Below are 220,000 nucleotides of genomic sequence, written 5' to 3'. Positions count from 1 at the left end.
TCTTCCAACAGCTCTAACGCCCTTGGCTTCGGCGCCACCCAACTGATCCCCGGCCCCGTCTCCTACTCCCGCACCCGCACTCCCTCCGGCAGTGCAGCCGTAAGCAACGGCGACTTCCGCAATCAGGGCACCAAGGCTTCCGTCGATTTCTTCGCAGCAGACGACGAAACTGCATTTGCCGCCACCGTGCGGGCTGCCTACCGCCAAGTGTTTGGCAACGTGCAACCCATGGAAAGCGAGCGTGCCACCAGCGCCGAATCCATGCTCCGCAACGGTGACATCAGTGTGCGTGAGTTCATCCGCACCATCGCCAAATCAGAGTTTTACCGGTCCCGCTACTTCGAGGCGGTTGGCCCCCACCGTGCTGTTGAACTGAGCTTCAAGCATCTGCTGGGCCGCGGTCCTGTCAACGAAGCGGAAATCACCGCCCAGGTGACCCTGATGGCCAACGGTGGTTTCGAGGCCGCCATCGACGGGATCCTGGATTCCGACGAGTACATCCAAACCTTCGGGGAAGACACCGTTCCCTACCCGAGCAGCTTCAACAGCCAGGCCGGTCAGCCCCAGGCCAGCTTCAACCGCATTGCCGCACTCGAGCAGAATTTTGCCGGCAGCGACACGGCCATCGGAAGCCGCAGTCAGCTGCTGAGCAACCTGGCCCAGGGCTACAGCATCCGCATCAATCCCCCTGCTCAGGTGTATCGCAGCGGTTCGGTTGCTGGTGGTTTCAGCGGCACCGGCAGCGCACGCGGTGTCTTTGCACCGGTGAAGCGCAGCACCGCTGATGGTGGTGACAGCGCACCGATGCGTGGAGACCTCTACGTCGGTTTTGGCCTTGGCCAGCGGGTTCAAGAAATCTTCGAACGCTGCGAGGGCGACTCCGCCGATCAGATCAACGCCCTGATCCGCTCCACGTACCGCCAGGTGATGGGCAACCCACACCTGATGGAAAGCGAGCGCAGCCTCACCGCTGAAAGCAAATTCGCTGAGGGCACCCTGAGCACCCGTGAATTTGTGCGTGCCATCGCCCTTTCGTCTGAATACAGCCGTCGCTTCTTCGAGAGCAACGCCCCCTACCGTTTCGTTGAGCTCAACTTCAAACACCTCCTGGGACGCGCACCCGTGTCTCAAGCTGAGGTGAGCGAGCACATCCAGCGCCTGGCCAACGAAGGCTACGAAGCTGAAATCAACAGCTACCTCGATGGCAGCGAGTATCAGGAAGCCTTTGGGGAGTACACGATTCCCTATCAGCGCGTGAGCACCGAGAACGGTCGCTCCCAGGTGGCCTTCAACCGCAACCTTGCCCTGTCTCAGGGTTACGCCTCCAGCGACACCGTTCAGTCGAGCTCCACCCTTGTGACCTCGGTTGCAACGAACAGCTCGCCCAACAACTGGAACAGCACCACCCAGCGCATCAACCGCGTCGGCGCTGCATCCGGCACAACCGAGCCCACCGGCAAGCGCTACCGGATCGTGGTTCAAGCCCAGCCGGCGGGTGGCCGTCAGCGCACGCCGAATGCCAGCTATCTCGTTTCGGGCAAAGACATGACATCCCAGCTGGGCTACATCCACCGCCGCGGTGGCCGGATCGTGTCGATCACCGAAGTGATCTGATCACTGTTCATCAACCCTTTCCTGCCCCCGTCCCCCCCTTCGATTGATGACTGAAGCCACCGTGAACACCGCGAATTCCGACCTGCGCCAAGCCCAGGCCCAGGCCGTGATCCGTGCGGCTTACCGCCAGGTGTTCGGCAACGCCCACCTGATGGACGAAGAGCGCTGCAGCTCTGCCGAAAGCCTCTACATGAATGGCGACCTCAACGTTCAGGGCCTAGTGACCGCCTTTGCCCAGTCGGACACCTACCGCCGTCTGTTCCTGGACAAGAACGGTCCCTACCGCTTCGTTGAGCTCAACTTCAAGCATCTGCTTGGTCGTGCCCCCCACAACCAAGCCGAGCTCAGTGAGCACGTTCAGCGCCTCGCCAACGAGGGTTATGAAGCTGAAATCAACAGCTACACCTACAGCAACGAATACCTCAACGCCTTCGGTGTCGACGATGTTCCGGCGATGCGCGGCAACAGCAGCCAATTGGGTCAGAGCAATGTGAGCTACACCCGCTCCGTGGCAATGGACTCCGGCTTCGCAGGCTTTGACGGCAGTAATTCCTCCATCCTGCTCTCGAGCATCGGCACCAATGCTGCCCCTGCTGCCGGTCCCAAGACCCCCGGCCCCGGCAACCGGGACAGCAAGCGTTACACCATCACCTGGACCACGGCATCCCCTGTGGGTGTGCGTCGCCGCTCGGTGCAACGCACCTCGGCTCCCTACAGCTCCCTCACCACGAGCATCCAGGCCATTCAGAAGCGTGGTGGTCGCATTCTTTCTATTGCGAACACTTAATCCTTGAGGCCTTCAGCCCCAACAGGCCCGCAATTCATTGCATGATCAAGCCCGGAAGCCAAGCTTCCGGGCTTTTTTAGTTCTGTCCGGGTCACGACGACCCACCCTCGATTGGTCCTATGCCCCTACTTCGTCAAAGCAACCCCAACGAACGGCCGGGCCAAACCAACGGGCCATCCACCGCCAGCGTGCCGATGGCGATGGCGATGATGGTGGAATCCATGGTGCACATGGTGCAAACAGCGCGCACCGATTCCAGTGCGAACACGGAAATCAAGGGCTGATTTCCTCAATGAATCTTGCGACGTTCGTCGAACGCAGCGAGGGTCAATGGCGCTCCATGCGAAGCGGCCATTCCCTCGCTTTTCAGCAATTTGAAGAGGTGCTGAGCCAGATCAGCATCCAGCGGCTCAAGCTCGACGACAAACGCGTTCAGGAGTTGATTCAAGAGCAGACGGCTGCTCTTTCAGGAGAACCCGAAGCGCCGTTCCTGATGGAGTGGAATGCCGAAAGCGACTGGGAGCCCGATGATCCGTCCGAGGTCTCGGCGGGGTCCTGCATCCTCGTTCCGGTGCCTGACAACGACACGGAAGGGCAACTGCTTCGCAGTGTGGGCTACGCCGAAGCAGAACAGGCGATCTCCCGCTATCGCTTCCTCTCGGATGGCACCTTCGTGCTCAACACCCGCTACGGGCAGTCGATCGCTGAAGAGCGGATCTGGTTTGTCTCCGAACACGTGCGCTGCCGCTCCTCCGTGCTGCGCACCTCCGAAGGATCCGGGGTGCTGCAAACCTCCTTCGCCTCCGAGGTGAGGCGGTTGTCTGTCTGAGCCTGCCTGGTACCGATGCATCCTTCCCTGCTCTTCGCCCGCACGCTCTGCGGCCACTACAGCAACCAGGAACAAGCCCAGAACGACCCGAGCAAATTCGCGCACATCAACATCTTCTTCATGCCGCTGCCCTGGGATGTGCTGAAGGGGCCTGGCTTCTATTCAGAGCAAAGTTATGACCACGATCCCTGGCGTCCCTACCGCCAGGGCGTGCACCGGCTGCGCGAAGGCGACAACGGCGTTCACGTGGTGGAGAACTTCGGCATGGCCCAACCGGAACGGGTCGCCGGTGCGCCCCAGCACCCCGCCCTGCTGGCGGCCATCCAACCCGACACGCTTCAAGCGCGCTGCGGCTGCGCAATGCACTTCCAAAGTTGTGGCGCCAATGCTTATGAAGGCCGCGTTGAGCCCGGCAAAGGATGCCTGGTTCCTCGGGATGGACGGCTGACCTATCTGGTGAGTGAAGTGCAAGTGGATGCGCACTCCTGGAGCAGCCGTGACCGAGGCTTCGATCCAGACAGCGATGACCTGGTCTGGGGGTCAGAACACGGCATGCTGCAGTTTCAACGGGTCGCGTCCTTGGCCGACGATCTGAATGAAGATTGGCTCAAGGGGCTCAACGACTGAGCCAGGCAACTTTTTAAAACCATGCCTGCAAGCCCTGCCGAAAAACAGCTGAGAACCTGGATCCGATCCCAGCATCTGATCTGTCAGGGCACCGACTTCATCTTCGAAACTGTTGATCAGGCCCAACTCGAACGCTTCGAGAGCTGCCTTGGATCGATGGGAGGCCGTGTTCGTGAAGTGAAGGCTGTGGGCAACTGGCCCATGGGTCCGAACCGTTCCTTCAAGATTCTGCGCGCCATCGCCAGTGTTCCCCGCCCCGGCGGGGAACAACTTGTTCAGTACTGGGCAAGCCGCGGGGCCAACAAAACCCGCTATTCAGAGATCAGTTCTTGACACGGGCCAAGCGGGCCGACACATACGGATGCGGATCGGCATCCGACTCAGGCGCAACGCCCAGCTGATCCATGGCCATCACGGCGGCATAGCGGCACTCCCAGAAGGAGGTGGCTTGCGGATCGAGCCAGCGGCTGAGGTGCTGTCGGCACACATCTGGAGCCAGGGCTGCCAAGCCGAGCAGTGCCGCGGGCTTGGACTTCATGAACTGGGGCCGGCGTGTGTCCACCGCCTCCAGCAACCACGTTGTGATGGTCTCCAGGGCATCGTCCGGCCAGTCGCGCACGGCGGTGAACAAGCGGATGAAGAAATAGTGGGCCCCGTAATCATTGTGAGCCTCGTCGATCCAGCGCTGCTTCAGCAACGGCCAGAGCAACAGCGCTGGCCGGGAACGAACTGTCGTCAGCCCGAGATAAGCGCGGCTGAAATCCGTGCCGAAAAATTCCTGAATCAGGAAATCGTCGGCCGGCGTGGCGTCGTAGCGATGCACCAACACCAGATCATCCGGACGATCCAGCAACAGGCGATCAACAGCTTCGACGAGGTCGAGCCCCTCGCAGGTGAGGGCCCCCTCGGGCCAGAGCGCGGTAAGCGCGCGCATGCGAAACACCGGCGAAACCGGGGCCTGGAGGATGCTGGGCAGCCACTGAACGGCCTGACAATCGATCAGATCCTGAATGGCGGAATGCCGGTCCATTTGGTTGGGCAGCGTGAGGTGGTCTTCCAGGGCTGCCACCTGATCCACCCGCCCCGTCAACCGCGCCAACGCCGAGCGTGCGGCACCGCGCACCCCAGGAACGTCGTCATCGATCAGCGCTTCAATCGCGGGCAACGCCGCCGTGACCTTCAACCCGGCCAAGCTCTGAATCAGCACACGCCTGTTCTGTGCAGGGTCCTGCAGCAAAGCAGTCATGCGTTGATGCAGGGCTGTTGATGCACTCCCGAGCTGTTCCAACGCCCAGGCGCTGTTCTCCACCAGGTAGGGGTCATCACTGTCCAAGCAGCTGCCAATGGCAGGAGCTGCCTCGTCCACCTTCAGCCGGCCCAACACTTCAACGGCTTTGCGGCGCGCCAGCTTTTTGGCTTGCTGCTCATCCGAGTCGTTCAGCAGCTCAATCAGGGCGCGTTGGGTGGGCTCACCCGGGAAGTTGATCAGGTGCGACACCGCCATGTAGTAGTCACTGGCGGAATCCAATTGGTCCAACGGCAACGTGAGAATGCGCAGAGCTTCCTCGTGGGACAAGCCCTGATGGATGTTGTCGAAGCGGCTCACGAAAACAATCCCGGCGGCAGCGCCCGCCCAAGCAGAAACAGACCACGACTCTGCAGCGCCGATGGCCGCAGTGGCGCTTGCATTAAGAAGTGTCCATGCGCTGGAAACAATCACTAAGTCAGGGCAACCTGACACAAGTCATTTCGAGCACAAAATGGGGCCTTCCTTGGCGAACTCCTTGCACGTGGCCACGGGCATCGGCGTTGATATGCCCCTGCGCAGCGCGCGGCACCAACGTGTGCCCTTCAACCTGCTCAGCCGTAACTTTCAGCTGATGCATCAACGCGGCATCCAGATTTTGTCGGTGCGGGCACAGGGTGCAGACACGGCAACGGCAGAGGCGCAGCCAACCCCTTCGGCAGAGGCCACAAGCCCGGTCAAAGAAACGTCCAAGCGGAGACGCCGCACCAAAAAGTGACGCCCTAGGCGCTGCGTTCAAACACGCCATCAGCTGGGCGTCCCTCTTTCAAACCCTCCCAGTTGATGGCCTGCAGGAAAGCAGGGCCATCAATGGTTTCCACCACATCCACGCCCCAACTGCCCTCTTGAAGCGGTGAACCAGGGGCGCCAGCAGTGTCCTTCCGACCCCCAAGGGCCAGCAGGTTGTGATCCTCAGCGTGTCCGCATGCCTTGCGGAAGGACCGCCAGGTCCGAACCAGGGCATCGGCCAGCTCATCGGCACTGCCCTCTGCCTCCAGCTTCACCAACCAATGGGGGTGAGCCAGCGGTTCAACGGTGCTGATCCAGTCCCCATGGGCCTGCAAACCGGCAGCCAATTCGGCAGCAGACAAGGCCGGTAAATCCTCAGACTGCACCTGCAAGTTGTGAGAAAGGACGAAGCAGGTCATGGCTCTAGCTCTGTGACGAAGACCCTAGAGCGAGAGGACGAAGTTCGATAATTCATGGCCTCCGGTGCGCAACGGTTATGAGTGACCTTCCGTCTCTGTCCGTTAACGGGCAAAGCCAACAGCTGAACGAAGACGAAGCCAGTGAACTGGCGAAAGAACTGAAGCAGCAGTTGCGCAATGGCGAGGTGCCTGCTGCCGACGGTGAAAGCATCGAGCGGATGGTGGCCGGTCTGGGTGATCCCCGCGGCCTGATGCGTCTCACCTTTGCCGAGAGCCTTGGCGTGGTGGGCAAGGCTGCCGTGCCGTCGTTGTGTCGCGCCCTGGCTGAGCATGAAAGCGTCACGGTGCGGCGCGCAGCAGCCAAAACGCTCACCTTGATCGAAGACCCCCGGGCACTCCCCGTGCTGCAGAAGGCCCTGCTACAGGATCCGGATCCGGTGGTGCAGGGGTCCGCCGTGGGTGCCATGGCCGCCGTGGGAGAAGAAGCCATTGATGGAATGCTCGAGATTCTGATCAATCCCAGCAGCACCGCCATGCAGCTGGGACTGGCCAGTTGGGGCCTGGCTTTCGTGGGGGCCCGTGCACCGGAGGCGCTGCGCAAGGCCGCCACATCGGAGCATGCGGAAATTCGTTGTGCAGCAATTGCAGCCCTCGGCGATCAGATCCAAGCCCTGGGGGACGATGCCGCCCGAGAGCTGGTGGAAAATGCGCTCACCGATGCCGAAACCGACGTTCGCGCGGAAGCAGCAACCCTGCTGGGCAAATTGCACAGCCCCGATTGGGCCGTCCCCCGACTGGAACCCCTACTCAGCGATCCACAAGGGCAGGTCCGCAAAAATGCGGCACTCTCCCTGATGAAATTGCAAGCAGCGGGCAGCATTGCAAGCCTGTCCCAGCAACTGGAACGGGAACAACAAGCCGACGTCAAAGCGGTGCTTCAACTCGCCATCAACCAGCTGGATCAGGACGGCTGACGCGCCTTGAGATCGCGCACACGCAGCAAAGCTGAAGTAAGCGTTTCACGCACATAGCCATCGATGCTTGGGTCGGCGAGCAGCTCTTCAAACCCTTGCTCCACAGCAGGGTCGTTGATCTCAGCCAAGGCATTCACCGCAGCAACACCCTGGGCCGGATTGTCACCGCGACTGATCTCCAGCAGCAACGAAACAGCCTGCTGCCCCACCTGACCGAGAGCCATCACGGAGGCAACAGCAACCACCGGTGAGCTGTCCTGAAGGCCATCGCGAAGCACCTGCATCGCCTCCTCGCTGAAGGGAAGCCCGGGGTAGTTGGAGGCCAACTGGGCATAGGCCTTCACACAACTGGCCCGCACGGTGCCATCAGCACTGGAGCGAAAGCAATCGGCGATGGGTTGCATGGCACGTTCCCCGAATGCACCCAGCCCCCGTACGGAAGCCCGCCGCAGCGACACATCGGGCTGGTCCAACAGAGCAATCAAACGCGGCATGGCTTCGGCTTGCCAATGCTCCGCCATCGCCGTGAAGGCCTCGGTCTGGATGTAGGGATTGGGGTGAGCCAGATCGGCGAACAACCGATCGAGGTCGGGCACGGCGTCGTGTTCAGCACCCATGTCCGCGATTCAAGCGATGAAGACGCGACCCTAAAACGCAGATCAGGGCTCGGACTTCCCAAACCCATGATCTCAACAAGACAAAAAAAAGGAGGCCCGAAGGCCCCCTTTCAACGTTCGACTGAATCAGAACCTGATCAGGACAGAGCGTTGATGGCGTAGTCGAGGTAAGCCTTGAACTCGTTCAGAGCCTGGGGGCTCATGTCGCGAGGAGCGCAAGCGCGGTCGCGGGTGTAGGTCAGAGCTTCCACGTAGGGAGCGGTGGGCAGACGCAGGGTGCGGTACACCTCACGAGCGCCGGCGATGCCCCACTCGTCCAGAGGGCCGGTGCCGCCAACCACGAGGCAGTAGTTGATCAGGCGCAGGTAGTGGCCCAGATCGCGGTAGCACTTGTCCACCTTGGTCTGGTTCTCACCAGCCTCACCGGGCTGCTTGAGGTAGGGGTACTTGTTGAAGCAGGCGTCGCCAGCTTCCTTGGTGACGGCGTCCAGACCGGCAGCCAGCTTCTCAGCGGCTTCCAGACGGGCAGCGGCACGTTGGATGTTGCCCTGAACGGCTTCGAGGTCGTTCTGGGAAGGGAAGCGACCGGCGGCGTCAGCGGCGGTCACAACGGTTGTTGCAACGGATTTCATGATGAGACCCTTAGTTGAAGTGTGCTTTGAAAAAGAGAGTTATCTCTCGCTGATTCAGCTGAGGGCGCTGATCACGCGGTCGAAGTAGGAAGCAGCTTCTGCAACCAGAGCAGAGCAGTCACCCTGGACGGTTTCCATCTTGCGGAAACGGGTCTCCACAGGGTTGGTGCCGGTGGTGTTGGTCTCGTTGATGTGAGCCGTGGAGGAAGCCTTCATGATGGCCACAGCGCGAGCAGCGGACTGAAGGGGCACACCCAGAGCCACATAGGTCTCCTTGAGGCCGTTCAGGCAGCGGTCATCCAGCACAGATGAGTCGCCAGCCAGCAGGGCGTAGGAGATGTAGCGGAGAACGATCTCACCGTCACGCAGGCAAGCAGCCATGCGACGGTTGGGGTAGCAGTTGCCGCCAGCCTGGATCAGGCCGGTGTTCTCGCAGATCATGCCGGTCACAGCATCGGAAACGATGCAGGAGGCATTGGAGGTGATGGCGTTCACAGCGTCGAGGCGCTTGTTGCCTTCGGCAACGAAGCCCTTCAGGGAAGCCAGTTCACCGCCACCGATGGGAGCAGTTTTAGCGTCGGCGCTAACGACGGCGCGGGAGAATGCGTCGAGCATTGGAAAGCAGGACATTGAGGGAAGAAAGCCATCGATTGCACCCGGATTCCGAAGGATCCGACTGCCGCGATCAAACCAAGTGGTCCAAAAGCTGATGACTGAAAGGCTTGAGCCGAAGCTCTAAGCGCTCCATGAAATTAAAAGCAGAAACGATCGATACCACCGAGGTGCTACACATCACGCAAAGGTTCGTCATCCAGAGACGGAACAGCCTTCAACAAGGCCAGCACAAGGGTTTCCAGCTCTTGCCAGCGCAAACAACATCCATGGGAACCCGATAAAGAGCTCTTTTTCAGATTTCCTTCATCTTCATCAGTGCTCCATCTGGCCGCCTACGCTCCGGCCCAAAGTTTCTGATCGCTATGGCTGATCCCTCTCTCGATGACCTGAAAGCCACCGTCGAGGAACTCTCCGCCTACAGGGATCGCTTGAAAGACGATGTGGTCGCCATGGGGCAGAAACTGAAGCTGCCCCAGAAGCGCATTGAACTCACACTCAGCGAACATCCCGAGCTGCAGCGCCTCGAGGCCGTGTTAGCCCAGCTGGACGAACAGATCCGCAGCGAGAGCAACGCCTAAGAAACGATGCGTACCAAGCCCTGCTCAATGACCGACTTTCTGAGCGCCAGTGCGGGCACTTGGATGATTCGCCGCGTGGTGCATCACATGGATCACCAAGACGATGAGGCGGGTGACTCCAACCTGACAGTGGCGCCATTTGGAACTGAGGATGACTGCGTGGCATCGATCTGTGCGGCCCTGGGTGTCGACAAGAACCTGGCCTGCGGGGGAGCGCGCTTCTGGTGGGAGAGCAACCTCAAGGAAAGCGAGCGCAGTGAAGACCGCGCCGCCGCTCTCGTCGACGTGGCCGACCGAGAGGATCCCCGGCAGGGTTTTCTGCTACGAGACAAGGGTTACGTCGAGAAGCAAGCCGTCGTCAGCCGCTACCGCTTTGATGAGGAGGGCGTTCTCACCATCACGACCCGATACGACACCAGTGTCGGCATCGAGCGCTGTTGGTTTGTGACCGATCAGCTCCGCATGCGCGTGAGCTCCGTGCAATGCATGGACGGCGTCACCATGACGACTTACTGCACTGAGCGCCGATGCCCTACCACGGATGACATCTTGTCTCATGCCCGCCAGACAGCCCTTCGCGAGGCTTGAGATCCATGTTCGATCCATTTCTCGACGACTTGCATCAGGGCATCCAAGACCGGGGAGGCACGCTGTTGCCTTTGGATCAAGACCTGGCAGTCCAGCAGTCAGAACGCAATCAAAGCTCGATTCGAAGCTGGCTCTGGGACGTTCCAGATTTCCGCCGCTGGCGGGTGACCAGGCTGGATGCGGGCGATTCGCTTCAGGTTCTCAACTCGGTGGCCTATCCCGAACACACGCTCGACCATCCGATCCTGGGGATCGATTTGTTGTGGTTCGGTGCTCGCCAGAAACTGGTCGCGGTCCTCGACTTTCAACCCCTGGTTCAGGCTCCCGACTACATGGACCGGCATTTCAGCGGTCTAAAAGCCCTCCATCAGCGCTTCCCTGATCTGAGTGGGGAGGAAACGATGCGGTCCTTCGACCCTCATCAATATTTCTCCCCCTGGCTTCTGTTCTGCAGAGGCGGCGCCGATCAAGCAACCCGATCGTTGCCCTCCGCTTTCGACTCGTTCCTTGATTGCTTCTGGCGCATGCACGATGCGTCGGCAGCAGCACCCTCCCTGCTACCGCCCGAGCAGGTGGCAGACCTGCAGGTGGCTTACGACCTCTACAGCGCTGAACGCGATCCTGCCCATGGATTGTTCACCAGTCACTTCGGGAAAACCTGGTCAGATCGCTTTCTCCACGAATTTCTCTTCCCATCGGCCCAACGATGACGCAACGTTCCAACAGCCTTGATCCCATCAGCCTGGATGGCTGGCGCTGGGAGCCTTTCCTGATGGAAGCAGTGTCCCGCCTGGAATTCCTGAATCCGCAGCCCTATCCCGTCGCGCCCGTCTTCCTCGATCAACGCGATTCTGTTGGATCCGCCTCACGCCCCGTCCAAGCGCACACGCAGGTCTGGGCTTGTTCAACCGACAAGTGCCGTCAGATCCGAGCCGCCTGTGTGGAGGCCGGGTCCGCAGCCTCGGTGCTGAATCTCGTGATCAACCCCAAAACCAGCTTCGACCTGCCGTTCTTCGGTGCCGACCTGGTCACCCTTCCCAATGGCCACCTCATCGCCCTCGATCTTCAACCGGCTCTGAAAACAGACCGTCTGCACACAGAAGCGGTCTGGGACCAGCTGACGCCGATTTTTCAACGCTGGCGAGATCGCCTGCCGGGAGGAGGGCCGATCCCGGAAGAGGCGGAACCGTTCTTCTCTCCCTGCTTCCTCTGGACGCGTCTTCCACTCGGGCCCGAAGGAGATGCCCTGATCAAGGATGTGGTGTTTCCTGCCTATCTCGACTACCTCACGCTGTATCTGGACCTGGTGATGAACGCTGAACCCGTATCCAACGAACGGGAATCAAGGCTGCTGGATGGGCAAAGGCGATACACCACCTACCGAGCAGAAAAAGATCCCGCACGGGGCATGCTTGGCCGTTTCCACGGAAAGGAATGGACCGAACGGTTGATCCACGATGTGCTTTTCGATCTGGACTGACTGCAGCGAGCGCGCCCTTCGATTAATTGATCGACAGGGGATTAAACATTATGAACAGCCTTCGGGACTGTCCAAACCCATTGGCGAGAATCTCCAACGACGGGATGGGCACAGCTTCCCGGCCGTCCCCATTCAGCTCTGAAGATTCCTAATCTTCAATCAAGATCCAAGGAGTTAACCAATGTTCGACGCCTTCACCAAGGTTGTCGCCCAGGCCGATGCCCGGGGCCAATTCCTCAACGCCAGCGAAATCGACGCCCTGGCCGCGATGGTTTCCGAAAGCAATAAGCGCCTGGATGCCGTCAACCGCATCACCAGCAACGCTTCCAGCATCGTTGCCGACGCAGCTCGCCAGCTGTTCGCCCAGCAGCCTGCACTGATCGCCCCAGGCGGCAATGCCTACACCTCCCGTCGCATGGCTGCTTGCCTGCGCGACATGGAGATCATCCTTCGCTATGTGACCTACGCGATCTTCACCGGCGACGCTTCCGTGATGGAAGACCGCTGCCTGAACGGTCTGCGTGAGACCTACCTGGCTCTGGGCACCCCCGGTGCTTCCGTGGCTGCCGGCGTGAATCTGATGAAGGACTCCGCCATCTCGATCGCCAACGACAGAAACGGCATTACGCAAGGCGACTGCACAGCTTTGATGAGCGAAATCGGCACCTACTTCGACCGCGCTGCCGCCGCTGTTGCCTGATCAGGCTCGGTTCAGACCGTCACAATCATCTTCCTCGGATCCATGAAAACCCCCCTCACCGAAGCTGTATCCGCAGCAGACTCCCAAGGACGTTTCCTCAGCAATACGGAAATCCAGGGTGCTTTCGGACGCTTCAACCGTGCGAAAGCCTCCCTGGAGGCTGCCAAAGCCCTGACCGCCAAGGCTGACACCCTGGTGAACGGTGCTGCACAGGCCGTGTATACCAAGTTTCCCTACACCACCCAGATGCAGGGACCGACCTACGCCTCCACCCCGGAAGGTAAGGCCAAGTGCTCCCGTGACATCGGCTACTACCTGCGAATGGTGACCTACTGCCTGGTCGCTGGTGGCACCGGTCCTATGGACGACTACCTGATCGCTGGTCTCGATGAGATCAACCGCACCTTCGAGCTCTCCCCCTCCTGGTACGTGGAAGCTCTGAAGTACATCAAGGCCAACCACGGCCTCAGTGGTGAGGCTGCCACCGAAGCCAACAACTACTTCGACTACGCCATCAACGCCCTGGTCTGATCGAACAATCAGCCAGCAGCTTTGAATGCCAGCAAAGTTCAGGCCTCCCGCAAGGGAGGCCTTTCTTTTGCCATGCCAATGGCAAGATCAACACTAAAGACCAGCTCCGTCATGGCGATGCAACCGGGAGCCGATGCCACCCAGAGCGGCACGGGCGATCCGATCGATGAAGCTGAGGCCCTCAGACGTCTGCAACTGGATGACGATCCCTCAGCGCAGTACTACGCCGCATGGTGGCTGGGTCGTCAACGCAGCCAGCATCCCCAAACGGTGATCCTGTTGAGGAAAGCGCTTCAACAGCGGCGACCGCGGCGACTGGGAGACGATGTGGAGGAGAACGCGGTGGCTCGCAATGCTGCTCGAGCCCTCGGGAAGCTTGGCCCGATTGCCGCCCCGGCGATTCCCGATCTGCTGGAGACCCTCAACGACGACGACCATGGATTAAGGGAAGCAGCAGCTCGATCGCTCGGACAGCTGAACGCCAAAGCAGCCGTTCCACTTCTCGTGGAACGGCTGGCCAGCGGGCCAGCCGTCGCTGGCGCCCAAGAGGACGGCACGCCAAAACTGAAGGAACCCTGTGACGCCCTGCTTGAAGCCTTGGGCGATATCGGTGTCGCTGAGGCTCAGGTGCTTCAGGTGCTGCATCTGTTCCTCGACCACGAGCGTCCGGTGGTGCGCAGTTCCGCCTGCAGGGCTCTGCTTCAGCTCACCGGTGAATCCCAATGGGGGGACAAGATGGTCGCATTGCTGCGACATGACCAGCTGCAGGTACGGCGGGCAGCCCTGATGGATCTTGGTGCCACCGGCTGGTATCCAGCCCTGGGAGCCATCAGCTCAACATTGGCTGAAAACAGCCTGAAACTAATCGCCCTGCGAGGGCTGGCGGAATCCACAGGCAGCTCCGACCCGGATGAGGCCGTACTCGATGCGATGGATGCTCTGCTCTGAACCATGACGACGCATCACGATATCCAAGCCCTGATCACCGCCGTCAGAAACGCAGATACCGCAGATGGGCTTCTCGAAGCCACCGAAGCCCTGGCAGCCACAGGAGATCCAGCCAGTGCAACCTGCCTGTTGGAAATCCTCGGCTTCAACAATCCCGGTGCGGCAGTTGCTGCCGTTGATGGGCTGATTGCGATCGGCGAACCGATTGTCGACACCATCCTCGACAATCTCGATGGCTACAACTACGGAGCTCGGGCCTGGTCGGTGCGCGCCCTCGCGGGCATCGGTGATCGCCGTGGCCTGCCTGTGCTCGAACGGGCTCTTGCTGCAGACATTGGGCCCAGCGTGCGTCGAGCGGCCGCCTGCGGCCTCGGGAACCTGCAACTCAGTGATACTGAGCAAGCTGATGAAGAACGGCAGCGCTGCCTGTCGGGGCTGATCCAAGCCACAGGCGATGGCGAATGGATTGTTCGTTACGCCGTGACGGTTGGCCTGGAACGCAGGCTCAACGACCCTCATTGCCCGGATGCGCTTCGCAACGCTGGCCTTCAAGCTCTTGAACAGCTGAGTTCGCAAGCCAAGGAAAATGTCAAGGTAGTGCGCCTTCGGGCTGCACTGGCCCTCCAACGCCTCAACGCCGGATGACCCAGAAACTGTTGTTCGTCTGCCTTGGCAACATCTGCCGCTCACCAGCGGCCGAAGGCGTCTTCTTGCATTTACTTGAGGAACGTGGTCTCAGCGATCAGTTCGTGGTGGATTCCGCCGGAACAGGCAGCTGGCATGTGGGAAATCCTGCCGACCGACGCATGCAGGCCGCGGCCAATCGCCGTGGCATACAGCTGCCCAGCCGCGCACGGCAGATCGATCTGAACGATCTTGAAACGTTCGATCTGGTGCTGACGATGGATCAGGACAACCTCCATGCCGTGAACGGTCTGGCCCGGGAAGCCGGCGCGAGGGCCACGGCACGCATTCAACCGATGCTCAGCTACGGCCGCCGCTACAGCGAAGCCGAGGTTCCAGATCCGTATTACGGAGGCGACGCAGGCTTTGAGCATGTGCTCGATCTTCTTGAGGATGCCTGTGAGGCTTTGCTCGAGGAGCTCAGCCCTGCGGCGTAGGCCAGATCTCCTCAGCAACCCGGAAGCGAAACAAATCCTCGAGCGCATCAATCACGGCTTCGATCGACATCCCATCGGTGATCAATTCGGTGGCATCATCCGCCTGAACCAAGGGAGCCACTTCACGGGTGCTATCCAAACGGTCGCGCTCCACGATCTGCGCTTCCAGCTCAGCGAGGTCGGGCACGGCATGACCTCGCGCCTCGAGATCCTTGGCCCGTCGCCGAGCCCGTTCTTCAGGAGTCGCGGTCAGAAACACCTTGACATCTGCATCGGGGAAGACGGCAGTGCCGATGTCCCGTCCTTCAGCCACAAGGCCACCACGCTCCCCGAGACGCTGCTGCTGCCGTGTGAGCAAGGCACGGACGCAGGGATGCGCGGCCACCAGCGACACTGAGCCGGTGACTTCGGGATCGCGGATCGCATCGGTGATGTCACGGCCATTCACCCGAACGGTCTGCACACCATCCTTCAACGGTGACAGATCCACCTCCAATCCCTCGAGCAAAGCCTCCACCGCTGGGGCACTGCTGGGATCGCCGCCGTTCTTCTGCACCCACCAGGTGACGGCTCGATACATGGCTCCGGTGTCGAGATAGAGAAGTCCCATCCGTTCTGCAAATGCACGGGTCACCGTGCTTTTGCCAGCGCCAGCAGGGCCGTCGATGGCGACGATGGGCGAACGGGTCATGATGAAAACGTGATCAATCAGGCGAGTTTCGCCACAGCGGACCGCCGCAGCCAGCATTCGAATCGAACGACCGGGCCGAGCGGGTTGAAGCGTGACGGGATCCACGGTCTCTACATACTCCACCTCAAGGCCCGCTTCCCTGAGTTGCTGGTGCAGAGCGGCCTGTGCCGAGGCCTCATCCACGCCCCCTGCGCACACATCACGAGCAATCGCGCACAGTGCCGAGCTGAATGCGGAAGCCACGGTTCGCTGCGCATCACCGAGATAACGGTTGCGGGAACTCGCCGCCAACCCATCGACCTCCCTGACGGTGGGGTATCCCCTCACCCTCACAGGCAAGCCGAAGTCTTTGATGAGATGCCGAAGGATCGTGAGTTGCTGCCAGTCCTTTTCGCCCAACCAAAGTTGATGGGGACGGACCAATCCCAACAACCGCATCACGACTGTGACCACACCATCGAAGTGGCCGGAGCGCCAGGGACCACAGAGATGGGCTGTCAGGCGTGCAGGCGCCTGCAGGCGCCATCCCTCATTGGTGCCATAGGGGTAGACCTGCCGCTCATCCGGGCACCACAAAGCTGAAGCCCCCGCTTGTTCGGCGAGCGCGCAGTCATCCTCGAAAGTACGGGGGTAGCGATCGAAGTCTTCATCCACTCCGAACTGCAATGGATTCACAAAGGAGCTGACCAGAACGGAACCCTTCACACAACAGGACTTCACCGCCGCGCCGATCAAACGGGCATGGCCTTGGTGAAGCCCGCCCATGGTTGGAACAAACGCGATGGGGCCCTGGCAGGCTTCACGCCAAGAGCGAAACTCCGAAGCCGTCCTGAGGATCTGAAGGCTCAGCGCAAGACCTCGAGCTTCACCTGTGCCACACCGCTCGACGTCAGCCCAAGATGCTTGGCCGCTCCATGGCCCAAATCAATCACGCGATGCCCAACGAAGGGTCCGCGATCATTAATGCGCACCACAGCCTTGCGGCCGTTCCAGAGATTGGTCACCCGCACCTTGGTTCCGAATGGAAGTGAGCGATGGGCAGCCGTCATGGTTCCAGGGCGGAAGACTTCTCCACTGGCTGTGCGATTTCCGAAGAACCCAGGCCCATACCAGCTGGCCTCACCTGAATGCGTGGAGACAACCACAGGTCCCACCGGCTTAGGCGGCTCTGGAGGAGCGACCGGTTCAGGGACAACAGGCTCGGCAAGGGAGGTCTCCAACTCAAGGCTGGCTGGGGATGGTTCAACAGCAGTGGCTTCCTCAGCAGGAAGAACAAGGTCGAGAGGATCGACAAAGTCGAACCCATCGAGGTCTCTGGCAATCACTGGATACAGCGCAGCCCCTGACGCGGCGATGCCCGTAATGAGAGCTGTAAGAAACCAATGACGTTGCATATCGGGAAACGTTGGCTTGGAAGAAACAGTGTTTTTCGGGAAAAAGCTGAACTCCTTGAAACAAGCCACCGGAATTACTTCAAGTAACCGTATAAATACCCACCCATTTCTGATCTCCATCGCGGCCTTGGAATCTGAGAAGGGGACCTCCGCAGCACCGCTGCTCATCCCGCGCCGTCACAGGCTTCAGAAGCGCAATCAACAGGCCACAGCGATCAGCTAGGGCTATAGCCGACACAAGCAAAACTGATCGAGCCCAGGCCGACGACTTAATCGGCACAGCCGATGACGCTCCGGCGCGCCCCATGAGGAGGGAGGATCGAATCAGTTCCTAACCAACTGATGGACTACCGATCCGCCGGTGTCGACGTGGAAGCCGGCAGAGCCTTTGTGGACCGGATCCGAACCAGCGTGGAGGCCACCCATCGCCCAGAGGTCGTGGGTGGCCTAGGCGGCTTTGGTGGCCTGATTCGGTTGCCTGAGGGGCTGCGCAAGCCACTCCTCGTGTCCGGAACGGACGGAGTCGGCACCAAGTTGGAACTCGCTCAGGAACACAACAGCCACCACAACGTGGGACTTGATCTCGTCGCCATGTGTGTCAACGACGTGATCACCAGCGGCGCCGAACCACTGTTCTTTCTCGACTACATGGCCACTGGGGCTCTAAGTCCGGACGCCATGGCTGAAGTGGTTGAGGGCATTGCCGATGGTTGCCGCCAGAGCGGATGTGCCCTGCTTGGGGGAGAAACAGCGGAGATGCCTGGCTTCTACCCACCAGGCCGTTATGACCTCGCAGGCTTTTGCGTTGCCGTGGTGGAGGAGGACAACCTGATCGATGGCCGCCGCGTGCAAGCCGGTGATTCCATCCTGGGAATTGCCAGCAGCGGCGTTCACAGCAACGGCTTCAGCCTGGTTCGCAAGATCCTGGAGCACTGCGACGCAGGCCCCGACTCCCGTTTCGGGCCGGAAGCAACGCGCGTGATTGACGCACTGCTGAAACCCACCCATCTCTATGGAGCCCTCATCAAGACTCTTCTGGCGGCGGGCACTCCCATTCATGCCATGGCTCACATCACAGGAGGCGGGATTCCTGAGAACCTCCCCCGCTGCTTACCGAAGGGCCTTATGGCCAGCGTTGATCCAGACAGTTGGCCGCGCCCAGAGCTGTTCAGCTGGCTGCAGACCCAAGGCGACCTTCAGGAACGCGATCTCTGGCACACCTTCAACCTGGGGATTGGTTACTGCCTGATCCTTCCGGAGTCGGAGGTGGCTGGCACCCGAACCCTTTGCAAAGAGAGCGGTTTTGAGAGCTGGGTGATCGGCCAAGTGATCCCAGCCACTGGGCCAAAGGAGGCGCCAGTGCTCGGACTGCCCGCCTGAAGACCCCAGCAAGATCCGCTGTCACATCCAATGTGATATGAAGCACCAACCCCGGCTTAACTCGTTATTGTCAGCACAGACAGATCGGGCTTGCACCGATCGACGCGACGTCAAATACGTCTTAGTACCAATGCCCTTTGAAAGACCTCAGCGCACAACCCGGCGACGTTCTTCGGCAGGACCCACTCCACCTCGTCGACCAGTTCTCAATGGTCATGACAGGCAGACAATGCACCGCCAAGGTGGACCACGCCCGACCTTCCTGGCACTGAAAGATCACGGGAAGGTTTTCGTTGCTGACATGCCCTTCCTGTCGGATGGTCAGCTCGCCAACATCTGCAAAGAGGCCTCAGAAGTACTGGTCAGCCTGGAGCGACGAATCGCGGAGCTCGAGACCCTTCAAGGAGACAGGGACACCCTGATCAAAGCCTGCACGAAGCGGGATGTCACCCATCGCTTCCTCAGAGCCATCGAGGAGGAGCAGCAGCAACGGAAAGACAACCCAGCCATCCGCAGCGCAGCTGCTGAATCGCTCCCGCGCACATTCTTGGAGATCGCCAGGCACCGCCTGCCAGGCGCCACGTTTGATTCGCTCCTACAGGAAGCCCTCTCCGCCTGTGAACAATCGGCTGAATCCCAGGTGGCCCCTCCGAAACCTGACCTCAAAGTGATCTCCTTGCCTTCCTCGAACGCATCCCTGCCAGTGGTGGTGAGTCCAGATCCCGAACCGACCGATCAGGCACTCTGAAAAGGATTTTCAGGCATCCTCACTGTCACCTCGGCGCTGCTCTCGTCTAAGCGCATTCGCTCATCGGCTGAGAGAGACCACATCAGGGCCTGCTGGGCATCGATCACCTGGCTGGGTCGTCTCAATCCGGGGATTGGACAAGCGCCATGGGATCGGCACCAGTTCAGAGCTACTTGCACCTGGGTCACCCCTCGGGCTTCGGCGATCGAGACCATGGTCTGTCGTAACGACTCCGAGGCCGGCAGCAGGCGACGGAACAATCCACGTCGCAACCACGTCAGCCCCTGGGGAGTCCAACCTGGCTCCCTGGCGAGAATCCCCAGAGCGAGGGGGCTGTAGGCAAGCACTTCAACCCCGAGATCCCTGCTGATCTCCAGGAGACCTCCAGGGAGACGCGGATTGGGAGCCAGCAGGGAGAACTGAACCTGGATGCTGGTGAGCGGGATTCCACGGTCTTTGAGCTGACGATGCAAGAGGGTCAGGCGTCGAGGACCGACATTGGACACGCCGATCTCCCTGACAGCTCCCTGCTCCACGAGATCTGCCAACCCATCGAGAAGGGGACGCTCTTGCCAGGGGGCATAACGGGCCGTGCTCCAGTGCAACTGGACCCGATCCATACAACCTTGCAGTCGCCGCTGGCTGGCGAGAAATGCCTTCACCATCCCGCGCCGTCCGAGTCGCCAGGGGAAAGGGGCCAGCTTGCTGGCCACGGTGAGCTGGGCACGGTCCTCCGGCTTCATCGCAGTGAGGAAGTGCCCCAGCAGTTCCTCACTGCGGCCGTTGAGGACTCCGGTTCCATAGGAATCAGCGGTATCGACCAGACAAAGCCCCCCTGCGACCGCTTGCTGGAACGTCGACTCCAGCATCGAGTCGTCAAGGTCAGGGTTGTATCCCCAGAGCAGCTGATTGCCCCAGGCCCAGGTTCCGAAACCGATTCCCGTCACACAGCCTCGGATCACTGCACGCCATGATCGCCTCAGACCGGTCCTGGCGATGACGTCCCACCCAGCAGAAAGGAAGCCGCAATCCAGTGAGAAGCAACCACCATCTTCTGCAGCGGGCGGCGCAGATGAGGACCCCGTACTGTGCAATCACTGCGGTCGCACAGCCAGCAACGGCATCCGTTGCCTGGGAATGTGTGTTGCTGACAGTGATTACTGACCTGTGAGATCTGTCCCGATGCGGGGAATAACAAATCGAGGACAACGGAGCCACTGGATCGCCCTGGGCCTGATGGCCAGCCTTGTTCATCCTCATCCTGGGCATGCAGAGCCGTTCGTTGGTCGTTTCGAAACCACGAGCAATGGCTGCCGATACACGCTGTCTGATGGCGACTCGGATGGTTGCCGCGTTGTTCAGATTGATGGGCGGTCGGCCACGGTTCTGGGCGTTCGTTTCATCGGCCGCGGGCCGGTGAGAGGGTCAAGCCGAAGCCTCACGTTTGTCACCACCACAAACGGACCGGACTCACCACTCAGCTGTCACTTAGGACGTTGCCGCCTGTCTGGCACAACCTGGAGCGGCACTGTGAGCAGTGTGTCTGAAGCTGCCTTCGACGCTGACGGCATCGCCGAGGGAGTTCCGAAGGCATGGCCTGCGAAAGAGGGGCACTGCAAGCTGGAAGCACGGCAGATTCGCTGCACAGTCGATGTGGTTTCAGGAGAACAGCTCGATGCGCAGGCCAAGCTGTGAGCCATCGATCGCCGCGATGCATTCAAAGGCGGCACCCAGATTCGAACTGGGGATAAAGGATTTGCAATCCTCTGCCTTACCACTTGGCCATGCCGCCGTCCGGGGCCTTTCCTCCCCATCAACGGATCGTATCAGCGAGGCATCCCAGGCACTGCTGGTGATCAGCAACGGACATGGTGAGGATCTGATCGCCCTGCGCATTCTCGAGGCTCTTCACCGACTTGAACCGCAGTGGCGCCTGAAGGCCATGCCTCTGGTGGGTGAGGGACGCTGCTTTGAGGGCGCTGTTGATCAGGGATGGCTGGAGCGCGTCGGCCCCTTGGCTCGCTTGCCGAGCGGGGGATTCAGCAACCAGAGCTTGCGTGGTCTGCTCGCTGATCTCCTTGGAGGGCTGCCGATGATCAGCATCAAGCAGTGGATCTACTTGAGAAAGGAACGAACGGCAGTGGCTGGAATCCTTGCCGTTGGCGATCTGCTTCCTCTTTTGATGGCCTGGACAAGCGGCCGACCCTTCGGATTCGTCGGCACTCCAAAAAGCGATTACACCTGGAGCAGCGGCCCAGGGTCGAGCTTCAGCGACCGCTATCACGCCCTGAAGGGCAGCGAGTGGGATCCATGGGAATGGAGCTTGATGCGAACGCGCCAATGCCGGCTCGTCGTGATGCGTGACCGACTGACAGCTCGGGGGCTACGCCGTCATGGCGTCAGGGCCATGGCACCTGGCAATCCAATGATGGATGGGCTCATGGAGACCACCCCTCCCCTCGCACTCGAGCGATGCCGGCGGATTCTCCTGCTTTGCGGCAGCCGGATGCCAGAGGCCCTTCGAAACTTCAGACGTTTGTTGACCTGCCTCATCCGCCTTCCGAGCCCGGTGCCTCTTGCTGTCATGGCAGCCCTTGGATCAAGGCCCACAGAACCAGACCTGGTCGACACCCTGCAGCAAATGGGCTTCCGACGCTGCCCTCCCCCCAGCAGCAGCTTGCATGCAGACCAGTGCTGGGTCCGAGGCCCCCTGCTGCTGCTCCTGGGCAGCGGTCGGTTTGAACGCTGGGCTGCTTGGGCGGAGGTGGGTGTCGCCACCGCCGGCACAGCCACAGAACAGCTGGTCGGCCTCGGAAAACCGGCTCTGTCTCTTCCAGGTCCTGGGCCGCAATTCACCCGTGGCTTCGCCTCACGGCAGAGCCGCCTCCTCGGTGGTGCGGTGCAGGTTTGCGCAAACGAAATCGAGTTAACTCAACAACTCACAGCCCTGCTCGAGAACCACGAGAGACGCCAAGAGCTCGGGCAGCGGGGGCGGCAGCGCATGGGATCTCCTGGGGGAAGCGAAGCCATCGCCCGCGCCGCGATCCGTGCGCTCGCCCCCGGAGGTTGATACTGATTGCATCACAGAGGCAATTCTGCCCCTCCCTCTCCGCCATGGCCGCGATTCAGGATCACAACTATCTGAGACTGTGCGCGGAACTGGCGAGCTGCCTCAGCATCAGCCAGTCCGCAGCGCGTCGGAGGGTGGAACACGAAGCCGCGCGATCAGGCGCCAAAGACCTCCCAGCCCGTCTTCAGGTGGCATCCAACCTGCTTGATCAGGCCAAGAACGAAGCCACCTCGGGGGAAGCACTCGATCAGTTGCTGGAGGCCCAACCCATCGATCAGCACTTCATGCTCGAAGACTGAGCCAATCGCCAGGATCAGTGCTCGAAGGTATTGACGAAACGGAAGCGATCAAGATCCGACATCACAGGAATGCACTGAAAGCAACTCTGGGCCAGTTCCCAGCGCCCTTCGCGGCGCAGCATGACCTCTAACTGCCGCCGAGCGGCGAGCAGGTATCGGGCATCGTTGGCTGCATAAGCCAGTTGAACATCGGTGAGTTCATCAACCCGACCCCAATCGCTGCTTTGAGCTTGTTTATCGAGTTCGACTCCCACAAGCTCCATCACCAGATCCTTCAAACCGTGGCGCGGGGTGTAGGTGCGAGCCAAACGGCTGCCGACCTTCGTGCAGAAGAGAGGATTCACCCTGATCCCCAGCCCAGTGGCTAGTGCAGCGACATCGAACCGGGCGAAATGGAACACCTTCTCGATCGTCGCGGCTTCCATCAGCGCTTTGAGACGGGGAGCTTCCGACTGCCCGAGGGCAATCCGGATGCAAGCCACCTGATCGTTGTCATCACAGATCTGAACGAGGCAGAGCCGATCGCGACCATGAATCAGACCCATGGCTTCGGTATCCACGGCCAGAGCTGTTGACCCTGCGTAGCGCTCCGCCCACTCCTCGTTTAAGTCGCCGTCGAGAACAACAAAGGCATGGGGCTCGCTGGGAATCTCAGCCATGACTGACCACTCGAAACAGGCAGAACATTGACCACTCTGACCGCTGAAGGGACGAACTTCCTCCCACCGCTTGAAAATCAGAATGAGACTGAGCTAGACAAAAATGAGACAGCAGCGTCTCATGCTTTCCCACCGCAAACCCACGCGCGCCTGCCTGGCCGACATCGAGGATTACTTCCAGCAGCCACCACCGCAATTTCTGGATCTTGAGCTCGCCGTGTGCTGGGTTCTGGCCTGTCTTCTGCAAAGCGACAGCTATCCATCAGGCCTGCTCCAGCGACTCCAGCACGACCATCCCCAGCTGCGTCTCTCAGAAACGGTTCTGCATCAGGCCGTCGACTTCCTGGAACGCCAGGAGATGCTCGATTGCTACACAAAACGCTGTCCCAGCAGGGGCCGCCCCCGTCGCATGCTCCACCTCCATCAGGACGCACGCGATCAGGCCGAGCGCCTGATGAAGCCCTGGACGCGCTGGCTCCACGAGCATGCCCCAATCACCACTTAGAACGGTCTTCAGTGCCCTTGGCGGCTACCGATGCCCTCGCCTCAGACCTCCACCCTGCTCCTCACCCTCCTGCTGGGGATCGGCCTGATCTTCTTTCTCCGTGCCGCCAGCAAAGACCGAACCACGATTGTGGAGGTGCATTCACCCCGCCCACCACTGGAAGTGCTTGAGGGTCTTGATCAGTGGCTCAAGCAGCGGGGGTGGAATCGCCATGGAGGTGATGCCGACCGCTGCCTGTTGGAATACCGCGGCCGCGTCGAGAGCAGTTCTGCGCTTGCGATTCTGTTATCGGTTCTCGGCACGGTGGGAGCTGGCAGCTTGGGCCTCGTGATCCGCCAAGTGAACCCTGGGCTTGGCTGGTGGCCCTTGTTCATCGCCAGCCTCGGCCCCTTGGCAGGATTGGTTTACACCCGGAGAGCTCAGCGGGAAGAGGGCCTACAAATTCGCCTTGTCGAAACCGAAGACAGCGAAGGCAGCACCCTGCGGCTGCAAGCCCATCGCGATGAGCTGATCGCTCTTGAACTCGCCCTGGGCGGTCCACTGCAGCTGGCCAGTGATGGCGCTCTGCTCTCGTCTCCGATCTGATCGTGAAGCTCCGGCCATTGCTGCTGCCAGCAGGCCTAAACATCACAGGGCTGCTGCTTCTGCTCGGCCTGGCGACAGCGGCGGATGCACCGCGCCAGCCTGGCGACGACCTTCTCACTGGGCCTCAAGTCCAACTGGAAGCAACCTGGGTTGGGCGTCGCCGTGAACACCAGGGTGTGCGGATTCTGCTTCTTGCAGGCCATGCCGACTCTCAGGGCATCGAGGGAGCCGGCACCTCGGGTGCCGCCGTTGACCGCCGCGGTGCCAAACCCATGGATCCAAGAATGCGCGACGAGCTGTTCTGGAACCGAAAGATTCGCGACGCGGTGGTTCGCCAAGGGCGGGCACGCGCCCTCAACATCAGTGGTTACGAACCGAATGCCCTGACGATCCTTGATGAAAACGACCCACGCACCAACTGGTCAGTCGGTCGCCACCACCACGCCGCGGGTGGATATGCCCTTGAAATCCACTTCGATGCCTACGGCCCTGACGGCTACGGTTCCGGGCTGATTCCCAGCCTGAGACGCTCCCCCAGCCGCATTGATGAAAGCCTGGCCCTGAACTTCGGTCGCTACCCCCTGCAGTTTCGGGGAGGTCTTGGTGCACCAAGGCGGGGCATCAGCATCCTGGAGATCGGCAAGCTGGAAGCAAACCTCGAAGCCCGACTGCGAGATCCAGCCAGCCAGGACGCTGTGATTGAAGCGCTGGCCCACCGCATCATTGAGGCCATCGAGCAGGGGCTCAACGCTCCACCCCCCACGCTCAATTCACAGCTTGGTGGGGGCGGCAGCGATCCTCGAGGGAAGGATCACCGAACCAGTCCTGAGGACGGGTGAAGAGATCAGTGAGCAAAGCTTCTCTGGATCCCGGAGCAGGCTGGTAGGCGTACTCCCACCGGGCCAGTGGCGGAAGCGACATCAGGATGGATTCGGTGCGTCCGTTCGTCTGCAATCCAAAGATCGTGCCGCGGTCCCAAACCAGATTGAACTCCACGTAACGCCCCCGGCGATACAGCTGGAACTGGCGCTCACGGTCTCCGTAGGACAACCCATTCCGTCTCTCGATGATGGGCGAATAAGCAGGCAGAAACGCCCGTCCGTTGGCACCAGCCAGTGCAAAAAGCTGTTCCCAGCTCAAGGGCACTGCGCCGATCTCCGAAGCCTTGCGCGCTGCAGGACCTTCAGGGTCCTGCCCCCGGTAAAGACGTCCGGAACCATCCTGGTAGTCGTAGAAAATTCCTCCGACTCCCCTTGTTTCCTGACGGTGCTTGAGGAAGAAGTACTCATCACACCAGGGCTTGAACACCTGATAGAGACGCTCATCCACGGAATCGCACGCCTCTTGATGGGTGCGGTGGAAGTGACGGGCATCCTCCAGGAAGGGATAAAAGGGAGTGAGATCGGCACCGCCTCCGAACCACCACACCGGACCGGCCTCGAAGTAGCGGTAGTTGAGATGAACCGTTGGCACAAAGGGGTTCCGGGGATGCAGAACCATGGATGTCCCAGTGGCGAACCACGGATGCCCCTTGGCCTCAGGCCGCTGTTTGAGGATGGAAGGAGGAAGCTCCTCACCCTGAACCTCGGAGAAATTCACTCCGCCCTGCTCAAAGATCCGGCCTTCACGCATCACCCTGGAACGACCGCCACCACCTTCAGGCCGCTCCCAGCTCTCCTCCTGGAAGCGGCCAGACCCATCGATCTGCTCCAAGCCAGCACAGATCTCATCCTGAAGCGCCATCACAAGCGCCCGCGCACGTGCACGCGAGTCGGCTGGAGGGCGTTCCCCGGGCATCTCGGAGGTGCTTGACACCAGACTGTCTTGCGGTGACTGCCCCTTCCAACGCTTGAACAGGGAACGGATCATGGTTGGCAGAGATGGAGAGCTTTTGACCATTTCAGCCCAGTGCCTCCCCCGACAAGAAGGTGTGAAGGACTGTTATGGGAAGCGCCCCTAGGATCCATCCCAACGAACGGGACGGATGACCTCAGCGGAACAGGCCACTCAGGCGCTCAGCGACCTCCGTGATGCAGGTAGCGACCGCTCACTCCTGGACCTCGGCTGGCTTGATCAGGTGCGCATCTCTCCACCGCGCGCTGTGATCCGTCTGAATTTGCCTGGCTTTGCCCAGGGCCAGCGCGACCGAATCGTCAACGACGCACGCGCCCGTCTGCTGGGACTCGAGGGGATTGATGACGTGCAGATCGAGGTGGGGCAGCCTCCCTCTCAAGGCGGCATCGGCCAGGCAGGGCATGGACAAGCCGCGGAACGCCAGGCCATTCCTGGCGTGAAGCATGTGATCGCCGTGAGCAGCGGCAAGGGTGGTGTCGGCAAGAGCACCGTGGCCGTCAATCTGGCCTGCGCCTTCGCCAGCCAGGGGTTGCGGGTAGGTCTGCTGGACGCAGACATTTACGGCCCCAATGCACCCACCATGTTGGGTGTGGCCGATCGCACTCCCGAAGTCAGCGGCAGCGGGGACAACCAGTGCATGCAGCCGATCGAGACCTGTGGTGTGGCCATGGTGTCGATGGGTCTGCTGATTGAGGAGAACCAACCGGTGATCTGGCGTGGCCCGATGCTCAACGGGATCATCCGCCAGTTCCTTTATCAGGTGAATTGGGGAGAACGGGACGTGCTGGTCGTGGACCTTCCACCAGGGACCGGTGATGCCCAGCTGTCCCTCGCGCAGGCCGTTCCCATGGCAGGCGTTGTGATCGTGACAACCCCTCAGCAAGTGGCTTTGCAGGACGCCCGTCGGGGACTGGCCATGTTCCGCCAGATGGGAATCCCAGTGCTCGGTGTTGTCGAGAACATGAGCGCGTTCATCCCTCCGGATCAACCGGAAAAGCGTTACGCGCTTTTCGGGTCTGGTGGAGGTAAAACCCTGGCGGAGGCCTTCGACGTTCCCTTGCTGGCGGAAATCCCCATGGAGATGCAGCTGCAGGCCGGAGGCGATCAGGGCCAGCCGATCACCTTGGCCCAGCCTGACTCCATCAGTGCCAGGGTGTTTATCGAGCTGGCCGGTCGACTCTCGCCAGTGGTGCAGTCCGGCCGCTGATCATGCTGAACGGACTCGGCCGCAGCGGACAAAAGCTTTTCTCACAGTCCGGGAGCCGCCGCCGCCGGGCCCGCGATCGCGACTGGATTCTCTGGGGCATCCCTCTCGCCATGATTGCCGTGGCCGGTCTCCTCATCGCCAGCACGCAGCGCCAGGCCAACTACGCCAACTGGTATCAGCACTGGATCACCGCAGGTGTGGGCGTCGTGATTGCACTCCTGCTCGCGAGACTGTCGATGCTGAGGCTCAAACCCTTGCTCATTCCGATCTATGGAGCAACGGTGATCAGCCTTGTGGCGGTGCGGATGATCGGCACAACGGCTCTTGGAGCCCAGCGCTGGATCAGCGTCGGCGGCGTGCATGTGCAGCCATCGGAGTTCGCCAAGCTGGCCGCCATCCTCCTGCTGGCCGCAGTGCTGGATCGCCACCCGGTGGAACGGCCGGTGGATCTTCTCCGACCACTCGCCGTGATTTCACTTCCTTGGCTGTTGGTCTTCATCCAGCCAGATCTCGGCACCTCTCTGGTCTTCGGCGCCCTGCTGCTCACGATGCTCTATTGGTCTGGGATGCCATTTGAGTGGTTGCTCCTGCTGCTCTCACCGCTGATGACAGCACTGCTAGCAGGCCTCTTCCCCTGGGGATTGGCAGCATGGATTCCCCTGACCCTCGCGATCGCCTATCGGTCCCTGCCTTGGAAACGGGTGGCCCTCGTTCTTGTCTCCCTCGTCCAAGGGGCCTCCGCGTTAATCACTCCCTGGCTCTGGCAGAACGGATTGCAGGACTACCAGCGCGATCGTTTAGTGCTCTTTCTCGATCCCACAAAGGATCCCTTGGGTGGCGGCTATCACCTTCTCCAAAGCACGGTGGGCATCGGCTCAGGAGGACTGTTCGGCACCGGACTCCTCCAGGGACAACTCACCAAATTGCGATTCATCCCGGAACAACACACCGATTTCATCTTCAGCGCACTGGGAGAGGAAACCGGATTTCTCGGAACAGCTCTCGTCGTGGTGGGCTTCATGCTGTTGATGTGGCGGCTCCTGCAGGTGGCTGGGAGGGCACGCTCGGATTTCGAATCTCTGGTGGTCATCGGAGTCGCCACCATGCTCATGTTCCAGGTGGTGGTGAACATCTTCATGACCATCGGCCTTGGCCCCGTCACCGGGATCCCCTTGCCGTTCCTGAGTTACGGACGTAGTGCCATGGTCGTGAATTTCATCGCGCTGGGACTGTGTCTTTCGGTGGCTCGCCGCTCACGGCGCGCCTTGGTCCGTTGACTGACACCAGCACGCCACTGCATTCAATCCACCGCTTGATGGCCGAGGGAGTGCCTGAAGGCAAGGCGGATGATGCCCATGCTCGGCGTCTCTGGTGGGGAGCGCTCGAGGTTCTGCAGCAGCGGTTGCTTGGCGATAATTCCAGCTTGGAAGGGGTGTGGATCGCAGCCCCCCTGCCGGCCCTTTACGCACCCGAGTTACTGCAGCGATACCGGGGCTGGGTGTGGGCACCTGAAGCCCTGACGCTTCTCAACGACCTTCAGGGCAGCACACTGCTTCCCTCTGATCTGATCAGCGCACCGACGGGTGCTGCAGAGGAGCCCCTCCTCAGCCACCGATTCCAGCGCATGACCCTGCGTGCCGAGGACAGCCAAGATCCTTTCCTGCTTGTGATCACCAACAACCTGCAAGTCGCGCTGGCCCTGCAGGGCCATGAAGGACAACGCAGGCTTTTGATGCGCAGCGAGCCCAGCCTTCTGACTGGGGTCCTCAGGCTGGTGGAGCAAAGGCTTAAAGAGGATGATCCGGCACAGGCCGAGGGTCTTCATCAGGCTCTGAGCGACCTCGGCCCGCTTCAGAGCAGCGGAGATCTGGCGCTTCATTTTTGGCCAGAGCTCGCCCAGCGGCTTGCGTCGATGGCTCCCACCGTGACGCTTCGAACCGCCAACGAGTCACCCCAGGACGCTCCTCCATCGCACGCCTCAGGCGAAATCGATGCCGAACTCTCTCTGTTGGAAGCGATCGCCCATGAGGTGAGAACACCCCTGGCGACAATCCGCACGCTGATCCGCTCGCTCTTGCGCCGCCGCGACCTACCTGAAAAAGCGATGGAGCGTCTTCAGCAGATTGACACCGAATGCAGCGAGCAAATCGATCGCTTCGGGCTGATCTTTCAGGCGGCGGAACTGCAAAGGCAACCCGAAGGTCCGTCGCCGCTGGCCCGAACCGATCTGGGAGCGATGTTGCGACTGCTGTCTCCGATCTGGACGCAGCAACTCAAACGCAGAGGGGTGGGCTTTGCGATGACCGTCGCCGACGGCATGCCCCCAGTGTTGAGCGATCCCAGCCGACTGGAGCCAATGCTTGGGGGCCTGGTGGATCGCTGCAGCCGCAGTCTTCCTCCAGGAAGCAAGCTGCTTCTGACCCTGGAACCCGCAGGAGCACGCCTCAAACTCCAACTGATTTCCCGCACTCCAGAACAGATCGCGGCCCAGACGATCGATCCGATGCCGCAGGAACGCTTGGGCCCCGTTCTCAGCTGGAACACCGACACCGGCAGTCTGCAGCTCAGCCAAACTGCGACCCGACGGTTGCTGGAAAGCCTCGGGGGGCGAGTGACCCAACGCCGGGACCGGGGACTCACGGTGTTCTTCCCAATTGCTGAACAATGTTGACGGGTGTGAAGTTTCCAGGCCTGTAGGGCGATCAGAGCGGAATCACGGTGCTACTTTCCAGCCGTAAAGGCATGCCGATTTCGCGAGGACAGCCATGACAGCAACGGCGTTGAACGGACAGCTTCCCCAGTTCATCGGCAGCACCGGAGGTCTTCTTAACTCCGCTGAGACAGAAGAGAAGTACGCGATCACCTGGACGAGCAACAGCGCTCAGGCCTTCGAACTTCCCACCGGAGGCGCCGCCATGATGAACGCTGGTGAAAACATCATGTATTTCGCCCGCAAGGAGCAGTGCCTGGCGCTCGGCACCCAGCTGCGTACCAAGTTCAAGCCCCGGATCGAGGACTACAAGATCTACCGGATATTCCCCGGTGGTGACACTGAGTATCTCCATCCCAGCGATGGTGTGTTCCCTGAAAAGGTCAACGAAGGTCGGGCCATGGTGGGACACAACCCGCGGCGCATTGGCCAGAACACCAATCCAGCGAACATTAAGTTCAGCGGCCGCAACACCTTCGACGCTTGATCAGCTGAAAAGCTTGTCCCATCCCAGCCGGTCGTTCCGACCGGCATGATGGCTCGCGGTCGGTTCGACATCTCTGTTCATGCTCACACCCGACCGCACCGCATTTCTGGAAGCCGTTGCATCAGGCTCCACGTTGATTCCTGTGGCCAGCAGCTGGCCGGCAGATCTGGAAACACCCCTCACCACCTGGTTAAAAGTGGGCGAGGGGCATCCCCCTGGAGTGTTGCTCGAATCCGTCGAGGGCGGCGAAACACTGGGGCGCTGGAGTGTGGTGGCTTGCAATCCCCTCTGGACACTCTCTGCCAGAAACAACCAGCAGCAACGGATCTGGAGGGATGGGCGCCGAGAGACGTTTTCAGGCAATCCCTTCGACAACCTGCGCGACTGCCTTGCGCCTTACAAGCCGGCGACCCTGTCCGGACTGCCTCCGCTCGGCCAGCTCTACGGCATGTGGGGCTATGAACTGATCCGCTGGATCGAGCCCTCGGTGCCGGTCCATTCGCATGATGGGGAGGGGCCACCGGAAGGACTGTGGATGCTGATGGACAGCATCCTCATTTTCGATCAGGTGAAACGCCTGATCACGGCCGTGGCTTATGCCGACCTCTCCGGAGAGCACAACGCTTTCAAAGACCCAGAGGCGGCGTGGACCGATGCAATCCAGCGCATTCAGGCCCTGAAGCAAACGATGGCAGAGCCGCTTCCCCCTGTACGCCCGCTCAACTGGACCCCCAGCCAAGGGGACACGCCCTCGACATCCAGTAATCGAACCCAGGATGACTTCCAGCAGGCGGTGCTCAGGGCTAGGGAGCACATCGCCGCCGGAGATGCCTTTCAGCTGGTGATCAGCCAGAGACTCAGAACGGAGATCCGCCACCCCCCCCTCGATCTCTACCGGAGCCTTCGCATGGTGAATCCATCGCCATATATGGCGTTCTTCGATTTCGGGGACTGGCAGCTGATCGGATCCAGTCCTGAGGTGATGGTCAAAGCCGAACCTGATCAAGGGGGTATCCGCGCTGTGCTGCGGCCGATTGCAGGAACGAGGCCTCGGGGACGCAATGAGCTTGAGGATCGGAGCCTGGAAGCGGAACTGCTCGCCGATCCCAAAGAACGTGCTGAACACGTGATGCTTGTCGATCTCGGCCGCAACGACCTCGGCCGCGTCTGCGTTCCCGGGTCCGTGACAGTCCGCGAGCTGATGGTGATCGAGCGCTACTCCCATGTCATGCACATCGTCAGTGAGGTGGAGGGTCGACTGGCTCCGGGGCAGGACATCTGGGATCTGCTGATGGCGTCCTTCCCTGCTGGCACAGTGAGCGGAGCTCCCAAGATCAGGGCGATGCAACTGATCAACGAGCTTGAACCCGACCCTCGCGGCCCTTACTCCGGTGTGTATGGGTCTGTGGATCTGGCGGGCGCTTTGAACACCGCCATCACCATCCGCACGATGGTCGTCAGGCCTAACCATGACGGCGGTTGGACCTTGCAGGTTCAGGCCGGGGCCGGCATCGTCGCTGACTCCAAACCTGAGGCTGAATACCAGGAAACCCTGAACAAAGCCCGAGGCATGCTGACCGCACTGGCCTGCCTTGAGGGCGCTGGGTCATGACCAACAATCGCTTACTCAAAGGCTTTGAGGTCGAACTGTTTACCGGTCGTCGCGATGGTCGCAACGTCGGAATTGCAGCGATCGCCAAACAAGAGCTCGAAGGCTTTGTCACGGAGCCGGATCACCGCAACCTCGAATACGTCACAGCTCCGGAATCGAACTACGGACCGCTGACGGAGGCTCTGCTCGCGCCACGACGCAGCCTGCGGACGTGGCTTCAGTCGCGGGACTTGACCTTGCTGCCCGGCAGCACTCTCAGCCTGGGCGATGCAACACGGTTTGAACGGTCCGATCCATCAAATCCTTACCACGATCTGATTGAAGCCACCTACGGCACGGATGTCGTCACAGCCAGCATCCATATCAACCTCGGCATCGAGAATCCAGAGGAACTGTTCCAGGCCTTACGCCTGGTTCGTTGTGAGGCGGCCTTGATGCTCGCCCTCAGTGCCAGTTCCCCATTTCTCAATGGCGAGGTCACCGGAGCCCATTCCCAGCGCTGGCTGCAGTTCCCCCTCACGCCCGCTCGCGTCCCATTGTTCGTGGATCATCAGCACTTCATTCGCTGGACAGAGGAGCAAATCGCAGCGGGGACCATGCATAACGTTCGCCATCTCTGGACATCCGTGCGCCCCAACGGTCCTGAGCGTCCTCATCAACTCAATCGGCTGGAGCTGCGCATCTGTGATCTGATCACCGATCCAGCCCATCTGCTGGCGATCACCAGCCTGCTCGAACTCAGAGTTCAGCAGATCCTGCGTGACCCCTCCGCTCACGACCCCATGACCCGGAGCGCGTTGAGCCTGGACGAGCTCGAGCAGCTCAGCCTGAACAATGACCGAGCAGCAGCGCAGACAAGCCTGGAGGCCACCCTCCATCACTGGGAAGACGGCCGTCCTCTGCAGTGCAGAGACTGGTTGCTGATGGTGATGGAATCCGTGGAGCCTCTGGCAGCGGAACTCGACCTGAGCGAACAGCTTCAACCCCTAGCCACCATCCTCGATCAGGGAAATCAGGCGATGCGCTGGCTGGCCGGCATTCGGGATGGTGGCACGGTCCAAACCGTGCTCAGCAACAGCATTAAGGCGATGGAAGCGGAGGAATCCCCACGTGTTTCCGCACCAGGCCATCACGCTTTGGGATGATCATGACGGTTTCCGATCCCGGCGGGTCTTCAATGTCGTCCTCCTCCGCAGTCACTCCTGAGAGCGAACAGCCCAGGGCTGCGGTCAGCGAGGCGCCTGTCGGTGGACAGCTCTTGCAGCAACGACTGGCCCTGGTCGAGGACCTCTGGCAGACCGTTCTGCGCAGCGAGTGTCCAGCCGAGCAAGCGGAGCGCTTGCTCCGCATGAAACAACTCAGTGACCCGGTCCTTCCTGACGGAAACGCCATCAGCAGTGACGCTTTGGTGTCGCTGATCAGGGACATGGACCTGTCGGAAGCCATCGCTGCTGCTCGGGCTTTTTCGCTCTATTTCCAATTGGTGAACATCCTCGAGCAACGCATCGAGGAGGACGGGTATCTGGAGAGCATCGTCCGCTCCCAGGACATGGCGGAACAGATCAACCCGTTCGCACCGCCCCTGGCGACACAGACGGAACCGGCAACCTTTCGCGAACTGTTTGAACGACTGCGCCGATTGAATGTTCCCCCTGCCCAGCTGGAGACCCTGCTGCAGGAGCTCGATATTCGCCTGGTCTTTACCGCCCACCCCACCGAGATCGTCCGTCACACGGTCCGCCACAAACAGCGGCGGGTCGCGAGCCTGCTGCAGCAGCTTGAAACCAAAACTGAATCCAACGCCTTTGAAGCTGGAACGATCCGCCTTCAACTGGAAGAGGAAATCAGGCTGTGGTGGCGCACTGATGAGCTGCATCAGTTCAAACCCTCGGTTCTCGATGAGGTTGATTACGCCCTGCACTACTTCCAGCAGGTGCTATTCGATGCCATGCCCCAGCTGCGCCGGCGACTCTCCTCGGCACTGGCCTGTAGCTATCCGGATGTTCAACTGCCGCCGTCATCCTTCTGCACCTTCGGTTCCTGGGTTGGATCCGATCGCGATGGCAATCCTTCAGTCACAACTGACATCACCTGGCGAACGGCCTGCTACCAGCGCCAGCTGATGCTGGAGCGCTACGTGAGCGCGGTTCAGGGGCTTCGAGACCAGCTGAGCATCTCGATGCAGTGGAGCCAGGTCAGTGCCCCACTTCTTGAATCTCTGGAAATGGATCGGTTGCGGTTTCCTGAGGTCTACGAAGAGCGTGCCACCCGCTATCGCTTGGAGCCTTACCGACTGAAGCTGAGTTTTGTGCTTGAGCGGCTGCGCCTCACGCAGATCCGCAATCAGCAGCTGGCGGATGCCGGCTGGCGTGCCCCAGCGGATGGACTGGTGAGCTCCAACCCCCAGGCACCTCAAAGTGAATCGCTTCACTACGGCTCCGTGGCTGAGTTCCGCAGTGACCTTGAGCTGATTCGCACGAGCTTGGTCAGTACGGACCTCACCTGCGAGCCCCTCGACACCCTGCTCACCCAGGTGCATATTTTCGGTTTTTGCCTTGCCGGCTTGGACATCCGCCAAGAGAGCACCCGCCACAGCGATGCCTTGGATGAAGTAAGCCGCTATCTCAACCCCGACCAGGCCTACGGGGATCTGAATGAACAAGAACGCGTGAACTGGCTGCTTCAGGAACTGCAAACCCGCCGCCCCCTGATCCCACCCTCCGTGAGCTGGTCACCCACGACGGAAGAAACGGTTGATGTCTTCCGGACGCTGCATCGGCTCCAGGATGAATTTGGCAGTCGAATCTGCCGGACCTATGTGATCTCAATGAGTCATAGCGTTTCGGATCTGCTCGAAGTGCTTCTCCTGGCGAAGGAGGCGGGGCTTGTGGAACCTTCTGCAGGCCATGCCGACCTTCTGGTCGTTCCTCTCTTCGAAACCGTGGAGGATTTGCAGAGAGCTCCAGAGGTGATGGACCAGCTGTTCCAGACCCCTCTCTATCGCAACCTGCTTCCCAGGGTTGGCAGCCAAGGCCAACCTCTCCAAGAGCTGATGCTCGGGTATTCCGACAGCAACAAGGATTCGGGCTTCCTCTCCAGCAATTGGGAGATCCATAAAGCACAGATTGCCCTCCAAGACCTAGCGGCAAGGAACGGCCTAGCCCTGAGGCTGTTCCACGGCCGCGGTGGTTCAGTCGGCAGAGGGGGAGGACCTGCTTACCAGGCGATTCTCGCTCAGCCCAGTGGCACGCTCCAGGGACGTATCAAGATCACGGAGCAAGGGGAAGTCCTTGCCTCGAAGTACAGCCTCCCTGAGTTGGCTCTTTACAACCTCGAAACCGTGACCACCGCGGTCGTGCAGAACAGCCTGGTCACGAACCAACTGGATGCCACCCCCAGCTGGAACGATTTGATGGCTCGCCTGGCCCGCTGCTCCCGGCGCCATTACCGCGCTCTGGTGCACGACAACCCAGATCTGGTTGCCTTCTTCGAGCAGGTGACTCCGATCGAGGAGATCAGCAAGCTTCAGATCTCCAGCCGGCCCGCCCGGCGCAAAACCGGAACGCGCGATCTCTCCAGCCTGCGGGCAATTCCTTGGGTTTTTGGCTGGACCCAAAGCCGCTTTCTGCTTCCCAGCTGGTTTGGTGTGGGCACAGCCCTGCACGAAGAGCTTGAGAACGACCCCGACCAGATGTCATTGCTGCGGACTCTCCACCAACGCTGGCCTTTCTTCAGGATGCTCATCTCCAAGGTGGAGATGACCCTTTCCAAGGTGGATCTGGATCTGGCCCGTCACTACGTGACCAGCCTGGGGAGTGCCGATCACCGCGACGCGTTCGACGGCATTTACACGACCATTGCCGAGGAATACAGCCTCACCCGCCGCCTTGTTCTAGAGATCACAGGGCAAGAGCGGCTGCTGGATGCAGATCCAGCCCTTCAGCTCTCCGTGGATTTGCGCAACCGCACCATCGTGCCGTTGGGGTTTCTTCAAGTCGCCCTGCTGCGCCGATTACGGGACCAGAATCGCCAACCACCAATGAGCGAATCTCCCAGCGACGGCGACGGTCGCACTTACAGCCGCAGCGAACTGCTTCGTGGTGCTCTTCTCACGATCAATGGCATCGCAGCAGGCATGCGCAACACCGGGTGAATCGCCTTGCTTCCCTTCCGAAAACAGCCCGCTGCGCCATCCCTCAAGCAGGGATATTCCTTGACAATTGATTCGATCCCGGATGGAGCCAGTATCAACGCTCTGCTTGAGGCCTGTGGTGACCAGATCCATCCAGAGGAGCGCTGGTCACTCGCCCTAAGTCGCAGTCTCTGGGTCATGACCATCCTGGACAACGATCACACGCTTGCTGGGTTTGTGCGCGCCACGACCGATCAGGCTTTGAATGCCAACCTCTGGAACCTCGCAGCGCGGCCGGGGCCGGATCAAGTCCATCTGCTTGACGTACTTGTTCACCGCTCCCTCGCGGTTCTGCGCAGAGATCTTCCAGGCTGCAGCATCTCGATTTCGGCACCTCCTCAGGCGCTAGCTGCTCTGAAAACCCATGGATACATCCTCGATCCAGGAGGAATACGAACCATGGGATTGAGGCTCCGAGCCCTGGTGGAGCCTGACGAAACACGAGCATGGAGGGACTCGAACCCCCGACCCTCAGAACCGGAATCTGATGCTCTATCCAACTGAGCTACATGCCCACGCGGCAGTTGGGAGAACAACCACGATTTGGTTACCTTAGCGACACGTCGCACCCGGACTGATTCGGCTTCTCCGGCTTGAACTGCAGGCGTTCCGCAACCACTGCCACCTGCAGCTGGAGATCGAAGCGCCACGTTTGCTAGTGATCGGCAGCAACGGCATCGGCAAATCCAACCTGCTGGAGTCAGTAGAACTGCTGGGGAGTTTGCGCTCTCACCGCAGCAGTCAGGATGCGGATCTGATCCACTGGGACGCTCCAAGGGCTCTGTTGAAGGCCTCCTGCGTGGACGACACCGAAGTTGAGCTGGAGCTCCGCCGCCGCGGTGGACGCCAGGCAAGGCGAAACGGAAAAGTGCTCCAGCGTCAGATGGATCTGATTGGTCCCCTGCGCTGTGTGGGCTTCAGCGCCCTGGATCTTCATCTTGTGCGGGGAGAACCGGCTTTACGACGCCACTGGCTCGATCGGGTCGTGTTGCAACTGGAGCCGATCTATGCCGAGCTGATCGGACGGTACAACCGCCTCCTGCGCCAGCGCAGCCAGTTCTGGAGACGAGGGGGTGGAGGAACGAGCGTCGAACACCAAGCGCTCCTGGACAGCTTCGACATTCAGATGGCTCTGGTCTGCACGCGAATTCACCGGCGCCGACTCCGGGCTCTGTCGCGGCTCGAACCCCTGGCAGCGGCCTGGCAGTCACGCTTAAGCCAGGGCCATGAACAATTGGAGCTCCGCTACAGCCCAGGGAGCGTGTTGGAAGGGGAGGAGGCCGAAGAGCCGTGGCGACTGGCCATCGAACAGCAGCTGCACCGCCAACGCGGTGAGGAAGAACGGCTCGGCAGCTGCCGGGTCGGCCCCCATCGGGACGAGATCGACATGCTGCTGAATGGCACCGTCGCCCGGCGCTTCGGGTCCTCAGGTCAACAGCGCACCCTTGTTCTTGCGCTGAAACTGGCGGAACTGGAACTGGTGGGAGAGCTCTGCGGCCATCCGCCGCTCCTGCTGCTGGACGATGTGCTGGCGGAATTGGATCCGCAGCGCCAACTGGCCTTGCTGGAAGCGGTGGGTGACAGCCATCAGTGTCTTGTGAGTGCCACCCATCTCGACGCCTTTGAGGGCGAATGGCGACAACGCTCACAGATTCTCAATGCTGATCATTTGAGAAACGGCTTGAGAAACAGCTAAAGTGGATGACTGTTTTCTTTTGCATCCTGATGGAGCAGACCCTGTCATGCCTACATCCCAACCCGGGATGGGACGACGCTCAAACTCGAACACCTTCCAGTGCCCCGACTGCATGTGCCACCGACATGGTAGGCAAGCACTGCATTCTCGAGCTTTACGATTGCGACAAAACCAAGCTCGACGACGAAGCTTTTCTGAGAACCACCATCACGACCGCTGCGAAGCGTGCTGGTGCCACTCTTCTCAATCTCATCACCCATCGATTCGAACCACAGGGCGTCACTGGACTGGCTCTTCTGGCGGAATCTCACATCTCCATCCACACCTGGCCAGAAACCGGGTATGCCGCTGTGGATGTGTTCACGTGCGGCGATCACACCATGCCTGAGAAGGCTTGCCAACACCTCTGCGATGAGCTCAAGGCCATGAACCATGCGCTGCGCAGCTTCCTACGAGAAACCCCGGCAGCTGTGGCGGAGACAGAGCGCACACCAGGTTGGTCACCCCGTTGAGGCCTGCCCAATGACCGAATGCTGGTGCCTGGATCCTCAGCGCATGGTCGACATGCGATTGAGTTTTCCACTCACCAGCCCCTCAAGATCAACGCTGACCGAGGTGAACCCCAGGGCGAAGAACTCCTGAACAAGTTCACTGCGCATCGGCTCATTGAGAAAGTCTCCGAGGCTGGTGGAAGGCACTTCAATGCGAGCCGCAAGCCCCTGACAGCGGACGCGGACGCGCGGAAATCCCCTGGCTATCAACAAGGCTTCCGCCGCTCCAACCAGCTTCAGTCTTTGGTGCGTAATCACCTCCCCGTAAGGGAATCGCGACGCGAGACAGGGTTGAGCCGGTTTATCCCACCAGGGAAAACCGAGGGCTTTGGAGAGTCTCCTGATGGTGGCTTTGTCGATCTGCAGCTCGGCCAGTGGCGATCGCACACCGGCCTGACGGGCCGCCTCAATGCCGGGCCGATGGTCTCCGAGGTCATCGAGATTCACCCCGTCAACAACCAGCGCCCCTTCAGCGGCACTGGCGATGTCTTTGAGGTGGTGATGCAGTTCCCGCTTGCAGGCGAAGCAGCGATCGATTGGATTCGAGCTGTAGTTCGGATCATCCAATTCGCTGGTTTCCACCTCAAGGTGACGGATCGCAAGCCACCGGGCTTGGAGCCGCGCCTCGTCCAATAGATGGGGCGCAAGCGATGGAGACACACCGGTCACAGCGAAGGCATGCTCACCCAACTGTTCACAAGCAATAGCCGCCACAAGGGTGCTGTCCACTCCGCCTGAGTAGGCCACACAAACGCTTCCTGCTGATCGCAACAGGCCGCGCAGAGCTTCAAGGCGATCCTCGTCGCCCCGAGGCAGTGACTCCAGTGGACGGAAGCGCGTTTCGGCCACTGAAGAACACAGGAATCTCAGTATGCTCCGATCGTACGCAGCGCCATCTCCTGAACGTCGATGGACGCAACACGCTCATCCGAGACCTCTGACGGTGCGCGCCGGCGCAGCAACCGGGGCATTGGCATCGTCACAGCAGCGGACAGCAGGGAGCGCAGCCTTGGTCAGTTGCACGTTTATGACGGCGACGGCAAGGGCAAGAGCCAGGCGGCACTTGGCGTCGTGCTGCGCACGATCGGCCTGGGCATCTGCGAGCAGCGCCGCACCCGCGTTCTGCTCCTGCGATTTCTCAAAGGACCAGGACGGGCATACGACGAAGACGCAGCCATCGAAGCGCTGCAACAGGGTTTTCCCCATCTGATCGACCAGGTGCGCACGGGTCGCGCCGACTACTTCAATGCCGAAGAAGCCACCCGTTTTGATCAGCAGGAGGCGCAACGGGGCTGGGACATTGCCCGTGGCGCCATTGCCAGCGCCCTGTATTCCGTCGTGGTGCTCGACGAACTCAATCCCGTTCTCGATCTCGGCCTGCTCGAGATCGACGATGTGGTGCAAGCCCTCTCATCCCGCCCGGAGGGGATGGAAATCATCGTGACCGGCCGTGGTGCTCCCAGACCACTGATCCAGATCGCCGACCTGCATTCTGAGATGCGTGCCCATCGTCGGCCCTCAGACGACAACCAGCCGGTGGTGCCCTTCACCACACCGGGAGCGATTGAGATCTACACCGGTGAAGGGAAGGGCAAATCCACCAGTGCCCTCGGTAAAGCCCTGCAGGCCATCGGTCGCGGCATCAGCCAGGACAAGAGCCACCGGGTGCTCATTCTTCAATGGCTCAAGGGGGGCAGCGGCTACACCGAAGACGCAGCCATCGCAGCATTGCGCGAGAGCTATCCCCATCTGGTGGATCACCTGCGTTCAGGCCGCGACGCCATCGTCTGGCGCGGTCAGCAGCAACCGATCGATTACGTGGAAGCGGAGAGGGCCTGGGAAATCGCCCGTGCAGCGATCGCCAGCGGGCTTTACAAAACGGTGATTCTCGATGAACTCAATCCCACCGTTGATCTCGAGCTTCTACCGGTCGAGCCGATCGTTCAGGCCTTGCTTCGCAAGCCTGCAGAAACAGAGGTGATCATCACCGGCCGTTGCAAACATCCACCGGCGTATTTCGACCTCGCCAGTGTTCACTCCGAGATGGTCTGCCACAAGCATTACGCAGAGCAAGGCGTGGATCTCAAACGCGGAGTCGACTACTAAAGCTCAATAACGGGGCACCGAGGCATCCACCTCCTGGCTCCAAGCGTCGATTCCTCCTGTCACATTCACCGCCTGAATACCGAAGCGCGTCAACAGATCGACGGCCTTGGCTGATCGACCACCCAGCTTGCAATGCACATAAACAGTTCGATCATTCGCGAGCGAACGGATCCGCTCGATCGCGTCACCCGATTCGATGGAGGCCAGAGGAATCAGCTGGGAGCCTTGAATCACCGCCACATCAGCCTCAGCCTGCTGCCGAACATCCAGGAGCACAAGATCGGTTCTCTCATCGAGCAACGCCTTGAGCTCACGCACTGAGATGCTGTTCATTCCCTGGGACTCCTCGTCCTCGACAGGAACTCCAGAATTGCAGAACTGCTCGTAGTTCACCAGTTTTTCAATCGGGGGCCGATTGGGCCGGCGCTCGAGGCGCAGCTCTCTGAAACGCATGCTGAGGCTGTCAACCAGAAGCAAACGCCCGTCGAGGGTGTCACCGAGACCGGTGATCACCTTGATCACTTCGGTCGCCTGAAGGAGACCGATCAATCCGGGCATCACACCCATCACACCCCCATCGGCGCAAGACGGCACAAGGTCCCGTGGTGGCGGCTGAGGCACGAGGTCCCGGTAGTCCGGAGAGTGTGGCCCCTGGTTGAACACCGTGACCTGGCCTTCAAAACGCTGGACGGATCCATAGATGAACGGTCTACCGAGCAGGACGCAGGCATCGCTGATCAGATATCGAGTCGGGAAATTATCCGAACCATCCACCACAAGGTCGTAGCCCTCAATCAACTGAAGAGCGTTATCCGCCGTCAGCCTGCAGAGATGCTCTTCCACCACACAGTGCTCATTGAGATCCAAAATCCTTTTCCGGGCTGAAGAGGTTTTGGCCTCCCCGACAGAAGCCTGGCCATGGATCACCTGCCGCTGAAGATTGCTGAGATCGACGCGGTCATCGTCAACAATGCCGAGTCGCCCGATCCCGGCAGCAGCCAAATAGAGGAGAAGCGGGGAACCGAGGCCTCCAGCGCCAATACAGAGCACAGAGGCAGCTTTCAGACGCCTCTGACCGGCGAGCCCAAGTTCCGGCAGCGTGAGGTGGCGGGCGTAGCGCCCCCGTTCTTGTGAGCTGAGTTCAGACACCTGGTGCTGATCCGTCATCGGTGGTGCGGCAATGACTATTGGTTGCACTCAGGCCAGTGCTATTCAACGATGCACCATCAAGATCCACGAGGGGTAGGGAATAGACCTTGGCAGGACTTGCGAGATCGAAACCATGTCTTGGGGTGGATCGCTCCATCCACCATCCCGCCAGCCCACCAGAACCAGCATCGATCACCACCACCCCATCGGCAGCCACCCAACGCCTGTCGTTCTCGCTGGGGCGTGGCGCACCACCGGGATGGGAATGGGCACTCCCGACAACATGGAGCCCTCGCTGGCGCCCCCAGCGTTGCGCCGCGATCTGCTCGCGTGGATCCAGAGCGAACCGCGTCTGGCGTGAAGGAGGACCGCCACCGCCGCGGCCCGGGTGCTCCTCGAGACCCTGAAGGCCCGGACGCCAGACATTGCAGCAGGGCCAAACCACGCGCACTCTCACCTCAGGACCGGAGTTCCCCAGCAGCAGGGCACATCCCTCCTCCGGCGTCACGGCATGAAGCGATTTCCGCAAAACGATCAGGCAATCCCGATCGAAGCGCAGTCGCCATGGCATTTGCGGAAGCTTGTCGATAAGGTCAGCGGGCATTAGATCCATGCCAAGGCGTCATGAGCGACGAAAGCACCACCCAGGTGAATGACACCGACGTCACGAATGCTGCCCCAGCTGGTGAGAGCGTCGATTTTGCTGAGCGGTACAAAGACATTCTCGGAAAAGTGAATGAAACCCTCGACAAAGTCGATTGGGGCCAGGCCGGTCGCATCGGCAAGGTTGTAGGAATTTTCGCCGCGGTGATCGTTGCCCAGATCCTGATCAAGGGCATTCTCGACACCATCAATCTGCTTCCCGTTGTTCCAGGCCTGCTGGAGCTGCTTGGTGTGGTTGTGGTCGGCCAGTGGAGTTGGAAAAATCTCACCACCAGTGAGAAGCGCTCAGCCCTCGTCACTCGCATCCAGACACTCCGCAAGGAATATCTCGGTTGATGCTGACGGAGGGGGATCAAAAGTCCCCCTCCGATTCCTTACTGAAGCGTCTTTCGAAGCCGACTAATCACTTGGCGGCAACGCTCTCGGAAGCCACCGCCGAATAAATTGGCGTGATTGAGCAGGTGATAAAGATTGAGTGCGTCCACTCTTTGCTCAACGCCATCCGGCAGGGGCCACTCAAGGTTGTAACCCTCGAGAAAACGGCTAGAAAAACCGCCGAAGAGTTGTGTCATGGCGAGATCGACCTCGCGATCAGCCCACCAGCTGGCGGGATCGATCAGCAGCCCCCGTCCATCGGCCAGAACACCGGCATTGCCCGCCCATAGATCCCCATGAACCAGACAGGGCTCTGGAGCATGGTCGCCAAGCCACTGGGCCAGCGGAGCAAGAAGAGATGACCAGTCGTTTTCATGCAATGCCCAGGCCTCAGCCAAGCGCAGCTGGGGCTTCAAACGCAGCTCAACAAAGGCCTCACCCCAGTCATCACTCCATCCGGCCGGCTGGGGACCGAGACCGATAAAGCCGTCATGGTCCCAACCAAACCGTGAAGGACCGTTCAGTGACGACCTCCGGTGCAAACGGGCCAGCCCTCGGCCGAGGTTGAACTGATCGCCATTCCCCATCTCCCACCAAGGGAGCACCAGAACCCCCCGATGCTCAAGGGGGATCCACGCCAACACATCCACGACTTCCACAAGGTCAGCATCAGACCATTGGCGCAAGGACCGCAGCCCCCGCTGCTCAGCCTCAAGAGAGGCAGGATCAGAGACCTTGAGGAACCAAGCGCTGCCGTCACTCAGGTCTGCTCTCCAACAGGCTCCTCGCTCACCACCGCCGACAGGTCCGATCGACGTCAGGCAACGTCCCCGCAGCAGGTCTCTTTCCTTGGAAAGGATCTGCTCGAGCTGATCCCGCATCCACAAGCACCGGAACGCAGCTGCCAGCATGCCCGGATGGACAGCTCCCGCGACGCCATTGTGATCGGAGGCGGCATTGCCGGCCTCACTGCAGCGGCCTTACTGGCTCGCGAAGGATTGTCAGTGACCCTCGTGGAGGCCCACCACCAGCTCGGAGGCTGCGCAGGAACATTCAAGCGGGGGCGCTACACCTTCGATGTCGGCGCCACACAGGTGGCAGGTCTTGAACCGGGCGGAAGCCATGCCCGACTGTTCCGCCATCTCGGCCTGGAGCCACCGGCAGCGGAACGCCTCGATCCTGGCTGTGTGGTGAATCTGAATGATGGATCACCCCCGATCCACCTCTGGCATGACCCCCAACGCTGGCGGGAGGAACGGACGCGCCAATTCCCTGGAACGGAGCGGTTCTGGGAGCTGTGCAGCTGGATTCATCGCCAGAACTGGCAATTCGCCGCAGCCGACCCCGTACTGCCGGTGCGTTCAGGCTGGGATCTGAGCCGAACGCTTAACGCACTCACACCCGGCAATCTCGCCACGGCGCCGCTCAGTCTTCTCACCGTTGCCGATCTACAGAGGCTCTGCGGCTGTGGAGGCAACCATCGGCTGCGCCGTTTTCTCGACCTTCAGCTCAGGCTCTATTCCCAGCAACCGGCCAATCAAACGGCGGCGCTCTACGGAGCCACCGTTCTGCAAATGTGCCAGGCCCCCCTTGGCCTCTGGCATTTGCAGGGATCCATGCAGAGCCTCAGCGACCATCTCATGACTTCCCTTCAGCGGGATAAGGCCGAGGTGCTCCTGCGCCATCGCGCCGTTTTGCTGGAGCAAAACCGGAGCAGTGGCCGCTGGAGCGTGCAGATGGAACTGCCGGGAGGTGAGCGACGGTCTCTGCAAGCAGCCGATGTGGTGTTCAGTCTTCCGCCTCAGTGTTTGCCCTCGTTGATTCCAGACAAGAACGTTCTCCGCCAGTCCTATCGCCGCCGCCTGCAAACCCTTCACGCTCCCAGTGGGGCGTTGGTGTTCTACGGAGCGGTCAACCGACGCGATCTTCCTGAATCCTGTCCAGGCCATCTGCAGTGCGATTGGGACACGCCAGGGTCCCTCTTCCTCTCGATCAGCAGAGAGGGAGATGGCCGTGCTCCGGCCGGAGAAGCCACGGTGATCGCCAGCGTGTTCACCACCCCTGAGGGTTGGCATGACCTTCCGGAAGAGGAGTACCAGGAACGCAAACAGATTGTGCTGGAGCAGATGCGCCGCGGCGTTGAAAACGCCCTGACGCTTCCGACCGAGGTCTGGCTCCACACCGAACTATCCACCCCCCGCGGCTTCGCCTACTGGACAGGCCGCCCAAAGGGTGTTGTGGGCGGCCTGGGACAGAGTCCGGACCGATTCGGTCCATTCGGTCTGGCCAGTCGCAGTCCGATTCGAAAACTATGGCTCTGCGGGGATTCGATTCACCCTGGCGAGGGAACCGCGGGAGTCACGCTGTCGGCCCTGATGGCTTGCAGCCAGCTAATGGAAGAACGAGGCCGAACGCTCACTCTGGCGAACTGAGGGGACTGAGCCCCTTCTCGACAAACCCCGGACGCAGGGTGCTGGTCTTCTGCAGTTCATTCTCCAGTTGAGCCCAGTGGCCGCTGAGAATCGCCTCCTCCAGCTGTTCAAGGCTCCAGCGGTAAGCGGCCAGGGCCTTCAGCAGAGCGTCCGTATTGCGGCACGCCATCGCCGTGCCGAGGGCTGGGTTGCCACCACCCACTCGGGTGGTATCGGCAAAACCGCTGGAAGCCAAGCGCCGGGCGAGATCCAGAATCCTTGGATCCCGTTCATCTCCCACCGCCCTCAGCAAGGCAGCGCTCACCATCACCGGCAGGTGGGACACCAGAGCCACGGCCTGATCGTGGCAGGCAGCATCCGCAGTGATCCACTCGCCTCCAAGCCCTTCGGCCAAGACCTTCACGCTGGCCAAGGCCTGGGGATCGGTCGACGGCTCAGGCGTCGCCACCCAAGGACGGCCTCGAAACAATCCAGGTAAACCTGCATCGACACCGGACTGATCCGTTCCTGCCATGGGATGGGCTGCCACGAAACGAGGGTGGCGGTCGCGCCAGACCTCAAGCACCGCCCCTTTCACGGACCCCACATCCGTCACAACGGCATGGGCCGGTAGTGCCTCGACCAACTGCGGTTCAGGCGTCAGCAGCGCTTCGATCGGAAGGGCCAGGATCACGGTGTTGCAGTCGCTGAGGCAGAAGGGATGGCAACTGACCTCGTCCACCAGCCCCCGCTGCATGGCACGAGCCGCTGTGCTGTCGCGATGCACAAGCCCGGTCACCGGCACACCCTGCTCACGAAGGTCGAGAGCGATCGAGCCACCGATTAAACCGAGGCCCACCACACCAACCTTCCCGAGAGCCTGCAGCCCAGTGCTCCGCTCCTCTCCCATGCCTGCCCAGCCAAGGCCACCATGTTGCTTCACCACTCAAGAAAGCAAGCATGATCAGGTTGAACCATTCCTGATCAGAGAGCTCCGTAGGGTTAGCCGATGCTGGAAGTTCAGGCCCATCAGCAGTTGAAGCATCTGCTCCGTGCAGATGCCGGACAGTGGGAGCATCAACTGACCTTGAGTCGGCTGGTGGGCCGTAGCCTGCGCCGCCGCGATCAAACCAGCATCCAACTTTCTGCCGGTAGTGATGAACGCTGGTGGCTTGCCCTGCTCGTCCCCCTCTGCCTCCAGAGCCGCAACACCGTTCTGGTACTGGATCCGCAGCAACGGCAACGCTTTCTCAGCCTGGAGCGTCCCCGTCTGCTCCAGAGCGACCTACGACTCGGATGCTGGAGCAGTGTTCATCCACCCACGAGCGATCAACTGTGGCTACTCACTCCCAGCCAGCTGATCACGGCGTACCGCCTCGGGCACCTCCGGCATGACGACCACCTGGTGATTCCAGAAGCAGAGCATCTGGCTACACGACTCCGGGACGCCATGGCCGTGCAGCTCGAGGCGCGCCATTGGGAAGAACTCAGAACCGCCTTTCCCGCCACAGGCCAAGGACTTCTGGACCTGCATGAACGCTTGAGCCGACAACTGTTCGCCCGTGGTTCCGGCAAGTGCCGTCAGCTCTCCATGCCGGACAGCGCCCTGACGAGCGTCCGCGACTTACTGCAACTGACCGGCCCGGCGCCGGAACCCTGGAGTCACCTCGCTGCCATGGGGATGGACACCTGGGCGAGCTGGGCCCGACTCGACCATGAACACCTGCAGTGGCAATGGACGCTTCAGCCCCTTGAGCCCCTTGAGGAAATCCAAGACCTGTTCAGCACGCGACCCTGGACCCTGATTCATGGCGATGGGGGATGCCGCAGAGCCTCCAATCCAACACCTCCCGACCGTGACGATCCCGTGATCCGAATCGATCTGCGCGAGCCGCCACGCAGTGAACCGATCCCGATCTACGCCCCCCGCAGGCAACCCCTGCCCAATACGGAGATCTACGCCAGCCATCTGCTCGATCAGTGCCGGCGTCTCATCCTTGGCCGCTCAGGTCTGACGGTGGTTCTTGCGAATGACGCAGCCCTGCTGCAGAGACTGGCCAGCGAACTAGCAGCGGAATTCGGCAGCAGAGTGACCATCGATCGCGCTTGCGACAAACCCAATGGCGTGATCTGCACCAGTTGGGGCTGGTGGATGACCCATCAGCCAACCCTTCCGGAACCGGATCAACTCATCACAGCCCTGCTGCCGATCGCAAGCTTGGAAGATCCACTCACGGCCGCGCGCGTGAAAGTCTTGAAAAAACAAGGTCGCGACTGGTTCAGAGACCTGCTTCTGCCGGAGGCTTTGGCCATCCTGATTCCGGCCATTGCCCCCCTCAGACGCAGTGGCGGCCGTCTCGCCATCCTGGATGGTCGAGTGCGAAGCCGAAGCTGGGGAGAGCAGGTGTTCCAAGCTCTGGAGCCTTGGAGTTCACTGCAGCGGCTGCTACCTGATTGATGGACACCCCTAGGCTGGTCTTAGGGATAGAACAACCATGGGAGAAGCCCGCCGTCGCGCCAGCCAGGGCCTGCCGCCCCGACAGCAGAAAACCAATCCCAAGGATGCCGAGCGCTTCATTGATTGGTTACCCCTAACCCGAAGCCAGGCATCGCAGTTCGTTTCAATCACCACGCGCGGCGCTTGGATCGGAATCGGAGCGCTGGTTGTGTTTTGGGTGGTGGTGCGATTTGTTGGTCCAGCAGCGGGCTGGTGGACACTGGCAGACACACCCTGAAAGAACCAAGAACCGAAGACTCAACCAAATCAATAGAAAACCTTTAGAATTCACTCATGCGTCGGGTGATCGAAGTGTTTTTGCGTCTTTCAGAGCAATATCGAACGGTTGTCCAGGATCTGGTGATGAGCCTTCAGGCTCTCGCCAAAAGCCTCCAGAAGCTTGGCGTTACGGCAACTTGCTACGTCTGCGACGACGGTCGCGATGGCTCTGGAGCCTCATTTGTCGCCGAGCTCGGTGATCAGCACATGGTGCGATTTCTCGTGTCCGACTTCGGAATCAGCTGGGTTGAGTCGCGCAACGGACGCGAATTGGTGAAGTTCGAAGGTGCTGAAGCGATCCAAGAACTTCAGCGCATTGCCGACAATCTCCAGGAGAGCCGCAGTCAACGCGGCTCTTCCTGCTCGATTCAAGTCTGATCCGTGAGGGGCCGTACTCAGGCAGCCCCTTTGCTCTTGACATCCGCCTGAGCATCAGAGGCCTTCTCGCCGGGCTTGGTTGCCGCCGAGCGTGCGGCGGCGGCAAGCGGCCGCATGGAGTTGGAGGTCACTTCCGAGCCCTCGGTGAGCTTCTGACGGACCAACGTCTCGATCGTGTCTTTGGCCTCAGGGTTCTGCTCCAGCCAGCCGATGGTGTTGTCCCGCCCCTGGCCAATGTTGTCGCCTTCGTAGCTGTACCAGGCTCCTTTGCGGGTCACGACACCTGTTTCTTCCGCCAAATCCAACAAGCATCCCAGGGTGCTGATGCCACGACCGAAAAGGATGTCGAATTCTGCGATTCGGAAGGGCGGCGCCACCTTGTTTTTGGCCACCTTCACCTTCGCCCGGATCCCGTACTCCTCGGTGCCGCGCTTCAGCGTCTGGATGCGGCGAATATCGAGGCGCACCGACGCATAGAACTTGAGGGCGTTACCACCGGTTGTTGTTTCCGGATTGCCATAGGTCACACCGATTTTCAGACGCAACTGGTTGAGGAAAATCACGGTGCAACCGGATTTGCCGATGTTGCCTGTGATCTTGCGCATGGCCTGACTCATCAGACGCGCCTGGGATCCCACCGCCAGATCACCCATCTCGCCTTCGATCTCGGCTCGGGGCGTCAGCGCCGCGACCGAGTCCACCACGACGATGTCAACGGCAGCAGAGCGCACGAGCTGATCGACGATCTCCAGGGCCATTTCACCGGTGTCGGGCTGCGACACCAACAGATTCTCGATATCGACTCCGAGCGAAGCGGCATAAACGGGATCGAGTGCATGCTCAGCATCCACGAAGGCCGCCACACCGCCCCGCCGCTGCACCTCGGCGATGGCATGCAACGTCAGCGTGGTCTTACCGGAGCTTTCCGGCCCATACACCTCCACAACCCGTCCTTTGGGATAACCACCACCCAAGGCAAGGTCGAGAGTGAGCGCTCCGGTGGAGATGGTCTCCACCCGCATTCGAGAGGCGTCTCCAAGACGCATGATCGACCCCTTCCCGAAATTGCGCTCGATCTGCCCGAGCACGAGATTGAGCGCCTGATCACGCTCACCGGGGCGGACATCTCCACCGGAGGACTGGGAGGATTTCACTTCGACTGGCATGGCTTGAACAGTTAAGGAGCTAAAGGGCGTCGGCGGCAGCTGATCAGGACGGCGGCGAAACCGCCGCTGACCTGGGAACAGACACCGGACAATGCATCCAGTGCCCCATCACGAACCATCCGTCACACGTAGTACAGATGTACGTTAACGAATCAGTTCCAGCTCGCCAAGGGCCCTGCGAAGCATTCCGGACTGAGTAGCGACACACCCTCGGGGAGGGTCACGGGGTCATCCGGCTTCAGATATCCCCATGAGGCCAGCCAGCAAGGCAGCTCCTCGAGACCCGCTGTGCCGCGGACCGTTTCCAGGGTCGCCTTGCGGTCCTCGATGAATCCCCTCAGGCGCCAGTCATCACGAAGACTGAGCAAGACGTCAGGCTTGGGGCCCGACTCCCGTCCATCCAAGCGCGCGGGTGTCAGGCCCATCGAAGCCAGCAATTCTCCAGTGAAGGCTTTCCCCTTGGTGGTGAGCACCGCCCAGGCCACTCCTTCATCCTCCAAAGACGCGAGGCGCTCCGGCACCCCTGGATAGGGCCGATGCATCGCCAGCCAACCACTCCGATCCATCAGGACAGCCTCGCGACGAACGTGCTCAAGCCGCTCCTGCAGGAGGGTCGGGGTCCAGCCGAACCGGGACAGGCCTTCGGAACAGAACGCGCTGTAATCGCGGATCACCCCATCGAGATCACCCGTCATCAGCGACCGACTGGGCTCAGAGAACAGCGACGCGATCAGCACCATCTCCCAGCCGTGGTGAATCCAGGGACGCAGAGCACGAAACCCATCGGGGATGGTGTCTGGCAGCGCGGCCCCGGGGCAGAGGCTCAACGCGGCACGGCGAGCACTCCACCAGTACTCCTCCATCCCATCGACAATCACCCCGTCGAAGTCGAAGACAAGGAGTTCACAGGACAACACTGGAATCCTGAAAAAACTGGGCCGCTAGGATTCGAACCTAGGAATGGCGGGACCAAAACCCGCTGCCTTACCACTTGGCGACGGCCCATTGACTCCAGGTCATGATCTCCTGCGGAGATCAAGCACTGGCGTTCAGATAGTTACCCACAGCGGAGTGACCTTCGTCAATCCGTCTGTCTCAGAAGAGCCTTGTTCAAGGTGGAAAAAGCCTGAGCCGGCGCTGATCCGAAGGCCCGTACACATCACTACGCAGTCTGTAGCGCGCCACCAGATCTGCCTGCATCTGCAGCACCACCTCACTGCGGGGCAACAGCTCCACAGGCCGCCCCTCCGGCATCACCACCTGCTCGACAGCCAGCCGACACTCCTCGAGGGCCGCAAGCGCATCAGCCCGACCAGGTTCTGCGGCGGATACCGGCGGTAACGATTGCGTTTCAGGCCGTGATCGGCGACTGAGCAGACGCTCGAGAGCCCGCTCCACTTGGGGCAAGGAGTCAGACTTGATCACCAGAATGGGCACCCCGGCCTCCCGTGCCTGACGGCGAAGATCCGGCTGGCGGCCGAGCCCCTGACGCACGCTGAGAAGGACATCAGCGGCTGAGAGATCATCCACAGCCTGAACGGGCCATCGATGACATCGGACGGCCTCTTCAAGGCGTTGGCGGCTGAGTCCGCAGCAGAGAATCTGAAGCGTTTCCGGATCGCGAACCGCCTCCATCTCCCCTTCTGCGGACTGGAAATCCCGCACCCGTGCAGCAACAGGATCCGGCATCGGAACAATGGCAAGAGCTGGTCGCTTTTGCGGAGCCCGCAGGGACTTTTGAACATCAGCGTCCACCAGTCGCACGCCCCCGTCCTCTGTCAATTCGCGTTCCTGGGGCCTCGGGGTCTGCCCCCTCAAGAGCAGATCAACCGTTCGGGCCACATCGTCATGCACAGCCCACCGATGACGGCTGTGCATCTCAATCGCGATCGGAAACGTCGGCTCAGCGGCTCGCTCCAGAACCGTCTTCTGGCTGCGACGCCGGCGAGCCTCCTCATCCCCGAGGGTGACCGATTCGATTCCACCCACCAGATCACAGAAGGTTGGATTCTTGATGAGATTGGTGAGTGCGTTCCCGTGGGCCGTGGCCACCAGCATCACCCCCCTCTCGGCGATGGTGCGCGCGGCCTGCGCCTCAAGCTCGGTGCCGATTTCATCGATCACGATGACCTCGGGCATGTGATTCTCAACGGCCTCGATCATCACCTGGTGCTGCAGCTCGGGGCGCGCAACCTGCATGCGCCGCGCCCTGCCGATCGCCGGATGAGGAATGTCCCCATCACCGGCGATTTCGTTGCTGGTGTCGATCACCACGACCCTTTTCCCCAGGTCATCCGCAAGCACCCTGGCGATCTCGCGCAACGCTGTGGTTTTTCCCACTCCAGGCCGCCCCATCAGCAGCAGAGATTGCTCACTGTCCAGCAAATCCCTCACCATCGCGACCGTGCCAAAAACGGCACGCCCCACCCTGCAGGTGAGCCCCACCACATCACCCCGTCGATTGCGAATGGCGCTGATGCGGTGAAGCGTGCGTTCGATGCCAGCCCGATTGTCCGCACCGAATTGGCCAAGGCGGTCCACCATCTCTTCCAGGTCCTTGCGCTCGAGGCTGCGTTCCCCCAAGGCCAGGGAGCGGCCTGGATAACGGGCTTCAGGAAGCCTTCCGAGATCCAGCACCACCTCGAGCAACTGATCGTGGTGATCGTCCTGTTCCAGGACCTGACGCACCGATGCGGGCAAAAGCGACAAAAGTCGCTGAAGGTCATCGGTGATGCGCTCGGTGCTCATGTCCGTATCAACCCGCCAACCGTCAGGTCCCGATCGCCTTCTAGCAGGGAGATGCCATGCAGTGAGGCCGGCTCAGACCCTCTGCAACCAGGGTGCAACGAGAGAACGGGCCAGCGTCACGGCTTTCTCCCAACCCGTTGGCCAGTCCCGCAGTGAGGTCTGACGAGACTCCGCCTGTACAAGCAGGGGCTGGAGGAGCGCCCGAGCCATCCCGCCAAACGCCACGCCTGAGGGTCGTACCTGGACCGATGGATCCAGCGTTTGCAGAAGGCTGATCGTCACATCGTTGGTGCCTCCGGCCAGCTGCAATGGTCCTGGAGGAGCGATCGTGCGCAGCTGCTGCCAGAGCCGCAGGGCGGCACGGGCCGTCCCAGCCCCCACATCCCCGCTCATCGGCCGGCCATCCAATTGCCAGAGGGGTCGCATGCCCTGTCGACGCAGAGCGCCATGACGATGCCAGAGCTCCCTCGCCAGAGCTGCTGGAGTGACGCCATGGCCCTCCAGCCCACAGCTGACAGCCAAGCGACGCAGGGGGACACGGGATGCTGCCACCGCAAGCAGCGTGCGTTCGAAAGCAACGCTTCGCTCCGGTGCCGTGTGAATTTCCAGAGCATCCGGCTGCAGCTCCTGAAGCAATTGACTCAAACCCTCGAGTCCGACCTGGTGCTCCTCAGCGTGGATGAGCTGCTGGGGACAGGCAGGAAGACAGCGCCCACATCCATAACAAACGCTGGCCTCAACGCCTCTATCCGCAGTGATGGCGTCAGCGGGGCAGACCCGTTCACAAGGCCTCGGGCAGTCGGGGGGGCACAACGCTGGGTCAAAGACAGCCTTGCGAAAATGAACATCGGATCCGTCGCTGACGCTGACCATCAACCAGGGAGAGGATCCAGTGCGCTCTCGGGCGCAGTTCAGTCCGAGGCGAGCCGCATGCACCACCGCCGCATCGGCCGCGACATCCACGCAATGCACACCCGCAGCCGCATACACAGCACACAGGTCGCTGATTGAGGCCAGATCCTGATTGCTGGCACCACAGATCAACTTGACCCAGCACCCCTGACGCAGCGCTTCATCGCCGGTGAGACCGGCATCCCGTGGCAGAGAAACGATCAGGCCCCGAGCAGCTGGGTCATCGGCTGCCAGCGCAAACTCCTGGCTCCCCCCATTTCCACAACAATCTTGAGACGGGGCTCTCGTCGGCTGAGATCGCAGAGCGTGAGAAGTTCGGAGCGGGATAGAACCTGGCCTTCCAGCAACCAGAGCACGACAGGCTTATCGCCAAGAAGAGCTTCCCCGAGCTGAGGCATCACTTCCTGAACCTCTCCAACGGCGGCACCGCGTCCGACGCTCTGGTGACCCAGATGGGGCGGGCGCACCCCGTGTTTCTGAAGCAGGAACACCTCGGGATCGCCAAGCCCGCGAGCGGAGCTCAAGTGGGTGCGATAGCCAGCCGCGCGCAGGCGTCGGAGCAGACGCGTCTCAGCGCCTCCTTCGAGAGGGGCATGAACAGCCATACATCCCACGGACTCCAGCTCACGGCGGAAACCCCGACCTGAAAGCAGCAGCGGCATGAGTCCATCTCAGATGAGAGGGAGTCTGGCAGCTAATCAGAGATGAACGGAAGCAGGCACTCGCTGGTGTAGTGTTTTTGTTTGCTCTGAAGATCTGTGCCCGTCCGCTAGCCGGGCCTCCAGTTCCAAGAGCAGATCCGGCGAGTGCGCCGGGTCCCAGGCCAGAGCAGCAAGACGATTCCGATTGTTCTGCTGCCGGGAAACTACCGATCCATCCGATCGGGCAAGTCCCAGCCAGCTGATTCGCTCGCTAGCTCCATTCCGAATCGTTCCGGCGCTCATGGTGCCTGTCGCTTCGGCCACGACTGCGTTACTTCGATCAGCCCCCACTTGGCCACCGTTCCTGCGCCTTCGGATGCACGAGCGGGGTTGTCCACGCTGGCGTCACTACCTCCCATGTCCATCGGCATCCTTGGGAAGAAGCTGGGTATGTCCCAGCTCTTCGACGAGCAAGGCAAAGCCGTCCCGGTCACTCTGATCGAGGCGGGTCCTTGCCGGATCACCCAACTCAAAACAACAGAAACGGACGGCTACATCGCCGTCCAGATCGGCTTCGGGGACACCCGCGAAAAGCTGGTCAACAAACCAGCCAAAGGGCACCTCGCCAAATCCGGCGAGGGTGTGCTCCGTCACCTCAGTGAATACCGCGTTGACGATGTCAACGGTCTGGAACTCGGCGGTGCAGTCACCGTGGGTGACTTCGAAGCCGGCCAAAAGGTTGACGTCAGCGGCGACACGATGGGACGCGGCTTTGCCGGTTACCAGAAGCGTCATGGCTTCAGTCGCGGTCCGATGACGCACGGTTCCAAAAATCATCGGGAACCAGGCTCCACCGGCGCTGGTACAACGCCGGGTCGCATCTATCCCGGCAAGCGCATGGCTGGCCGTTATGGCGGCAAGAAGATCACCACACGGGGGCTCACCATCCTCCGAGTGGACAGTGATCGCAATCTGTTGGTAGTGAAGGGCTCCGTTCCAGGCAAGCCCGGAGCGCTGCTCAACATCCGCCCCGCCAATCGCGTGGGTGCCAAGCCCGCCAAAGGAGGTAAGTGATGGCTAACTGTGTAGTCCGCGACTGGCAGGGCAAGGAAACCGGCAAGGCCTCCCTGGACCTGAAGGTCGCCAAAGAGACCACAGCCCTCGATCTGATGCACCGTGCGGTTCTGCGTCAGCAGGCCCACAGCCGTCAGGGCACTGCAAGCACCCTGACCCGGGCCGAAGTTCGCGGTGGCGGTCGCAAGCCTTACAAGCAGAAAGGCACTGGCCGGGCTCGTCAGGGTTCGATCCGTACGCCTCTCCGTCCCGGTGGCGGCATCGTGTTTGGACCGAAGCCCCGCACCTACAACCTTGCGATGAACCGAAAGGAGCGTCGCTTGGCCCTGCGCACCGCGCTGATGGCTCGCATCGACGACGTCACGGTGGTCAAGGATTTCGGAGCATCCCTGGAAGCTCCGAAGACTCGGGAAATCACCGATGCCCTCGGACGCCTGGGCATCGAAGCCGGGTCCAAAGTTCTGATCGTGGTGGGGGAACCCTCGGACGTGCTGCGTCGTTCCGTCCGCAACCTCGAGAAGGTGAAGCTGATTGCAGCCAACCAACTCAACGTCTTCGACCTGCTCCATGCCAACGCGCTGGTGCTGGGAGAAGAGGCTCTCGCAACCATCCAGGAGGTTTACGGCGATGACTGAGCGCTTCACCGGACGCCTGGCGGATGTGATCCGCCGGCCGCTGATCACAGAAAAAGCCACCCGTGCGCTGGAACTCAACCAGTACACCTTTGAGGTGGATCACCGAGCTGCCAAGCCAGACATCAAAGCTGCTGTTGAACAACTCTTCGATGTCAAGGTCACCGGCATCAGCACCATGAACCCTCCTCGCCGCAGCCGTCGGGTCGGCCGTTTCGCCGGCAAGCGTGCGCAGGTGAAAAAGGCCGTGGTGCGCCTCGCCGAAGGCAACTCCATCCAACTCTTCCCTGAGTCCTGAGGGGTCTGAAACGTCATGGCAATTCGCACTTTCCGCCCCTACACCCCCGGAACCCGCACCCGGGTGGTCACCGACTTCAGTGAAGTCACCGGCCGCAAGCCGGAACGCTCACTTGTGGTGTCCAAGCACCGCCGCAAGGGACGCAACAACCGCGGCGTGATCACCTGCCGCCATCGCGGCGGTGGCCACAAGCGGCAGTACCGCGTCGTTGATTTCCGACGCAACAAGCACGGTGTGCCCGCCAAGGTGGCGGCCATCCATTACGACCCACACCGCAATGCGCGGCTGGCGCTGCTCTTCTACACCGATGGCGAGAAGCGTTACATCCTTGCCCCTGCTGGTGTCACGGTCGGACAAACCGTGATTTCAGGGCCTGATGCCCCGATCGAGGACGGCAATGCCATGCCGCTCTCCTCCGTGCCGCTCGGTTCGAGCGTGCATTGCGTCGAGCTGTATGCCGGACGCGGAGGCCAAATGGTGCGCACGGCCGGTGCCAGTGCCCAGGTGATGGCCAAGGAAGGCGACTATGTCGCCCTCAAGCTGCCCTCCACTGAGGTACGCCTGGTCCGGCGTGAGTGCTACGCCACGCTGGGCGAAGTCGGTAACTCCGAAATTCGCAACACCAGCCTTGGCAAGGCCGGTCGTCGCCGCTGGCTGGGACGTCGTCCCCAGGTGCGAGGCAGTGTGATGAACCCTTGCGACCACCCCCATGGTGGTGGTGAGGGTCGGGCACCCATCGGCCGCTCTGGTCCTGTCACGCCCTGGGGCAAACCTGCCCTGGGTCTGAAGACCCGCAAGCGCAACAAGCCGAGTAACAAGTTCGTCCTCCGGAAGCGTCGCAAGACGTCCAAGCGGAGCCGTGGCGGACGCGACTCCTGATGTTCATCACTGTTTTGCTGTTCGCTTAATCCGCCATGGGACGTTCACTTAAAAAAGGCCCTTTCATCGCTGACAGCCTTCTTCGCAAGGTTGAAAAGCAAAATGCCGCCGACGACAAGTCGGTGATCAAAACGTGGTCCAGGGCCTCCACGATTCTGCCGATGATGATCGGCCACACCATTGCCGTTCACAACGGCAAAACCCACGTGCCGGTCTTCGTGACCGAGCAGATGGTCGGTCACAAGCTGGGCGAATTCGCTCCGACCCGCACCTTCAAGGGCCACATCAAAGACAAGAAAGGAGGCCGCTGAGTCCATGACAACGTCATCCCCAACGGCAACCACCGCCCAGGCCCACGGCCGCTTCATCCGCGGCTCCGTGTCCAAGGTGCGGCGGGTGCTCGATCAGATCCGCGGACGCACCTATCGCGATGCGCTGATCATGCTCGAGTTCATGCCCTATCGCTCCACCGGCCCGATCACCAAGGTGCTGCGTTCCGCAGTGGCCAACGCCGAGCACAACCTCGGCCTTGACCCTTCCACCTTGGTGATCTCCCAGGCCAGCGCCGATATGGGTCCCTCCATGAAGCGCTATCGGCCCCGCGCCCAGGGTCGCGCCTACGCGATCAAAAAGCAGACCTGTCACATCAGCATTGCTGTGGCATCCCAGACCGACTCCTGACCCCCGAGCACACCGACTGATGGGACACAAAATCCATCCAACCGGCTTACGCCTGGGGATCACCCAGGAGCACCGGTCCCGCTGGTACGCCTCCAGCAAAAGTTATCCGACCCTCCTCCAAGAGGATGATCGGATCCGCAAGTTCATCCACAAGAAGTACGGCTCCGCCGGCATCAGTGATGTCCTGATCGCCCGCAAGGCCGATCAGCTCGAAGTGGAGCTCAAAACCGCACGTCCCGGCGTGTTGGTGGGTCGCCAAGGCAGCGGCATTGAGGATCTTCGCTCCGGTATCCAGAAAACTGTTGGTGATCCAAACCGTCAGGTTCGGATCAACGTGGTTGAAGTGGAGCGGGTCGATGCCGACGCGTTCCTGTTGGCCGAATACATCGCCCAACAACTGGAAAAGCGGGTGGCCTTCCGCCGCACAATCCGCATGGCCGTGCAGCGAGCCCAACGGGCTGGCGTTCTCGGCCTCAAGATCCAGGTGTCCGGTCGCCTCAACGGTGCCGAGATTGCTCGGACCGAGTGGACCCGTGAAGGGCGTGTTCCCCTGCACACCCTGCGCGCTGACATCGACTACGCCACCAAGGTGGCCAGCACGACCTACGGCGTGCTGGGCATCAAGGTTTGGGTGTTCAAGGGCGAAGTGCTGGGGGATGAAGCCCAGCAGCAACTGCCTGTGGGGGCAACCCCGCGGCGTCGGGCCGGCCGCAGGCCCCAACAGTTCGAAGACCGCTCCAACGAGGGGTGAACAGGAGGCCTGAACCATGCTGAGTCCAAAACGCGTCAAATTCCGCAAGCAGCAACGCGGCCGTATGCGTGGCGTCGCCACCCGTGGCAACACCATCGCTTTCGGTCAGTTCGCTCTGCAGGCACAAGAATGTGGCTGGATCACCTCGCGTCAGATCGAGGCCAGCCGTCGTGCCATGACCCGCTACGTCAAGCGTGGCGGCAAGATCTGGATCCGAATTTTCCCGGACAAACCGGTCACCATGCGACCTGCCGAAACCCGCATGGGTTCTGGTAAGGGCAACCCAGAATTCTGGGTCGCTGTGATCAAACCCGGTCGGATTCTCTTCGAAATGGGTGGTGACGAAATCACCCCTGAAATCGCACGGGAAGCGATGCGCCTTGCGCAATACAAGCTCCCTGTGAAGACCAAGTTCATCAGCCTCGATGAACAGGAGCAGTCCACCGGAGCGAACGCTCCGGCCGCTGCTGCCGCCACCGTGGAGTCCTGACCATGGCACGTCCCAACGCTTCCGAGCTGCGTCAGCTCTCCGACGCAGACATCACTGAACAGATCAACGGTCTTCGCCGTGAACTGTTCGATCTGCGCTTCCAGCAAGCCACCCGGCAGCTGGGCAACACCCACCGTTTCAAGCAGAGCCGCATCAAGCTGGCTCAGCTGCTGACGGTGCAGAAGGAGCGTCAAAGCTCCACCGCCTCCTGATCCCCCGTTTCATTCCCATGGCACTCAAGGAAAGGGTCGGCACCGTCGTCAGCGACAAGATGGACAAAACGGTGGTGGTGGCGGTGGAAAACCGCTTCCCACATCCCATCTATCAAAAGACGGTGAGCCGCACCACCCGCTACAAAGCTCATGACGAGGACAACAGTGTTCGCGTCGGAGACAGGGTTCGCATCACCGAAACTCGCCCGCTCAGCCGCCACAAGCGCTGGGCCGTCGCCGAGGTGCTTAGCCACAGCCCCAAGGCTGAGGAGGGTCAAAAATGATCCAACAGGAATCGTTCCTCACCGTCGCCGATAACAGCGGCGCCAAGCGCATCCAGTGCATCCGTGTGCTGGGCACCAACCGCCGCTACGCCCACGTGGGTGATGTGATCGTCGCCGCCGTCAAAGACGCCATGCCCAACATGGGCGTGAAAAAGTCCGATGTAGTCAAAGCTGTGGTGGTTCGCACCAAGGCGACCCTGCGTCGTGACACCGGAAATTCGATCCGGTTCGACGACAACGCCGCCGTGATCATCAACGACGACAAGAACCCCAAGGGCACCCGCGTCTTCGGTCCCGTTGCCCGTGAGCTGCGCGAGCGCAACTTCACCAAAATCGTGTCCCTCGCTCCGGAGGTGATCTGATCATGGCCGCTGCAACATCCCAATCAGCACCGACCCAGCGCATCAAGATGCGTCTGCGCAAAGGCGACACCGTTCAGGTCATTGCCGGCAAGGACAAGGGCAAGACCGGAGAAGTTCTGCGCACCTTGCCCAATGAAAACCGCGTGATCGTGGAAGGCGTGAACATGCGCACGCGCCACGTGAAGCCCACCCAAGAAGGTGAGAGCGGACGGATCGTCACCGAAGAAGCATCACTGCATGCCTCCAACGTGATGCTCTACTCCACCACAAAAAAGGTGGCCAGCCGAGTCGAGCTGATCACCGAGAAAGACGGCAGCAAGAAGCGCCGCCTCAAGAAAACAGGCGAGGTGATCGACTGATCACCCCGACCCTCCTTCTGACCAAGCCCAGAAGTCCCATCCCCCAGCCATGTCACTGAAACAGCGCTATCGGGAGACCATTCAGCCCAAACTGCTGAAAGACCTGAGTCTCTCCAACATCCACGAAGTCCCCAAGGTGGTGAAAGTCACCGTCAACCGAGGACTTGGCGAAGCCGCCCAGAACGCGAAGTCCCTTGAGGCCTCCGTGAACGAGCTGGCTCAAATCACCGGCCAAAAAGTGATGGTGACCCGCGCCAAGAAAGCCATCGCCGGTTTCAAAATCCGCCAGGGCATGCCAATCGGTTGTGCCGTCACCCTTCGTGGCGAGCGCATGTATGCGTTCCTTGAGCGACTCATCAACCTGGCGCTCCCCCGAATCCGCGACTTCAGAGGCGTCAGCCCCAAGAGCTTCGACGGTCGGGGCAATTACACCCTGGGGGTGAGAGAGCAAATCATCTTCCCTGAAATCTCCTTCGACAAAATCGATGCCATCAGGGGCATGGACATCACCATCGTGACCACTGCCCGCACGGATGAAGAGGGCCGGGCCCTCCTCCGCGAGATGGGAATGCCATTCCGCAGCAACTGAGCCCTCCTCGGAAACCACCATGGCCAACCACGACCCTATTTCCGACATGCTCACCCGCATTCGTAATGCGAGTGAGAAACGTCACCAGAACACCAAAGTCCCCGCATCCCGAATGTCCCGCAGCATCGCCAAGGTGCTGCAGCAGGAGGGTTTCATCGCTGAGATCAGCGAAGAAGGCGAAGGCGTCCACGCCAATCTGGTGCTGGAACTGAAGTACAGCGGCAAGCATCGACTGCCCACGATCCGCTCCATGCAACGGGTGAGCAAGCCCGGTTTGCGCATCTACAAGAACACCCGCGGACTGCCCAAAGTCCTCGGTGGACTGGGGGTGGCCATCATCTCCACCTCCAAGGGTGTGATGAGCGATCGCGACGCCCGCAAGCAGGGCGTCGGCGGTGAAGTGCTCTGCTACGTCTATTGATCCGGAGCCAGAACCATGTCACGTATCGGTAAAAACCCCATCCCCATTCCCGACAAGGTGAGTGTGAGTCTCGACGGACTCGCTGTCACCGTGAAAGGGCCGAAAGGCGAACTCAAGCGCACGCTCCCCGACGGTGTGAGTGTGAATCAGGTGGACAACACCATTGTGGTGGCTCCCACTAGCGAGAAGCGCCTCTCCAGAGAGCGTCACGGACTGTGCCGCACCCTGGTGGCCAACATGATCGAAGGTGTCAGCAACGGGTATTCCAAGAAACTGGAAATCGTGGGCGTCGGCTCCAGAGCTCAAGTCAAAGGCAAAACCCTCGTGGTGAGTGCCGGCTACAGCCACCCAGTGGAGATGCTGGCCCCTGAAGGCATCACCTTCGCGGTTGAAAACAACACCAACGTCACTGTCTCCGGCACCGACAAGGAGCTGGTGGGCAATGAGGCGGCCAAAATCCGCGCCATCCGTCCGCCCGAGCCCTACAAGGGCAAAGGCATCAAATACGCGGGCGAGCGCATCCTGCGCAAGGCAGGCAAGTCAGGCAAGAAGTAATTCCCCGCCAGACACTCCTCCGCATAACCCACCATGTCGACCCTCTCTCGCAAACAACAGACCCAGAAGCGCCACCGGCGCCTGCGTCGCCATCTCAGCGGCACCTCCGATCGTCCCCGGTTGGCTGTGTTTCGCTCCAACAGCCACATCTACGCCCAGGTCATCGACGATGCAGCCCAGAGCACGCTCTGCTCGGCATCGACGCTTGACAAGGACGTGCGCACGAGCCTCAAGGACACAGGGAGCACCTGCGATGCTTCCGTCGTCGTTGGCGAGCTCGTCGCCAAACGCGCCCTGGCCAAGGGCATCCAACAGGTGGTCTTCGATCGTGGCGGCAACCTGTATCACGGCCGGGTGAAAGCCCTCGCCGACGCCGCCCGGGAAGCGGGCCTTCAGTTCTGATCCTGCTCTCAACATGACCGATTCCAACCCTCAGACCACCCCCAACGACATCCCATCGGCGGCTGATGTCCCGGCAGCGGCCGAAGGACAGCAGGAGCAACGCCGCGGTGGCGGCGGACGGAGTGACCGCGGAGACCGTCGCGGTGGCCGTCGCGGTGACCGCCGCAACCAGGAGCGCGACTCCGAATGGCAAGAGCGCGTAGTTCAGATCCGCCGGGTCTCCAAGACCGTTAAAGGCGGTAAGAAAATGAGTTTCCGCGCGATTGTCGTCGTCGGGAACGAGCGTGGACAGGTAGGTGTCGGCGTCGGCAAAGCCGGTGATGTGATCGGGGCCGTCCGCAAGGGTGTTGCCGATGGCAAAAAGCACCTCGTGAAGGTTCCGCTCACGCGTCACAACTCAATTCCCACCCTCTCCAACGGGCGAGACGGAGCTGCCAGCGTGCTGATCCGGCCCGCTGCTCCCGGTACGGGTGTGATCGCCGGCGGCTCGATCCGCACGGTGCTTGAGCTCGCCGGCATCAAGAACGTGCTGGCCAAGCGCCTGGGCAGTAAGACTCCCCTGAACAACGCACGGGCCGCCATGGTGGCTCTCGATAGTCTCCGCACCCACAAGGAGACTGCCAAGGAACGGGGGATCTCCCTCGAGCAGATCTACTCCTGATTCCCATGACTCTCCGACTCGAATCCCTCAAATCCAACAAAGGCGCCCGTCGCCGCAAACTGCGCAAAGGTCGCGGCATCGCCGCTGGCCAGGGTGCTAGCTGCGGCTTCGGAATGCGCGGTCAGAAGTCCCGCTCGGGCCGGCCAACGCGCCCAGGCTTCGAGGGCGGCCAAATGCCCCTCTACCGCCGAGTCCCGAAACTGAAGCACTTTCCCCTGGTGAACCCCAAGGAGTTCACTGTGGTGAATGTGTCGGCCCTGAATGACCTCAAGGCAGGCAGCACCGTCAGTCTCGACTCTCTTGTGAAGGACGGCATTGTCACAAGCCCCAAGCATCCCCTCAAAATTCTGGGGAACGGAGAACTGAAGACCAAACTCACGGTTCAGGCCGCCGCCTTCACGGCATCAGCCCGCACCAAGATCGAAGCCGCCGGTGGAACCTGCGAACTTCCTGAGTGAGACCCTTCAAGGTCATGCCGCCCAGCTCTAAGGTCTGAGCCGTCCGCAGGATTTCGATCCGCGGACGGCTTTCCTGCATCAAGCCCAAACCCACGCTCTCTGTTTCATGCTCGTCAGTCGGGGACGCAACCCCAGTGCCGCTGAAGTCATCACCCAAGTGGTGCAGAACCCGGAGCTGCGCAACCGGGTTCTCACCACGCTCGGTTTGCTGATGTTGGTGCGCCTCGGCATCTACATCCCCATGCCGGGCATCGATCGCGTGGCCTTCCAGCAGTTCATCCAGCAGGGAGGGCAGCTGATTGGCTTCCTCGACATCTTCACTGGTGGAGGCATCTCCACCCTGGGCATCTTCGCTCTCGGGATTCTTCCATTCATCAACGCGTCGATCATTCTGCAGCTGCTGACAGCATCCCTGCCCCAGCTCGAAGATCTGCAGAAAAATGAGGGCGAAGCCGGTCGACGCAAAATCGCCCAAATCACTCGCTATGTGGCGCTGGGTTGGGGCCTGATTCAGAGCGTGATCTTCGCTGTGATTCTCCGTCCATACGCCCTGGAAGGATTGACAGACGCGGTGTTCATTACCCAGACAGCTCTGGCTCTGGTGACCGGATCCATGATCGTGATGTGGATCAGCGAAGTGATCACCGAGCGAGGGATTGGCCAGGGAGCCTCCCTGGTGATTTTCCTAAACATCGTGGCCACCCTGCCTCAGGCTCTTGGCTCCACGATCGAGAAGGCCCAAACCGGAGACCGCAACGATGTCTTTGGAATCATCGTTCTCGTGCTGGTGTTTCTGGTCACGATCGTTGGAATCATCTTTGTGCAGGAGGGAGCCCGGCGGCTTCCGATCGTGAGTGCCAAACGTCAGGTTGGAGGATCGGCTCTGCTTCCAAACCGTCAGAGTTACCTACCACTGAAGCTGAACGCCGGTGGCGTGATGCCGATCATTTTCGCGTCGGCACTGATCTTTCTACCGATCACCATCGCCAATTTCAGTCAAAACCCTCTGCTGATCACGGCAGCAAGCGCTTTGAATCCGAGTGCCTCGAACCCTTGGCCCTACGCACTGCTGTATTTCTCGTTGATCCTGGGTTTCTCCTACTTCTACGCCTCGCTCACCTTTAATCCCACTGAAGTCGCCACCAACCTCAAACGTGGTGGTGTCGCCATCCCAGGGGTCCGCCCCGGGAGCGCTACAGCCAGCTATCTCGAGGGTGTGAAAAATCGACTCACCCTGCTCGGAGGCTTATTCCTAGGGGCTGTGGCCATCATTCCCTCCGCCGTCGAACGCGCCACCAGCGTCACCACATTCCAAGGACTGGGCGCAACATCACTGCTGATCCTGGTCGGCGTCGCCATTGACACTGCCAAGCAGGTTCAGACCTACGTGATCTCCCAGCGCTACGAAGGAATGGTTCGCCAATAGCAAGAGCACTATTCCGTGACGCTTTAGACACGAATCAGGCGCGAAACCGTGCCGTCCCATTGCCTTAACTCCTGCCCCATCCCATTGACACCATGAAGCAACGTCTGCTGTTCATCGGCCCTCCCGGGGCCGGCAAAGGTACCCAGGCTTCACGCCTTTGCGACACCCACGGGCTTCGCCATCTCTCCACCGGCGACCTGCTGCGCTCTGAGGTCTCAGCAGGCAGCGCCCTTGGCCAGGAGGCGGAAGCGGTCATGAATCGCGGCGAACTCGTCAGCGACGATCTGGTTCTCGCCATCGTCCGTTCCCAGCTCACGGCCCTGAACGGCCAGGGCTGGCTTCTCGACGGCTTTCCCCGAAACGTTGCTCAAGCTGAGGCATTGGAGCCTCTGCTCGGAGAACTGCAACAAAGCATCGAAACCGTTGTCCTGCTGGAACTCGACGACGAGGTACTCGTCGAACGACTCCTGGCCCGGGGTCGGGCGGACGACAATGAGTCCGTGATCCGCAATCGCCTCGAGGTGTATCGCGAGCAGACCGCTCCGCTGATTGACTACTACCGAAGCAAGGGACTCTTGATCGCGGTTGACGCCCAGGGAAGCGTGGAAGCCATCACGACAAGACTTGAAGCAAGTCTAGCTTGACCCGCTGTGGTAGGTTAGCTGTTTGGAATTTTGGAGAGCCACACCCAATGAAGGTGCGCGCCTCGGTCAAGAAAATGTGCGACAAGTGCCGGGTGATTCGTCGCCATGGCCGCGTCATGGTGATCTGCGAGAACCCTAAGCACAAACAGCGTCAGGGCTGAACGTCCGTCGTCTGGAATTCTGATCGCCCATTCGCCGCCCCAGGCGGCAACTGTCCCCCTCGATTATTAGCTCAGTGGCACGGATTGCTGGTGTCGACATTCCCCGCGACAAGCGGATCGAAGTCGCCCTCACCTACATCTACGGAATCGGCCTCACCAGGGCCAAAACCATCCTCTCCAAGACCGGGGTCAATCCCGACATCCGCGTCAAGGATCTCGAGGATGGTGACGTGCAGAAATTGCGTGGTGCCACCGAAGCCTTCACGATCGAGGGTGATCTGCGCCGGCAGGAGGGCATGGCCCTCAAGCGTCTGCAGGACATCGGCTGTTTGCGTGGCCGCCGTCACCGCATGAGCCTGCCGGTTCGCGGCCAGCGGACCCGCACCAATGCCCGAACCCGTCGCGGCGCCCGTAAGACCGTGGCCGGCAAGAAGAAGTAAGCCACCCGCGGTCGTTCGGATCGCTCCGTTCCTCCAGCTCCCATCACCCCCAGGCCCATGGCCAAGACCGTCAAGAAATCCGGCCCGAAGAAGGCCAAGCGCAACGTTCCAAACGGCGTTGCCCATATCCAGAGCACGTTCAACAACACGATCGTCTCGATTACCGACACCACCGGCGAGGTCATTTCCTGGTCGTCGGCTGGTGCCAGTGGTTTCAAGGGCGCCCGCAAAGGCACACCCTTCGCAGCACAGACCGCAGCCGAAGCCGCGGCCCGTCGCGCACTCGATCAGGGGATGCGCCAGATCGAAGTTCTGGTTCGCGGCCCCGGCTCCGGGCGGGAAACCGCCATTCGTGCCCTTCAGGTCGCCGGCCTGGAGATCACCCTGATCCGAGATGTCACGCCGTTACCCCACAACGGCTGTCGCCGCGCCAAGCGTCGCCGCGTCTGATCCACACGTTTCCGTTCAGGTCCCTCTCTCCCCCCGCCTCAGACCGTGTTGCAATACCAGATCGACCGTATCGAGCATCAGATCGCTGACGATCGCTCGCAAACCGGTGTGTTTCTCATCGGCCCCTTGGAGCGTGGTCAGGCCACGACCCTCGGCAACTCCCTGCGACGTGTGCTGATGGGCAACCTCGAGGGCACAGCAGTCACTGCCGTGAGGATTGCCGGTGTCAATCACGAATACGCCACCATCCCAGGAGTTCGCGAGGATGTTCTCGACATTCTCCTGAACTGCAAGCAGATCACGGTGAACAGTCGCACCAGCGAGCTGGAAATCGGACGCTTGGTGGTCGCCGGACCTGCAACGGTGAAGGCTCGGGATCTGCAGTTCTCATCTCAGGTCCAGGTGGTCGATGGGGAGCGTTCCATCGCCACCGTTAGCGACGGTTACAGCCTCGAGCTTGAGGTGCACGTGGAGCGGGGCATCGGTTATCGGCCGGTGGATCGCCACAACGAAGACACCAGCGCCATCGACCTCCTGCAGATCGATGCCGTGTTCATGCCGGTGCATCGGGTGAACTTCACGATCGACGAGACGGCCGTTGCCGAAGGCGGATCCGCGCGTGAGCGTCTGCGCATGGAGGTGGTGACCGATGGATCCATCACCCCAGACGATGCCATTGCCCAGGCTGCCAATCAGCTGATCGAGCTGTTTCAGCCGCTGGCCACGGTCACCATGGTCGAAGAGGTCAGCGCCGAGCCCGAGCCCACGGCAGAGGCTCAGATTCCTCTCGAGGAACTCAACCTCTCGGTTCGTGCTTACAACTGCCTGAAGCGAGCTCAAGTGAATTCGGTCTCCGATCTCATGGGCTTCAGCTATGAGGATCTGCTGGAAATCAAGAACTTCGGATCCAAGTCTGCTGACGAAGTGATCGAAGCCCTCGAGCGCATCGGCATCCAGATCCCCCAAAGTCGCACCAGCGCCTGATCGTTCCTCACTCCATTCCCAGTCCTCACCCGAACCATGCGTCACCAATGTCGAGTTCCACAGCTGGGCCGCCCAGCTGACCAACGCAAAGCCATGTTGCGTGGCCTGACCACGCAGCTGATCCGCGAAGGCCGGGTTATGACAACCAAGGCCCGTGCCAAGGCCCTGAGGGATGAAGCCGAGCGGATGATCACCCTGGCCAAAGAGGGCAGCTTGGCGTCTCGCCGACGGGTGCTCGGCTATGTGTACGACAAGCAGCTCGTGCATGCTCTGTTTGAAAAAGCCCCCGACCGCTACAGCGACCGCAAGGGCGGTTACACCCGGATCACCCGCACAGTCCGCCGCCGTGGCGACAATGCCGAGATGGCCATCATTGAGTTGGTCTGAACCCTTCAGATCAGAGCACGATTCCCGACCCCCGACCCGGACCTGAAGCCAATCCCCCCCAGAGGATTGCTATCAGCCTCCAGTACGCGGGGTCGTTTTTTTGTGGCTGGCAGCGGCAACGTCAGGGCACCAGCGTGCAGGGCGTGCTTGAGCAGGCCATTGCAGATCTCGACCCCCATCGTCCCGTCCATGCCGTCGCTGCTGGCCGCACTGACGCCGGTGTGCACGCGGCCGGACAGGTGGTGCATTTCGACAGTAGTGGTCCGATTCCCGCCAGTCGCTGGGCTCCAGCCTTGAATGGCCGGCTACCCGCCAGCATCAGAGTCCGCGAAGCCGTGGAACGACCTCTCTCGTGGCATGCCTGCTACTCGGCCACCTACCGGCGCTACCGGTACACCCTCTACAACGGCCGCAGACCCAATCTCTTTCTCGCACCCTGGAGCTGGCATCGCTACCAAGCGCGTCTTGATGACCAAGCGATGGCTGAAGCCTTGGAGGGAATGCTCGGCAGTCATGACTTTGCAGCCTTCCAGCGCGCTGGCAGCCGCAGAGCTCATTCGCGAACGACCATTCAGGATGTCTCCGTTCAACGGCGTGGCGATCTGATTGACCTGGAAATCCAGGCCAGCGGGTTCCTCTATGGAATGGTGCGCTTGTTAATGGGGCAACTGGTGGCCGTTGGGGAACATCGACTCACCACTGAACAGTTCGAACGCCGCTGGCGGGAACGACGGCGTGAAGAGGTGAAAGACGGAGCTCCACCCCAGGGCTTGTGCCTGCTGAGGGCAGGCTACGAAGACACCATCTTCAGCAAGGGCGGCTGGTATGATTGCCAACCGACTTTTTGTCTGGCATCGGAAGATCCGCCTCCGGATCCTCCGGGCTGGTGATTCAACACCTGAACCGCACCACCCCTACCCACGTTCAGAGGATGGGGTATGGCGACAAGGTAGAGTCGATCTTTGAGCTCTGGTTGGAACGCCACGGCGTGACCAACGCTCCCTGCCCAGCTTCGTCGTTCGCGACGGGGCATTTCAGAACCGGCATGCCGGCGCGATGAACAAGACCTCTGTCCCCTCCATCGATTCAATCGACCGCCAGTGGTATCTGGTGGACGCTGAGAATCAAACCCTCGGCCGACTGGCAACCGAGGTGGCTTCCGTGCTTCGCGGCAAGAACAAAGCCAGTTTCACCCCTCACCTCGACACCGGCGATTTCGTGGTCGTCGTGAACGCTGACAAGATCCGGGTGAGCGGCAACAAGCCTCAACAAAAGCTTTACCGCCGCCACTCCGGTCGTCCCGGAGGCATGAAGGTGGAAACCTTCGCGCACCTTCAGGAGCGCCTGCCCGAGCGGATCGTGGAGAAGGCCATCAAAGGCATGCTTCCCCACAACGCCCTGGGTCGGCAGATGTTCCGCAAATTGAAGGTGTACAAGGGTGCCGAGCATCCGCACGCCGCCCAGCAGCCCCAGCCGCTGCAGCTCGATCCCGCCGCTACTGCCCAATGAGCACCACGAATTCAGTCGTTTACTGGGGTACCGGCCGCCGCAAAACCTCTGTGGCCCGTGTGCGCCTTGTGCCAGGAAACGGCACCATCACCATCAACGGTCGCCCCGGCGATAATTACCTCAATTACAACCCCGCCTATCTGGCCGCGGTTCGCGCTCCACTGCAAACGTTGGGTCTCCTCACGGAGTACGACGTCCTGGTGAATGTGCGTGGAGGTGGCCTGACAGGGCAGGCTGATGCCATCAAGCAGGGTGCCGCTCGCGCCTTGTGTGAGCTTTCAGCCGACAACCGCAAGCCCCTGAAGACCGAAGGCCATCTCAGCCGAGATCCCCGGGCCAAGGAACGTCGCAAGTACGGCCTCAAGAAAGCCCGTAAAGCTCCCCAGTTCTCCAAGCGCTGATTTCTGTCATGCCCAAGCCCGAAATCCATCCCACCTGGTACCCCGATGCCAAGGTGATCTGCAACGGAGAAGTGGTCATGACCACCGGCTCCACGCAGCCCGAAATCCACGTTGATGTGTGGAGCGGCAACCATCCATTTTTTACAGGCACGCAAAAAATCCTCGACACCGAGGGGCGTGTGGATCGTTTCATGCGCAAATACGGAATGGGCGGAGCCAGCAGCGCTGCCGAAGACAAGAAAGCCGACGACAAAGCCGAAGCCTGATCACTGTCTTGCCATGGACTTTCCCCCGAAGGCAGGGTTGTCTCTGCCTACGGGGGTTTTTGTTGACCCACCATCGTTCATTGCAGACCAGGCATCAACTCCGTGTCTGAGGGAATGGATCCATCGACCTTGATCAGTCGTCTTGAGGCGGCACGCAATAGTTTCCACAACCTGGAACGCCAACTGGCGGATCCTGACGTGGCCTCCGATCCCACGCGTCTGCAGTCAATCGCCCGGGAACGATCCAGACTTGAACCCCTGGTGAACGACTACTCCAGCCTGCAATTGGTGCAAGCGGAGCGGGAACAGGCCAGAGAGCTCCTACGTGATAGCCGTGGGGATGAGGAGATGGCCAACCTCGCGCAACTGGAATTGGAGGAACTGGACCAACGCCATGAAGTCCTAATTCAACGGCTCACCCTGGCACTGCTGCCGAGGGATCCCCGGGATGAACGCAGTGTGATGCTGGAGATCCGTGCCGGTGCAGGCGGCGATGAAGCCTGCCTCTGGGCTGGAGATCTGGCACGGATGTACGAACGCTTCAGCAGCCGGCGCGGCTGGACGGTTCAACCCGTGAGTGCCAGTGAAGCCGACCTTGGAGGCTTCAAGGAGCTGATCCTCTCGGTGAAAGGAGATTCGGTGTTCAGCGAACTGAAGTTCGAAGCCGGAGTTCACCGGGTGCAGCGTGTCCCAGCCACAGAATCGCAGGGGCGCGTTCATACATCCACAGCCACCGTGGCCGTGATGCCAGAGGCCGACCCTGTTGAAGTGCAGATCGAACCCGCCGATTTAGAGATCAGCACGGCGCGTTCCGGCGGCGCCGGAGGGCAGAACGTCAACAAGGTCGAAACCGCTGTGGATCTCATGCATCGCCCCAGCGGAATCCGTGTGTTTTGCACCCAGGAACGATCCCAGCTCCAGAACCGGGAGCGGGCCATGGAGATTCTGCGAGCCAAGCTCTACGAACGCCAGCTTGCGGAAGCGAACGCCCGAGAAAGCTCAGCCCGACGCGCGCAAGTGGGCACAGGCGATCGCAGTGAAAAGATCCGCACTTACAACGCCAAAGACAACAGGGTCACAGATCACCGCTTGGGACGGAACTTCAGCCTTGATCCGGTGCTCCAGGGACAAATGGAGGACGTCATTGGTGCTTGTATCGCTGAGGAACAGCGCAGCAAACTCGAAGCGCTCAGTCGTCAGTCAGACGACTGAATCAGGCGCCGATCACATATTTGGCCCACTCACTGTGCCGACCGGAATCGATCTGACGGACGGCATCGAAACTCAAACTGCTGAGCGGTCGTCTTGGCATTTTCCGCAGAGGCATCACAGCTTCCTGGGGCGTGCGATTTCCTTTTCGAACGTTGCAACGCATGCAGGCTGTGGTCACGTTGTCCCAGCTGTCACCGCCACCACGACTGCGAGGCATCACGTGATCAATCGAGAGATTCTCCTTGGCGCCGCAGTACTGACAGGTGTGATTGTCCCTCTGAAACACGTTGCGGCGGGTCAAGGGAACTTGACGGAACGGAACACGCACGAATTGCCGCAACCGGATCACGGTTGGAACATGCAAATCACGGCGTACAAGCCGTTCAGGATCATGCTCCAGGCTCTCAGCCTTGCCCTTGAGCATCATCACCAAGGCTCGACGCCAGGTGGTGATATTCAGGGGCTCGTAGGACGCATTGAGAACGAGAACCTGGCTCATGCAAGCTCCCAGATTAAAAGGCATGCTAACGGGGTCACAACGAAGACTTTGTGACCCTCACTACCTCAAGTCCATGTCCGACCTGTTCGTCGACAACCCACAATCTGCAGGGTTCGAGAACCAGAACGGATCCGACCCCCGCCAACGGGCCTGGATGGAAGTCTCCGCTCAGGCGATAGAAAACAATGCGCGAGCACTGCGAAGGATTCTGGATCCTGGCTGTGCCCTGATGGCGGTTGTCAAAGCCGACGGCTACGGACACGGCGCTGAAACTGTTGCCAGAGCAGCCATTTGTGGAGGAGCCACCAGTCTTGGCGTGGCCACGCTTCAAGAGGGAATTGAGCTGCGGCGAGCAGGACTCGAACTGCCCGTGCTGGTGCTCGGCAACTTGATCCAGGCGGAGGAGCTGCGGGCTTGCTTGCACTGGCAATTGATGCCCACTTTGAGCAGCATGCGTGAAGCGCTGCTCTGCCAGAACCTCGCGAGTGGCAGCGGCCGACGCTTTTCCGTTCAGCTCAAGCTGGACACAGGCATGACCCGCCTCGGTTGCGATTGGCAGGACGGCGGCCGTCTCACCCAGGCCATCCAGCAACTGGACCAGCTGATGCTCCGAGGCGTCTACAGCCATCTGGCCTTAGCCGATGGGGGGCCCTCGGGTGAGGCTGAGCGCATCACCCGATTGCAGCAGGAACGCTTTGTCGCTGTCACGCGCTCCCATCGCAGTGCAAACCTTCAACTCCATCTCGCCAATTCAGCCGGAACGCTGCGCGACCGTTCCCTCCACCATGACCAGGTGCGAGTGGGCCTGGCTTTGTATGGCCATACGCCCAGTGAGCACCTGAACCAGAGCGTGTGCTTGGAACCTGCGATGGCGGTGAAGGCGCGGGTGAGCCTGATCCGCGATGTGCCTGCGGGAGTGGGCGTGAGTTACGGCCACCGTTTCATCACCAGCCGTCCCAGCCGACTGGCCGTGGTGGGCATCGGCTATGCCGATGGCGTGAGCCGTTGTCTCTCGGGCCAGATCGTGGTGCTCCACGCCGGCCAGCGCCTACCGCAGGTGGGTGCGATCACCATGGATCAACTGATGGTGGACGCCACCGACCACCCAACCCTGGATGTGGGCGATGTCGTGACCTTGCTTGGATCGGATGGTGACGCGGTGATTCCGCCCCAGGACTGGGCCGAGCTGTCCGATTCGATCCCATGGGAAGTGCTCTGCAGCTTCAAGCATCGGCTGCCCCGACTGGTGGTCTGAAGGGACGACCTCTTGATAGGGTGGGCGGGCCGCTGGAGAGGTGGCTGAGTGGTTGAAAGCGGCTCCCTGCTAAGGAGTTACAGGAGGCAACTTCTGTCGAGGGTTCGAATCCCTCCCTCTCCGTTGAATTAAACGTGATCAAGCGCTGGTTGCGAAGAACGCCAGATTGTGGGCGATGGCTGGAAGCAGTGCTTCGTCATTCGCCAGCTCGGCACCTTCGGTAAACACCACCAACAGGTTTGGCGCTTCATCACCTGATGCCCACCAGGCGGCATCGTGGCGCGCCTGGCTCATCCAACCGGCCTTGCTCCAAAGCGTGCTGCCTGCAGGCAACCCTTCTCCGAGAAATCCGTCGACCTGATTCTCTGGGTCTGCCGCCCTCACCTCCTGATCCAGAGAGCGGAGCAGGCGAGTCTTCAGGCGCTGACAAGCCGGTGGCGACAGCACTCCATCCGTCATCACCGCTTCCAGCATGCGCCCCACCGCTGCCGTGCACAGAGCGTTGCGATTGGCGTTGGCCTCGCCGTAGAACGCCTTTTCGCGGCCATAAGGCCCTTCTCCCCAGGTTTTCTGGCAACAATTCACCCGGTCCAGTTCGGGCCATCCCAAATCCCAGAGCCAGCGATTCACGGCCAGCCGCTGTTGCTGCCACTGCTCCCATGCCGGAGAACGCAAGGCGGGCCCGCTGGTGGTACCGGTCAACAGATCCACGACCAACCCGGTGGCATCGTTGCTGGAGTCAGCCAGCATGTCGAGCAAAGCGCGGCGGAATTCCTCACTGTCAGGAAGGAAATCCCTCTCCAACCAGTGCTCTGCTGCCACGGCATACATCAACTTCACCACACTGGCGGGATAGATGAGTTTCTGATCCGCCCAAGACGCCCCGCAGCCACTCCCCGTTGCTGGTGATGATTGGTCGTAACGCACCCAGGTGACAGCGATCCGATCATGCAGCCCGGGGCGGCCCTCGGCGGCAAGTCGATCGATCAGAGCAGCCAGATGCTCCTGCATCGTCGGCTCGGGGCGGTAGAACGCCATGGCAATGGCTTTAGTCAATGCCGACCCTAGGCACTCCGTTGGCTCCGGATCTGATCACTCTGGGGAGCTGCTGGCAACTTCTCAAAGACATCAACGGCTACGCCCGTGCCCGTGGCGAAGGTCTTGCAACCCAGGCAGCGGCGGGCCGGAGTTTCCGCGTGATTACCCCCATCGACAAGGTCGGCGTCACCCGCATTCAGGTGCAATTGCTCGAGGACGGCTACCCCTGTTGGCTGAATGTGCCCGATCTCGCCGGACAGGCACGCACAACAACTCCTCCCCGGCCTCGACTGTTGACGAGTGACGCGATTGCGGCGCGGATTCCTGCGGTCCTCGAATGGCTCAAGGTTGCCGCCGCTCGCCCGAATGACTACCTCTGGGGCGGAACGCTGGGCCCTGATCTCGACTGTTCGGGGCTGGTGCAGTGTGCCTTCGCCAGTGCCGGCATCTGGCTACCCAGAGACGCTTATCAGCAGGAACGCTTCTGCGAACCCGTCGCGGTTCGGCCAGGCAATGACCAACTTCTGCGACCTGGTGATCTGATTTTCTTCGGGCGACCACAACGCTGTACGCATGTAGCCATTCACCTCGAGCGCGGCCGCTACATGCACAGCTCAGGACGGGAGCATGGACGCAATGGCATCGGCATCGACAGCCTCCATCCCAGCGACCGACATCCTGTGGCCAGTCATTACAGAGCCGAACTGCGTGGGGCTGGTCGGATCATGCGATGTCATGACGGCACCACCCTGCCCTAAGTAGGGACAGGGGTGGCCGAACAGCAAAATGAAGCTCGATGATCCCAAGTCATGGACCCCCTTTCCCTGCTGGCCGGCACCCTGATCGCGCAATGGGATCCAGGAGCGCCTGAACGCAACCCTTTCAGCATGGATGCCTCCAGCGGGGAATTTCTCCAGGGCAGCCAGCCCATTGAGGAGCTCACGCTTGTGCGCACGATTTACAGGGGGGATTGCCCTGGGGAGAGCGTGACAGCGATGAAGGGAATCCGTTTTCTGGCATCGACTCCGCCAGCGGCAAAGCAGCGAATCGTGATCCGCAATCGACGCACGGGTGGCTTCACCAACAGGGAATACGGAAAAGGTCGCAGAAGCTCGGAAAGCTTTTCCATCAGCTTGGGCACCCGTCAACACGGCAGTTTCCTGTCCGTTCGCCCTGGAGAGAATGAGTTCCGCTGGAAAGTGACAGGAGCGAGTGAGGAGGGGAGCCCTGCAGAAGGGAGTGCCGTGCTGATGGTCAAAACAGAGGATCGGGAGCGCTACCGGGATTTCCGCTCGATCAATGAAGACGCTTTCTGCCCTGGGGAACAGTATTCCAACTCCCGCACCCCTTTAAGCCAATGTCGGGCCGGGTATTACAAAGTGACCAGGGAAGGGGTCTGCCCCAACGGCAAAACGATTCAACTAGGGACACGAACGATCTACCGCCGTTATCGGTCCTGGTAAGCCCAGCCCGCACGCTTGTTAGCAAAGGGGATCCGAGCGCCGATTAAGTTGCTGCCATACGAGATTGATCCCCATGGCAGGGCTTGACCTTTCGGTCGTAGTGCCCCTCTACAACGAGGAGGAGAGTCTGCCCGAACTGGTCGAGCAGCTGCTCACAGCGCTGCGTCCAACCGGCGAGCAATTTGAACTGGTGTTGGTCAATGATGGCTCGACCGATGCAACGGCTGCTGTTCTGGAACGGATCAGCGCAGACGTACCGGAGCTCGTAGGAGTGCTCCTGCGCAAGAACTACGGCCAGACAGCTGCGATGGCCGCAGGATTCGACGTCGCGCAAGGCAAGGTCATCGTGAGCTTGGATGGCGACCTACAGAACGATCCTGCCGATATCCCCCTATTGCTTGCCAAGCAACGCGAGGGCTACGACCTGGTGAGTGGCTGGCGCCACGATCGTCAGGACGCCGAACTGCAACGCAAGCTTCCTTCCAGAATCGCCAATCGGATCATCGGGCGCGTCACGGGTGTGCGCCTGCATGACTACGGCTGTTCACTGAAGGCCTACGACCGCGACGTGCTTGCCGACATGCGTCTCTACGGAGAGCTTCACCGGTTCCTGCCGGCGCTTGCCTTCATCGAGGGGGCACGCATCACAGAAGTGAAGGTGAATCACCGGGCCCGCCAGTACGGCACAAGCAAATACGGCATTGACCGCACCTTCCGGGTGCTCATGGACCTGCTCACGGTGTGGTTCATGAAGCGGTTTCTGACGCGCCCGATGTACGTCTTCGGATTTGGGGGGCTGATTGCGATTCTCCTGAGCCTGATCGCAAGCTCCTATCTCCTGGTGATCAAGCTGATGGGCGATGACATCGGCACCCGCCCACTGCTGATCCTGGCGGTGGTGCTGGGCTTGGCCGGCATTCAGCTGTTCTGCTTCGGGCTACTGGCGGAACTGCTGATCCGCACCTATCACGAAAGCCAGGGGCGTCCGATCTACCGCATTCGGGCGACGTTGCGGGGTGGCCGGGCCTGCTGAGCCAGGCTGGGACGGGTTGCACCACGCTGCCGCTCAATGCCTGCGGCGGCGGCCAGCACAACGCGGCGATCCGAATCACGCAGGCCTCGGCGGAGCACAGGCAGCACCGAACGATGCCCCCAGAGGCCAGCACGCTCGACGGCCACAAGACGCTGCTCCGGTCCGCCCTGATCCATGGCCCGGCGAAGTTCCTTCGCCAAAGCCAGTCGCGCGGCGGTCCCCACTGGCCGTGCAAAGACCGGAGCCGCCTCATCTTCCGACGCTTCGGCGGCGGTTGAGGCCTCGGGCAATGCTGAGGCGTTGGTTTGAACGAGGCCAAGCTGGGCCCGGTTGATCGCTGCCACCGAACCCGCATCGGTGCTGCGCAGGAGAGTCTTGCTTGGACGGCGTCCGAGCAACCAGAGCACAGCCACCAGCACGAACGCTGCACCACCGGCAAGAAGCTGAGTCATGGAGCTTGAGCGACGGACGCCGCAGGGATTGAACTTTTATGTCGCCGTTGCCGTCGGCGCGAGACCGACAGAAAGGCGCTTACTACAGTACCGGCGGACCTTTTGGCCGCTGCCATGACCGGAGAATTTGTCGCTGCCTGGATGCCCTCAGTGTTTGTTCCCCTCGTGGGGATCATGGGCCCAGCTGTGGCCATGGCTCTGCTGTTCAACGTGATCGAAGCCACTGATTGATCGGCCGCGTGCCCTTCAGACCGCTTCAGCGCTCCGCACCTCAATCGCTATCTAATCCATGACCGTGACCCCCGTGGCCGACCCCACAGTCGGCAACCTGGCCACCCCGGTGAACAGCAGCTATTTCGCCAAGGCCTTCCTCAACGCACTCCCCGCCTACAGACCAGCCCTCTCTCCCAACCGTCGCGGTTTGGAAGTTGGCATGGCCCACGGCTTTTTCCTGTATGGCCCCTTCACAATCTGTGGCCCCCTGCGACTCACCGAGTACTCCACCACCGCTGGGTTACTCGCCACCATTGGTCTGGTGTCCATCCTGACGGTGTGCCTCTCCATCTACGGAACCGCTGGCAACGGCCCCAATGTGCAGCCGGCTGACGCCACCATCGACAACCCTCCTGCCGACCTGTTCACCAAGGCCGGATGGGCAGAGTTCGCCAGTGGCTTCTGGCTTGGAGGCTGTGGTGGCGCAGCTTTTGCCTGGTTCCTGACCGGCACTGCGCTTGTTGCCCCTCTGGTGAACATCGCCGGCGGTGTCTGGAGCGTGAACTAAGCCGGTTCAGCCTGGCCTCACTTCAAAAGCGCAATGCCCCGAATGCTCCTGAATGGCGCATTCGGGGCATTCTGCTGTCAAGATCTTGTCGCTTCTGAACCACTGCCGCCTTGCGGTCCATCTCCCAGCCGTTCCTGCGGCGGCCTGTGTTCACCATCGTCTGCAGCTTGCTTGTGCTGCTGGCGGGCTCTGTGGCACTGATGGGCCTCGGCCTTGAAGACTTACCCCAGCTGGCACCCACGCGTGTGAGCGTGAGCGCCTCCTTCCCCGCTGCCAGTCCGGAGGTGGTGGAGCAAAGCGTCACGGCCGTTCTTGAAAAACAGCTCAATGGGCTGGAAGGACTCGAAAGCATGACGTCCAGCAGCCGTCAGGGCGGCGCCAGCCTCAGCCTGCGCTTCGAATCAGGCGATCCCGAACTCAATGCGATCAAGGTTCAGAACGAGGTGAACCTGGCCAGCCGTCGGCTGCCCCAGGCCGTCACTCGCCAAGGCCTGAACGTGAACCGTTCCACCGATGACCTGCTGCTGATCCTGGGGTTCAGCGCACCGCCTGGCCTGTACGAACCGATCTTCATCGGCGGCTGGCTGGATCAAAACCTGCGAGAAGCGCTCAGGGCAACACCTGGCGTCGGCGACATCCGCGTGTTCGGCAGCAGCGAACTGGCCTTCCGACTCTGGCTTGATCCCAATCGTCTGGAACAGTTCAACCTCTCCACCAACGACATCACCGCAGCGCTGGCCGAGCAAAACGTTCTTGCTGCAGTGGGAAGCCTGGGAGAAGCCCCAGCACCAACTGGACAACTGTTCAGCCTTCCCATCGATGCGGAGGGACGTCTTCGCAGTCGGGCTGATTTCGAGACCATGGTGGTCAAACGCACTGAGACGGGTGGTCTGATTCGCCTGAAGGATGTTGGACGGGTCCAACTCGGCCAGCGCAGTTACGGCAGCAGCACCCTGAACCTCGAGGGGAACAGCTCTGTCGCAGTGGGCATTTTCCAGCGAGATGGTGCCAACGCCCTTGAAGTCAGTGGCGCTGTCATGGACGCGCTCAAGCGCCTGGAGAGCAGTTTTCCTCCAAGCCTGAGCATGCAGGTGATCGTGGATGTCGCCGAAACCGTGCAGGCCAACCTGGATCGCACCACCGGCACTCTCCGTGATGCGGTGGTACTGGTGCTTGTGGTGCTGGTGCTGTTCCTTGGGCGCTGGCGATTGGCGCTGATCCCTGGCATCGCTGTGCCTGTCGCCCTGATCGGCAGCCTCGTGGTGGTGCGGCTGAGCGGATCGAATCTCAACAGCTTGATTCTGTTCGGACTGGTTCTCGCCACCGGAATCGTGGTCGACGACGCCATCGTGGTGAGCGAGGACATCGCAGGGCGCATCGAAGAAGGAGCCGAGCCGCAGGGTGCCGCTGAGGACGCCATGGCCGAGCTCGCTGGGGCTGTGGTGGCGACCTCCCTCGTGCTGGCTGCTGTATTCCTCCCTGTGCTCCTGATCCCAGGATCCATCGGCCGCCTCTACCAACCGATTGCTCTGGCTATCAGCGGAGCCATCCTGTTCTCAACCTTCAACGCCCTCACCTTCACCCCCATGGCCTGTGCCCGGGTGCTTAGTTCAGGGAGTGGCCGCTTACCCGGGCCTGTGAAGCGCATCAGCCAGAGGCTGCGCCATGGAATGCGTCGTCTGCAGATCTGGTATGGCCAAGCCCTGGCGCTCTGGCTCCCTCGCGGTCGCATCGTTCTGGGCCTAATCCTCACGGGTCTGATGCTCACGGGCATCGGACTGGCCACGATTCCCACCTCCTTCATCCCCAATGAAGATCAGGGCCAAGTGCGGGGGTATTTCACCCTGCCGGAAGGCGCCAGCCTCGAGCGCACCGAAGCGGTCATGGAACGGATTCGTCAGGTGATCGCAGAAGAACCACTGATCCGCAGCGGCAATTTTTATGCCGGCCGCTCGTTCGGCCAAAGCGGAGAAGACCGGGGAGCGTTCTACCTGCGCCTGGCCCCTCTCAAGGAACGACCAGGACGCGAGAACAGCAGCGAGGCTGTAAAAAAACGCCTGAACAAGGCCCTGAAGCAACAAATAACGGATGCGAGGGTGATTGTCACCACACCCCCCACGGTGCGGGGATTCAGCAGCGAATCAGGGCTGCAGTTGGAACTGCTAGACCGCAGTGGTGGCCAGCTGAGTCTTCAAGAGTTCGAAGCCCAGGCCCAGCAGTTCATTCGATCAGCACAGGAGTCCGGCCTCTTCCAGCGGGTGAGCACTCGGTTTGATGCCAGTTCACCGCGATGGCGTCTCGAGATCGACAGAAGCCAGATGGCAGCGCTCGACTTGCCGGTAGGACCGACCCTTCGCGACATCGGAACGGCCATCGGCGGCCGCTACATCGATGACACGTTTGAAGGCGGACAGATCCGCAGTATCTACGTTCAGCTGGAGGGATCCGATCGCAGCACTCCAGGCGACCTGACAAGTCTGATGGTGCGCAATCGCAGCGGTGAGTTGGTGTCGGTCGCCAACGTTGTGACGTTGAAACGGGATTCCGGCGCCAACAGCATTACCCACTACAACCAAAACCGCTCAATCAGCATCACCGCCGTGCCGACCGACGCTGTAAGCAGCGGACAGGCCATCGATTCCCTCCAAGCCCTGAGCGACCGCACCGGCGGAACCAATCTGGCTCTCACCTTCACAGGACTGGCCAAAGAAGAGACCCGGGCTGAATCCGTGACCTGGGTGCTGTTTGCCCTAGGCCTCACGGTTGTGTACCTGCTGTTAGCAGGGCTTTACGAAAGTTTCCTCGACCCACTGATCATCCTGCTCACCGTGCCCATGGCCTTGCTTGGGGCCTTGATCGGATTGAAGCTGCGGGGTCTCACGCTGGATGTCTATGCCCAGATGGGTCTGCTTGTTTTAGTGAGCCTGGCAGCAAAGAATGGAATTCTGATTGTGGAATTCGCCAATCAACGCCTTGAGCAAGGCATTCCCCTGCTGGAGGCGATTGAGGAAGCCGCCATCAATCGGATGCGACCGATCTTGCTCACTGCAGTCACGTCGCTCGCGGGCTTCCTGCCCCTGCTTCTGGCCAGCGGAAGTGGATCAGCCAGCCGGATCAGCATCGGAACGGTGGTCTTCAGTGGATTGCTGGTGTCCACACTGCTGTCCCTGTTCGTGATCCCGGCGATCTACCTACAGCTCAAGCGCTGGCGCGGCGTGGGCCCATCCATGCCGGAACTGGATGGTTAACAGGGTTCAAACTGGTCATTCAGTGCGGGGCCACCCGACGGAGGAACAGCACAAGTCCCCCTGTTGTTGACAACGGCCACGTCCATCACGACAGCGGGTGCTGGATTCCTGCTCACGGGGGCTCTCGCACCCGACGGAGAGCGGGTCGAGCGAAAAGCTTCTGACGTCTGAACGCGTTCTTCCACCTCTAATTGCGCCAGGTCGATGCGCTGACTTGGCAGGATCTTCATCGTGAGGTTGTAACCAGTCGCTGCGGCAGAAAGAAGCAACACGAGTTCGAGGCGGGGGGGCAGCGTTGGCATGGTCTTGGCCCAAGGGAAGAGCGGGGATGCCTTAGTTCAGCGCCCAAGAGCCGCAGAAAGGTGACTGAGCCTCAACGAAAACATGACGCGGTGCATACCGATGCCCGAACCACTGCTCCGTAAGGTGGGTCTCTTTTTAAGACTTGGGTGACGAGCGCATGGTGAGCAGTGCAACGGAACGATGCGCCTCATCGGAGCAGGCACAGTTCTTTTCCTACGGAGAAGCGGCCAATCCGATTCGCAACGGCCTGACCGAGCTCGTGCCCTATCGAAGCTTCTCGCCTGCCTTCTTCCAGGAACCTGGTAGCGAAGTCCTGCCGCTGGATCTGAGTGAATCACTGGGCTGCGCAGGCCCAGCCACTGGCCCCTCTCTCTGCGCCAACTTCATTCGTCTCGATCAAGGGGAGTTGCGAACATCCGCAGTGGCCACCAGCCAACTGTTCTTCGTGGCCAAAGGCCAGGGTGAAACGACTGCCTGCGGTCAACGCTTCGCCTGGACCAAAGGCGACATGCTCGTGTTGCCGGCCGGCGGCGACGCCATTCACACCAGCGCGGACAAAGCTGCCATCTACTGGGTTCACGATGCACCCCTGCTGAGGCATCTGGGAGTGGAACCCAGCCAAGCTCGCTTCGAACCCACCTTCTACAGCCATCAGGACAGTGAGCAGAGACTCGCGGAGATCGCAAAGAGCGCCAGTGGTGCAAAGGCCAACCGCGTGAGTGTGCTCCTCGGCAACAGCGCGTTTCCCCAGTCACGCACAGTGAGCCAAACCCTTTGGGCCATGCTCGGCATTCTTCCGGCGAACCAAGAGCAGATGCCCCACCGCCATCAGTCCATCGCCTTGGACTTCGCAGTGGCCTGTGAACCGGGCTGCTACACGCTGATTGGAACGGAGCTAAATGACCAGGGGCGCATCATCAACCCGCACCGGGAAGACTGGGCCCCGGGTGCAGCGTTCGTCACCCCGCCGGGCTACTGGCATTCCCATCACAACGAATCCGGTGCAGACGCTTACGTGCTGCCGATTCAGGACGCTGGCCTGCACACCTATTTGCGTACGCTCGACATCCGTTTCAGCGGCTGATCGCCATCAAAAAACCCCGCCCGGAGAACCGGACGGGGAAGGAAACGAGGAACGACTGCTGACTTCAAAGGCAGCTCAGTTGGATCAACCGAACTTGCCAGAGGTCGAAGCGATCAGGAAAGCGGCGTACGTGAGGATGTAGCCGATCGTGAAGTGGGCGAGACCCACAACACGCGCCTGAACGATGGACAGGGCCACTGGCTTGTCGCGCCAGCCAACCAGGTTGGCCAGAGGCGTGCGCTGGTGAGCCCAAACGATGGTCTCGATCAGCTCTTGCCAGTAACCGCGCCAGGAGATCAGGAACATGAAACCGGTGGCCCACACCAGGTGACCGAACAGGAACATCCAGGCCCAGACGGCGAGGTTGTTGCTGCCAAACGGGTTGTAACCGTTGATCAGCTGAGAGGAATTGAGCCAGAGGTAATCGCGGAACCAGCCCATCAAATAAGTGCTGGATTCGTTGAACTGAGCCACGTTGCCCTGCCAGATGGCGAGATGCTTCCAATGCCAGTAGAAGGTGACCCAACCCACGGTGTTCAAGGCCCAGAAGACAGCCAGATAGAAGGCGTCCCAAGCCGAGATGTCGCAGGTACCGCCACGGCCTGGGCCGTCGCAAGGGAAGGAATAGCCGAAGTCCTTCTTGTCAGGCATCAGCTTGGAACCACGGGCATCCAGTGCACCCTTGACCAGGATCAGGGTGGTGGTGTGCAGTCCCAGAGCGATGGCGTGGTGAACAAGGAAGTCACCAGGGCCAATGGGCAGGAATAGATCATTGCTGCCGCGGACACCGTTGATGGCATCCATCCAGCCGCCCATGTAGGCAGCATTGGCATTGGCGGCCACACCGCCGCTATTGGCGAGCAGAACGTCGAAGCCGTAGATCGCCTTACCGGACGCAGCCTGAACGAACTGAGCGAAGACGGGCTCCACCAGGATCTGTTTCTCAGGGGTTCCGAAGGCCACGACCACGTCGTTGTGAACGTAGAGGCCGAGGGTGTGGAAACCGAGGAAGAGGGAGACCCAGCTCAGGTGGCTGATGATGGCTTCTTTGTGCTCGAGCATCCGAGCCAGGACGTTGTCCTTATTGGCTTCGGGGTCGTAGTCACGGATGAAGAAGATCGCACCGTGAGCAAAGGCACCGCACATCAGGAAGATGGCGATGTACTGGTGGTGGGTGTAGAGCGCAGCCTGGGTTGTGTAGTCCTTCGCGATGAAGGCATACGACGGCATCGCATACATGTGCTGGGCCACCAAGGAGGTGACAACGCCCAGGGATGCGAGGGCCAGACCAAGCTGGAAGTGCAGGCTGTTGTTGATGGTGTCGTAGAGACCCTTGTGGCCTGCACCCAGATCGCCAGGGGTGCCCTGGGGAGGGTTATGGGCTTCGAGGATCTCGCGGATGGAGTGACCGATTCCGAAATTCGTCCGGTACATGTGGCCGGCGATCACGAAGATCACGCCGATGGCCAGATGGTGATGGGCGATGTCGGTGAGCCACAGAGCCTCGGTTTGAGGGTGGAAGCCTCCCAGGAAGGTGAGGATCGCAGTGCCGGATCCTTCAGCGGTACCGAACACCTGGCCCATGGTGTCGGGATTCTGGGCATACACACCCCAGTTTCCGGTGAAGAAGGGTCCCAGACCGGCGGGGTGGGGCATCACGTTGAGGAAGTTGTCCCAACCAACGTGTTGACCACGGGACTCAGGAATCGCCACGTGAACCAGGTGACCGGTCCAGGCGATGGAGCTGAAGCCGAAGAGAACTGCCAGGTGGTGGTTCAGGCGGGATTCCGCGTTTTTGAACCAAGCCAGTGAGGGGCGGAACTTGGGCTGGAGGTGAAGCCAACCGGCGAACAGGGCCCAAGCCGACAGGATCATCATGAAGATGGAACCCTGATACAGCTCGGCATTGGTGGTCATGCCGATTGTGTAGAACCAGTGATACAGGCCCGAATAGGCGATGTTCACCGGGGAGGAGGCACCCGCTTGGGTGAAGGCGTCAATGGCGCCCTGCCCGAAGTGGGGATCCCAGATTGCGTGAGCGATGGGGCGCACGTGCAGAGGGTCGGCGACCCACTGCTCGAAGTTGCCCTGCCAGGCGATGTGGAACAGGTTGCCCGAAACCCACAGGCCGATGATCGCGAGATGGCCGAAATGGGTGGAGAAGAGCTTTTGGTAAAGCTTCTCCTCCGTCATTCCGTCATGGCTCTCGAAGTCGTGAGCCGTGGCGATCCCGTACCAGATGCGGCGGGTTGTCGGGTCCTGTGCCAGACCCTGGCTGAACGAAGGAAATTTCGTTGCCATTAGAGGGAAAGGTCAGGAGAGGTCAGCCGACCACAAGGATGTGGGCGTGGAAGAAGGCCCATGTGGTCGCAATGCCGCCCAAGAGGTAATGGGCGACACCCACGGCACGGCCTTGGGTGATGGACAGCGCACGGGGCTGGATGGCCGGGGCCACCTTCAGCTTGTTGTGAGCCCAGACGATGGACTCGATCAGCTCCTGCCAGTAGCCGCGGCCGCTGAACAGGAACATCAGGCTGAAGGCCCAGACGAAGTGAGCACCAAGGAACATCAGGCCATAAGCACTGGTGTTGGAGCCGTAGCTGTTGATCACCTGAGCGGCCTGAGCCCACAGGAAATCACGCAGCCAGCCGTTGATGGTGATGGCGCTGTTGGCGAAATTGCCGTTGGTGATGTGCTGAACGGAACCGTCAGCATTCACCGTTCCCCACACATCGCTCTGCATCTTCCAGGAGAAGTGGAAGATCACGATGGACAGGGAGTTGTACATCCAGAACAGACCCAGGAACACGTGGTCCCATGCGGACACCTGACAGGTGCCGCCACGGCCGGGGCCGTCGCAAGGGAAACGGAAGCCAAGGTTGGCCTTGTCGGGGATGAGGCGGGAGTTCCGGGCGTAGAGCACACCCTTCAGCAGGATCAACACCGTCACGTGGATCGTGAAGGCGTGGATGTGGTGCACCATGAAGTCTGCGGTGCCCAGGGGGATCGGCGCAGCTGCGACCTTGCCACCCACGGCAACGACGGAACCGTTGAACACCTCGCTCACACCCGCAAGAGCGTTGGGAGCGGTGCTGCCAGCAGCAGCGGCATGCAGACCCTGAATCCACTGAGCGAACACAGGCTTCAGCTGAATCGCTGAGTCACTGAACATGTCCTGGGGACGTCCCAGGGCACGCATGGTGTCGTTGTGGATGTAGAGGCCGAAGCTGTGGAAGCCAAGCCAGATGCACACCCAGTTGAGGTGACTGATCAGGGCGTCACGAGCCTTCAGCACCCGGTCCAGCACATTGTCGACGTGCTTGGCAGGGTCGTAATCGCGGATCATCGCGATGGCAGCGTGCGCTGCGGCACCAACGATCAGGAAGCCACCAATCCACATGTGATGGGTGAACAAGCCGATCTGCGTCGGATAGTCGATTGACATGTACGCGTATGGAGGCATCGCGTACATGTGCTGAGCCACGATGATGCTCAGGGAGCCGAGCATGGCGAGGTTCACAGCCAGCTGGGCATGCCAGCTCGTGGTCATGAACTCGAACAGGCCGTCATGGCCCTTCGTGGCAGGGAAGAGAAGGGGATCGCCCTTCTGACCTTCGAGGATCTCCTTGATGGAGTGACCGATGCCCCAGTTCGTGCGGTACATGTGACCAGCCACGATGAAGAGCACCGCAATGGCCAGATGGTGATGAGCGATGTCGCTCATCCACATGCTGCCTGTCACAGGGTTCAGACCACCCTTGAAGGTGAGGAAATCGCTGTAGGCAGCCCAGTTACCCGAGAAGAAAGCACCGATGCCGGCACCGAATCCTGGATAGAGCTGCGCCAGCAGATCCTGATTGAAGAATTCATGCGGCAGGGGGATGTCCGCCACAGAAGCGATGGTCTTGCCGTTGAGCACCAGCGGCTGGCCGGCGTCAATGGCGTCCATCAACTTGGTGGTGGGCAGGGACACATGAAGAAGGTGACCTGTCCAGGACAGTGACCCGAGGCCGAGCAGTCCAGCGAGGTGGTGGTTGAGCATCGACTCAACGTTCTGGAACCACTCCAGCTTTGGAGCTGCTTTGTGATAGTGGAAAACGCCTGCATTCAGCATCAGGCCGGCCATCACCAGGGCGCCGATGGCCAGAGACATCAGCTGTGTTTCGTTGGTGATGCCCCAGGCACGCCACACATGGAAGAGGCCTGAGGTGATCTGGATGCCCTGGAAACCGGCACCCATATCGCCATTGAGGATCTCCTGGCCGAACACCGGCCACACCACCTGAGCGCTGGGCTTCACGTGCGTGGGGTCAGCAAGCCAACCGGAGAAGTTGGAGAAGCGGGCTCCGTGGAAGAAGGCACCGCTCAGCCAAATAAAGATCACGGCCAGATGGCCGAAGTGAGCACTGAAGATCTTTCGAGAGACCTCCTCTAGGTCACTCGTGTGGCTGTCGAAATCGTGAGCATTGGCGTGGAGGTTCCAAACCCAGGTGGTGGTTTTGGGACCTTTCGCGAGAGCACGGTCGAAGTGTCCGGGCTTGCCGAACAGCTCAAAGGTTGCAGGATTGTCAACCTTTTCGACCTGAGTCTTCGCGGTGCTCCCACGCTCTGGTGGGCTGATGGTCATCGAGTCGTTCCTCGAGGGACGGGATCGAGGTGGTGGGCCACCCCTCCGGTGAACGAGGTTCACCGGGGCCCCGGACGCAGCTCCGCAGAGCGTCACCGCGACCGGGCGCCAATGGCGCCAGGAGCGCAAACTCCTGACCACCACTGGAGCGCTGGGCCCCAAAGAGGGGACCGCTGGCGGAAGCATAGGGGCGCAGATGCACAGAAGACCCCATGGAGTTACAAAGGTTCAATCCGGCCGCGCCCCTGTCTGGGCCTGACATCTTCGTGCAGCTCGCTATCAACAAAAAAATCAAAATCACACAAGAAACTATTCATACAAAAGCAAATGCAGGCCACTAAGTAATACAAACAGCCCCAAATCTCCTTGACACCGGCATGGGCATTCAGAATGAACTGAACTCGAATTGGTCCCCATGACGGCTTCGGGCCGCTTTCCACTCCGCCTCCACTGGATCACTGCCCTTCTGTGCGTTGTGTTGCTGGTCACGAACGCAGAGCCGGCCTCAGCCTGGGGATGGGGACGGATGGGGTCCATGGACACTGGGTCCGCGACGGATCCCATGAATCCCACTCCTCCAGCCGGGCGCCTGCAGGAGGTGGCTCCTCCGGGCGCGGTTCAACAGCTGCAGGCAGCCCTTTCTGGCCATCACCCTCAGTTGAAGCTGATCAGCCCTGCCGATGGCACGGTGCTCCAGTCGGGCCAACAAACCCTGGTGCTACAAGCGAGCGACTGGCCCATAGCAGAAGATCCCGAACTCGGCCTGGGAGCCCATGTCGCCCTCCAGATCGATGATCAGCCTCCGCTTCGATTCAGCGAGGCTGATAGCGGACGCCTGCGCATCCAACTTCCAGCGCTCACGCCGGGAAGCCATCGTTTCACCGCCTATGCAGCCATGCCCTGGGGGGAAGCGGTGAAAACACCTGGAGCCAGCCTGCAATGGCATTTTGACCAGCTTCAGGGTCTTGCAGGCACCCAGCCAGCTCCGGATTCCCCCTGGCTTGCCGTGGTCAGCCCGGCAGACCTTGGCAGCGGCGAGCCACTTCTTCTCGACTGGCTGATTTGGAACGCACCGCTGCAGAACCTGCGCGAAGGAGACGGCCGCTGGAGGCTGCGGATCTCCGTCAACGGAGACAGTTTCCTGGTGGACCGACAGGAGTCTCTCTGGATCAAGGGAAGCGGCAATGGTCCTGGACGCGTTCAGATGGAGTTGCTGGATGGCGTGGGTGAACCGATGAGCCCTGTCTTCAACAACCAACTTCGGGCGATTCCCCATCACCCGGGATCGCGCCCCGTCTGGATGCAATCCCGGCTCAGCGACGAGCAGATCGCCCGCTTACTGGGAGACATTGTCATGAAGGAAGAATCGCCCACCCCTGAGCAGGCAGCACAAGCGGTGCCCTCTGATGAGCCGGAGCCGGAACCCGCAACAGAACCGCAGGTTGCGCAGGAACCCGTCGCGCTCGAGCCCATGGTCGAGCCCATCAAGGAAGCGACTGTCCAGGAAGTCACCGCTGCAGACAATCCAAGCTCAGAGGAGGCAGCCCCCGAGAAAGCCCCCCTCGAGGACGTCCCCCCCATCGCCCAAAGCGCCCCTGAGCCACCGCCGCAACAGCAAACACCGCAGGCAGCACCATCCAGCAGCCTGGGAGGATCAGCAAGGGAGCTGTTGAACGCTGATGGCACCCAGCGCTGACCATCCGAGGCTGCAGTTCTGAACGACACGTCTTCCCCATCACGCTCTGGTGCTGCATCCCTGGCCATCGGACTCTCACGGAGCGCATGGCCGCTGCTTCAGCGCCTGTCACACCAGGGCCTTAGCGAACGCATCGCGCTGTCCCCCGGTGCCGCAGAGTCCCTCGATCCCTGCCCAGATTCAGTTCTGGTGGCGACAGCCAGTGACCTCTTGCAGACGCACTGGATCAAGGGCGATCGCCTGATTGTGGTCGGTGCTCTGGGAGCCGTCACCCGACTGATTGCCCCTCTTCTCAACGACAAGGAGAGCGATCCGGCCGTTCTGGTGCTCGATGCCCAGGGTCTGCAGGTGGTCCCTCTGTTGGGAGGCCATCGAGCCGGAGGGGAACAACTGGCCAGGGAGCTCGCAGCAGCGCTTGGAGGCACCGCTGTGATCACCGGTGATGCCGCCACTCAGGGGCGGCTTGCGCTGGACTCCTTCGGAGAGATCTGGGGGTTTCGGCGCAGTGGCGATGCCGATGCCTGGCGCCGGTTGATGATCCACCAGGCCAAGGGAAGCCCGATTGCGGTGAGGCAGCAAAGCGGGACTGAACACTGGCGGGCTTGTGCCTCAGCCAGCGCCCTGACGTTCACGTCAGGACCTGATGGCACATCCGAACTAGCGATTGGTCCTGGAATTGAAGCCGCACCCTGTCGCTGGCATCCGGCCACCTTGTGGCTGGGCCTCGGCTGCGAACGCAACACGAGCGATCGACTGATCGAACGAGCCGTTCATCAAGCACTGGAGAACGCAGGGCTGGCCGCCGAGGCTGTTGCTGGCTTCGGCAGCATTGACGCCAAGGGCGATGAGCCCGCTTTGCTCGCCCTAGCAAAGGAACGTGACTGGAGATTTCGGCTGTTCAGCGCCTCAGCCCTCGCGGCAGTGCCGGTGCCCACGCCTTCAGCCGTGGTTGAAGCGGAGATGGGCACAGCATCCGTTGCGGAAGCCGCGGCTGTGCTGGCAGCTGGTGAGGATGCCCAGCTCTTGCAGACCAAACGCATCCTTCATGCCGGGCCTGAGGAACAGGGCGCTGTCACCGTGGCGATCGCCGAAGCAGTTCTCCCCTTTGCACCGCAAAGGGGAGAACTGCATCTCATCGGCAGCGGCCCGGGGGATCTCAGCCTGCTCACCCCCGATGCCCGCCGCGCGTTGAGCCGCTGCGGGGTCTGGGTGGGCTACGGGCTGTACCTGGATCTCCTCGAACCGCTTCGCCGCCAGGATCAGGTCCGTCTGGACGGTCAACTCACTCGCGAACGGGACCGCTGCCAGCAGGCCCTGTCCCTTGCTCAACAGGGGGCCAAAGTGGCGCTGGTGTCGTCTGGCGACAGCGGCATCTACGGCATGGCCGGGCTGGCCCTCGAGCTTTGGATGGCGCTGGCTGAAAGCTCACGTCCGTTGTTCGAGGTGCATCCCGGCCTCTCGGCCCTTCAACTGGCGGCGGCCCGGGCCGGAGCGCCGCTGATGCATGACTTCTGCACCATCAGCCTCAGCGATCGCCTCACGCCCTGGCCTGTGATTGAACAACGGCTTCACGCCGCGGCCGCCGGCGACTTCGTGGTGGCTCTCTATAACCCCCGATCGAAAGGCCGCGACTGGCAGCTGCAACGGGCCCAAGAGATTCTTCTCGGCCATCGTCCCGATCACACCCCGGTGGTGATGGCCCGTCAGCTGGGCCGTACAGATGAACAGGTGACCCTGCATGATCTCAACGCTCTGCCTGTCAACCAGGTGGACATGCTCACAGTGCTGGTAATCGGCAACAGCAGCAGCACCATGGAAGGCGGTCGCATGGTGACGCCGAGGGGATACCCGGGAGCCGAACTCAGCTAATGGAATGGCGTGCAGTCGGGATGACAGGATTCGAACCTGCGGCCCCTTCGTCCCGAACGAAGTGCGCTACCAAGCTGCGCTACATCCCGATGAATCGACTGTAGAAGATGACCTCTGCCTTGAAACCCGAGTGGTTGCGCGTGAAAGCGCCGCAGCGGGAGCGCATCGGTGCCGTTGCCGATCTTCTGCTCGACCTGAAGCTGAACACGGTCTGCCAGGAGGCCAGTTGCCCCAACATCGGTGAGTGCTTCGCCGGCGGTACGGCCACCTTTTTGATTATGGGCCCGGGCTGCACCCGCGCCTGCCCTTACTGCGACATCGACTTCGACAAGAGCGTCCGTGCGCTCGATCCAACCGAACCAGAGAGGCTCGGGGAAGCGGTGGCGCGTTTGGGTCTGAAGCATGTAGTGATCACCTCGGTGAACCGCGACGACCTGCCGGATGGGGGAGCCTCCCAGTTCGTGGCCTGCATCGAACAGGTGAAGCAACGCTCACCGCTCACCACGATCGAGCTGCTGATTCCCGACTTCTGCGGCAACTGGGATGCCCTGGCCACGGTGATGGCCGCCGCTCCCCACGTGCTCAACCACAACATTGAAACGGTGCCGCGGATGTACCGCCTGGCCCGACCTCAGGGCATTTATGAACGCTCACTTGAGCTCCTGCAACGGGTTCGGGACAACTGGGCGGGGGCCTACAGCAAGTCGGGCCTGATGGTGGGCCTCGGTGAAACCGACGATGAAGTGATCGGGGTGCTGCGCGACCTGCGCACCCACCGGGTGGACATCGTCACCATCGGCCAGTACCTCTCCCCAGGCCCCAAGCACTTGGCTGTGGATCGTTTCGTGACCCCTGAGCAGTTCGACACCTACCGTCGCATCGGCGAAGAGGAGCTGGGCTTTCTGCAGGTGGTGAGCACCCCCCTCACCCGCAGCAGCTATCACGCCGGCGAGGTGCAGAGGCTCATGGCCACTCACCCCCGCTGAGCGTCTGGACTAACAAGCCCCTGCCCCAACCAGGCGGCTTCTTCACGGGCCGCCGGGTAGAGCCGCCGCAGCTGCTCCAGACTGTCCGGATCACCCCGATCGAGCAGACGGCGGTAGCGGCGCAGCGATGACTGCGGGAAGAGGAGAACCCCGGACAACAGCGCCAAGCCGCTTCCCATCAGGTAGTCGATCCAGCGATTCGGGATGTACCAGGCCACGAGCGGCCCATAGCCAGCAAACGCCACACCGCTGGAAATCAGGGCCGTGCGCAGGTAGGGGCCGAGATTCAGGGCAACCAGCAGGGCCGCCGTGCCACCCATGGCCAACCCCACTCCCACGCTGTTGAGACCGATGGTGTTGAACACCAGCAGGGGCATCAACACCCCCAGGCTCACCCCCACCATCCGGTCACGAACCCGGGCCATGGTGGCGCCAATGCTGTCATTCAGCAGCAGTACCACACCGAAATAGAGGTATTTAGGAGTCTGCGTTCCCAGGCCGACGCCGATCGCCAGGGCGAACGCCGCCAGCACGACTTTGCGGCAGAAGCTCCAGCTTGCGAAGGCCAAGCGATACCGCTCCGGCAGAGGCCAATCCTTCCCCCCCGGCCCAGTGGGCGGTGCCGGGGCGCCATAACCCGATGGCGTCAACAACCACTGCACGGCGGTGCCAATGGCCAACCCGATGGCGATGGCCTCCAGCTGATGTCCCCAGTCAGCCCAGGTGGCCGACGAATCCAGCAGGGGCAACACCCCGGCGACGGCCACCACGTTGGTGAGCAACGCCAGCTTGGCCGGCAGTGCCACCGCCATGAGCTGCATCACCACACCGACAATGCCGAACCACCACACCTGGGGGGCATCAGGAAACATCATGCGCACACTGAGCCCTACGGCCATCGCGACACCAGCGATCAGCAGCAGAACCGGGTAGATCAGCGCAGGCCAACGGCAGAAATCAGGACGCACCACCAACACGCCCACCACCACGCCGAAGGCGGCTTGGCTGTCGCCCAGACCAAGCGTGAGGCAGATCAGCCGCGTGATGCTCGCAGCCAGGCCGATCACCAGAGCTGCCCGCAAGCCGAGCCACTGGGCTTCAGTCGTCATGGGGCCTGGGGAGGTCACCCTTGAGCGCTTGAACCCAGCCCACCAGCAGCACGATCAGCAGAAGCGCGAACCAAAACCAGAGCCTTGGTGCCGTGCTGAACACCGTGATCAAGAGCAACACGAGGGCGATCCACGGGACCGGCTGACGCAGGGCATTCAACCAACTGGATGGGGGCCGGGGGTGACGCGACATGGGGAGGCGGAGAGATCGAAGGTTCAGCGATTGATACCGGAAAGCCATCGCAGGAACGGCATCGAATAGCTCAGCAGCGAACGCCGTTCAACGGCCGCCTTCGCCTCTGCGGGCTGACCATCCTCGAAACGCAGGTCAGGCCCTCGACCACTGCTCCAACGCAATCCTGAGGGAGTCTGGGCTGACTCCAGCGTCACCCTCACAAGCATCAGAGGCGCTGTCGCTTTCCCAGGCAAGATCGCTAACGGGTCCCCTCCTTCTCCATAGGCTTGCTGCCTGGCCCGCGCCACCAGGGAAGCCGCCAGATCCGCCTCGCCAATGACACTGGCCAGAGCAGTGCCATCAAGCGATGTGGGAGAGATTCCCTGAATCCTGCCCTTCACCCCGCCGTAACGCTGAGCCGTGCCGCCGTATTGATTACGGCTTTGCAAAATTGGTTCGATTTCGATCGGTGCACCAACCTTTAGCCGTGTGGCGTCGGCCTCTGTGAACAGGGCCATCGCCTGTCGAGAAGAGGAGCTAGGTCGGTCTAGGGCCAGCGTGCCTAAGCGCTCACCAGGCAGGACAGGTTGCCCTTTCTCCACCGCCCAACTCACCACCCGGCCATTCTCGGGAGCGCGCAGCTCCAGTGCCTTGTTCTGGGCCTCCAGCTCCGACCGTGCGGCCCGCAGCTGAGACTGCTGGGCCTGAACACGACCCCGATTCGCCTGCAGCTGAGCGATTTTCGCCTCCAGTGAACGGATCGCTGCCTTGTTGCCGAGGTAGAGATCCTGGGCTGAAACCCAGAGGGGGCTGTAGGTGGGGATCACCTGATCCTGTCGCAAGCTTTCCAGCGCCGTGAGTTGCTTTTTCACAGGCTGATTACTCATCTGCAGAGTGTTGATTTGTTGGCGCACGGCCGCCACCTCTTCGCTGTTAGCGCGCAGTTGCTCCACCAATCCTTGCTGCTGTTCCGCGTTGGCCTCAAGCTGACGATCGAGAGCCTGAGATTGCCCTACGGGAACAGGGCCACCGCGGGCAGCTTGATCGATGCGATCGAGCCTTGCGAGCAATTGATTTCGAACAACATGAGCGCCAACAGGGGCCGTTAGATCGAGGACCTGACCTGGAGAGCGGCTATAGAGGCCTCGTCGATCACCTGGGGCCAGCAACACGGCTGCACCAAACACCTTCACATCAATTGCGGGGAGCACAGCCCATACCGCAGTTGCGCCGGTGACGAGGGCCATCGGCCAGCACCGTTGCAGAAGAGTGCCCATCTGCAATTGAAAATCGCGCTTAGGGTAGCCCCGTTTTCGGATGGCTCAGCTCCATTCCTGACATGTCAACCGGCATGCTCCGTCGCCAGCTCCTGATCTCCTTGCTAGTGGCGACCTCGACCTGCCTGCCTGCCAGGGGCGAAGCCGAACCGCTTGCCCTCAGCCTGGATCAGGCCCTCGAGCAAGGCATGGACGCCTCCCTCGCACTCCAGCTAACCGAAGCCCAGAAGTTAGGCACAGCAGCAGAAGTCGGTCTCGGGCGAAGCCTTTTTCTACCGAAACTGGATGTGGTGGGGCTCGGCAGTTGGGCCCAGGTCGGCAGCTCGATCGGCTTCATTTCCAATCTCCCCACCATCGGCGATCTCAATCTGGATCTTGGCGGTGATAGTTATGCCCTAATCCAGAACACCTTCGGCAACCTCAGCCTCGCGCTCACCTATCCCCTCCTCGACTTCGAGCGAGGTCCACTGCTCACGGCTGCCAAGGCCATGGATCAGGCAGCAGCCGCGCAGATTCAAGAACAACGGCGGCAGAGTCGCTTCGCAATTACGACCGCCTACCTAAACCTGCAGCTCAGCGACGCGCTGATCCCCGTGTGGCAGCGCTCAATCGCGCTCTCCAGCGCGCTGCTCAAGGATGCGGAAGCGTTACGCAACGGCGGGCTAGGCGCTCGCATCGATGTGTTCCGCGCTCGTGCCCTGCTCGCCACCGACCAGCGCGGACTCAGCGCCGCCCGCTCGGCCCAGGCGATCGCCGCCAGCGCCCTGGCCCGATTGCTCAACCTTCCGGCCGATCAGAGGGTGAAAGCCAGCGATCCCCTCTTGGCCGAGTCGCCATGGCCTCTAGGGCTGCAGGCCTCGATTGCATCGGCAACCCAAAATCGTCCTGCCCTGGACGTGATCCTTAAGGCTCAAGCCGCAGCTGAAGCCAAAGTGCAAGCAGCCCGAGGCACCATGCTTCCCCGGGTGGGGCTCCTGCTCAGCGGCGGCATCAACGGCGACAGCCTCAATGTGCCGGTCGTCAACGGCGGCAATCGCATCGGCAACCTGCCTGTTGGAGGAGGGGTGAACTTGCCGACTGTGAACAGCAGCGGCAGTGCCAGCGGCAGCTTCTACGACTACGGCGTGCTGCTCACCCTGCGCCAACCTCTTTTTGACGGTGGTCTTTCAAGCCAGAGTGCGGCCCTAGCGCGCAGCAAGGTGTCCCAGCAACGCTTGCTGCTGGAGGAGCGGAAACAGGTGATCATCCAGTCGGTGGAAACCTTCTGGCACACCCACCGCAGCGCCAAGGCCGCCATGGCTGCCAGCAGAGAAGCTGTGGTGGCCAACGAAGAGGCCGTGCGGGATGCCCAGCTGCGCTATCGCGCTGGGATTGCTCCAGTCACAGAAGTGCTGCTGGCCCAACGCGATCTGCAAGCAGCCCGGAGCGCTGAAGCAACGGCGATCCAGCAGTGGAATCTCAGTCGGGCCGGCCTGGAGCTGGAGACAGGGTCGCCATCAACGGCACGCCCATCACAGGCATCCACTGCTGCAGGGTCCAGTCCACGAGACCACGCACAATCATCGGATCGCCCTGCAACAACGCAAGCGCCTGCGCGTAGCTTTCAGCCTCGACCAGTAGCAGGCCCCCTCCTCCCGGCAGGCCCTCCTGATCAACCAGAAACCCCGTAGTGATGACTGTCCCAGCTTCCAGCTGCTGCTCAACCCAGTCCCGGTGGGCCTCCAGGTGAGACCGACGCTGCTCGAGCGGGAGCGCGGCCGTTGCCGCCGTGAAGGTTTCGTGTTTGACAAACCAGGGCATGGGAAACGGCCTGTTCAGGCCGCTACTGCCTGCTGGTCCACCAGACCCATCACTGCCCGCTCACTCGGGGGGATCAGAACCTTGAAGCGCCCCTTGGCCGCGGCCCAGTCGGCCAACAGCGCCGAAGCCTTGCTGCTGCCGGTGGCGACCACGTGAGCTTCCAGCAGCTCTTTGAGCGTGGCCTCCTGTTGCGAGGTGGTGAGGCTGCAGACCGCAACGATCTCAGGGTTGACCCTGGAGGTGACGCGATCGCTCTCATCCAGCAGGAAGGTGACGCCACCGGTCATGCCGGCACCAACGTTGCGGCCGGTGCTGCCCAGCACCACCACCACACCACCGGTCATGTACTCACAGCAGTGGTCACCGGCTCCCTCCACCACGGTGCGGGCCCCGCTGTTGCGCACCCCGAAGCGCTCACCGGCGCGGCCGAGGGCAAACAGCTCACCACCCGTGGCCCCATAGAGGCAGGTGTTGCCGAGGATCACCTGATCGCCGGGATTGGCGCAGCCATCGGATGGCACCAGGCTGATGCGACCGCTGTTCATGCCCTTGCCCACGTAGTCGTTGGCTTCCCCTTCCAGGCGCACGTTCATGCCCTGCACCAGGAAGGCGCCGAAGCTCTGGCCGGCCGCGCCCTGGAAGGTGAGGTTGAGCTGGCCGTTGAAGCCGCGGTTGCCGTGGCGTTGAGCGATCTCACCGGCCAGACGGGCCCCGACACTGCGGTCGGTATTGATGATCGCAATCGTGCGATTGAGAGAGCCGTGGCTCTCCACCGCCGCCACTAGTTCGGCATCGGCGAGCAGTTGATCCTCAAGAATCGGGCCATTGCTGTGGGCCTCAGCGCTGTGGCGCAGCCAGGAGCGGTCTTCTGAGCCCTGGATCGGTGCCAACAGACTGGAGAGATCCACACCCTGGGTTTTGGCCAGCTGCACCGCACGGGGTTGAAGCAGATCGCTGCGGCCGATCAGGTCTTCGAGCTTGGCCACGCCGAGGAGGCTCAGCAGCTGACGCACTTCCTCCGCCACGTACCAGAAGAAATTCACCACGTGCTCGGGCACACCGGTGAAGCGCTTGCGCAGGGCCTCCTTCTGGGTAGCCACGCCCACCGGGCAATTGTTGGTGTGGCAAACGCGGGCCATGATGCAGCCCTCGGCGATCATCGCCACCGAGCCGAAGCCGTACTCCTCAGCGCCAAGCAGGGCTGCGATCACCACATCCCAGCCGGTCTTGAGGCCGCCATCGGCCCGCAGCAGCACCCGATCCCGCAGGCCGTTCTCGAGAAGGCTGCGGTGCACCTCGGTGAGACCCAGCTCCCAGGGGCTGCCGGCATGCTTAATCGAACTCAGCGGCGAGGCTCCGGTGCCCCCGTCGTGACCGGAGATCTGAATCACATCGGCGTTGGCCTTGGCCACGCCGGCGGCAATCGTGCCAATGCCGATCTCGGCCACCAGCTTCACGCTCACCGGCGCCTTGGGATGCACCTGGTGCAGATCGTGGATCAACTGCGCGAGATCCTCGATGGAATAGATGTCGTGATGCGGCGGCGGTGAGATCAGGGCCACACCGGGTTTGCTATTGCGCAGCCAGGCGATGTACTGATCCACCTTCGGGCCAGGCAGTTGTCCACCTTCCCCGGGCTTGGCCCCCTGAGCCACCTTGATTTCCAGTTGCTTGCCGCTGCGCAGGTATTCGGCCGTCACGCCGAACCGCCCGGAAGCGATCTGCTTGATCGCCGAACAGGCGGTGTCGCCGTTCTGAAGGCCGCCGATGCTGGGGAAGGCCTGCGAGCGGCCCTCGGCATCCACATCGTGAAGAACCTGGAAACGGGCCGGGTCCTCACCACCCTCGCCGCTGTTGCTCTTGCCGCCAATGCGGTTCATCGCCACTGCAAGCACCTCATGGGCTTCCCGCGACAACGCGCCGAGGCTCATGCCACCGGTGCAAAACCGCTTGCAAAGGCTCTCTGCGCTCTCCACCTGATCCAGGGACAGCGGCGCTGGAGCCAGCTTGAACTCCAGCAGATCCCGAAGCGCCGTGACCGGCCGGTTCTCCAGCAGGGTTTTGTAAGTCGAGAAATGGTCGTAGCCAGGCCCGGTCTTCACCGCTGCATGCAAGGCCTTGGCCATGTCGGGACTATTGAGGTGGTACTCGCCGCCGGTGCGGTACTGCACAAAGCCCATGAACTCGAGCTTGCTGCGGTTGAGCTCCGGGAAGGCCTTGGCATGGAGTGACAGGGTTTCGTTGGCCAGCTCCGCCAGGGTCATGCCCGCCACACGGCTGGTGGTGCCGCTGAACGCGGTGTCGATCACATCGGCACCGAGACCGATCGCTTCAAAAATCTGAGCGCCGTGATAACTAGCCAGGAGCGAAATACCGATCTTGGAGAGGATCTTGCGCAGGCCGTTTTCCAGGGAAACGCGCACGTTGGCCTGCACCTTGTCGGCATCGAGGGCGGGCAGCTTGCCCTGCTCAATCCGCTTCTGGGTTTTGGGGTGGGCGAGCCAATGGCGGGTGGTCTCCCAGGTGAGCCACGGGCAGACCGCACTGGCGCCGTAGCCAATCAGGCAGGCCATGTGGTGGGTGCTCCAGCACTGGGCGGTGTCGATCACCAAGGAGCAGCGCAAACGCAGCTTCTGCCGCAGCAGGTGGTGATGCACCGCCCCCACGGCCAGGAGGGCCGGCATCGCCACGCTGGTGGCGGTGAGCTGGGCAGCGGCACCGGAGCCATCAACACGATCGGAGAGCACCAGCACCTGGGCACCGCCGCGCACAGCCTTCTCAGCCGCTTGACACAGCCCTTGCAGGGCCGAAGACAGACCACCGGCGCAAGCCTCAACGGCCACCTGGGTGGACAGGGTGGCAACGGGAAGTCCCTGCTCGCTGATCGCTGCAAGCTCAGCTTCATTGAGAACCGGCGTGTCCAGGTGGATCACGGCGGCCGACTCGGCCTGGGGCTTCAGCGCCGGCCGACGCTCACCCAGATGCATTTCCAGGCTCATCACCAGCTTTTCCCGCAGGGGATCAATCGGCGGGTTGGTGACCTGGGCGAAGCGCTGTTTGAAGTAGTCGTAAAGAAGGTGGGGTTTGTCTGACAACACCGCAAGGGGGATGTCGTCGCCCATGCAGTAGGTGGGCTCCTTTCCCAGCCCGGCCATGTCTTCGATCACGAGATCGAAGTCTTCGGCCGTGAAGCCCATGGCGGTCTGCAGCCTCAGCAGATCCAGCTCACCGATCTGACGATCCTGGGTCCAGGGCTGGGCCACCACGCTGCGGCGGTGCTGCTGCAGCCAGTCGCTGTAGGGGAAGCGTCCAGCAGCGTCTTCCTTCACGGTCCAATTGTCGAGCAGCCGGCCGTTCTCCAGATCCACAGCCACCATCTGGCCGGGGCCGAGACGTCCCTTCTGAACCACGGTTTTGCCACTGAGGTCCACCACACCGGTCTCCGATCCCATGACCACGAAACCATCGGCAGTGGTGCACCAACGGGCGGGTCGTAGGCCGTTCCGATCCAGGGTGGCGCCCACCCGTTTGCCGTCGGCGAACACCAGCAGGGCCGGACCATCCCAGGGCTCCTGAATTCCGGCATTGAATTCGTACATCGCCGTCACCTGAGGGCGATCCTCCAGATCTGGCTGGTTGCGGAAGGCCTCAGGCACCAGGGTGATCAAGCTGTCCGTGATCGAACGGCCGCTGCGCACCATCAGTTCCAGGGTGGCGTCGAGGTTGGCCGAATCACTGAAGGCCGGATTCACCACGGGATTCAGATCATTCGCGGCTTCACCCCAAACATCCGTGAGGCTGGCTTCGGAGGCCTTGGCCCAGTTGAGGTTGCCCAGCAGCGTGTTGATTTCACCGTTGTGGCCCAGCAGCCGCATCGGTTGAGCCAGGGGCCAGCGGGGCAGGGTGTTGGTGCTGAAGCGGCGGTGGTACACCGCAAAGCTCACTTCAAAGCGCGGATCGCGCAGATCGGCGTAGTACTGGGCCAGCACCTCGGAGCGCACCATGCCCTTGTACACAACGGTGCGGCTGCTCAGGGAGGCCACATAAAGATCCTGGGATCCCTCAAAGCCCCAAACCTTGCGGGCGCGGGCACCGATCCGGCGACGCAGTCGCAGCAACAAGGCCTCGAAGACATCGCCATCGGGACCGCCGGCGAGACTCCACTGCTCGATCACGGGGGCGGTGTCCCGCGCCATGGGGCCCAACACGGATGGATCCACCGGAACAACCCGCCAGCCGGCGGACATGAGGCCGAGGGCCTCGGCTTCCTCATTGCAGAACTGGCGGGCCTGCTCCCGCCTCTCGGGATCCTGGGGCATGAACATCATTCCGAGCCCACGGGCCGACGTCGCCTCGGGCCAAACCGCCTTCAGATAGCTCCAGGGGATTTGGCAGAGCACGCCAGCCCCATCACCGGAATCACCGTCTCCCCCACAGCCGCCGCGATGCTCCATGCAACCAAGACCGCGCAGGGCTTGCTGCAGCACCCAGTGGCTGGTCTCACCAGATAGTTGCGCCAGAAAACCAACGCCGCAGGCATCTTTCTCACCGGCAACCGCCTCAGGCGCAGCACTGTCGCTGTAGGGCCAGAGGGATCCGGTGGGATGAGACATGACCTTCATGGATTCGGACAATCACCGCACGTGGAATCAGCGATCCATAGCGGGATAATCTCGGATCCTAAGGATTGATCAGCCCGGCTAGCGTTTGGCTCATGCCGTTGCCGCCTCCCCCGCCTGCTCCTGTCGCTGAAGTGCGGCAAGCCGATCAGAGCATCGGCAGCAGAGTCAGGATCGGGGAGATCTCCCAGAAAAGCGCCTGGCTTTGGATCACTGGCAAGGGAAAGTCCACCGATCAACTCTGGCTGCCCTTAGACGTTCTGACCGGCCGCCTTGGGTTCCGCCGAACAACAACGGCCGCGGGCGAGCAGCTCGAATGGTTCGGGCGTGATCAACTCCTCAGTGATCTCGAAACACGCACCCTGAAGGACGAGGTAGCGGTGGACGCCTTGCCCTGGTTCCGTGCCATCGGCGTCTCGGTGCAACGGCGAGACACAACCCTTGAACTCTCTCTGGCACCACCGCGGATTGTGTCGATCCGCCAGGGTCGTGGCAGCACAGCGGGCCGGGTGGTGCTCGACCTTTCAACTCCAGCATTGATTCAGCGCGATCAGCAGGGGTTGGTGTTGGGTGTGAAGAGCACGCGATCCCAGAACAATCTCCTGCGCAGCTTGGGCCTGTCCCCGCAGACGCGTCCGGAGGCCCTGCGACTGACCAGTCGAGGTCATGACCTCGACTTTTTCACGCTTAAAGACCCCTGGCGCATCGTCATGGACGGGACCCAGCGCCGATCGGTCACCAGTAGGAGGGCTCGCACCTCTCCTTTTCAGGCGGCACGTTTCACCCCTGAGATCCAGGAGGCCATTCGCAAGGGGCTAATCCTGGACATCCGAGCCGTGCAGGTTGGGGTCAAGCCTCTGCGCATCTACCGCGCAGGATGGCCTCTGGGCAACGAAAGCCTTCTGCTGCGTCCACTGGCCCCTGTCAGGGCCCAGACGGGGCTTCGATTTCTCAACCAGCTCGCCCAGCCAGCGAACGCCCTGGCCTCCATCAACGGCGGCTTCTTCAACCGAGTGCGTCAACTGCCCCTGGGAGCCGTACGCCTCGACGGGGTCTGGCTTTCAGGTCCGATTCTCAACCGTGGTGCGGTGGGCTGGGATGGACCAGGCCCGCTTCTGTTTGACCGGCTTCGCCTCGATCAGGACATGCGCGTGAACGGTGGACGTCGCTGGGGACTTGGATTTCTGAACAGCGGCTACGTACAGAGAGGCTTGAGCCGGTACACCCGGGCTTGGGGCCCCATCTACCGAGCTCTCAGTGGCGAAGAACAGGCGATCCTGATCCGCGATGGACGGGTCACCGATCAGTTTTCCCGGACTGAACTCGCTCGTGGGGTTCCTCTTCCTCAAGGCGCATCCCTCGTTGTGGCCCGCGCCAGTGCGCCTCTTCCAGCCAGGCCCGGTGACGAGGTCGTGATTCGATTGAGGCCCTCAAGTCCAGTGGGAGAACGCCGTCAGGTCATGGCGGGCGGCCCCTTATTGCTGAAGGGAGGACAAGTGGTGCTGAGGGGCCGACAAGAAGGATTCAGCTCAGGATTTCTCGGTCAGGCCGCCCCACGCACCGTGGTGGCGCAAGACTCCAAGCACCGCTGGATGTTGACGCTTGAAGGACAAAGCGGCAGCGATCCAACGTTGCTGGAAACCACTCTGGCCCTCCAGCAACTGGGCCTCAGCGACGCTCTAAACCTTGATGGAGGGAGCTCCACCACCATGCTGATCGCCAACAGAACCGTCATGACAGGACGGGGCGTGCCGCCAAGGATTCAGAACGGTTTGGGGTTAATCAAACCCTGACGGGGAAAGCTGCGACACTGAATTCACCTGTTGATGCACGACGGTGGGCGCAATCCTTCAGATCACCCCGGCGGCCGCTGCCGAACTCGGTCGCCAGGCTGCAGTGGCGGGGACCCCAGGGCTGATGCACCTTGATCTGCAGCACGGACACTGCGAAAAGCACGTGATCCGACTGCAGCCGGGGCACCTCTCAGGGAGACCGATCGCAAGGGCTGACGGAGTCACCCTTCATGCGCCTGAACCCCAGATCGAGTTGCTTGAGGGACTCACCCTCGATTACAGAAGCGACATCAGCGGCGGTGGATTCCTGATTCTCAGCAGTGATCAGGTGCGCTGCTGCGCCTGTGGAAGTGCATTCAGCCGCAACTGAAGGATCGAGGGGGGGGGACGACCCGGTAATGTGGTGGATTGTCGAACCAGGTCGGGTCCCCGGCCGCATACCGACCGTCGATGCCAACCATTCAGCAACTGATCCGCACCGAGCGCCAGAGCTCTAAAGCGAAGACCAAATCACCCGCGCTCAAATCCTGCCCTGAGCGTCGCGGGGTCTGCACCCGTGTGTACACCTCCACGCCGAAGAAGCCGAATTCTGCTCTTCGCAAAGTGGCGCGTGTGCGCCTCACATCTGGTTTCGAGGTGACGGCGTACATCGGCGGCATCGGTCACAACCTTCAGGAGCACTCGGTTGTGTTGATCCGCGGAGGCCGCGTCAAGGACCTGCCGGGGGTCCGCTACCACATCATCCGTGGAACGCTCGACACTGCCGGCGTGAAGGATCGCCGTCAGTCCCGGTCCAAGTACGGCGCCAAGACGCCTAAGGAGTGATGCCGAGCGATTCGCCTATCGGATCGCCTGCTCACGCGCCCATCCCACCACCCACTCATCGTTCCCTCCACTGACAGTCCATGTCACGCCGTAATGCCGCCGTCAAGCGTCCGGTTCTGCCGGATCCTCAGTTCAACAATCGCCTAGCCACGATGCTCGTGGCCAGGCTCATGAAGCACGGCAAGAAATCCACGGCGCAACGCATCCTTTCCGATGCCTTCAGCCTGATCGGAGACCGTACCGGTGGTGATCCGATCGAGCTGTTCGAAACCGCCGTCAAAAATGCCACTCCTCTCGTGGAGGTGCGAGCGCGTCGCGTGGGTGGTGCCACCTATCAGGTGCCGATGGAAGTGCGCCAGGAAAGGGGGACAGCCATGGCCCTGCGCTGGCTGGTGAACTTCTCCCGTGCGCGCAACGGCCGCAGCATGGCCCAGAAGCTGGCAGGTGAACTGATGGATGCGGCCAATGAAGCCGGTAGTGCTGTACGCAAGCGCGAAGAGACTCACAAGATGGCCGAAGCCAACAAAGCCTTCGCCCACTACCGCTACTGATCCGCAGTCGCCCAGCCGGCCTCACCGGCCGGGGGCTGACCTGTAGAGTCTCACCCGCCTTTTAACGCCCCACCCCGGAGTTTCCTGTGGCTCGCGCCTTTCCCCTGGAACGCGTCAGAAATATTGGTATTGCCGCTCACATTGATGCCGGCAAAACCACAACCACCGAACGCATCCTGTTCTATTCAGGTGTGGTTCACAAGATCGGTGAGGTGCACGATGGCGCCGCCGTGACCGACTGGATGGCCCAGGAGCGGGAACGTGGCATCACGATTACTGCGGCTGCCATTTCCACGAGCTGGAACGACCACCGCATCAACATCATCGACACGCCTGGGCACGTCGACTTCACGATCGAAGTGGAGCGCTCCATGCGCGTGCTGGATGGTGTGATCGCTGTGTTCTGTGCTGTGGGCGGCGTTCAACCACAATCGGAAACCGTATGGCGTCAGGCCGACCGCTATTCCGTTCCCCGGATGGTGTTCGTGAACAAGATGGACCGCACTGGCGCGGACTTCCTCAAGGTTCACGGTCAAATCAAGGATCGACTGAAAGCCAATGCGGCTCCGATCCAGCTCCCCATCGGTGCTGAGGGTGATCTCAGCGGCATTATCGATCTTGTTGAGAACAAGGCCCACATCTACAAAGATGACCTTGGCCAAAACATCGAAATTACCGATGTCCCTGACGACATGAAGGATCAGGTCGCTGAATGGCGCACCTATCTCATGGAGGCCGTCGCAGAGACCGACGAAGCGTTGATCGAGAAGTTCCTCGAAACAGGAGAACTCAGCGTTGAGGAGCTCAAGGCCGGGATCCGCAAGGGCGTGCTGAAGCATGGCTTGGTGCCCGTGCTGTGTGGCTCAGCCTTCAAGAACAAGGGTGTGCAGCTGGTTCTCGATGCTGTGGTCGACTACCTTCCGGCTCCGATCGATGTGCCCCCGATTCAGGGTGTGCTTCCCAGCGGAGAAGAAGCGGTTCGTCCTTCCGATGACAGTGCTCCCTTCAGTGCACTCGCCTTCAAGGTGATGGCTGACCCTTACGGAAAACTCACCTTTGTTCGGATGTACTCCGGTGTGCTGCAGAAGGGCAGCTACGTCTTGAACTCCACGAAGGATTCCAAGGAGCGCATTTCCCGTCTGGTGGTGCTGAAAGCCGACGATCGTGAAGAGGTCGACGAGCTCCGCGCCGGCGACCTCGGGGCCGTACTTGGCCTCAAGGCCACCACCACCGGGGACACACTTTGTTCGCCTGAAGATCCGATTGTCCTCGAGACCCTGTTCGTTCCTGAACCGGTGATCTCAGTGGCCGTGGAGCCCAAGACCAAAGGGGACATGGAGAAACTCTCCAAAGCACTGGTTGCTCTGGCCGAAGAAGACCCCACCTTCCGCGTGAACACTGACCAAGAAACAGGTCAGACCGTGATTGCCGGTATGGGAGAACTTCACCTGGAGATCCTGGTGGACAGGATGCTTCGGGAGTTCAAGGTCGAAGCCAACATCGGTGCACCTCAGGTGTCCTACCGGGAAACAATCCGCGCGTCCTCACGGGGCGAGGGCAAGTTCTCCCGCCAGACCGGTGGTAAAGGGCAGTACGGTCATGTCGTGATCGAAATGGAACCCGGCGAGCCGGAATCCGGATTCGAATTCATCAACAAGATCGTCGGTGGTGTTGTTCCCAAGGAATACATCAAGCCCTCCGAGATGGGCATGAAAGAGACCTGCGAATCAGGCGTGATTGCCGGCTATCCGCTGATCGACGTGAAAGTCACCATGGTCGACGGTTCATATCACGATGTGGACTCGTCCGAGATGGCTTTCAAGATCGCAGGATCCATGGCCTTCAAAGATGCAGTCAAGAAGTGCAATCCTGTGCTTCTTGAACCGATGATGAAGGTCGAGGTCGAGGTTCCCGAGGATTTCCTCGGCTCGATCATCGGCGATCTGTCCTCCCGTCGAGGACAGGTTGAAGGTCAGGCAATTGACGATGGCACGTCGAAAGTCTCGGCCAAGGTGCCCCTGGCCGAGATGTTCGGCTATGCCACCGAGCTCCGATCCATGACCCAGGGTCGGGGTATTTTCTCGATGGAATTCAGCCACTATGAGGATGTTCCTCGCAACGTGGCCGAGGCCATCATCTCCAAGAATCAGGGCAATTCCTGATCTCTAAACTCCCCTAATCCACTCCCTCGATTCTTTACAAAAATGGCACGCGAGAAGTTTGAAAGGAACAAGCCTCACGTCAACATCGGCACCATCGGCCACGTTGACCACGGCAAAACCACCCTCACCGCCGCGATCACCAATGTGCTGGCCAAGAAAGGTCAGGCCAAGGTTCAGGATTACGCTGACATCGATGGCGCCCCCGAGGAGCGGGAGCGTGGCATCACCATCAATACTGCACACGTCGAATACGAAACCGACACCCGTCACTACGCCCACGTGGACTGCCCCGGTCACGCGGACTATGTGAAAAACATGATCACCGGTGCCGCCCAGATGGACGGTGCGATCCTGGTGTGTGCCGCCACCGACGGCCCCATGGCTCAGACCAAGGAGCACATCCTCCTGGCCAAGCAGGTGGGCGTTCCTGCTCTGGTGGTCGCCCTGAACAAGTGCGACATGGTCGATGACGAAGAGATCATCGAACTGGTGGAGATGGAGATCCGCGAACTGCTCTCCAGCTACGACTTCCCCGGCGACGACATCCCCGTGGTTCAGGTCTCCGGCCTGAAGGCGATCGAAGGCGAAGCCGAATGGGAAGCCAAGATCGATGAGCTCATGGCAGCTGTCGACGCCAACATCCCCGAGCCAGAGCGCGAAGTTGATAAGCCCTTCCTGATGGCGATCGAGGATGTCTTCTCGATCACCGGTCGAGGCACCGTGGCCACCGGCCGTATCGAGCGCGGCATCGTCAAAGTTGGCGAAGAAATCGAGATCGTCGGCATCAAGGACACCCGCAAGACCACCGTCACCGGTGTTGAGATGTTCCGCAAGTTGCTCGATGAGGGCATGGCCGGAGACAACGTCGGTCTGCTGCTGCGCGGCATCCAGAAGGAAGACATCGAGCGCGGCATGGTGCTGGTCAAGCCCGGCTCCATCACCCCCCACACCAAGTTCGAGGGTGAGGTCTACGTGCTGAAGAAAGAAGAAGGTGGTCGCCACACTCCCTTCTTTGCTGGCTATCGCCCGCAGTTCTACATCCGTACAACGGATGTGACTGGCCAAATCACCGCCTTCACTGCCGATGACGGCAGCGATGTGGAAATGGTGATGCCTGGTGACCGCATCAAGATGACCGGCGAGCTGATTTGCCCGGTGGCCATCGAACAGGGAATGCGTTTCGCCATCCGCGAAGGCGGCCGCACCATCGGTGCGGGCGTGGTTTCCAAGATCATCGAGTGATCTAAATCCATCCAAATGCGGGGATGTTCCGACCACGGTCGGTTCATCCCCTAGTCTTTTGAGATGGCGTCAGCTGTGTTTGCGAACCAGCTGAACTGCACCTCGACAATCCACCTCTCGTGATCTCCTCAGGAGATTCCATCGCGCTTCATGTCAACTGCCATTGCTCAGCAGAAGATCCGCATCCGTCTTAAGGCGTTTGACCGCCGCATGCTGGATCTCTCCTGCGACAAGATTATTGAAACGGCCGACACCACGGCAGCGACTGCCATCGGCCCCATTCCCCTCCCCACCAAGCGCAAGATCTACTGCGTGCTGCGTTCTCCTCACGTGGACAAGGATTCCCGTGAACACTTCGAGACCCGCACCCATCGGCGCATCATCGACATCTACAGCCCTTCAGCCAAAACCATCGACGCGTTGATGAAGCTTGATCTTCCCAGTGGCGTTGATATCGAAGTGAAGCTCTAAAGACAGCTCGATGAACCGGTCAGCTTCCTAGGATCAGTGCCCCGATTGATGCATGCGTGGCTGACCTGTCCGTCAGAGAACTTCCTCTTTTCCCTCTGCCGGACGTTGTGCTCTTTCCGAGCGATGTGCTGCCCTTGCACATCTTTGAATCTCGCTATCGGATGATGCTCCAAAGCGTCCTGGAGACTGACAGGCGCTTCGGTGTCGTCCGGTGGGACCCTCGCAGCCAAAGCATGGCCTCCATCGGCTGCTGTGCCGAAGTGATTCAGCATCAAACCGGTGAGGATGGTCGAAGCAACATCGTCACGCTTGGCCAGCAGCGCTTCCGGGTTCTGAACGTGACCCGCGACACGCCATTCCGTTCTGCCATGGTCAGTTGGATTGAAGACGATCCAGTTGAGGACATGACGTCCCTCCACTCCCTGACGGAATCGGTTGCGTCGGCGTTGAAGGATGTTGTCGAGCTCACTGGAAAACTCACCGATTCACCGACTGCACTTCCCGACGATCTGCCAGATCTCCCCAGAGAACTCTCCTTCTGGATCGGTGCTCACCTGGGTGGCCCCGTTGCCGATCAGCAACAGGAACTTCTTGAGCTCACCAGCACGCGCAGCAGACTTGAACAGGAGTTCAGCATGCTGGACGAAACACGCCGTCAGCTTGCAGCTCGCACCGTCCTGCGGGACACCCTGTCGTCTTCCAATTCGGATGACGGCTGATGCCCCTGCCCGCTTTTCTCGGACCAGCCGCGATCGGTGTGGCGGCTATCGCCGGCGCGTATGCGCTCTGGTCACGGCGTAATCGCGCCTACCTCTCCAGCGAGAGCGTTGCTTCGGCTTACGACGCCTGGACGGAGGACAAACTTCTTGAAACCCTCTGGGGTGAGCATGTTCACCTTGGTCACTACGGCGAGCCTCCGCGCAGCAAGGATTTCCGTCGTGCCAAGGCCGATTTCGTTCATGAATTGGTTCGCTGGAGCGGATTGGATCGGCTGCCGCCAGGAGCGAAAGTGCTGGATGTGGGTTGCGGCATCGGCGGCAGCGCCAGGATTCTTGCCAGGGATTACGGCTTTGACGTTCTGGGAGTCAGCATCAGCCCAGGGCAGATTCGGCGGGCCACCGAGCTAACCCCGGAGGGAATGAGCTGCAGGTTCGCCGTCATGGATGCCCTGGATCTGCAACTGAACGACGGGGGATTTGATGCTGTTTGGAGTGTGGAAGCCGGTCCGCACATGCCGGACAAACAGCGCTATGCCGATGAATTGCTGCGCATGCTCCGTCCTGGAGGAATCCTGGCCGTCGCCGATTGGAATCGTCGTGACCCTGTGGATGGACCTTTGAATGGCCAAGAGCGCTGGGTCATGCATCAGCTACTCACCCAATGGGCGCACCCTGAATTCGCCAGCATCCGTGGACTGCAACACAATCTGGAAAGCAGTGCGTATTCCAAAGGTCCGATCGCAGTGGCCAATTGGAACCAGGCCACTTTGCCCTCCTGGAACGAGTCGATTCTGGAAGGGCTACGGCGCCCCGCAGCGGTGTTGCGACTCGGCCCTTCGGCCATCGTTCAGGGGTTGCGCGAAACACCAACCCTGCTGTTAATGCGCTGGGCCTTTGCCCGAGGAATGATGCAGTTCGGTGTGTTTCGCCTCGACAACAGTCAGGACAGATCTGAGCTCGGATAAGCACCAAACTGGGCTAGATGCTCACATAGCGGTTCGAGGTGAGCTTCGAGTGCATCAAGACTTCCCGAAGCCTTCCCCTTCGGGAGCTCCACATCCACAAAAAACACATACTCGCCAAGCTCCCGCTTGGAGGGTCGTGATTCGATTCGGCTCATGTTCAGTCCAAGCCCAGCGATGGCCTGGAGAGCCTCGATCAGCGCACCAGGTGCATTGCGATGCAACGAAAAAGCCAGGCTGGCCACATCTCCGTCCCGCAACCGTTCACCCCGTTTCAGGAGAAGAAAGCGGGTGCAGTTCGCAGCCACGTCATTCACCGGGAATGCAAGCTGCTGCAACTCCAGGCGTGCTCCAACGGCGCGATCAGCGATCGCTGCGCGAAAGCGGCTCCCCCGCACCATCCGCGCGGCTTCAGCCGTTGAGCTGGTGGGAAGCTGCAAGGCTCCAGGAAGATTGGTGGAGAGCCATCCGCTGCATTGCGCCAAGGCCTGGGGATGGGACAGCACCTCCGTAATGTCGTTCAACGATCCGCTGCTGAGCAGGGCATGACGAATCGGCAGCACCAGGGCTCTGCGAATCGAGAGGTCCCGATGGGTCCAGAGAGCATCGAGGCTGGCGGTCACGCCCCCCTCAACTGAGTTCTCCACGGGAACCACAGCACCATCACAGCGGCCATCGGCCACATGGTCCACAACCGCGCGCAATCCAGTGCACGCCACCAGCTCTCCATCGGGGATGTCTTCAAGGGTGAGCATCTCCCTCGCTGCCCGTTCTCCGTAGGTTCCCTCAGGCCCCAGAAAAGCCAAGCGCATCGGCATGAATGACCGTCCCTTGCATCGATAGGATCATGCCGCGTCAGCGGAAGGTCCATGGCTCTGGCCTTCAACGCCAGTCAAAAGCTCGATCTTCCGGTTGTGGCCCAGAAGACGCTGCTGGGGGCTTACCTGCAAGAGAAGGATCGCGTGATCAAAGCTCTGCTCGATCCCCGTCAGCTCTCGAAAACAGGCGAAGGGACGTACACCTACACAGTGACCACACTCCAGGTGTTTCAGTTGCAGGTGCGACCCGTCGTGTCTCTGGCCATCGCACTCAGTGAAGGCATCCTCAGCATCAAGGCCACCGATGCGACCCTCGACGGACTGGGCCTCGTTGATGACTTCCAACTCAACCTCGAAGCCTTGCTGGAAGCGACGGATCGCGGCCTGCAGGGGGAGGCAACGCTCGCGGTCAATGTCAGTCAACCCCCGCTGCTTCGACTGATTCCCAAGCGGGTTCTGGAAAGCACTGGAGAATCCATCCTCAACGGCATCCTGATCACGATTAAAGGCAGAGTCGGCCGCCAGTTGGTCAACGACTTTCAAGACTGGTGCCGAGATGCCAACGAAGACCAATCCACGCCGTCAACTCGGGGATCCATCACTGGGAAACAACCGAGTTAAAAACGATCGCCGATGCAGAGACGTGGGGCCTGAAGCAATCAGGGCCTGGCGATGCTTGGCAGTGCCATAGCCGGCATGACGTTCAAGCCCATACCCAGGAAACCGTTCTGCCAGTCGGCACATCAGCCCGTCACGGGCCACTTTCGCCAGAACGCTGGCAGCAGCGATCGAAGCCTCTTGGCTATCGCCTCGCACAATCGTGCGCTGAGCACCCGTCCAGAGGCGCAAAGGCAGAACGCCATCCACAAGGACAAGCTCGGGCAGTTTCGGCAGCTTGTGCAGGGCCCTGAGCATGGCCAATTCCGTCGCCACCCTGATGCCCTGCGCATCAATTTCCCTTGCTGATCCCTGACCAAGAGCCCAGGCCGAAGCCTTGGCTTGGATATGGGGAACCAGATCAGCCCGCCGTCTGGCGGAGAGGGCTTTGCTATCAGTCAGCCCCAGGGCCGTGAGCTCAGCCGCCGCGTCTGGAGGGAGGCTGACTGCTGCTGCAAAAACCGGCCCAAACAAACAACCGCGGCCGACCTCATCAACACCGACGATCACCCTGCCGTTGCAGATGAGCGCCGACGACGACGACCGGGCCGCTCGTCAGCCCCTGTGCTGGGGGGGGCTTCCAGCGCTTCAACCGGAGAGGTCTCGGCATCAGGAAGAGCAGGAGGAGCGGCCGCCTCTGGCAGTGGAGCCACCTCAAGGGGTGTGATCTCCACCAACAGCGGCGACTCCATCACAGGCGAAGCCTGAACATCGAGCTCGGAAGTTGGGGGGGCCACGGCGGGTCCATTCACACTTTTCCCAGCACCGCGGCTGCCACGGGCACCGCGGCGCCGACGCCGGCCTGAGGAGGCTGCCATCTGCTGACGGGCTTCTTCCAGAACCGCTTCCGCGTCTTCCCCTGGACGAACCACACGAACAAGGAGATTGTCCTGGGATGGCGGCGGGTCGAGAAGCAGCACAGGGTTCAGGCCAAGCCAGCCATAAACCCTCTCCTGTTCTTCATCCATAGGAACGGCCACCAGTTCAGGATCCTGACGCCGTGTGACCGGTGCTGGCTCAGTGGCTTCACTCGACGATTCCCCGGACACTCCAGACTCAAGACCTTCCTCGAGGACGGGAGTATCCGTACTGACTGGAGAACGTCCGCGGCCACCCCGTCGACGCTTGCCGTTGGCTGACTCCGTGGACGTCGACACTTCAGCGCGCGCTGACGCGGCCGATCGCACCAGGCCCGTCGCCGTCGCGAGGGGCTGAAGAAGGTCTTTGCCGGGCAGAACAGCCACGTGGCCGAGACCGCCACAGCTTGGACAGGCTCGGCCAAACAATTCATAGATGTTTTGACCTTGGCGCTTACGGGTCAGCTCCACCAGGCCAAGCTCGGTGAGCTGGGCAATCTGCGGACGGGCCGCATCGTCACGGATCGCCGTGGTGAAGTGCTCCAGGAGCTGAAGCTGATCACGACGTGAATCCATGTCGATGAAATCGACGATGATCACTCCGCCGATGTTGCGCAGCTTGAGCTGCCGCGCAATTTCAACTGCGGCCTCACAGTTGGTCCAGAGCACGGTCTCTCTGGCATTCGCGGAGCGCGTGAAAGATCCCGAGTTCACATCGATGACCGTGAGCGCCTCGGTGGGTTCGATGATCACGTACCCGCCCGAAGGAAGGTCAACCCTGGGCTTCAGGGCATCGCGGATCGCCGCATTGACCTTGAAATGCTCGAGGAGCTCATCAGGCTCGCCGTGGGCTTCCACGCTGACGTGAGCTCCTTCCTCACCGAGAAATCCGCTGACTCTCTCCACGGCTGCTGGATCATCAACAACCACGCGGCTGAGTTCCGGGTCGATGTGATCACGCAGGATTCGGTGGATGAAATCCTCATCGCGATTGAGAAGCACCGGAGGTGAGGCCGTTTCTGCTGCCTTCTGGATGGCCTCCCACTGACGCAGCAGAGACTCCAGATCATCGATCAGGAGTTCTTCGCTCACCTCTTCGGCTTCGGTGCGAATCAGCAAACCCGCGCCTGGTGGTTTCACGAGAACCCCAAGGGCACGAAGGCGGTTACGCTCGCCTTCAGAACTGATCCGCCTGGAGATGTTCACTCCCTGGCCACTGGGCTGAAGCACGAGGTAACGCCCTGGCAGAGCCAGATTTCCTGTGAGCCTGGGACCTTTAGTGCCGGTTGGCTCCTTCATCACCTGCACCAGCACCTTCTGGCGAGGCTCAAGCAATTCAGTGATCCCGGCAGCACCTTTCTTAAGGCGCAGAGGGCCGAGATCGGTTACGTGGATGAAACCGTTTTTTTCACTTTCGCCGATATTGACAAAAGCAGCATCAATACCTGGCAGCACATTTTCAACTGTGCCGAGATAAACATCACCAATCTGATAGCGGCCCTGGGCCACGATCAGCTCATCAACACGGTCATCAGTCAGAACCGCTGCGATGCGCAACTGTTCAGCGATGACAATTTGCTGGGGCATAAACAGAACTGACGATGCCCGTCAGGACAGAAGCCGATCGGTGGGCTGAACAGCGCACCGCACGGAAGGGAATTGGAAAAGGAAGCCCGAAGGCTGAAATGATGCGGAGTGAATCACTCCTTTCAGAACAATCGACGTGAAGCACGACGATTGAAGAAGAGGCGATGGACCTCTCGTTCCAACGAATCTGGACAAGAAGATCGGGACGGATCTGCGGCGTAAGCCCTGGATGTGACGTCCTGAACGAAATTTAGCACCGCAGCAGTCCCAACTCCATGCGCCGCACCCGGGAGAGCGTCAGCTCTTCACCCAGTCGCTCGGACAGCCAATGGCAGAGCTGGGCAGGTTTGAGACTGCGGCCCTGTTCATCCACAGCGGCCATCAGCTCCAGCTGAGCTGACAGCGGTGCATCGGCTGCGTTCACGGAGTTCAGGTGCAGGCTCTTCAGCAGAGATCTGAGATCACGACTCCGAGGTCGCCCCTTCTTGTCGGTGTCCTCCCAGATCAGTTCATCGGCGCAGAGCATCTGCGCGATCGCGCCCTCCCACTTGGCTCTGGAACAATCCGCCTGAACGGCGTCAGCGCTCAGAGTGAAACACCAGCGGCTGAACACGATTTTTTGGGAGAGGCTCGGAGAGGACACAGGAACCTCTTCAGCGGACAGGAGGCGCAGCCCAGGTGGCAACCGAGCCTGCCAGGACTCTTGTGCCATTTGAGGATCCACAGGTTCGGTGAATTCCAGATCCATCCACTCGCCCTCGGCCTCGACACCGAGAGGAAGCGCCAGTGCCAGTTGCAGGCGGGGAAGGGGATGGAATCCCCCCGTGAAGCTCACCGGTAGCCCCGATCGCCGCAGGGCTCTCTCAAACAGACGCACAAGGTCGAGGTGACTCAGCAGGGCCATGGCTCCGGTTTTGCTGAAGCGGAAGCGGAGCCTGCAGATGCGCTCACTGGCCGGAGACCGCTGAGGCCGTGCCTCCGGGACCGATGGAGGCGGAACCACAACGTTATGACCCAGATCAGGGCCACAGACCCCGCAGCTGCTGCAGCCATCAAAAGAGCAGTCAGGAACGACTGTTGCGGCGAGCGCTTGCTGGAGATCGCCAGCAAGCCACTGCTTGTCGATGCCGCTGTCGATGTGATCCCAGGGAAGTGGCTGACGGCAGAACGCCTGCAGATCGTGCCGCTCAAGCGCCGCCACCGCACTCCAGCTCCCGAGCTCCATGTCTCGGTAGCGCCCCTCCAGCCCAGCTGCAGCGATGGCCCCGGTCCAGGCCTCATAGGTGCGATCAAGAGCCTCGAACCAGGCATCCATCCCTGCCCCCGCTCGCCACGCCGCTTCGATCACCGGTGCCAAGCGACGGTCTCCGCGGCCCACGAAATCCTCCATGGCCGAAAGGCGGACATCTGTGAAATTGAAACGCACCCCGCGCAGCCTTCGCCCGGCCTCCCGAAGCAGCTGCTGACGGCGCAGGAACTCTTCCGTGGAGACGCTGTGCCACTGAAACGGCGTGTGCGGTTTCGGAGTGAAATTGCTGATCGTGATGTTGAGACTGAGGCGGCCGAGATCCCGGCAACAGTCCTGGAGCATCCGACAGGTTTCGGCGATGCCGAGCACATCCGCATCGGTCTCTCCCGGCAGCCCGATCATGAAATAGAGCTTCACCTTGCGGTAACCGTTCTGCATGGCCGTGCGGATGCCTTGCAACAGGTCCTCATCCGTGAGGCCCTTGTTCACGATGTCGCGCAACCGCTGGGTACCGGCCTCAGGCGCGAAGGTGAGCCCGGCCTGCCTGGCACCACCGAGGATGTGAGCGATGTCCTCGTCGAAGCGGTCCACCCGCTGGCTGGGTAACTGGAGCGTGACGTTGCGGTCGGCCAAGCGGTTGCGCAGCTCCACCCCCACCGCCGGCAGAGCGAGGTAATCGCTGCAGCTCAGAGACAACAGCGAAAAATCGCTGTATCCGGTGCGTTCCATGCCGGTTTCGACGGCCTCAATCACGGCCTCCGGCTCAACATCCCTGGCAGGGCGGGTGAGCATCCCCGGTTGACAGAAACGGCATCCGCGGGTGCAGCCCCGCCGAATTTCCACGGTGAGTCGGTCATGCACCGTCTCCACGTGAGGGACCAGTCCCATGGCGTAGTGAGGCATCGGGGTGGCCACTCGGCGCAGCACGCGTCGGGGCAGCGCCGGATCAAGCGGTTGGAGGGTGACGCCGTCGTCACCTGGTTCGTACAGCGACGGCACATAGATCCCTGGCACTTGAGCCAGATCCCGAAGCAGCTGTGAGCGAGTCAGGCCATCGGCCTTCGCTTCAGCCACCACCAATCCGATTTCGGGCAGCAGCTCTTCACCATCGCCAAGGGCAATGAAATCGAAGAAAGGGGCATAGGGCTCGGGATTGCTTGTGGCTGTTGGGCCTCCGGCGAAAATCAGCGGCGGAGCTCCTGGGGCAGTCAGGGGAAGGTCACCGCGGGCATCCGCGCGGATCGGCACCTGACACAACGCCAGCATCTCCAGGATGTTGGTGGCACCAAGCTCGTAGCTGAGGCTGAATCCAAGAATGTCGAAGGCATTCAAGGGCCAACGGCTTTCCACCCCGAACAACGCTTGATCTTTCTCTCTTAAGCGCTGCGCGAGATCGGATTCAGGCAAATAAGCCCGGTCACAGACCTGACCTGGAACGGCATTGAGAATCGAATAGAGAATGATGTGCCCGAGATTGCTGGATCCGACCTCGTAAACCTCGGGGTAGGTGAGCGCCCAGCGGACCCGCGCTCCAGCCCAGTCCCGGGGGACGACACCAAGTTCATGGCCGATGTAGCGGGCGGGCCGGTTGATGCCCGCATCCACGAGCTCATCGAACGGCACGGTCTGGAGCGCTGTATTCACGGAGACGGTCAAGACGTCCCGACCCGGCTCACTGCATCGTATGTAGCAGGATGCCCCCAGACATCGGTTTCCCCGTGGTTCAGGTCAACGGCAATTACCTCAAACTCAAAGCTGGGTATCTCTTCCCCGAAATTGGCCGCCGCGTGAAGGCCTTCAGTGCCGCCCATCCCGACGCCGCCCTGATCCGCCTCGGTATTGGTGATGTCACAGAGCCACTGCCCCTGGCTTGCCGCGAAGCGATGAAAACCGCGATCGATGCCATGGGAACGGCCGAAGGCTTCCATGGCTACGGCCCTGAACAGGGCTACGGCTGGCTGCGTGAGGCCATCGCGACCCACGATTTCAAGGCCCGCGGCTGCGACATCAGCGCTGAAGAGATCTTCGTCTCTGACGGATCCAAATGCGACAGCAGCAACATCCTCGACATCCTTGGTGAAGGCAATCGTGTCGCCGTCACGGATCCCGTTTATCCGGTGTACGTCGATAGCAACGTGATGGCCGGCCGCACCGGTGAAGCGGGCGATGAAGGCCGCTACGCAGGGCTGACCTACCTGCCAATTAGCGCCGACAACGGCTTTGCGGCCCAGATCCCCACGAATCCAGTGGATCTGATCTATCTGTGCTTCCCCAACAATCCCACCGGGGCCGTTGCCACCAAAGAACAGTTGAAAGCCTGGGTGGATTACGCCCGCGCCAACGACGCTCTGATCCTGTTCGACGCGGCCTATGAGGCCTTCATTCAGGATCCCAGCCTCCCCCATTCGATTTTTGAGATCGAAGGCGCTCGTGATTGCGCCATCGAATTCCGCTCCTTCTCCAAGAATGCTGGTTTCACAGGCACCCGTTGCGCCTTCACCGTCGTGCCGAAGGGGCTGAAAGGCAAGGCTGCCAACGGTGAGGCCGTGGAGCTTTGGAGCTTGTGGAACCGCCGTCAAAGCACCAAGTTCAACGGCGTGAGTTACATCATTCAACGCGGTGCCGAAGCGGTGTATTCCGAAGCCGGCCAGGCCGAGGTGAAGGGTCTCGTGAGCTTCTACATGGAGAACGCCGCCATCATCCGCAGCGAGCTCAGTGCGGCGGGCCTCACGATTTATGGGGGTGAGCACGCGCCCTACGTGTGGATCAAGACTCCAGATGGCATGGACTCCTGGGGCTTCTTCGACCACTTGCTCCACAAAGCCAATGTGGTGGGCACACCCGGCAGTGGGTTCGGTGCCGCAGGCGAGGGCTACTTCCGCCTCTCGGCCTTCAACAGCCGAGACAACGTGAACACGGCGATGGCCAGGATCAAGGCACTCTGAGTCAGACGTGTACCGAATCGCTTTAGATTTAAATCAGCCGAGCTCGATGGTCATGGCCGTGGAGACCCCCAGCAGCACCCCAGGTGGAGCAGCAGTGCTGGACAAAGCCCCTGAGCGCGTGCGCAAGCAATCGCCTCGATACAAGGTGCTGCTCCACAACGACCCTGTGAACTCCATGGAATATGTGGTGTCCACTCTTCGACAGGTGGTGCCGCAGCTGAGCGAACAGGACGCGATGGCGGTGATGCTCGAAGCACACAACACGGGCGTGGGTTTGGTGATCGTGTGTGATCTCGAGCCGGCGGAGTTCTATTGCGAGACCCTGAAGGGCAAGGGCCTCACCAGCACCATCGAACCGGAAAACTGATCGTTCATTCCATCGTCCAAACCGGGAAAGCCCTGCTTCAAGCGCGTCCGCGCTGGATCGCCACCATTCTTCTGATTCCTGCCCTCTACGGGCTGGGATGGGTACTGACGCAGCCTTTGGGCCTCATTCTCCCTGAAGCCACGGCATCAAGACTGAGCCTGATCGGCACCGCCTTCAGCCTGGTGCTCTTTGTTCTGATCCTTCCGAGCTGGGTCCGACAACGCTGGAACAGTCGTCATCCCTGGCAGATGTTGGGCTTGCGAAGCCGCAGACAAGCCCCCTCCTCCGGTCGATGCCTGATCGCGGGCTTACTGCAGTCGGCCGCACTGCTCACCTTGATCAGCTTGCCGCTTCTGCTCGGATCCTGGGGACGCTGGCTTGGCGAACTCAACGCTGCGGATGCTCTCAATGCTCTGGCACTGTGCTTTGGCGTCGGGCTCGCCGAAGAGCTGCTGTTCCGGGGATGGCTCTGGGGAGAACTCTCTCAATACACCGGGCCTCGTACCGCGGTTGTGACCCAGGCATTGATCTTTAGCTTGGTGCATACCCGGTTCAATCTTGGCGTTCTTCCCATGCTCGGCCTGCTCGTGGGACTGACCTTGCTCGGCCTGGTCCTGGCTGTTCAAAGACGTCTGAATGATGGCTCTCTTTGGGGATGCGTCGGCTTGCACGGCGGACTTGTTGGCGGGTGGTTCGCTCTGCAGGGAGGCTTGCTTCAGATCTCGCCAAGCGCACCGCAGTGGCTCATCGGACCTGGAGGTGCCCATCCCAACCCTCTGGGAGGCCTGGTGGGAATCGCAGCTCTCACCGTTTTGCTTGGTCGTCAGCTAACGGCGTTAGCGAGGGCGCCGCGACCCTGAACCGGAGCCCGCAGGGCTTCATTGAGGGTTGAAGTGCCGTAATCGCGTTCCAGCAGATCCATCACCGTTCGACCGAAATCCGATGGATTCGCATCAAAAGCTTCCAAACACACCCGTCCGAAGGTGCTGCCCATAGGCTCTGGATTCCAAAGAAGCTTTCTGGCCGTCCAGGGCATCATGCTCATCGGGTTGTAACCAGGCTTGATCAGTCCCTGATCGAATCCGTACTGCTCAAGATGGGTATGGGGTTGCAAGCCGATGAAGAAGATCGCTGGCTCCACACGGTCAGCACCAAAAATCGCCTCGAGCTCGCGGTGGTAGGCCACGGTTTGACGAATGGTCTCCGGACGCTCATCAATCACGTTGAACGAATAGTTCACGGACACGTGATCCTTAAAGCCCGCATTGGCGAGCATTCTGCAACTGTCGAGAACAGTGCGCAGGTTGTAGCCCATGCGCATTTTGCGAACGAGCTCCTGGGACCCTGATGTGATGCCGATTTCGAAATAGCTCATGCCGGTGTCCACCATGAGCTGTGCCAACTCGGGGTCGAGGTTGTCGGCACGGATGTAAGCAGCCCAACGAATGCCCGTGAGACCCTCCGCCTTAATCGCGCGCAGCAACTCTTTGGCATCTTCGATGTAACGCCGAGCCGGAATGAACTGGGCGTCGGTAAACCAGAAGCCTCGAACGCCACGGTCATAGAGCTGGCGCATCTCCTTCACCACCTCGTCCACAGGATTGAGGCGAACCTGCTTGCCTTCCACCACCGTGTACACGCAGTAACAGCAGTTGTGAGGGCAGCCCCGTTTGGTCTGCACGCCCACATAGAAATCGCCACCCTCGAGATACCAGTCAAGTTGGGGCCAGATGGAGGCGATGTAGTCGTAATCGCAAGCAGTTTTCGGGCGACTCTCCGGCTGTTCATGGATCAGGCCCGGGCGAGGAGGCGCTCCGACAACGAAGCAGCGTTCACCTTCGAGACTCTGACCCTTCAACAGCTTTTCAAGAAGAGGTTCCCCCTCTCCGATGGAGACAATGGTTCCCTTCGGCAGAGAGCGGCCAAGCTGCTCGTAAAACACACTGACGGCGCCACCGCCAAGAACGGCCCTGGCTTGAGGCTGATAGCGACGCGCGCGACGCAGCCCCTGTTTCACAAGCAACTGATTGCGACGAAGCTCCCCGTAGTGACTGGTCATCAAGCGCAGACCACCAAGAGCACCGTGCAGGCGTTTCAAGGGATTGCGCGAATAGAAGACCTCAAACGAGTTCTGAAGAGGATTTCCGCCTCGGCCGTCCACTGGGGCGTAGATCTGAATGTCTCGCCAAGAGAACACCAGCAGGGTGGGCTGGAACTGATCGATCGTGATGCGCAGGACACGATGAACGTCCAGAACCGGCAGGGCGGCGAGATCCAGAATGCGCTGGGGCAATCCTGGGAAGCACTTGTGCAGGTGGTCTGCCAAGTAGATCGGTCCAATCGGAAAGATCGGGTTGCAGGGAAGCCGCACCAGCAACACGCGCTCGTCGGTGGCTGAGCCCGGGACTGCGAGCGCTGACTGATGCGGGAGATCGTCCATGGATTGGACGCTAACAAGCACTCCCCGGGAGGCGAGACGGGCCGTAGCTCAACGCTTCTTCACAACGACTTCATAAAGCTGCGGAAAACTTCCGCAATGTTCCTTTACACTCTTGTTTGGCAGGGCATTCCTGCCCTTCCGTAACCGCTCTTCGGAGCCTTCTTTTCCGTACTCATGACCACCACCATTCAGCAGCGCTCCGGCGCCAATGGCTGGCAGTCCTTCTGCGAGTGGGTCACCTCCACCAACAACCGCCTGTATGTGGGCTGGTTCGGTGTGCTGATGATCCCCACCCTGCTGGCTGCCACCACCTGCTTCATCGTTGCTTTCATCGCAGCGCCCCCCGTCGACATCGACGGCATCCGTGAGCCCGTCGCCGGCTCCCTGATCTACGGAAACAACATCATCTCTGGTGCTGTTGTTCCTTCCTCGAACGCCATCGGCCTTCACTTCTATCCCATCTGGGAAGCTGCCTCTCTCGACGAGTGGCTGTACAACGGCGGTCCTTACCAGCTGGTTGTCTTCCACTTCCTGATCGGCATCTTCTGCTACATGGGCCGCGAGTGGGAACTGTCCTACCGCCTGGGCATGCGCCCCTGGATCTGCGTTGCTTACAGCGCACCTGTGGCTGCTGCCTCCGCCGTGTTCCTGGTGTACCCCTTCGGTCAGGGTTCCTTCTCTGACGGCATGCCCCTGGGCATCTCCGGCACCTTCAACTTCATGCTGGTGTTCCAGGCAGAGCACAACATCCTGATGCACCCCTTCCACATGATGGGCGTCGCAGGTGTGTTCGGTGGCTCCCTGTTCTCCGCCATGCACGGCTCCCTGGTGACCTCCTCCCTGGTGCGTGAAACCACCGAGAGCGAGTCCCAGAACTACGGCTACAAGTTCGGCCAAGAGGAAGAGACCTACAACATCGTGGCTGCCCACGGTTACTTCGGTCGCCTGATCTTCCAATACGCCTCCTTCAACAACAGCCGCAGCCTTCACTTCTTCCTGGCTGCCTGGCCTGTGGTCGGCATCTGGTTCACTGCCCTGGGCGTCAGCACCATGGCTTTCAACCTGAACGGTTTCAACTTCAACCAGTCCATCCTTGATGGTCAGGGCCGCGTCCTGAACACCTGGGCTGATGTGCTGAACCGCGCCAACCTCGGCATGGAAGTGATGCACGAGCGCAACGCTCACAACTTCCCCCTCGACCTGGCAGCTGCTGAGTCCACTCCTGTGGCTCTGCAAGCACCCGCCATCGGCTGAGGCTGAAGTCTCCAAAAGATTCAGCGTCAGTTGAATCGGAAAGCCCCCTCTCACGAGGGGGCTTTTTGTTGGGCCCCACATCGGCGCTTAACCTGCTGAGTCGCCACCGGCTGAATCGATCTTGATCGAACTCGTTCTGTCCGTCGGCCTGGCTTTCATCATGTTGAGCCTGGGTCTGTCGCTCCAACCGGCTGATTTCGGCAGAGCTCTTGGCCAGCCGCGCGCTCTCATGGGCGGAGCGTTGGCTCAGCTCATTCTTCTGCCATTTGTGGCCTTCGGTCTTCTGCGCTTGTTCGGACTGACTGGCGACCTTGCCTTGGGGGTCATGATCCTGAGCTGTTGTCCAGGAGGAATCACCTCCAATGTGATGACAAGGCTCTCCCGCGGAGACGTAGCGCTATCGATCTCCTACACAGCCCTGGCCAGCCTGGTGACAGCATTCACCTTGCCTGTGGTTCTCAGCCTCACAGCACCGTTGTTGCTAACGAGTCAAACCCTTGAGCTGTCCATTCTCCCTCTCAGTCTCAAGGTGTTTTCGATCTCCACCGTTCCGGTGGTAATCGGGGTGTGGATCGCTCAGCAGGCACCTGGCTTCTGCAAACGCAACAGACAAAAGGCCGAACGGCTCGCCAATCTGTTGTTCGTGCTGATCGTGGCCGGCACCCTGATCAGCCAATGGTCAGTGTTTACGAGCAACCTGACAACGATTGGTCCAACCCTTCTGGCACTGAATCTGCTGATGCTGGCCATCGGGCTGAGCCTGGGCAATCTTCTGAAGATGCCAACAGAGCAGACCACCAGCTTGTCCATTGAGGCGGGATTTCAAAACGGGACCGTGGGCATCGTCGTGGGATCGTTGCTCGGACCAGACCTAATGCAAAGCCAGCTCAACAGCTTCAGCCTGCCGTCTGCCGTTTACGGCGTGCTGATGACGGTCACCATCCTTCCCTTCATTGCCTGGAGGCGAAGTCTCAAGCCCATGACAACACAACCCTGAGGCTGGAGATCACCCAGCGGCGATTTGGCCTGTGGTCCAGTAGCGAACGCGTGCGGGGTGGGTGTCGAGGTATTCGTCGACAGCGATCTCAGCTGATCGATCATTGGCCTTGAGCAGCAGGTCCGACATCTCCTGATCCGGGAGATGGAAACGGGTCAGGAAGTCGGCGACATCGGGAGCATCCAAATCAAGACTGGGCCGCCCCAGCGCGTGAATCCACTCAATGCCCCCAAACACACGCTTCGGGTCTTCAAGAAAACGCAACTTGTAGCGGGCGAACATCCAATGCGGCATCCAGCTGGTCACGATCACCCACTGTTGCCTGCGAATGGCCTGGTCAAGCACCGCCGTCATCGCCGCACTGCTCGAGGCCACCAAGTCGAGGTCATTGAGTTGGTAACTCTTGAGCGCCTCTGCAGACGCCTGATTCAACCCTGAACCTGGATCGATCCCCTGCACGCGGTTCTGAAAACGAGCGGCCAGAGCAGGGTTCCGCAACTGCTGGATCGACGAGAGCTCAGCCTTCGGGATGTAGTCGGGAACCACCCAGCCCAGACGGCCGGAATACATGGACCCGAAATCGAGCACGCGGTCGCGCACCCGTTGCCAGTAGTCACGATGGGTCAGTGGCAACCAGGCCATCAGCATCATGTCGAGATCGCCGCGAGCAACTGAGGCGTATTGAATGCCGATGTCGGCGAGAACTCTCTCCACCTCGATGTTGTAGGCCTGCTGAATCACCTTCTGAGCGATCAGGCTGATGACCTCGGCATCAGCCCAAGGAGACCAACCCAGTCGCAGGGTGGATCCTGATATTGCCGAGATGGGTTGCGCTGCACCTCCAGTCTCCGGACCTGCCGCCTGAGATGTCCGCGCAGAAGGTTGACTGAGATTGACCAAGCTGGCCATCGAAGCCCCCGCAAGGCCGAGGCCTCCAAGCAACACAGCGCGTCGACGGATGCGGTTGTAATCACTCATGACGACCTCCAGGGAGACATCCACGCGCGCCAGCGCTGACGAAGGGGTTGCACTTCGCGGGCGGTGAAGCTCTGACTGAGACGGTCGAGGATCACGGCAAGGATCACAACAGCGATTCCACCCTCGAAACCCAGACCCACGTCGAGCTGCTGAATGCCACGCAACACCACATCGCCTAAACCGCCTCCGCCAATCATGGAAGCGATCACCACCATGGACAGAGCCAGCATGATCGTCTGATTGACGCCCGTCATCACCGTTGGCAGAGCGCTTGGCATCTGAACTTTCCAGAGAAGCTGGCGTTCACTGCATCCGAAGGAGCGCCCTGCTTCGATCAAATCGGCAGGCACCTGGGACAGTCCGAGCTGCGTCAATCGGACCACAGGAGGCATGGAAAAAATCAGGGTGGCCAGGATCGAAGGCACCGCACCCGTGCTGAACAGCATCACAGCGGGAATCAGATAAACGAATGCCGGCATGGTCTGCATCAAGTCGAGGCAGGGCCTCACCAAACGCCAAACCGAGCGGTATCGGGCCGAGAGGATTCCCAAGGGCAACCCGATCACGAGTGCCAACAGCGAGGCGGTGATCACCAGAGCCAGGGTGGCGATCATCTCGTTCCAGAGCTGAAGGGAGAGCACGAGGTTGAGGCCGAGAAGCACGAAGAGAGCGAAGCCTCCACTCACTCTCCAAAGACCGATCGCAGCCACGCTCCAAGCGAGCAACCAAGCCGGAGGACTCTCCAGAAGCATCTCGGTGAAGGAGACCACGGCAAGAACCGAGACCTTGATCACATCAAATGCACCCTGAGCATTGGCAAGCAGCCAGGCAACGATGACATCGACGCTTTGTCCGAGCCAACCGGCCTGATGTGCCGCTGCAAGGAGAGTCATGAACCAAATCCCTCCATCGATCTGAGCAGTTGATGGGCGCTGATCACACCAATCAATCGCTGACCAGAATCCAGCACCGGCACTGGATCGGCGCAGAGAGCCACCGCTTGGATTGCGTCTTTGACGCGAGTTCCCGACTGCAGAACGGTGGTTTCTGAAGCGTCAAGCCAACCCTGTTGCGCGGTGACGATCCCCAAGAACCGGCGCTGTGAGTCCATGACATAACGCGTGTCCTGAGATCGCTCAGGTCGGGGGTCACCGTCCTGAAGCACAAGCTCACGGTTGGTTGGCATCGCCACACGGTCGACGGTCAGCACCGATGCCACATCCACATCCCTGAAGAAACGGCGGACCTCTTCGCTGGCGGGTTGATGCAGCAGGGTCTGGGCCGTATCGCACTGGAGCAGTCGCCCTCCCTGCATCAGTGCGATCCGGTCACCGATCCGAATGGCTTCGTCAAGGTCATGGGTAATAAAAACAATCGTGCGGCGCTGCTCCGCCTGGAGATCGAGAAGCAGATCCTGCATATCGACGCGAATCAGAGGATCGAGGGCAGAGAAGGCCTCATCCATGAGCAGGATCGGGGGATCGAGCGCCAGCGCTCGCGCCAGGCCTACGCGCTGTTGCATGCCTCCGGAGAGCTGGGCGGGTCGCTTGCGCAATTCCTGTCCTAGTCCGACCCGCTCCAACGCCTCGATGGCTCGGGATTGTCGGACTCTGCGCGGAACGCCGGCCACCTCCAAGCCAAAGGCCGCATTGTCAAGAACGCTCCGATGGGGAAACAGCGCAAAGGATTGAAAAACCATGGCCATCTGATGCCGGCGCACATCAGCCAGCTCGGAGGGCGTCAAACCAGCGAGCGACCGTCCCTGCACAAAGACATCCCCAGCGGACGGTCGAATCAGCCCATTGAGCAGTCGCAGCAAGGTGGACTTGCCCGAGCCAGACAGGCCCATTACGACGAAGATTTCGCCAGCGCGGATCTCGAGGCAGACATCTTGCACAGCGGCGCGAGCGCCCTGTTGCTGGTGCAGTTGCTCAGGATCTACGCCCTTGCGTAACTGATGGATCACGTCAGAGGAAGAACCACCAAATATCTTCCAAACTGAATCTATAGAGATCTCTGACTTCACTTCAGAGGCCTCCAACACCACATGACGCTTATAGCAAAAACGCGAAGAGGCACGAGAGACGCCAGCACGAAGACCTCGAATACGCACACTTTTGCATCACTGAGACCAGCTGCACCACAATGGTTTTCGCGAATATACGCATGCTTTTTGAGTGATCGATTTCACGAGAACGCTGACAGCCATGCACTTCATGGTTAGGTTGCAGAGAGAGCGAGAATCTTGTTCATCGTTCACATCAATGGTGTTGCGTGCACTGCGGGCAAAGGATCTGCGGCATCGCTGCCATTTCCAGTGCATTCAAGAGCGAATTCGGCATGACCTCAACCAAGAGCCACCCTTCAGCGGAGTCCGGTGATGCTCAGCGGTTCGGCGAAACCCCCGAAAGCGTGAGGGAAACGGACCACTACCAGCAGGAGTACATCGAGCAGTTTGCTGACCGCTGGGATCGCCTGATCGATTGGCAAGCACGCGAAGAAGCCGAAGGCGATTTCTTCGTGAAGCTGCTGCATGAGCATGGAGCCAAGTCCGTCCTTGATGTGGCCACAGGCACCGGGTTCCATTCCGTGCGCCTGCTGCGCGAAGGCTTCGAGGTGGTGAGCGTGGATGGGAGCCCGAACATGCTGGCCCGGGCTTTCAAGAATGCTCGGAGTCGGGACCTGCTGATGCGAACGGTTCACGCCGACTGGCGTTTTCTGAACCGCGACATCCACGGCGAATACGACGCCGTGATTTGCCTGGGCAACTCCTTCACCCATCTGTTCCGGGAACGGGATCGGCGCAAAGCTCTTGCGGAGTACTACGCCGTTCTCAAGCACAACGGCATCCTGATTCTCGACCATCGGAACTACGACAGGCTGCTGGAAGGAACCTCAACCAGTGGCAAGAGCAACGTGTATTGCGGCAAGGATGTCGAGGTTGGTCCTGAGCATGTGGATGACGGACTCGCCCGCTTCCGCTACGCATTCAGCGATGGGAGCACGTACCACCTCAACATGTTCCCCTTGCGTCATGGCTACGTCAGAAGGCTGATGCGCGAGGTGGGCTTCCAACGCATCACCACCTATGGCGACTACCAACGAGGCCACGACGATCCTGATTTCTACGTGCACGTTGCGGAGAAGGAATACCTCTTCAACACCGATATGACCGCCATCTAAACCCCATGACGCAAAGCACCTACTCCGATGCCGCGGCCACGGCTGCCAGTTACTACGACAGCGCCGATGCCGATCACTTCTATGCCGACATCTGGGGAGGCGAGGACATCCACATCGGCCTCTACGCCGAAGCCGATGAAGCGATCGCTGCTGCCAGCCGGCGCACGGTCGACACCCTGATCGACCTGATTGGCCACGACGGTTTGGGCGATGGTCAAGCTGAGTGCCTTGTTGTGGATTTCGGCTCCGGCTACGGGGGCGCCGCACGCCGTCTCTGCCAACATCCCAACGTGCGGATCGAAGCCATCAATATTTCCGCCGTTGAGAATGATCGTCATCGACTTCTCAACCGCGAGGCCGGAGTCGACCAGAAAATCACCGTTCACAACGCCTCCTTCGAATCGGTTCCTCTAGCCGATGTGATCTGGAGCCAGGACGCAATCCTGCACTCAGGCAACCGTCAGACCGTGATGCATGAGGCGTCACGCCTGCTGAAACCTGGCGGAGTGATGGTGATGACCGATCCCATGGCCGCTGATGGTGTTCCGGCCGAGTCGCTCTCGGCAATCCTGAAGCGGATCCACCTGCAAGACCTTGGCTCCCCGGAGCGGTACAACCGCTGGGCCGAAGCAGCTGGGCTTGAGCGGACCCACTGGATGGAACAAACCCCGATGCTGATCAGGCACTACAGCCGCGTACGTGAGGAGCTCAGGCAGCGCCGTGAGCTTCTGACCCGCACGATTAGCGCCGACTATCTCGAGCGCATGGATGCTGGCCTCGGCCACTGGGTGGAAGGGGGTGAAGCCGGCCGACTGTGTTGGGGCCTGATGCGCTTCCGCAAACCCCTGAACTGATGGACACACCTGCCAACCAAACGCAATCATCCGACCACACCCCCCGCGAAGTGGTGGAGCAGCTCATCCGAGACTGGGATCTGCATCCCCATCCCGAGGGTGGCTGGTACAGGGAAATGCACCGCAGCCCGCAACAGGTCACCCGCAGCGACGGTGCGCAGCGCAGCAGCATCACCACCATCCTCTTTCTCCTGGATTCCGAATCCAAAAGTTGCTGGCATGCCGTGCATGGTGCCGACGAAATCTGGATCCATCTGCAGGGCTCACCCCTGAGCCTCTGGACACTGGAGCCGAATGGCAGCGAAGCTCTCCAACACGTTCTGTCGCTTCACCAGCCTCTGCAAGCAGTTCCGGCGGGTCACTGGCAGGCAGCCCGCACGGAAGGGCAGTACAGCCTGGTGAGCTGCTGCGTTGGCCCAGGCTTTCAGTTCGAAGATTTCGAGATGCTGAGATCTCGACCCGCGGCTCAGCATCCACCGGGAGCACTGCCTGACCTGCTCTGACATCTACGCTTTGGCGATCGATGGCATTCCATGGGCAGCAGTTTCGGCACCCTGTTTCGCATCAGCACCTTCGGCGAGTCCCATGGCGGCGGCGTGGGGGTGATCCTGGAAGGCTGCCCGCCAAGACTGGAACTGGATCAGGTGGCCATTCAGGCTGAACTGGATCGGAGACGTCCTGGGCAAAGCAAGATCACCACACCGCGAAAGGAAGCCGACCAGGTCGAGATCCTCAGCGGCGTGATGGATGGGGTCACCCTTGGCACACCGATCGCCATGGTGGTGCGCAATAAAGATCAACGTCCGCAGGATTACAAGGAGGTGGAGGTGGCTTTCCGCCCCTCCCATGCCGACGCCACTTATCAGGCGAAATATGGGATTCAGGCCCGCAGCGGTGGCGGGAGAGCGTCGGCCCGGGAAACCATCGGACGGGTGGCAGCTGGAGCCATTGCCCGGCAAATGCTGCAACGATCCCACGGCACCGAGGTTGTGGCCTGGGTGAAACGCATCCACGATCTGGAGGCCCAGGTGGACGCCAGCACTGTGACGCGTGACGCGGTGGACGCCAACATCGTGCGTTGCCCGGACGCCACGATAGCTGAACGGATGATCGAACGGATCGAGGCGATCGGACAGGAGGGTGACTCCTGCGGTGGCCTGATCGAATGCGTGGTGAGACGGCCGCCCGTCGGCCTCGGAATGCCGGTATTCGACAAGCTGGAAGCGGATCTGGCCAAAGCCGTGATGTCCCTACCTGCCACCAAGGGCTTCGAAATCGGCTCAGGCTTCGCCGGCACCCTGCTCAAAGGAAGCGAGCACAATGACGCTTTTCTTCCCAGTGACGACGGACGGTTGCGCACGGCCTCCAATAATTCCGGAGGAATCCAAGGAGGAATCAGCAATGGTGAACCGATCGTGATCCGCGTGGCGTTCAAACCAACCGCAACGATCCGCAAGGAGCAGCAGACCATCAACGACCGCGGCGAAGCCACCACCCTTGCCGCCAAAGGGAGACACGACCCCTGCGTTCTGCCCAGGGCCGTTCCGATGGTGGAAGCGATGGTGAATCTCGTCTTGGCCGATCATCTGCTGAGACAGCAGGGCCAGTGCAGTTTGTGGTGAAGGATCCCAGCAGCGCTTAGCTGCGGGCCGGCGAATTGATGCCGTTAGCGCTGACCAGCTGGGCTGCGGCTTTGGCCATCCGCCCCGCCACGGTGCCGGAAGCAACAGATGCCTGCGTGCGCTTACGCGCCCGCTTCGCAGGCCGGGGCTTGGCAACGGTCGCTGACGACGCTTTTGAAGCCGTTTTCGCTGAAGCCTTCTTCTTGGTGGCGGCTGGCTTAGCGGTTGCAGGCTTAGCAGTCGATTTCGACGCAGCCTTGGCAGGCCTGGAGGACGTGGCTTTCTTGGATGCAGTTGCCGTTGTCTTGCGGGCCGGTTTGACCGAGGCAGCTCGATTGCGATGGCTCAGCACCATCACCCACTCCTCATCGGTTAGGGACGCGGGCTTACTGCCATGGGCATTGGCAAGCTTGGCAGCTTTTTCAATGTCCTTGATCAGATTCACCCAGGAGGTCGCGAACCGCTTATCCGACTGCGAACGGGCACCGCTTTCAACCAGCGTTTCCACAACCCCTGCTGCCGTGACCTTTTTGCGGCGTCGGTTGAAGATCTCTTTTTGAAGCTGGGCGACAAGAGCATCAGCTTTGTCGCTCAACTTGATGGATAGCTGAGACATCAGCGCAGAAACATCTATCCCATCTGTAGCAGATGAGTCTCAGATCATCCAGTCAGCCATGGCGTCATGCCCGGATCCAGGGCATCGTCAACGAACACAGTGCGGCCCAGGGCAATGGCGTTGTAGCCGGCCGCCAACCAAGGAACCAGATCGGCGCATCGCAACCCACCAGCAGCGATCATGAAGGGGAGTTCACCCATGGGAACTGAGATCTGACGCCGATAGTCGACGCCCAAGACTGAAGCGGGGAAGAGCTTGACCAGGCTGCAGCCAAGCGCTTGCGCTGATCGAATTTCAGAAGGGGTCATCACCCCTGGCACGAGAACACAGCACAACGCCCTCGCCTTGGATTGCAACTCGGGATCCAGAAGGGGAGACATGGCGTAGGCAAGACCCAGGTCGGCGACCTCCTCCAGGGCAGGGAGTGTGCACACGGATGCTGCACCCAGCCGGAGCTTGGGGTGACGCTCCCTGATCGCTTCAACCAGTGCGGTCCAGCGGGGATGGGCCGCCCAGGCGAGCTCAACATGCAAAACACCCGCCGCTACCAGCTGATCCAGCTGATGGCAGAGGCGGGTGCTCGCGAAGGGGGTTTGGTAATCGTTGGCTCCTGGTCGCATCACGACCAGGAGCGGCTGATCGGTCAAGGACCTGATCAGCCGCTCCGATGGATCAGACGTATTCAGCAACCCGGACGTCACTGCGAATCAGAAGCTCCTGAAGCTGCTCGGCATCGACCGTCTCCTCTTCAACAAGCATCTCAGCGAGTTCGTCGAGAACACTGCGATTGCTCACAAGCACCTTGGTTGCGCGCTTGTAAGCGACATCCACGAGGTCAGAGACCTCCTCGTCGATAGTGGCGGCGGTGTCCTCAGAGAAATCACGTTCAGCGGCGATATCCCGCCCCAAGAACATCCCACCCTGGGATCGGCCCAAAGCCACCGGACCGAGCTTGTCGCTCATGCCGAAGCGAGTGACCATCTGGCGAGCCACCTGAGCCACCTGCTGGAGATCGTTGGAAGCTCCGGTTGTGACCTCGTCTTCCCCGTAGACGATCTCCTCGGCCACGCGACCGCCAAGGGCAACAGCCATCTGATTTTGGAGATAGGTGCGTGAGTACAAACCCGACTCCATCCGTTCTTCGCTGGGGGTGAAGAACGTCAGTCCACCAGCATTGCCTCGGGGAATGATCGAAATCTTCTGAACCGGGTCGTAATCGGGCATCAGCGCCCCAACCAGAGCGTGACCAGCTTCGTGATAAGCCACCAGACGTTTGCGACGCTCGCTCATCACCCGATCCTTTTTCTCAGGACCGGCCATGACCCGTTCGATGGCATCGCTGATTTCGTCGTTGCTCACCTCACTGAGATCGCGGCGGGCCGCAAGAATTGCCGCCTCATTGAGAAGATTGGAAAGATCAGCACCGGTGTAGCCAGGGGTGCGGCGCGCCACTTTGTCGAGATCGACGTCCTTGGAGAGGGTCTTACCTCTGGCATGCACGTTGAGAATCTGCAGACGACCGGCGTAGTCAGGTCGGTCCACAACGACCTGGCGGTCGAAACGGCCTGGACGCATCAGTGCTGCATCCAGCACATCAGGACGGTTTGTGGCAGCCACGATGATGATTCCCGTGTTGCCCTCAAAACCATCCATTTCGGTGAGGAGCTGGTTCAGCGTCTGTTCGCGCTCATCGTTGCCTCCACCGAGACCAGCGCCACGCTGGCGGCCAACCGCATCGATTTCATCAATGAAGACGATGCAAGGAGCATTTTTCTTGGCCTGCTCGAACAGATCACGAACGCGGCTGGCACCGACGCCCACAAACATTTCCACAAACTCCGAACCGGAGATGGAGAAGAACGGAACGCCCGCTTCACCAGCCACAGCCTTGGCAAGCAGTGTTTTGCCAGTTCCGGGAGGGCCTACGAGCAACACACCCTTCGGAATCTTGGCGCCAACAGCGGTGAAGCGATCAGGGTTCTTGAGGAAATCCACCACCTCAGTGAGTTCAAGCTTGGCACCCTCGATTCCAGCCACATCACCAAAGGTGATCTGAGTGGACGGCTCCATCTGAACGCGGGCCTTGCTCTTCCCGAAATTCATGGCCGGGTTGCCGCCGCCACCGCCACCGGATTGAGCCCGACGGAACAAGAAGAAGAGGCCACCAAGCAGGAGGAGCGGGAAGATCAAGCTCGAAGCGGCTTGCTGCCAAGCCCCGGGTTGCCTGGACGGCTGCACAGCGATGTCCACGTTGTGATCCGTGAGCATCTTGAGCAGATCCTTATCTGGGGCAAGATTCACTTCAGAACGACGGCCATCGGTTGCCACAACCGATGCCGTCCCCCGATCGGGTGAGAGCAGTACCCGACTGACCTGATCCTCCTGAACCTGCTCAACGAAATCGCTGTAACGAAGGTTCTGAGCCGTCGATGCGGGATCCGGACGGTCGAGGAAGGCCGTTCCGACCACGATCACCACGACCACTAACAGGACGTACAGCCCTACGTTGCGCCAGCGCTTGTTCAAGGTTTTTTGCCTGGAGTGAAGGAATGTTAATGGGATCCTGAGAGGTCAGGAGGCTCGAAGCACCTCAACCACGCTACGGAATGCGAACCATTCCGGAATCTCCTCGCCGCTGCGCAGCATTTTGCGGAACTGCGTACCACTGAGTTTCTTCACGTGCAGGCCGCGGGCTTCGGCATGTTCGGCCGTCACGTAACCCTCTTCCTCGGTGTAAACGAGATTGAGCGATGGAACGGTCTCCATCGTGAGTTCGGGAGCACATTCCTTGGCGAAGTTCTGCGCGTCGTAGGGGCCGTAAAAATCCTCGCCCGTGAGGGACGACTTACAGCCAGCCATATCGCGGCCAATGATGAAGTGGGTGCAGCCGTAATTGCGGCGGATGATCATGTGCTGCAAGGCTTCGCGGGGCCCAGCCATGTGCATGGCATAGGGGAGATAGGCCCAGCGAATGCGCGGATTGTCGACCTCAGCGGCGAGCCGTTCGTAGGTCTGAAAGCGCACCGCTCCAGGGATGTCGTCCTGCTGAGTGGGTCCACAGGTGGGATGCACCAGCACTACGGCGTTCTCGCTCACGTTTTGAGCATGAAGAGCGCGGGTGAAGAGCTCGTAGTGGGCACGGTGGATCGGATTACGGCATTGGAAAGCAACAACGTCCTCACCAGCAGGCAACCCGGCACGCACTTCCGCGGGGGTTTTGCAGGGAAACACCCGCTTTGGAAGCGCAAGGCCCTCGATCAAGCCACCGAGGTAAAAACGACGGCGTTCGGTCGCAATCATGCGCACCGCAGGGTGCTCAAGGGATGTGGTGCCGTAGCAGCCCTTGGCCTCAACCACCTTGTCGGGCTCCCACTTGTCCTCCACCGTGAGAACAGCCAGCTCCTGGCCCTTGTAGGTGAGCAACACCTTGTCTCCGACGGCCACATCCTCCCTGTCGGTGTCCATCACGATGGGAAGGCCGAACAAATGGCCTGAGGTGGTGCGATGGCCTTCCACCACAGCGGCATAGTCCGCCTGATGCATGAATCCGCGCTCAGGCGAGAAGCCGCCAACGATGAGAAGCTCCACATCACAGGCGTTGCGGTCAGAGCATTCGAGGCGCGTTGTTGCCGACGCTTTCACAGCAGCCCGATCGGCTTCAGGCACCATCAGATCCACCAGAGTCCCTCCATAGGGGGCAATCACGCCTGAGGGCTGAGTGGAGGTGGTGCTGGCGGTCATGACGGGCCTTCGCTCGATCGTGAGACGACGCGATTCTCCCAGATCACAAAAAAGGGGAGCACCAGGCCCCCCCTTTCTCTGACGTCTTGCCCGAGAGCCTTGGGGATCAAGCCTCCTCGAGCCGTCCATAGAGCTCACCGTTGATCTTCACATCAACGATTTCACGGCCACCCATGTCGGAATCGGAAGGCTGAATGGCTGAGAACACACCGGCGAATTCTCCGGTTTCAGGATCCACTTTGGTGATGGACATGCTCATCACGCCCTGACCATCGATGTAGCGCTTGACGTTCTCCGTCTCCAGCTCCTTGTAATCACCACCGAGGCCGATCAGTCCCTGGGGGTAGTCGACACCCGTGGTGAGCGCGCGCCCTTTGGGATCAATGAAGTTGCTCGTGCGGTAGCTGGGTGTGCGGTAAGTGCCTTGGAAATCAGTGCTGGTTGTGATGGCCGCTCCGTTGGCCACAGCATCAAGGTTCTTGCTGGAGAACGTGAAGGGAAACTCCTCACCACCAGGGATCAGCACGGTGATCGGCTGAAAATCAATTCCACCTTCTTCTTTGAAGCTGATGCTGTCCTCGCCCACGGTGAGGGTGCCATAAACCTCATCAAGACTTGAGGTGTAGCGAGTGAGAATTTTGCCTTCAACGAACTGAGCTTCCTGGCGCTTGTTGGCCGGCTCTCCCTTAATGAAGACCTGGGTGGGATGCATGCAGATCCCCCTGAGCTCATAGGCATCACCCGCGGTCAGATCGATGGAGCCTCGAGCCGACTCCGAGAGGGTTGGGCAATCGTTGGCCTTACCGGTATTGCGGATGTCGTCGTAGGTGACATTGGAGCGATCGACGGCTTGAGCACCGCCGCTGCAGGCGGTCACAACCGTGAGACAGAAAGCCAGCACAAGGGCCAGCAGGGGACGGAAGCGCATGGGAGAGTTGCCGAATGGCCGGGTGGTGACAATGTCCACCGATGAGGCGGATCCTACAGAAGTTGATCAGCCACTCCAGTTAGGTTTGCAACCTCTCAACAACGTGAAGCGTTCGGCGTGCAGGGCAACGAAGACTCCATGATCCAGGCTCAACTTCAGCCCCTGCTGGAGCAGCTTCGTGTGCTCGCCGACGACCATCGCGATGAGCCTGAAGCTCTTCTCCTCTTTCTCAGGGAGCTTGAGGCGCTCCATCGCGACGTTCAAGAAGGAGCGTTTCGCAACAGCCTCCCGGAAGACCGTCAGCAGTTGTTTGGCTTTCTTCAAACCCTCGAGCGCAGTGGCGGCTGGCCTTACATCCCTCGGTTGCAACTGAAAACCTTCATCGCCCTTCTCGATCAAGGGCCTGCGGACATGGCGGCCTAATCGCCAAGCTGGCTGAGCCGATCCAACAGATCGTGCGCTAGAGCGAGCTTGTGCACAGCGGGAATGGCCTCCTGGCGTTCACCGGGCCCGAGAAGCCATCCACCGTTTAGGTCGCTATCAAGGCCCTGATCAGGGCGATCAATTGGATTGACCATCAACAGGTCACAGCCTTTCGCCTGGTATTTCTCACGACCGCGCTGGAGGAGGGTTTCATCGTCTCCTGCCAAGGCAGCGAAACCCAGCAGGCGTTGATGGGAGGGACGTCGTGACCCCAGCAACTGCAGCAGATCCGGCACCTGCTCCCAGCCCTGAGCGATCGTCTCCATGAGCTCGCCCTTGGGAAGCTTGGAGGAATTGTCCAAGCGCTCGCGCCGCACATCCGCAACGGCTGCGCACATCAGCACGGCATCAGCGCGGGGTTGACGCTCCAACAGGCAGACCTCCATGGCGGCGCTACTGAACGCCGGCAGACAGTACAAACCCTCCAGCCAGGCCTCTGGAACAGCCAGCGGACCATGCACCAGATCCACGTCCGCACCGCGGAAGCGGGCCGCTTGGGCAAGCAGAACGCCCATACGCCCGCTGCTGCGGTTGCTGATCAGACGCACTGAATCCAACGGTTCCTGGGTGGGGCCAGCGCTGATCAGCACGCGCTTGCCGCGCCAATCGGAACGCAGCTTCCCCTCGTTGTCAGCCTGTAGAAGCATGCTGGCGGCAGCCAGCACGATGCAATCCGGAGCTGCCATCCGGCCGGTGCCGACGCGGTCACACGCCAGCAGTCCGGCCTGCGGAGCCAGGGGCAGCACCCGAGGATCGTCGTGGAGCGTGCTCCAGTTGCGCTGAACCGCCGGGTGTTGCCACATGGCAGTGTTCATGGCGCTTGCGGCCAGCACCGGGCACTCGCAGGCCAACAGGAGGCTGGCTAACAGTCCCTCGCCATCGCCCTGCACCCAGCGCGCTAGAGAGCTGGCGCTGAGGGGCGCAACAATCACCAGGTCTGCCCATTCCGCCAGCTCGATGTGCAGAGGCCTTGGGCAAGAGGGATCCCATTGGTCAGCGTCCTGAAGGCAGGGATTGCGACTGAGACACGCGAGTGCGACAGGACTCACCAGTTGAGAACCACTGCTGGTGACCACGCAGCGGACCTGCGCCCCTTCCTTCACCAGCGCACTCACCAGCAGTGGTGTCTTCACAGCGGCGATGCTTCCGCAGGCCGCAACAATGACTCGCTGTCCTTGCAGCAGCCCAACCATGGATCAGTCCTCGTCGAAGGGTTCCTGATCGATCAGGTGGACGTAGGGGCGTGTGAGCTCAGGGCGATGAATCGCAAGAGCACGCAAGAGGTGCCAGTCACTGAGGCCCGCAAACGGGGTGGGGTAGTCGTCGTCTTCTAGACGACGGGCCAGGGAGGCCACCGATGCTTCATCGAAGGAAGCCAGACGCTCCGGCGTGATTGGCATGCAGAGCGTGGACGCTTCCGTCATTGTGCCTGGCGTCTTGCACGAAACACAGACGCTAGGTTTCAGGTACGGGGGGTTAGCTCAGCTGGTAGAGCGCTGCGATCGCACCGCAGAGGTCAGGGGTTCGAATCCCCTATCCTCCATGGAGAGACAGTGATGGGCGTGATGAACTGGACGTCCGAGGCTGAACAGGCGCTTCGCGAGGTTCCTTTCTTTGTTCGTCCAGCTGTGCGCCGCAAAATTGAAGCGTTGGCAACAGACCACAAACAGGAATTGATTGACGAGGCTTTTTACAAAGAAGCTCGCGCAAAGTTCTCACGCCGCTCGCCATGACCTCGTTCGGCATCACTCGCAGACGCTTGCGTCCGCTGCTGTTGACGCTTTTGGGATGCACCGTTCTGGCCTCCATTCCCGTGCGGCCCTCGGCATTGCTCACCTACATCCTGATCCTTGTGGCTGGCGGCCTGGCACGCCGCTAAGCCGGGGCTGACCGTCGGCCTTTGCAGGCCATGCGGTAAAAGAGAGGCTGAAAAGCTCTTGGTTGATGTCTCAGTCAAAACGAGAACAGGTTGTGAGTCACCTGCGCTATATCCGCCAGGAACTGCGGGAGATGCACCAAGGCGTCATGGAAGATGGCCTTCTCCCAGAAGCCGGCGAGGTTCGTGGCGTGATGGCACAAATGGAAGCCCTGCTCGAACTTCTCGAAGGCAAGAGCTCTCGCAAGGCCAAAGCTGAATCTGACTGATTTCAACTACGCCACTTGCCAAGCGGTGCAGTTCAAGCTTTCCTTCGCCAGACCCCATCATCCGGCCCAGGCTGAGCCTGGGCTTTTCTCTTAGAAGACCAAGATGTAGCGCTTGATAAAGGCAGAAGCACCATGAATGGTGTATACAGAGGGCGGCAGGGTCTGGGTCGGGTGATGGGGATCACCAGTGCACCTCCCTGCCTCTTCTCTGAGCGGCTTCTTTTATGACCGCCCGTCTTCAGTCAACCAGGCTTCAACGCAGTGTTGGTGAGGCCACGACCCGCCTCGATCATTGGGCGACGAATCCTTGGCGTCGCATCTCCCTCCTCCTGATCGCCTTGACGGGAAGTTTCATGCTGGGCAATGGAATCGCAGCGATTTCCGGGTCTTTGAATTTGATGGATCCGCTGGCATCGATGCTCACCGTGGGCGTGCTTGAGGTGATGGTGCGGGTAAGGCGTCACTGGGCCCGGGATCACCGCAGCCATCTGGGCAGGCAGCTTCTCGACATGGTCCGGATCGGTCTTCTCTATGGGCTTCTGCTCGAGGGATTCAAGCTGCTCTGACGCCCTGGCATGCACCAGAGAGCACGGACAAAACCGATTTCAATCCATACCCTACGGATAGATCTGCTGAAGTTCTGGCCATGGCTGGTGAGCGTTTCTACCTCGAGCTTGAGCCCCCTGAAGAACGCCTGCGCCATGCACCCCACGTGGTGATCGTTGGCGGTGGTTTCGCCGGCGTCAGAGCCTGCAAAGCCCTGGCCAATGCGGACGTTCGAATCAGCCTGATCGACAAACGCAACTTCAATCTGTTTCAGCCGCTTCTGTACCAGGTGGCCACCGGTTTGGTCTCCCGCGGGGATGTTGCCACGCCTCTGCGGCAGCTGGTTGGACGCCAGCGCAACGTGCAGGTGTTGTTGGGTGAAGTGACCCAGATCAACCCTGAAGGCAAGCAGATCGTTTTCAACGGCAAGGCCTACAGCTACGACTATCTCGTTCTGGCCACCGGCTCAGGCAGCACGTTCTTCGGCCATGAAGACTGGCGCTGCTTTGCGCCACCCATGAAAATCCTCGAGCACGCCGAAGAAATCCGCCGGCGGCTGTTGATGGCGATGGAGCAGGCGGAACAGACCCCTGACCCGGAAGCGCGTCGGTTCCTGCAAACCGTTGTGATCGTGGGCGGCGGCCCCACGGGCTGCGAAATGGCAGGCGCCACCTCGGAACTGATGCGCAATGCCATGCGCCGTGAGTTCCGCCAGCTCAATCCGGCGGACACTCGCATCATCCTGGTTGATCCGGGGGACCGTGTGCTGAGGGCAATGCCGGAAGCGCTATCTCAAGCGGCCCAGGAAACCCTTGAGGCCCTTGGCGTAGAAATGCTTTTCAAGGGTCGGGTGCAGACGATGCAGCCCGGCGAGGTGACCGTGGGCACCCCCGATGGAGACCAACGCCTTCAGGCCGCCACTGTGATCTGGACAGCCGGTGTGCGCCCCTCCCATCTCGGGAAGAAACTGGCCGACGCCATCGGCTGTGAAACCGACCGGAGCGGACGGGTGATCGTGGAGCCTGACTTCTCGGTGCAAGGGCACCCGGAAATTCGCGTGGTTGGCGACCTCTGTTCCTACAAGCACACCCGGGACGGCAATCCCCTGCCTGGCATGGCGGGACCCGCCACCCAGGCCGGCGGCTTCGTCGGCAAAGACATTGCTGCCATGGTGGGCGGACAATCGCGCCCAACCTTCAGCTGGTTTGACTTCGGCAGCATGGCCGTGCTCGACCGGGTGGACGCGGTGGCCGATCTGCGTGGTTTCAAGTTCAAAGGAGGCATCGGTTGGCTGCTCTGGGCTGCCGCCCACCTCGCCTTCATGCCCGATCGGGAAAACCGCTACACCCTGCTGATCAAATGGATCTTTGCAGTGGTGTCGCAGTCGAGAGCATCGATGCTGCTCACAGGGATGCCCAGTCAGCACATGGGACTGGATGCTCCAGATGCCGCATTCCCAATGCAGTCTGGATCGGGCCCCTCGATCGCCGAACCCGGAGCTGCCCTACGGGCCGCGATGGATTACTACTCCAACCAAGTGTCCGGGATCTCCACTCAGAGCGAAAGCGGAGACTCCGCAGCCGCCATCAAATAAAGCAGCGCCATCCGGATCGGGATGCCATTGCGCACCTGATCCTCTACACGATTGGCGCTCAGATCATCGAGAAGGGCACCGCTCATCTCCACACCCCGGTTCACCGGGCCAGGGTGGAGCACAGGGATGGGAACCTGGCAGGCCTGCAGTCGCTCATGGCTGAGCCCGAAGTCGCGGTGATAGCGATCCAAGCTGGTGAGCATGTGCTGACGCATGCGCTCCTTCTGCAGACGCAGGGTCATCACCGCATCGGCTCCGGCCAGCGCATCATCAAGATCGCGCACCACGGTCAACGCGCCCCGATCGGCAACGGGATCTGAGGCTTGTCCAGGCGGCGGCTGGGCTACGAACTGCGCAAAGGCCTCAGGCACCAGGCTTGGCGGACCGCAGAGAATCACATCCGCGCCACAGGCCGTGAGGGCCCAGAGATTGGAGCGCGCCACTCGGGAGTGGAGAACATCGCCCACGATCACAATGCGGCGTCCGCGCAGGGCTTCCGGCAATGGGTGACTGGGGTTGAAATGCTGCGCCAGGGTGTAGAGATCGAGCAGCCCCTGGCTTGGATGGCTGTGCAGGCCATCGCCCCCATTGAGCACCACGGTGCGCTCACCCGTGCGTTCAAGGGCTTCAGCCAACTGCCTGGGCACGCCTGTGCAGCGGTGACGCACCACCAGCACATCGGCGCCCATGGCCACATAGGTGCGTGCTGTATCGAGCAGGGATTCTCCCTTGCTGAGCGAACTGCTGGAGGGCGAGAAGCTGGAGACGTCGGCAGACAACCGCTTTGCTGCCAGCTCAAAGCTGCTGCGGGTGCGGGTGCTTGGTTCGAAGAAGAGTGTGGCCACAAGCCGCCCCTGGAGCGCCGGCAGCCGACGCGCGCCGGTGACGGGCATCGCACTGAACCGATGGGCCAGCTCAAGAACAGCCGCGTAATCCTCCCTGGAGAAGGTGGAGAGATCGAGGATGTGGCGGTGGGTCCACGCGCTCAACTGGGCGTCCGCTCACTCTGCTGAAGCTTAGTGGGAGGAGATCCATTCGCCCAGGCAGCATTGGGCTGGTAGGCGTCCTGCAGCAGTGGCTTGCGGTCTCCCTTGGCCCGTTTGCTCACGCTGCGGCTGGCTTGGAGATACCAGCGCCACGGCCACTCCTGCGCTCGGGCAATCCCGATGCGGGTGGTGGTGACCAGCGCCAGATTCTGCAGCTCCGAAGGGCGCGGAGCGATCCAGAGATCCTGCCCGGAGCAGGCGGAACAACCATCCATCTGCCGGTCGATCCCGAAGCGACGAGCCAGTAGCCCAGGTCCCGCTGCCACACGCTCAGGCTCACCAGGCAGGGCCACAGCCCTGAGCAACACACCATTCGCCCACTCGGCGCGATCAGTCACCACATTCACGCAGTGGTGAATGCCATAGCTCACATACACATAAAAACGCCCAGGCTCCCCGAAGAGCGTTTCGTTTTGAGGGCTCCTGCGCCGATAGCCGTGGCAGGCAGGCTCCTCCTGGGAATACGCCTCCGTTTCCACAATCACGCCCCAAAGGAGGCTGCCGCCCTCTTGGCGTTTCACCAACCTGCAACCAATCAAGTCGGGGGCGACCAGCTCAGCGGGGCGGCAGAAGAAGGCTTGGGGGAGTGCTGGGAAGTCTTGGGTGATGGGCTGGATGGCTATGGGAGTGGCTTGCAGGTCTTTATTCATCCTGCTGACATCAAGCTGTGGATGACCCAAAATGGAGGCATTACACCCACTCACAGCGCGGCAATGTCAGAAGAGCAACTCAAAGCCTTCCTGGAAGCCGTCCAAGCAGATGCGGGGCTCCAAGAGAAGCTAAAGGCAGCTACCGATGCTGATGCTGTCGTAGCAATTGCCAAGGCTGCAGGTTTTGTGATTTCAGCTGGGGAGCTGAAGAAATCACAGGCAGAGCTTTCGGATGAAGAGTTGGAAGCCGTGGCTGGGGGTGGTTGTATTACTGGGAGAGAAAGCTGTTATGGTGTTAATCAAACTACAGAGCCACTAGGCAACAACTAAGAGCGTTGCTGGGCGCTCAAATAGCAACTACTTGTCAAAAAACAAGTTAATTTGACAGAGAGCTAACTTAACTTAATTCCTCCCGTCAAGCCTCTATCTCCACAGGGGCTTTTTATTTCTTCAGCCACCCTCAACCAGCCCCAAACGGCTTCCGATACCTGGCACAATTTTCGTCAATTAAGCAACAGTAGTGCGTCAGCAATGGCGGGTTTTTTTGTTGTTAACTGACAACGTTGCCGACGATTGCTAAAAACAGGCTGTAGCTCCACACGTTCCCATGTCAGAAGAGCAACTCAAAGCCTTCCTGCAAGCCGTCCAGGCAGATGCGGGGCTCCAAGAGAAGCTGAAGGCAGCAGGCGATGCGGATGCTGTGGTGGCGATTGCTAAGGCTGAGGGCTTTGTGATTTCTGCTGAGGAGCTGAAGAAATCTCACAAGGGATTTCAGGCAGAGATTTCTGAAGAGGAGCTGGAAAGCGTAGCTGCAGGCGGATGTAACGTAGACACTTACAAGGCTTCGTTAACGACTGTTATCTGGTCAAGTTTGTGTCCCTGAAAGGCGCGGGAGCGGTAGAGGTACGGTTCCGGTTCTGTAGCCCATCCTAATCCTTTAGAGCCCCTGCAGTCGTAGGGGTTTTTTATTTTTTCAATAGACCACCAAGAGCCATCATTCAGCCTCAACCAGCCACAAACGGCTTCCGATGCCTGGCACAATTTTCGTCAATTAAGTAACAGTAGTGCGTCAGCAATGGCGGGGTTTTTTGTTGCCTGCTAGGTTGCGCTGAAGACTTACGGGTTGTCCACCGCTACAAAGGAGTCACGCTGCGGTTTCCTTGATGGCAACACTGGACGAGTTCAAGGCACTGCGTGATGGAGTGTCCATAGAGGTTCAAGGGGAGCTGTTCAAGCTGATGACCTCAGACCCTGATGCCTCCATCCGTCGCATGGTGGAGATCGCAGCAGAGAAAGGGATGACGGTGATCTCTGCTGAGGTGCGTGGCTTTCTGAGGCAGATGGACGACGATGATGAGTTCGATGATTTCGAACTGGATGCCATCGCCCTCAATGCCATTGCTGGTGGAATGCACACACGGGACAGCGCCTGCTGAAAAACGGAGCAGCCTGTCGCTCCGAGTTAATTAATCTCCCGACAAAACATTCACCCCGTCGTAATGGAGGGGTTTTTGTTGGATGGATTTTCCCTAAAGGGTTTATGTGCATCTCTAGCGGTGAAGTAAATCCTGTCTAGAAAGGTAAAAGCTAGGTATTTCCAGTGCCATTTCGCGTGCGAAGTAAGAACCCTTTTGTTCGGGTTATCTCAGCCGTCGTGGTCGCCATGTCTTGGTGGGTCGTAATGACCGCTTCATTGCTAATAGTGCTTCCTTTTTTCGATACATACGATACACAAGCATTCTTTACGGGGGTAAAGCCAAGTGACGATTTTCAAATTACGAATCTTGAGTTTGCGCTTGTAGTTGTCATTGTGTGGAGCGTCAATTTATTGTATAGCCTCGTTTTCAGGCGTCTGACTAAGTTTATGAACAGAAAACTAAAGAAAGACGTTGAGTGGGAACGCAACCCAATGGGCTGAGCGGTGAGTGAATTTCATGAGCATCAAATCTTGGAGATCGATTTCCCGATAAAACACACTCCCGTCAGCAATGGCGGGGTTTTTTGGTTGCCTGCTGCCAACGCCGTCAACGATTGCTAAAACCAGGCTGTAGCACTACACGCTCCCATGTCAGAAGAGCAACTCAAGGCGTTTCTGGAAGCCGTCAAAGCTGATTCAGCATTGCAGGAAAAGCTAAAGGCGGCTGGTGATGCCGATGCCGTCGTAACGATTGCCAAGGCTGCAGGCTTTGTGATTTCTGCTGAGGAGTTGAAGAAATCACAGGCAGAGATATCAGAGGAGGAGCTGGAAGGCGTGGCTGGAGGTGGGACGACTATAACCACAGACACTACGACACTGATGACAACTGTCCTTTTATGACTTTATGATTAAGGCACACCTCTTTAGCTCATCCTAATCCTCTAGAGCCCCTGCAATCACAGGGGTTTTTTATTTCTACATCCACCCTCAACCAGCCCCAAACGGCTTCCAATACCAGCACAATTTTCGTCAATTAAGTAACAGTAGTGCGTCAGCAATGGCGGGGTTTTTTGAGCAGACAAATGCTGTTGGTTTTGCTATGAAGTGACTGTCAAAAAACAAACACGATGTCAGAAGAGCAACTCAAAGCTTTCCTGGAAGCCGTCAAGGCGGATGCAGGGCTTCAGGAGAAAATTAAGGCAGCTGCCGATGCCGATGCCGATGCCGTCGTAACGATTGCCAAGGCTGCAGGCTTTGTGATTTCAGCTGAGGAGCTGAAGAAATCTCAGGCAGAGCTTTCGGATGAAGAGTTGGAAGGCGTCGCTGGGGGCACAATCTCTATTGGCCTGAGCTGTGGCTGGTGTGCCTGATTTGATTGCAGTCTTGGCTGCTGCTCGATGTCATTTCTTATTGTAACTTAATCCCGTCAAACCCCTGCAATCACAGGGGCTTTTTATTTCTTCATCGACCCTCAACCAGCCCCAAACGGCTTCCGATACCTGGCACTATTGCCCAACACTGCCGCCAGGCATTAGCCGCCTTCCACGCCTCAGTCAAGCCGAAATATTTACAGCCACAGCAAAGCCTTTCCTCCCTATTCTCTTCTTCCATTGATACGTCTATCTCCTCAGTATAAGTTTTCAACTACCAAATACTTCGCTCCCTATCGCCATCACGAATGCCATTGGCTCGCCTAAATCTCACCGCTATCTGATTCCACTCCTCTGGGATTTGATTGAGGCGACAATCAAATGCAAAAGACAGTTGCTGTTGCCCTGGCGAGACACGCCTTCTCTTGCTTCTATGAGCACCTCTTGCCTCCACCAATCGCTTGAGCATCCTTAAGCCCCAAAGCAAGCTGCCGTCTTCTTGGCGTTTCACCAACAGGCAACAAATCAAGTGGGATCGACCAGCTATGCAGGGCGAGCGAAAAAGTTCTGGGCGAGGGCTAGGAAGTCTTGCGTAGGCGTAGTGGTATGGAAGTAGCTGCAGGCCTCTCCATTGTGCGGACAACTGTGAAACTGTGCCAACCACAGTGGCAGTGGATGGTGTATTTGACAATAATTTTCAAAAGTCAAGTTACGTGCGCACCTCTAACTGGCTTAGTTCGACGCTATGGCCTTGAAAGCCTGCTCTGCACAACTTGCTTGCGCTTTGCTTTTGGTCGTTGAATCTGCATGCTTTTCAGGTGATTCAGTCGCTCAAGCAGGAAACACGGTGCCTGAAGCGATACCTCTCGTTGATCAAAAGAAGGTTTCTCCGTCTGAGCTTGTTGAGCAGCTCAAGCAACTGCAAGATCAAATAAAAGCAAATTCGAGACCCGTTAGTCTTGCCGAGGCAATCAAGTTAGGATTGCAGAATAACCCCGAGCTTGCTAGCTCTTTCAGCACGATTCAGCAGTTTGAGTGGCAATTGATTGCGGCACAACGGAGCTGGTACCCCACGCTTCAGCTCACCAATGGGACTCCTTTTATTGGGAGTAACTGGGGCACTTTTGTTCAAGACCAATATGCCCTGCCAAACCAGCAAGTTAAGGAGCTTCAGGCGCAGGGGCTAGGGCGTAAATCTGCGACAAAGTCTCAGCAGTTTGTTGTGCAGCCCGGCGCCCAGGTGAATTGGAATTTCCTTGATCCAACCCGTCAACCCAATATTAATGCCGCCGCTGATTCCCTTCTGCAACAAAAGTTTCTTTTTGACGTGAGTGCTCGCAATCTAGTTTTGCAGATCCAGGAGTCTTATTACGCGATTCAAAGCAATCAGCAGCTGATTAATAGCTTTCAGAAAATTTACATGATTAACCAGAAACAGCTCGAGATTCTCGAGGCGCGAAAGTCGATCGGCATGGTCACAGTGCTTGATCTCGAGCAAACCCGTTCTCAGCTGTATGGCCAGCTCAGTCAGCTTGTGCTCTATACAAGCAATTACATTGAGCAGACGGCACTTTTGGCCCAGCAATTAGCCTTGCCTGCGAATCAATTGGCCATTCCTGACCAGCCAGCACAGATGCAGGGGCGTTGGCAGGTCCCTCTGCAGGAGACCATTCGCAGAGCCACGCAACAGAGGGAGGAAATCCTCGCGAGCTTGGCTGCTGCGGAGTCTTCCAAGTGGAGCAGTGTGGCCTTATTGAGGCAATATCTACCCGTTTTCTCTCTGGTCGCTACAGGGAGTTTAATCGGACAAAACGGCTACCAAAATATCCCGGTGCCTAATGATCCAGGGTCTCAGTACGCCCGTAATCGGCAGTGGAACGCTGCGATTGGCATTGGTTTCAACTGGATGCTCTTTGATGGTGGTATCGATGCCGCTAATGCGCAGGCGTTCAAGACGCAGGCTCAGCAACAATTAGCCCAGGCGGCTCTTACGGAACTGCAAGTCACCCAGCAGATTCGATCCAGCTATGGCCAGTATCAGACCTCACAGGTAGCCGTTACGACCGCACGCCAGGCATACCGGAGTGCCGAATTAGCACAGGAAGCTGCTCGGGCTCGATTTGAAGTGGGTGTCGGCGATATCACCAGTGTGGTGCAAACGATTCAACAACTTTCTTCTGCGGCTCAGCAGTTGTCGCAAGCAGTTCTGGGCTACAACAACGCGGTCGCTGAGTTGTATCGCTATTCGGCAACCTGGCCTGGCGCCTCGCAGCAGGAGGTGCAGGAACGCCTCAAAATGATGCGAGATTCTCCCGAGCCTTTACGGCCGGATTCCTTAACGAGGCTCGGGCTATGACCCAGTTATTCAATGATCGGGCTTTACGCAAGCGTCACCGTGTTGGTGATCGTAACGGCCCTGTGCGCCTTTTGACGCCTCCCTTGCGACTCACCCTGGCGTTAGGCATCTTGATTGCGGCCTCTGGTGCGCTCTGGGCCATCTTGGCAAGAATTCCGATCTCGGTGCAGGGCACCGGCGTTTTGTTGCCTGTGAGCACGATCAATAGCAGCTTGAGTAGAACCAATGGCAAGGTTTATTGGTTCTTCGATAAACCAGTCCAGGCTTGGCACAGAACAGCTCTTAAATTTCGCAATGATCCGGAGCAGTTTGATAACCAACAGATGACCGCCTTAGCCCGAACGATGGTTCGTCAGACCGCTTCTCTCTACGACAAGCAAGCCAAATCTAGTACGACTGATCAAACCTCAACCGAATTCATGGAGAGCTTAAAGCGTACCTACAGGGGGCAACAATTCTCTGTTGGCACGCTTCTCCTTTGGGTGCAATCGTCAGCTCAGCAAGAACGTTTGCAGAGTGCTCTCACTGAACTAAATCGCACTCTCGCTGATTCCCGTGCCCAGTCCATCAATATTCAGTCGAAGCAGGCCATCCTCTCGGGTGAACTCTCGAGTCGTTCGTCGTACCTTCAAAAGATGATGGCGTTGGAGGGTCGTGGTTTTGTTAGCCGCGAGTCGATTCTCCAGGAACAGGCCCAGGTAGATACCATCCGATCCAACATTCTTGGCAATCGCAATGAACTGATTCGGATTCAAAATCAAAATAACGAAGCTTACCAGAAGCTCCGCAATGAGCTTGCCAAGTTGATCAACGAAGAGCTTTTGTTTGCCACTCGCGATGTCTACCTTTCTCAGGTAATTCCCAATGATGGTGAGCCGGTCACCCAGGGACAAGAATTACTCAAACTGAGTGATGACGATCTCGCCGATCCTGTGCTTGTGCCGTTGTTCCTCAGCAGCAAGGAAATGGCCCAGGTGTTCCCTGGGATGCCTGCCTTGGTTACTCCATCAGGTTACAAACGATCGGAGGTGGGTGGGATTCAGGCTGAAGTTGTCTCAATGGGCAAACTCCCAAGTAGCCGTGAAGACGTGCAGGCCAGGGTTGGTATGCAGTCTCTCGCTGATGTGATCATGCAAAAGGAGCCTGCCCCCACCTTGGCTGTGTTGGCGTTGAAGCGTGCCAAGAGCTCCACCGGGCGCAACAGTGGTGGCTATCTCTGGAGTTCTCGGGGGGATCTTCCCTATCCACCCACGGCAGGCGACCGGCTCGAGGCAGAAGTCACCACGCGCAGTGTGGCTCCGATTGAGCTTGTGCTGCCAGCGTTGCGACGTTTCTTCGGCTGGTCACCACCGGAAACACCAGCCACTACACCCGCTGCTTCTCAACCAAAACGGCAGCCATGAAACGCTTGCAGCGCCATCGGATCAAAGCCCGCACACGACTTCAATACGAAGCCGCTGAATGTGGTGCTGCATCGCTTGGGACCATCCTGGCCTATTTCGGCCGAGTGGTGGAGCTAGGTGAGCTGCGTTTGGCCTGTGGTGTGAATCGCGATGGAGCGAACGCGAAACAGCTGCTCGTGGCGGGTCGTCAATACGGACTCAAGGCTCGGGCCTATCGCTGCTCCGGTGAGCAGCTCAAACGCGAGGGGCAATTTCCTTGCGTTGTGTTCTGGGGATTCAATCATTTTCTTGTTGTGGAAGGCTTTGATGCCGACCATGCCTTTTTGAGTGATCCCGCTCAGGGGCGTGTGCGGGTAGAGATGGAAGAATTCCAGGATAATTTCACCGGCGTTGTGCTCGAATTCGAGCCTGGCCCTGAATTTCAGACCGGCGGGCATGAGCGTTCGCCTTTGCTGAGTCTGCCAGCCACCTTGGCTCCTTATCGCCATTCAATCGCCGTGTTGCTTTTGGTGAGCAGCGGCCAAGCCGTGCTCACCGTTCTCGTGGCTGGATTTACCTCCACGTTTATTGACAGTTTTCTGCAGAATCAGCGCCTCTATTTCGGGATTCCGCTGATCTGGCTGTTATTGATCACTGTGCTGGCTTGGCTGGCGCTGTTGGCTGGGCAGTTTCTGGTGCTCCGGCGCATGGAGCTGTTGCTCTCCAAACGGCTGACAGCCGATCTTTTCCGCAAGCTGTTTCAGGTGACATTTGCCTTTTATCAGGCCCGCTTTCAGGGAGAAATTGCCAGTCGAATGCTCCTGGGGATGCAAACCACCCAGGTGGTGATAGCCCAGATGCTTCGCTTCGGGCTGTCGCTCTGGATTGGCCTCTTTGTTTTGATTTTTGCCTTTGTGATCTCTGCCTGGTTGGCGCTCTTGGTGTTGGTGGTGATGGCCGGCAATCTGTTTCTGAATTGGTGGCTTACCGATCAGCGCTATGACTCCAATCGGCGTCTGGCGATTGAACAAGGCAAGGCTCAGGGCAAGGGACTGCAGGGGATCAACAACATTGAAACCCTGAAGGCGTCTGGTCTGGAATTTGACTTCCTCAGCCAGTGGCAAGGAAGTTTTGGCAATGTGGTGACCCAGAATCAACAGCTCGGTGCTCAGATGGCGTTGGCCACGATCACAGCGAGCGGTAGCACCTTCCTTCTCAGTGCCCTGATCATCACAGCTGGAGGTCTGCTGATTATCGCCGGCAAGATGTCGCTAGGAACTCTAGTGGCGTTTCAGTTCCTTCAAGGCCAACTCACTGCTCCGATCTCATCATTGCCCCAACTGAATGCCACGCTTCAACAGTTGATCGGCAGCCTGGGGCGCCTCGACGACCTCAAGCGCAGCGACGATGATCCTTTGGTGCGCAGTTTTGCCCTGCCAGCACACTCTTCTCAGCCGCACGAAAGTGAACAGATGCGCCTGCAGGGACATTTAGAACTTGAGAATCTGAGTTACAGCTTCAATCCCGTTTCTCCTCCCTTTATCAGCAATCTCAGTCTCTCAATTCCTGCTGGATCGCAGTTGGCGATTGTGGGCGGAAGTGGATCCGGGAAAACCACCTTGATTCGCGTTCTCGCAGGTTTATATCAACCCAGTGGCGGGCGTTTGCTTTTCGATGGTCGGCCCTGGGAGCATCACGGTGATCGGCTGATGCGCGACAGCCTGGCCTATGTGCCTCAGCAGGTGTTCATGTTCAACGCCTCGATTCACGACAACATCACCCTGTGGCGCTCTGGTTATCGCCTGCAGGATCTTGAGGAGGCGGCCCACGACGCTCAGATTCTCAACACCATTACCAGCCATCCAGAGGCCTTTGCCCGTCATCTCAAAGACAATGGCAGTGACCTCAGCGGTGGTGAACGTCAACGGATGGAGCTGTGTCGAGCACTGCTGCGCAGACCCTCGATACTGCTTCTCGATGAGGCCACAAGTGCGCTCGATAATTCCGCACAGATGCAGGTATTGAACGCCCTCAAGGCCCGGGGACTCACGGTGGTGAGTGTGGCCCACCGTCTTGATGCCGCCTTGCGCAGTGATCAGGTGTTGGTGATGGCGCAGGGCGCCGTTGTGGAGCTTGGCTCTCCGCAAGAGCTGCTCGATCAAAGCGGCGCTTTTCGTGCACTCGTCGATTCAGAGCGTGTCGGTCAGGGGATGGCGTAATGGACCATCCAGATCCACAAGCCGCTTCTGAGCAGGCCTTGCTGGCTGCGCAGTCGCTGGAGACGGCCCTTCTATTTGAGGAAGAAGCCAACGACGATCAAGACGCTTCAATGCGTTTGTTGGGATTCTGTCTGGCTGAGCTTGGCCGACGGCATCAGCCTTTGGAGCCGCTGCCAGGTGCTTCGATTGAAGCGCTGTTAAACCACAACGACATTCACCATCGTCGCGTCGAAGTGCCTCGTCATCTACAAAAGAACGAGGTGCCCTTGATGGTTGTGAATCCCAAAGGGAGCACCACTCCCTGTGCGCTCTATCGGCGTGGTCGCACCAATTGGCTTTATGACCCCGAGAAGCAAACACACCAGTCCGTCCCGCACGCCACAGCGTTTGACGATACGGGCTTTGAAATTTACCTTTCCCTGCCGGAACGTGTCCCTGGCCCCTTAGCGGTGTTGCGCTTTGCGTTTGGCACTGAAGTTGCAGCCTTGTTGGCGTTAATCATCACGTCGGCTGTGGTAATGGGATTCAATCTCTCGATTCCGATGCTCACCAATCTTCTGGTGAGTCGCATCCTTCCGCAAAACGATCAGCAGCTGCTCTTTCAGGGGCTCACTGTGGTGGTGTTGATCGTGATCGGTTCAGTCGCCAGCCAATATCTGCAGAGTCTGATGATGCTGCGCCTGGAGAGTGTGGCCGATCTCCGTTTGCAATCGGCCGTTTGGGATCGGGTGATGCGCCTTCCCATGAGTTTTATCAGCCGCTACACCACCGGTGATCTTGCTTCTCGCGTCAACTCCATCAGCCAGTTGCGCCAACTGATGGGCAATGGTGTGCTCTCCACGTTGCTGTCGAGCTTGTTTGCAGTCAGCTATTTCGTGTTGATGTTTGTTTACGACAGACACTTGGCTCTTTGGGCCAGTGCCTTCACTTTGGTGGCGATTCTCTGCTTGCTATGGATCACCTGGCGCTCGATTCAACTACAGATGCCTTTGCTCGAAAGTGGAGCTGAAATCACCAATTTTTCACTCCAAGCCGTGATGGGCATGCCCCAGATCCGCAGTGCTGGTGCCGAACCGTTTCTATTGCTGCGTTGGTTGCGTGAGGTCAATCGCTATGCCCTCCTGCAATTGCGCAGCAACGTGTACAGCGATGCGATTGAGCAATACGGCACGCTTGTCTCGCCTCTGGCCAGCTTATTTTTGTTTGCCGTGGTGGCTTTCCGGATTCTCAACAGCCCGAACACCTTTGAGTTGAACCAAACGGTGGTGGCTTTCATTTCCTTCAATGCCGCTTTCGGCAGTTTCAATGGGTCGGTAACTGGTGCGGTCAATCTCATTGCCAACGTGGCAGGCCGAGCTGCTGTGCTGTGGCAACGGGCTGAACCGGTGATGTATGCCGACGTGGAGCCTGGTTATCAAACCGATGCGGTGCGCCATCAATTAAAGGGTGAGTTTTGCCTGCAACGCATTGCCTATGAGTTTCCAGGCAGCAGTGAGCCTCTCTTTCAGAATTTGTCGTTCTCAATTCCCGCAGGTCAACACACGGCGATCACCGGCCCGAGTGGCTGCGGCAAAACCACACTTGTGCGCATGCTCCTGGGTTTCATCACGCCAATTGGTGGAGAGGTGTTGGTGGATGGCATTCCCCTGAGTCAATTGGCGATTCGCTCGTATCGGCGGCAAATGGGTGTGGTGATGCAGACCGCACGTCTTAATGCTGGTTCGATTTACGACGTGATCTGTGGTGGTGTGCAGCGCAGTGAGCAGGAGGTTTGGGAAGCCCTTGAGAGAGCTGCAGTGGCCGACGAAGTGCGTGCGATGCCAATGCAATTGGAGACCCTTCTCAGCGATTCCGGCGGCAACGTGTCGGGAGGCCAGGTGCAGCGCATTGCCATCGCCCGTGCCTTGATCACACAACCGAAGGTGTTGATCATGGATGAAGCCACCAGTGCCCTTGACAATCGATCTCAGCTGGCGATCACCGAAACAATTAATGCCCTTGGCATCACGCGGATTTCCATCGCCCATCGACTGGCAACGATCCAACAGGCGGATCAGATCGTGATTCTCGAGCGCGGCTGCCCTGCGGAATCAGGCCAGTGGGATGAACTCAAGAACCATGGTTACCTCCAGCGCATGTTGGCCAGTCATTGACTGCACTTTTGCAGTAGTCCGGCACTTAAGAGTGTGTTGGCTGCACATTGTGAGTCACGATCCTCCAACAACGCCAAGGCCATTCCGCTCAAGCCCGTAAAGAACCCTGGCAACACCAAGTTGCCTTCCTGGGTGCCAAAGCAGCGCAGTTGTGGTTCCGTGCCTTGGCATCGATCCAGCGCCTGCCTCTTCAAATGATTGGCTTGAGCCATTGCCAATTGTTTGACGCGTTCGTTCACCAGCCAGGGACCTTGCGCCAGATCACGCAGCAGCACCATCAGGCCGAGGGTGCCGCAACAGAGATGGTCCATCCCTGGCTGCTTAATTGATGCTGTGGTTTCCAAGGCGATGCTGAGTTCCTCAGCGCACTGGTCATCCCAGAGATCGGTGCCCCAGAGACAGGCGCGGCCGAGAGCAATACCGGGTGCGCCATGGCACCAGCTCACCATGTAAGCAGGGCCTTCTTCGGGTGTCTGCTGGAAGCGAAAATCGGGCCAGTTGCCGGCATCGGCATGGAAATGGCTTCGCTCATGCTTCACAGACTTGAGTGCTGCCTTCAAAAAGCGCTCCTTTCCTGTGGACTGATGGAGGAGCGCCAGGGCAGCTGCATAGCCCGCGGTGCCATGGGAAAAACCAAGCAGTCCAGAGTGGCGCGTCGACTGTCTCCAGCTGCCATCCTCATCCTGCGTTTCCAGCAACCTGTCGCCCGCCAGGACCGCCAGCTCAATCGCTCGCGTGGATTCGAGCCGTAGTAAAGGGCCGATCAGGCCTGCGCAGCCACCGATCACATCCCACTGCTGATCGGACTTGATGAAGCGGGGCTGGGCTCCTTCCAGGAGTTGGGCGGCCAGATCAGTTTCACCGATCTCGCGCAGTGCCAGCAGGATGCCGCCGCAACCACTAAGTCCCAGGGATTGATCGCGCCACCAGCGCCTTAGCCCATCGCCATGGGATTGCCCCACAAGGTCATGCAGTGGTTTGAGGATCGCCGCCTGGATCGCCTCCACCTCTGCAGGCGCGCTGCCGAGTGATTGGAGACGCTTCAACAGGCAAGCGATGCCGATCGAACCGCCATAGAGCGAGAGGTCAACCGGGCCAAACGAAAAACTCTCGCCATCGGCGCCAAGATCCATCCCCAACCACTCGATCTGTCCCTGAGGATCTCGGATCGCTAGATCGAGCAGCATCTGGGCGATGGTGCTGGCAGCCTCAACCGCTGTGATAGCAGGCGCCGGCTGCGCAGTCTCAGCCTGTTGGTTGTGGGCATTCGCTGGACGACCCTCTTGCCGTTGCTTGAGAACCCGCGCCTGCACAGCGCCGCGAATCAAGCGCTCCTGAAAGTCGATTTCAGCTGCATTGAAGGCCCTAAGCCGGTTGCGCGCTGAGGCCAGGCCACTGGTTTCGATGAATCCCGGCAGCACCGCTCCATTCTCGTCGAGTTCCAAGCCATCGCGATCGATCGGATGCGTGAAGAACGGAATATCCAGCCGCTGCATTTGCTGGCGCTCGGCGGCAAACACTGGCCAGTGCAGCGGTTTACTTTCAGCCAAAAGAAAGCTGCGGCTCAGCTGCTCGAGGCACAGGGCCTGGGCTTCTTCTGTACGCAAGGCTGAGGCTTCCAATTGCTGCCGCTGCAAGGCGAAATACACCCGCGTGGCCCGCAACACGATCCGACGCGGTAGTCCCGCAAAACGTTCCAGCGGACTCTCTGGACTCAACCAAGGCTCGCGCAGCTGCAGGAACTGTTGGGCTTGGAGCCGAAAACCGGCGCAGAACGGCTCAAGATGCTCAGACAATGGATTGGTGTTGCCAAAGCCCACCGGAAGGCTGGTGGGGCACTCGGCCGCTCGGTTGATCCGGCCGGGCATCATGCCGTCGCTGTTGATCCCAAGCCAGCCAGCCATCGTGATCTCCTCTTTCGCGGGAGGCGCAATTCCGAGGGCACTGATGTCAATCGCCTGTTTGCCCTGGCCGATGAACCACCATTGGGGCAGCAAGCCGGATCTGAGCACAGAGCCCCGAAAGCGCTGCTGTAGGTCTGAGGGCTCCTGGTGTTCTGCTGACTCAGCAGCCGCCTGGATGTGATCGGGAAGGTCGGCTTCCAGAAGGGTCTCCGTGTCGATCAGCACCAACTGATCACCGCTGGCGATCAGATTTTCATGGTGACAATCGGTGCAGCCGAGCAGGTGCAGCAGGGCGGTGAGACGGCCGGCGTTGCAGTAGTAGCGCTCCAGCTCCTCAGCGTTGGCGCAAAGAGTGTGGGCAACATGCTCCATGTAGCCGTAGCCGTCGCAGGTCTGCACCACGAGGCTGCGCAGGGGAGGCAGCTCGGAGTGGGTATTGAGGTCCTCAATCAGGGCCTGGTAGGCCGCATCCACTCCCATGTCTTTGGGTTTGTAGACCAAAAGCTTGGTGTTGCTGCGATCTGGTGATGTGAAGCTGAGAATGGCCACAGCGCGGCCACCACGGTGGGGATCACTGAGGCCCTGCTGCACCGCTTGCAGGCACCAATCGCTTGGGATCGAACAGTTGTTGGCCAGGATGGAGCGATCGTTCTGGATCCTTTCCAGCATCTCCAGGCTGCCCTGATGCCAGAGGGTCACTACCGTGCCGATGAAGCGCCCCAACACGGGGAAGGTGGTGAGCAGGCTCTGCAAGCCATCGCGGCGGTGCGTTGTGATGAAGCGGGTGTAGAGCTCCCGCACCGGCGGCCCTTCTCCATCGCCTGCTGACCCCAGATGGGCGAGCAGCATCGCTCCTGGCGTACGGCCCGTATTGAACTGATCCCAGAGCACCTGATCGCCGATGGCGCAGAGCCGATTCAGCAGGGAGTCGGCCAGTTGATCGACCACGTTGGGGGCGATGCGATCTAGTCCAGCGCTGCGCTCCAGAGCTGCATGCAGCTCTGCTGCGGCGCCTTCCCGAATCGGTAGCCAGAGGTCGACAAAGGGCCGCTGTTCGCTGGCCTGCACCGGCTGGAGGGGCTGATCCCAGGCGCCCTGAAGCCAGCCCTGGCAACGGCTCAGGGCCTGCTGCCAGGCTTTGGAATGGCTGGTTTTGAGCTGCGGTGGAGCCGAGAGCCACTCCCCGAAAGCATTGCTGTCAGCCCAGCGGTCCCAGGCGAGGCGTCGCTCGAGCTTGTGGGGCTCGTCTGGAGCGATGAGATCCAGCCACTGTTGGGTCCGGTTCATTCAGTCGAGTGCGGCACGAAGCAATAGAAGAGGCCCTTGGCCTCCGGCAAACCCCGATCGATCCCGAGTACGCATCTCGAGCGATCAGAGATACGTTAGGAAGAGGTGGGAGGTCCCTTTTCTCATGCTTAATAGGCCCGAGAGAGACCACCGACAACCGTCGGTGTAACACTTATTTGGCGTTTCCCAAGAAACGACCAAAGACTTCACCTGTCTCAGGAGCGATCTGATATTTATGGTTCATATCAGCAGGTGAACTATCAACACTGGCGTCACTGTCAAGCCTTGCCATATTTCACAACCAGAGCGTACTTAGGGAGGCCTATCGCTAGCAGCGGCTTCCAGACTTAATTAGGACTCGTGACTGCAGGTGGGGGAAGGAAGACCACATTGATGCCGTGTTGAATGCCCATAGCTCACATAAACATAAAACCGCCCTGGCTCACCAAACAGCGTTTCGTTTTGAGGGCCCCTGCGCCGATAGCCATGGCAAGCAGGCTCCTCCTGCGAATACGCCTCCGCTTCCACAATCACGTCCCAAAGCAAGCTGCCGCCCTCTTGGCGTTTCACCAGCAGGCAACCGATGAGGTCGGGGGCGACCAGCTCAGCAGGGCGGGAGAAGATTGCCTAGGGGAACGCTGGGGGGGGGGCGTTGAGACGTGGTGGATAGGGCAATGGCTGTCTTGCTTGGATCTCACGCCACCCTGCTGACACCTGGCCATGCATTGACCAAAATTGAGGCTGCAGTACCTCGCCCACTCAAAGCGATGTCAGAAGAACAACTCAAGGCCTTCCTCGAAAAGGTCAAGACAGACACCAGCCTTCAGGAGAAGCTCAAAGCAGCGAGCAATCCTGACGCAGTAGCTGCCACGGCTAAAGAGGCTGGATTCATGATTTCTGCTGATGATTTGAACAGATCTCGATCGGAGATCTCCGAAGAAGAGCTCGAACACGTCTCTGGCGGTGGCTGCAGCCCTTGGAGCATTAATAGTGTTGGGACATTCGGGTGTTTGTAACCCTCAACAAGGATGCAAAGGCGCTGTTAGTTCAAGAACCAGGCCCAATACCTGGCACCATCGCCCGCACTTAGCGGGCTTTGTATTACCTACAGTCCTCCCAGCCGACGATTCCTAAAAAATCAGGGTGTAGCCCCACAAGCCCCCATGTCAGAAGAGCAACTCAAAGCATTCCTGGAAGCCATCAAGACGGATGCAGGGCTCCAGGAGAAGCTGAAGGCGGCAGGGGATGCGAATGCTGTTGTAGCGATTGCGAAAACTGCGGGTTTTATGATTTCTGCTGAGGAGCTGAATATCGCGCAGGTAGAGGCTTCAGAAGACGAGCTGGAGAGCGTGGCAGGGGCGGCGTGCTCGTGCAATAAAGAGCGGGGTGTTGGTTTTATACACCGCTTCGTGCTCGTGCAATAGAGTATGTGTGCTCGGTTTTATACACCGCTTAAAGCATGCATTTTATTACAATTTACCTTATCAAAACCTCTGCCATACACTGAATCCTTAGCCCTTCACACACCCTTAAAGGATCAAAATAACCCCTAGAACCTGGCACTATCGCCCACCACACATGCAGATATTGATCTGCTTTTACTGCCAACCAAATCGCATACATTTCAAACCACTGCACAGCCAGGTCCGTCAATTCTTAAGCCCTACTGAAGAGATCCTGCCCGGAGCAGGCGGAACAACCATCCATCTGCCGGTCGATCCCGAAGCGACGAGCCAGTAGCCCAGGTCCCGCTGCCACACGCTCAGGCTCACCAGGCAGGGCCACAGCCCTGAGCAACACACCATTGGCCCACTCGGCGCGATCAGTCACCACATTCACGCAGTGGTGAATGCCATAGCTCACATACACATAAAACCTCCCTGGCTCGCCAAAGAGCGTTTCGTTTTGAGGGCTCCTGCGCCGATAGCCGTGGCAGGCAGGCTCCTCCAGCGAATACGCCTCCGTTTCCACAATCACGCCCCAGAGCAACTCGCCACTCTCTTGGCGTTTCACCAACCTGCAACCAATCAGGTCGGGGGCGACCAGCTCGGCAGGGCGGCAGAAGAAGCTCTGGGGGAGGGCTGGGAAGTCTTGGGTGATGGGCTGGGTGGCTATAGGAGTGGCTTGCAGGTCTTTATTCATCCTGCTGACATCAAGCTGTGGATGACCCAAAGTGGAGGCATCACACCCACTCACAGCGCGGCAATGTCAGAAGAGCAACTCAAAGCTTTCCTGGAAGCCGTTAAAGCTGATGCTGGTCTTCAAGAGAAGCTGAAGGCAGCTGGTGATGCGGATGCGGTGGTGGCGATTGCTAAGGCTGAGGGGTTTGTGATTTCTGCTGAGGAGTTAAAGAGGGCTCAGGCAGAGGTATCAGAAGAGGAGCTTGAAGGCGTAGCTGCAGGGAGAGCTGCAGGAAATCATATTACTGCTGGGGACTGTTTCATTTCTTCAATACGCAGCTGCACTGTGATTGTGCCGGAATATTAGTTCCTATTTACGGGGGGGGGGGGGCTCTTAGCCATCCTAATCCTCTAGAGCCCCTGCAGTCGTAGGGGTTTTTTTATATTTTCAATAGACCACCAAGAGCCATCATTCAGCCTTCAATGCCTGGCACCATCGCCATCAACGCAGCCTAACTACAGCCCCATCAAGGCACTCAGTGCATCACAACAAAAACTCAAGGCACACCAAAACCATCCTCAATACTTTCTCCTAACTTCTACCCTTATTCCTTCAACACATTCACCAATAACATCGCTCTCTATCGCTATCACGGATGCCATTTGCTCTTCTAAATCTCACCGCCACCTGATGCCACTCGTCTGGGATTTGATTGAGGCGACAATCAAATGCAAAAGGCAGTTGTTGCTGCCCTGGTAAGACACGCTTTCTCTTGCTTCTGTGAGCACCTCTTGTCTCCACCAATCGCTTGAGCATCCTTGAGCCCCACAGCGACGCGCCACTCTCTTGGCGTTTCACCAACCTGCAACCAGTCAGGTCGGGGGCGACCAGCTCGGCAGGGCGGGCAAAGAAGGCTTGGGCCAGAGGAGAGAATTCAAACAAGGCGATGACCATCCCTCCATCGCATCATTTCCAGTCTTCTGGAGTGGTGACAGGAGAGCAAACTGCCGCCAGGCTGCATTTCGATCCCCATGCTCGCAGCGATGAACGCCTCAATCCAGGCACGCCGCGACTTTGTCTTTCTGGCTCTTGCAGGGCTGTTCCTCGGCACCCTGGGGATGCTCAACATCCTTGGGCTCACTCGCTTCCTCGAACTGGGACACATCGGGTCGTGGCCGATCGTGGTGGCCGTTGGCGCCTTGCCCTATCCGATCACATTTCTGTGCACGGATCTGATCAGTGAGTTGTGGGGTGAGAAGAGAGCCGGCCAGGTGGTGTGGGTTGGTCTGCTTCTCAACGGCTGGGTCGTGCTGATCCTCTGGCTGGGCGGATTGCTCCCCGGTGTTGAAGGAGCCCCGGATTCCACATTCTTCGAAATCCAGAGACTGGCCTTCGGCTCCGTCTTGGCCTCCATGGCGGCCTATCTCACGGCCCAGTTCGTGGACGTGCGCCTCTTCCACTTCTGGAAACAGTTCAGCGGCGGACGGGCTCTCTGGCTGCGCAACAACGGCTCAACCCTGGTGAGTCAGCTGGTGGACACCAGCGCTGTGGTGCTGATCAGCCACTACGCCTCCGGCGTACTCCCCGTACGCCCCGGGGAACCCGTGGCTCCCCAGCTGGTGTCATTCATCGCCAGCGGCTATCTCTTCAAGGCCATGGCTGCACTGATCGACACCATGCCCTTCGTCTGGATCACCGGCTGGCTGCGCCAGTGGCTGGCTGTGCCTCGCACAGGCAGCGAAATCGGCGGAAGTGACGATCCGATCATGCAGGGCGTGACATCGAACGCATCCCTGCCAGGCTTGAACGAAAGGATGTAATCAGATGGACGCCGCCCTCTCCGGATTCAACCTGGGTACGGTTCTGCTCTTCGGCAGTGGCCTGTTCGTGCTGGCCACCCTCTACTTCGGCACCAGGGGTGGGTACTACAACACCGATCAGTACGACGGCAACGGCACCGCCCACTGAGCGCCAGGATCAACGTCAGTCGTCAGGAAGGCATGACCCCTTCGCTCCCCGGCCCGGTGGATCATTCCGATTCCATTCGCTTGGCTCTGCAGAGCTGGCCGGATGTGGACCAGTACCTGCAAACCTGCAAAGGTGTGATCATCCCCCTGGGTTCCACCGAGCAGCACGGGCCAACCGGCGCCATTGGAACTGATGCGCTCACCGCTGAAGCCGTCGCTCTCGAACTAGGACGACGCAGCGGTGTGCTGGTCACGCCGGTTCAAGCCTTCGGCATGGCCGAGCACCACCTCGGCTTTGCCGGCACCATGAGCCTGCAACCCGCCACGCTCCTGGCGGTGCTCCACGATCTTGTGCTCTCCCTAGCCACCCATGGATTCGAGCGGATCTTGGTGGTGAATGGGCACGGAGGCAACATCGCCACCGCCAGGGCCGCCTTTGCCCAGGCCTACGGCACTGCGGCCAGCCGCGGCCTCGAGGTAGCGCCCAGGCTGCGCTGCAAGCTGTCCAACTGGTTCATGGCCGGGCCTGTGATGCGCCGCGCCAGGGAGCTCTACGGAGAACGTGAAGGGCAACACGCCACCCCCAGCGAAATCGCCGTCACCTTGCATCTGCATCGCTGCCTGCAGGAGAAGCAGCGCCCCCTGCCCGAGGCCGCACCCTGCGGGGCCATTCATGGTCCGCAGGACTTCCGCCGCCGCCACCCCGATGGCCGCATGGGATCCGATCCCTATCTCGCCAAACCTGAGCATGGTCAGGAGTTGCTGAACACAGCCGCGGAGGCGTTGCGCGAGGATCTCTGCACTTTCCTCACTGCCGCATGAGCAACATCACGGCCGACGACGTGCGCAAGGTGGCCCATCTCGCCAGGCTCGATCTGCCTGAGGACACGATCGCCACCTACACCGGACAGCTGGAACGGATCCTGGATTATGTCGACCAGCTGCAGGCCGTTGATACGGAGGGAGTGCCAGCAACCACCCGCGCTGTGGAAGTTGTCAACGTCACCCGTGAAGACACCGTCGAAGCCACCGAAGTGAGGGACGATCTGCTCAATCAAGCCCCGCTTCGGGAAGGGGATTTCTTCCGTGTCCCGAAGATTCTGGCCGAATGAGTCAGGGTGAGTGAGGCCGGCGTGGCTGGGTTTTGATGGCAATGCGGTCGACAAAACCCAACCAACCGCGCTGCAGAGCGCGGCCAGGGATAAAGCGGGCAGCGCGGCGCATCTTCCCCCTGCGGTGCTTGTGACTGCGCACCCCAACAAGGATGTCGTAGAGGAAATTGGCCCCATCCGCACGGGTTTCAAAAATGCCAAGCCGTTGCGGTGAACCTTTGGCATCCAGAAGGGGTTTGGTGGCCTCGTAGGCGGGCTTGTACTCAAACCAGGGCACCGAAGGCCAGAGATGGTGCACGAGGTGATAGTTCTGGCCCATGATCAGCCAGTTCATCAGCCTGCCTGGATAAATCCGGGCGTTCGTCCAACGATTCCGGGACGTGAAGGGACGATGCGGCAGGTAATCGAAAAAGAGCCCGAGGGTGACACCCACCATCAGGGCCGGTGCGAACCAACAGTTGAAAATGAAGGGCAGGAAATCAAAGGTGACCGCAGCAGCGACGATCGTGAAGAACACGGCACGCTCGAGGCCCCACTGCATCAGTTCCCAGCGCTTCCAGAGCTTGCGCTGAAAGAAAAAAACCTCGTGATAGAAAAATCGCGGAGCGATCAGCCACAGCGGGCCAAAGGTGCTCACGATGTGGTCGGGATCATTCTTCGGATCGTTCACATGGGCGTGGTGCTCGAGGTGCACACGGGTGAAAACCGGAAAACTGAAACCCAGCAGCAACGCCGACCCATGCCCCATCAATTGGTTCACCCAAGGCACGGGATGGGCCGATTTATGGCAAGCATCGTGAACAACGGTTCCTTCCAGGTGCAGCGCCAGAAACCCAGTGACCAACATCACCGGCAACGGCCAACCAGCTGAAAACCAGCCCCAGATGGTGAGAGCAGCCAGGGCATAACCGCCCAGAAACAAGCCCACCGTTGGATTCCAGGCCGCGGGAGGGTCAACGAACTGTTTGGGAACAGAACGCAAACGAACCTCCGCAGCAGGCATTTCAGGTTGTACGAAAGCCTGGGTCATTCAGCGAAGGAGCGTCAACTGACTGCTAAGAGCTAACAAATTAGGGAAACGGATGCCCACCGGGGGACTTGAACCCCCACGACCGAAGCCACTGGTACCTAAAACCAGCGCGTCTACCAATTCCGCCAGATGGGCAGGATCGCAACTTTAGGCAGCAGACCAGAATGGGTCGAGCCATGGACCTCGCGATGCTGGCCACCCTTGCAGGAGATCTCTGTCTGGTGTTGGGCCTGGCGGTGCTGCTGCTTCCACTTCTGGTTACGGAACTGAGCAGACCCCGCGATGGAGTTTGGGGTGCGGTGGTTCTGCTGCTTGGGCTGGTGCTGGTGACCAGCAGCGACCGCCTCCGGGGTGCACCGATGTTGGCGGTGGTTTGCGCAGGGCTGCTGATCAGCCGCCTCGGCAGCGAAGTGGCTCAGTCCCGCTGGCAGCAGCTGAGCCCCGAAGAACAACAGCGATTGAAATCCACTGAGCGCTGGTCCACCAGCCTCCAGCAACTCTCTGCCACCCTCAACGCGCTGCTGAGCAACACCGGCCAGGCCATGGGCAGCCTTAAACCCAAAGCGCCAGCGGCTGACCGCCCTGAAGGCAGCAGCCGCACGGGCAAGCGCTGGGTCAGGCCCGAACCGCAAGCCGCGGACGCCCAAGACGCCAAAGCTGAAGAGGCGAACACCGAAGCAGTGAACGCTGAAGCGCCTGATCAAAAAGAACCGGAACCGACAGCGCCTGACCAAGAAGCCGCAACCCCACCCAGCGAAGACGGATAATTCCGGTTGCAGCTGCCCCAACGTGAGCAAGGAGACCCGCGACGCCGCCGAGGGACGTCCCTCCTACAAAGACACGCTCAACCTGCTGCAAACAGGCTTTGGCATGCGTGCCAACGCGGTGAAGCGGGAGCCAGAACTGCAGGCCTTCTGGAGCGAGAACGGCATCGATGGGCAACTGGGGCTCGACAACAGCGGGCCCACCTTCACGCTTCACGACGGGCCTCCCTACGCCAACGGTGCCCTGCACATGGGCCATGCCCTGAACAAGGTGCTCAAGGATGTGATCAACAAATATCAAGTACTGCAGGGCCGCAGGGTGCGCTACGTGCCTGGCTGGGACTGCCACGGTCTGCCGATCGAACTCAAGGTGCTGCAGTCGATGGATCAGGAACAGCGCCAAGCGCTGACACCGATCAAGCTGCGCAAGAAAGCCGCTGCTTACGCCCGCAAGCAGGTGGATGGCCAGATGAAGGGCTTCCAGCGCTGGGGCATCTGGGCCGACTGGGAGCAGCCTTATCTCACGCTGCAGAAGGAGTACGAAGCCGCCCAGATCAAGGTGTTCGGCGAAATGGTGCTCAAGGGGCACATCTACAGGGGCCTGAAGCCCGTGCACTGGAGTCCCAGCTCCCGCACCGCCCTGGCCGAAGCCGAGCTGGAATACCCCGACGGCCACACCAGCCCCAGCGTGTATGTGGCTTTTCCAGCGGAAGAGCTCCCAAAGGCCCTGCGCGACACCCTCAAGGGCGATGGGATTGACCTTCCCACTGAGGCTGCTTCCCTAGGCGACGCCCTGCAGGTAGCGATCTGGACCACCACCCCTTGGACGCTTCCGGCCAACCTGGCGGTGTCCGTGAACGAACGGCTCGACTACGCCCTGGTCGACGATGGCAACGGCCGGTTGCTGGTGGTGGCAGCCGATCTGATCGAGTCGCTCTCCAAAACCCTGGAGCGCCCCCTCAAGCGTTGCGCCACGGTGAAGGGGGCTCAGCTTGCCGGACTCACCTACCGGCATCCGCTGCTGGATCGCACCAGCCCAGTGGTGATCGGCGGCGACTACATCACCACCGAATCCGGCACGGGCCTTGTGCACACCGCCCCGGGGCACGGCGTCGACGACTTCCACACCGGTCAGAAGCACGGCCTGCCCGTGCTCTGTCCGGTGGATGAAGCCGGCACCCTCACCGCAGAGGCAGGTCCTTTCGCAGGCCTGAACGTGCTCAAGGACGCCAACCCAGCGATCATCGAGGCCCTCGAGCAAGCCGGAGCACTGCTCAAGCAAGAGGCCTACGGCCACCGTTATCCCTACGACTGGCGCACCAAAAAGCCCACCATCTTCCGCGCCACGGAACAGTGGTTTGCCTCGGTGGAGGGCTTTCGCCAGCAAGCTCTTGAGGCCATCGATCAAGTGCAGTGGACCCCCGCCTCGGGCCGCAACCGAATCGAAGCGATGGTGAAGGAACGGGGGGACTGGTGCATCTCCCGCCAGCGCACCTGGGGAGTGCCGATCCCCGTGTTTTATCACCGCAGCAATGGCGAGGTGCTGCTCAACGCCGACACCCTGAGCCATATCGAGACGTTGATCGCCGCCCACGGCGGCGACGTGTGGTGGGAGAAAGACGAAGCGGATCTGCTGCCACCCGCCTACGCCGACCAGGCCGATCAATGGCGCAAGGGCACCGACACCATGGATGTGTGGTTCGACTCCGGATCTAGCTGGGCTGCCGTGTCAAGCCAGCGAGAGTCGCTCAGCTACCCCGCCGACCTCTACCTCGAGGGATCCGATCAGCACCGCGGCTGGTTCCAGAGCTCGTTGCTCACCTCCGTGGCCGTCAACGGCCATGCCCCCTACAAACGCGTTCTCACCCATGGGTTCGCCCTCGACGAGAAGGGGCGAAAGATGAGCAAATCCCTCGGCAATGTGGTCGACCCGATGGTGATCATCGAGGGAGGCAAAAACCAGAAGCAGGAGCCTCCCTACGGCGCTGATGTGCTGCGGCTCTGGGTGAGCTCGGTGGACTACTCCACCGATGTGCCCATCGGCGCCGGAATTCTGCGCCAGCTCGCGGACGTTTACCGGAAAGTGCGCAACACCAGCCGCTACCTGCTCGGCAATCTGCACGACTTCAATCCCGCCACCGATGCCATCGCGGTGGAGGACCTGCCCCTGCTGGACCGCTGGATGCTGCAGCGCACCGCCGAGGTGATGGATGAGATCACGGAAGCCTTCGAGAGCTACGAGTTTTTCCGCTTCTTCCAGCTGCTGCAGAACTTCTGCGTCACCGACCTCTCCAACTTCTACCTTGATATCGCCAAAGACCGTCTGTACGTGAGCGCTCCCGCCGACCGGCGCCGGCGCAGCTGTCAGACCGTGATGGCTTTGATCATCGAGCGCCTGGCGGGCTTGATTGCGCCTGTGCTCTGTCATATGGCTGAGGACATCTGGCAAAACCTCCCCTACGCCGTGAGCGAGGCCTCGGTCTTCCAACGGGGGTGGCCGACCGCGCCGGACCGTTGGCGCGACGCGTCCTTGAACGAACCGATGCAGCAACTGCGCGAACTGCGGACATCAGTGAACAAAGTGCTGGAAGACTGCCGCAGCCGTGGGGAGCTGGGCGCATCGCTGGAGGCAGCGGTTCGCCTTGAGGCCCACAGCCCAAGCCTGCAATCCGCTCTGCAGTGGCTCAACGAGAATGGGCAGCCCGAGGTGGATGGCCTGCGCGACTGGCTACTCGTGTCCCAGTTGCAGCTTGGAGGCGAGCCCTGGGCCGAATTGCTGGCCAGTGATGACAACGAGCTCGCCGTGATCGAAGTAGCCCTGTCTCGAGGTCAGAAGTGTGAGCGCTGTTGGCACTATGAAGGCGACATCGGCCAGAACAGTGATCACCCCGGCTTGTGTGGTCGCTGCGTGTCCGTGCTGGAACGGCGCTGATCCGGCGAAGGATGAATTCGATTCTGAGGCTACATTTCGAATTCAAGGAACTTTTCATGGCCTTCTCACGCCGCTTCAATGGCGCCCTAATTGCAGGATTTTCAATGCTTGCAGCCGCTCTAAGCGGAACACAAGCACTGGCCAATCCCACCTCTAATTACTGGCTTGTCGTCACCCTCACAAGCAACGAGCCAGACGTAGCACAAATCAGCACGAATCCTGCGCACACCAAAATTCTCAAGACACTCAACCTCACAAGAGAAACATTGGATTCTGCCGATTTGGCCACCAAACTGAGAGCAATGGCAATGGCGACAGATATTTTTTCCGAAGCCGAGTCTCTTGCCTTCAAGCCGATCCCAATGACATCAAAAACAGCCTGCGAAACTGCAGGTCAAGAGATTGTCAATCAATTCACAATCCCCTCACAAATGCTGACGGCTACACATCTCTGTATCAAGGGTTAAAAGCGCTTGGAAGGAGGTGTAACTGGGGGCTGCCAGGCTCATTCAGGCCCAGACCTCTCGATCCATCAGCGCAGCGACAGGGAGCGGCCCGAGCAGCCGTTCCTCCTGCTGAGGATTGAGTGGACCGCGCAGCAATTCAGCCGTTTCAAGCGCCGCCCCATCAGGAAGCACGCTTTGATCTGGATCAAAATCCGTGGGATGGGTGGTGCAGCTACTAAATCCCCGAAAAATCAACACCTCCAGCACGTCTTCCGCACCTTCAGAGGACTGCACAGTTCCTCGTAGTCGCAACACACGGTCGGGGCGATCGCGACTGATCGCTTCAAGGGCTGGCAACAACGAATCAGAATTCACCGGCTACCCGACCCTGGCGCGGAAAGCGCACCAGCAGCCACTGCAACAGTCCCACGGCATAGGCCACAAGCGCCACGTAGCCGATGAAGGCGGCAACGGCTTCCGTCCACTGGCCGCCGAACACGAAATCAAACAGGCGTTCTGCAACCCGGTGCAGCCCCTGGGGAGCTTCCAGCCAGATCTTGCACTCGGCGGCCTCGAGCGCGCGGGCACAGCCCAGTGCCGACCCCGACATCCCCACGGCAAACACCGCAAACATCGTGAGGGACCAACGCCAGATGCGCACAGTCATCGGCAAAGCCCGGCCCGGGGGACTGTCGGCCAGTTCCTCGTTGAGATCCACCCAGAACCACACCGATCCAGCCATCAGCAGAGGGGCCAGCAAGGCCGTGACGTAGCCGATGGGCCGCTGATCGGTGAGTAACAGCACACTGATGGCCAGCAGGCTGGCCACCTTCCAGTAGATGCTCAGCAGGCGCACAAGGGCCGGATCACGGCGAACTCCAGCCCAGATCAACAGGATCAGGGGAAGACCAAGAGCAATCGTGGCGCCCAGGCGGTAGGTCAGCCACACCAGGGTTCGGGTCGTGAGATCAGGCACCAGCCAGGTACATCAGCACGTCATTATCAGTGCCATCCAACAAGACCACAGGATTGGTAAGGTCCAATTCATGGTTCCGTTTAATCCTCTCGATTGGTTCCGGAGTTCGGGTTCCCAAGCGCGTTGCCGCCACGCCCTCTCCCATCAGCCATCCATGGAGGAGGCCGTTCGGGATGTGTCCAGCACCCTTGGGGGCAACGCCGCGGACGTTGCTCTGGTGTTTGTCTCCAGTCACTTCGCCAGTGATCTTCCTCGTTTGCTGCCCCTGCTTCAGCAGCGCCTGCACGCCAGCCACTGGCTGGGATGTCTCGGCGGTGGCGTCGTGGGCACCACCACGGCCAACGAAGCCCATGAAGTGGAGCAAAACCCGGCGTTGAGCGTGATGTTGCTCAACCTTCCTGGAGCCGAGCTTCAGAGCGTGCAACTCAACGGCAACGACCTTCCAGATCTTGACGGCGCTGCGCAGCACTGGCACGAGTGGGTGGGCCTGAAGCCAGGATCCAGTCGATCCCTTCTGCTGTTGATCGATCCCACGTGCAGCAGCATCAATGATCTGATCAGCGGTCTGGATTACGCCTACCCCACGGTGGACAAGATCGGTGGAATCGCCATTCCCCACAACGCCGCCCATGGCTCCCTGCTCTGCGGCGATAGCGTCGCCGCCGGTGCTGTTGGTCTCAGCATTGGCGGCGATTGGTTTCTCGACCCAGTGGTGGCGCAGGGGTGCCGACCGATCGGTCCAGTGTTCGCGATTGAACAGGCCCAGCGCAACGTGCTGCTGGAACTCAGCGATGGCGACCGGCGCGACAGCCCCGTGGCTTGCCTGCAGCGGGTGCTTGCGGGACTGAGCGCCGAAGATCGTGAGCTGGTGCAGCATTCACTGTTCCTGGGTGTTGAGCGGCAGGAACTCTCCGCAGGGGCTGCACTGGCCAAGCTGCAACGCTTTCAATCCGACAGCGAACAATCGGGGCCACAAGCCAACAACGAGCCGGAGCGAACGTTCCTGGTTCGCAACCTGATCGGAGTGGATCCCCGCAACGGAGCCGTTGCCGTGGCCGAGCGGGTTCGCGCGGGGCAGAACGTTCAATTTCAGCTACGGGAAGCGCAGGCCTCCCGCCAGGAAGCACGCCAACTTCTGCAAACCAGCCGCTCAACCGCAGCCGAAAAGGATCCGCTCTGCGGCCTGCTGTTCGCCTGCCTGGGCCGAGGCAGCGGCCTGTTCGGAACCACTGATGGCGACGTGACCATCGCCCGTGAGGTGATGCCCGATCTCCCCATTGCCGGAAGCTTCTGCAACGGCGAGATCGGTCCCCTCGGCGGCGCGACCCATCTGCATGGTTACACCGCCTGCTGGGGCCTTCTCCGCCATGCACCGCTCGAGTCCTCACCGTCCTGATGCGTCAGCACGTCAATCCCCTCAGCCGGTTCTTTCAGCTGCCGCTGGAGCTGCCTGCTCCGGAGCAGCTGTTCGATGACCCCAGCCGTCCCATCCATCTGGACATCGGCTGCGCCCGGGGCCTGTGCCTGCAGGAGTTGGCCGCACTGAGGCCGGATCGCAATCACCTCGGTGTGGAAATCAGACGGCCCCTGGTGCGATCCGCCCAGCGCGATCGGGACCGCCTTGAACGCCTCAACCTGCACTATCTGTTCTGCAACGCCAATGTGAGCCTGGAAGGATGGATGGCCGCGCTGCCACAGGATCGCCTGCAGCTGGTGAGCATTCAGTTTCCGGATCCGTGGTTTAAGCGGCGCCACCGCAAACGGCGCGTGCTGCAACCCTCCCTGTTGCTGGCGATTGCAGCAACGTTGCAACCAGGTCGGGAGCTGTTTGTTCAGAGTGACGTGCTGGCCGTGATCGAACCGATGGTGGCGCTGGTTGAGCTGAGCGGATGCTTCGATCGCCCCGCCGAGGACGCCCGACCCTGGAGAGCCGACAACCCTCTGCCGGTGCCCACGGAACGGGAACGCTATGTGCAGGATCTGGGGCTTCCGGCCTATCGGGTTCTCTATCGGCGCAATCGGCAGCCACTGCCGGATCGTGAAGATCTGGAGATTGCTTGGCAACGGGTCGATAATCCCGGCAACGACGCAGTCCCCCCGGATGGCTGAGGCTTCAGATCCGTCCCCATGGTTGCTGCGCTGGCAGGGATGTCTCCCCCGTTCGGCAGCGCAGCAAAGGCGCCTCAGCAATCTGGCCGGCATCATGCTGATCCTGCTGTTCGCAGGACTGCCCCTGGTCACGCGCACGGGGCTGGGGTTGATCGTGCTGGCATGCGGTGCTCTCTGGCTGCTGTGGTCGCTCACCAAGCCTCCCGAGCGACTGGGTGGCATCAGCGGCTGGCTGCTGCTGTTTCTAGGTGTTGCCGTACTGGCCACAGGCTTCTCGCCAGTCCCCGCCGCGGCCCTGAAAGGACTGGTGAAACTGCTCAGCTACCTGGGGGTCTACGCCTTGATACGGCAGCTTCTCGCCGTCCGACCTGAATGGTGGGATCGGCTGATGGCGGCTCTCCTCGCCGGATCGCTTCTGACCGACGTGCTGGCCCTGCGCCAGCTCTATGCACCCACCGAAGAGCTGGCCCGCTGGGCCGATCCGAATTCTGTCGCCGCGGGAACGATCCGGATCTATGGGCCGCTCGGCAACCCCAATCTGCTGGCGGGCTACCTGGTGCCGATCCTGCCGCTAGCGCTGGTGGCCTGTATCCGCTGGCGCGGATGGGGAAGCCGGGCTTTTGCCGCGACCGCCTTCATCCTCGGCTGTGCGTCGGTGCTCTTCAGCTACAGCCGGGGGGGATGGCTCGCCCTTGTGGCAGCCCTTGGCAGCCTGGTGCTGCTTCTGGTGCTTCGCGCCATTCGCCACTGGCCCCCGCTTTGGAAGCGATTGGTGCCCCTGGCCCTGCTGGGAGCCGGAGGGGTGTTGCTGGCCCTGGCCGTCACCCAGGTGGACCCGATCCGCACGCGGGTGATGAGCCTGCTGGCCGGACGCGGCGACAGCTCCAACAACTTCAGGATCAATGTGTGGCTGGCTGCAATCGACATGATCCAAGACCGCCCCTGGCTGGGAATCGGCCCGGGGAACGCTGCCTTCAACAGCGTCTACCCCTTGTATCAACAACCGAAATTCAATGCCCTGAGCGCCTACTCCGTGCCGCTGGAACTCCTAGTGGAAACAGGCATTCCGGGCCTGATCGCCTGTATGGGATTAGCACTTGCCAGCGTACGCAGCGGCTTCAAAGCGCTGGCGTCCGATGCGGATCTAGCTCTTCCCTGCATCGGCTGCCTTGCCGCGATCACCGGGCTTTTGGTGCATGGCGCTGCCGACACGATCTTCTTCCGCCCCGAAGTGCAGATCAGTGGATGGTTCTGTTTGGCCACCCTCAGCCAATGCCGTCAAAGGGCATGACTGACGTTCCGACAAGCACCTCCCCGGTCCTGGCCGGATTCGATGCAGGCCAGACCCATTGCCGCTGCCGGCTCAGTCGCTGGACCCATGAGGGCTGGCATGTCTTGGGAGAAGGCACGGGCACGGGCGTCAGCCATCTGGATGCCTCGGGCGGCGAGGAACGCTTCCGGGAGGCCATCCGTTCCAGCCTGAAAGCCGCATGGCCCGATCACCACGACGAGCCCCTCGCCGCTGCAGCGGTTGGCGCCAGTGGCGTGGAAGCCGGCACGGATTTGCAGGCCCGTGCCGCATCCCTGCTCCGTGAGGTGGTCCATCTCCCCGAGGATCGCTGCGTCGCCACGGGCGATGAACGCACCGCCCTTCGCGGCGCCTTCGCTGAGCAAGCGGGAATCGTGCTGATCAGTGGCACGGGAATGATCGTGGTGGGACGCAACACCCTTGGCGAAGAACAACGTTGCGGCGGCTGGGGTTGGCGCCTTGATGGTGCAGGCTCAGCCTTCGACCTTGGGCACCAGGGCCTGCAAGTGAGCCTGCGCATGGCCGATGGGCGTCTGGCAGATGGCCCCCTGCGCCAATCGCTGTGGGAACACCTCGGCTGCCGGACTGCCAACGACCTCAAAACCCTGGTGGTGCAGCCTGATCATCAACCTGCCGATCTGGCGCGCCTGGCACCTCTGGTGGATGAAGCCGCCGCCCAGGGAGATCGGGAAGCCCGAACAATCCTTGATCGATCGGCATTCGCTCTCGCCGAAGCCGCCAGCGCCGTGGCCAGGCAGCTGCACCTGAAGGAACCCAGCCTCTGCGCCCACGGAGGCGCACTTCTGAATCTGAAGGAATTCAACCGGTCCGTATGCCAGGCAATGCAGCAGCACTTGCCCGGTGCTCGCTGGGCCCAACCCCTTGGAGACGCCTGTGATGGCGCCCTGGCCATGGCCCGCGATTGTTGTCAGCTCAAGCCGCGTTGAGGTGCTGGTCCGCCGCTTCAGCCAGGCACTGGGTCCAGTGCTCAACGGCCTTGGGATCGGCCGCCTCCACCATCACCCGCAGGAGTCGCTCGGTGCCACTGGCCCGCACCAGCACCCGCCCGTCGGCGGCCATGCTGCGCTCAGCCTCTTGCACTAAATCGGCGAGAGGTTGGCAGTCTGCCCAGGCCTTGCGGCGTGACCGATCGGGCACCCGCACATTCACCAACTTCTGGGGATAGGCCTCAAAGCTGCGATCCAACCAATCGGCCAGGGTGATCCCTTGGCCATGGCAAAGGCTGGCCAATTGCAGGGCCGTCAGCACCCCATCACCCGACAGACCATGGGCTGAGGAAAGAATGTGGCCGGATTGCTCGCCGCCCAGAGCCGCACCATTGCGGACCATGGCGGCGTGCACATGCTGGTCACCAACCGGAGTGCGCTCAAGCAGCCCGCCTCGCGCCTGCCAGGCCCGTTCAAAACCCAGATTGGACATCACCGTGGCCACAAGCCTCTGGTCAGGAAGCACGCCGCTGTCCTGCAGCGCTGAGCCCCAAAGGAAGAGCACATGATCACCATCGACGATGCGGCCCCGGCCATCAACCGCCAGCATCCTGTCGGCATCGCCATCAAAGGCGAAACCCATGGTCGCCCCACGCTCCAACACGGCCTGCCGCAAGGGCTCGAGATGGGTGGACCCGCAACCCACATTGATCCGCTCACCATCGGCTTCGCCATGGAGCACCGTGACATCGGCACCGAGCTCGGAGAACACCGCGGCCCCGCAGGCTGTGGCCGAGCCCCAGCAAAGGTCCAGAACAATCGGCACACCATCCAGCCGCTGATGCTGGACGCTTTTGAGAAGGTCTTGTTTGTAGAGATCGAGCAGGTCAGAACGCTGGTGTGACACCCCGAACGCATGCGCTTGAGGTGTCTTCGGCTCCTCACCGCGCAAACCGGCTTCAATGCGCGACTGAAGGGCAGAGCCGAGCTTGCTGCCATCGGCACCGAACACCTTGATGCCGTTGTCCTCCGGTGGGTTATGGCTGGCGGACACCATCAAGCCACCAGCTGCTTCAAACCGGCGGATCAGGCCAGGGACTGCCGGGGTGGGGCACAGCCCAAGGGTCCAAACCTCCCGCCCCGCTGCGGTCAGGCCGGCCGCAAGTGCCGACACGAGCATGGATCCGCTCGTGCGCGAATCCATCCCGATCAGCACAGGCCCATCAGCGGGAAGCACCCGTCCACACCAAAACCCCACCTGCAAAGCCAGCGTGGAGGTGATCGCCGTACCGACATGGCCCCGCAGGCCATCGGTGCCAAAACTCACCTGGGCAGGATCAGGACAATCCAGGGGATGGAATGCAGGTGAGGCCATGGAGTCTCATTGATGGGATGAACCTTAAAAGGCCCGACAGCATTAGAACTTCAGCGCAAGGACAGGCCAATAGCTGCACGCCAAGCGTTCAACGCCAACGCTGGGGGGTCAAGAGGATGGCCGCCAGTTCCAGCAACGCCCAGGCGCCAACCAACAACACCATCCATCCAGGCAGCCACTGCAACGGCCAGACCCAGCGCATCCCCCACAACACAAGGGCCACACCGCAGACAATCGCGCAACGCAGTCGCTGCGGCCGCCCCGGGCGGGGCGTGCGCTGATCCGCACCCATCCATTGCCTGCCACTGGGAACAGAATGGCAGCAGTTCAAAGACCGTGTGTGAGTGCTGGACCGACCCGCGGACTGCTGCTCCTCGGAGGCACGTCGATTCTCACGGTGATGGCGATCGTCGGGGGCCAGCGGCTGCTCCGTCAGCGTCACGTCCCTGTGACCGCTCGCATGGAGAGCGCGAAGGTTTGGGCGCGCTATCGCTGGTCGATTGACCCGCTGCAGCGCAGGGAAGCGGCCCTGCTCCTGGCCAGTCGCAGTGAGGACTCACCAGAGCGCCAGCGACGTTTGCTCGCTGGCCAGGGATGGGGACCGGCACCCTTGGCGGCCGTGGCACTCAAGCAGCAGGCCCTGGCAGCTCAGCGGGTCGGCCAGAGCGCCGAAGCAGAGCAGCGCTGGCAAAGCCTGCTCGGGCGCTTCCCAACCAGTGCCGCCAGCGCCGATGCCCGCTATTACCTCAAGGGCAACGACGCGCAACTGAAACAACAGTTGCTGTCCCAGCAGCCTGCCCATCCCGCCACCCTGGCGGCGGCTGCAGAACTCCCCGATGACGCCAACCAGGACACCCTTCAGGCCAACGCCTTGCACCTGGCACGCTGGGGCCCCCGCTGGCCTGGAGCATCCAGCCTCATTCGCCGCACCTGTGGGGATATCACCGGCACAGGACTGTCTCAAGAGCAACGGCTCAACCTGGCCTCTGCCCTGGCAGAACTCGGCGATGGCACGGCCTCGGAGCTCTGCCTACAGGGCACCCCGCTGCAACCGCCCCAGGCGCTGATCATCGGCCGCACCCTGTGGCGCGGAACCCCAGCCCAGAAACGTCGCGGGGAAGCGATGCTTGTGCAGCTGGCCAACGCCCATCCTCAATCCGAGGAAGCCTTGAGGGCAGCGGCTCTGCTGAGTGAACCGCTAAGGCCGAAGCAGGCGCTGTTGGATGCCTTGCCGCAACAGCTGCAAGAGCGTTCAGCTGATGTGGCCGCAGCCCGCGTTCGCCTGAACGGCAACCGAAACGGGCTGGAGGTCTTGAAACGATGGCCGGATCACCCAGCGATCTGGCAGCTGCAATGGGATCTGGCCCGCAGCGCGTTATTGGAAGGCCAGTGGAACCAGGCCCTCAGCGTTCTGAACACCATCCCCGGGAACAAGCTGCCCGATCCCCTGGCCGCACGGCAGCAGTTCTGGATCGGCTTCAGTCTGGCCAAGCTGGGGAGACAGGAGCAGGCAGAGCGCGTCTGGGATGCCCTCGTCAAGGCCTATCCCCCGGGGTATTACACCTGGCGTGCTGAGGCCCGTCTTGGAGGGGGCGATCTGCCCGCACTGCACGGGGAAGCGGCTGCCACTGCAACCCGAACAATCACTGCCCCTAACGACGCCTGGGAGCGCCAGGGCTGGAGCCCTCTGAACAGCGGCAATCGCTTGGTGGATCAACTCTGGAGACTGGGGTTGCGCCAGGAGGCCTGGGACACCTGGCGCAGCAGCCAGGCCACGGCCAAACCATCCCCGCAGAGCCAACTCATCGAAGGTCGGCTGCGCCTGGGCGTGCAGGACTACTGGACAGGCCTGAGTCGGCTGTGGAGGGCCAACCTGCGGCTTGTCTCTCCCGACGACGACACGCAGCTGCAGCTGCACCAGAGCCAGCATCCCCGCCCCCTTCTTCCTGAGTTCAGCTCCGCAGCGCAGCAGGAAGCAGTGCGCCTGGAATTGCTCTTGGCGATCGCCCGTCAGGAATCTCGTTTTTCCCCGGGCGTGCAATCGCCGGTAGGAGCTGTGGGCCTGTTGCAGCTGATGCCAGCCACCGCAGCGGAAATGGCGGGAGCCCCTCTCAGTGATGCTGAGCTCAAGCAACCCGGGCGCAACGCAACCCTTGGAGCGCGCTACCTGGCCTGGTTACTCGAGGAATGGCAGGGAAATCCCTGGCTCACCGCCGCCAGTTACAACGCTGGGCCAGGAGCCGCTGGTTCCTGGTGGACTGAGGAACTCGCACAAGATCCAGAACTTTGGGTTGAACGGATTCCCTACCCGGAGACGAGGCTCTACACCAAAAAGGTGCTTGGAAATCTCTGGGCTTATCTCAAACCGGACTGGGAAGGTCGTGACCGATCCAGATCCCGCTGATCACAATCAAGGCCAGCCAAAAGGCTGTGATCTGGGGAGCCGGCACCACCTTGATCCTGGTGAGATCCAGCCGAGCCAGGAGGGTGGCAGACGCCAGAATCAACACATCAGAGAGCAGGCTGAGACTGAGCACATACAAGCCGACGGTGATCACCAAGGTGAGCGTGACCACCAGGCTGAGCACCCGACTGGAGGCCATCAGCAAGGAGAGTTGACGCAGCAGCAGATCCGGCATGGTGCAGATCACCACCACCACGAACGCCTGAATCAGCTCGATCGTCCAGAACACGTGGACACTCATCTGATGGGCCTTCGAAAGCCAGGCTTCCTGTATGGCCCAGTGGTGACCGAGAAATAGGGACACACCGAAGAGCACCAGAAGCGAAGGAGCTCTGAGGGGCAGCAGCAGAAAGCGCAGAAGAGGCATCAGCGTGGCGGGGTTCCCTGATGGATAGACCGGATAGCGATGCAGAATCCGCGACTAAACGCTAGCAACAGCAACTGGTTTGTCCTGTCAAGATGAGGTTTGATCCCTCTCCTGGATGACTGGCACTCCCGAGAGCACAAGCCTCACATCCCTGCAGAAAGGTCTTCTGCTCGTCTCGGCCATTGCGTTAGCCGTCAGTCTGTTTCTGGTGCGCAACGGAGGGATGGCGGAATCACCCCTCGACCAGCTGGCCCGTCGCTCGCTGGCGCCAGAGGTTGCTCTCAGCAATGGACGACCCACAATCCTGGAGTTCTACGCCGATTGGTGCGAGGTCTGCCGGGAGATGGCTCCCGCGATGCTGGCGATGGAAAACGCCCACGCAGGCGAACTCGATGTGGTGCTCGTGAACATCGACAACCCTCGCTGGCTTGACCTCACGGATCGCTACGACGTGACGGGCATCCCCCAGCTCAACCTCTTCGCTGCTGATGGAGAGCTGCGGGGGCGCTCGATTGGTGGTCGCACGGAAAGCGAACTGAACACACTGGCCGCCGCGCTGGTAACGAATGCAGCCTTGCCAACGCTGACGGGAGTTGGAACGACCAGCCCCTTGCCCGAGCCGACCACGATGGATTCGGCCGCTGGCCCGCGCAGCCATTCCTAAGCAAACCGGGCATGATCACCACACGCCTGTTACCCAATCCGACGTGACCATGGATCCCCGCTTCCGCGTCGACCTGATTGCTGCAACGCCGAACCCGCAGCAGTGCGTGTATGCCGGCATGCATCAGGACTACAGCGAGGGCTTTGTGGCTGCCGACCGCGCCGACTGGCCTGACGAAACCAAAGCCGGCGAGATCTGCGTGAAGCGTCTCCTAGCGGGAGAGCGCGGTCACTACGGTCCGCTCGAACACGCCCAGATCGTGCTCAATGTGGGCTGGTTTCCCCACTCGGTGATGCAGCAGGCCCGCACCCACCGGGTGGGGGTGAGCTTCGATGTGCAGTCGATGCGCTACACGGGCGAGCGCATTGCCAGAGCGGCCGATGGCGACCTGGATCTAGAGGATGTTTTCTACCTCAGGCCAGTGGGGGATTACAGCGATCGCCAAGGCAAGAAATACACCTACAGCGAGGCGATGCGGTCGCAGGATCTGCAGCTTTGCAGGCAGGCGGCCGAGCGCTATCGGGATCTACTGCGCGCCGGCTTCGCTGAGGAACATGCCCGGGGCATTCTTCCCTTTGATTACCGCCAGCACTTCGTGGTGAGCTTCAGCCTGCGAGCCTTCCTGCACTTCATGGACCTCCGCGCCAAGCTCGATGCTCAGCAGGAGATCCGCGAACTGTGCGACCTGATGTGGCCGCACCTGCAGCAATGGGCTCCTGAGTTTGCGGCCTGGTACGAGAAGAGCCGACTTCATAAAGCCAGGCTGGCGCCCTGAAATCAGGTCACCTCACAAGCTTTCAAACCTTGGCAAGGGTGACCCTCTCGGGCTGATGTTGATACTTGCCCTGGCGATCGCTGTAGGTGGTGTCACAGGGGTCACCTTCAAAAAACAGCAGCTGGCAGATGCCTTCATTGGCGTAAATACGACAATCAGCCCCTGAGCTGTTGCTGAACTCCAGGGTGAGGTGCCCTTCCCAGCTCGCTTCCGCGGGCGTGGTGTTCACGATGATGCCCAAGCGGGCATAGGTGCTCTTGCCCAAGCAGATCACTGTGATGTTCGCGGGAACCTTCATCTTTTCGAGAGCCACACCCAATCCATAGGAATGAGCCGGAAGGATGAAGTAGTCGCCGTCCTCGTCGTGATGCAGTTCGGTGGGTTCCAGATTGGCGGGGTTGAACCGCTTGGGATTCATCACCGTGCCGGGCACGTGCTTGAAGATCAGGAACTCCTGCGGTGAGAGGCGCAGGTCGTAGCCGTAGGACGAACAGCCGAAACTCAACACTGGGCGAAGCTTCTGATCAGGCTCCAGATGACGCACGAGCCCAGCCTGGAAGGGCTCAAGCATTCCCTGAGCAGCTTGCTCGGTGATCCAGCGATCGTTTTTCAGCATCAGAACCCCCTGCGCAATTCCGTGACCTGATCAGCCAGAGCCATGAGTGAGTCGGGGATGGATGGCCCTGTGATGATCACATCCATCGATGCCGGACGCTGCTCCAGACGACACAGCACCTCTTGCTCATCGAGGTAGCCGAATGCAATGGCCAGACCGAGCTCATCGAGCACCAACTGATCCAGATCTCCACGCCTCAGGTGGGTGGAGCAGGCGTTCCAGATTGATTGCACAGCCTCCACAACCGCGGATTCCGCTTGAGCAGCAGGTTGAGACAGGCACTCGAGCACGGCCGGACGCATCCAGATGAGACGGTCACAAAGCGTGACGGCTGCATCAGGCCCCTGAACCACCCCTCCTTTGAGGAACTGGGCAACCATCACCCGGCTCCCCAGCCCTGCGCTGCGCAACGCCTGGCTTAACACGGTTCCGTAACTGCCGCGGTACGGGGCCGTGTGCACCTGCAGCTGTCCCTCCTGAGCCACCAAGTGCAGCGGTGGCCTCGGCTCGAGGGCAGGCAGGCCACGCAAACCGGCTTGCTCCAGCGTCCGGTGATCCGCACTGCGGACGTCTCGGGATCGATGGCTGGGGCTCAGGCTGGTTGTCATCTCGTTCGCTGGCGTCAGGGCTGGTGTCCAGACGGCCCAGCAGAGTTTGAATCTAGCGGTGCGAATCCGATCCACAAGCCCTTTGACACCATCCATGGTGTCTCCGCCCAACTGGCAGGCTCAGTCAAGCCATCGTCGCCAGGCATGAACACCATCTCCCGCAAAGACGGACGCCAAGCGTCCGAACTGAGGCCCTTCGCCGTCGAATGGAATCCCATGGGCTTCGCCCTCAGCTCCGTGATCGTTCGCACCGGCCGGACCGCTGTGCTCTGCAGCGTCTGCCGCGAAGAAGGCGTGCCACGTTGGCGCCGTGATCAGGGCCTCGGTTGGCTCAGCGCGGAATACCGGCTCCTGCCTGGCTCCACCCCCGAACGCCAGCGACGGGAATGGCTCAAGCTCTCTGGACGCACCCAGGAAATCCAACGCCTGATCGGCCGCAGCTTGCGAGCCGCACTCTCCATGGAGGCGCTGGGAGAGAACACCCTGCTTGTCGACTGTGATGTGATTCAGGCCGACGCAGGCACTCGTACCGCCTCCGTCACCGGAGCCTGGCTGGCCCTGCATCACGCCTGCGAGTCCCTCGTTCAGCAGGGGATCCTCCAAACCAATCCGGTCTGCTCCCAGGTGGCGGCTGTGTCGGTGGGACTGCTTGAGGGGGAGGCCCTGCTCGATCTGGATTACAGCGAGGATTCCCGGGCTGATGTCGATCTCAATGTGGTGATGAACGACGATGGTGACCTGCTGGAACTGCAGGGAACAGCGGAAGGGGCAGCCTTCAGCAGGCAACAACTAAACCAACTCCTCGACCGAGCGGAACCTGGGCTGAAGCAGCTAATGAAAGCCCAGAACGAGGCTTTGCTACTGCGCTGAGCCCTTCGAACCGTGTGCGTTGCTACAGGGTGAGAGTCGATCGCTCCTTAACTTCCCTGAAGCGATGTGCTGGCCATGCCCGAAGTGATCCGCGGCTTCAGTCGCACGGTGCCCCAGCCCGGTCGACCCACCAATGTGAGCCTGGCCAACGCACCCGCCCCCTCCAGCAGAACCTTGTTGGAGGTGATCCGAGATCTGGATGGCGCCAACACGGAGCTGGTGGAACGCAACAAGACCATCTTCTTTCCGGGCGATCCCGCCGAGCGCGTCTACTTAATCCGCCGAGGTGCAGTGCGCCTCTCTCGCGTTTATGAGTCAGGGGAAGAGATCACCGTGGCGCTGCTTCGAGAGAACAGCCTGTTCGGTGTGCTTTCTCTGCTGACCGGCCATCGCTCTGATCGCTTTTACCACTCAGTGGCCTTCACGAGAGTGGAAATGGTCACGGCGCCTGCCACATCGGTCCGACAGGCCATCGAAGCCGATACCTCGGTTGGACTGCTCTTGCTGCAGGGACTCTCAAGCCGAATCCTCCAAACGGAGACCATGATCGAAACACTCACCCACCGCGACATGTCGTCCCGCCTGGTGAGTTTTCTGCTGGTGCTCTGCCGCGACTTCGGCATTCCTGGGAACCAGGGGATCACGATCGATTTACGGCTGTCGCACCAAGCCATCGCCGAGGCCATTGGATCCACCCGGGTCACGATCACCCGCCTCCTCGGAGACCTACGCAATTCAGGACTTGTCGAGATTGACCGCAAAAAAATCACAGTGCTCGATCCGATCGCCCTGGCCAAACGTTTCAGCTGACCGTCGGACGGGTGAAGATAGCGGCGTTTAACCTGCACGCCCTGCAATGAATTCACTGTGACCGGCTGGTTACTGCTGCTGTCATTGCTGGTCCTCGGAGGCGTGCTCTCGACCCTGGGGGATCGCCTCGGATCCAGGGTGGGCAAGGCTCGGCTGAGCCTCTTCGGCCTGCGTCCCCGTCAGACCGCGGTGGTGATCACGGTGCTCACCGGCAGTCTGATCAGCGTCCTCTCCCTGGGCCTGATGCTTCTCGTGAGTCGGCAGTTGCGCGTTGGCCTTTTTGAACTGAATGACCTCCAGGCCAGGCTGCGCAACAGCCGGGCGGACCTGAAGTCCAGCCGGGCGGCGCAGAGACAATCCAGACAACAACTCGAGACAGCGCGCAAGGATGAGATCGAAGCGCGCAGACGCCTGGAAGAAGCGCGCAAGCAAGCCAACCAGCTGAGAGAAACACTCAAACCCCTACAGGAGCAAACGCGCCGACTGGAAGCTGAACGACTGCGCCTGAGCCAGGACGTTCGCCAACGCGACGACGAAATCCGCAGAACCGACCGTGAGCTTGCCGCGGTGCGCAATCGCATCCGCTCCGGCGAAGCCGAGTTGAAACAGCTGGAAGGCAATCTTCTGGCCCTGCGCCGCGGCAATGTGGCCATCAGCAGTGGCCAGCCCCTCGCAACAGCCACCCTCAAGCTTGAACGTCCTGACCAGGCGCGTCAGGTGATCGACCAGGTGCTGAGAGAGGCCAATTTGCAGGCTTACCAGCAGGTTCTCCCAGGGCAAGCGCCCGACAAGCAGATCCTGTTGGTGCCCCGTCAGGACATCAAACGCCTGGAAGACGCCATCCGCAAACCAGGCACGTGGGTTGTGCTGCTGCGCTCGGCCGCCAACGTGCTGCAGGGAGAAACGGTTGTGTATGCCTTTCCTGAGGTCAGGCCGAACCTCACCATCACCCGTGATGGCGAGGTGCTTGCATCAACCGCCCTGGCCAGCGGAGAAACATCCGCGGAACAGGTCCGCAACAGGCTGAACCTGCTACTGGCCTCAACGCTGGCGGAGATTCAACGGCGCGGATCCATCAGCAAAGGATTGCAATTCGACTCCCAGGCGCTGAACGCGCTTGGACAGACCCTGATCGATCGCAGCACTGGTCGGGTTGAACTGGAAGCGGTGGCACTCGGCGGCACTGAAACAGCCGACCCCGTGGCGATTGAGATTCGGCTTCAACGCAGCTTCAAGCCCACCCCTGCGGAGGACTCTCCTTGACCCACATCGCCGCTCTGGATCCAGGCCGAAGCAAGTGCGGGCTCGTGCTCGTCGACACGGATTTGGAGGTCGTCCTTGAGGGCCAGGTCGTCCAAACAGGCTCCGTCTTGGAAACTCTGGAGCAGTGGCGCTCGCAGGCCCCTCTTGATCGCATCGTGATGGGCAACGGCACAGCCAGTGAGCACTGGAGTGAGCAGCTACCGGCGGATCTGCAGCTCACCGTTGTTGACGAACGCGGCACCACCCTTCTGGCAAGGAGTCGCTACTGGGAGCTCTGGCCTCCCAGAGGCTGGCGGCGACTGCTGCCTGAGGGATTACGCATCCCCCCCTGCGATCTCGATGCTGTTGCAGCACTGGTGATACTCGAATCTGCGCTCAACTGCCGTTTCCAATGGCCTGCGCCAGCCCCCCCACATCAGAACTTGGCTCTCACCGTGAAGCTGTAATCCCCTCCAGCCTCCAGCCGGTAATCGGACCTCACCAAAAATCGCAGCAACGCATCCTGGATCAGGGCGCGTCCGAGCGAAGGCTCAACGCTGAGCTCACCGCGGTTGAAGAACCACTGAAACTCCCAGACAAAGCCACCGGCCTGAACCTCACCTTCCAAACACTGGTCGCTGAAACTCTGGCGATGCACCCTTAGATGTGCCGTGGTGACGGGCAATGGCGCCATCAACCCGACTCACTCTGAGCAGGGGCGAGATTCAGGGCATTGATGTGATTCCCTGCCCTCTCCAATCCCTGACGCTGGATTCGTTCCAGCCCGGCGAGAACTTCGTTTAACACCTCCTTCAGCAAAGGCTCTTCCTCACGGCTGAACGGCCCCAGCACATGGGACACGGTGCGAGCCCGCCGCTCCTCAGGCGAACGCCCCGGAGCGCCAATACCAATGCGAAGACGTGCGAACTCTTGGGTGCCGAGATGCTGAATCGTGCTTTTCAAGCCGTTGTGACCGCCGGCACTGCCTTGAGCCCGCAAGCGCAGGCGTCCCAGAGGCAGGTCCATGTCATCAACGAGGACGATGACCTGTCCCAAGCTCAAACCAAACCAGTCGAGGGTGGACCGGATCGATCGGCCGCTCTCATTCATGAAGGTCTTGGGCATCAACAGGCGCAAACGATCGGGGCCGGCGCCGATATCCGCAAGATCACCCTGGAGCTTGGCCATGGGTCTGAACCGTGCATGTTCCCGCGCAGCAAGCTGCTCAAGAACCATGAACCCCACGTTGTGACGGGTCGAGGCGTAACGGTCACCCGGATTGCCAAGACCCACCACCAATCGGAGGTCGCCGGAGTTGATCACGATCAGTCAGCGCTGGCGCCTTTCGACGGCGTGGTGTCCGTCGTGGGCTCAGAAGCCTCAGGAAGCACCTCAGGCTCAGCCATGGCTTTGTTGATTTCCCGCTCAAATTCCTTGGAAGCGGATTGAAACCCCTTCAAGGTTTTCCCCAGGGTTCGGCCGAGCTCGGGAAGACGCTTCGGACCGAACACAAGCAATGCAACGGCACCAATCACGGCCATCTCAGGAAGGCCGATTCCAAACACGTTCATGAGCCTCGCCCCAGAGAGGGATGAGCCGGCAACAATCAGCCGGCCCCGTTCCAGTTGACGTTGATCCCTTCCAGGATCAGGGACTGGTTGTACAGCTGCAGGATCACGAGCAGGAACACCAGGAACAGCACCATGAAAATTCCCATCACTGGAGTGGTTCCCCAGCCAGGCACAACCTTGCCGTACTCAGAATTAAGGGGACGGAGCAGATCGCCCAGACGAGTGCGTTGAGCCATAACGGCGCTTGGGTCTCGGGTGAAGTTCAGTCCAGATACTCTAGGGGTCCCGGCCCGGAAGAGGCCGATCCTGTCGAGAGATGTGATGGAAAGTTCTTCGCCGGCCCTGTCCGTCGCGATTGCCGTTCTGGCTGCCCTGCTTGGACTCACCGGTTTTGGGGTTTACACAGCATTTGGTCCGCCCTCGAAACGCCTCGACGACCCCTTCGACGATCACGAGGACTGACGGACCAACCGCACCTCCCTGAGTTCACCGGGCATTAATTGGATGCTGGTCTCCCCTGTTGGCATCGTCCAGCCATCATCAAGGAGCCAACGCAAGCGCTGAGCCCCGGGGTTCAGCAGCTGAATCATCAACGCCGAGGCTGCTGAACGCATCGTTCCATCAGCGGCCATCGAGGGCTTCATGGCCAGGGGGATCAGGCCATCGGGGACAGCGGGAAGCCCCTGCCAGAAATCTTGTAGGTCCACAGGCCCGTGCCACCCCGGTTCTCGGAATCGAATGGCCGCTTGCGGCACACCGTTGCGCATCCATCCATCCGCCAGCGGCATCAAGGCGACACGCTGCCGATGCCAACCGGCATCGGCCGAGGGGTCGGGCCAGGTGGGACCTCTGAGCAGGGACACCCCGAGGTGATCAGACCCCGCATCAACGCCCTGGGGTCCATCGAGCAACAGGGCCAGCCCGCCTCCTGGCGCGGCAGGAACGCTGGCCAGCCAGGAGATCACAGGCACCTCCCATCGGGCCTTCTCCATGGGCGTGCGCGGCACAGCAGGTCGCTCGATCACACCACCGCTGGTGTCGGAGGCCCAGCGCACTGCAGGGCTCAGCAGAGGACACTCAAGGCGCAACAGCTCATGAGACTGGCGCCACTGAACACTGAGGAGCAGCTCCACGTGCGGAGAGTCAGCACAGAGCAGCACATCCATTCGCAGTGCGCTGACCCCGAACTGCCCGCGAAGCGTGACGCGGGCCACCAAGGGGCCAGAGTCCTGCAGTTGCACCTGCCAACGCTCTGGCATGGGCAACGGATGCTTCCGGTAATCCTCAGCAAGATCCCAGGCATCCCAGAATTCACCGTGATCGCGGTAGCGGTTTAAGCGCAGCGGAGCCGCCAGACAGTCACCTCCCCCAGCATCCCGGAGACCGATCAGTCCCAGAGGCCCAACGTCGATTGAGAGTTGTGCGTTGGACAACCTCCAACCTCCGCTTTCAAGGGCTGTCACCTGGACGGGGTCGCGCACAGCCTCAGCGCTTTGGCAAGGCTCGGAACGATGGAGTGCGCGCGCTAGCGGCACCGCACTCACTCCATCGACCATGGGCAGCTGCACCCAAACACCGCCGGCAGCTGCTGCCTGCACCGGCAGCCGCCGACCGGCGCTGGACCATTGCCCTCGCGGAAGCCTTAGTAGCGGCGACCAACGCGGCAAGGGCTGCAACGCACACCAGGCCCAGCGCTCCGGAGCAAAGCGTTCACCGCCATGACCTGGACGATTCCCAGCTGGACTGTTACCAGAAAGAAGATGCTTCAGGCCTGCATCACGGGCAGCCGCAGCCGCGCGACGGGCGGCGCGCCACTGCGGTTCGGCCTGATCAAACACCTCTGGGATGGCCGTGCCGGGGAGAATGTCATGAAATTGATGAAAGAGCAGAACCAACCAGGCCCAGTCCTGCCCCTCCTGGCCTAGCAGTGCTGCCACGAGATCGGCTTCCCGCAGCAGTCGTTCCAGGGTTCGGTTGTGGCGTTTCTGATCGGGGCGGGAGGTGGCACAACCCCGATGCAGCTCGAGATAGAGCTCATCACGCCAAACCGGTAACCCCGTGCGCAGAGGTTCCAGGTGCTGCAGAAAGCCACGCACGGTGCCACCTTCACGGGCCGGAGACTGAGGATGGTCTTGCCAGAGCTGCAACTGCTCCAGCATCTCGGCCGTCGGGCCACCACCATGATCTCCCACTCCGGGGAGCCACAACGCCCGGTCGATACCAGTGCTCTGTTGAAACTTGAGCTGCTCAGCCCCCATCGCCACGGGGTCGGCATCGGTGCCGATCCCAGGAAGCATCAGGGCCATCACCTCGGCGGAGCCGCGGCCTCGCCAGCGAAACAACCTGTGGGGGAATGGATTTGTCGCGTTCCAAGCCAGTTTGTGGGTGCAGAACCACTGCACGCCGGTGGCGTTAGCGACCGCTGGAAGCCCGGCACCAAAACCGAAGCTGTCAGGCAGCCAGGCCAGATCATGCCTCCATTCAGGAAAGTGCTGGCGACTGAACTTTTGCCCCCAATCGAACTGCCTCCACAAGGAGGCTGTGCTGATCAAAACGCAGTCGGTTTCGACCCAGGGGCCATTGATGGGCTCCCAGCGCCCCTTGCGACTGGCCTCCTGAATGCGGGCAAACAGCGCAGGCCGATGCTGGGCCATCCAGGCATAAAGAGCTGGTGTGGAATGGGCGAAATGCAGATCCGGCCAGCGCTCCATCAACGCCAGGGCTGAACGGAACGTCCGCTCGGCCGCCTGCCAGGTATCGGCCACTGGCCAGAGCCAGGCCAGATCAAGGTGGGCATGGCCAACCCAATGCAAGACACCATTGGCTGGAGCCTGCTCAGCCAGATGGGACTGCACCAAGGCAACGGCCTGGTCAGAACTGGGCTCACTGTCGAGCCACGACTCAGGGATTTGAGGCTGGCTGAGCTGCAGAAGATCCAACGCCTCCGGCAGGAGGCAACCGTCAGGGTCCTCCTTTGGATTCAGCGGCTCCCTCACCAACTGGCTGCTGATCAAAGCGCCATCGTCATGGCATGGGCTGCGGAGCTGAAGCCGAACCCGCAATCCAGAACTGCTGCGCCAACGCTCCGGCAGAACCCAACGGCAACGGGTATCGAACAGGTCACCGCTGTGGACCAGCACATCATCGACCCAGACCCGGACCTCATCCGCCCACCAACTGAGCACAAGGCGCTCCTGCTGGTTTGAGCTCTGAAGCCAATGCGACGGCCAGCGGATCACCTGCTCAATGTCCAGCCAAACGCCACCTCTGGGCCAGATCAGCAACCCCCGCTCAGCCCAGTCAGGCCGGTGGATTGCCCCCCAGGGTTCCGTCAGCACAGACCGTTGCTGATGATCACCGCAGCGATGCCACTTGGGCAGGAGATCCAGGCGACTGCGACACCGAAACGTTTCAATCCACGCCAATCGCCGGGGCTGCAGAGGGTCCTGCATCGTGAACTCACATCCTTGACCCATAAGATGATGACGCTGTCCCAGACGCCGGTCGGTCTCCATGCTCGCCCTCAAGATCTCCGTTTACTCGGTCGTCTTCTTTTTCCTCGGGATCTTCGTGTTCGGCTTCCTCGCGAGCGACCCCAGCCGCACACCGAGCCGTAAGGACCTCGAAGATTGACCACCACCCCCTGAAGTTCCATCGGTCGGGTCCACGCCGATCACTGGTCATCGAACGGCTTGTGACGCTCCTGCCCATGGGAGGATCGCCGGCCACTGCTGAGCGGGTTTGCCAGCCTTCCGGGCGCCAATCACCATCACTGGTCTGCTGGCCATCGCCTCAGCTCTGATCGTTCCTGTCAGAGCGGCGGAGGGAGAAGAGTTGGTGGATTTCGGGGTCGTTCCTGAGTCCAATGCGGAGGTTCTCGTTGAAGAGACCGCTGGGGACGATCCAGAGCCGTCAGCCCAATCCAGTGATCCGCAGGATCTTCAGCCACCAGCAATTCAACCGCCTGCTGAACTGCTGCTGCGGTCCAACAGCCAGTCTTTTGACGCCCGCCGCAACCTGTTCATTGCAACAGGTGATGTGCAAGTCACCCTCAACGGTGGGGTTCTCCAGGCCGACCGCATCGAATTCGACGCTGCGTTCAACACGCTCTTTGCACGCGGCAGTGTGCGCTTTCGCAGGGGGGCCCAGTACTTCCAAGCCAGCACCCTGCGCTTAAGCCTGATCCAGGGCAGTGGAGAGATGGAAGACGTTTACGGCGTCTTGGATCTGGACACAGCGGCCGTTGATTTCAATCCCTTCCCCTCCACAGGCAATGCCGACCGTGGGCAACCACGTCAGCCGTTGGAGGCTCCCGAGCGAAGGCTCCCGGTGTTGGAAAGCAGTGGACTTGGATTTCCAACTGCTCTGGACATCGACCTTGATGCCAGCAGCGCAGAGCGCCTGAGTCCGCAAGGGGATGACAGCACGTTCTGGGATTTGGAGATTCCCCCCTCTCCGGAATGGCTGGTGCCTGAGGTTTCGCCCCCTCAAGCATCTGAAGATCAAGACGGCATGGCGTGTCCGCCGGAGCTCCCTCCGATTCCCGACTGGCATCCCCATCCCTGGGCGATCACCGCCTGGGGCGGCCAGATGATCGATTCCAATTTCGGTGACACCTTTCTGTTCAATGGTCGCTTGCGTCCGGAATATCTGCTGGGCGTGAGCATGCAGAAGCGCATCTGGAGGGCAGGCCCCCTTGCGATCGAACTGGAAGCCGATCTATTCGGTCACCAGGCTTACCAACAGCAAGGCGGCCCCTTCAACCAGAGCGTTCCCAATGCCGACACCCCCACGCAAGCCTTCGCAGAAGGCATCATCGGCATCGGTGCACGCCTCTGGCTTCAACCATGGCTGAGCTTCGGCTTTGTTGAAGGGATCAGTTATTACACCGCCGTCAGCAACTACGAACGCACCTACCGGGAGAACTTCGCCCAACTCCTCAATTACCTCGCGTTTGAACTGGAGGCAGCTGTGTCTCCAGAACTCTCCTTGGTTGGACGTATCCACCACCGATCCGGTGCATTCGGCACCTACAGCGGTGTGAAGGAGGGAAGTAACGCCTACCTGATCGGCATCCGCTACCGCTGGGGGCAGGACAGGCCCGAAGCTTTATCACCGCAGGCACCACCCCCACTGGGTTGCCCTGACCCAGGACGCAGCGCGCGTGTCTCCCCCCAGAGCCTGAACGAGCAACTCGAAGACATCACACTCGGCAACCCGATGCGCCCAGCGCCATCGACCTCCGCCAACGCACCATCCGCCCCAGTCCTCTCCCAAACACAACACTCCAAACTGTCCCTTCGGGAACAAGAGCGGCTGCGAGCCGAAGCCATCGCCGCCATCGATCAGCGCATCAGCAGCATTCAGCTGCAGCAGCGCCTCGTGTTTGAACGCAGCCGTGGATCTGACAATCTCCGCAACAACGAAGTGCTGGCAGCCAATCAATACGGCGGCGTGAGACCCTCCCAGCTCGAACAAAAAGGGCGCACCCAGTTCATCACGGGTGAAATCAGCCGCTGGCGCATTCAGGCCGCCAAAGTCCGGCTCACCCCTGATGGGTGGAGTGCCGATCGGATGGGGTTCACCAACGATCCATTCACCCCGGCGCAGACCCGCATCGATGCTGAAAACGTGGTGGCAACGGAAGAAGAAAACGGAGACATCCTGATTAAGAGTGAACGCAATCGCCTGATTGTTGAGGAGCGACTGCCGATTCCCGTATCGCGAACACAGAGGATTCAGAAACAGGAAGAGGTGGAGAACCGTTGGGTCTTCGGCATCGACAACGACGACCGCAGTGGCTTCTTCATCGGCCGCAACCTGCGACCGATCGAGTTCTCGGAAGACCTCGTGCTCGAGCTTCAACCCCAGTTCTTGTTGCAGCGTGCCGTTAATGGTGACAACAACAGCTACGTGGCGCCCGGATCCTCCATCGACAGCGACAAGGTCACCCAGGACAACACCGTCGGTGATCTGTTCGGCCTGGAAGCGGAGCTCAACAGCGAATTCCTTGGCTTATCAACCAAGATTGAAGCTGACATCAGCACCTTCAATCCCAGCAACTTCAGCGACGGCAGCCGCTTCTGGGGCACGACACGACGAACCTTCACCCTCCCGTGGATCGGAGACGTAAGCGCACGCGTGTTCGGCGCCTATCGCTACCGCACCTGGAACGGATCGTTGGGTGAAACCGATGTGTACAGCGCCTACGGCGGTTTTGCAGAACAGAAAGGCAACTGGCGCTGGGGACAACTGAAGAACGACTACATCTGGCGTTTCGGCGTGGGCAATTACCAAGCTGAAAGCTTCACCAGCACCAACCTGATCGACACCCTGCGCGCCAACTTCTATGGATCGCTCAACAGCCGCTACCAACTTTGGCGAGGTCAGCCAGCGGAGCTAACGCCTGAAGCGGCCTACCGCTACAGCCCCGTGGCGATTGTTCCTGGGCTGGAGCTGCGCACCAACGTGAACACCTCGCTGGCAGCATTCGGTGATGGCAACCGCCAGAACACCATCAGCCTCACGGGGGGACCCACCCTCACCCTCGGCACCTTCAGCAAACCCTTCCTGGATTACACCCAACTCTCGATCGCAGGTGGAGGCACGTTGAAGCAGGGATCCAGTCCTTTCGAATTCGATCAAGCGATCGACCTCGGCACCTTGGGGATCGGCCTCACACAGCAGATTGCAGGTCCTCTGCTGCTGAATGCCGGCGTAGGCGTGAACATCGATCCAGCGTCGGAGTTTTACGGCAATGTGATCAATTCGAACATCGAACTGCGCTGGCAGCGACGCAGTTATGACCTCGGCTTCTACTACAACCCCTATGAGGGCATCGGTGGATTCCGCTTCCGCCTCAACGACTTCAACTTCACCGGAACCGGTCGACCGTTCATTCCCTATTCGTCAGATCCTCTCCCCAACGTCCTCGACCGTCGCCCCTTCTAAAGCGCTGCGGATCAGTCGGGACCGCCGCCATAGATCAGATGACTCCCTGTAAGGTCGGCCCCGGCAAAACGCATGCCATCCGTTCGCACATTCGGTGCATAGGCATTGATCACCACCGCGTCGCGCAGGTCAGCCCGTCGCAGGTCCGTGTCCGTGAGGTCGGCATTGCTGAGCCGTGCTCCGCGCAGATCCGCTCCATCGAGCCGAGCACCACTGAGATCGGCCCCTTCGAGATTGGCCTCCCGAAGATCCACTCCGCGTAGATCGGCGTCGCGCAAATCCACACCAATCAGATGCTCTCCCTGAAGGCTCAGCCCACGCAGATCGCATCCAGTACAGGCTCCTAGCTGAAGCAATCGCTCCTGCGGCGTCCCGTAGGGAACAACCTCGATGGATTGTGGCGTTCCAGCCTGGAGAGCCGAGGGTGTCAGCAGTGCTGTCAGCAATGCAGCAACCCATGAAGTCGCCTTGAGATTCACCATGACCTGAGACCCTCTGTCTCATTCATAGACAATCCTGGACGCGGCTGCCGCGTCAGAACCCGCGAAGGTAAGGAAGGTTCTCCATGGTGCGTGTGAGTTCCGCATCGCGTGCCACCAGCTGGCCTGTGGCATCCCACTGACCACTGCGCAGCATGTCGAGAGCACCCGCGGCCACCTGAATTGGCTCGGACACGGCACCAGCTGAAAATGTAAGACCGTTGAGATCGAGCGCCCAGTTCACTGAAGGATCCGCAGCAACAGCATCCTGAAGGAGGCTGACCTGCTGCGACGAGGCGGTGGCACAGGGAATCCCGAGCGCAAGGCAGTTGCCATAAAAGATCTCGGCAAAGCTCACACCCACCAGAGCCCTGATCCCCCAGCGCATCAGCGCCTGGGGGGCATGCTCACGGCTGGACCCGCAACCGAAATTGTCATTGACCACCAGGATCGAGGCCCCGGCATGCACCGACTGATCAAAGGGATGGCGACCGGCCAGCTCCTGGCGATCATCCGCAAAGGCCTGTGCTCCGAGAGCCTCGAAACTGACGCATTTGAGGAAGCGGGCGGGAATGATCCGATCGGTGTCGATGTCATCGCCGCGCAGCGCGAGTGCGCGCCCCCTCACCATCGCGATCGAACCTTGCGGGAACGGAGTGCTCTCAGTCATCGGAAGTCATGCAGTTCAGCTGCCGCACATCACGAACCTGACCTGTGATGGCGGCGGCAGCAACCATCGCGGGACTCATCAGCAGGGTTCGGCCACTGGCCGAACCCTGCCGGCCCTTGAAATTGCGATTGCTTGAGCTGGCACTGATCTGGCGCCCCTCCAGCCGATCGGGATTCATGGCCAGACACATGGAGCAGCCCGGTTCCCGCCATTCAAATCCGGCCTCGCGGAACACAGCATCAAGCCCTTCGGCTTCAGCAGCCCGGGCCACTTGTTCCGATCCAGGAACAACAAAAGCCCGGATGCCCGAGGCCACATGACGTCCCCTGGCCACCGCAGCAGCAGCCTGCAGATCACTGAGCCGTCCATTGGTGCAACTGCCGATAAAGCACACATCCACAGGCACCCCTGCGATGGCCTGACCGGGCGCCAGATCCATGTAGCGATAAGCCTCCTCGGCGATGGGGCGATCGGCCGGATCAAGCTGGTCGGGCGTGGGCACCGTCTCATCAACACCGATTCCCTGACCGGGTGTGATGCCCCAGGTCACCGTGGGAGCGATGGTGGCCGCGTCAAAGCGCACCTCGTCATCGAAGCGGGCATCAGCACCGGAAGCCAGGGATCGCCACCAGGTCACCGCCCGGTCCCAGGCCTCTGCCGAAGGCGCCTCAGCACGCCCATGGAGATAGTCGAAGGTGGTTTGATCAGGGTTCACATAGCCGCAGCGTGCCCCTCCTTCAATCGCCATATTGCAGAGGGTCATGCGCTCTTCCATCGACAGGGCCTCGATGGCTGGACCAGCAAATTCATAGGCATGTCCCACCCCCGCCTTCACACCCAATGAGCGAATCACGTGCAGGATCAAATCCTTGGCGAACACGCCCGGGCTGAGCTTGTTCTCCACCCAGATCCGACGCACCTTGAGCTTGTTCATCGCCAGGCTCTGGCTGGCGAGGACATCGCGGACCTGACTGGTGCCGATCCCGAAAGCGATGGCCCCGAAGGCCCCATGCGTGGACGTGTGCGAGTCACCACAGGCCACTGTCATTCCTGGCTGCGTGAGACCGAGCTCCGGCGCAATCACGTGCACGATTCCCTGGCGACCACTGCCGAGACCATGCAGGGTGATGCCGTGGTTGGCACAGTTTCGCTCCAGTGTGCTCAGCATCTCCTCTGCGAGTGGATCCGCAAACGGTCTGGCCTGACTGGTGGTTGGAACAATGTGATCCACCGTGGCCACGGTGCGCTGCGGACAGCGCACCGCAAGTCCCTTGTCTTCAAGGGCCGCGAAGGCCTGAGGACTGGTCACCTCATGAATCAGGTGCAGGCCGATGAACAACTGGGTGGATCCACCAGGAAGATCAGCAACGCGATGCAGATCCCAAACCTTGTCGTAGAGGGTCCCGCTGCTCATTCCAGGTCAGCTGTGAGCCCCCAACCCTAACGGCTTGTCGCCTGAACGATTGCCTCGCCCCGACTCGAGAGCCATCAACCGCAACCGCAGGCGGTTCAGTGCCTCCCCAGCACTCACCAGCCGGATCCAGTCCCGTCCTCGGGACGAACCCAGCCGGATGGGGTGACTCTCGCAGCCATCCGGTCCTGCCACAGCGATATGCACCAGCCCGACCGGTTTCTCATCACTACCGCCACCCGGACCGGCGATTCCCGTGAGTGCGAGGGCCCAATCGCTGCCTGTCAGCCGTCGCACTCCCTCAGCCATCGCCTGGGCGACCGGGGCACTGACAGCGCCGACTTCTTCCAGGAGGGAGGAGGGAACACCCAGCAACTCACACTTCACTGCATTGGCATAGGCGATCACACCGCCGAGAAGGACCTCCGAGGAACCAGGAACGGCGGTGAGCTCGGAGCCCAACCCGCCACCTGTACAGGATTCCGCCACAGCCAGGGTCTCCCCACGCACGCGTAGATGCTTCAGCACCACCGAAGCGAGTGAATCATCGTCGGCACCAAAACAGAGATCGCCTGTTCGATCCCGGAGATCTCGTTCGGTCTCATCCACGAGCGCACGAGCTTCGGGCTCCGAAGACGCACAGGCAGTGATGCGCAGCTTCACCTCGCCGCGGCCGGCGTAGGGAGCAACGGTGGGGTTGGCCTGATCCAACAGATCACTGACCTGTTCAGCCAGGGTTGATTCGCCGATTCCCCAGAAGCGAAGCAACCGGCTCACAAACACCCCACGGGAGAGTCCCGACTGGCTGAACCAAGGAGCCGCGGTGGCTTGCCACATCGCACGCATCTCACTGGGAACGCCCGGGAAGGTGAGCACCGTGAAGTTGTCGGTGGGGGACCAGATCATCCCCGGCGCCGTTCCCGTGGGATTGGGAAGCAACGTCGCGCCGACAGGCAGGAGGGCCTGCCGCCTGGTCCCCGGGCCCGGCTCCCTTCCACGGCTGCGTGACTTAGCCGTGATGTCAGCCCAGACGTCGGCCCGCTCCTCGAGGGGAGTCGCGAAGGCCGCAGCGATCGCTTCGGTGGTGAGGTCATCAGGGGTCGGGCCCAAACCACCCGTGGTGATCAAAACCCTGGAACGACAGGAAATCTCCCGCACCTGAGCGATCAAACGATCCCGGTTGTCTCCCACAACGGTTTGCCGGAAGTGAGGCAAACCCAGAGCAGCCAGCTCCTCGGCAAGCCAGCGTGCATTGCCGTTCACGATATTTCCGAGCAAAAGCTCCGTACCGATGCAGAGAATCTCCACGCCAGTACGGTCTGCACCGTCAGCCATGGTGATCGCAGGAGCAGGATTGCCGATTCCCCGGAAGGGCATCCTCTGCCGCCGCTTCCTGAGCCAGCTCTGCCTGTTTCTGCCTCTGCATCACCACCACAGTGCCAACGAGGATGGCCGTCGCTAGCCCTAACCAGAGAAAGCGCATTTCCACATTGGCCACCACCATGGCCAAGGCAGCAAGCCACTGGGTGAACACATAGATCAGCAACACGGTGCGACGATGGCTGAACCCCGCTCTCAGCAGCCGGTGATGCAAATGGCGACGATCCGGATAGAAGGGGGAATGTCCGGAACTCAAGCGCCCCATGATCACGGCCGACATGTCGGCTAGGGGCAAAGAAAGAATCAGCAGAGGCAGCAGCAAACTCACCGTGGTGAGGCCCTTCGCTGGGCCAACGATGCTGATGGCAGCGAGGCTGAAGCCGAGGAAGTAAGACCCGCCATCACCCATGAAAATCCGCGCAGGATTGAAGTTGTGCCGGAGGAAACCAAGACAACTCCCAGCCAACGCTGCCGCCAGGAACGCAGCAGCGACCTGATGCAGGGAGAAACTCACGGACACCAGTCCGATGGCCGCGATTCCAGCGACTCCGGCCGCCAGGCCATCGAGTCCGTCGAGCCAATTGATCGCGTTGGTGATGCCCACAAGCCAGATCACAGTGGCGATCAGGCTCACCAAACCCGGAAGCACAACAGCGTCAGCGGTGCTGGAAGCCCAAGGCAAATCGATGGCACCGATCCTCACGCCCTGAGACCAGACCACCATGGCGACCGCCACCTGGCCCGCCAGACGAGGCCACGGTGACAGGGAAAAGAGATCATCGGCCAAACCGATGATGAAGAAACACAGAGACCCGGCAAGCGTGGTCCAGATCAACTGATCCCGCGCGGGGATGAGCATGCCGAAACCACCGGCCAACCACGTGAGACCAAGCGCGACACTGAACCCGAGCACCATGGCCACACCACCGAGACGGACCATCGGCACGCTGTGCTGCTTGCGGGAGTCAGGGGCATCGGTGAAGCCGTGGCGAAGGCCGAGCCGGCGCACCAGCGGCACGGTCACCATGGTGACCAGGGCCGCCGCCAGAAAAATCACAACAGCGACTGCGAGAGGAGTGCTCGCGATGGTCACGCAAAACTCCGGTGAGGGCGGCCCAGGAAGGGGCAGATCTCATCCAATGTAGGCAGACCTGAATTCGGAATCCAGGCCTGCTTGGACCAGTCAGACAAGCGCCGGCTCAGTCGACGTTGCGTAAAGGGGAAAACGACGACAAAGACTCGCCACACGCTCCAGGCAACGTGACTGAATCGCATCGTCCTCAGGATTGAGCAAGCGATCAGCGATCACCTCAGCCACTTCAGCGAAGGCATCAGCATCGAAGCCTCGGGTGGTGAGAGCAGCAGTGCCTAAACGCAGCCCGCTGGTCACGAACGGAGATTCAGGATCGAAGGGGACCGTGTTCTTGTTGGCGGTGATGTGAACGTCGCTCACAAGGAGATCAGCCACCTTGCCTGTCATGCCAATGCTGCGCAGATCAAGCAGCACCACGTGGTTATCAGTCCCTCCACTCACCACATCGATGCCGCGGGCCATGAGTCGGTCGGCCAGGGCTTGGGCATTGGCCACCACCTGCTGGCTGTAGGCCTTGAATGATGGCCTGAGAGCCTCACCGAAGGCCACAGCCTTGGCCGCGATTACATGTTCAAGAGGCCCGCCTTGCGTGCCGGGGAACACGGCTTTGTCGAATTTCTTGGCGAACTCAGCATCCCGGCAAAGGATCAGACCACCGCGGGGACCGCGCAGGGTTTTGTGCGTCGTCGTGGTCACCACATCGCAATGGGGAACAGGGCTGGGATGGACGCCCGCTGCCACAAGGCCTGCAATGTGTGCCATATCGGCCAACAGGCAGGCCCCAACTTCATCGGCAATCGAACGAAAAGCCGCAAAATCAATGATTCTGGGGTAAGCCGAATAACCGCAAATGATCAGCTTGGGCTTGTGCTCGAGAGCCAGCTGACGGATCGCCTCCATATCCAACCGCTGGGTTTCCCGATCAACCCCGTACTGGACAACGTTGAACCATTTGCCACTCACATTCACCGGTGAACCATGGGTTAAGTGCCCGCCATGGGACAGGTCCAGACCCATGATCGTGTCGCCCGGCTGAAGCAAGGCCAGGAAGACAGCGAAGTTGGCCTGGGCGCCACTGTGAGGCTGAACGTTGGCCCAGGCTGCACCGAAGAGCTCCTTGGCCCGCTCGATTGCCAGTTCCTCGATGGCATCGACGTGCTCACAACCGCCGTAGTAACGCTTGTTTGGCAGGCCTTCCGCGTATTTGTTGGTCAATACGGAACCCTGAGCAGCCATCACGGCGCTCGATGCAAAGTTCTCCGACGCGATCAGCTCAAGATGGGTTTCCTGGCGGTCGCGCTCCTGATCGATTAAACGGGCAATCGCAGGGTCGGAGTCTGCCAGTGATGCATTGATCGGAGCGGTTTCGAAATCCACCATGCGTTGCCTCGATGCGTTGATTGGATGGTAAGCAACGGTCAACAGCAGCAGTGCCGAACCAAAAAAAAACTGCCCGAAGGCAGTTGAATAGCGCGCCTGGAGAGATTCGAACTCCCGACCCTCTGATCCGTAGTCAGATGCTCTAATCCGCTGAGCTACAAGCGCTGGCGTCCCACTATCTGACCCCACGAAGGGGCCCTTCGTCAACTGGGGCACATCCCCACGCCAGAATCGTTTCCATTCCTTTCGGTCTCCCTCCATGCCGATCCGCTGGTACGGGCCTGCTGACCCCACTGATCCCACCTATCGGCATTTCAACCGGGTTGTGAATCTCACGCTTCACGGCATGGTGTTTGCTGCAGTGAACAGCGGGCTCTGGTTCCTGCAAGAGATGCGCCATCCCTGGAACCATCTCAATGTTCTGACTGGTCTTTGGCTGGTTGGGCTAGCTGTGCATCTCACGTTGGTACTGAAACTTCGTCCAGAGCTGGATACAGACAACCCGGCGACGTGAAGCCAACATGCAACTGTCTGGCCATTTGCCATGACCACTGCTTGCCATGACCACTGCTTGCCTTGACCACTGCTTGCCATGACCATGGATGCCGCTGATCTGCACGATCTGACCTCGGCCCTCGGCGATCGTCTGTACCTGCAGGTCTCCGGTTGGCACCTGTATCTGAAAGATGCAGGCCTGGCCGAAGCCCTCGCGATCGAATGCAGCGCACTCATCGATCAGGGAGCTGAGATCGCTGCTCGCCAGGCTCTCGAACGTGTCCAGGTCTCGATCGGAGGCGGAAGCAGTCGGCTGCCTTTGGCAAGGCTGTTGCCGTCCTCGCAACTTTCCGACCTCGAACAGATTCTTGAGGACCACTGCCGATAAGGTGCACCCGATCTGGGAACGCGCGTGCTGATCATTGAAGTCACCAACGCACGTGAAGTGGTGCGTCAGCGCATCGGCCGCCTTGGAGAGCGCCTGATTGGCAAGGTCGTGGACCCCGAAGCGCAGGTGGAGAAGGCCCTGATTCAGGAACTTGACACTGCCTTCCGTGAATTCGGAATTGAAGCCAGGATCGTTTCAGTGCAGGGGCCACAGCTCGTGGGCCGGCAGCAGCTTGAGTTACCGATCCAAGTGCGCGACGACAGGACTGTGACCCTCAGCGACGACTGAAGCGCCGCGCAATCCCCTGATTGATCTCAACGACTTCAGCGATCCCGAGCGCCTGCCCGCCCAACGCAAAAAGAACCCCGCCGAAGCCTCCGGAGAGAGCCACCTGGAGCCCACGGCCGATCAGATCAGAAGGCCATTGCACCGTTGTGCTGAGACCCCAAGCAGCACAACCTGCCAGCGCTGCCGCTGCGGTGAGTCGCAAGGCGTCAACCCCCCAGCTACGCAGAGGGAGGCCTCCCAGGCGTTGCTGGAGCACGAGAAGAAGCGCCAAACAGGTGAGGGCATTGATCAATACCGTGGCCAGCACGAGCCCAGGCGCCCCGAAATCGAAGGGCAGCTGAGGCCCCCATGGGGAGGGTCCCCCAACCAAGGCCCAGTCGAACAGCACATTCAGACCGATACCGGCCATCGACAGTCGAAAGGGAGTTGTGCCGTCTCCGAGGGCGTAAAACACCCGCACGAGCACATCGCGACCGAGATAGGCCGGCATGCCGATTCCGTAAGCCATCAAGAGCCCGGTCACCAATTGCGCCGCCTGAGCATCAAAGGCACCGCGCTCATAAACGAGAGACACGATCGGAGCAGCCAACGCCAGAAACAAAGCGCCCAACGGCAGCATCGAGGCGGTGGAGAGCATCAGGCCCTGACGGATCCTGGCAATCAGCTGAGGGCGATCCTCCAGGGCCGTGAGCCTGGAGAACGTGGGTAGAAGCGGCACCAACAGGGCATTGGAAATCAATCCGAGCGGCGTCTGCACCAGAAGATTGGCGTAACCAAGTCCTGCGGCTGCGCCGAGGATCCCCGAGGCGAAGAACAGATCGGTAAACACATTGATCTGCAGCATTCCGGAGGACAGGGTGGCGGGGCCCATCACCTGCCAGACCTCCTGCACGCCGGGGTGACGCCAGTCCCATGACAACTGGAACCGGGCCAGTCGCTGCCGAATCAAGGCCGGCAACTGCAACAACCACTGCAGGACGGCTCCAGAGAGCGTGGCCAAGGCCAGCACCACCCCTCCCCAGAGGGCATGCTCCGGCAGGGCGATGGCAGACCCGAGCTGCCACCAGAGCAATCCGACACCGAGAATCAGCGCCAGGCTGGACATCAGCGGCGAGATCGCTGGAATCCAGAATTCATCGGCGGCATTGAGCGATCCAAAGCCCAGACCGATCAGACCGGCGAGCAGGGCCATCGGGGCCATCACCTGCAACTGCGCGACAGCGATGCGATGCAGCTCGGGCGGAAGGCCTGGCCCGACCAGGGTGATCAATGGACCGGCAGCCATCACCAGCACCACCGTGACAACCAGAAGCAGGGCACTCACCGTGGTGTTCAGGGTGGCCAGGATGTGGGCGCCTTCGTCTCTGGGCCTGCGGCTGAGCACACTCACCATCGCGCTGTGGAAGGGGCCATTGATGCCCCCCAGAAGGATGAGGAGAAAACCCGGAAGCACATAGGCGTAGTTGTAAGCGTCATAGGCAGCGCCGACGCCAAACGCTGCAGCAATCACCAATTGGCGGACAAGGCCACCGAATTTGCTGAAAAGGGTCCCAACGGTGACGACCAGAGCAATGCGCTTGAGAGATCTCGCCATCAGCGCTGCCAGCCGCCACTACTGCTCCAATTCTCGGTTGATTTCCAGGCACCATGGCCTCAACTTGCCCGCCCCCATGACCGGCACCCCTCTCCTCTCATTTGAACCGCTCACGGAGGGGATTTTGATCAAGCGCTACAAGCGCTTTCTGGCAGACATCGAGCTGGAGGACGGATCGTGCGTGACCGCCCACTGCGCCAACACCGGACCGATGACCGGCGTGTTGATTCCTGGCCAGCGGGTGCGCCTGCGCCATGCCCCTTCCCCAACCCGCAAGCTGGCCTGGACCTGGGAACAGGCCGAAGTACCCGGCGCTGATGGGAATCCCTGTTGGGTTGGGATCAACACCGCTTTACCCAACCGGCTGATCAGGGCAGCGATTGAAGCAGGCCTCATGAAGGAGATCGTCGGTCCGATCAGCGAGATCAAAGCCGAAGTTGTCTACGGCGAGAACAAACGCAGTCGGATCGATCTCTTGCTTACGCCATCGGCCGATGCCGCGGATCCAAGACAAATCTATGTAGAAATTAAAAACACAACGTGGTGCGAAGGATCACTGGCTCTCTTCCCCGACACCGTCACCGAACGCGGCCAGAAACATCTCCGGGAACTCATGAGCGTGCTGCCCAACGCCAGAGCCCTTCTTGTGCCTTGCCTAAGCCGCGATGACCTCAGCGCATTCGCACCGGGAGACAGCGCGGATCCCCACTATGGAGAACTCTTCCGACAAGCACTGTTGGAAGGAGTGGAAGTCTTCCCCAGCGCATTCCGCTTCGAGCAAGACAAAGTTCTCTGGCGAGGCAAGCGCGCCGTCCAGGAAAGGCAATCGCCGGTTTGGTAACAACGGCGACTCGAGAAGTGTACGCCGAAGTACATCTTGGGTTCGTGAGACGGTCTTCACGACAGTCCGAACCGCAGTTCCGCTTTCTTTTCATGACAACTGCTTTGAACTCTCCACCAAGGAGGCGAAAAGCCATCCTCCAGGAGGCAAGCCTGCTTGATGGGCCAATGCTCCTTCTGAAAAGCATCCGCGGTTTTAGAACACACCGCTCGCTGACCTGGCTTGCTTGCGTCCCCGTAGCCCTCATGGGCTTGGGCCTCTTCAACCTAACGGCTCACGCTGCTGAACTCCCCGATCTGAACGCAGCGTTTCTCGCCAACAACCTCTGGTTGCTGGTGGCAACCATTCTGGTGATCTTCATGAACGCCGGCTTCGCCATGGTGGAAGCCGGGATGTGTCGCCAGAAGAACGCAGTCAACATCCTCGCCAAGAACCTTTTCGTGTTCGCTCTGGCGGTGACTGCCTACTGGTTCATCGGCTTCTCGCTGATGTATGGCAGCGCCTTCTGGGACGGCATCCTTTATTACGGCAAAGGTGGCGCTTTGGGACTGTTCTTTGATCCCACGGTGACTCCTGAGATGGTCACGGATGGCAGCCTCGTTCCTTCCGTTGATTTCCTTTTCCAGGCTGCTTTCGCAGGAACAGCCGCAACCATCGTTTCCGGACTTGTTGCTGAGCGCGTCAAGTTCGGTGAGTTTGTGATTTTCGCGCTGGTCCTCACCGCCTTTATCTATCCGATTTCCGGCTCCTGGCAGTGGAACGGCGATGGCTGGTTGGCGAAACTTGGTTTCATCGATTTCGCTGGTTCCTCAATCGTTCACTCCGTGGGCGCCTGGGCTGGACTGGTTGGCGCCATGCTGCTCGGACCCCGTATTGGCAAATACGTGAATGGCCGCACCCAAGCCATTCCTGGCCACAACATGGCCATCGCCACACTCGGCGCTTTGATCCTCTGGATCGGCTGGTACGGCTTCAACCCCGGCTCTGTGCTGGCCATGGACCAAACGGTTGCTTTCGTGGCCGTGACGACCACCCTGGCCGCAGCTGGTGGCGCCATTGGCGCAACGGTGGTGTCCACCATCACCTCTGGCAAGCCCGATCTCACCATGATCATTAACGGCATCCTGGCCGGCTTGGTGAGCATCACCGCAGGTTGCGGAAACATGACCATGGTCGGTTCCTGGGTGGCTGGCCTGATCGGCGGCATCATCGTGGTGTTCTCGGTCGCAGCTCTCGACAACGCAGGCATCGATGATCCTGTCGGCGCTTTCTCCGTCCACGGCGTGTGCGGCGTCTGGGGCACCCTGGTCGTTGGCTTGTGGGGCGTTGACGGTGCCACCGGCATCGGCCTTTTCAACGGCGGTGGCATCTCCCAGCTGGGCATCCAAGCTGTTGGCTGCGCGGCTTATGCCATCTGGACAATCGTGACGTGCTGGATCGCCTGGAGCATCATCGGTGCTCTGTTCGGAGGCCTCCGTGTCTCCGAAGAAGAAGAGACCATGGGTCTTGATATCGGGGAGCACGGCATGGAGGCCTATCCCGATTTCGCTTCTTCTGGGAACTGATTCCCTGTTTCAGCGATCCAAAGCCCTGGCCCTACAGCCAGGGCTTTTTTTTGGACCGGTGAGCTCCTCTCAGAAGAGGGGAGTCAAGCCTGACCCGCAGCCCATAGAGTCATCGCATCGTCGTCGCGACCATGGATACCCACGCCTTCAAGCGCTCCCTGCACCATTCCGACCGCTACAACCGCCGAGGGTTCGGACGTGCAGAAGAAGTGGCCGGAAGCCTGGAGCAGGCCTACCAGAGCAGCCTGATTGGATCCATTCGTGACAACGGGTACCGCCTGAACCACGGTCGGCTTCAAGTGCGCCTCGCCAAGGACTTCGGCTTCTGCTGGGGCGTGGAGCGCGCGGTCGCCATGGCCTATGAGACTCGAAAGCACTACCCCAGTGAACGCTTGTGGATCACCAATGAGATCATTCACAACCCTTCCGTGAATGACCACCTCCGGGAGATGAACGTTCAATTCATCCCGGTTGAGCAAGGTGTGAAGGACTTCTCCGGTGTCACCTCGGGAGATGTGGTGATCCTTCCCGCATTTGGCGCAACGGTTCAGGAGATGCAGCTGCTCAATGAACGGGGATGCCACATCGTTGACACCACTTGCCCCTGGGTCTCCAAGGTTTGGAACACCGTGGAGAAGCACAAGAAGCAGACATTCACCTCAATCATTCACGGCAAGGTGAAGCATGAGGAGACCCTGGCCACCAGCTCCTTCGCTGGAACCTACCTTGTGGTTCTTGACCTTGAAGAAGCGCAGATCGTCGCGGATTACATCCTCGGCAAAGGAGACCGGAGCAGCTTCATGGCTCGCTTTTCCAAAGCATGTTCCCCGGGCTTCGATCCGGATCAGGATCTTGAAAAACTCGGCGTTGCCAATCAGACCACCATGCTCAAACGGGAAACCGAAGAGATCGGTCGCCTGTTTGAACGCACCATGCTCAGCAAATTCGGCCCAACGCAACTCAATGAGCATTTCCTGGCGTTCAACACCATTTGCGATGCCACCCAGGAACGCCAAGACGCAATGTTTTCCCTTGTGGATGAACCCCTCGACCTGATGGTGGTGATCGGCGGCTACAACTCCTCCAACACCACGCACCTTCAGGAAATCGCCATCAACCGCGGCATCCGCTCCTTCCACATCGACACACCAGAGCGCATCAGTGCCGACAACAGCATCGAACACAAGCCTCTGGGCCAAGAGCTCATCCGCGAACAGAATTTCCTGCCGGGAGGGACCGTCACGGTGGGCATCACATCCGGCGCCTCGACCCCGGATCGTGTTGTGGAACACGTCATCCAGCAATTAATCAGTCTCAGCGAGACAAACTAAAGACCTGTTCGCTTTACATTGGTTCATCTTGGGGATCACCCCTGCCAGGGACGCTCATCTGTGTTGCTCTTGTCGAGACCACCAGCCGATTCCCTTCGCACCTTCCATGGCCAGGATCCACAGGTGCGCTGTTATCGCAGCCACTTCAGTGACTGCATGGAGATGCGCGCCAGTTCAGCTGTGGTGGCCAGCTATCTCGATCGACATGACGAATGGTTCCGCCGTTGCGCCGCACCGATGGAGGTGCAGGCTCTTGATTCGCAGGCTTATGTCCTGACCCTTGGGCGATTCGGAAATTTTGGCTTCGAGGTGGAGCCCACAATCGCCTTGCGCCTGCTGCCTGGACATGAGGGCAGCTACGCCATTGAAACGGTGACGCTGCCAGCAGCAGATCCAGCATTGGCCGCGCTCTATGACGTTGATTTTCAGGCTGGCCTCACCCTGATCGACGACGTTGAGCAGGGTCGACCTGCGACCTGTGTGCGCTGGGAGCTGGATCTCACCATCTGGATCTCACTTCCCAAGGTGATCACCATGCTCCCCGATGGCCTGGTGCAATCCAGCGGCGATCGACTGCTGCGTCAGATCGTGAGGCAAATCTCACGGAGGCTCACCTGGAAGGTGCAAGAAGACTTCCATGGAAGCCATGGGCTTGTATGCCCGCCGCGACGACGGGCCACCTTCTAATCGCCTCGCGAGCGGTCAGCGACTCGACCAGATCTTGTTGACGATTTCCATTCCGCTGACCGCCTGCCAGAGGAAAAGAGTCATCATCCCCATATTGAGACCGACATGGGCCTTGCGGGCGATCACATTGCCTTGCTGCATGAAGGGTGACAGGGACGCCGCCACCGCAACCATGGCCGTCATGGCCAGTCCGGCAAGGAGGTGAGGACCCACGAACAACTTGTCGTTGTTCAGGTAGGTGACCGCCATGCCACCAATGCTGCCGAGAACGATCAGTCCAAGCAGCAGCCCACCCCAACGGAAATGACGCTGGGCGAACTTTCCAGGAATCAAAGCTTTGCGCTGTTCAGGCGTTCCCGTGCGGGTCTTCTTGGCTTTAATCCCCAGATACATCGCATAGGCAGACGCCAAGAGCAGCACCCACATCATCAGTGGGTGAACGAAACTCAGGGCGAAAGGCAGCGCGGCAAGCGTCATCACAAGTCATCGCGTGGAAGCTGGGGCGAGGCTAGGACTCCGTGGTCATTCGAAGCGACACCCAAGAACTCAATGCAGGAAGTGCCGCCGCCCCGTGAGCAGCATCGCCAGCCCGAGTTCATCACACGCCTTGATGGAATCCTCGTCACGTTTGCTGCCTCCCGGATGTATCACAGCCGTGATGCCGTGCTGCGCCGCCAATCGCACCGTGTCATCGAATGGGAAGAAGCCATCACTGGCGAGAACGGCACCACGAGCTCGATCCCCTGACGCCTCGAGGGCAATCCGAGCTGACCCAACCCGGTTCATCTGCCCCGCACCAATTCCGAGGCTCTGACCGTCTCTGGCCACAACGATGGCATTGGAGCGGACATGACGGACCAACTGCCAGGCGAAGCAAAGGTCATCGCGCTCAGCCTGACTGGGAGCGCGCTCGGTGGCCACGGTCCACGCGTCCATGGCAACCGGATGGTCATCGAGATCCTGAACCAGCAGACCACCCAGGATGCTGCGCACATGGTCATGCCCGGCCGCATCTATAGCCGTGGGCGGGAGCTCCAAAACCCTGAGATTGCCTTTCGACGCGAGAATCTCCCGGGCCTCGGGCGCATACTCCGGCGCCACCACGCACTCCAGGAACAAGCTGGTGAGTTCACGGGCAGCAGGAGCATCCACGCGGCCATTCACCGCCACAATGCCCCCGAAGGCGCTGACACGATCGCCGTCCAGGGCTCGAGTAAGAGCGGCCGCTTCTCCATCGCCAACCGCCACACCGCAGGGATTGGTGTGTTTCACCACAACAGCCGCCGGCCGCTGAGCGGGATGGCTGCCACTCTGGCCGTAGCCGAACTCCCGCACCGTGGCGAGAGCTGCTTCGAGATCGAGGAGATTGTTGGTGCTCAGCTCCTTCCCCTGCAACTGAATGGCGCCTCCCCAACCAGCCTTGGGTGTGCTGTACCAAGCCGCACCTTGGTGAGGGTTCTCGCCGTAACGCAGCCGCTGTCGCAGGGGCAGGGCTTCCAGCCAAGGGAGTGGAGAGGCTGATGGATCATCGACAGGCTGCAACTCAGGCCGGGTCTGCATCCAGCGCGTGATCGCAGCGTCGTAAGCCGCTGTGTGAGCAAAGGCCTCCAGGGCGAGCCGCCGCCGCAGCGCAGAACTCACGGTCCCTCCCGATTCAGACAGGTCCTGGAGGAAGCGGTCGTATTGGTCGGGGTCGGTCAGTACAGCCACGTATTCATGGTTCTTGGCTGCAGAGCGCACCATCGTGGGGCCGCCGATGTCGATGTTCTCAATCGCCCGCTCCCAGCTCACAGCGGGATCGGCAACGGTCTCACGGAAGGGATACAGGTTGACCACCACCACATCAATCGGCGTGATCTGCTGAGCCTGCAGATCTGCTTCATGCTCTGGATCACCGCGGCGGGCCAGGATTCCGCCATGGATGCGGGGATGGAGTGTCTTCACCCGACCACCCAGGATCTCCGGGGCACCGGTGTGCTCGGCCACAGGCGTGACCGGTAGCCCGGCCTCCTGCAGCACCTTGGCGGTACCGCCACTGGAAAGAAGCTGATACCCGTGACGCTCGTGCAGGGTCTGGGCCAGTGGCACCAGACCACTCTTGTCAGACACACTCAGCAGCGCTGTGGGGGCCATGGCAGCAGGACACAGGGGACACCTTTCGCCAACCTACGCAGCAGTCGGTCAAGATTTTGATGAACGACCTCCTGATCCACTGCGGCGAGGAACAACCTCGGACACGCCTGGTGCTTCTTCACGGCTGGGGGGCCGATGCCAGCGATCTGATGCCCATGGGCGAATCCCTCGGCACTCGCTCTGGATTGGCGATGGAGTGCCTGGCCTTGGAGGCACCATTGCCTCACCCGGCAGGCGTTGGGCGTGAGTGGTACGGGTTATTTCCGCCTCAGTGGGCCGATGTTCCCCAAGCGGTGAACCAGCTCAAAGAGCGCATCGAGGCAATCGATCAGCGGCAGATTCCGCTTTCAAGCACGGTGTTATTGGGTTTTTCCCAGGGAGGCGCCATGGCCCTCGACGTGGGCTGCCAACTCCCTTTGGCGGGAATCATCGGCTGCAGCGCCTATCCCCATCCCGATTGGCAACCAAAAACCGAGCGACCTCCGGTCTTGCTCATTCACGGCCGCAGTGATGAGGTTGTTCCCGTCGAAGCGCAAACAAAATTGGCCGAACAACTGGGCGGTGAGAGTGAGACATGCCGTCTGATCACCTTCTCAGGAGGGCACACCATTCCTGATACCACGCAATCTCGGATGGTTCAGGCCCTGCAGTCCTGGCTGAAGCCAATCAGACAGGACCCTTAGCAAGTCGGCTCAAACGAACGCGTATTCGTATTCCTCCATCTCCTCCCAGTCGTCGGAGGCAAGCTCGAGGCCTTCGAAGATCACCTCTTCGCCGACATTGTCGACAATCAAGCGCAAGGAGGGGAACAGAAAATGGTTTTCTTCGGCGTATTGCGCGCTGAACAGACCCTTTTCTCCCCAGAAGAAACGATCTGTGGTGTGCTCGTTGCGCCGCACGTTCAGAAGGGCAGGAGGCACCAGTCCGCCTTCAGCGATAAAGCGGCGGGCTGCAGTGACGGGTTTGTGCTCACCGGTTTCGAGATGGAACGTCGGCACATGGGCAAGAACCCGTTGACCGGCAAGACGTCGGCGGCTGATCCGCTTGCGCTTCTTAGACATAGTGGTGGTCGCCCCTCTAGGGGGAGAAAGAAAAAACAGTGGACAAGCGGGAAGAGCCGTGAATTCAGCGCGTACCGCAGGACGCTCATCACAAGCATCCAGAATTCAGCGCTCCAATCACGGAATTGCAGGCAAGCTGCTTCCGTGATTGGACACGCACTGTTGAACTCGCCAGCAAGGCTGCTGACGACAACAGAAGATTCATCAACCTCTGCTGTAACCTTGGTCGTGCGTAAAGCGCAACCTTGATCCAACAATCGACAAAACCCGAACTCCGCGAGGTCGGGCCATTGGTCGTTCATCTGATCTTAAGACTTTTTTCTGAATTGGCAAGCGAGTGGCGTCTGTCGCCTCTTTGACAGTTTCCGAACTCCGCCCAGCTGATGCATCTTTCCGATCGGTTTCTGGCTCTGGCGCAGCAACATCTCAACGCCCTGACCACCGACGGAGCCGCCGATCGCCTGGCCCTCTACCTCACGGAGCGGCAGGAAGGAGCTACACCGAGCCTCACCCTCGTCGCCCAGTCCCCCCAGGAAGTCGCCCTTCCTGACTCAATCGCCCAGGATCCAAGCCTACGCAGCGCTGCTCCGGAACGACGCTGGTACCCCCTGCGCTATCGCTCCTTGCTCCTTGGGGTGCTGCGAGCTGAACAGAGTGAGGACGGAGGGCAAGCCGCTGCCCACAACCGCCGCCTGCAAACCTGCGCCGAAACCCTCGCCTGCATTCGCGGACTGGAACTTGAGCAAAACCGGCTGAATGGCCAGCTGGATGCCCAGCGTCAGCAGTTGTCGGTGATGGTGCACCAACTCCGTAATCCGCTGACAGCCCTGAGAACCTACGCCCAGCTGCTGCTCCGGCGCCTCGGTCCCGATGACCAGCAGCGGCCACTGGTGGAGAACCTGATCCGGGAACAGGTTGAGCTCGATCGTTATGTGACCTCTCTCGACAGGATCGGCAGGGAGGAGCTGCGGCTTGAGCCGGAGAACGCCACCCCACTGCTGCTGCCACCGGTGCCTGCTGACGCACCCGATCTCACGATCGCCGACCTGTTGAGCCCTCTCGTGGAACGCGCCGCTGCAACGGCCGCGCTGCAGGGACGGCTGTGGCGAGAACCGGAGCGATGGCCGAGCTGGACGCAGAAACAACGCCCGGCCGCCGATGCTGTAACCGCTGAGATCGTGGCCAACCTGCTGGAAAACGCCTTTCGTTACAGCCCCAATGGCTGTGACCTGGGCCTGCACTTGCTTGACCATGGGGTGTGCGTTTGGGATGCAGGCCCGCCCATTCCCGAGAACGAGCGAGAACGGATTTTTCTGAAAGGGGTCCGCGGGAGCACCAGCGGCGAGCGAACAGGATCAGGCCTCGGTCTCGCCCTGGCACAGACGCTTGCCCGGCAACGAGGAGGACAGCTCGAGCTCCTGCGATCACCGGCAGACCTGGATCCCTGTCTGCCAAATCAGGGCAATGCCTTCCTGCTCAGCCTGCCCCCCACAACGCAGGAAAGAGCAGCGCTGCGCTCAGCAGAGTGACGGTCTCTCCCCACACCAGACAAGCTCCGTAGGTGTCACCGGTGTGACCACCCAGGCGTTTCCCGAGACACTCCACGACCAGCCAAGCCGCTCCCAGACCCACCACCGAGACCAAAGCCAAGGACTGAAGGAGACCGCCCCCCCACAAGGCCGCACCCCACAGGAGCAGCACGATCAGGGTGATGGCCGGCACCCAGTCCTGGGTCCCACGCCAGTGCCGGCGATGAAAGGCCGCCGTCCCGCCTTGGCGAAGGTAAGGAAACCGTGCCATGGCAGCGAGAGGCGCCATCCGGCCGATCACAGCAGCCATCACCAGCGCAATCGGGCCCCATGTCCCCAGCCTGATCAAGGCCCCCGCTTGCAGAAGCACAACAAGCAAGAGAGCCAGAACACCGCTAGCTCCAACACGACTGTCGTCCATGGCTTCAAGGCATCGCTCTTGCCCTGCAGCCAGACCGTCGGCCGTATCCATCAGGCCGTCGACATGCAATCCACCCGTAAGCCAGGCTCCCAGGGCGATGACCATCAAGGCACAGCTCTCAGCCGACCAGTTCATGGCACTCAGCACGAGCCAGAGCAACGCCTGAAGGCCACCGATCACCAGACCGATCCAGGGAGCAAAGCGAGCAATGCGCTCAAACCGTGGTGAAGGCCAGGGCCAGGCGGGCAGAACGGAATAGAAAATCCAGGCACCGGCAAGATCCCGAAGCCAAAACAGAGAAGCGATCCTCAGGGGGCATCATCGGCGGTCTGACCTCACCGTAGGGTCAAGACCTGGGCGGAGATGCGGGTGTTCGACTTCCAGATCAACGCAACATGCCGGCACACCGCTGCACGCTGCGGTTGTTTTGAGACTCCCCATGGAGCGGTGAGTACGCCGCGATTCATGCCTGTGGGAACGCTGGCCACCGTGAAGGGCGTCACGGCCGATCAACTGGCCACCACGGGAGCACAGATGGTGCTCTCAAACACGTACCACCTGCATCTCCAACCCGGTGAAGCCGTGGTGGAGGCCGCCGGCGGGCTCCATCGCTTCATGGGCTGGCAGGGCCCAATGCTCACCGATTCAGGGGGATTTCAGGTGTTCAGCCTGGGGGACCTCAATCGCATCGACGACCATGGCGTTGATTTCCGCAACCCCCGGGACGGCAGCCGCATCCTGCTGACGCCGGAACGGTCGATGGAGATCCAGATGGCGCTAGGCGCGGATGTGGCCATGGCGTTTGACCAGTGCCCTCCATACCCCGCCACGGAAAATGATGTGGAGGAAGCAAGTCGGCGCACCCATGCCTGGCTCGAACGTTGCGTGGCCTCCCACACGCGCAACGACCAAGCCTTGTTCGGGATCGTGCAAGGGGGATGCTTCCCCCACCTGCGGGAAGCCAGCGCGAGGGCAGTCGCCGACTTCGACCTCCCGGGCATCGCCATCGGCGGCGTCAGCGTGGGAGAGCCGGTGGAGGACATGCACCGCATTGTTCGGCAGGTCACGCCCCTGCTTCCGCATGACCGTCCGCGGTACCTGATGGGCATCGGCACGCTGCAGGAAATGGCCGTTGCTGTTGCCAATGGAATCGATCTGTTCGACTGCGTGCTCCCCACCCGCCTGGGGCGTCACGGCACAGCCATGGTGGCCGGGGAACGCTGGAACCTCCGCAACGCCCGCTTCCGGCACGACCACACACCGCTCGACCCCACATGCCCCTGCATCGCCTGCCAGCAGCACACCAGGGCCTACCTGCACCACTTGATCCGCAGTGAAGAGCTGCTCGGACTGACCCTGTTGAGCCTGCACAACCTCACGCATCTGATCCGCTTCACCAGTGCCATGGAACGCGCCATTCGCGATGGCTGTTTTGCAGAGGATTTCCGTCCCTGGAACGACGACTCACCGGCCCATCACACGTGGTAGCGTCCGCACACTGACCGAACTGTTCGCCGGGATGGCTGCCTTCTCCCTTGACCTGCTGGCCCAACTTCCCGAGGCCTACCAGGCATTCGGCCCACTGATCGACATCCTGCCGATCATCCCAGTGTTTTTCCTGCTTCTGGCCTTCGTTTGGCAGGCCTCTGTGGGCTTTCGTTAAGCGCGTTAACGCCGACGACTACCAGCTCGAAGCACAGCCCAAGCGAATTGGGGGAGCACTAGATAACGCCGCCAACGTGATGGGTCCTGGAGCAGCCTGAACAGCCATTCCAGTTGCAGTCGACTGGTCCACTCCGGTGCGCGCTGCTTGAGGCCGGACCAGACGTCGAAGCTGCCACCCACGCCCATCCAGAGACCTGGAAGTGACTGACGCATGCTCTGCGCCCAGACTTCCTGACGGGGCACACCAAGAGCCACCAGCACGAGATCAGGCCGCAGACCACGCAGGCGAGACTCCAGAGCTGGCCAAGCATCTGACGCTTGAAATCCGTGCTCTGCCATCAGCAACCGCAAGCGGGGATGGCTCTGAGCCAGCGTGGTTTTCAAACGCTCCATCACCTCGGGTGAACCACCCACCAGGGCGACGGACCAGTTATGCACTTCGGCATAGCTGAGCAGAGACCAGGCGAGCTCAATACCAGGGCTGCGACGCACCCTGACCCCCTGGCGACCGAGAGCCCAGACCACTCCTGCTCCATCGGGAACCACCAGGTCGGCCTGGGCAATCACCGCTCCCAGATCTGCGTCCTGACGGGCCCGCATCGTCATCTCAGCATTAAGCGTCACGATCTGCCCCCCACCTTCTTCATGCAGGCCGATGGCTGAAGCTGCCACGTCGCGGCAAGCATCAACAGGAACCCCAAGAACGTGGCAGCGACGGCGATCTCGCGGGCCAGTGCTGATTGTTTCCATCTCCGAAACGGCTCCGAGAGAGAATCTAAGTCCGGTCGAACGAGAGGCCATGGTTCTGTCCCATCCGGTTGCCGGGAATGAGCAAGAGAAGCTGGCCCAGTTGCAGCACCTGGACAGCGCCATTGAAGCTGTGGTCTTGCAACGGCAGAACCCTCTCAGCGGACTCCTTCCTGCGAGCACAGCCCACACCGTTCACGGCAACTACGGCGATGCCTGGGTTCGCGACTGCGTGTACTCGATCCAGTGCGTTTGGGGACTGGCGATTGCCCACCGCAAACTCCTCGGTCCATGCCAACGCAGCTGGGAACTGGAGCAGCGGGTGGTTGACCTCATGCGCGGACTGCTCAGCGCAATGATGCGGCAGGCGCAAAAGGTTGAACGCTTCAAGCAAAGCCTGGATCCGCTGGATGCACTCCATGCCAAGTACGACAGCCGCAATGGTGAACCGGTGGTGCCCGATGACGGCTGGGGGCACCTCCAGCTGGATGCCACATCACTCTTTCTGCTCCAACTGGCCCAGTTGAGCCGCAGTGGCCTGGCCGTGATCCACAACCGCCATGAGGCGGCCTTCATTCAGAACCTGGTTTATTACGTCGCCCGGGCTTACCAGACCCCCGATTACGGCATCTGGGAACGGGGAGACAAGGGCAACCACGGACTGCCAGAACGCAATGCCAGCTCGATCGGCATGGCGAAGGCGGCTCTAGAGGCCCTGGACGGCGTGGATCTCTTCGCCGCACACGGCGATGGCAGCGTGACCGTGCTGATCCCCCCTGGTGCGGTGGTGCGTCTCCGGCGAGCGCTGCAAGGGCTTCTCCCTCGCGAATCCGCCAGCAAAGAGGTGGACAGCGCCTGCCTTTCGGTGATCGGCTATCCCGCCTGGGCTCTCGAGGATCCTGAGCTCGTTGAACGCACGGCCCGACGCATCCGCAGGGAGCTGGGCGGTCTCTACGGGTACAAGCGCTTTCGGCGCGACGGCCACCAAACCGTGGTGGAAGACATCACCCGACTGCACTACGAATGCGATGAACTGGCCACGTTTGAAGGGGTCGAGTCGGAGTGGCCCCTGTTCTTGGCCTATGAACTGGTCACCGCCTGTTTTGAGGAGCGCTGGGATGAAGCCAGACAGTGGCGCCATCGCCTCGAAGCTCTGCGCGTGGAACGCAACGGGCAGATGCTCTACCCGGAGCTGTACCTGGTTCCTGCAGAAGCCCTGGAGCGCGAACGCCAAGTGCCCGGGAGCCAGAAACGGATCGCCAATGACAATGTCCCCCTGCTTTGGACGCAGAGCCTGGCCTGGCTCGGAGAGATGCTGATGGATGGGCTGATCGAGGCGGCAGACCTCGATCCCTGCGGCCGACGTCTGCCCTCCGTTCTTGGCGCTGAGTCGGTGCTGGTCTGCCTCGTCCCGAACGAGTCCAGCGTGGCCTCGCGGCTGAAGGAGCTGGGCCTTCCGGTCAGCGATTCAGAGACTGCAGGGATCGAAGTTCTGAGCTCTGATGCCCTGCGCCAACACCTGGGCGCTGTCGGCGTGGACGAGGCTCTCGGCCTGAGCGGTCATCCAGCTGTGAGGCCTGAGACGGCTGCCAGTGCCAGGCTCTATCGACTGGGTGACAGGCAGCTGGCCTTTCTGCCCGCCGTTCTTGAAGAGGGGACATTTTACCTCAGTCACGACCCCAGACACCTGGTGGACAGTGTGGTGAACGAGCTGCATCTCCTGCAGAGGCACTGGCAAGGGCCTGGCTCACCCCTGCTCTTGATTCCGGTGCAAGCCTCCTTGCTGGAGCGGGGTGACAGCCATCTGCTCGCCCTCACTGAGCGTCTCCGCAGTGGTTGCGTAGAAGACGTCCGCGTGGAGTTCGCCAATCTGGAAACCCTGGCGGCCCGCGCCCAGTGGCATGAACTGCCGGGATCGCCAGGGACCTCGAACCTGACAGCCGCGGCCAATGCCAAGCAACTGCTGAAGGCCTCAACGGATCTGAGTGACCTCACCGCTGCTCAGGAACAGGAGCTGGACGACACATCGTTGGAGGAGCTGCGGCGGCGCATCTGGTCCAGCAACTCCCTGCGCGAGCAGGCCGAAGTGCTGGAGTTGCTCTCGCGCAAGCTGGGGAGCGCGTCGATCCTGAGCGGCCCTCAGGGTGCGCCGGTGGAGATCAAAACGCTGCTTGAGGAGATTTACAGACGGGGGCTGCAGCAGGAGGACTGGAACGTGGCCCGTCGCTGCGCCGGCGCCATGGGACTCATTCACCCGCAGCTGGACGACGCACTCATCGACCTGCTCAGCCGGCAAAAGCAGGTGGTGGTTGGACGGAATTACACCAAGGCCTCACGACTAAGCACTCCCGTGTCCAGCCAGGCGATTGCAGCCCTGATCGAGCAAACATGCGGCAGTGATGGTCGCGAGTGGATGCTGCAGCAGGAACTCTTGCTGGCGCTCGACGGAATCGCACGACGCGAACCGGACATGATCCGAGGTTCTCTGACCTTCCAGCTGGGGCAGTTGCTGCTGCTGCTCACATCAGAGCTTGCTGCTGAACGACAACTCAGCCAGGACGAAGCCTTCGAAGCCGTGTGTGATGAACCGCCGCACCGCCTTGGCCAACGGCTACGCACGGTGTTGGAGGATGTCGATCACGCCCGCGACGCCTTGCAGCGGCGGGAGTTGCTGCATGTGCGCGGGACGGTGCAATGGAGTGTGCCGGAACCCCTTGAAGCCGGCCCCGGTGGCAACGACTGGCTCCAACACCGCATTCGTCTGGGCTCCCTCCAGCAGGTCCCCAAGGAGTTTTATGCAGGCATCTGGTCGCTTCTGCACCACTGCCGGGGTCTGGTGATTGGTGACAAACTTGAACGCCGCAATCGGCTGACCAGCGCCCTTCTGTTGGAGAAAACCCCCGGCGAGCGCAACTTCGCGATCCAAGTTGAACATCTTCTGAGCCGAATCACCGCTCCCGAGTACCGGCAACTTTGCACGGAAACCCTGCTCTCACTGATGGCTTTTGCGACCGCCAATCCTAGGATCCAGATCGACGACGACATCGCTCTGGACGTCGTGATCGGCCATGCGGTTCGCGTTGGATGGCACGCCACCCACCCCGACGTGAGCGAAGCTGATTACGCCCAACACAAAGCCAGTGCGTGGGATCAGTTTTACCGCTCATCCCCTGCCCTCTGCCGGCACTGGCAGATCGAGGCCCTGCGTCAGCTCGCCGATCAGGACACTCTCAACTGAAACCCTGAGGCACGAGTGACCCGACTCAGATCGGCGCCTCAAGCGGAATGCCAACGCCAGGCTGTTCCACTGCCTGCTCAATCAGATCAGCCAACCGCAGAGCCCTGGAAGCCTGTTGCCCATCCACTGCAGGCGTCTCCCGGCCGCGCACGCACTGAAGGAAATGCTCGAGCTCGGCGTAGAGGGGTTCGATGGACGTGGTGCTCACCTCCTCGATGAACCCGTCGTTTCTGTAAAGCAATTCACCGTGGTCAGCCGAGTACCACTCATGGGCACGCCGGTGGATGTGCAGGTTGTGATTGAGAAAATCCGTCTCCACCAGACTCGAGCGGCAGTGCGCGCTGAGGCTTCTGATCTTGCGATGACTCATCTTGCTGGCCGTGAGACTGGCCACCACACCATTGTCGAAACCCAGCGTGGCATTCACATAGTCAATCGGGCCTGCCGAGCTGCGACCACCGGCCGCAGCCAGATGCACCACCGATGAGCCGGCCAGTTCCAGCACAAGGTCGAGATCGTGAATCATCAGATCCAAAACCACGGACACATCATTGGCGCGGTCGGCATGGGGACTGTGACGGCGTGCCTCCAACACCACAACCTCCTCATTGGCCACCACTTTGGTGAGCTCCCGGAAAGCAGGGTTAAAGCGCTCAATATGTCCAACCTGAAGCAGACGGCCACCTCGGCTGGCGGCATCAATCAGAGCAGCAGCCTCCTCCTGACTTGCCGCGATGGGCTTTTCAATCAGAACGTGCAGACCAGCTTCCAGGCAAGCCAGACCCACGGAGTGATGGAGCAGGGTCGGAACAGCAATGCAAACGGCCTCGACCTCAGCGAGCATGTCGCGGTAATCAGCGAACCAGCGACATCCGAACTGCTCTCTGGCCAAACTCCCACGGGCGGAATCCGGATCAGCCACACCGATCAGATCAGCGTCTTTCAGAAGGCTGAGAACGCGGGCATGGTGCCAGCCCATGTTGCCGATGCCGATCACGCCGACCTTCACCGGAACCATGGTGTCGGTCATCAGCGAGCCTGCGCGAACGCGCTGATTATCGGTGATCGACGCGGCGGTTAGTGAAACGGAATTACGGCTCTTCTGAATTGGGAGAGTCCTGGGTGGCGACCTCCTGGTCCGGCAGCATCAGACGCACGCGCACAATCCGAGGTCCCGCCATGGCGAAGATCTCGAACTGAACACCGTCATGGCGCAGAGCTTCGCCGGGGGAAGGGATGTGCTGGAGTTTTTCCAGGAGGAAGCCGGCAAGGGTGTGGTGATCACTGGCCTCTGGCAAATCCAGAGAGAGCTGGCGGTTGAGCTCGAAGATCTCCAGATCGCCGGCAACAAGCCAGGCTCCCGGTTGGCCTTCCACCGCCTGAAGATCAGGTTCGTCGCTCTCCTCGGCAGGCTCATCGCCAACGATTTCGCCGTTGAGATCGGCAGCGGTAACCAGTCCCTCGGTACCGCCATGTTCATCCACCACCAAAAGCAAGGGATGACCGGAACGGATGATCGCCAAGAGGTCAGCAAGGTTGCTGGTTTCCAGAACGGTTTCAGCAGGCATCAGGTAAGGCTCTAACGAAGAGTCTTCCTTCAGTTCTCCCCGGGCGATCGGTTCGGCTAGGCGCCTGAGATCGAGAACACCACGAACGTCATCAAGCGATTGACCGATCACGGGAAAACGAGCATGACGGGTGCGATGCACCGCCTCCATCAGCCCAGCGAAGCGCACCTCAACCGGCAGGGTGACCATCCCAGAGCGGGGCACCATCACCTCCCGCACCTGGGTATCGCGCAAAGCGAACACACCCTCAAGGATGTTGCGCTCATCGGGCTTGAGCCCTGTCACACCGCCGCTTTCGATCAAGGTTTCCAGCTCACTGGCCGACAGCACCGAAACGGTGGCGCCCCAGCGTTGACTGAGGCCGACGAGACGAAGAAGAAGGCTGGCCAGACCGTTGAGGAGCGTGAGAAGGGGCTGCAATGCCCGGATCGCGCCCTCCAGCACTGGCCCCAGCTGCAGCGCCGCCCGTTCGGGGCGACTGAGCACCCAAGCCCGGGGCAACATCCCAGCGACCAGGGTGGCCATCACCACCAGCACAAGGAACCAGGCCAGATCCCACCAACGACCGGAAGGCATATCCAGGGGCCACCAGCGCTGACCGAAGCCCCGACCTGTCCAGCCGAGCGCCACAAGCGACAGCGACGTACCGAACTGGGTCATGAGCAGCGCTGTTGGCAAGCGCCGCTGCAGCCTCTGCAACGCCTGAGCACCGGGCCGACCTTGCTCGCTGAACTCCTGCACCTGACTGGGCCGGAGTCTCAGCAATGCCACCTCGGCTGCCGAAAACAGAGCCGGTAGAACCAGCAGCGCGATCAGCAGAAAGGGGCGCATTCGGGGGAGGGGATGGGGGTCGCGAGGATCGAACTCGCCTTAGGCGAATTATGAGTTCGCTGCATTCACCAGATTGCTAGACCCCCGCAACCGAGGTCTTACCACAGAGCCCGAACAGCAGGAAAGGGGTCTGGTGACGGCTGGACTACGGGCTCGGGCTGCTGCATCTCCTCAGCCAGGCTGCTGCCAAATCCATTGGACAAATCAACCGTGCGCCAGGGAATCGGTGCGCTCTGCTCTTCAAGCAGGATCCGGGTGGTGTTCTGCAGAGCGGATCCGTCCCAGATGATGGTCTGATCGGGGAATCCCAGACCCATCAATCGTTGGCCATCGGACCCAGCCAGGGCGATTCCGAACAAATCAGTGACCTGGTGGAGAAGATCGACCCCTCGGGCATAGGACGACGTCCAGGTGTAAAAACGACGCTCGATCAGGGCTTCGGTGGTCTCCACAGGAGCACAGCGGGTCACCTCCACAGGCTGGGCGACGCCTTCAGCCGGAGCCGAGATCCCTGCAGGTGCTTCCAATGTGGTGGTGCAGACCATCGGCCTGGCCAGTCCTTTGGGACACAGGGCCAGAGGAATGAACAGAAGCAAGGGGCTGGGGCGACGCCTGGCCACAGAACGAAGGCAACTCTGCGCGCAAACTAGGCAGAGGATTCGCCGTGCACCAGCCCCCCATGACCGATCGTTCCGACCCATCCATGGATCGCGATGTTCTTCTCGACCGCCTGGCGCGGGAGGCCTATCGGTTTGGAGACTTCACCCTGGCCTCTGGCCGCAGCAGCAACCATTACGTGAACTGCAAGCCCGTCGCTCTCAGTGGCAGCGGCCTGGCCCTGCTGAGTCCGGCGATGCTCGCGCTGGTGGACGTGGAGGCCGTGGCCGTGGGGGGACTCACCCTCGGTGCTGATCCCTTGGTGAGCGGTGTGGCGATGGCGGCCGCGCAGCAAGGTCGTGCACTCGATGCCCTGATCGTGCGTAAACAGGCGAAGGGCCATGGCACTGGGGCCTGGCTCGAGGGGCCTTTGCCCGCACCAGGCGCCCGCGTCACGGTGCTGGAAGATGTCGTCACCACCGGTGGCTCATCAATCAAAGCCGTGCAGCAGCTCCGTGAGGCGGGGTACAGCGTGGGCCGGGTTGTGACGATTGTGGATCGTGAGGAAGGGGGCAACGCCGCGATGGCCGCGGCCGATCTCGAGCTGGTCAGCCTGTTCAAACTGGACCAGGTGGCAACCCGCGCCAAGGAGCTAACGGCTTGACGATGGATGGATCGAAACCACAAGCCCTCCTCTGGGACTCACACTTTGATGTCGTCCGACTCGAGGGTTCGGGCTGCGCAAGATTCCTGAACGGCCAAACGAGCGCCAAGGTGGAGGGAACACCCTCAGGGCAATTGATTCAAGCGTGCTGGCTGAATGCCACGGGCCGGGTGCAGGCGCTGCTGGAGCTCCGCCTCGACGATCAAGGCGCCGATGTGCTGGTGCTCAACGGCGACGCTGACCAGCTAGCCATAGGCCTGGATCGGGTGATCTTCCCAGCGGACCGCGTCAGGCTTGGTGCGCCGCGACAACAACGGCGCCTGCAGCACCTGAACAGCGACCAGATAGCAGGTGTGGAGACCGTGCTGTGGCTCGATGACGCCGCCGTCCCTCCTCCGCCGTGGGGTCGAATGCGAGCGTGCAGCGCGGCCGACCTTGAGCGCTGGCGGCTTTGGCAAGGCTGGCCCCTCGGCGCCGAAGAGATCAATGGCGACACCAATCCTTTTGAGCTGGGCCTGGCGGGGTGGGTGAACCTCGAGAAGGGGTGCTATCTGGGCCAAGAAACCCTGGCCAAACTGGGATCTCGCGGTGCAGTGAAACAGCAGTTGCGCTGCTGGCAATGCGCCGATCCAGAGGCCGCAGAGCTCAAGCCAGGGGATGGGCTGACCCTGAACGGTGAACGCGCCGGACGCATCACCAGCGTTGCTGATCCCGACGGGAGCGAACCTCGGCATGGCTTAGCTCTAATCCGCCGCCAAGCACTCGAGGCCACATCCCTGCACACCGAATCCACGGAGTCCCGGCCCCATCCATTGACGGTGACCGTGCAGCGCCCCGGAGCCTTTCAAGAACCACCAAGCGGGGGTTAACCCTTCCGCTTCGTTTCGTCTTGCGCCAACAGCCAGGCGGCCACCGCCCAGGTCGCCAGGCCGTCATCCCGGTTGTAGGCAAAAATCCAGCGCAAAGCCTGCACGTGGCCCCGGTCCCCCAGGCCGGTTCCCCGCCACTGCCGCCACCAAAGCAGTGCCCTGGCACCATCCACTCCAGCCTGTCCCCAGCGGAAGCCGAGCCAGTCGGCCACGGTCTTGAGCCCGTAGCTGTTCAGCGGCAGGCGCCAATGACGGCGCAATCTCTCGTGAACATCCACCAGCCGACGTCGCAACGCCATCAGCTCCGCATCCCCAATCCCCTGACGCTGGGCCATACGACGCAGCGCCAGGGATTCGGTTTCTCCGTAATGGAGCACGGGCCAATCGGGGTAACGCCCCAGCATCCGCTGGAGACGCGTCCAACAAGCCCCCTCCCCATGCTCCTGCAGCGCCAGCAAAGGCTGATAGGTCGCCAGTGAGAGATCCCAGCGACCATCAAGCCCTCTTGGCAAGCGCACGAATCCATGCAGGAAATCGTCGCGGGCATCGGGATCGGATTCAATGTCATACAACAGCACCCCAGGCGCTTCAGCCAGTTCCGGAAGGGCTGGTGGTGCAGCCAGTGGCTCTGCACATCCATCGCGTTGGGCCCGTGCCTGAGCCACCAGAGGTGCCGCCACAGCACCATGCTGCTCACCAAATCGCTCGAGCTGCAGCGCCAACCGCTCCGGATCGGCGTCGGCCAGAGCCGCCAGGCCATCAATGCCGAGCTCCATCAGCATCTCTCGGCGTTTGGCACCGATGCCGCTCACTTCACTGAGATGGCCTTCACGAGCAGCGTCGGCATTGCACACGCCACGCCATGAGCACAACGTGCATTTGCGTCGGTCCGCCGCCAGAGCCGGCGGAGTGGGGCGACTCAGATCTGCCGCGAGCTTGGAGAGAGACTCATCAAGTTGATGCTGAAGTCCGCCGCCAAGCGGCACGGTTTCCCGCTCGAGGCGTCGGCCGGAGCCAGCCAGAGCAAGGCCATCGATGACAGGCGCCTGCTGGAGGCGTTCGAGCAGACGCCCGGCCAGAGCCAGTTGCAGCCTGTGTTCACGCGTCAGCCGTCGCCCCTGCCGTGCCAGAACAGGTCGGTAGACAAAACGTCCCCAACGGCTAGCCCCCTCTCGACGCTGAAGAAGAGCAGGGTGAGCCTCAACAGGGAAACCATCCCGGGTGGTGGAGCGCAGCCGCAATCCCACCACGCCACTTTCTCCCTGTTCACAGGCCTGCAGTCCATGACCAGGTTTCTTGGCCAGAAGAGCCACAAAACTGCGCTGCTGATCATCGAGCTGAAGCGTCCTGTGGGCCGTGTAAAGCCTCAACTGGTTATCTCCATGGCGATCCAGCCAGGCACGTCGGCGACAGCGCGTCCAGCTGCGCAGCAGACGGTCTGTGAGCGGCTTGTCAGCAGAGCGGGTGTCACCCATGGGCCGACGTTACGGCGGCCGGCTGCTAGATCCAGTGCATTGCAGGCTTCCTATGGCGTCGGCTCCTCTTCCCTTGACGGCAGCACCAATCCGTTTCGGAACCGATGGGTGGCGCGGAATTCTCGGGGTGGACATCACCGTGGAGCGGCTGCTGCCGGTCGCGGCGGCAGCCGCCCGGGAACTGGCCTATCAGGCACCTGAGAGCCTTAAAAGCCGCACGGTCGTGATCGGTTATGACCGGCGTTTTCTGGCTCCTGAGCTGGCCGAAGCGATCGCCGCGGCCGTCCGCGGGGCCGGATTGGATCCCTTGCTTACGACCGCACCGGTGCCCACTCCCGCCTGCAGCTGGGCTGTGGTGCAGCGCCAAGCCCTCGGCGCCCTCGTGATCACCGCCAGTCACAACCCACCGGAATGGTTGGGCCTGAAGATCAAAGGGCCCTTCGGCGGCTCCGTGGAGGGTGAATTCACGGCTGCGGTGGAACAGCGGCTGGCCGCAGGGGGAATCACCGTTCCTGTCGCTGGTGACCTGCCCCGTTTTGATGCTCGGGACGAGCATCTCCAGGGCCTGCGCAACAAGCTTGATTTGAGCGCTATCACTCAGGGCCTGAGATCCATGGGCCTGAAGGTGATCGTGGATCCAATGCACGGCTCCGCCGCCGGCTGTGTGCAGGACCTCCTTGGTGCAGAGGCGAAAGGAATCGTCTCCGAAATTCGCAGTGTCCGCGATCCCCTCTTCGGAGGATGCCCGCCGGAACCTCTGGCCCCCCATCTGGAACAGTTGATCGCCGCCGTGCAGGCCTCCACGCAGGCAGGTGAGCCCGCCGTCGGCCTGGTGTTCGATG

The 220,000-nt window shown here is 60.6% G+C and carries 233 protein-coding genes, 9 tRNA genes and 5 pseudogenes (2 of these 247 cut by a window edge); 157 read left to right on the top strand and 90 right to left on the bottom strand.

All coding sequences use genetic code 11. From position 1 onward, the window contains the following. The 6 genes from SynPROS71_RS02855 to SynPROS71_RS02830 all read left to right on the top strand — a co-directional run. Positions 1-1,614: the 3' portion of a phycobilisome rod-core linker polypeptide gene (locus SynPROS71_RS02855; protein WP_186596494.1), read on the top strand. It extends 3 nt beyond the left edge of the window; only the last 1,614 of its 1,617 coding nucleotides appear in the window; the start codon falls outside the window, past its left edge; the stop codon is at positions 1,612-1,614. Between the two features lie 46 nt (positions 1,615-1,660). Further along, entirely contained in the window at positions 1,661-2,401 is a 741-nt protein-coding gene (locus SynPROS71_RS02850; protein WP_186596492.1) for a phycobilisome rod-core linker polypeptide, read from the top strand. A 119-nt stretch (positions 2,402-2,520) separates the two neighbouring features. Beyond that, on the top strand, positions 2,521-2,685 hold the full coding sequence (locus SynPROS71_RS02845; protein WP_006042142.1) for a hypothetical protein: 165 nt from the start codon (positions 2,521-2,523) through the stop codon (positions 2,683-2,685). Positions 2,686-2,693: 8 nt separating this feature from the next. After that, entirely contained in the window at positions 2,694-3,230 is a 537-nt protein-coding gene (locus tag SynPROS71_RS02840) for a phycobiliprotein lyase (RefSeq protein WP_186596490.1), read from the top strand. 15 nt (positions 3,231-3,245) lie between these two features. Next, entirely contained in the window at positions 3,246-3,857 is a 612-nt protein-coding gene (locus SynPROS71_RS02835) for a chromophore lyase CpcT/CpeT (protein ID WP_186596488.1), read from the top strand. A 21-nt stretch (positions 3,858-3,878) separates the two neighbouring features. Continuing rightward, positions 3,879-4,190 (top strand): hypothetical protein, encoded by a 312-nt coding sequence (locus SynPROS71_RS02830; protein ID WP_006042145.1) that lies wholly within the window; start codon positions 3,879-3,881, stop codon positions 4,188-4,190. On the opposite strand, the gene SynPROS71_RS02825 is transcribed toward SynPROS71_RS02830, so the two are convergent. Further along, positions 4,180-5,463 carry a HEAT repeat domain-containing protein gene (locus SynPROS71_RS02825; protein WP_038005139.1) on the bottom strand — a complete coding sequence of 428 codons (1,284 nt, stop codon included), beginning with the start codon at positions 5,461-5,463 and terminating at the stop codon, positions 4,180-4,182. The two genes, SynPROS71_RS02830 and SynPROS71_RS02825, sit on opposite strands and share 11 nt — an antisense overlap. Positions 5,464-5,617: 154 nt before the next feature. On the opposite strand from SynPROS71_RS02825, the gene SynPROS71_RS02820 reads away from it, so the two are divergent. Continuing rightward, positions 5,618-5,881 (top strand): hypothetical protein, encoded by a 264-nt coding sequence (locus SynPROS71_RS02820; protein ID WP_186596486.1) that lies wholly within the window; start codon positions 5,618-5,620, stop codon positions 5,879-5,881. Positions 5,882-5,885: 4 nt separating this feature from the next. Here SynPROS71_RS02820 and SynPROS71_RS02815 read toward each other — a convergent pair whose 3' ends face one another. Beyond that, positions 5,886-6,311: a DUF2656 family protein gene (locus tag SynPROS71_RS02815; protein ID WP_186596484.1), complete on the bottom strand. Its 426-nt coding sequence runs from the start codon at positions 6,309-6,311 to the stop codon at positions 5,886-5,888. A gap of 77 nt (positions 6,312-6,388) precedes the next feature. On the opposite strand from SynPROS71_RS02815, the gene SynPROS71_RS02810 reads away from it, so the two are divergent. Beyond that, complete coding sequence (locus tag SynPROS71_RS02810) at positions 6,389-7,285, top strand: HEAT repeat domain-containing protein (RefSeq protein WP_006042149.1); 897 nt, start codon at positions 6,389-6,391, stop codon at positions 7,283-7,285. Here SynPROS71_RS02810 and SynPROS71_RS02805 read toward each other — a convergent pair. The 3 genes from SynPROS71_RS02805 to cpeB all read right to left on the bottom strand — a co-directional run bounded on the left by SynPROS71_RS02805 (position 7,273) and on the right by cpeB (position 9,149). Then, entirely contained in the window at positions 7,273-7,902 is a 630-nt protein-coding gene (locus SynPROS71_RS02805) for a HEAT repeat domain-containing protein (RefSeq protein WP_006042150.1), read from the bottom strand. The two genes, SynPROS71_RS02810 and SynPROS71_RS02805, sit on opposite strands and share 13 nt — an antisense overlap. 137 nt (positions 7,903-8,039) lie before the next feature. Next, positions 8,040-8,534 carry a class 1 C-phycoerythrin subunit alpha gene (cpeA, locus tag SynPROS71_RS02800; RefSeq protein ID WP_006042151.1) on the bottom strand — a complete coding sequence of 165 codons (495 nt, stop codon included), beginning with the start codon at positions 8,532-8,534 and terminating at the stop codon, positions 8,040-8,042. 54 nt (positions 8,535-8,588) lie between these two features. Beyond that, on the bottom strand, positions 8,589-9,149 hold the full coding sequence (gene cpeB / locus SynPROS71_RS02795) for a class 1 C-phycoerythrin subunit beta (protein WP_186596482.1): 561 nt from the start codon (positions 9,147-9,149) through the stop codon (positions 8,589-8,591). Between the two features lie 362 nt (positions 9,150-9,511). On the opposite strand from cpeB, the gene SynPROS71_RS02790 reads away from it, so the two are divergent. The 9 genes from SynPROS71_RS02790 to SynPROS71_RS02750 all read left to right on the top strand — a co-directional run bounded on the left by SynPROS71_RS02790 (position 9,512) and on the right by SynPROS71_RS02750 (position 15,095). Then, positions 9,512-9,727 carry a hypothetical protein gene (locus tag SynPROS71_RS02790; protein ID WP_186596481.1) on the top strand — a complete coding sequence of 72 codons (216 nt, stop codon included), beginning with the start codon at positions 9,512-9,514 and terminating at the stop codon, positions 9,725-9,727. Between the two features lie 27 nt (positions 9,728-9,754). Further along, positions 9,755-10,315: a phycobiliprotein lyase gene (locus SynPROS71_RS02785; RefSeq protein ID WP_186596480.1), complete on the top strand. Its 561-nt coding sequence runs from the start codon at positions 9,755-9,757 to the stop codon at positions 10,313-10,315. A gap of 5 nt (positions 10,316-10,320) precedes the next feature. Then, a complete protein-coding gene (locus SynPROS71_RS02780; RefSeq protein ID WP_186596479.1) occupies positions 10,321-11,025 on the top strand; it encodes a 15,16-dihydrobiliverdin:ferredoxin oxidoreductase in 705 nt (234 codons plus the stop codon). After that, positions 11,022-11,795 (top strand): phycoerythrobilin:ferredoxin oxidoreductase, encoded by a 774-nt coding sequence (locus SynPROS71_RS02775; protein WP_186596478.1) that lies wholly within the window; start codon positions 11,022-11,024, stop codon positions 11,793-11,795. The genes SynPROS71_RS02780 and SynPROS71_RS02775 overlap by 4 nt, the downstream gene beginning before the upstream one ends. A 181-nt stretch (positions 11,796-11,976) precedes the next feature. Beyond that, positions 11,977-12,495, top strand: coding sequence for a phycocyanin subunit beta (locus tag SynPROS71_RS02770; protein ID WP_186596477.1), 519 nt, complete (start codon positions 11,977-11,979; stop codon positions 12,493-12,495). Between the two features lie 42 nt (positions 12,496-12,537). Then, positions 12,538-13,026 carry a phycocyanin subunit alpha gene (gene cpcA, locus SynPROS71_RS02765; RefSeq protein ID WP_186596476.1) on the top strand — a complete coding sequence of 163 codons (489 nt, stop codon included), beginning with the start codon at positions 12,538-12,540 and terminating at the stop codon, positions 13,024-13,026. Positions 13,027-13,137: 111 nt separating this feature from the next. Then, entirely contained in the window at positions 13,138-13,974 is an 837-nt protein-coding gene (locus tag SynPROS71_RS02760) for a HEAT repeat domain-containing protein (protein ID WP_370586847.1), read from the top strand. A 3-nt stretch (positions 13,975-13,977) separates the two neighbouring features. Continuing rightward, the gene (locus SynPROS71_RS02755; RefSeq protein WP_186596474.1) at positions 13,978-14,619 is read left to right on the top strand and encodes a HEAT repeat domain-containing protein; all 642 of its coding nucleotides are present in this window, start codon (positions 13,978-13,980) and stop codon (positions 14,617-14,619) included. Further along, positions 14,616-15,095, top strand: a complete 480-nt coding sequence (locus tag SynPROS71_RS02750) for a low molecular weight protein-tyrosine-phosphatase (protein WP_186596472.1) — start codon at positions 14,616-14,618, stop codon at positions 15,093-15,095. Before SynPROS71_RS02755 ends, SynPROS71_RS02750 begins: the two co-directional genes overlap by 4 nt. On the opposite strand, the gene SynPROS71_RS02745 is transcribed toward SynPROS71_RS02750, so the two are convergent. Continuing rightward, complete coding sequence (locus SynPROS71_RS02745) at positions 15,079-16,569, bottom strand: bifunctional pantoate--beta-alanine ligase/(d)CMP kinase (protein ID WP_370586865.1); 1,491 nt, start codon at positions 16,567-16,569, stop codon at positions 15,079-15,081. The two genes, SynPROS71_RS02750 and SynPROS71_RS02745, sit on opposite strands and share 17 nt — an antisense overlap. Before the next feature lie 62 nt (positions 16,570-16,631). Further along, on the bottom strand, positions 16,632-17,180 hold the full coding sequence (locus SynPROS71_RS02740; RefSeq protein ID WP_186596471.1) for a septal ring lytic transglycosylase RlpA family protein: 549 nt from the start codon (positions 17,178-17,180) through the stop codon (positions 16,632-16,634). A 342-nt stretch (positions 17,181-17,522) separates the two neighbouring features. Between SynPROS71_RS02740 and purM the strand changes: the two genes are divergently transcribed. Both purM and SynPROS71_RS02730 read left to right on the top strand, forming a co-directional pair. Beyond that, positions 17,523-18,560: a phosphoribosylformylglycinamidine cyclo-ligase gene (gene purM, locus SynPROS71_RS02735; protein WP_186596469.1), complete on the top strand. Its 1,038-nt coding sequence runs from the start codon at positions 17,523-17,525 to the stop codon at positions 18,558-18,560. Between the two features lie 130 nt (positions 18,561-18,690). Beyond that, positions 18,691-19,308 carry a histidine phosphotransferase gene (locus tag SynPROS71_RS02730; RefSeq protein WP_186596467.1) on the top strand — a complete coding sequence of 206 codons (618 nt, stop codon included), beginning with the start codon at positions 18,691-18,693 and terminating at the stop codon, positions 19,306-19,308. Here SynPROS71_RS02730 and SynPROS71_RS02725 read toward each other — a convergent pair. Beyond that, positions 19,296-20,255: an aldo/keto reductase gene (locus tag SynPROS71_RS02725; RefSeq protein WP_186596465.1), complete on the bottom strand. Its 960-nt coding sequence runs from the start codon at positions 20,253-20,255 to the stop codon at positions 19,296-19,298. The genes SynPROS71_RS02730 and SynPROS71_RS02725 overlap by 13 nt on opposite strands. 289 nt (positions 20,256-20,544) lie before the next feature. On the opposite strand from SynPROS71_RS02725, the gene SynPROS71_RS02720 reads away from it, so the two are divergent. Then, a complete protein-coding gene (locus SynPROS71_RS02720) occupies positions 20,545-21,003 on the top strand; it encodes a hypothetical protein (protein ID WP_255442307.1) in 459 nt (152 codons plus the stop codon). 26 nt (positions 21,004-21,029) lie between these two features. Here SynPROS71_RS02720 and SynPROS71_RS02715 read toward each other — a convergent pair. Further along, positions 21,030-21,100 (bottom strand) — tRNA-Cys (locus SynPROS71_RS02715). Positions 21,101-21,160: 60 nt separating this feature from the next. Between SynPROS71_RS02715 and SynPROS71_RS02710 the strand changes: the two genes are divergently transcribed. Together SynPROS71_RS02710 and SynPROS71_RS02705 are read left to right on the top strand one after the other, a co-directional pair. Next, on the top strand, positions 21,161-22,378 hold the full coding sequence (locus tag SynPROS71_RS02710; RefSeq protein ID WP_370586846.1) for a lipid-A-disaccharide synthase-related protein: 1,218 nt from the start codon (positions 21,161-21,163) through the stop codon (positions 22,376-22,378). 44 nt (positions 22,379-22,422) lie between these two features. Next, entirely contained in the window at positions 22,423-22,677 is a 255-nt protein-coding gene (locus tag SynPROS71_RS02705) for a hypothetical protein (RefSeq protein WP_186596462.1), read from the top strand. A 14-nt stretch (positions 22,678-22,691) separates the two neighbouring features. On the opposite strand, the gene SynPROS71_RS02700 is transcribed toward SynPROS71_RS02705, so the two are convergent. Beyond that, positions 22,692-23,336 carry a ribonuclease D gene (locus SynPROS71_RS02700; RefSeq protein ID WP_186596460.1) on the bottom strand — a complete coding sequence of 215 codons (645 nt, stop codon included), beginning with the start codon at positions 23,334-23,336 and terminating at the stop codon, positions 22,692-22,694. 121 nt (positions 23,337-23,457) lie between these two features. Between SynPROS71_RS02700 and SynPROS71_RS02695 the strand changes: the two genes are divergently transcribed. Genes SynPROS71_RS02695 through SynPROS71_RS02685 form a run of 3 tightly spaced genes read left to right on the top strand, consistent with a single transcriptional unit; the run spans position 23,458 to position 25,265 of the window. Further along, a complete protein-coding gene (locus SynPROS71_RS02695) occupies positions 23,458-23,841 on the top strand; it encodes a PadR family transcriptional regulator (RefSeq protein ID WP_186596458.1) in 384 nt (127 codons plus the stop codon). A 30-nt stretch (positions 23,842-23,871) separates the two neighbouring features. Beyond that, positions 23,872-24,426, top strand: a complete 555-nt coding sequence (locus SynPROS71_RS02690) for a cofactor assembly of complex C subunit B (protein ID WP_186596456.1) — start codon at positions 23,872-23,874, stop codon at positions 24,424-24,426. Between the two features lie 17 nt (positions 24,427-24,443). After that, positions 24,444-25,265, top strand: coding sequence for an N-acetylmuramoyl-L-alanine amidase (locus tag SynPROS71_RS02685; RefSeq protein WP_186597829.1), 822 nt, complete (start codon positions 24,444-24,446; stop codon positions 25,263-25,265). Here SynPROS71_RS02685 and hemF read toward each other — a convergent pair. Beyond that, the gene (gene hemF / locus SynPROS71_RS02680; RefSeq protein ID WP_186596454.1) at positions 25,192-26,295 is read right to left on the bottom strand and encodes an oxygen-dependent coproporphyrinogen oxidase; all 1,104 of its coding nucleotides are present in this window, start codon (positions 26,293-26,295) and stop codon (positions 25,192-25,194) included. The two genes, SynPROS71_RS02685 and hemF, sit on opposite strands and share 74 nt — an antisense overlap. A gap of 115 nt (positions 26,296-26,410) precedes the next feature. Here hemF and SynPROS71_RS02675 point away from each other — a divergent pair, with 115 nt between their 5' ends. From SynPROS71_RS02675 to ppc, 7 genes are all read left to right on the top strand, one after another. Continuing rightward, positions 26,411-27,487, top strand: a complete 1,077-nt coding sequence (locus SynPROS71_RS02675; protein ID WP_186596453.1) for an Mrp/NBP35 family ATP-binding protein — start codon at positions 26,411-26,413, stop codon at positions 27,485-27,487. A gap of 2 nt (positions 27,488-27,489) precedes the next feature. Next, on the top strand, positions 27,490-28,764 hold the full coding sequence (gene rodA, locus SynPROS71_RS02670) for a rod shape-determining protein RodA (protein WP_186596451.1): 1,275 nt from the start codon (positions 27,490-27,492) through the stop codon (positions 28,762-28,764). A 38-nt stretch (positions 28,765-28,802) separates the two neighbouring features. Next, entirely contained in the window at positions 28,803-30,158 is a 1,356-nt protein-coding gene (locus SynPROS71_RS02665) for a HAMP domain-containing histidine kinase (protein ID WP_186597828.1), read from the top strand. A gap of 94 nt (positions 30,159-30,252) precedes the next feature. Continuing rightward, positions 30,253-30,684: a photosystem I reaction center subunit II PsaD gene (locus tag SynPROS71_RS02660; protein ID WP_011932371.1), complete on the top strand. Its 432-nt coding sequence runs from the start codon at positions 30,253-30,255 to the stop codon at positions 30,682-30,684. A gap of 79 nt (positions 30,685-30,763) precedes the next feature. After that, positions 30,764-32,296 (top strand): anthranilate synthase component I family protein, encoded by a 1,533-nt coding sequence (locus SynPROS71_RS02655; protein ID WP_186596449.1) that lies wholly within the window; start codon positions 30,764-30,766, stop codon positions 32,294-32,296. After that, positions 32,293-33,441, top strand: coding sequence for a glutamate--cysteine ligase (gene gshA / locus SynPROS71_RS02650; protein WP_186596447.1), 1,149 nt, complete (start codon positions 32,293-32,295; stop codon positions 33,439-33,441). The genes SynPROS71_RS02655 and gshA overlap by 4 nt, the downstream gene beginning before the upstream one ends. 32 nt (positions 33,442-33,473) lie before the next feature. Continuing rightward, the gene (gene ppc / locus SynPROS71_RS02645) at positions 33,474-36,449 is read left to right on the top strand and encodes a phosphoenolpyruvate carboxylase (protein WP_370586845.1); all 2,976 of its coding nucleotides are present in this window, start codon (positions 33,474-33,476) and stop codon (positions 36,447-36,449) included. A 480-nt stretch (positions 36,450-36,929) separates the two neighbouring features. Here the strand turns inward: ppc and SynPROS71_RS02640 are convergent. Continuing rightward, positions 36,930-37,003, bottom strand: a tRNA-Arg gene (locus tag SynPROS71_RS02640). 62 nt (positions 37,004-37,065) lie between these two features. Here SynPROS71_RS02640 and recF point away from each other — a divergent pair. Next, positions 37,066-38,184, top strand: coding sequence for a DNA replication/repair protein RecF (gene recF, locus SynPROS71_RS02635; RefSeq protein WP_186597827.1), 1,119 nt, complete (start codon positions 37,066-37,068; stop codon positions 38,182-38,184). 29 nt (positions 38,185-38,213) lie between these two features. Further along, positions 38,214-38,696, top strand: a complete 483-nt coding sequence (speD, locus tag SynPROS71_RS02630) for an adenosylmethionine decarboxylase (protein ID WP_186596443.1) — start codon at positions 38,214-38,216, stop codon at positions 38,694-38,696. A gap of 36 nt (positions 38,697-38,732) precedes the next feature. Here the strand turns inward: speD and larE are convergent, their stop codons facing one another. Continuing rightward, positions 38,733-39,584: an ATP-dependent sacrificial sulfur transferase LarE gene (gene larE, locus SynPROS71_RS02625; RefSeq protein ID WP_186596442.1), complete on the bottom strand. Its 852-nt coding sequence runs from the start codon at positions 39,582-39,584 to the stop codon at positions 38,733-38,735. Between the two features lie 60 nt (positions 39,585-39,644). Between larE and SynPROS71_RS02620 the strand changes: the two genes are divergently transcribed. Next, a complete protein-coding gene (locus SynPROS71_RS02620; protein WP_186596441.1) occupies positions 39,645-40,841 on the top strand; it encodes a cob(I)yrinic acid a,c-diamide adenosyltransferase in 1,197 nt (398 codons plus the stop codon). Between the two features lie 3 nt (positions 40,842-40,844). Here SynPROS71_RS02620 and moeB read toward each other — a convergent pair whose 3' ends face one another. Together moeB and SynPROS71_RS02610 are read right to left on the bottom strand one after the other, a co-directional pair. Beyond that, positions 40,845-42,008 (bottom strand): molybdopterin-synthase adenylyltransferase MoeB, encoded by a 1,164-nt coding sequence (moeB, locus tag SynPROS71_RS02615; RefSeq protein ID WP_186596440.1) that lies wholly within the window; start codon positions 42,006-42,008, stop codon positions 40,845-40,847. Beyond that, on the bottom strand, positions 41,983-42,594 hold the full coding sequence (locus tag SynPROS71_RS02610) for a M67 family metallopeptidase (RefSeq protein ID WP_255442305.1): 612 nt from the start codon (positions 42,592-42,594) through the stop codon (positions 41,983-41,985). The genes moeB and SynPROS71_RS02610 overlap by 26 nt, the downstream gene beginning before the upstream one ends. A 20-nt stretch (positions 42,595-42,614) precedes the next feature. Here SynPROS71_RS02610 and SynPROS71_RS02605 point away from each other — a divergent pair, with 20 nt between their 5' ends. Continuing rightward, entirely contained in the window at positions 42,615-42,989 is a 375-nt protein-coding gene (locus SynPROS71_RS02605; protein WP_186584099.1) for a CAAD domain-containing protein, read from the top strand. 38 nt (positions 42,990-43,027) lie between these two features. On the opposite strand, the gene SynPROS71_RS02600 is transcribed toward SynPROS71_RS02605, so the two are convergent. Beyond that, positions 43,028-43,909: a fructosamine kinase family protein gene (locus SynPROS71_RS02600; RefSeq protein WP_370586844.1), complete on the bottom strand. Its 882-nt coding sequence runs from the start codon at positions 43,907-43,909 to the stop codon at positions 43,028-43,030. 36 nt (positions 43,910-43,945) lie between these two features. Here SynPROS71_RS02600 and crtD point away from each other — a divergent pair, with 36 nt between their 5' ends. Beyond that, positions 43,946-45,460, top strand: coding sequence for a C-3',4' desaturase CrtD (crtD, locus tag SynPROS71_RS02595; protein ID WP_186596438.1), 1,515 nt, complete (start codon positions 43,946-43,948; stop codon positions 45,458-45,460). On the opposite strand, the gene SynPROS71_RS02590 is transcribed toward crtD, so the two are convergent. After that, positions 45,444-46,349, bottom strand: coding sequence for a prephenate/arogenate dehydrogenase (locus tag SynPROS71_RS02590; RefSeq protein ID WP_186597825.1), 906 nt, complete (start codon positions 46,347-46,349; stop codon positions 45,444-45,446). The genes crtD and SynPROS71_RS02590 overlap by 17 nt on opposite strands. Positions 46,350-46,448: 99 nt before the next feature. Here SynPROS71_RS02590 and SynPROS71_RS02585 point away from each other — a divergent pair, with 99 nt between their 5' ends. The 3 genes from SynPROS71_RS02585 (at position 46,449) to SynPROS71_RS02575 (ending at position 48,593) form a co-directional block, all read left to right on the top strand. Continuing rightward, the gene (locus SynPROS71_RS02585; protein WP_186596437.1) at positions 46,449-47,897 is read left to right on the top strand and encodes a helicase; all 1,449 of its coding nucleotides are present in this window, start codon (positions 46,449-46,451) and stop codon (positions 47,895-47,897) included. A gap of 37 nt (positions 47,898-47,934) precedes the next feature. Further along, positions 47,935-48,174 carry a DUF2839 domain-containing protein gene (locus tag SynPROS71_RS02580; protein ID WP_186596435.1) on the top strand — a complete coding sequence of 80 codons (240 nt, stop codon included), beginning with the start codon at positions 47,935-47,937 and terminating at the stop codon, positions 48,172-48,174. A gap of 74 nt (positions 48,175-48,248) precedes the next feature. Continuing rightward, positions 48,249-48,593: a DUF1815 family protein gene (locus SynPROS71_RS02575; protein ID WP_186597824.1), complete on the top strand. Its 345-nt coding sequence runs from the start codon at positions 48,249-48,251 to the stop codon at positions 48,591-48,593. A gap of 17 nt (positions 48,594-48,610) precedes the next feature. Here SynPROS71_RS02575 and recA read toward each other — a convergent pair whose 3' ends face one another. The 6 genes from recA to SynPROS71_RS02545 all read right to left on the bottom strand — a co-directional run bounded on the left by recA (position 48,611) and on the right by SynPROS71_RS02545 (position 54,081). After that, positions 48,611-49,759: a recombinase RecA gene (gene recA / locus SynPROS71_RS02570; protein ID WP_186596433.1), complete on the bottom strand. Its 1,149-nt coding sequence runs from the start codon at positions 49,757-49,759 to the stop codon at positions 48,611-48,613. Between the two features lie 152 nt (positions 49,760-49,911). Further along, positions 49,912-50,622: an HAD family hydrolase gene (locus SynPROS71_RS02565; protein WP_186597823.1), complete on the bottom strand. Its 711-nt coding sequence runs from the start codon at positions 50,620-50,622 to the stop codon at positions 49,912-49,914. Between the two features lie 70 nt (positions 50,623-50,692). Continuing rightward, positions 50,693-50,764, bottom strand: a tRNA-Gln gene (locus SynPROS71_RS02560). Positions 50,765-50,869: 105 nt separating this feature from the next. Then, positions 50,870-52,507: an AAA family ATPase gene (locus SynPROS71_RS02555; protein WP_186596432.1), complete on the bottom strand. Its 1,638-nt coding sequence runs from the start codon at positions 52,505-52,507 to the stop codon at positions 50,870-50,872. Positions 52,508-52,579: 72 nt separating this feature from the next. Next, the gene (locus tag SynPROS71_RS02550; RefSeq protein WP_255442303.1) at positions 52,580-53,551 is read right to left on the bottom strand and encodes an LdpA C-terminal domain-containing domain; all 972 of its coding nucleotides are present in this window, start codon (positions 53,549-53,551) and stop codon (positions 52,580-52,582) included. Positions 53,552-53,619: 68 nt separating this feature from the next. Continuing rightward, positions 53,620-54,081: an NAD(P)H-quinone oxidoreductase subunit N gene (locus tag SynPROS71_RS02545; RefSeq protein ID WP_186596431.1), complete on the bottom strand. Its 462-nt coding sequence runs from the start codon at positions 54,079-54,081 to the stop codon at positions 53,620-53,622. A 396-nt stretch (positions 54,082-54,477) separates the two neighbouring features. Between SynPROS71_RS02545 and rplC the strand changes: the two genes are divergently transcribed. From rplC to prfA, 30 genes are all read left to right on the top strand, one after another. Then, positions 54,478-55,134, top strand: coding sequence for a 50S ribosomal protein L3 (gene rplC, locus SynPROS71_RS02540; RefSeq protein ID WP_186596430.1), 657 nt, complete (start codon positions 54,478-54,480; stop codon positions 55,132-55,134). Beyond that, a complete protein-coding gene (rplD, locus tag SynPROS71_RS02535; RefSeq protein ID WP_186596429.1) occupies positions 55,134-55,769 on the top strand; it encodes a 50S ribosomal protein L4 in 636 nt (211 codons plus the stop codon). The genes rplC and rplD overlap by 1 nt, the downstream gene beginning before the upstream one ends. Next, positions 55,762-56,064 carry a 50S ribosomal protein L23 gene (locus SynPROS71_RS02530; protein WP_131454714.1) on the top strand — a complete coding sequence of 101 codons (303 nt, stop codon included), beginning with the start codon at positions 55,762-55,764 and terminating at the stop codon, positions 56,062-56,064. Before rplD ends, SynPROS71_RS02530 begins: the two co-directional genes overlap by 8 nt. Positions 56,065-56,079: 15 nt before the next feature. Continuing rightward, positions 56,080-56,943: a 50S ribosomal protein L2 gene (rplB, locus tag SynPROS71_RS02525; protein WP_186596428.1), complete on the top strand. Its 864-nt coding sequence runs from the start codon at positions 56,080-56,082 to the stop codon at positions 56,941-56,943. A 35-nt stretch (positions 56,944-56,978) separates the two neighbouring features. After that, a complete protein-coding gene (gene rpsS / locus SynPROS71_RS02520) occupies positions 56,979-57,254 on the top strand; it encodes a 30S ribosomal protein S19 (protein WP_006042208.1) in 276 nt (91 codons plus the stop codon). Between the two features lie 4 nt (positions 57,255-57,258). After that, complete coding sequence (rplV, locus tag SynPROS71_RS02515) at positions 57,259-57,624, top strand: 50S ribosomal protein L22 (RefSeq protein WP_006042209.1); 366 nt, start codon at positions 57,259-57,261, stop codon at positions 57,622-57,624. A gap of 19 nt (positions 57,625-57,643) precedes the next feature. Continuing rightward, on the top strand, positions 57,644-58,375 hold the full coding sequence (gene rpsC, locus SynPROS71_RS02510) for a 30S ribosomal protein S3 (protein WP_006042210.1): 732 nt from the start codon (positions 57,644-57,646) through the stop codon (positions 58,373-58,375). Positions 58,376-58,391: 16 nt separating this feature from the next. Next, positions 58,392-58,865: a 50S ribosomal protein L16 gene (gene rplP, locus SynPROS71_RS02505; protein WP_186584085.1), complete on the top strand. Its 474-nt coding sequence runs from the start codon at positions 58,392-58,394 to the stop codon at positions 58,863-58,865. Between the two features lie 2 nt (positions 58,866-58,867). Next, positions 58,868-59,077 carry a 50S ribosomal protein L29 gene (gene rpmC, locus SynPROS71_RS02500; RefSeq protein ID WP_011932342.1) on the top strand — a complete coding sequence of 70 codons (210 nt, stop codon included), beginning with the start codon at positions 58,868-58,870 and terminating at the stop codon, positions 59,075-59,077. Positions 59,078-59,094: 17 nt separating this feature from the next. Further along, the gene (rpsQ, locus tag SynPROS71_RS02495) at positions 59,095-59,361 is read left to right on the top strand and encodes a 30S ribosomal protein S17 (RefSeq protein WP_186596427.1); all 267 of its coding nucleotides are present in this window, start codon (positions 59,095-59,097) and stop codon (positions 59,359-59,361) included. Next, positions 59,358-59,723 carry a 50S ribosomal protein L14 gene (gene rplN / locus SynPROS71_RS02490; protein WP_006042214.1) on the top strand — a complete coding sequence of 122 codons (366 nt, stop codon included), beginning with the start codon at positions 59,358-59,360 and terminating at the stop codon, positions 59,721-59,723. The genes rpsQ and rplN overlap by 4 nt, the downstream gene beginning before the upstream one ends. Positions 59,724-59,725: 2 nt before the next feature. Continuing rightward, positions 59,726-60,082 (top strand): 50S ribosomal protein L24, encoded by a 357-nt coding sequence (rplX, locus tag SynPROS71_RS02485; RefSeq protein WP_186584083.1) that lies wholly within the window; start codon positions 59,726-59,728, stop codon positions 60,080-60,082. 49 nt (positions 60,083-60,131) lie between these two features. Next, the gene (gene rplE, locus SynPROS71_RS02480; RefSeq protein ID WP_186596426.1) at positions 60,132-60,671 is read left to right on the top strand and encodes a 50S ribosomal protein L5; all 540 of its coding nucleotides are present in this window, start codon (positions 60,132-60,134) and stop codon (positions 60,669-60,671) included. 19 nt (positions 60,672-60,690) lie between these two features. Then, positions 60,691-61,092, top strand: coding sequence for a 30S ribosomal protein S8 (gene rpsH / locus SynPROS71_RS02475; protein WP_186584082.1), 402 nt, complete (start codon positions 60,691-60,693; stop codon positions 61,090-61,092). Positions 61,093-61,107: 15 nt separating this feature from the next. Continuing rightward, the gene (gene rplF, locus SynPROS71_RS02470; protein ID WP_186596425.1) at positions 61,108-61,647 is read left to right on the top strand and encodes a 50S ribosomal protein L6; all 540 of its coding nucleotides are present in this window, start codon (positions 61,108-61,110) and stop codon (positions 61,645-61,647) included. Positions 61,648-61,680: 33 nt separating this feature from the next. Continuing rightward, positions 61,681-62,049: a 50S ribosomal protein L18 gene (gene rplR / locus SynPROS71_RS02465; protein ID WP_186596423.1), complete on the top strand. Its 369-nt coding sequence runs from the start codon at positions 61,681-61,683 to the stop codon at positions 62,047-62,049. 13 nt (positions 62,050-62,062) lie between these two features. Continuing rightward, complete coding sequence (gene rpsE / locus SynPROS71_RS02460) at positions 62,063-62,710, top strand: 30S ribosomal protein S5 (RefSeq protein ID WP_186596421.1); 648 nt, start codon at positions 62,063-62,065, stop codon at positions 62,708-62,710. A gap of 5 nt (positions 62,711-62,715) precedes the next feature. Next, the gene (rplO, locus tag SynPROS71_RS02455; protein ID WP_186596419.1) at positions 62,716-63,168 is read left to right on the top strand and encodes a 50S ribosomal protein L15; all 453 of its coding nucleotides are present in this window, start codon (positions 62,716-62,718) and stop codon (positions 63,166-63,168) included. A gap of 106 nt (positions 63,169-63,274) precedes the next feature. After that, positions 63,275-64,594 (top strand): preprotein translocase subunit SecY, encoded by a 1,320-nt coding sequence (secY, locus tag SynPROS71_RS02450; protein WP_186596417.1) that lies wholly within the window; start codon positions 63,275-63,277, stop codon positions 64,592-64,594. A gap of 92 nt (positions 64,595-64,686) precedes the next feature. After that, positions 64,687-65,238 carry an adenylate kinase gene (locus SynPROS71_RS02445; RefSeq protein ID WP_186596415.1) on the top strand — a complete coding sequence of 184 codons (552 nt, stop codon included), beginning with the start codon at positions 64,687-64,689 and terminating at the stop codon, positions 65,236-65,238. Between the two features lie 47 nt (positions 65,239-65,285). After that, the gene (gene rpmJ / locus SynPROS71_RS02440) at positions 65,286-65,399 is read left to right on the top strand and encodes a 50S ribosomal protein L36 (RefSeq protein WP_006042225.1); all 114 of its coding nucleotides are present in this window, start codon (positions 65,286-65,288) and stop codon (positions 65,397-65,399) included. 74 nt (positions 65,400-65,473) lie between these two features. After that, positions 65,474-65,839 carry a 30S ribosomal protein S13 gene (rpsM, locus tag SynPROS71_RS02435; RefSeq protein ID WP_006042226.1) on the top strand — a complete coding sequence of 122 codons (366 nt, stop codon included), beginning with the start codon at positions 65,474-65,476 and terminating at the stop codon, positions 65,837-65,839. A 57-nt stretch (positions 65,840-65,896) separates the two neighbouring features. Further along, positions 65,897-66,289: a 30S ribosomal protein S11 gene (gene rpsK, locus SynPROS71_RS02430; RefSeq protein ID WP_186584075.1), complete on the top strand. Its 393-nt coding sequence runs from the start codon at positions 65,897-65,899 to the stop codon at positions 66,287-66,289. A 45-nt stretch (positions 66,290-66,334) separates the two neighbouring features. Further along, positions 66,335-67,273, top strand: a complete 939-nt coding sequence (locus SynPROS71_RS02425; protein ID WP_186596413.1) for a DNA-directed RNA polymerase subunit alpha — start codon at positions 66,335-66,337, stop codon at positions 67,271-67,273. A 36-nt stretch (positions 67,274-67,309) separates the two neighbouring features. Beyond that, positions 67,310-67,660 carry a 50S ribosomal protein L17 gene (gene rplQ / locus SynPROS71_RS02420; protein ID WP_186596411.1) on the top strand — a complete coding sequence of 117 codons (351 nt, stop codon included), beginning with the start codon at positions 67,310-67,312 and terminating at the stop codon, positions 67,658-67,660. A gap of 20 nt (positions 67,661-67,680) precedes the next feature. Further along, on the top strand, positions 67,681-68,550 hold the full coding sequence (truA, locus tag SynPROS71_RS02415) for a tRNA pseudouridine(38-40) synthase TruA (protein WP_186597821.1): 870 nt from the start codon (positions 67,681-67,683) through the stop codon (positions 68,548-68,550). A gap of 166 nt (positions 68,551-68,716) precedes the next feature. Next, complete coding sequence (gene rplM / locus SynPROS71_RS02410) at positions 68,717-69,169, top strand: 50S ribosomal protein L13 (RefSeq protein WP_186584073.1); 453 nt, start codon at positions 68,717-68,719, stop codon at positions 69,167-69,169. Next, positions 69,166-69,570 (top strand): 30S ribosomal protein S9, encoded by a 405-nt coding sequence (gene rpsI, locus SynPROS71_RS02405; RefSeq protein ID WP_186472606.1) that lies wholly within the window; start codon positions 69,166-69,168, stop codon positions 69,568-69,570. Before rplM ends, rpsI begins: the two co-directional genes overlap by 4 nt. An 8-nt stretch (positions 69,571-69,578) precedes the next feature. Beyond that, positions 69,579-69,836: a 50S ribosomal protein L31 gene (rpmE, locus tag SynPROS71_RS02400; RefSeq protein WP_186596409.1), complete on the top strand. Its 258-nt coding sequence runs from the start codon at positions 69,579-69,581 to the stop codon at positions 69,834-69,836. Positions 69,837-69,950: 114 nt separating this feature from the next. Beyond that, positions 69,951-71,048, top strand: a complete 1,098-nt coding sequence (gene prfA / locus SynPROS71_RS02395; RefSeq protein WP_186596407.1) for a peptide chain release factor 1 — start codon at positions 69,951-69,953, stop codon at positions 71,046-71,048. A gap of 1 nt (position 71,049) precedes the next feature. Here prfA and SynPROS71_RS02390 read toward each other — a convergent pair whose 3' ends face one another. Beyond that, the gene (locus SynPROS71_RS02390) at positions 71,050-71,547 is read right to left on the bottom strand and encodes an HNH endonuclease (protein ID WP_186596405.1); all 498 of its coding nucleotides are present in this window, start codon (positions 71,545-71,547) and stop codon (positions 71,050-71,052) included. 73 nt (positions 71,548-71,620) lie between these two features. Here SynPROS71_RS02390 and alr point away from each other — a divergent pair, with 73 nt between their 5' ends. Continuing rightward, positions 71,621-72,802: an alanine racemase gene (gene alr, locus SynPROS71_RS02385; protein WP_186596404.1), complete on the top strand. Its 1,182-nt coding sequence runs from the start codon at positions 71,621-71,623 to the stop codon at positions 72,800-72,802. 34 nt (positions 72,803-72,836) lie between these two features. Beyond that, positions 72,837-72,925, top strand: a tRNA-Ser gene (locus tag SynPROS71_RS02380). A 15-nt stretch (positions 72,926-72,940) separates the two neighbouring features. Here SynPROS71_RS02380 and SynPROS71_RS02375 read toward each other — a convergent pair. Further along, complete coding sequence (locus SynPROS71_RS02375; RefSeq protein ID WP_186596402.1) at positions 72,941-73,840, bottom strand: serine hydrolase; 900 nt, start codon at positions 73,838-73,840, stop codon at positions 72,941-72,943. A 17-nt stretch (positions 73,841-73,857) separates the two neighbouring features. Here SynPROS71_RS02375 and SynPROS71_RS02370 point away from each other — a divergent pair, with 17 nt between their 5' ends. The 3 genes from SynPROS71_RS02370 to SynPROS71_RS02360 all read left to right on the top strand — a co-directional run bounded on the left by SynPROS71_RS02370 (position 73,858) and on the right by SynPROS71_RS02360 (position 76,336). After that, entirely contained in the window at positions 73,858-74,598 is a 741-nt protein-coding gene (locus SynPROS71_RS02370; protein WP_186596401.1) for a C40 family peptidase, read from the top strand. Between the two features lie 51 nt (positions 74,599-74,649). Continuing rightward, complete coding sequence (locus SynPROS71_RS02365; protein ID WP_186596400.1) at positions 74,650-75,303, top strand: hypothetical protein; 654 nt, start codon at positions 74,650-74,652, stop codon at positions 75,301-75,303. Between the two features lie 73 nt (positions 75,304-75,376). Beyond that, positions 75,377-76,336 (top strand): glycosyltransferase family 2 protein, encoded by a 960-nt coding sequence (locus SynPROS71_RS02360; RefSeq protein WP_186596399.1) that lies wholly within the window; start codon positions 75,377-75,379, stop codon positions 76,334-76,336. Here the strand turns inward: SynPROS71_RS02360 and SynPROS71_RS02355 are convergent. Continuing rightward, a complete protein-coding gene (locus tag SynPROS71_RS02355; protein ID WP_186596398.1) occupies positions 76,294-76,788 on the bottom strand; it encodes a hypothetical protein in 495 nt (164 codons plus the stop codon). The genes SynPROS71_RS02360 and SynPROS71_RS02355 overlap by 43 nt on opposite strands. Positions 76,789-76,902: 114 nt before the next feature. Here SynPROS71_RS02355 and SynPROS71_RS02350 point away from each other — a divergent pair, with 114 nt between their 5' ends. From SynPROS71_RS02350 to SynPROS71_RS02340, 3 genes are all read left to right on the top strand, one after another. After that, positions 76,903-77,019, top strand: coding sequence for a photosystem I reaction center subunit VIII (locus tag SynPROS71_RS02350; protein ID WP_006854791.1), 117 nt, complete (start codon positions 76,903-76,905; stop codon positions 77,017-77,019). 58 nt (positions 77,020-77,077) lie between these two features. Continuing rightward, positions 77,078-77,569 (top strand): photosystem I reaction center subunit XI, encoded by a 492-nt coding sequence (locus tag SynPROS71_RS02345; RefSeq protein WP_038005163.1) that lies wholly within the window; start codon positions 77,078-77,080, stop codon positions 77,567-77,569. Between the two features lie 110 nt (positions 77,570-77,679). Then, positions 77,680-80,817 (top strand): efflux RND transporter permease subunit, encoded by a 3,138-nt coding sequence (locus tag SynPROS71_RS02340; protein ID WP_186596397.1) that lies wholly within the window; start codon positions 77,680-77,682, stop codon positions 80,815-80,817. Here SynPROS71_RS02340 and SynPROS71_RS02335 read toward each other — a convergent pair. Continuing rightward, the gene (locus tag SynPROS71_RS02335; protein ID WP_186596396.1) at positions 80,814-81,119 is read right to left on the bottom strand and encodes a hypothetical protein; all 306 of its coding nucleotides are present in this window, start codon (positions 81,117-81,119) and stop codon (positions 80,814-80,816) included. The genes SynPROS71_RS02340 and SynPROS71_RS02335 overlap by 4 nt on opposite strands. 158 nt (positions 81,120-81,277) lie before the next feature. Here SynPROS71_RS02335 and SynPROS71_RS02330 point away from each other — a divergent pair, with 158 nt between their 5' ends. Continuing rightward, positions 81,278-82,204, top strand: coding sequence for a cupin (locus SynPROS71_RS02330; protein WP_186596395.1), 927 nt, complete (start codon positions 81,278-81,280; stop codon positions 82,202-82,204). A gap of 84 nt (positions 82,205-82,288) precedes the next feature. Here the strand turns inward: SynPROS71_RS02330 and psaB are convergent, their stop codons facing one another. From psaB to SynPROS71_RS02315, 3 genes are read right to left on the bottom strand one after another with little or no spacing between them, the layout of a single operon-like run. Next, a complete protein-coding gene (gene psaB, locus SynPROS71_RS02325; protein ID WP_186596393.1) occupies positions 82,289-84,505 on the bottom strand; it encodes a photosystem I core protein PsaB in 2,217 nt (738 codons plus the stop codon). Positions 84,506-84,527: 22 nt separating this feature from the next. Further along, on the bottom strand, positions 84,528-86,831 hold the full coding sequence (gene psaA, locus SynPROS71_RS02320) for a photosystem I core protein PsaA (protein ID WP_011932314.1): 2,304 nt from the start codon (positions 86,829-86,831) through the stop codon (positions 84,528-84,530). Beyond that, the gene (locus SynPROS71_RS02315; RefSeq protein ID WP_186596391.1) at positions 86,773-87,045 is read right to left on the bottom strand and encodes a hypothetical protein; all 273 of its coding nucleotides are present in this window, start codon (positions 87,043-87,045) and stop codon (positions 86,773-86,775) included. Before SynPROS71_RS02315 ends, psaA begins: the two co-directional genes overlap by 59 nt. A 201-nt stretch (positions 87,046-87,246) precedes the next feature. Between SynPROS71_RS02315 and SynPROS71_RS02310 the strand changes: the two genes are divergently transcribed. Continuing rightward, positions 87,247-88,527, top strand: coding sequence for a hypothetical protein (locus tag SynPROS71_RS02310; RefSeq protein ID WP_186596389.1), 1,281 nt, complete (start codon positions 87,247-87,249; stop codon positions 88,525-88,527). Between the two features lie 189 nt (positions 88,528-88,716). Then, on the top strand, positions 88,717-90,396 hold the full coding sequence (cobJ, locus tag SynPROS71_RS02305) for a precorrin-3B C(17)-methyltransferase (protein WP_255442298.1): 1,680 nt from the start codon (positions 88,717-88,719) through the stop codon (positions 90,394-90,396). Positions 90,397-90,411: 15 nt separating this feature from the next. Here the strand turns inward: cobJ and SynPROS71_RS02300 are convergent. After that, a tRNA-Pro gene (locus tag SynPROS71_RS02300) sits at positions 90,412-90,485 on the bottom strand. An 18-nt stretch (positions 90,486-90,503) separates the two neighbouring features. Here SynPROS71_RS02300 and lipA point away from each other — a divergent pair. Further along, a complete protein-coding gene (gene lipA / locus SynPROS71_RS02295; protein ID WP_186596387.1) occupies positions 90,504-91,382 on the top strand; it encodes a lipoyl synthase in 879 nt (292 codons plus the stop codon). On the opposite strand, the gene SynPROS71_RS02290 is transcribed toward lipA, so the two are convergent. From SynPROS71_RS02290 to SynPROS71_RS02280, 3 genes are read right to left on the bottom strand one after another with little or no spacing between them, the layout of a single operon-like run. Beyond that, the gene (locus SynPROS71_RS02290) at positions 91,370-92,491 is read right to left on the bottom strand and encodes an FUSC family protein (protein WP_186596385.1); all 1,122 of its coding nucleotides are present in this window, start codon (positions 92,489-92,491) and stop codon (positions 91,370-91,372) included. The genes lipA and SynPROS71_RS02290 overlap by 13 nt on opposite strands. Next, positions 92,481-92,684 carry a hypothetical protein gene (locus SynPROS71_RS02285; protein ID WP_186596383.1) on the bottom strand — a complete coding sequence of 68 codons (204 nt, stop codon included), beginning with the start codon at positions 92,682-92,684 and terminating at the stop codon, positions 92,481-92,483. The genes SynPROS71_RS02290 and SynPROS71_RS02285 overlap by 11 nt, the downstream gene beginning before the upstream one ends. A 23-nt stretch (positions 92,685-92,707) precedes the next feature. After that, on the bottom strand, positions 92,708-93,913 hold the full coding sequence (locus tag SynPROS71_RS02280) for a hypothetical protein (protein WP_186596382.1): 1,206 nt from the start codon (positions 93,911-93,913) through the stop codon (positions 92,708-92,710). Positions 93,914-94,005: 92 nt separating this feature from the next. Between SynPROS71_RS02280 and SynPROS71_RS02275 the strand changes: the two are divergent. Then, positions 94,006-95,373: pseudogene (locus SynPROS71_RS02275) on the top strand (TolC family protein); the annotation flags it as partial. A gap of 28 nt (positions 95,374-95,401) precedes the next feature. Here the strand turns inward: SynPROS71_RS02275 and SynPROS71_RS02270 are convergent. Together SynPROS71_RS02270 and gltB are read right to left on the bottom strand one after the other, a co-directional pair. After that, positions 95,402-95,743 carry a YciI family protein gene (locus SynPROS71_RS02270; RefSeq protein WP_186596380.1) on the bottom strand — a complete coding sequence of 114 codons (342 nt, stop codon included), beginning with the start codon at positions 95,741-95,743 and terminating at the stop codon, positions 95,402-95,404. Between the two features lie 14 nt (positions 95,744-95,757). Further along, entirely contained in the window at positions 95,758-100,356 is a 4,599-nt protein-coding gene (gene gltB / locus SynPROS71_RS02265) for a glutamate synthase large subunit (RefSeq protein WP_186596378.1), read from the bottom strand. 101 nt (positions 100,357-100,457) lie between these two features. Here gltB and SynPROS71_RS02260 point away from each other — a divergent pair, with 101 nt between their 5' ends. The 9 genes from SynPROS71_RS02260 (at position 100,458) to SynPROS71_RS02220 (ending at position 109,090) form a co-directional block, all read left to right on the top strand. Next, positions 100,458-102,155 (top strand): phosphodiester glycosidase family protein, encoded by a 1,698-nt coding sequence (locus SynPROS71_RS02260; protein ID WP_186596377.1) that lies wholly within the window; start codon positions 100,458-100,460, stop codon positions 102,153-102,155. A gap of 43 nt (positions 102,156-102,198) precedes the next feature. Then, positions 102,199-102,525, top strand: coding sequence for an AIR synthase (locus SynPROS71_RS02255; protein WP_186596375.1), 327 nt, complete (start codon positions 102,199-102,201; stop codon positions 102,523-102,525). A gap of 80 nt (positions 102,526-102,605) precedes the next feature. Next, positions 102,606-102,980, top strand: a complete 375-nt coding sequence (gene rpsL / locus SynPROS71_RS02250) for a 30S ribosomal protein S12 (RefSeq protein WP_006042261.1) — start codon at positions 102,606-102,608, stop codon at positions 102,978-102,980. An 80-nt stretch (positions 102,981-103,060) separates the two neighbouring features. Further along, the gene (gene rpsG / locus SynPROS71_RS02245; RefSeq protein WP_186596373.1) at positions 103,061-103,531 is read left to right on the top strand and encodes a 30S ribosomal protein S7; all 471 of its coding nucleotides are present in this window, start codon (positions 103,061-103,063) and stop codon (positions 103,529-103,531) included. 86 nt (positions 103,532-103,617) lie between these two features. Continuing rightward, positions 103,618-105,693, top strand: a complete 2,076-nt coding sequence (gene fusA / locus SynPROS71_RS02240) for an elongation factor G (RefSeq protein WP_186596371.1) — start codon at positions 103,618-103,620, stop codon at positions 105,691-105,693. Positions 105,694-105,735: 42 nt separating this feature from the next. Next, positions 105,736-106,935 (top strand): elongation factor Tu, encoded by a 1,200-nt coding sequence (gene tuf, locus SynPROS71_RS02235; RefSeq protein WP_186596370.1) that lies wholly within the window; start codon positions 105,736-105,738, stop codon positions 106,933-106,935. 150 nt (positions 106,936-107,085) lie between these two features. Then, positions 107,086-107,406 (top strand): 30S ribosomal protein S10, encoded by a 321-nt coding sequence (gene rpsJ / locus SynPROS71_RS02230; protein ID WP_011932302.1) that lies wholly within the window; start codon positions 107,086-107,088, stop codon positions 107,404-107,406. 56 nt (positions 107,407-107,462) lie between these two features. Next, positions 107,463-108,125 (top strand): LON peptidase substrate-binding domain-containing protein, encoded by a 663-nt coding sequence (locus tag SynPROS71_RS02225; RefSeq protein WP_186596369.1) that lies wholly within the window; start codon positions 107,463-107,465, stop codon positions 108,123-108,125. Beyond that, positions 108,125-109,090: a methyltransferase domain-containing protein gene (locus SynPROS71_RS02220; protein ID WP_186596366.1), complete on the top strand. Its 966-nt coding sequence runs from the start codon at positions 108,125-108,127 to the stop codon at positions 109,088-109,090. The genes SynPROS71_RS02225 and SynPROS71_RS02220 overlap by 1 nt, the downstream gene beginning before the upstream one ends. On the opposite strand, the gene pheA is transcribed toward SynPROS71_RS02220, so the two are convergent. After that, entirely contained in the window at positions 109,066-109,905 is an 840-nt protein-coding gene (pheA, locus tag SynPROS71_RS02215) for a prephenate dehydratase (RefSeq protein ID WP_186596364.1), read from the bottom strand. The genes SynPROS71_RS02220 and pheA overlap by 25 nt on opposite strands. Before the next feature lie 51 nt (positions 109,906-109,956). Here pheA and SynPROS71_RS02210 point away from each other — a divergent pair, with 51 nt between their 5' ends. Continuing rightward, entirely contained in the window at positions 109,957-110,526 is a 570-nt protein-coding gene (locus SynPROS71_RS02210) for a DUF1997 domain-containing protein (protein ID WP_186596362.1), read from the top strand. On the opposite strand, the gene SynPROS71_RS02205 is transcribed toward SynPROS71_RS02210, so the two are convergent. The 3 genes from SynPROS71_RS02205 to SynPROS71_RS02195 all read right to left on the bottom strand — a co-directional run bounded on the left by SynPROS71_RS02205 (position 110,488) and on the right by SynPROS71_RS02195 (position 115,911). After that, positions 110,488-111,072: a ribonuclease HII gene (locus SynPROS71_RS02205; RefSeq protein WP_186596360.1), complete on the bottom strand. Its 585-nt coding sequence runs from the start codon at positions 111,070-111,072 to the stop codon at positions 110,488-110,490. The two genes, SynPROS71_RS02210 and SynPROS71_RS02205, sit on opposite strands and share 39 nt — an antisense overlap. After that, positions 111,069-113,006: an Rne/Rng family ribonuclease gene (locus SynPROS71_RS02200; RefSeq protein WP_186596358.1), complete on the bottom strand. Its 1,938-nt coding sequence runs from the start codon at positions 113,004-113,006 to the stop codon at positions 111,069-111,071. Before SynPROS71_RS02200 ends, SynPROS71_RS02205 begins: the two co-directional genes overlap by 4 nt. Before the next feature lie 250 nt (positions 113,007-113,256). Next, on the bottom strand, positions 113,257-115,911 hold the full coding sequence (locus SynPROS71_RS02195; protein WP_186596356.1) for a TIGR03960 family B12-binding radical SAM protein: 2,655 nt from the start codon (positions 115,909-115,911) through the stop codon (positions 113,257-113,259). A 62-nt stretch (positions 115,912-115,973) separates the two neighbouring features. Between SynPROS71_RS02195 and SynPROS71_RS02190 the strand changes: the two genes are divergently transcribed. The 3 genes from SynPROS71_RS02190 (at position 115,974) to SynPROS71_RS02180 (ending at position 118,427) form a co-directional block, all read left to right on the top strand. Beyond that, positions 115,974-117,200: an LL-diaminopimelate aminotransferase gene (locus tag SynPROS71_RS02190; RefSeq protein ID WP_186597819.1), complete on the top strand. Its 1,227-nt coding sequence runs from the start codon at positions 115,974-115,976 to the stop codon at positions 117,198-117,200. Positions 117,201-117,246: 46 nt separating this feature from the next. Further along, positions 117,247-117,567 carry an ATP-dependent Clp protease adapter ClpS gene (clpS, locus tag SynPROS71_RS02185; RefSeq protein WP_186596354.1) on the top strand — a complete coding sequence of 107 codons (321 nt, stop codon included), beginning with the start codon at positions 117,247-117,249 and terminating at the stop codon, positions 117,565-117,567. A 65-nt stretch (positions 117,568-117,632) separates the two neighbouring features. Beyond that, the gene (locus SynPROS71_RS02180) at positions 117,633-118,427 is read left to right on the top strand and encodes a CPBP family intramembrane glutamic endopeptidase (RefSeq protein WP_186597818.1); all 795 of its coding nucleotides are present in this window, start codon (positions 117,633-117,635) and stop codon (positions 118,425-118,427) included. Here SynPROS71_RS02180 and SynPROS71_RS02175 read toward each other — a convergent pair. After that, on the bottom strand, positions 118,391-120,007 hold the full coding sequence (locus SynPROS71_RS02175; protein WP_186596352.1) for a photosystem II high light acclimation radical SAM protein: 1,617 nt from the start codon (positions 120,005-120,007) through the stop codon (positions 118,391-118,393). The two genes, SynPROS71_RS02180 and SynPROS71_RS02175, sit on opposite strands and share 37 nt — an antisense overlap. A 174-nt stretch (positions 120,008-120,181) precedes the next feature. On the opposite strand from SynPROS71_RS02175, the gene psbA reads away from it, so the two are divergent. Together psbA and SynPROS71_RS02165 are read left to right on the top strand one after the other, a co-directional pair. Beyond that, positions 120,182-121,261, top strand: a complete 1,080-nt coding sequence (gene psbA / locus SynPROS71_RS02170; RefSeq protein ID WP_006040880.1) for a photosystem II q(b) protein — start codon at positions 120,182-120,184, stop codon at positions 121,259-121,261. A 121-nt stretch (positions 121,262-121,382) separates the two neighbouring features. Beyond that, positions 121,383-122,258: a bile acid:sodium symporter family protein gene (locus SynPROS71_RS02165; protein WP_186596351.1), complete on the top strand. Its 876-nt coding sequence runs from the start codon at positions 121,383-121,385 to the stop codon at positions 122,256-122,258. A gap of 9 nt (positions 122,259-122,267) precedes the next feature. Here the strand turns inward: SynPROS71_RS02165 and SynPROS71_RS02160 are convergent, their stop codons facing one another. The 3 genes from SynPROS71_RS02160 to SynPROS71_RS02150 are packed head-to-tail and all read right to left on the bottom strand — an operon-like array spanning position 122,268 to position 125,133. After that, positions 122,268-123,236: a glycine betaine ABC transporter substrate-binding protein gene (locus SynPROS71_RS02160; RefSeq protein WP_186596350.1), complete on the bottom strand. Its 969-nt coding sequence runs from the start codon at positions 123,234-123,236 to the stop codon at positions 122,268-122,270. Next, positions 123,233-124,129, bottom strand: a complete 897-nt coding sequence (locus SynPROS71_RS02155) for a proline/glycine betaine ABC transporter permease (RefSeq protein WP_186596349.1) — start codon at positions 124,127-124,129, stop codon at positions 123,233-123,235. Before SynPROS71_RS02155 ends, SynPROS71_RS02160 begins: the two co-directional genes overlap by 4 nt. Further along, on the bottom strand, positions 124,126-125,133 hold the full coding sequence (locus SynPROS71_RS02150; protein WP_255442475.1) for a glycine betaine/L-proline ABC transporter ATP-binding protein: 1,008 nt from the start codon (positions 125,131-125,133) through the stop codon (positions 124,126-124,128). Before SynPROS71_RS02150 ends, SynPROS71_RS02155 begins: the two co-directional genes overlap by 4 nt. 443 nt (positions 125,134-125,576) lie before the next feature. Between SynPROS71_RS02150 and SynPROS71_RS02145 the strand changes: the two genes are divergently transcribed. From SynPROS71_RS02145 to aroC, 4 genes are read left to right on the top strand one after another with little or no spacing between them, the layout of a single operon-like run. After that, positions 125,577-126,419 (top strand): class I SAM-dependent methyltransferase, encoded by an 843-nt coding sequence (locus tag SynPROS71_RS02145; RefSeq protein WP_186596348.1) that lies wholly within the window; start codon positions 125,577-125,579, stop codon positions 126,417-126,419. Between the two features lie 5 nt (positions 126,420-126,424). Further along, positions 126,425-127,273 (top strand): class I SAM-dependent methyltransferase, encoded by an 849-nt coding sequence (locus SynPROS71_RS02140; RefSeq protein ID WP_186596347.1) that lies wholly within the window; start codon positions 126,425-126,427, stop codon positions 127,271-127,273. Beyond that, positions 127,273-127,776, top strand: a complete 504-nt coding sequence (locus SynPROS71_RS02135) for a cupin domain-containing protein (RefSeq protein ID WP_186596346.1) — start codon at positions 127,273-127,275, stop codon at positions 127,774-127,776. Before SynPROS71_RS02140 ends, SynPROS71_RS02135 begins: the two co-directional genes overlap by 1 nt. Before the next feature lie 30 nt (positions 127,777-127,806). Then, positions 127,807-128,895, top strand: a complete 1,089-nt coding sequence (gene aroC / locus SynPROS71_RS02130) for a chorismate synthase (RefSeq protein WP_186596344.1) — start codon at positions 127,807-127,809, stop codon at positions 128,893-128,895. A 16-nt stretch (positions 128,896-128,911) separates the two neighbouring features. Here aroC and SynPROS71_RS02125 read toward each other — a convergent pair whose 3' ends face one another. From SynPROS71_RS02125 to psbO, 5 genes are all read right to left on the bottom strand, one after another. Continuing rightward, positions 128,912-129,511, bottom strand: a complete 600-nt coding sequence (locus SynPROS71_RS02125; protein WP_186596334.1) for a hypothetical protein — start codon at positions 129,509-129,511, stop codon at positions 128,912-128,914. A 44-nt stretch (positions 129,512-129,555) separates the two neighbouring features. Continuing rightward, on the bottom strand, positions 129,556-130,158 hold the full coding sequence (locus SynPROS71_RS02120; RefSeq protein WP_186596332.1) for a bifunctional 4-hydroxy-2-oxoglutarate aldolase/2-dehydro-3-deoxy-phosphogluconate aldolase: 603 nt from the start codon (positions 130,156-130,158) through the stop codon (positions 129,556-129,558). Positions 130,159-130,183: 25 nt separating this feature from the next. Further along, a complete protein-coding gene (ftsH3, locus tag SynPROS71_RS02115; protein WP_186596330.1) occupies positions 130,184-132,037 on the bottom strand; it encodes an ATP-dependent zinc metalloprotease FtsH3 in 1,854 nt (617 codons plus the stop codon). Between the two features lie 45 nt (positions 132,038-132,082). Then, a complete protein-coding gene (sat, locus tag SynPROS71_RS02110; protein ID WP_186596328.1) occupies positions 132,083-133,252 on the bottom strand; it encodes a sulfate adenylyltransferase in 1,170 nt (389 codons plus the stop codon). Between the two features lie 106 nt (positions 133,253-133,358). Then, on the bottom strand, positions 133,359-134,180 hold the full coding sequence (gene psbO, locus SynPROS71_RS02105; protein ID WP_186596326.1) for a photosystem II manganese-stabilizing polypeptide: 822 nt from the start codon (positions 134,178-134,180) through the stop codon (positions 133,359-133,361). A gap of 138 nt (positions 134,181-134,318) precedes the next feature. Here psbO and SynPROS71_RS02100 point away from each other — a divergent pair, with 138 nt between their 5' ends. Further along, positions 134,319-134,603 (top strand): hypothetical protein, encoded by a 285-nt coding sequence (locus SynPROS71_RS02100; RefSeq protein ID WP_050815911.1) that lies wholly within the window; start codon positions 134,319-134,321, stop codon positions 134,601-134,603. Here SynPROS71_RS02100 and coaBC read toward each other — a convergent pair. Continuing rightward, positions 134,600-135,856, bottom strand: coding sequence for a bifunctional phosphopantothenoylcysteine decarboxylase/phosphopantothenate--cysteine ligase CoaBC (gene coaBC / locus SynPROS71_RS02095; RefSeq protein WP_186596324.1), 1,257 nt, complete (start codon positions 135,854-135,856; stop codon positions 134,600-134,602). The two genes, SynPROS71_RS02100 and coaBC, sit on opposite strands and share 4 nt — an antisense overlap. A 3-nt stretch (positions 135,857-135,859) precedes the next feature. Then, positions 135,860-136,087 carry a DUF2555 domain-containing protein gene (locus SynPROS71_RS02090; RefSeq protein ID WP_186584023.1) on the bottom strand — a complete coding sequence of 76 codons (228 nt, stop codon included), beginning with the start codon at positions 136,085-136,087 and terminating at the stop codon, positions 135,860-135,862. A 46-nt stretch (positions 136,088-136,133) separates the two neighbouring features. Here SynPROS71_RS02090 and SynPROS71_RS02085 point away from each other — a divergent pair. The 6 genes from SynPROS71_RS02085 to SynPROS71_RS02060 all read left to right on the top strand — a co-directional run bounded on the left by SynPROS71_RS02085 (position 136,134) and on the right by SynPROS71_RS02060 (position 138,948). Then, positions 136,134-136,206, top strand: a tRNA-Ala gene (locus SynPROS71_RS02085). Positions 136,207-136,219: 13 nt separating this feature from the next. Further along, the gene (locus SynPROS71_RS02080; RefSeq protein ID WP_222929539.1) at positions 136,220-136,396 is read left to right on the top strand and encodes a PCP reductase family protein; all 177 of its coding nucleotides are present in this window, start codon (positions 136,220-136,222) and stop codon (positions 136,394-136,396) included. Further along, entirely contained in the window at positions 136,393-136,542 is a 150-nt protein-coding gene (locus tag SynPROS71_RS02075; RefSeq protein WP_186596320.1) for a hypothetical protein, read from the top strand. The genes SynPROS71_RS02080 and SynPROS71_RS02075 overlap by 4 nt, the downstream gene beginning before the upstream one ends. Before the next feature lie 65 nt (positions 136,543-136,607). Beyond that, entirely contained in the window at positions 136,608-136,808 is a 201-nt protein-coding gene (locus SynPROS71_RS02070) for a hypothetical protein (RefSeq protein WP_006042295.1), read from the top strand. A gap of 224 nt (positions 136,809-137,032) precedes the next feature. Next, complete coding sequence (locus SynPROS71_RS02065) at positions 137,033-137,374, top strand: DUF565 domain-containing protein (RefSeq protein WP_186596318.1); 342 nt, start codon at positions 137,033-137,035, stop codon at positions 137,372-137,374. An 80-nt stretch (positions 137,375-137,454) separates the two neighbouring features. After that, positions 137,455-138,948 (top strand): NAD(P)/FAD-dependent oxidoreductase, encoded by a 1,494-nt coding sequence (locus SynPROS71_RS02060; RefSeq protein WP_186596316.1) that lies wholly within the window; start codon positions 137,455-137,457, stop codon positions 138,946-138,948. Here SynPROS71_RS02060 and SynPROS71_RS02055 read toward each other — a convergent pair. Together SynPROS71_RS02055 and SynPROS71_RS02050 are read right to left on the bottom strand one after the other, a co-directional pair. Beyond that, positions 138,909-139,937, bottom strand: coding sequence for an aspartate carbamoyltransferase catalytic subunit (locus SynPROS71_RS02055; protein WP_186596314.1), 1,029 nt, complete (start codon positions 139,935-139,937; stop codon positions 138,909-138,911). The genes SynPROS71_RS02060 and SynPROS71_RS02055 overlap by 40 nt on opposite strands. Beyond that, entirely contained in the window at positions 139,934-140,533 is a 600-nt protein-coding gene (locus tag SynPROS71_RS02050) for a DNA-3-methyladenine glycosylase (protein WP_370586843.1), read from the bottom strand. Before SynPROS71_RS02050 ends, SynPROS71_RS02055 begins: the two co-directional genes overlap by 4 nt. On the opposite strand from SynPROS71_RS02050, the gene SynPROS71_RS13990 reads away from it, so the two are divergent. The 5 genes from SynPROS71_RS13990 to SynPROS71_RS02025 all read left to right on the top strand — a co-directional run bounded on the left by SynPROS71_RS13990 (position 140,504) and on the right by SynPROS71_RS02025 (position 143,431). Continuing rightward, positions 140,504-140,974, top strand: coding sequence for a Nif11-like leader peptide family natural product precursor (locus tag SynPROS71_RS13990; protein ID WP_370586842.1), 471 nt, complete (start codon positions 140,504-140,506; stop codon positions 140,972-140,974). The genes SynPROS71_RS02050 and SynPROS71_RS13990 overlap by 30 nt on opposite strands. Before the next feature lie 277 nt (positions 140,975-141,251). Continuing rightward, on the top strand, positions 141,252-141,527 hold the full coding sequence (locus SynPROS71_RS02040) for a Nif11-like leader peptide family natural product precursor (RefSeq protein WP_186596308.1): 276 nt from the start codon (positions 141,252-141,254) through the stop codon (positions 141,525-141,527). A 280-nt stretch (positions 141,528-141,807) separates the two neighbouring features. Continuing rightward, complete coding sequence (locus tag SynPROS71_RS02035; protein ID WP_186596306.1) at positions 141,808-142,080, top strand: hypothetical protein; 273 nt, start codon at positions 141,808-141,810, stop codon at positions 142,078-142,080. A gap of 629 nt (positions 142,081-142,709) precedes the next feature. Continuing rightward, positions 142,710-142,961, top strand: a complete 252-nt coding sequence (locus tag SynPROS71_RS02030; RefSeq protein WP_186596304.1) for a Nif11-like leader peptide family natural product precursor — start codon at positions 142,710-142,712, stop codon at positions 142,959-142,961. A 227-nt stretch (positions 142,962-143,188) separates the two neighbouring features. Then, positions 143,189-143,431: a Nif11-like leader peptide family natural product precursor gene (locus tag SynPROS71_RS02025; protein ID WP_186596302.1), complete on the top strand. Its 243-nt coding sequence runs from the start codon at positions 143,189-143,191 to the stop codon at positions 143,429-143,431. Between the two features lie 274 nt (positions 143,432-143,705). Here the strand turns inward: SynPROS71_RS02025 and SynPROS71_RS13825 are convergent. Then, a pseudogene (locus tag SynPROS71_RS13825) lies at positions 143,706-143,912 on the bottom strand (hypothetical protein); the annotation flags it as partial. A 264-nt stretch (positions 143,913-144,176) separates the two neighbouring features. On the opposite strand from SynPROS71_RS13825, the gene SynPROS71_RS02020 reads away from it, so the two are divergent. Genes SynPROS71_RS02020 through SynPROS71_RS02005 form a run of 4 tightly spaced genes read left to right on the top strand, consistent with a single transcriptional unit; the run spans position 144,177 to position 151,541 of the window. Further along, positions 144,177-145,787 (top strand): TolC family protein, encoded by a 1,611-nt coding sequence (locus SynPROS71_RS02020; RefSeq protein ID WP_186596300.1) that lies wholly within the window; start codon positions 144,177-144,179, stop codon positions 145,785-145,787. Continuing rightward, positions 145,784-147,190, top strand: a complete 1,407-nt coding sequence (locus SynPROS71_RS02015; protein WP_186596298.1) for an HlyD family efflux transporter periplasmic adaptor subunit — start codon at positions 145,784-145,786, stop codon at positions 147,188-147,190. Before SynPROS71_RS02020 ends, SynPROS71_RS02015 begins: the two co-directional genes overlap by 4 nt. Beyond that, positions 147,187-149,388, top strand: a complete 2,202-nt coding sequence (locus SynPROS71_RS02010; protein ID WP_186596296.1) for an ATP-binding cassette domain-containing protein — start codon at positions 147,187-147,189, stop codon at positions 149,386-149,388. Before SynPROS71_RS02015 ends, SynPROS71_RS02010 begins: the two co-directional genes overlap by 4 nt. Next, positions 149,388-151,541 carry an ATP-binding cassette domain-containing protein gene (locus SynPROS71_RS02005; RefSeq protein ID WP_186596294.1) on the top strand — a complete coding sequence of 718 codons (2,154 nt, stop codon included), beginning with the start codon at positions 149,388-149,390 and terminating at the stop codon, positions 151,539-151,541. Before SynPROS71_RS02010 ends, SynPROS71_RS02005 begins: the two co-directional genes overlap by 1 nt. On the opposite strand, the gene SynPROS71_RS02000 is transcribed toward SynPROS71_RS02005, so the two are convergent. After that, entirely contained in the window at positions 151,535-154,732 is a 3,198-nt protein-coding gene (locus SynPROS71_RS02000; protein WP_186596292.1) for a type 2 lanthipeptide synthetase LanM family protein, read from the bottom strand. The two genes, SynPROS71_RS02005 and SynPROS71_RS02000, sit on opposite strands and share 7 nt — an antisense overlap. Before the next feature lie 383 nt (positions 154,733-155,115). Continuing rightward, positions 155,116-155,356 (bottom strand): annotated as a pseudogene (locus SynPROS71_RS01995) (DNA-3-methyladenine glycosylase); the annotation flags it as partial. A 143-nt stretch (positions 155,357-155,499) separates the two neighbouring features. On the opposite strand from SynPROS71_RS01995, the gene SynPROS71_RS01990 reads away from it, so the two are divergent. Both SynPROS71_RS01990 and SynPROS71_RS01985 read left to right on the top strand, forming a co-directional pair. Further along, positions 155,500-155,748 (top strand): Nif11-like leader peptide family natural product precursor, encoded by a 249-nt coding sequence (locus SynPROS71_RS01990; protein WP_186597816.1) that lies wholly within the window; start codon positions 155,500-155,502, stop codon positions 155,746-155,748. A 147-nt stretch (positions 155,749-155,895) separates the two neighbouring features. Further along, positions 155,896-156,156, top strand: coding sequence for a Nif11-like leader peptide family natural product precursor (locus SynPROS71_RS01985; RefSeq protein WP_186596290.1), 261 nt, complete (start codon positions 155,896-155,898; stop codon positions 156,154-156,156). A gap of 244 nt (positions 156,157-156,400) precedes the next feature. On the opposite strand, the pseudogene SynPROS71_RS01980 reads toward SynPROS71_RS01985, so the two are convergent. Continuing rightward, positions 156,401-156,874: pseudogene (locus tag SynPROS71_RS01980) on the bottom strand (DNA-3-methyladenine glycosylase); the annotation flags it as partial. Positions 156,875-156,937: 63 nt separating this feature from the next. Here SynPROS71_RS01980 and SynPROS71_RS01975 point away from each other — a divergent pair. After that, the gene (locus tag SynPROS71_RS01975) at positions 156,938-157,219 is read left to right on the top strand and encodes a Nif11-like leader peptide family natural product precursor (RefSeq protein ID WP_255442292.1); all 282 of its coding nucleotides are present in this window, start codon (positions 156,938-156,940) and stop codon (positions 157,217-157,219) included. Positions 157,220-157,474: 255 nt separating this feature from the next. Here SynPROS71_RS01975 and SynPROS71_RS13985 read toward each other — a convergent pair. Next, positions 157,475-157,696: pseudogene (locus SynPROS71_RS13985) on the bottom strand (hypothetical protein); the annotation flags it as partial. Between the two features lie 200 nt (positions 157,697-157,896). Between SynPROS71_RS13985 and SynPROS71_RS01960 the strand changes: the two are divergent. From SynPROS71_RS01960 to gatC, 4 genes are read left to right on the top strand one after another with little or no spacing between them, the layout of a single operon-like run. Next, complete coding sequence (locus tag SynPROS71_RS01960) at positions 157,897-158,673, top strand: queuosine precursor transporter (RefSeq protein ID WP_255442290.1); 777 nt, start codon at positions 157,897-157,899, stop codon at positions 158,671-158,673. A gap of 4 nt (positions 158,674-158,677) precedes the next feature. Beyond that, a complete protein-coding gene (locus SynPROS71_RS01955; protein ID WP_164498747.1) occupies positions 158,678-158,821 on the top strand; it encodes a hypothetical protein in 144 nt (47 codons plus the stop codon). A gap of 32 nt (positions 158,822-158,853) precedes the next feature. Next, entirely contained in the window at positions 158,854-159,642 is a 789-nt protein-coding gene (locus tag SynPROS71_RS01950; protein ID WP_186596286.1) for a creatininase family protein, read from the top strand. Continuing rightward, positions 159,639-159,932: an Asp-tRNA(Asn)/Glu-tRNA(Gln) amidotransferase subunit GatC gene (gene gatC, locus SynPROS71_RS01945; RefSeq protein WP_186596284.1), complete on the top strand. Its 294-nt coding sequence runs from the start codon at positions 159,639-159,641 to the stop codon at positions 159,930-159,932. Before SynPROS71_RS01950 ends, gatC begins: the two co-directional genes overlap by 4 nt. Position 159,933: 1 nt before the next feature. Here the strand turns inward: gatC and crtR are convergent, their stop codons facing one another. Together crtR and SynPROS71_RS01935 are read right to left on the bottom strand one after the other, a co-directional pair. Then, positions 159,934-160,962 carry a beta-carotene hydroxylase gene (gene crtR, locus SynPROS71_RS01940; RefSeq protein ID WP_186596282.1) on the bottom strand — a complete coding sequence of 343 codons (1,029 nt, stop codon included), beginning with the start codon at positions 160,960-160,962 and terminating at the stop codon, positions 159,934-159,936. A gap of 53 nt (positions 160,963-161,015) precedes the next feature. Then, a tRNA-Leu gene (locus SynPROS71_RS01935) sits at positions 161,016-161,097 on the bottom strand. Between the two features lie 53 nt (positions 161,098-161,150). Between SynPROS71_RS01935 and SynPROS71_RS01930 the strand changes: the two genes are divergently transcribed. Genes SynPROS71_RS01930 through SynPROS71_RS01920 form a run of 3 tightly spaced genes read left to right on the top strand, consistent with a single transcriptional unit; the run spans position 161,151 to position 165,125 of the window. Further along, positions 161,151-161,729 (top strand): Ycf66 family protein, encoded by a 579-nt coding sequence (locus tag SynPROS71_RS01930; protein WP_186597815.1) that lies wholly within the window; start codon positions 161,151-161,153, stop codon positions 161,727-161,729. Positions 161,730-161,751: 22 nt separating this feature from the next. After that, positions 161,752-164,658 carry an isoleucine--tRNA ligase gene (ileS, locus tag SynPROS71_RS01925; protein WP_186596280.1) on the top strand — a complete coding sequence of 969 codons (2,907 nt, stop codon included), beginning with the start codon at positions 161,752-161,754 and terminating at the stop codon, positions 164,656-164,658. An 11-nt stretch (positions 164,659-164,669) separates the two neighbouring features. After that, the gene (locus SynPROS71_RS01920; RefSeq protein WP_186596277.1) at positions 164,670-165,125 is read left to right on the top strand and encodes a hypothetical protein; all 456 of its coding nucleotides are present in this window, start codon (positions 164,670-164,672) and stop codon (positions 165,123-165,125) included. Positions 165,126-165,167: 42 nt separating this feature from the next. Here SynPROS71_RS01920 and SynPROS71_RS01915 read toward each other — a convergent pair whose 3' ends face one another. Both SynPROS71_RS01915 and SynPROS71_RS01910 read right to left on the bottom strand, forming a co-directional pair. After that, a complete protein-coding gene (locus tag SynPROS71_RS01915) occupies positions 165,168-165,479 on the bottom strand; it encodes a hypothetical protein (RefSeq protein WP_186596275.1) in 312 nt (103 codons plus the stop codon). Then, positions 165,469-166,080, bottom strand: coding sequence for a DUF3177 family protein (locus SynPROS71_RS01910; protein ID WP_186596273.1), 612 nt, complete (start codon positions 166,078-166,080; stop codon positions 165,469-165,471). The genes SynPROS71_RS01915 and SynPROS71_RS01910 overlap by 11 nt, the downstream gene beginning before the upstream one ends. A 70-nt stretch (positions 166,081-166,150) precedes the next feature. Between SynPROS71_RS01910 and SynPROS71_RS01905 the strand changes: the two genes are divergently transcribed. Genes SynPROS71_RS01905 through SynPROS71_RS01890 form a run of 4 tightly spaced genes read left to right on the top strand, consistent with a single transcriptional unit; the run spans position 166,151 to position 170,445 of the window. Then, positions 166,151-167,476 carry an FIST N-terminal domain-containing protein gene (locus SynPROS71_RS01905; protein WP_186596271.1) on the top strand — a complete coding sequence of 442 codons (1,326 nt, stop codon included), beginning with the start codon at positions 166,151-166,153 and terminating at the stop codon, positions 167,474-167,476. Next, complete coding sequence (trmB, locus tag SynPROS71_RS01900; RefSeq protein ID WP_186596269.1) at positions 167,476-168,189, top strand: tRNA (guanosine(46)-N7)-methyltransferase TrmB; 714 nt, start codon at positions 167,476-167,478, stop codon at positions 168,187-168,189. The genes SynPROS71_RS01905 and trmB overlap by 1 nt, the downstream gene beginning before the upstream one ends. Next, a complete protein-coding gene (locus tag SynPROS71_RS01895; protein ID WP_186596267.1) occupies positions 168,182-169,480 on the top strand; it encodes an IctB family putative bicarbonate transporter in 1,299 nt (432 codons plus the stop codon). Before trmB ends, SynPROS71_RS01895 begins: the two co-directional genes overlap by 8 nt. Continuing rightward, positions 169,477-170,445, top strand: coding sequence for a BadF/BadG/BcrA/BcrD ATPase family protein (locus SynPROS71_RS01890; protein ID WP_186596266.1), 969 nt, complete (start codon positions 169,477-169,479; stop codon positions 170,443-170,445). The genes SynPROS71_RS01895 and SynPROS71_RS01890 overlap by 4 nt, the downstream gene beginning before the upstream one ends. Here the strand turns inward: SynPROS71_RS01890 and glmM are convergent. Beyond that, entirely contained in the window at positions 170,432-171,820 is a 1,389-nt protein-coding gene (gene glmM / locus SynPROS71_RS01885) for a phosphoglucosamine mutase (RefSeq protein ID WP_186596265.1), read from the bottom strand. The two genes, SynPROS71_RS01890 and glmM, sit on opposite strands and share 14 nt — an antisense overlap. Positions 171,821-171,908: 88 nt before the next feature. Next, on the bottom strand, positions 171,909-172,112 hold the full coding sequence (locus SynPROS71_RS01880; RefSeq protein WP_186596264.1) for a hypothetical protein: 204 nt from the start codon (positions 172,110-172,112) through the stop codon (positions 171,909-171,911). Positions 172,113-172,136: 24 nt separating this feature from the next. Here SynPROS71_RS01880 and SynPROS71_RS01875 point away from each other — a divergent pair, with 24 nt between their 5' ends. Beyond that, positions 172,137-174,224, top strand: a complete 2,088-nt coding sequence (locus SynPROS71_RS01875; RefSeq protein WP_186596263.1) for a lytic transglycosylase domain-containing protein — start codon at positions 172,137-172,139, stop codon at positions 174,222-174,224. On the opposite strand, the gene SynPROS71_RS01870 is transcribed toward SynPROS71_RS01875, so the two are convergent. Next, positions 174,181-174,651, bottom strand: a complete 471-nt coding sequence (locus SynPROS71_RS01870) for a hypothetical protein (protein ID WP_186596262.1) — start codon at positions 174,649-174,651, stop codon at positions 174,181-174,183. The two genes, SynPROS71_RS01875 and SynPROS71_RS01870, sit on opposite strands and share 44 nt — an antisense overlap. A 115-nt stretch (positions 174,652-174,766) precedes the next feature. Here SynPROS71_RS01870 and SynPROS71_RS01865 point away from each other — a divergent pair, with 115 nt between their 5' ends. Both SynPROS71_RS01865 and thyX read left to right on the top strand, forming a co-directional pair. Beyond that, positions 174,767-175,315: a thioredoxin domain-containing protein gene (locus tag SynPROS71_RS01865; protein ID WP_186596261.1), complete on the top strand. Its 549-nt coding sequence runs from the start codon at positions 174,767-174,769 to the stop codon at positions 175,313-175,315. Between the two features lie 49 nt (positions 175,316-175,364). Beyond that, positions 175,365-176,090 carry an FAD-dependent thymidylate synthase gene (gene thyX / locus SynPROS71_RS01860; protein WP_186597814.1) on the top strand — a complete coding sequence of 242 codons (726 nt, stop codon included), beginning with the start codon at positions 175,365-175,367 and terminating at the stop codon, positions 176,088-176,090. Positions 176,091-176,112: 22 nt separating this feature from the next. Here thyX and dcd read toward each other — a convergent pair whose 3' ends face one another. Then, positions 176,113-176,706: a dCTP deaminase gene (dcd, locus tag SynPROS71_RS01855; protein ID WP_186596260.1), complete on the bottom strand. Its 594-nt coding sequence runs from the start codon at positions 176,704-176,706 to the stop codon at positions 176,113-176,115. After that, a complete protein-coding gene (locus SynPROS71_RS01850) occupies positions 176,706-177,314 on the bottom strand; it encodes a cob(I)yrinic acid a,c-diamide adenosyltransferase (RefSeq protein WP_186596258.1) in 609 nt (202 codons plus the stop codon). Before SynPROS71_RS01850 ends, dcd begins: the two co-directional genes overlap by 1 nt. A 144-nt stretch (positions 177,315-177,458) precedes the next feature. Here SynPROS71_RS01850 and rph point away from each other — a divergent pair, with 144 nt between their 5' ends. The 4 genes from rph to SynPROS71_RS01830 all read left to right on the top strand — a co-directional run bounded on the left by rph (position 177,459) and on the right by SynPROS71_RS01830 (position 180,703). Next, positions 177,459-178,184 (top strand): ribonuclease PH, encoded by a 726-nt coding sequence (gene rph / locus SynPROS71_RS01845; RefSeq protein WP_186596256.1) that lies wholly within the window; start codon positions 177,459-177,461, stop codon positions 178,182-178,184. A 75-nt stretch (positions 178,185-178,259) separates the two neighbouring features. Continuing rightward, complete coding sequence (ntcA, locus tag SynPROS71_RS01840; RefSeq protein WP_186596254.1) at positions 178,260-178,994, top strand: global nitrogen regulator NtcA; 735 nt, start codon at positions 178,260-178,262, stop codon at positions 178,992-178,994. Between the two features lie 57 nt (positions 178,995-179,051). Next, positions 179,052-180,257, top strand: a complete 1,206-nt coding sequence (locus tag SynPROS71_RS01835) for a DUF3084 domain-containing protein (protein WP_186596252.1) — start codon at positions 179,052-179,054, stop codon at positions 180,255-180,257. After that, positions 180,254-180,703 carry a resolvase gene (locus SynPROS71_RS01830; protein ID WP_370586841.1) on the top strand — a complete coding sequence of 150 codons (450 nt, stop codon included), beginning with the start codon at positions 180,254-180,256 and terminating at the stop codon, positions 180,701-180,703. The genes SynPROS71_RS01835 and SynPROS71_RS01830 overlap by 4 nt, the downstream gene beginning before the upstream one ends. On the opposite strand, the gene SynPROS71_RS01825 is transcribed toward SynPROS71_RS01830, so the two are convergent. Genes SynPROS71_RS01825 through psbH form a run of 4 tightly spaced genes read right to left on the bottom strand, consistent with a single transcriptional unit; the run spans position 180,673 to position 182,043 of the window. After that, positions 180,673-180,930 carry a DUF3146 family protein gene (locus SynPROS71_RS01825; RefSeq protein WP_186583994.1) on the bottom strand — a complete coding sequence of 86 codons (258 nt, stop codon included), beginning with the start codon at positions 180,928-180,930 and terminating at the stop codon, positions 180,673-180,675. The genes SynPROS71_RS01830 and SynPROS71_RS01825 overlap by 31 nt on opposite strands. Then, positions 180,930-181,556 carry an aminoacyl-tRNA hydrolase gene (gene pth / locus SynPROS71_RS01820; protein WP_186597813.1) on the bottom strand — a complete coding sequence of 209 codons (627 nt, stop codon included), beginning with the start codon at positions 181,554-181,556 and terminating at the stop codon, positions 180,930-180,932. The genes SynPROS71_RS01825 and pth overlap by 1 nt, the downstream gene beginning before the upstream one ends. Positions 181,557-181,561: 5 nt before the next feature. Beyond that, positions 181,562-181,807 (bottom strand): TatA/E family twin arginine-targeting protein translocase, encoded by a 246-nt coding sequence (locus SynPROS71_RS01815; protein WP_186583993.1) that lies wholly within the window; start codon positions 181,805-181,807, stop codon positions 181,562-181,564. A gap of 35 nt (positions 181,808-181,842) precedes the next feature. Next, positions 181,843-182,043, bottom strand: a complete 201-nt coding sequence (psbH, locus tag SynPROS71_RS01810; protein WP_006042330.1) for a photosystem II reaction center phosphoprotein PsbH — start codon at positions 182,041-182,043, stop codon at positions 181,843-181,845. An 85-nt stretch (positions 182,044-182,128) separates the two neighbouring features. Here psbH and psbN point away from each other — a divergent pair, with 85 nt between their 5' ends. Next, positions 182,129-182,269 carry a photosystem II reaction center protein PsbN gene (psbN, locus tag SynPROS71_RS01805; RefSeq protein WP_011932239.1) on the top strand — a complete coding sequence of 47 codons (141 nt, stop codon included), beginning with the start codon at positions 182,129-182,131 and terminating at the stop codon, positions 182,267-182,269. On the opposite strand, the gene SynPROS71_RS01800 is transcribed toward psbN, so the two are convergent. Further along, the gene (locus SynPROS71_RS01800; RefSeq protein ID WP_370586840.1) at positions 182,257-185,259 is read right to left on the bottom strand and encodes an alpha-mannosidase; all 3,003 of its coding nucleotides are present in this window, start codon (positions 185,257-185,259) and stop codon (positions 182,257-182,259) included. The two genes, psbN and SynPROS71_RS01800, sit on opposite strands and share 13 nt — an antisense overlap. Positions 185,260-185,320: 61 nt before the next feature. Here SynPROS71_RS01800 and SynPROS71_RS01795 point away from each other — a divergent pair, with 61 nt between their 5' ends. After that, positions 185,321-185,440, top strand: coding sequence for a photosystem II reaction center protein I (locus tag SynPROS71_RS01795; RefSeq protein WP_006042333.1), 120 nt, complete (start codon positions 185,321-185,323; stop codon positions 185,438-185,440). A gap of 108 nt (positions 185,441-185,548) precedes the next feature. Beyond that, the gene (locus SynPROS71_RS01790; protein ID WP_186596248.1) at positions 185,549-188,758 is read left to right on the top strand and encodes a DUF3769 domain-containing protein; all 3,210 of its coding nucleotides are present in this window, start codon (positions 185,549-185,551) and stop codon (positions 188,756-188,758) included. Positions 188,759-188,769: 11 nt separating this feature from the next. Here the strand turns inward: SynPROS71_RS01790 and SynPROS71_RS01785 are convergent, their stop codons facing one another. The 7 genes from SynPROS71_RS01785 to SynPROS71_RS01755 all read right to left on the bottom strand — a co-directional run bounded on the left by SynPROS71_RS01785 (position 188,770) and on the right by SynPROS71_RS01755 (position 195,336). Continuing rightward, positions 188,770-189,240, bottom strand: a complete 471-nt coding sequence (locus SynPROS71_RS01785; protein ID WP_186596246.1) for a pentapeptide repeat-containing protein — start codon at positions 189,238-189,240, stop codon at positions 188,770-188,772. Between the two features lie 52 nt (positions 189,241-189,292). Beyond that, positions 189,293-189,907, bottom strand: coding sequence for a 3-isopropylmalate dehydratase small subunit 2 (locus tag SynPROS71_RS01780; RefSeq protein WP_186596244.1), 615 nt, complete (start codon positions 189,905-189,907; stop codon positions 189,293-189,295). Next, positions 189,900-191,321 (bottom strand): 3-isopropylmalate dehydratase large subunit, encoded by a 1,422-nt coding sequence (gene leuC / locus SynPROS71_RS01775; protein ID WP_186596242.1) that lies wholly within the window; start codon positions 191,319-191,321, stop codon positions 189,900-189,902. The genes SynPROS71_RS01780 and leuC overlap by 8 nt, the downstream gene beginning before the upstream one ends. Before the next feature lie 6 nt (positions 191,322-191,327). Next, positions 191,328-192,653, bottom strand: coding sequence for a competence/damage-inducible protein A (locus tag SynPROS71_RS01770; protein WP_186596240.1), 1,326 nt, complete (start codon positions 192,651-192,653; stop codon positions 191,328-191,330). Beyond that, positions 192,646-193,791, bottom strand: a complete 1,146-nt coding sequence (locus SynPROS71_RS01765; protein WP_186596238.1) for an MraY family glycosyltransferase — start codon at positions 193,789-193,791, stop codon at positions 192,646-192,648. The genes SynPROS71_RS01770 and SynPROS71_RS01765 overlap by 8 nt, the downstream gene beginning before the upstream one ends. A gap of 90 nt (positions 193,792-193,881) precedes the next feature. Further along, a complete protein-coding gene (gene glyA / locus SynPROS71_RS01760) occupies positions 193,882-195,171 on the bottom strand; it encodes a serine hydroxymethyltransferase (RefSeq protein ID WP_255442473.1) in 1,290 nt (429 codons plus the stop codon). Between the two features lie 91 nt (positions 195,172-195,262). After that, positions 195,263-195,336: transfer RNA gene (locus SynPROS71_RS01755), tRNA-Arg, on the bottom strand. Positions 195,337-195,430: 94 nt separating this feature from the next. On the opposite strand from SynPROS71_RS01755, the gene SynPROS71_RS01750 reads away from it, so the two are divergent. The 3 genes from SynPROS71_RS01750 (at position 195,431) to SynPROS71_RS01740 (ending at position 196,342) form a co-directional block, all read left to right on the top strand. Further along, on the top strand, positions 195,431-195,685 hold the full coding sequence (locus SynPROS71_RS01750; protein WP_186596236.1) for a hypothetical protein: 255 nt from the start codon (positions 195,431-195,433) through the stop codon (positions 195,683-195,685). 78 nt (positions 195,686-195,763) lie between these two features. Then, complete coding sequence (locus SynPROS71_RS01745; protein ID WP_186596234.1) at positions 195,764-196,054, top strand: DUF3181 family protein; 291 nt, start codon at positions 195,764-195,766, stop codon at positions 196,052-196,054. A 24-nt stretch (positions 196,055-196,078) separates the two neighbouring features. Next, positions 196,079-196,342 carry a cytochrome-c oxidase gene (locus SynPROS71_RS01740; RefSeq protein ID WP_186585776.1) on the top strand — a complete coding sequence of 88 codons (264 nt, stop codon included), beginning with the start codon at positions 196,079-196,081 and terminating at the stop codon, positions 196,340-196,342. Here the strand turns inward: SynPROS71_RS01740 and murJ are convergent. Beyond that, positions 196,329-197,936, bottom strand: coding sequence for a murein biosynthesis integral membrane protein MurJ (gene murJ / locus SynPROS71_RS01735; protein ID WP_186596233.1), 1,608 nt, complete (start codon positions 197,934-197,936; stop codon positions 196,329-196,331). The two genes, SynPROS71_RS01740 and murJ, sit on opposite strands and share 14 nt — an antisense overlap. A gap of 76 nt (positions 197,937-198,012) precedes the next feature. On the opposite strand from murJ, the gene sfsA reads away from it, so the two are divergent. From sfsA to SynPROS71_RS01715, 4 genes are all read left to right on the top strand, one after another. Continuing rightward, positions 198,013-198,777, top strand: a complete 765-nt coding sequence (gene sfsA, locus SynPROS71_RS01730; RefSeq protein ID WP_186596231.1) for a DNA/RNA nuclease SfsA — start codon at positions 198,013-198,015, stop codon at positions 198,775-198,777. A gap of 92 nt (positions 198,778-198,869) precedes the next feature. Next, the gene (locus SynPROS71_RS01725) at positions 198,870-200,342 is read left to right on the top strand and encodes an ammonium transporter (RefSeq protein WP_186596229.1); all 1,473 of its coding nucleotides are present in this window, start codon (positions 198,870-198,872) and stop codon (positions 200,340-200,342) included. A gap of 131 nt (positions 200,343-200,473) precedes the next feature. Further along, entirely contained in the window at positions 200,474-201,673 is a 1,200-nt protein-coding gene (locus SynPROS71_RS01720) for a 4-hydroxy-3-methylbut-2-enyl diphosphate reductase (protein ID WP_186596227.1), read from the top strand. 60 nt (positions 201,674-201,733) lie between these two features. After that, a complete protein-coding gene (locus tag SynPROS71_RS01715) occupies positions 201,734-202,360 on the top strand; it encodes a DUF1997 domain-containing protein (protein ID WP_186596225.1) in 627 nt (208 codons plus the stop codon). Between the two features lie 15 nt (positions 202,361-202,375). On the opposite strand, the gene SynPROS71_RS01710 is transcribed toward SynPROS71_RS01715, so the two are convergent. Then, a complete protein-coding gene (locus SynPROS71_RS01710; RefSeq protein WP_186596223.1) occupies positions 202,376-202,837 on the bottom strand; it encodes a DUF4079 domain-containing protein in 462 nt (153 codons plus the stop codon). 69 nt (positions 202,838-202,906) lie between these two features. Then, positions 202,907-204,493: a bifunctional phosphoribosylaminoimidazolecarboxamide formyltransferase/IMP cyclohydrolase gene (gene purH / locus SynPROS71_RS01705; protein WP_186596221.1), complete on the bottom strand. Its 1,587-nt coding sequence runs from the start codon at positions 204,491-204,493 to the stop codon at positions 202,907-202,909. A gap of 59 nt (positions 204,494-204,552) precedes the next feature. Between purH and SynPROS71_RS01700 the strand changes: the two genes are divergently transcribed. Beyond that, positions 204,553-205,176 carry an alpha/beta hydrolase gene (locus SynPROS71_RS01700; RefSeq protein WP_186596219.1) on the top strand — a complete coding sequence of 208 codons (624 nt, stop codon included), beginning with the start codon at positions 204,553-204,555 and terminating at the stop codon, positions 205,174-205,176. A gap of 9 nt (positions 205,177-205,185) precedes the next feature. On the opposite strand, the gene SynPROS71_RS01695 is transcribed toward SynPROS71_RS01700, so the two are convergent. Continuing rightward, complete coding sequence (locus SynPROS71_RS01695; protein WP_186583974.1) at positions 205,186-205,554, bottom strand: DUF3155 domain-containing protein; 369 nt, start codon at positions 205,552-205,554, stop codon at positions 205,186-205,188. Positions 205,555-205,937: 383 nt separating this feature from the next. On the opposite strand from SynPROS71_RS01695, the gene SynPROS71_RS01690 reads away from it, so the two are divergent. Next, on the top strand, positions 205,938-207,083 hold the full coding sequence (locus tag SynPROS71_RS01690; protein WP_186596217.1) for a sensor histidine kinase KdpD: 1,146 nt from the start codon (positions 205,938-205,940) through the stop codon (positions 207,081-207,083). Here SynPROS71_RS01690 and cobS read toward each other — a convergent pair. Then, the gene (cobS, locus tag SynPROS71_RS01685) at positions 207,031-207,810 is read right to left on the bottom strand and encodes an adenosylcobinamide-GDP ribazoletransferase (RefSeq protein WP_186597811.1); all 780 of its coding nucleotides are present in this window, start codon (positions 207,808-207,810) and stop codon (positions 207,031-207,033) included. The genes SynPROS71_RS01690 and cobS overlap by 53 nt on opposite strands. Before the next feature lie 63 nt (positions 207,811-207,873). Here cobS and tgt point away from each other — a divergent pair, with 63 nt between their 5' ends. Beyond that, positions 207,874-208,992: a tRNA guanosine(34) transglycosylase Tgt gene (gene tgt, locus SynPROS71_RS01680; protein ID WP_186597810.1), complete on the top strand. Its 1,119-nt coding sequence runs from the start codon at positions 207,874-207,876 to the stop codon at positions 208,990-208,992. A gap of 31 nt (positions 208,993-209,023) precedes the next feature. Next, complete coding sequence (locus tag SynPROS71_RS01675) at positions 209,024-209,167, top strand: photosystem II reaction center protein K (protein WP_006042358.1); 144 nt, start codon at positions 209,024-209,026, stop codon at positions 209,165-209,167. A 5-nt stretch (positions 209,168-209,172) separates the two neighbouring features. Here the strand turns inward: SynPROS71_RS01675 and SynPROS71_RS01670 are convergent, their stop codons facing one another. Beyond that, entirely contained in the window at positions 209,173-209,919 is a 747-nt protein-coding gene (locus tag SynPROS71_RS01670) for a WecB/TagA/CpsF family glycosyltransferase (protein ID WP_186597809.1), read from the bottom strand. Between the two features lie 49 nt (positions 209,920-209,968). On the opposite strand from SynPROS71_RS01670, the gene SynPROS71_RS01665 reads away from it, so the two are divergent. After that, on the top strand, positions 209,969-213,154 hold the full coding sequence (locus SynPROS71_RS01665; RefSeq protein ID WP_186596215.1) for a glycoside hydrolase family 15 protein: 3,186 nt from the start codon (positions 209,969-209,971) through the stop codon (positions 213,152-213,154). Between the two features lie 25 nt (positions 213,155-213,179). On the opposite strand, the gene SynPROS71_RS01660 is transcribed toward SynPROS71_RS01665, so the two are convergent. From SynPROS71_RS01660 to SynPROS71_RS01645, 4 genes are all read right to left on the bottom strand, one after another. After that, positions 213,180-214,184: a Gfo/Idh/MocA family protein gene (locus tag SynPROS71_RS01660; RefSeq protein WP_186596214.1), complete on the bottom strand. Its 1,005-nt coding sequence runs from the start codon at positions 214,182-214,184 to the stop codon at positions 213,180-213,182. Between the two features lie 61 nt (positions 214,185-214,245). Beyond that, positions 214,246-215,553, bottom strand: coding sequence for a hemolysin family protein (locus SynPROS71_RS01655; RefSeq protein ID WP_186596213.1), 1,308 nt, complete (start codon positions 215,551-215,553; stop codon positions 214,246-214,248). A gap of 13 nt (positions 215,554-215,566) precedes the next feature. Continuing rightward, positions 215,567-215,639, bottom strand: a tRNA-Ile gene (locus SynPROS71_RS01650). A gap of 12 nt (positions 215,640-215,651) precedes the next feature. Further along, the gene (locus SynPROS71_RS01645; RefSeq protein WP_370586839.1) at positions 215,652-216,173 is read right to left on the bottom strand and encodes a hypothetical protein; all 522 of its coding nucleotides are present in this window, start codon (positions 216,171-216,173) and stop codon (positions 215,652-215,654) included. A 59-nt stretch (positions 216,174-216,232) separates the two neighbouring features. Here SynPROS71_RS01645 and pyrE point away from each other — a divergent pair, with 59 nt between their 5' ends. Together pyrE and SynPROS71_RS01635 are read left to right on the top strand one after the other, a co-directional pair. Then, complete coding sequence (pyrE, locus tag SynPROS71_RS01640) at positions 216,233-216,814, top strand: orotate phosphoribosyltransferase (RefSeq protein WP_186596212.1); 582 nt, start codon at positions 216,233-216,235, stop codon at positions 216,812-216,814. Next, positions 216,811-217,683 (top strand): folate-binding protein YgfZ, encoded by an 873-nt coding sequence (locus tag SynPROS71_RS01635; protein ID WP_186596211.1) that lies wholly within the window; start codon positions 216,811-216,813, stop codon positions 217,681-217,683. Before pyrE ends, SynPROS71_RS01635 begins: the two co-directional genes overlap by 4 nt. Here the strand turns inward: SynPROS71_RS01635 and SynPROS71_RS01630 are convergent. Next, a complete protein-coding gene (locus tag SynPROS71_RS01630) occupies positions 217,680-219,158 on the bottom strand; it encodes a TM0106 family RecB-like putative nuclease (protein WP_186596210.1) in 1,479 nt (492 codons plus the stop codon). The two genes, SynPROS71_RS01635 and SynPROS71_RS01630, sit on opposite strands and share 4 nt — an antisense overlap. Positions 219,159-219,210: 52 nt before the next feature. On the opposite strand from SynPROS71_RS01630, the gene SynPROS71_RS01625 reads away from it, so the two are divergent. After that, positions 219,211-220,000 carry the 5' portion of a phosphoglucomutase/phosphomannomutase family protein gene (locus tag SynPROS71_RS01625; protein WP_186597807.1) on the top strand. Its footprint extends 674 nt past the window's final position, so 790 of the gene's 1,464 nt are visible here — the first part of the coding sequence; it begins with the start codon at positions 219,211-219,213; the stop codon falls past the right edge of the window.

This window comes from Synechococcus sp. PROS-7-1 (assembly GCF_014279795.1).
GTDB lineage: Bacteria > Cyanobacteriota > Cyanobacteriia > PCC-6307 > Cyanobiaceae > Synechococcus_C.
This window is presented reverse-complemented; position numbering and strand designations above follow the sequence as displayed.

Excerpts from the sequence above, each read along its gene's own strand:
- psbA (WP_006040880.1), top strand. The coding sequence starts at position 120,182 with ATGACCACCACCATTCAGCAGCGCTCCGGCGCCAATGGCTGGCAGTCC.
- SynPROS71_RS02700 (WP_186596460.1), bottom strand. The coding sequence starts at position 23,336 with ATGGCTGAGATTCCCAGCGAGCCCCATGCCTTTGTTGTTCTCGACGGC.
- prfA (WP_186596407.1), top strand. The coding sequence starts at position 69,951 with ATGGATCCATCGACCTTGATCAGTCGTCTTGAGGCGGCACGCAATAGT.
- SynPROS71_RS02555 (WP_186596432.1), bottom strand. The coding sequence starts at position 52,507 with ATGAGCACCGAGCGCATCACCGATGACCTTCAGCGACTTTTGTCGCTT.
- SynPROS71_RS02770 (WP_186596477.1), top strand. The coding sequence starts at position 11,977 with ATGTTCGACGCCTTCACCAAGGTTGTCGCCCAGGCCGATGCCCGGGGC.
- SynPROS71_RS01655 (WP_186596213.1), bottom strand. The coding sequence starts at position 215,553 with ATGCGCCCCTTTCTGCTGATCGCGCTGCTGGTTCTACCGGCTCTGTTT.
- SynPROS71_RS02815 (WP_186596484.1), bottom strand. The coding sequence starts at position 6,311 with ATGACCTGCTTCGTCCTTTCTCACAACTTGCAGGTGCAGTCTGAGGAT.
- SynPROS71_RS02605 (WP_186584099.1), top strand. The coding sequence starts at position 42,615 with ATGAGCGACGAAAGCACCACCCAGGTGAATGACACCGACGTCACGAAT.
- SynPROS71_RS02175 (WP_186596352.1), bottom strand. The coding sequence starts at position 120,007 with ATGGACGATCTCCCGCATCAGTCAGCGCTCGCAGTCCCGGGCTCAGCC.
- SynPROS71_RS02135 (WP_186596346.1), top strand. The coding sequence starts at position 127,273 with ATGGACACACCTGCCAACCAAACGCAATCATCCGACCACACCCCCCGC.
- rpsQ (WP_186596427.1), top strand. The coding sequence starts at position 59,095 with ATGGCACTCAAGGAAAGGGTCGGCACCGTCGTCAGCGACAAGATGGAC.
- ntcA (WP_186596254.1), top strand. The coding sequence starts at position 178,260 with ATGCCCGAAGTGATCCGCGGCTTCAGTCGCACGGTGCCCCAGCCCGGT.
- psaB (WP_186596393.1), bottom strand. The coding sequence starts at position 84,505 with ATGGCAACGAAATTTCCTTCGTTCAGCCAGGGTCTGGCACAGGACCCG.
- SynPROS71_RS01875 (WP_186596263.1), top strand. The coding sequence starts at position 172,137 with ATGGCAGCAGTTCAAAGACCGTGTGTGAGTGCTGGACCGACCCGCGGA.
- alr (WP_186596404.1), top strand. The coding sequence starts at position 71,621 with ATGTCCGACCTGTTCGTCGACAACCCACAATCTGCAGGGTTCGAGAAC.
- SynPROS71_RS02290 (WP_186596385.1), bottom strand. The coding sequence starts at position 92,491 with ATGACGACTGAAGCCCAGTGGCTCGGCTTGCGGGCAGCTCTGGTGATC.
- SynPROS71_RS01930 (WP_186597815.1), top strand. The coding sequence starts at position 161,151 with ATGCTGGCCACCCTTGCAGGAGATCTCTGTCTGGTGTTGGGCCTGGCG.
- ppc (WP_370586845.1), top strand. The coding sequence starts at position 33,474 with ATGTCGTCCTCCTCCGCAGTCACTCCTGAGAGCGAACAGCCCAGGGCT.
- SynPROS71_RS01660 (WP_186596214.1), bottom strand. The coding sequence starts at position 214,184 with ATGACCGACACCATGGTTCCGGTGAAGGTCGGCGTGATCGGCATCGGC.
- SynPROS71_RS01690 (WP_186596217.1), top strand. The coding sequence starts at position 205,938 with ATGCATCTTTCCGATCGGTTTCTGGCTCTGGCGCAGCAACATCTCAAC.
- SynPROS71_RS02720 (WP_255442307.1), top strand. The coding sequence starts at position 20,545 with ATGGCCAGCCTTGTTCATCCTCATCCTGGGCATGCAGAGCCGTTCGTT.
- glmM (WP_186596265.1), bottom strand. The coding sequence starts at position 171,820 with ATGGCCTCACCTGCATTCCATCCCCTGGATTGTCCTGATCCTGCCCAG.
- SynPROS71_RS02580 (WP_186596435.1), top strand. The coding sequence starts at position 47,935 with ATGGGAGAAGCCCGCCGTCGCGCCAGCCAGGGCCTGCCGCCCCGACAG.
- rplP (WP_186584085.1), top strand. The coding sequence starts at position 58,392 with ATGCTGAGTCCAAAACGCGTCAAATTCCGCAAGCAGCAACGCGGCCGT.
- SynPROS71_RS02140 (WP_186596347.1), top strand. The coding sequence starts at position 126,425 with ATGACGCAAAGCACCTACTCCGATGCCGCGGCCACGGCTGCCAGTTAC.
- SynPROS71_RS01720 (WP_186596227.1), top strand. The coding sequence starts at position 200,474 with ATGGATACCCACGCCTTCAAGCGCTCCCTGCACCATTCCGACCGCTAC.
- rpsE (WP_186596421.1), top strand. The coding sequence starts at position 62,063 with ATGACCGATTCCAACCCTCAGACCACCCCCAACGACATCCCATCGGCG.
- SynPROS71_RS01920 (WP_186596277.1), top strand. The coding sequence starts at position 164,670 with ATGAATTCGATTCTGAGGCTACATTTCGAATTCAAGGAACTTTTCATG.
- SynPROS71_RS01800 (WP_370586840.1), bottom strand. The coding sequence starts at position 185,259 with ATGCAGGACCCTCTGCAGCCCCGGCGATTGGCGTGGATTGAAACGTTT.
- secY (WP_186596417.1), top strand. The coding sequence starts at position 63,275 with ATGCTCGTCAGTCGGGGACGCAACCCCAGTGCCGCTGAAGTCATCACC.
- SynPROS71_RS02260 (WP_186596377.1), top strand. The coding sequence starts at position 100,458 with ATGCCGTTGCCGCCTCCCCCGCCTGCTCCTGTCGCTGAAGTGCGGCAA.
- SynPROS71_RS01780 (WP_186596244.1), bottom strand. The coding sequence starts at position 189,907 with ATGACTGAGAGCACTCCGTTCCCGCAAGGTTCGATCGCGATGGTGAGG.
- SynPROS71_RS02760 (WP_370586847.1), top strand. The coding sequence starts at position 13,138 with ATGGCGATGCAACCGGGAGCCGATGCCACCCAGAGCGGCACGGGCGAT.
- rplO (WP_186596419.1), top strand. The coding sequence starts at position 62,716 with ATGACTCTCCGACTCGAATCCCTCAAATCCAACAAAGGCGCCCGTCGC.
- rpmE (WP_186596409.1), top strand. The coding sequence starts at position 69,579 with ATGCCCAAGCCCGAAATCCATCCCACCTGGTACCCCGATGCCAAGGTG.
- speD (WP_186596443.1), top strand. The coding sequence starts at position 38,214 with ATGGAGCAGACCCTGTCATGCCTACATCCCAACCCGGGATGGGACGAC.
- SynPROS71_RS02025 (WP_186596302.1), top strand. The coding sequence starts at position 143,189 with ATGTCAGAAGAGCAACTCAAAGCTTTCCTGGAAGCCGTCAAGGCGGAT.
- gshA (WP_186596447.1), top strand. The coding sequence starts at position 32,293 with ATGACCAACAATCGCTTACTCAAAGGCTTTGAGGTCGAACTGTTTACC.
- SynPROS71_RS02660 (WP_011932371.1), top strand. The coding sequence starts at position 30,253 with ATGACAGCAACGGCGTTGAACGGACAGCTTCCCCAGTTCATCGGCAGC.
- psbN (WP_011932239.1), top strand. The coding sequence starts at position 182,129 with ATGGAAAGTTCTTCGCCGGCCCTGTCCGTCGCGATTGCCGTTCTGGCT.
- sat (WP_186596328.1), bottom strand. The coding sequence starts at position 133,252 with ATGACCGCCAGCACCACCTCCACTCAGCCCTCAGGCGTGATTGCCCCC.
- purH (WP_186596221.1), bottom strand. The coding sequence starts at position 204,493 with ATGGCCCCCACAGCGCTGCTGAGTGTGTCTGACAAGAGTGGTCTGGTG.
- SynPROS71_RS01710 (WP_186596223.1), bottom strand. The coding sequence starts at position 202,837 with ATGACGCTTGCCGCGCTGCCTTTCGCCCTGAGTTTCGTTCACCCACTG.
- crtR (WP_186596282.1), bottom strand. The coding sequence starts at position 160,962 with ATGACCCAGGCTTTCGTACAACCTGAAATGCCTGCTGCGGAGGTTCGT.
- SynPROS71_RS01960 (WP_255442290.1), top strand. The coding sequence starts at position 157,897 with ATGAACGCCTCAATCCAGGCACGCCGCGACTTTGTCTTTCTGGCTCTT.
- rpsK (WP_186584075.1), top strand. The coding sequence starts at position 65,897 with ATGGCCAAGACCGTCAAGAAATCCGGCCCGAAGAAGGCCAAGCGCAAC.
- SynPROS71_RS02545 (WP_186596431.1), bottom strand. The coding sequence starts at position 54,081 with ATGCCGCTGCTGCTTTCAGGTCGGGGTTTCCGCCGTGAGCTGGAGTCC.
- SynPROS71_RS02730 (WP_186596467.1), top strand. The coding sequence starts at position 18,691 with ATGCCCTTTGAAAGACCTCAGCGCACAACCCGGCGACGTTCTTCGGCA.
- SynPROS71_RS02070 (WP_006042295.1), top strand. The coding sequence starts at position 136,608 with ATGTCTCAGTCAAAACGAGAACAGGTTGTGAGTCACCTGCGCTATATC.
- rplR (WP_186596423.1), top strand. The coding sequence starts at position 61,681 with ATGTCGACCCTCTCTCGCAAACAACAGACCCAGAAGCGCCACCGGCGC.
- rpmC (WP_011932342.1), top strand. The coding sequence starts at position 58,868 with ATGGCACGTCCCAACGCTTCCGAGCTGCGTCAGCTCTCCGACGCAGAC.
- rpsH (WP_186584082.1), top strand. The coding sequence starts at position 60,691 with ATGGCCAACCACGACCCTATTTCCGACATGCTCACCCGCATTCGTAAT.
- glyA (WP_255442473.1), bottom strand. The coding sequence starts at position 195,171 with ATGGTGGATTTCGAAACCGCTCCGATCAATGCATCACTGGCAGACTCC.
- SynPROS71_RS02100 (WP_050815911.1), top strand. The coding sequence starts at position 134,319 with ATGATCCAGGCTCAACTTCAGCCCCTGCTGGAGCAGCTTCGTGTGCTC.
- recA (WP_186596433.1), bottom strand. The coding sequence starts at position 49,759 with ATGCCAGTCGAAGTGAAATCCTCCCAGTCCTCCGGTGGAGATGTCCGC.
- rpsG (WP_186596373.1), top strand. The coding sequence starts at position 103,061 with ATGTCACGCCGTAATGCCGCCGTCAAGCGTCCGGTTCTGCCGGATCCT.
- SynPROS71_RS02360 (WP_186596399.1), top strand. The coding sequence starts at position 75,377 with ATGGCAGGGCTTGACCTTTCGGTCGTAGTGCCCCTCTACAACGAGGAG.
- cpcA (WP_186596476.1), top strand. The coding sequence starts at position 12,538 with ATGAAAACCCCCCTCACCGAAGCTGTATCCGCAGCAGACTCCCAAGGA.
- SynPROS71_RS02010 (WP_186596296.1), top strand. The coding sequence starts at position 147,187 with ATGAAACGCTTGCAGCGCCATCGGATCAAAGCCCGCACACGACTTCAA.
- cpeA (WP_006042151.1), bottom strand. The coding sequence starts at position 8,534 with ATGAAATCCGTTGCAACAACCGTTGTGACCGCCGCTGACGCCGCCGGT.
- rpsS (WP_006042208.1), top strand. The coding sequence starts at position 56,979 with ATGGGACGTTCACTTAAAAAAGGCCCTTTCATCGCTGACAGCCTTCTT.
- purM (WP_186596469.1), top strand. The coding sequence starts at position 17,523 with ATGGACTACCGATCCGCCGGTGTCGACGTGGAAGCCGGCAGAGCCTTT.
- SynPROS71_RS02015 (WP_186596298.1), top strand. The coding sequence starts at position 145,784 with ATGACCCAGTTATTCAATGATCGGGCTTTACGCAAGCGTCACCGTGTT.
- SynPROS71_RS02310 (WP_186596389.1), top strand. The coding sequence starts at position 87,247 with ATGACGGCTTCGGGCCGCTTTCCACTCCGCCTCCACTGGATCACTGCC.
- SynPROS71_RS02655 (WP_186596449.1), top strand. The coding sequence starts at position 30,764 with ATGCTCACACCCGACCGCACCGCATTTCTGGAAGCCGTTGCATCAGGC.
- SynPROS71_RS02035 (WP_186596306.1), top strand. The coding sequence starts at position 141,808 with ATGGCAACACTGGACGAGTTCAAGGCACTGCGTGATGGAGTGTCCATA.
- rph (WP_186596256.1), top strand. The coding sequence starts at position 177,459 with ATGAACACCATCTCCCGCAAAGACGGACGCCAAGCGTCCGAACTGAGG.
- psaA (WP_011932314.1), bottom strand. The coding sequence starts at position 86,831 with ATGACCATCAGCCCACCAGAGCGTGGGAGCACCGCGAAGACTCAGGTC.
- SynPROS71_RS02345 (WP_038005163.1), top strand. The coding sequence starts at position 77,078 with ATGACCGTGACCCCCGTGGCCGACCCCACAGTCGGCAACCTGGCCACC.
- SynPROS71_RS02845 (WP_006042142.1), top strand. The coding sequence starts at position 2,521 with ATGCCCCTACTTCGTCAAAGCAACCCCAACGAACGGCCGGGCCAAACC.
- rpmJ (WP_006042225.1), top strand. The coding sequence starts at position 65,286 with ATGAAGGTGCGCGCCTCGGTCAAGAAAATGTGCGACAAGTGCCGGGTG.
- SynPROS71_RS02620 (WP_186596441.1), top strand. The coding sequence starts at position 39,645 with ATGGACGCAACACGCTCATCCGAGACCTCTGACGGTGCGCGCCGGCGC.
- SynPROS71_RS02805 (WP_006042150.1), bottom strand. The coding sequence starts at position 7,902 with ATGGGTGCTGAACACGACGCCGTGCCCGACCTCGATCGGTTGTTCGCC.
- SynPROS71_RS01905 (WP_186596271.1), top strand. The coding sequence starts at position 166,151 with ATGGTTCCGTTTAATCCTCTCGATTGGTTCCGGAGTTCGGGTTCCCAA.
- pyrE (WP_186596212.1), top strand. The coding sequence starts at position 216,233 with ATGACCGATCGTTCCGACCCATCCATGGATCGCGATGTTCTTCTCGAC.
- SynPROS71_RS02665 (WP_186597828.1), top strand. The coding sequence starts at position 28,803 with ATGGCCGAGGGAGTGCCTGAAGGCAAGGCGGATGATGCCCATGCTCGG.
- SynPROS71_RS02610 (WP_255442305.1), bottom strand. The coding sequence starts at position 42,594 with ATGCCCGCTGACCTTATCGACAAGCTTCCGCAAATGCCATGGCGACTG.
- SynPROS71_RS01745 (WP_186596234.1), top strand. The coding sequence starts at position 195,764 with ATGACCATGGATGCCGCTGATCTGCACGATCTGACCTCGGCCCTCGGC.
- moeB (WP_186596440.1), bottom strand. The coding sequence starts at position 42,008 with ATGACGGATCAGCACCAGGTGTCTGAACTCAGCTCACAAGAACGGGGG.
- rplC (WP_186596430.1), top strand. The coding sequence starts at position 54,478 with ATGTCCATCGGCATCCTTGGGAAGAAGCTGGGTATGTCCCAGCTCTTC.
- rpsI (WP_186472606.1), top strand. The coding sequence starts at position 69,166 with ATGAGCACCACGAATTCAGTCGTTTACTGGGGTACCGGCCGCCGCAAA.
- SynPROS71_RS01990 (WP_186597816.1), top strand. The coding sequence starts at position 155,500 with ATGTCAGAAGAACAACTCAAGGCCTTCCTCGAAAAGGTCAAGACAGAC.
- SynPROS71_RS02080 (WP_222929539.1), top strand. The coding sequence starts at position 136,220 with ATGGGCGTGATGAACTGGACGTCCGAGGCTGAACAGGCGCTTCGCGAG.
- SynPROS71_RS02565 (WP_186597823.1), bottom strand. The coding sequence starts at position 50,622 with ATGGAGGAGTACTGGTGGAGTGCTCGCCGTGCCGCGTTGAGCCTCTGC.
- SynPROS71_RS02220 (WP_186596366.1), top strand. The coding sequence starts at position 108,125 with ATGCCCCTGCCCGCTTTTCTCGGACCAGCCGCGATCGGTGTGGCGGCT.
- SynPROS71_RS01870 (WP_186596262.1), bottom strand. The coding sequence starts at position 174,651 with ATGCCTCTTCTGCGCTTTCTGCTGCTGCCCCTCAGAGCTCCTTCGCTT.
- SynPROS71_RS01795 (WP_006042333.1), top strand. The coding sequence starts at position 185,321 with ATGCTCGCCCTCAAGATCTCCGTTTACTCGGTCGTCTTCTTTTTCCTC.
- hemF (WP_186596454.1), bottom strand. The coding sequence starts at position 26,295 with ATGATCCGTTCCCTGTTCAAGCGTTGGAAGGGGCAGTCACCGCAAGAC.
- SynPROS71_RS01630 (WP_186596210.1), bottom strand. The coding sequence starts at position 219,158 with ATGGGTGACACCCGCTCTGCTGACAAGCCGCTCACAGACCGTCTGCTG.
- lipA (WP_186596387.1), top strand. The coding sequence starts at position 90,504 with ATGACCTCTGCCTTGAAACCCGAGTGGTTGCGCGTGAAAGCGCCGCAG.
- SynPROS71_RS02690 (WP_186596456.1), top strand. The coding sequence starts at position 23,872 with ATGCCCTCGCCTCAGACCTCCACCCTGCTCCTCACCCTCCTGCTGGGG.
- gatC (WP_186596284.1), top strand. The coding sequence starts at position 159,639 with ATGAGCAACATCACGGCCGACGACGTGCGCAAGGTGGCCCATCTCGCC.
- SynPROS71_RS02315 (WP_186596391.1), bottom strand. The coding sequence starts at position 87,045 with ATGGGGTCTTCTGTGCATCTGCGCCCCTATGCTTCCGCCAGCGGTCCC.
- rplM (WP_186584073.1), top strand. The coding sequence starts at position 68,717 with ATGAACAAGACCTCTGTCCCCTCCATCGATTCAATCGACCGCCAGTGG.
- sfsA (WP_186596231.1), top strand. The coding sequence starts at position 198,013 with ATGACCGGCACCCCTCTCCTCTCATTTGAACCGCTCACGGAGGGGATT.
- SynPROS71_RS02750 (WP_186596472.1), top strand. The coding sequence starts at position 14,616 with ATGACCCAGAAACTGTTGTTCGTCTGCCTTGGCAACATCTGCCGCTCA.
- SynPROS71_RS01850 (WP_186596258.1), bottom strand. The coding sequence starts at position 177,314 with ATGACAACCAGCCTGAGCCCCAGCCATCGATCCCGAGACGTCCGCAGT.
- leuC (WP_186596242.1), bottom strand. The coding sequence starts at position 191,321 with ATGAGCAGCGGGACCCTCTACGACAAGGTTTGGGATCTGCATCGCGTT.
- rplX (WP_186584083.1), top strand. The coding sequence starts at position 59,726 with ATGGCCGCTGCAACATCCCAATCAGCACCGACCCAGCGCATCAAGATG.
- pheA (WP_186596364.1), bottom strand. The coding sequence starts at position 109,905 with ATGCCGATGCGCTTGGCTTTTCTGGGGCCTGAGGGAACCTACGGAGAA.
- SynPROS71_RS02065 (WP_186596318.1), top strand. The coding sequence starts at position 137,033 with ATGACCGCCCGTCTTCAGTCAACCAGGCTTCAACGCAGTGTTGGTGAG.
- SynPROS71_RS01675 (WP_006042358.1), top strand. The coding sequence starts at position 209,024 with ATGGCTGCCTTCTCCCTTGACCTGCTGGCCCAACTTCCCGAGGCCTAC.
- cpeB (WP_186596482.1), bottom strand. The coding sequence starts at position 9,149 with ATGCTCGACGCATTCTCCCGCGCCGTCGTTAGCGCCGACGCTAAAACT.
- crtD (WP_186596438.1), top strand. The coding sequence starts at position 43,946 with ATGGACAGCTCCCGCGACGCCATTGTGATCGGAGGCGGCATTGCCGGC.
- SynPROS71_RS02835 (WP_186596488.1), top strand. The coding sequence starts at position 3,246 with ATGCATCCTTCCCTGCTCTTCGCCCGCACGCTCTGCGGCCACTACAGC.
- SynPROS71_RS02600 (WP_370586844.1), bottom strand. The coding sequence starts at position 43,909 with ATGCGGGATCAGCTCGAGCAGATCCTTTCCAAGGAAAGAGACCTGCTG.
- SynPROS71_RS01700 (WP_186596219.1), top strand. The coding sequence starts at position 204,553 with ATGAACGACCTCCTGATCCACTGCGGCGAGGAACAACCTCGGACACGC.
- SynPROS71_RS01770 (WP_186596240.1), bottom strand. The coding sequence starts at position 192,653 with ATGGCTGACGGTGCAGACCGTACTGGCGTGGAGATTCTCTGCATCGGT.
- SynPROS71_RS02585 (WP_186596437.1), top strand. The coding sequence starts at position 46,449 with ATGCTGGAAGTTCAGGCCCATCAGCAGTTGAAGCATCTGCTCCGTGCA.
- SynPROS71_RS02695 (WP_186596458.1), top strand. The coding sequence starts at position 23,458 with ATGCTTTCCCACCGCAAACCCACGCGCGCCTGCCTGGCCGACATCGAG.
- psbH (WP_006042330.1), bottom strand. The coding sequence starts at position 182,043 with ATGGCTCAACGCACTCGTCTGGGCGATCTGCTCCGTCCCCTTAATTCT.
- SynPROS71_RS02285 (WP_186596383.1), bottom strand. The coding sequence starts at position 92,684 with ATGTCGCGTCACCCCCGGCCCCCATCCAGTTGGTTGAATGCCCTGCGT.
- rplQ (WP_186596411.1), top strand. The coding sequence starts at position 67,310 with ATGCGTCACCAATGTCGAGTTCCACAGCTGGGCCGCCCAGCTGACCAA.
- trmB (WP_186596269.1), top strand. The coding sequence starts at position 167,476 with ATGCGTCAGCACGTCAATCCCCTCAGCCGGTTCTTTCAGCTGCCGCTG.
- SynPROS71_RS02790 (WP_186596481.1), top strand. The coding sequence starts at position 9,512 with ATGGCTGATCCCTCTCTCGATGACCTGAAAGCCACCGTCGAGGAACTC.
- SynPROS71_RS02335 (WP_186596396.1), bottom strand. The coding sequence starts at position 81,119 with ATGCCAACGCTGCCCCCCCGCCTCGAACTCGTGTTGCTTCTTTCTGCC.
- SynPROS71_RS02005 (WP_186596294.1), top strand. The coding sequence starts at position 149,388 with ATGGACCATCCAGATCCACAAGCCGCTTCTGAGCAGGCCTTGCTGGCT.
- SynPROS71_RS02330 (WP_186596395.1), top strand. The coding sequence starts at position 81,278 with ATGGTGAGCAGTGCAACGGAACGATGCGCCTCATCGGAGCAGGCACAG.
- SynPROS71_RS02145 (WP_186596348.1), top strand. The coding sequence starts at position 125,577 with ATGACCTCAACCAAGAGCCACCCTTCAGCGGAGTCCGGTGATGCTCAG.
- SynPROS71_RS01955 (WP_164498747.1), top strand. The coding sequence starts at position 158,678 with ATGGACGCCGCCCTCTCCGGATTCAACCTGGGTACGGTTCTGCTCTTC.
- rplE (WP_186596426.1), top strand. The coding sequence starts at position 60,132 with ATGTCACTGAAACAGCGCTATCGGGAGACCATTCAGCCCAAACTGCTG.
- SynPROS71_RS02090 (WP_186584023.1), bottom strand. The coding sequence starts at position 136,087 with ATGACGGAAGCGTCCACGCTCTGCATGCCAATCACGCCGGAGCGTCTG.
- SynPROS71_RS01815 (WP_186583993.1), bottom strand. The coding sequence starts at position 181,807 with ATGAACGTGTTTGGAATCGGCCTTCCTGAGATGGCCGTGATTGGTGCC.
- SynPROS71_RS01670 (WP_186597809.1), bottom strand. The coding sequence starts at position 209,919 with ATGGAAACAATCAGCACTGGCCCGCGAGATCGCCGTCGCTGCCACGTT.
- dcd (WP_186596260.1), bottom strand. The coding sequence starts at position 176,706 with ATGCTGAAAAACGATCGCTGGATCACCGAGCAAGCTGCTCAGGGAATG.
- SynPROS71_RS01865 (WP_186596261.1), top strand. The coding sequence starts at position 174,767 with ATGACTGGCACTCCCGAGAGCACAAGCCTCACATCCCTGCAGAAAGGT.
- SynPROS71_RS01890 (WP_186596266.1), top strand. The coding sequence starts at position 169,477 with ATGACTGACGTTCCGACAAGCACCTCCCCGGTCCTGGCCGGATTCGAT.
- SynPROS71_RS02280 (WP_186596382.1), bottom strand. The coding sequence starts at position 93,913 with ATGGCCCTCGTCACCGGCGCAACTGCGGTATGGGCTGTGCTCCCCGCA.
- SynPROS71_RS01665 (WP_186596215.1), top strand. The coding sequence starts at position 209,969 with ATGGTTCTGTCCCATCCGGTTGCCGGGAATGAGCAAGAGAAGCTGGCC.
- SynPROS71_RS02350 (WP_006854791.1), top strand. The coding sequence starts at position 76,903 with ATGACCGGAGAATTTGTCGCTGCCTGGATGCCCTCAGTGTTTGTTCCC.
- SynPROS71_RS02370 (WP_186596401.1), top strand. The coding sequence starts at position 73,858 with ATGCCGACCCTAGGCACTCCGTTGGCTCCGGATCTGATCACTCTGGGG.
- SynPROS71_RS01785 (WP_186596246.1), bottom strand. The coding sequence starts at position 189,240 with ATGGTGAATCTCAAGGCGACTTCATGGGTTGCTGCATTGCTGACAGCA.
- SynPROS71_RS02675 (WP_186596453.1), top strand. The coding sequence starts at position 26,411 with ATGACCTCAGCGGAACAGGCCACTCAGGCGCTCAGCGACCTCCGTGAT.
- SynPROS71_RS02020 (WP_186596300.1), top strand. The coding sequence starts at position 144,177 with ATGGCCTTGAAAGCCTGCTCTGCACAACTTGCTTGCGCTTTGCTTTTG.
- SynPROS71_RS02850 (WP_186596492.1), top strand. The coding sequence starts at position 1,661 with ATGACTGAAGCCACCGTGAACACCGCGAATTCCGACCTGCGCCAAGCC.
- SynPROS71_RS02810 (WP_006042149.1), top strand. The coding sequence starts at position 6,389 with ATGAGTGACCTTCCGTCTCTGTCCGTTAACGGGCAAAGCCAACAGCTG.
- SynPROS71_RS02780 (WP_186596479.1), top strand. The coding sequence starts at position 10,321 with ATGTTCGATCCATTTCTCGACGACTTGCATCAGGGCATCCAAGACCGG.
- SynPROS71_RS02785 (WP_186596480.1), top strand. The coding sequence starts at position 9,755 with ATGACCGACTTTCTGAGCGCCAGTGCGGGCACTTGGATGATTCGCCGC.
- murJ (WP_186596233.1), bottom strand. The coding sequence starts at position 197,936 with ATGGCGAGATCTCTCAAGCGCATTGCTCTGGTCGTCACCGTTGGGACC.
- SynPROS71_RS02830 (WP_006042145.1), top strand. The coding sequence starts at position 3,879 with ATGCCTGCAAGCCCTGCCGAAAAACAGCTGAGAACCTGGATCCGATCC.
- SynPROS71_RS02160 (WP_186596350.1), bottom strand. The coding sequence starts at position 123,236 with ATGAGTGATTACAACCGCATCCGTCGACGCGCTGTGTTGCTTGGAGGC.
- psbO (WP_186596326.1), bottom strand. The coding sequence starts at position 134,180 with ATGCGCTTCCGTCCCCTGCTGGCCCTTGTGCTGGCTTTCTGTCTCACG.
- SynPROS71_RS02375 (WP_186596402.1), bottom strand. The coding sequence starts at position 73,840 with ATGGCGTTCTACCGCCCCGAGCCGACGATGCAGGAGCATCTGGCTGCT.
- SynPROS71_RS02840 (WP_186596490.1), top strand. The coding sequence starts at position 2,694 with ATGAATCTTGCGACGTTCGTCGAACGCAGCGAGGGTCAATGGCGCTCC.
- SynPROS71_RS02755 (WP_186596474.1), top strand. The coding sequence starts at position 13,978 with ATGACGACGCATCACGATATCCAAGCCCTGATCACCGCCGTCAGAAAC.
- rplV (WP_006042209.1), top strand. The coding sequence starts at position 57,259 with ATGACAACGTCATCCCCAACGGCAACCACCGCCCAGGCCCACGGCCGC.
- clpS (WP_186596354.1), top strand. The coding sequence starts at position 117,247 with ATGGTCATGGCCGTGGAGACCCCCAGCAGCACCCCAGGTGGAGCAGCA.
- SynPROS71_RS02390 (WP_186596405.1), bottom strand. The coding sequence starts at position 71,547 with ATGAGCCAGGTTCTCGTTCTCAATGCGTCCTACGAGCCCCTGAATATC.
- SynPROS71_RS01825 (WP_186583994.1), bottom strand. The coding sequence starts at position 180,930 with ATGGCGCCATTGCCCGTCACCACGGCACATCTAAGGGTGCATCGCCAG.
- SynPROS71_RS01975 (WP_255442292.1), top strand. The coding sequence starts at position 156,938 with ATGTCAGAAGAGCAACTCAAAGCTTTCCTGGAAGCCGTTAAAGCTGAT.
- rplB (WP_186596428.1), top strand. The coding sequence starts at position 56,080 with ATGGCAATTCGCACTTTCCGCCCCTACACCCCCGGAACCCGCACCCGG.
- gltB (WP_186596378.1), bottom strand. The coding sequence starts at position 100,356 with ATGTCTCATCCCACCGGATCCCTCTGGCCCTACAGCGACAGTGCTGCG.
- SynPROS71_RS01725 (WP_186596229.1), top strand. The coding sequence starts at position 198,870 with ATGACAACTGCTTTGAACTCTCCACCAAGGAGGCGAAAAGCCATCCTC.
- SynPROS71_RS02000 (WP_186596292.1), bottom strand. The coding sequence starts at position 154,732 with ATGAACCGGACCCAACAGTGGCTGGATCTCATCGCTCCAGACGAGCCC.
- rplN (WP_006042214.1), top strand. The coding sequence starts at position 59,358 with ATGATCCAACAGGAATCGTTCCTCACCGTCGCCGATAACAGCGGCGCC.
- SynPROS71_RS01950 (WP_186596286.1), top strand. The coding sequence starts at position 158,854 with ATGACCCCTTCGCTCCCCGGCCCGGTGGATCATTCCGATTCCATTCGC.
- SynPROS71_RS02075 (WP_186596320.1), top strand. The coding sequence starts at position 136,393 with ATGACCTCGTTCGGCATCACTCGCAGACGCTTGCGTCCGCTGCTGTTG.
- SynPROS71_RS02530 (WP_131454714.1), top strand. The coding sequence starts at position 55,762 with ATGACTGAGCGCTTCACCGGACGCCTGGCGGATGTGATCCGCCGGCCG.
- SynPROS71_RS02040 (WP_186596308.1), top strand. The coding sequence starts at position 141,252 with ATGTCAGAAGAGCAACTCAAAGCCTTCCTGCAAGCCGTCCAGGCAGAT.
- SynPROS71_RS02030 (WP_186596304.1), top strand. The coding sequence starts at position 142,710 with ATGTCAGAAGAGCAACTCAAGGCGTTTCTGGAAGCCGTCAAAGCTGAT.
- thyX (WP_186597814.1), top strand. The coding sequence starts at position 175,365 with ATGGATCCCCGCTTCCGCGTCGACCTGATTGCTGCAACGCCGAACCCG.
- tuf (WP_186596370.1), top strand. The coding sequence starts at position 105,736 with ATGGCACGCGAGAAGTTTGAAAGGAACAAGCCTCACGTCAACATCGGC.
- rpsC (WP_006042210.1), top strand. The coding sequence starts at position 57,644 with ATGGGACACAAAATCCATCCAACCGGCTTACGCCTGGGGATCACCCAG.
- SynPROS71_RS02200 (WP_186596358.1), bottom strand. The coding sequence starts at position 113,006 with ATGCCCCAGCAAATTGTCATCGCTGAACAGTTGCGCATCGCAGCGGTT.
- rpsJ (WP_011932302.1), top strand. The coding sequence starts at position 107,086 with ATGTCAACTGCCATTGCTCAGCAGAAGATCCGCATCCGTCTTAAGGCG.
- rodA (WP_186596451.1), top strand. The coding sequence starts at position 27,490 with ATGCTGAACGGACTCGGCCGCAGCGGACAAAAGCTTTTCTCACAGTCC.
- SynPROS71_RS01985 (WP_186596290.1), top strand. The coding sequence starts at position 155,896 with ATGTCAGAAGAGCAACTCAAAGCATTCCTGGAAGCCATCAAGACGGAT.
- SynPROS71_RS02155 (WP_186596349.1), bottom strand. The coding sequence starts at position 124,129 with ATGACTCTCCTTGCAGCGGCACATCAGGCCGGTTGGCTCGGACAAAGC.
- SynPROS71_RS02270 (WP_186596380.1), bottom strand. The coding sequence starts at position 95,743 with ATGCCCTGGTTTGTCAAACACGAAACCTTCACGGCGGCAACGGCCGCG.
- SynPROS71_RS02820 (WP_186596486.1), top strand. The coding sequence starts at position 5,618 with ATGGGGCCTTCCTTGGCGAACTCCTTGCACGTGGCCACGGGCATCGGC.
- SynPROS71_RS02355 (WP_186596398.1), bottom strand. The coding sequence starts at position 76,788 with ATGACTCAGCTTCTTGCCGGTGGTGCAGCGTTCGTGCTGGTGGCTGTG.
- SynPROS71_RS02775 (WP_186596478.1), top strand. The coding sequence starts at position 11,022 with ATGACGCAACGTTCCAACAGCCTTGATCCCATCAGCCTGGATGGCTGG.
- SynPROS71_RS02740 (WP_186596471.1), bottom strand. The coding sequence starts at position 17,180 with ATGCAACGTCATTGGTTTCTTACAGCTCTCATTACGGGCATCGCCGCG.
- rplD (WP_186596429.1), top strand. The coding sequence starts at position 55,134 with ATGGCTAACTGTGTAGTCCGCGACTGGCAGGGCAAGGAAACCGGCAAG.
- aroC (WP_186596344.1), top strand. The coding sequence starts at position 127,807 with ATGGGCAGCAGTTTCGGCACCCTGTTTCGCATCAGCACCTTCGGCGAG.
- SynPROS71_RS02705 (WP_186596462.1), top strand. The coding sequence starts at position 22,423 with ATGGCCGCGATTCAGGATCACAACTATCTGAGACTGTGCGCGGAACTG.
- SynPROS71_RS01750 (WP_186596236.1), top strand. The coding sequence starts at position 195,431 with ATGCCGATCCGCTGGTACGGGCCTGCTGACCCCACTGATCCCACCTAT.
- SynPROS71_RS02060 (WP_186596316.1), top strand. The coding sequence starts at position 137,455 with ATGGCTGGTGAGCGTTTCTACCTCGAGCTTGAGCCCCCTGAAGAACGC.
- SynPROS71_RS02445 (WP_186596415.1), top strand. The coding sequence starts at position 64,687 with ATGAAGCAACGTCTGCTGTTCATCGGCCCTCCCGGGGCCGGCAAAGGT.
- SynPROS71_RS01880 (WP_186596264.1), bottom strand. The coding sequence starts at position 172,112 with ATGGGTGCGGATCAGCGCACGCCCCGCCCGGGGCGGCCGCAGCGACTG.
- SynPROS71_RS02590 (WP_186597825.1), bottom strand. The coding sequence starts at position 46,349 with ATGGGAGAGGAGCGGAGCACTGGGCTGCAGGCTCTCGGGAAGGTTGGT.
- coaBC (WP_186596324.1), bottom strand. The coding sequence starts at position 135,856 with ATGGTTGGGCTGCTGCAAGGACAGCGAGTCATTGTTGCGGCCTGCGGA.
- SynPROS71_RS02210 (WP_186596362.1), top strand. The coding sequence starts at position 109,957 with ATGGCTCTGGCCTTCAACGCCAGTCAAAAGCTCGATCTTCCGGTTGTG.
- SynPROS71_RS02365 (WP_186596400.1), top strand. The coding sequence starts at position 74,650 with ATGGACCCCCTTTCCCTGCTGGCCGGCACCCTGATCGCGCAATGGGAT.
- SynPROS71_RS02125 (WP_186596334.1), bottom strand. The coding sequence starts at position 129,511 with ATGTCTCAGCTATCCATCAAGTTGAGCGACAAAGCTGATGCTCTTGTC.
- rplF (WP_186596425.1), top strand. The coding sequence starts at position 61,108 with ATGTCACGTATCGGTAAAAACCCCATCCCCATTCCCGACAAGGTGAGT.
- SynPROS71_RS01895 (WP_186596267.1), top strand. The coding sequence starts at position 168,182 with ATGGCTGAGGCTTCAGATCCGTCCCCATGGTTGCTGCGCTGGCAGGGA.
- rpsL (WP_006042261.1), top strand. The coding sequence starts at position 102,606 with ATGCCAACCATTCAGCAACTGATCCGCACCGAGCGCCAGAGCTCTAAA.
- SynPROS71_RS01695 (WP_186583974.1), bottom strand. The coding sequence starts at position 205,554 with ATGTCTAAGAAGCGCAAGCGGATCAGCCGCCGACGTCTTGCCGGTCAA.